Annotated in this window: 204 protein-coding genes, 5 tRNA genes, 3 rRNA genes, 1 other RNA gene and 5 pseudogenes (2 of these 218 running past the window's edge); 125 read left to right on the forward strand and 93 right to left on the reverse strand. The window is 69.7% G+C overall.

Annotated elements, in window-relative coordinates:
- Positions 1-198, reverse strand: partial view of an MBL fold metallo-hydrolase gene (locus ACM26Y_RS01325; RefSeq protein ID WP_003937176.1) — the beginning only. It extends 1,353 nt beyond the left edge of the window; the window shows 198 of its 1,551 coding nt (coding positions 1-198); it begins with the start codon at positions 196-198; its stop codon lies beyond the left edge, outside the window.
- Positions 199-371: 173 nt separating this feature from the next.
- Here ACM26Y_RS01325 and ACM26Y_RS01330 point away from each other — a divergent pair, with 173 nt between their 5' ends.
- Both ACM26Y_RS01330 and ACM26Y_RS01335 read left to right on the forward strand, forming a co-directional pair.
- Positions 372-1,133 (forward strand): lysophospholipid acyltransferase family protein, encoded by a 762-nt coding sequence (locus ACM26Y_RS01330; protein ID WP_003937175.1) that lies wholly within the window; start codon positions 372-374, stop codon positions 1,131-1,133.
- Between the two features lie 62 nt (positions 1,134-1,195).
- Positions 1,196-2,017: an HAD family hydrolase gene (locus ACM26Y_RS01335; protein ID WP_289379604.1), complete on the forward strand. Its 822-nt coding sequence runs from the start codon at positions 1,196-1,198 to the stop codon at positions 2,015-2,017.
- Positions 2,018-2,029: 12 nt separating this feature from the next.
- Here the strand turns inward: ACM26Y_RS01335 and ACM26Y_RS01340 are convergent, their stop codons facing one another.
- On the reverse strand, positions 2,030-4,078 hold the full coding sequence (locus tag ACM26Y_RS01340) for an N-acetylmuramoyl-L-alanine amidase (RefSeq protein ID WP_416062453.1): 2,049 nt from the start codon (positions 4,076-4,078) through the stop codon (positions 2,030-2,032).
- Positions 4,079-4,404: 326 nt separating this feature from the next.
- Here ACM26Y_RS01340 and ACM26Y_RS01345 point away from each other — a divergent pair, with 326 nt between their 5' ends.
- Positions 4,405-5,952, forward strand: a complete 1,548-nt coding sequence (locus tag ACM26Y_RS01345; RefSeq protein WP_416063759.1) for a SpoIID/LytB domain-containing protein — start codon at positions 4,405-4,407, stop codon at positions 5,950-5,952.
- 86 nt (positions 5,953-6,038) lie between these two features.
- On the opposite strand, the gene ACM26Y_RS01350 is transcribed toward ACM26Y_RS01345, so the two are convergent.
- Positions 6,039-7,148 (reverse strand): glycosyltransferase, encoded by a 1,110-nt coding sequence (locus ACM26Y_RS01350; protein WP_416062454.1) that lies wholly within the window; start codon positions 7,146-7,148, stop codon positions 6,039-6,041.
- 158 nt (positions 7,149-7,306) lie between these two features.
- The gene (locus tag ACM26Y_RS01355; protein WP_416062455.1) at positions 7,307-7,897 is read right to left on the reverse strand and encodes a PadR family transcriptional regulator; all 591 of its coding nucleotides are present in this window, start codon (positions 7,895-7,897) and stop codon (positions 7,307-7,309) included.
- Positions 7,898-8,022: 125 nt separating this feature from the next.
- On the opposite strand from ACM26Y_RS01355, the gene ACM26Y_RS01360 reads away from it, so the two are divergent.
- From ACM26Y_RS01360 to ACM26Y_RS01370, 3 genes are read left to right on the forward strand one after another with little or no spacing between them, the layout of a single operon-like run.
- On the forward strand, positions 8,023-9,138 hold the full coding sequence (locus ACM26Y_RS01360; RefSeq protein ID WP_416062456.1) for a Rieske 2Fe-2S domain-containing protein: 1,116 nt from the start codon (positions 8,023-8,025) through the stop codon (positions 9,136-9,138).
- 1 nt (position 9,139) lies between these two features.
- Positions 9,140-10,123 (forward strand): PDR/VanB family oxidoreductase, encoded by a 984-nt coding sequence (locus ACM26Y_RS01365; RefSeq protein ID WP_416062457.1) that lies wholly within the window; start codon positions 9,140-9,142, stop codon positions 10,121-10,123.
- A gap of 42 nt (positions 10,124-10,165) precedes the next feature.
- The gene (locus tag ACM26Y_RS01370) at positions 10,166-11,518 is read left to right on the forward strand and encodes an MFS transporter (protein WP_416062458.1); all 1,353 of its coding nucleotides are present in this window, start codon (positions 10,166-10,168) and stop codon (positions 11,516-11,518) included.
- Between the two features lie 10 nt (positions 11,519-11,528).
- Here ACM26Y_RS01370 and ACM26Y_RS01375 read toward each other — a convergent pair whose 3' ends face one another.
- The gene (locus ACM26Y_RS01375; RefSeq protein ID WP_416062459.1) at positions 11,529-11,993 is read right to left on the reverse strand and encodes a DUF2231 domain-containing protein; all 465 of its coding nucleotides are present in this window, start codon (positions 11,991-11,993) and stop codon (positions 11,529-11,531) included.
- 147 nt (positions 11,994-12,140) lie between these two features.
- On the opposite strand from ACM26Y_RS01375, the gene ACM26Y_RS01380 reads away from it, so the two are divergent.
- From ACM26Y_RS01380 to ACM26Y_RS01445, 14 genes are all read left to right on the forward strand, one after another.
- Positions 12,141-12,893, forward strand: coding sequence for a MerR family transcriptional regulator (locus ACM26Y_RS01380; protein ID WP_416062460.1), 753 nt, complete (start codon positions 12,141-12,143; stop codon positions 12,891-12,893).
- A 73-nt stretch (positions 12,894-12,966) separates the two neighbouring features.
- Positions 12,967-14,187 carry a UDP-galactopyranose mutase gene (gene glf, locus ACM26Y_RS01385; protein WP_003937164.1) on the forward strand — a complete coding sequence of 407 codons (1,221 nt, stop codon included), beginning with the start codon at positions 12,967-12,969 and terminating at the stop codon, positions 14,185-14,187.
- Positions 14,184-16,100 carry a glycosyltransferase gene (locus ACM26Y_RS01390; RefSeq protein ID WP_416062461.1) on the forward strand — a complete coding sequence of 639 codons (1,917 nt, stop codon included), beginning with the start codon at positions 14,184-14,186 and terminating at the stop codon, positions 16,098-16,100. The genes glf and ACM26Y_RS01390 overlap by 4 nt, the downstream gene beginning before the upstream one ends.
- On the forward strand, positions 16,084-16,620 hold the full coding sequence (locus tag ACM26Y_RS01395; RefSeq protein WP_003937162.1) for a phosphatase PAP2 family protein: 537 nt from the start codon (positions 16,084-16,086) through the stop codon (positions 16,618-16,620). Before ACM26Y_RS01390 ends, ACM26Y_RS01395 begins: the two co-directional genes overlap by 17 nt.
- Entirely contained in the window at positions 16,617-17,522 is a 906-nt protein-coding gene (locus ACM26Y_RS01400) for a decaprenyl-phosphate phosphoribosyltransferase (RefSeq protein ID WP_416062462.1), read from the forward strand. The genes ACM26Y_RS01395 and ACM26Y_RS01400 overlap by 4 nt, the downstream gene beginning before the upstream one ends.
- Positions 17,503-19,458 (forward strand): flagellar motor control protein ZomB, encoded by a 1,956-nt coding sequence (zomB, locus tag ACM26Y_RS01405; RefSeq protein WP_416062463.1) that lies wholly within the window; start codon positions 17,503-17,505, stop codon positions 19,456-19,458. The genes ACM26Y_RS01400 and zomB overlap by 20 nt, the downstream gene beginning before the upstream one ends.
- Positions 19,459-19,765: 307 nt before the next feature.
- Complete coding sequence (locus ACM26Y_RS01410; RefSeq protein ID WP_029540191.1) at positions 19,766-20,776, forward strand: alpha/beta hydrolase; 1,011 nt, start codon at positions 19,766-19,768, stop codon at positions 20,774-20,776.
- A gap of 252 nt (positions 20,777-21,028) precedes the next feature.
- Complete coding sequence (locus ACM26Y_RS01415; protein WP_416062464.1) at positions 21,029-22,894, forward strand: alpha/beta hydrolase-fold protein; 1,866 nt, start codon at positions 21,029-21,031, stop codon at positions 22,892-22,894.
- A gap of 152 nt (positions 22,895-23,046) precedes the next feature.
- Positions 23,047-23,598, forward strand: coding sequence for a DUF732 domain-containing protein (locus tag ACM26Y_RS01420; protein WP_003937157.1), 552 nt, complete (start codon positions 23,047-23,049; stop codon positions 23,596-23,598).
- A gap of 11 nt (positions 23,599-23,609) precedes the next feature.
- Positions 23,610-24,572, forward strand: coding sequence for a cutinase family protein (locus tag ACM26Y_RS01425; RefSeq protein WP_003937156.1), 963 nt, complete (start codon positions 23,610-23,612; stop codon positions 24,570-24,572).
- Between the two features lie 150 nt (positions 24,573-24,722).
- Positions 24,723-25,724, forward strand: a complete 1,002-nt coding sequence (locus ACM26Y_RS01430) for an LLM class F420-dependent oxidoreductase (protein WP_003937155.1) — start codon at positions 24,723-24,725, stop codon at positions 25,722-25,724.
- A 169-nt stretch (positions 25,725-25,893) separates the two neighbouring features.
- Positions 25,894-27,783 carry a long-chain-fatty-acid--AMP ligase FadD32 gene (fadD32, locus tag ACM26Y_RS01435; RefSeq protein WP_010596187.1) on the forward strand — a complete coding sequence of 630 codons (1,890 nt, stop codon included), beginning with the start codon at positions 25,894-25,896 and terminating at the stop codon, positions 27,781-27,783.
- 50 nt (positions 27,784-27,833) lie between these two features.
- On the forward strand, positions 27,834-32,846 hold the full coding sequence (pks13, locus tag ACM26Y_RS01440) for a polyketide synthase Pks13 (protein WP_416063760.1): 5,013 nt from the start codon (positions 27,834-27,836) through the stop codon (positions 32,844-32,846).
- Positions 32,847-32,853: 7 nt separating this feature from the next.
- Positions 32,854-34,398: an acyl-CoA carboxylase subunit beta gene (locus ACM26Y_RS01445; RefSeq protein WP_003937152.1), complete on the forward strand. Its 1,545-nt coding sequence runs from the start codon at positions 32,854-32,856 to the stop codon at positions 34,396-34,398.
- A gap of 68 nt (positions 34,399-34,466) precedes the next feature.
- On the opposite strand, the gene ACM26Y_RS01450 is transcribed toward ACM26Y_RS01445, so the two are convergent.
- The 5 genes from ACM26Y_RS01450 to ACM26Y_RS01470 all read right to left on the reverse strand — a co-directional run bounded on the left by ACM26Y_RS01450 (position 34,467) and on the right by ACM26Y_RS01470 (position 43,275).
- Complete coding sequence (locus tag ACM26Y_RS01450; RefSeq protein ID WP_416062465.1) at positions 34,467-35,417, reverse strand: hypothetical protein; 951 nt, start codon at positions 35,415-35,417, stop codon at positions 34,467-34,469.
- A 201-nt stretch (positions 35,418-35,618) separates the two neighbouring features.
- The gene (locus ACM26Y_RS01455; RefSeq protein ID WP_416062466.1) at positions 35,619-36,053 is read right to left on the reverse strand and encodes a hypothetical protein; all 435 of its coding nucleotides are present in this window, start codon (positions 36,051-36,053) and stop codon (positions 35,619-35,621) included.
- Between the two features lie 220 nt (positions 36,054-36,273).
- Complete coding sequence (locus ACM26Y_RS01460) at positions 36,274-39,585, reverse strand: arabinosyltransferase domain-containing protein (RefSeq protein ID WP_003937149.1); 3,312 nt, start codon at positions 39,583-39,585, stop codon at positions 36,274-36,276.
- Positions 39,586-39,646: 61 nt separating this feature from the next.
- A complete protein-coding gene (locus ACM26Y_RS01465; RefSeq protein ID WP_416062467.1) occupies positions 39,647-42,898 on the reverse strand; it encodes an arabinosyltransferase domain-containing protein in 3,252 nt (1,083 codons plus the stop codon).
- A gap of 107 nt (positions 42,899-43,005) precedes the next feature.
- Complete coding sequence (locus ACM26Y_RS01470; RefSeq protein WP_003937147.1) at positions 43,006-43,275, reverse strand: helix-turn-helix domain-containing protein; 270 nt, start codon at positions 43,273-43,275, stop codon at positions 43,006-43,008.
- 38 nt (positions 43,276-43,313) lie between these two features.
- Between ACM26Y_RS01470 and map the strand changes: the two genes are divergently transcribed.
- The 3 genes from map (at position 43,314) to ACM26Y_RS01485 (ending at position 47,473) form a co-directional block, all read left to right on the forward strand.
- Entirely contained in the window at positions 43,314-44,081 is a 768-nt protein-coding gene (map, locus tag ACM26Y_RS01475; RefSeq protein ID WP_416062468.1) for a type I methionyl aminopeptidase, read from the forward strand.
- 61 nt (positions 44,082-44,142) lie between these two features.
- Positions 44,143-46,917 (forward strand): FAD-binding and (Fe-S)-binding domain-containing protein, encoded by a 2,775-nt coding sequence (locus ACM26Y_RS01480; protein WP_416062469.1) that lies wholly within the window; start codon positions 44,143-44,145, stop codon positions 46,915-46,917.
- A 136-nt stretch (positions 46,918-47,053) separates the two neighbouring features.
- A complete protein-coding gene (locus tag ACM26Y_RS01485) occupies positions 47,054-47,473 on the forward strand; it encodes a DoxX family protein (protein WP_416062470.1) in 420 nt (139 codons plus the stop codon).
- 51 nt (positions 47,474-47,524) lie between these two features.
- Here ACM26Y_RS01485 and ACM26Y_RS01490 read toward each other — a convergent pair whose 3' ends face one another.
- From ACM26Y_RS01490 to ACM26Y_RS01500, 3 genes are read right to left on the reverse strand one after another with little or no spacing between them, the layout of a single operon-like run.
- Positions 47,525-49,438, reverse strand: coding sequence for a galactan 5-O-arabinofuranosyltransferase (locus tag ACM26Y_RS01490; protein WP_416062471.1), 1,914 nt, complete (start codon positions 49,436-49,438; stop codon positions 47,525-47,527).
- A 39-nt stretch (positions 49,439-49,477) separates the two neighbouring features.
- On the reverse strand, positions 49,478-50,275 hold the full coding sequence (locus tag ACM26Y_RS01495; RefSeq protein WP_416062472.1) for a decaprenylphospho-beta-D-erythro-pentofuranosid-2-ulose 2-reductase: 798 nt from the start codon (positions 50,273-50,275) through the stop codon (positions 49,478-49,480).
- Positions 50,275-51,699, reverse strand: coding sequence for an FAD-binding oxidoreductase (locus ACM26Y_RS01500; RefSeq protein ID WP_054372883.1), 1,425 nt, complete (start codon positions 51,697-51,699; stop codon positions 50,275-50,277). Before ACM26Y_RS01500 ends, ACM26Y_RS01495 begins: the two co-directional genes overlap by 1 nt.
- A 232-nt stretch (positions 51,700-51,931) precedes the next feature.
- On the opposite strand from ACM26Y_RS01500, the gene ACM26Y_RS01505 reads away from it, so the two are divergent.
- Positions 51,932-52,354, forward strand: a complete 423-nt coding sequence (locus tag ACM26Y_RS01505) for a GtrA family protein (protein ID WP_052033982.1) — start codon at positions 51,932-51,934, stop codon at positions 52,352-52,354.
- A 64-nt stretch (positions 52,355-52,418) separates the two neighbouring features.
- Here ACM26Y_RS01505 and ACM26Y_RS01510 read toward each other — a convergent pair whose 3' ends face one another.
- Genes ACM26Y_RS01510 through rfbA form a run of 3 tightly spaced genes read right to left on the reverse strand, consistent with a single transcriptional unit; the run spans position 52,419 to position 54,363 of the window.
- On the reverse strand, positions 52,419-52,904 hold the full coding sequence (locus tag ACM26Y_RS01510; protein ID WP_289378968.1) for a GtrA family protein: 486 nt from the start codon (positions 52,902-52,904) through the stop codon (positions 52,419-52,421).
- Complete coding sequence (rfbC, locus tag ACM26Y_RS01515) at positions 52,901-53,488, reverse strand: dTDP-4-dehydrorhamnose 3,5-epimerase (RefSeq protein WP_054372859.1); 588 nt, start codon at positions 53,486-53,488, stop codon at positions 52,901-52,903. Before rfbC ends, ACM26Y_RS01510 begins: the two co-directional genes overlap by 4 nt.
- Before the next feature lie 2 nt (positions 53,489-53,490).
- Entirely contained in the window at positions 53,491-54,363 is an 873-nt protein-coding gene (rfbA, locus tag ACM26Y_RS01520) for a glucose-1-phosphate thymidylyltransferase RfbA (protein ID WP_054372857.1), read from the reverse strand.
- 64 nt (positions 54,364-54,427) lie between these two features.
- Here rfbA and rfbB point away from each other — a divergent pair, with 64 nt between their 5' ends.
- A complete protein-coding gene (gene rfbB / locus ACM26Y_RS01525) occupies positions 54,428-55,444 on the forward strand; it encodes a dTDP-glucose 4,6-dehydratase (RefSeq protein ID WP_416062473.1) in 1,017 nt (338 codons plus the stop codon).
- On the opposite strand, the gene ACM26Y_RS01530 is transcribed toward rfbB, so the two are convergent.
- On the reverse strand, positions 55,402-56,370 hold the full coding sequence (locus ACM26Y_RS01530) for an NAD-dependent epimerase/dehydratase family protein (RefSeq protein WP_289378960.1): 969 nt from the start codon (positions 56,368-56,370) through the stop codon (positions 55,402-55,404). The genes rfbB and ACM26Y_RS01530 overlap by 43 nt on opposite strands.
- A 2-nt stretch (positions 56,371-56,372) precedes the next feature.
- Entirely contained in the window at positions 56,373-57,374 is a 1,002-nt protein-coding gene (locus tag ACM26Y_RS01535) for a glycosyltransferase (protein ID WP_054372850.1), read from the reverse strand.
- 160 nt (positions 57,375-57,534) lie between these two features.
- On the opposite strand from ACM26Y_RS01535, the gene ACM26Y_RS01540 reads away from it, so the two are divergent.
- Positions 57,535-58,374 (forward strand): glycosyltransferase family 2 protein, encoded by an 840-nt coding sequence (locus ACM26Y_RS01540; protein WP_416062474.1) that lies wholly within the window; start codon positions 57,535-57,537, stop codon positions 58,372-58,374.
- A 33-nt stretch (positions 58,375-58,407) separates the two neighbouring features.
- On the opposite strand, the gene ACM26Y_RS01545 is transcribed toward ACM26Y_RS01540, so the two are convergent.
- The gene (locus tag ACM26Y_RS01545) at positions 58,408-60,648 is read right to left on the reverse strand and encodes a hypothetical protein (protein WP_416062475.1); all 2,241 of its coding nucleotides are present in this window, start codon (positions 60,646-60,648) and stop codon (positions 58,408-58,410) included.
- A 179-nt stretch (positions 60,649-60,827) separates the two neighbouring features.
- Here ACM26Y_RS01545 and ACM26Y_RS01550 point away from each other — a divergent pair, with 179 nt between their 5' ends.
- Together ACM26Y_RS01550 and ACM26Y_RS01555 are read left to right on the forward strand one after the other, a co-directional pair.
- Positions 60,828-62,729, forward strand: coding sequence for a glycosyltransferase (locus ACM26Y_RS01550; RefSeq protein ID WP_416062476.1), 1,902 nt, complete (start codon positions 60,828-60,830; stop codon positions 62,727-62,729).
- A 3-nt stretch (positions 62,730-62,732) separates the two neighbouring features.
- Positions 62,733-64,244 (forward strand): glycosyltransferase family 39 protein, encoded by a 1,512-nt coding sequence (locus ACM26Y_RS01555; protein ID WP_416062477.1) that lies wholly within the window; start codon positions 62,733-62,735, stop codon positions 64,242-64,244.
- 3 nt (positions 64,245-64,247) lie between these two features.
- On the opposite strand, the gene ACM26Y_RS01560 is transcribed toward ACM26Y_RS01555, so the two are convergent.
- The 5 genes from ACM26Y_RS01560 to ACM26Y_RS01580 form a co-directional block, all read right to left on the reverse strand.
- Entirely contained in the window at positions 64,248-65,102 is an 855-nt protein-coding gene (locus tag ACM26Y_RS01560) for a TylF/MycF/NovP-related O-methyltransferase (RefSeq protein WP_416062478.1), read from the reverse strand.
- A gap of 156 nt (positions 65,103-65,258) precedes the next feature.
- Positions 65,259-66,158, reverse strand: a complete 900-nt coding sequence (locus tag ACM26Y_RS01565; RefSeq protein ID WP_289378949.1) for a glycosyltransferase — start codon at positions 66,156-66,158, stop codon at positions 65,259-65,261.
- Positions 66,155-66,979 (reverse strand): ABC transporter ATP-binding protein, encoded by an 825-nt coding sequence (locus ACM26Y_RS01570; RefSeq protein WP_003939528.1) that lies wholly within the window; start codon positions 66,977-66,979, stop codon positions 66,155-66,157. The genes ACM26Y_RS01565 and ACM26Y_RS01570 overlap by 4 nt, the downstream gene beginning before the upstream one ends.
- A gap of 12 nt (positions 66,980-66,991) precedes the next feature.
- Positions 66,992-67,867 (reverse strand): ABC transporter permease, encoded by an 876-nt coding sequence (locus tag ACM26Y_RS01575; protein WP_054372839.1) that lies wholly within the window; start codon positions 67,865-67,867, stop codon positions 66,992-66,994.
- 38 nt (positions 67,868-67,905) lie between these two features.
- The gene (locus ACM26Y_RS01580) at positions 67,906-68,493 is read right to left on the reverse strand and encodes a bacterial proteasome activator family protein (protein ID WP_054372837.1); all 588 of its coding nucleotides are present in this window, start codon (positions 68,491-68,493) and stop codon (positions 67,906-67,908) included.
- Between the two features lie 156 nt (positions 68,494-68,649).
- Between ACM26Y_RS01580 and ACM26Y_RS01585 the strand changes: the two genes are divergently transcribed.
- Positions 68,650-69,858, forward strand: coding sequence for a cysteine desulfurase-like protein (locus ACM26Y_RS01585; RefSeq protein ID WP_289378940.1), 1,209 nt, complete (start codon positions 68,650-68,652; stop codon positions 69,856-69,858).
- 15 nt (positions 69,859-69,873) lie between these two features.
- Here the strand turns inward: ACM26Y_RS01585 and ACM26Y_RS01590 are convergent, their stop codons facing one another.
- Positions 69,874-70,860, reverse strand: coding sequence for an NAD(P)H-quinone oxidoreductase (locus ACM26Y_RS01590; RefSeq protein ID WP_003939524.1), 987 nt, complete (start codon positions 70,858-70,860; stop codon positions 69,874-69,876).
- Between the two features lie 96 nt (positions 70,861-70,956).
- Between ACM26Y_RS01590 and ACM26Y_RS01595 the strand changes: the two genes are divergently transcribed.
- The 4 genes from ACM26Y_RS01595 (at position 70,957) to ACM26Y_RS01610 (ending at position 74,149) form a co-directional block, all read left to right on the forward strand.
- Positions 70,957-71,445 carry a MarR family winged helix-turn-helix transcriptional regulator gene (locus ACM26Y_RS01595; RefSeq protein ID WP_054372832.1) on the forward strand — a complete coding sequence of 163 codons (489 nt, stop codon included), beginning with the start codon at positions 70,957-70,959 and terminating at the stop codon, positions 71,443-71,445.
- Positions 71,446-71,455: 10 nt separating this feature from the next.
- A tRNA-Ser gene (locus tag ACM26Y_RS01600) sits at positions 71,456-71,543 on the forward strand.
- A gap of 199 nt (positions 71,544-71,742) precedes the next feature.
- Positions 71,743-73,050, forward strand: a complete 1,308-nt coding sequence (locus ACM26Y_RS01605; RefSeq protein ID WP_416063761.1) for a DUF1254 domain-containing protein — start codon at positions 71,743-71,745, stop codon at positions 73,048-73,050.
- A gap of 127 nt (positions 73,051-73,177) precedes the next feature.
- Positions 73,178-74,149 (forward strand): alpha/beta hydrolase, encoded by a 972-nt coding sequence (locus tag ACM26Y_RS01610; protein WP_416062479.1) that lies wholly within the window; start codon positions 73,178-73,180, stop codon positions 74,147-74,149.
- Between the two features lie 11 nt (positions 74,150-74,160).
- Here ACM26Y_RS01610 and ACM26Y_RS01615 read toward each other — a convergent pair whose 3' ends face one another.
- Both ACM26Y_RS01615 and hisC read right to left on the reverse strand, forming a co-directional pair.
- A complete protein-coding gene (locus ACM26Y_RS01615) occupies positions 74,161-75,843 on the reverse strand; it encodes a bifunctional metallophosphatase/5'-nucleotidase (protein WP_416062480.1) in 1,683 nt (560 codons plus the stop codon).
- Between the two features lie 105 nt (positions 75,844-75,948).
- Complete coding sequence (hisC, locus tag ACM26Y_RS01620) at positions 75,949-77,034, reverse strand: histidinol-phosphate transaminase (RefSeq protein ID WP_289378927.1); 1,086 nt, start codon at positions 77,032-77,034, stop codon at positions 75,949-75,951.
- Positions 77,035-77,097: 63 nt separating this feature from the next.
- Between hisC and ACM26Y_RS01625 the strand changes: the two genes are divergently transcribed.
- The 3 genes from ACM26Y_RS01625 (at position 77,098) to ACM26Y_RS01635 (ending at position 78,110) form a co-directional block, all read left to right on the forward strand.
- Positions 77,098-77,805 carry a dienelactone hydrolase family protein gene (locus tag ACM26Y_RS01625; protein ID WP_371384562.1) on the forward strand — a complete coding sequence of 236 codons (708 nt, stop codon included), beginning with the start codon at positions 77,098-77,100 and terminating at the stop codon, positions 77,803-77,805.
- Positions 77,806-77,881: 76 nt separating this feature from the next.
- Positions 77,882-77,973 (forward strand) — tRNA-Ser (locus ACM26Y_RS01630).
- Positions 77,974-78,037: 64 nt separating this feature from the next.
- Positions 78,038-78,110: transfer RNA gene (locus ACM26Y_RS01635), tRNA-Arg, on the forward strand.
- 77 nt (positions 78,111-78,187) lie between these two features.
- Here ACM26Y_RS01635 and ACM26Y_RS01640 read toward each other — a convergent pair.
- The 5 genes from ACM26Y_RS01640 to ACM26Y_RS01660 form a co-directional block, all read right to left on the reverse strand.
- Positions 78,188-79,537, reverse strand: a complete 1,350-nt coding sequence (locus ACM26Y_RS01640) for an MBL fold metallo-hydrolase (RefSeq protein WP_416062481.1) — start codon at positions 79,535-79,537, stop codon at positions 78,188-78,190.
- Positions 79,538-79,623: 86 nt separating this feature from the next.
- The gene (locus ACM26Y_RS01645) at positions 79,624-80,397 is read right to left on the reverse strand and encodes a sulfite exporter TauE/SafE family protein (protein ID WP_416062482.1); all 774 of its coding nucleotides are present in this window, start codon (positions 80,395-80,397) and stop codon (positions 79,624-79,626) included.
- A gap of 19 nt (positions 80,398-80,416) precedes the next feature.
- Positions 80,417-80,839: a very short patch repair endonuclease gene (locus tag ACM26Y_RS01650; protein WP_003939515.1), complete on the reverse strand. Its 423-nt coding sequence runs from the start codon at positions 80,837-80,839 to the stop codon at positions 80,417-80,419.
- Between the two features lie 17 nt (positions 80,840-80,856).
- Positions 80,857-82,002, reverse strand: a complete 1,146-nt coding sequence (locus tag ACM26Y_RS01655) for a DNA cytosine methyltransferase (RefSeq protein WP_416063762.1) — start codon at positions 82,000-82,002, stop codon at positions 80,857-80,859.
- Between the two features lie 123 nt (positions 82,003-82,125).
- Positions 82,126-82,374 carry a hypothetical protein gene (locus ACM26Y_RS01660; RefSeq protein WP_416062483.1) on the reverse strand — a complete coding sequence of 83 codons (249 nt, stop codon included), beginning with the start codon at positions 82,372-82,374 and terminating at the stop codon, positions 82,126-82,128.
- Between the two features lie 622 nt (positions 82,375-82,996).
- On the opposite strand from ACM26Y_RS01660, the gene ACM26Y_RS01665 reads away from it, so the two are divergent.
- From ACM26Y_RS01665 to ACM26Y_RS01680, 4 genes are all read left to right on the forward strand, one after another.
- Positions 82,997-84,519 (forward strand): 16S ribosomal RNA (locus tag ACM26Y_RS01665).
- A gap of 299 nt (positions 84,520-84,818) precedes the next feature.
- Positions 84,819-87,952, forward strand: a 23S ribosomal RNA gene (locus tag ACM26Y_RS01670).
- 158 nt (positions 87,953-88,110) lie between these two features.
- Positions 88,111-88,227 (forward strand): 5S ribosomal RNA (rrf, locus tag ACM26Y_RS01675).
- The 16S, 23S and 5S rRNA genes sit together here, the layout of an rRNA operon.
- A 216-nt stretch (positions 88,228-88,443) precedes the next feature.
- A complete protein-coding gene (locus ACM26Y_RS01680; RefSeq protein ID WP_040782585.1) occupies positions 88,444-89,052 on the forward strand; it encodes a hypothetical protein in 609 nt (202 codons plus the stop codon).
- A 60-nt stretch (positions 89,053-89,112) separates the two neighbouring features.
- Here the strand turns inward: ACM26Y_RS01680 and ACM26Y_RS01685 are convergent, their stop codons facing one another.
- Positions 89,113-90,249, reverse strand: a complete 1,137-nt coding sequence (locus tag ACM26Y_RS01685; RefSeq protein WP_416062484.1) for a GIY-YIG nuclease family protein — start codon at positions 90,247-90,249, stop codon at positions 89,113-89,115.
- Between the two features lie 217 nt (positions 90,250-90,466).
- Here ACM26Y_RS01685 and ACM26Y_RS01690 point away from each other — a divergent pair, with 217 nt between their 5' ends.
- Positions 90,467-91,078, forward strand: a complete 612-nt coding sequence (locus ACM26Y_RS01690; RefSeq protein WP_072786589.1) for a putative glycolipid-binding domain-containing protein — start codon at positions 90,467-90,469, stop codon at positions 91,076-91,078.
- Here the strand turns inward: ACM26Y_RS01690 and ACM26Y_RS01695 are convergent.
- Together ACM26Y_RS01695 and ACM26Y_RS01700 are read right to left on the reverse strand one after the other, a co-directional pair.
- Entirely contained in the window at positions 91,075-92,433 is a 1,359-nt protein-coding gene (locus ACM26Y_RS01695) for an amidase (RefSeq protein ID WP_416062485.1), read from the reverse strand. The two genes, ACM26Y_RS01690 and ACM26Y_RS01695, sit on opposite strands and share 4 nt — an antisense overlap.
- On the reverse strand, positions 92,421-93,383 hold the full coding sequence (locus ACM26Y_RS01700; protein ID WP_416062486.1) for a prephenate dehydrogenase: 963 nt from the start codon (positions 93,381-93,383) through the stop codon (positions 92,421-92,423). Before ACM26Y_RS01700 ends, ACM26Y_RS01695 begins: the two co-directional genes overlap by 13 nt.
- Positions 93,384-93,431: 48 nt before the next feature.
- Here ACM26Y_RS01700 and ACM26Y_RS01705 point away from each other — a divergent pair, with 48 nt between their 5' ends.
- The 3 genes from ACM26Y_RS01705 to ACM26Y_RS01715 all read left to right on the forward strand — a co-directional run bounded on the left by ACM26Y_RS01705 (position 93,432) and on the right by ACM26Y_RS01715 (position 94,581).
- Complete coding sequence (locus tag ACM26Y_RS01705) at positions 93,432-93,971, forward strand: tRNA adenosine deaminase-associated protein (RefSeq protein ID WP_054374157.1); 540 nt, start codon at positions 93,432-93,434, stop codon at positions 93,969-93,971.
- Positions 93,972-94,445, forward strand: coding sequence for a nucleoside deaminase (locus ACM26Y_RS01710; protein ID WP_003936920.1), 474 nt, complete (start codon positions 93,972-93,974; stop codon positions 94,443-94,445). It begins immediately after the preceding gene.
- A 45-nt stretch (positions 94,446-94,490) separates the two neighbouring features.
- A tRNA-Ser gene (locus ACM26Y_RS01715) sits at positions 94,491-94,581 on the forward strand.
- Positions 94,582-94,693: 112 nt separating this feature from the next.
- Here ACM26Y_RS01715 and ACM26Y_RS01720 read toward each other — a convergent pair.
- The 4 genes from ACM26Y_RS01720 to ACM26Y_RS01735 all read right to left on the reverse strand — a co-directional run bounded on the left by ACM26Y_RS01720 (position 94,694) and on the right by ACM26Y_RS01735 (position 98,751).
- Complete coding sequence (locus tag ACM26Y_RS01720) at positions 94,694-95,641, reverse strand: CobW family GTP-binding protein (RefSeq protein ID WP_416062487.1); 948 nt, start codon at positions 95,639-95,641, stop codon at positions 94,694-94,696.
- Positions 95,638-96,921, reverse strand: coding sequence for a guanitoxin biosynthesis MBL fold metallo-hydrolase GntH (gntH, locus tag ACM26Y_RS01725; protein ID WP_003936918.1), 1,284 nt, complete (start codon positions 96,919-96,921; stop codon positions 95,638-95,640). Before gntH ends, ACM26Y_RS01720 begins: the two co-directional genes overlap by 4 nt.
- Before the next feature lie 218 nt (positions 96,922-97,139).
- The gene (locus tag ACM26Y_RS01730; protein ID WP_003936917.1) at positions 97,140-98,099 is read right to left on the reverse strand and encodes a sterol desaturase family protein; all 960 of its coding nucleotides are present in this window, start codon (positions 98,097-98,099) and stop codon (positions 97,140-97,142) included.
- Positions 98,100-98,175: 76 nt separating this feature from the next.
- Positions 98,176-98,751, reverse strand: coding sequence for a TetR/AcrR family transcriptional regulator (locus ACM26Y_RS01735; RefSeq protein WP_416062488.1), 576 nt, complete (start codon positions 98,749-98,751; stop codon positions 98,176-98,178).
- Between the two features lie 94 nt (positions 98,752-98,845).
- Between ACM26Y_RS01735 and ACM26Y_RS01740 the strand changes: the two genes are divergently transcribed.
- From ACM26Y_RS01740 to ACM26Y_RS01765, 6 genes are all read left to right on the forward strand, one after another.
- Positions 98,846-99,844 carry an ABC transporter permease gene (locus ACM26Y_RS01740; RefSeq protein WP_289380987.1) on the forward strand — a complete coding sequence of 333 codons (999 nt, stop codon included), beginning with the start codon at positions 98,846-98,848 and terminating at the stop codon, positions 99,842-99,844.
- Between the two features lie 100 nt (positions 99,845-99,944).
- Positions 99,945-100,406, forward strand: a complete 462-nt coding sequence (locus ACM26Y_RS01745) for an RrF2 family transcriptional regulator (RefSeq protein WP_003936914.1) — start codon at positions 99,945-99,947, stop codon at positions 100,404-100,406.
- Positions 100,407-100,502: 96 nt separating this feature from the next.
- Positions 100,503-101,099 carry a TetR/AcrR family transcriptional regulator gene (locus ACM26Y_RS01750; protein ID WP_416062489.1) on the forward strand — a complete coding sequence of 199 codons (597 nt, stop codon included), beginning with the start codon at positions 100,503-100,505 and terminating at the stop codon, positions 101,097-101,099.
- A gap of 37 nt (positions 101,100-101,136) precedes the next feature.
- Complete coding sequence (locus ACM26Y_RS01755) at positions 101,137-103,479, forward strand: MMPL family transporter (RefSeq protein ID WP_003936912.1); 2,343 nt, start codon at positions 101,137-101,139, stop codon at positions 103,477-103,479.
- 82 nt (positions 103,480-103,561) lie between these two features.
- On the forward strand, positions 103,562-105,289 hold the full coding sequence (locus ACM26Y_RS01760) for an ABC transporter ATP-binding protein (RefSeq protein ID WP_289380980.1): 1,728 nt from the start codon (positions 103,562-103,564) through the stop codon (positions 105,287-105,289).
- Positions 105,286-107,217, forward strand: a complete 1,932-nt coding sequence (locus ACM26Y_RS01765) for an ABC transporter ATP-binding protein (RefSeq protein ID WP_003936910.1) — start codon at positions 105,286-105,288, stop codon at positions 107,215-107,217. The genes ACM26Y_RS01760 and ACM26Y_RS01765 overlap by 4 nt, the downstream gene beginning before the upstream one ends.
- Positions 107,218-107,320: 103 nt before the next feature.
- Here ACM26Y_RS01765 and ACM26Y_RS01770 read toward each other — a convergent pair whose 3' ends face one another.
- Both ACM26Y_RS01770 and ACM26Y_RS01775 read right to left on the reverse strand, forming a co-directional pair.
- A complete protein-coding gene (locus ACM26Y_RS01770; RefSeq protein ID WP_371383654.1) occupies positions 107,321-108,508 on the reverse strand; it encodes an MFS transporter in 1,188 nt (395 codons plus the stop codon).
- A 67-nt stretch (positions 108,509-108,575) separates the two neighbouring features.
- Positions 108,576-109,457, reverse strand: a complete 882-nt coding sequence (locus tag ACM26Y_RS01775; protein WP_416062490.1) for a LysR family transcriptional regulator ArgP — start codon at positions 109,455-109,457, stop codon at positions 108,576-108,578.
- A gap of 72 nt (positions 109,458-109,529) precedes the next feature.
- On the opposite strand from ACM26Y_RS01775, the gene ACM26Y_RS01780 reads away from it, so the two are divergent.
- Positions 109,530-110,129: a LysE/ArgO family amino acid transporter gene (locus tag ACM26Y_RS01780; RefSeq protein ID WP_371383655.1), complete on the forward strand. Its 600-nt coding sequence runs from the start codon at positions 109,530-109,532 to the stop codon at positions 110,127-110,129.
- Between the two features lie 24 nt (positions 110,130-110,153).
- Here the strand turns inward: ACM26Y_RS01780 and ACM26Y_RS01785 are convergent, their stop codons facing one another.
- Positions 110,154-110,570 carry a pyridoxamine 5'-phosphate oxidase family protein gene (locus ACM26Y_RS01785; RefSeq protein WP_003936902.1) on the reverse strand — a complete coding sequence of 139 codons (417 nt, stop codon included), beginning with the start codon at positions 110,568-110,570 and terminating at the stop codon, positions 110,154-110,156.
- A 153-nt stretch (positions 110,571-110,723) separates the two neighbouring features.
- Between ACM26Y_RS01785 and ACM26Y_RS01790 the strand changes: the two genes are divergently transcribed.
- Entirely contained in the window at positions 110,724-113,447 is a 2,724-nt protein-coding gene (locus tag ACM26Y_RS01790; RefSeq protein ID WP_416062491.1) for a cation-translocating P-type ATPase, read from the forward strand.
- 189 nt (positions 113,448-113,636) lie between these two features.
- Here ACM26Y_RS01790 and ACM26Y_RS01795 read toward each other — a convergent pair whose 3' ends face one another.
- Positions 113,637-114,161 carry a DUF6448 family protein gene (locus ACM26Y_RS01795; protein WP_238586503.1) on the reverse strand — a complete coding sequence of 175 codons (525 nt, stop codon included), beginning with the start codon at positions 114,159-114,161 and terminating at the stop codon, positions 113,637-113,639.
- A gap of 292 nt (positions 114,162-114,453) precedes the next feature.
- Between ACM26Y_RS01795 and ACM26Y_RS01800 the strand changes: the two genes are divergently transcribed.
- The 4 genes from ACM26Y_RS01800 to tgt all read left to right on the forward strand — a co-directional run bounded on the left by ACM26Y_RS01800 (position 114,454) and on the right by tgt (position 118,847).
- Positions 114,454-115,359, forward strand: coding sequence for an amidohydrolase family protein (locus ACM26Y_RS01800; protein WP_416062492.1), 906 nt, complete (start codon positions 114,454-114,456; stop codon positions 115,357-115,359).
- Positions 115,360-115,539: 180 nt separating this feature from the next.
- The gene (locus tag ACM26Y_RS01805; RefSeq protein WP_416062493.1) at positions 115,540-116,037 is read left to right on the forward strand and encodes a cysteine dioxygenase; all 498 of its coding nucleotides are present in this window, start codon (positions 115,540-115,542) and stop codon (positions 116,035-116,037) included.
- 388 nt (positions 116,038-116,425) lie between these two features.
- The gene (locus ACM26Y_RS01810; RefSeq protein ID WP_003936897.1) at positions 116,426-117,556 is read left to right on the forward strand and encodes an MFS transporter; all 1,131 of its coding nucleotides are present in this window, start codon (positions 116,426-116,428) and stop codon (positions 117,554-117,556) included.
- Between the two features lie 25 nt (positions 117,557-117,581).
- Positions 117,582-118,847 carry a tRNA guanosine(34) transglycosylase Tgt gene (gene tgt, locus ACM26Y_RS01815; RefSeq protein WP_003936896.1) on the forward strand — a complete coding sequence of 422 codons (1,266 nt, stop codon included), beginning with the start codon at positions 117,582-117,584 and terminating at the stop codon, positions 118,845-118,847.
- 42 nt (positions 118,848-118,889) lie between these two features.
- On the opposite strand, the gene ACM26Y_RS01820 is transcribed toward tgt, so the two are convergent.
- From ACM26Y_RS01820 to ACM26Y_RS01840, 5 genes are all read right to left on the reverse strand, one after another.
- On the reverse strand, positions 118,890-119,615 hold the full coding sequence (locus ACM26Y_RS01820; protein ID WP_289382494.1) for a queuosine precursor transporter: 726 nt from the start codon (positions 119,613-119,615) through the stop codon (positions 118,890-118,892).
- Between the two features lie 94 nt (positions 119,616-119,709).
- Positions 119,710-120,732, reverse strand: coding sequence for a hypothetical protein (locus ACM26Y_RS01825; RefSeq protein ID WP_416062494.1), 1,023 nt, complete (start codon positions 120,730-120,732; stop codon positions 119,710-119,712).
- 49 nt (positions 120,733-120,781) lie between these two features.
- Positions 120,782-121,735, reverse strand: a complete 954-nt coding sequence (locus ACM26Y_RS01830; RefSeq protein WP_416062495.1) for a hypothetical protein — start codon at positions 121,733-121,735, stop codon at positions 120,782-120,784.
- Between the two features lie 146 nt (positions 121,736-121,881).
- Positions 121,882-122,805, reverse strand: a complete 924-nt coding sequence (gluQRS, locus tag ACM26Y_RS01835; RefSeq protein WP_416062496.1) for a tRNA glutamyl-Q(34) synthetase GluQRS — start codon at positions 122,803-122,805, stop codon at positions 121,882-121,884.
- A gap of 54 nt (positions 122,806-122,859) precedes the next feature.
- Positions 122,860-123,762 (reverse strand): LysR family transcriptional regulator, encoded by a 903-nt coding sequence (locus tag ACM26Y_RS01840; protein WP_416062497.1) that lies wholly within the window; start codon positions 123,760-123,762, stop codon positions 122,860-122,862.
- Between the two features lie 123 nt (positions 123,763-123,885).
- Between ACM26Y_RS01840 and ACM26Y_RS01845 the strand changes: the two genes are divergently transcribed.
- Both ACM26Y_RS01845 and ACM26Y_RS01850 read left to right on the forward strand, forming a co-directional pair.
- Positions 123,886-125,271, forward strand: a complete 1,386-nt coding sequence (locus ACM26Y_RS01845) for an MFS transporter (RefSeq protein WP_003936890.1) — start codon at positions 123,886-123,888, stop codon at positions 125,269-125,271.
- Positions 125,268-126,005 (forward strand): 3-hydroxybutyrate dehydrogenase, encoded by a 738-nt coding sequence (locus ACM26Y_RS01850; protein WP_416062498.1) that lies wholly within the window; start codon positions 125,268-125,270, stop codon positions 126,003-126,005. The genes ACM26Y_RS01845 and ACM26Y_RS01850 overlap by 4 nt, the downstream gene beginning before the upstream one ends.
- Before the next feature lie 90 nt (positions 126,006-126,095).
- Here ACM26Y_RS01850 and ACM26Y_RS01855 read toward each other — a convergent pair whose 3' ends face one another.
- From ACM26Y_RS01855 to ACM26Y_RS01885, 7 genes are all read right to left on the reverse strand, one after another.
- On the reverse strand, positions 126,096-126,680 hold the full coding sequence (locus ACM26Y_RS01855) for a TetR/AcrR family transcriptional regulator (protein WP_416062499.1): 585 nt from the start codon (positions 126,678-126,680) through the stop codon (positions 126,096-126,098).
- A gap of 98 nt (positions 126,681-126,778) precedes the next feature.
- Positions 126,779-127,405, reverse strand: a complete 627-nt coding sequence (locus ACM26Y_RS01860; RefSeq protein ID WP_416062500.1) for a superoxide dismutase family protein — start codon at positions 127,403-127,405, stop codon at positions 126,779-126,781.
- A gap of 72 nt (positions 127,406-127,477) precedes the next feature.
- Complete coding sequence (locus ACM26Y_RS01865) at positions 127,478-127,882, reverse strand: hypothetical protein (protein WP_416062501.1); 405 nt, start codon at positions 127,880-127,882, stop codon at positions 127,478-127,480.
- Between the two features lie 249 nt (positions 127,883-128,131).
- Complete coding sequence (locus tag ACM26Y_RS01870; RefSeq protein ID WP_416062502.1) at positions 128,132-129,652, reverse strand: metallophosphoesterase; 1,521 nt, start codon at positions 129,650-129,652, stop codon at positions 128,132-128,134.
- A 19-nt stretch (positions 129,653-129,671) separates the two neighbouring features.
- Positions 129,672-130,229, reverse strand: a complete 558-nt coding sequence (locus tag ACM26Y_RS01875) for a TIGR03086 family metal-binding protein (RefSeq protein ID WP_054372976.1) — start codon at positions 130,227-130,229, stop codon at positions 129,672-129,674.
- Positions 130,226-131,038 carry a helix-turn-helix domain-containing protein gene (locus ACM26Y_RS01880; RefSeq protein ID WP_416062503.1) on the reverse strand — a complete coding sequence of 271 codons (813 nt, stop codon included), beginning with the start codon at positions 131,036-131,038 and terminating at the stop codon, positions 130,226-130,228. The genes ACM26Y_RS01875 and ACM26Y_RS01880 overlap by 4 nt, the downstream gene beginning before the upstream one ends.
- A 60-nt stretch (positions 131,039-131,098) precedes the next feature.
- Entirely contained in the window at positions 131,099-131,749 is a 651-nt protein-coding gene (locus tag ACM26Y_RS01885; RefSeq protein WP_416062504.1) for a YoaK family protein, read from the reverse strand.
- Positions 131,750-131,884: 135 nt separating this feature from the next.
- Here ACM26Y_RS01885 and ACM26Y_RS01890 point away from each other — a divergent pair, with 135 nt between their 5' ends.
- Positions 131,885-132,898, forward strand: coding sequence for a DUF1524 domain-containing protein (locus tag ACM26Y_RS01890; RefSeq protein WP_416062505.1), 1,014 nt, complete (start codon positions 131,885-131,887; stop codon positions 132,896-132,898).
- 56 nt (positions 132,899-132,954) lie between these two features.
- Here ACM26Y_RS01890 and ACM26Y_RS01895 read toward each other — a convergent pair whose 3' ends face one another.
- The 4 genes from ACM26Y_RS01895 to ACM26Y_RS01910 form a co-directional block, all read right to left on the reverse strand.
- Positions 132,955-133,797: a transposase gene (locus ACM26Y_RS01895; protein WP_416062506.1), complete on the reverse strand. Its 843-nt coding sequence runs from the start codon at positions 133,795-133,797 to the stop codon at positions 132,955-132,957.
- Positions 133,794-133,982: a hypothetical protein gene (locus tag ACM26Y_RS01900; RefSeq protein WP_416062507.1), complete on the reverse strand. Its 189-nt coding sequence runs from the start codon at positions 133,980-133,982 to the stop codon at positions 133,794-133,796. The genes ACM26Y_RS01895 and ACM26Y_RS01900 overlap by 4 nt, the downstream gene beginning before the upstream one ends.
- Positions 133,955-134,407, reverse strand: a complete 453-nt coding sequence (locus ACM26Y_RS01905) for a hypothetical protein (RefSeq protein WP_054375381.1) — start codon at positions 134,405-134,407, stop codon at positions 133,955-133,957. The genes ACM26Y_RS01900 and ACM26Y_RS01905 overlap by 28 nt, the downstream gene beginning before the upstream one ends.
- A 174-nt stretch (positions 134,408-134,581) precedes the next feature.
- Positions 134,582-134,669, reverse strand: a tRNA-Ser gene (locus ACM26Y_RS01910).
- 117 nt (positions 134,670-134,786) lie between these two features.
- Between ACM26Y_RS01910 and ffs the strand changes: the two genes are divergently transcribed.
- The 4 genes from ffs (at position 134,787) to ACM26Y_RS01930 (ending at position 138,016) form a co-directional block, all read left to right on the forward strand.
- An RNA gene (ffs, locus tag ACM26Y_RS01915) (signal recognition particle sRNA small type) lies at positions 134,787-134,881 on the forward strand.
- Positions 134,882-134,930: 49 nt separating this feature from the next.
- Complete coding sequence (locus ACM26Y_RS01920; RefSeq protein ID WP_416062508.1) at positions 134,931-136,220, forward strand: aminotransferase class I/II-fold pyridoxal phosphate-dependent enzyme; 1,290 nt, start codon at positions 134,931-134,933, stop codon at positions 136,218-136,220.
- A 285-nt stretch (positions 136,221-136,505) separates the two neighbouring features.
- Positions 136,506-137,360 carry an SGNH/GDSL hydrolase family protein gene (locus tag ACM26Y_RS01925; protein WP_416062509.1) on the forward strand — a complete coding sequence of 285 codons (855 nt, stop codon included), beginning with the start codon at positions 136,506-136,508 and terminating at the stop codon, positions 137,358-137,360.
- Between the two features lie 200 nt (positions 137,361-137,560).
- On the forward strand, positions 137,561-138,016 hold the full coding sequence (locus tag ACM26Y_RS01930) for a DUF6098 family protein (RefSeq protein ID WP_416062510.1): 456 nt from the start codon (positions 137,561-137,563) through the stop codon (positions 138,014-138,016).
- Positions 138,017-138,045: 29 nt separating this feature from the next.
- Here ACM26Y_RS01930 and ACM26Y_RS01935 read toward each other — a convergent pair whose 3' ends face one another.
- Both ACM26Y_RS01935 and ACM26Y_RS01940 read right to left on the reverse strand, forming a co-directional pair.
- Positions 138,046-138,930 (reverse strand): M56 family metallopeptidase, encoded by an 885-nt coding sequence (locus ACM26Y_RS01935; protein ID WP_416062511.1) that lies wholly within the window; start codon positions 138,928-138,930, stop codon positions 138,046-138,048.
- Complete coding sequence (locus ACM26Y_RS01940) at positions 138,927-139,319, reverse strand: BlaI/MecI/CopY family transcriptional regulator (protein ID WP_416062512.1); 393 nt, start codon at positions 139,317-139,319, stop codon at positions 138,927-138,929. Before ACM26Y_RS01940 ends, ACM26Y_RS01935 begins: the two co-directional genes overlap by 4 nt.
- An 81-nt stretch (positions 139,320-139,400) precedes the next feature.
- On the opposite strand from ACM26Y_RS01940, the gene ACM26Y_RS01945 reads away from it, so the two are divergent.
- The 3 genes from ACM26Y_RS01945 (at position 139,401) to ACM26Y_RS01955 (ending at position 141,352) form a co-directional block, all read left to right on the forward strand.
- Complete coding sequence (locus tag ACM26Y_RS01945; RefSeq protein ID WP_416062513.1) at positions 139,401-139,892, forward strand: DUF2231 domain-containing protein; 492 nt, start codon at positions 139,401-139,403, stop codon at positions 139,890-139,892.
- Positions 139,893-140,035: 143 nt separating this feature from the next.
- Entirely contained in the window at positions 140,036-140,725 is a 690-nt protein-coding gene (locus ACM26Y_RS01950; RefSeq protein WP_140188221.1) for a ZIP family metal transporter, read from the forward strand.
- Positions 140,726-140,776: 51 nt separating this feature from the next.
- Positions 140,777-141,352, forward strand: coding sequence for an HhH-GPD-type base excision DNA repair protein (locus ACM26Y_RS01955; RefSeq protein ID WP_371383669.1), 576 nt, complete (start codon positions 140,777-140,779; stop codon positions 141,350-141,352).
- A gap of 39 nt (positions 141,353-141,391) precedes the next feature.
- On the opposite strand, the gene ACM26Y_RS01960 is transcribed toward ACM26Y_RS01955, so the two are convergent.
- The 4 genes from ACM26Y_RS01960 to ACM26Y_RS01975 all read right to left on the reverse strand — a co-directional run bounded on the left by ACM26Y_RS01960 (position 141,392) and on the right by ACM26Y_RS01975 (position 143,795).
- A complete protein-coding gene (locus tag ACM26Y_RS01960; RefSeq protein WP_003936872.1) occupies positions 141,392-141,574 on the reverse strand; it encodes a hypothetical protein in 183 nt (60 codons plus the stop codon).
- 219 nt (positions 141,575-141,793) lie between these two features.
- Positions 141,794-142,072, reverse strand: coding sequence for a GlsB/YeaQ/YmgE family stress response membrane protein (locus ACM26Y_RS01965; RefSeq protein WP_003936871.1), 279 nt, complete (start codon positions 142,070-142,072; stop codon positions 141,794-141,796).
- Positions 142,073-142,223: 151 nt separating this feature from the next.
- Positions 142,224-142,499, reverse strand: coding sequence for a DUF4193 family protein (locus ACM26Y_RS01970; protein WP_416062514.1), 276 nt, complete (start codon positions 142,497-142,499; stop codon positions 142,224-142,226).
- A 174-nt stretch (positions 142,500-142,673) separates the two neighbouring features.
- On the reverse strand, positions 142,674-143,795 hold the full coding sequence (locus ACM26Y_RS01975) for a beta-mannosidase (protein ID WP_416063598.1): 1,122 nt from the start codon (positions 143,793-143,795) through the stop codon (positions 142,674-142,676).
- A gap of 306 nt (positions 143,796-144,101) precedes the next feature.
- Between ACM26Y_RS01975 and ACM26Y_RS01980 the strand changes: the two genes are divergently transcribed.
- Positions 144,102-144,431 carry a hypothetical protein gene (locus ACM26Y_RS01980; protein WP_054372959.1) on the forward strand — a complete coding sequence of 110 codons (330 nt, stop codon included), beginning with the start codon at positions 144,102-144,104 and terminating at the stop codon, positions 144,429-144,431.
- 95 nt (positions 144,432-144,526) lie between these two features.
- Positions 144,527-144,868 (forward strand): annotated as a pseudogene (locus ACM26Y_RS01985) (YciI family protein).
- Positions 144,869-144,964: 96 nt separating this feature from the next.
- On the opposite strand, the gene ACM26Y_RS01990 reads toward ACM26Y_RS01985, so the two are convergent.
- A complete protein-coding gene (locus tag ACM26Y_RS01990; protein ID WP_003936866.1) occupies positions 144,965-145,759 on the reverse strand; it encodes an SDR family NAD(P)-dependent oxidoreductase in 795 nt (264 codons plus the stop codon).
- Positions 145,760-145,833: 74 nt separating this feature from the next.
- On the opposite strand from ACM26Y_RS01990, the gene ACM26Y_RS01995 reads away from it, so the two are divergent.
- The 3 genes from ACM26Y_RS01995 (at position 145,834) to ACM26Y_RS02005 (ending at position 150,425) form a co-directional block, all read left to right on the forward strand.
- Positions 145,834-148,056 (forward strand): DNA polymerase III subunit gamma and tau, encoded by a 2,223-nt coding sequence (locus ACM26Y_RS01995; RefSeq protein ID WP_416062515.1) that lies wholly within the window; start codon positions 145,834-145,836, stop codon positions 148,054-148,056.
- A gap of 147 nt (positions 148,057-148,203) precedes the next feature.
- On the forward strand, positions 148,204-149,619 hold the full coding sequence (locus tag ACM26Y_RS02000) for an amidase (protein WP_054372953.1): 1,416 nt from the start codon (positions 148,204-148,206) through the stop codon (positions 149,617-149,619).
- A gap of 92 nt (positions 149,620-149,711) precedes the next feature.
- Entirely contained in the window at positions 149,712-150,425 is a 714-nt protein-coding gene (locus tag ACM26Y_RS02005; RefSeq protein ID WP_416062516.1) for a response regulator transcription factor, read from the forward strand.
- Between the two features lie 46 nt (positions 150,426-150,471).
- Here the strand turns inward: ACM26Y_RS02005 and ACM26Y_RS02010 are convergent, their stop codons facing one another.
- Together ACM26Y_RS02010 and ACM26Y_RS02015 are read right to left on the reverse strand one after the other, a co-directional pair.
- Positions 150,472-151,227, reverse strand: a complete 756-nt coding sequence (locus tag ACM26Y_RS02010; RefSeq protein ID WP_416062517.1) for an IclR family transcriptional regulator — start codon at positions 151,225-151,227, stop codon at positions 150,472-150,474.
- Positions 151,224-152,681: an APC family permease gene (locus ACM26Y_RS02015; protein WP_416062518.1), complete on the reverse strand. Its 1,458-nt coding sequence runs from the start codon at positions 152,679-152,681 to the stop codon at positions 151,224-151,226. Before ACM26Y_RS02015 ends, ACM26Y_RS02010 begins: the two co-directional genes overlap by 4 nt.
- A 410-nt stretch (positions 152,682-153,091) precedes the next feature.
- On the opposite strand from ACM26Y_RS02015, the gene ACM26Y_RS02020 reads away from it, so the two are divergent.
- The 15 genes from ACM26Y_RS02020 (at position 153,092) to ACM26Y_RS02090 (ending at position 169,843) form a co-directional block, all read left to right on the forward strand.
- Positions 153,092-154,597, forward strand: coding sequence for an aldehyde dehydrogenase family protein (locus tag ACM26Y_RS02020; protein ID WP_416062519.1), 1,506 nt, complete (start codon positions 153,092-153,094; stop codon positions 154,595-154,597).
- A gap of 198 nt (positions 154,598-154,795) precedes the next feature.
- Positions 154,796-156,277 (forward strand): APC family permease, encoded by a 1,482-nt coding sequence (locus tag ACM26Y_RS02025; RefSeq protein WP_416062520.1) that lies wholly within the window; start codon positions 154,796-154,798, stop codon positions 156,275-156,277.
- On the forward strand, positions 156,274-158,220 hold the full coding sequence (locus tag ACM26Y_RS02030) for a primary-amine oxidase (protein ID WP_416062521.1): 1,947 nt from the start codon (positions 156,274-156,276) through the stop codon (positions 158,218-158,220). Before ACM26Y_RS02025 ends, ACM26Y_RS02030 begins: the two co-directional genes overlap by 4 nt.
- Before the next feature lie 5 nt (positions 158,221-158,225).
- Positions 158,226-158,690, forward strand: a complete 465-nt coding sequence (locus ACM26Y_RS02035; RefSeq protein ID WP_416062522.1) for a hypothetical protein — start codon at positions 158,226-158,228, stop codon at positions 158,688-158,690.
- The gene (locus ACM26Y_RS02040) at positions 158,687-159,532 is read left to right on the forward strand and encodes a polysaccharide deacetylase family protein (protein WP_416062523.1); all 846 of its coding nucleotides are present in this window, start codon (positions 158,687-158,689) and stop codon (positions 159,530-159,532) included. The genes ACM26Y_RS02035 and ACM26Y_RS02040 overlap by 4 nt, the downstream gene beginning before the upstream one ends.
- 119 nt (positions 159,533-159,651) lie before the next feature.
- Positions 159,652-160,338 carry a cutinase family protein gene (locus tag ACM26Y_RS02045; protein WP_003935388.1) on the forward strand — a complete coding sequence of 229 codons (687 nt, stop codon included), beginning with the start codon at positions 159,652-159,654 and terminating at the stop codon, positions 160,336-160,338.
- The gene (locus tag ACM26Y_RS02050) at positions 160,338-161,552 is read left to right on the forward strand and encodes a M50 family metallopeptidase (RefSeq protein WP_416062524.1); all 1,215 of its coding nucleotides are present in this window, start codon (positions 160,338-160,340) and stop codon (positions 161,550-161,552) included. Before ACM26Y_RS02045 ends, ACM26Y_RS02050 begins: the two co-directional genes overlap by 1 nt.
- A 93-nt stretch (positions 161,553-161,645) precedes the next feature.
- Positions 161,646-162,278 (forward strand): hypothetical protein, encoded by a 633-nt coding sequence (locus ACM26Y_RS02055; protein ID WP_235157172.1) that lies wholly within the window; start codon positions 161,646-161,648, stop codon positions 162,276-162,278.
- Positions 162,278-162,505 (forward strand): helix-turn-helix domain-containing protein, encoded by a 228-nt coding sequence (locus ACM26Y_RS02060; protein ID WP_003935385.1) that lies wholly within the window; start codon positions 162,278-162,280, stop codon positions 162,503-162,505. The genes ACM26Y_RS02055 and ACM26Y_RS02060 overlap by 1 nt, the downstream gene beginning before the upstream one ends.
- 110 nt (positions 162,506-162,615) lie before the next feature.
- Positions 162,616-162,753 (forward strand): hypothetical protein, encoded by a 138-nt coding sequence (locus tag ACM26Y_RS02065; protein WP_416062525.1) that lies wholly within the window; start codon positions 162,616-162,618, stop codon positions 162,751-162,753.
- Positions 162,754-162,987: 234 nt separating this feature from the next.
- Positions 162,988-163,674 carry a hypothetical protein gene (locus ACM26Y_RS02070; RefSeq protein ID WP_003935384.1) on the forward strand — a complete coding sequence of 229 codons (687 nt, stop codon included), beginning with the start codon at positions 162,988-162,990 and terminating at the stop codon, positions 163,672-163,674.
- Between the two features lie 44 nt (positions 163,675-163,718).
- On the forward strand, positions 163,719-165,653 hold the full coding sequence (locus ACM26Y_RS02075; RefSeq protein WP_416062526.1) for a sensor histidine kinase: 1,935 nt from the start codon (positions 163,719-163,721) through the stop codon (positions 165,651-165,653).
- The gene (locus tag ACM26Y_RS02080; RefSeq protein WP_416062527.1) at positions 165,638-166,300 is read left to right on the forward strand and encodes a response regulator; all 663 of its coding nucleotides are present in this window, start codon (positions 165,638-165,640) and stop codon (positions 166,298-166,300) included. Before ACM26Y_RS02075 ends, ACM26Y_RS02080 begins: the two co-directional genes overlap by 16 nt.
- A 149-nt stretch (positions 166,301-166,449) precedes the next feature.
- Positions 166,450-167,664, forward strand: a complete 1,215-nt coding sequence (locus ACM26Y_RS02085; protein WP_003935381.1) for an acetyl-CoA C-acetyltransferase — start codon at positions 166,450-166,452, stop codon at positions 167,662-167,664.
- 43 nt (positions 167,665-167,707) lie between these two features.
- Positions 167,708-169,843 (forward strand): 3-hydroxyacyl-CoA dehydrogenase NAD-binding domain-containing protein, encoded by a 2,136-nt coding sequence (locus ACM26Y_RS02090; protein WP_416063599.1) that lies wholly within the window; start codon positions 167,708-167,710, stop codon positions 169,841-169,843.
- 84 nt (positions 169,844-169,927) lie between these two features.
- Here ACM26Y_RS02090 and ACM26Y_RS02095 read toward each other — a convergent pair whose 3' ends face one another.
- Positions 169,928-171,229 (reverse strand): class I SAM-dependent methyltransferase, encoded by a 1,302-nt coding sequence (locus ACM26Y_RS02095; RefSeq protein WP_371383686.1) that lies wholly within the window; start codon positions 171,227-171,229, stop codon positions 169,928-169,930.
- On the reverse strand, positions 171,226-172,659 hold the full coding sequence (locus tag ACM26Y_RS02100; protein ID WP_289377956.1) for an FAD-binding oxidoreductase: 1,434 nt from the start codon (positions 172,657-172,659) through the stop codon (positions 171,226-171,228). The genes ACM26Y_RS02095 and ACM26Y_RS02100 overlap by 4 nt, the downstream gene beginning before the upstream one ends.
- A gap of 136 nt (positions 172,660-172,795) precedes the next feature.
- On the opposite strand from ACM26Y_RS02100, the gene ACM26Y_RS02105 reads away from it, so the two are divergent.
- On the forward strand, positions 172,796-173,230 hold the full coding sequence (locus ACM26Y_RS02105) for an SRPBCC family protein (protein WP_003935377.1): 435 nt from the start codon (positions 172,796-172,798) through the stop codon (positions 173,228-173,230).
- Here ACM26Y_RS02105 and ACM26Y_RS02110 read toward each other — a convergent pair.
- Positions 173,227-173,985, reverse strand: coding sequence for an Rv3717 family N-acetylmuramoyl-L-alanine amidase (locus ACM26Y_RS02110; RefSeq protein WP_054372935.1), 759 nt, complete (start codon positions 173,983-173,985; stop codon positions 173,227-173,229). The two genes, ACM26Y_RS02105 and ACM26Y_RS02110, sit on opposite strands and share 4 nt — an antisense overlap.
- A gap of 77 nt (positions 173,986-174,062) precedes the next feature.
- Here ACM26Y_RS02110 and ACM26Y_RS02115 point away from each other — a divergent pair, with 77 nt between their 5' ends.
- The 4 genes from ACM26Y_RS02115 (at position 174,063) to ACM26Y_RS02130 (ending at position 177,158) form a co-directional block, all read left to right on the forward strand.
- Positions 174,063-174,386 (forward strand): YbaB/EbfC family nucleoid-associated protein, encoded by a 324-nt coding sequence (locus ACM26Y_RS02115; protein ID WP_416063600.1) that lies wholly within the window; start codon positions 174,063-174,065, stop codon positions 174,384-174,386.
- 9 nt (positions 174,387-174,395) lie between these two features.
- Entirely contained in the window at positions 174,396-175,004 is a 609-nt protein-coding gene (gene recR / locus ACM26Y_RS02120) for a recombination mediator RecR (RefSeq protein WP_003935373.1), read from the forward strand.
- On the forward strand, positions 175,001-175,558 hold the full coding sequence (locus tag ACM26Y_RS02125) for a TetR/AcrR family transcriptional regulator (RefSeq protein ID WP_289377954.1): 558 nt from the start codon (positions 175,001-175,003) through the stop codon (positions 175,556-175,558). Before recR ends, ACM26Y_RS02125 begins: the two co-directional genes overlap by 4 nt.
- A gap of 100 nt (positions 175,559-175,658) precedes the next feature.
- Positions 175,659-177,158, forward strand: coding sequence for an MFS transporter (locus ACM26Y_RS02130; protein ID WP_054373314.1), 1,500 nt, complete (start codon positions 175,659-175,661; stop codon positions 177,156-177,158).
- Between the two features lie 57 nt (positions 177,159-177,215).
- Here ACM26Y_RS02130 and ACM26Y_RS02135 read toward each other — a convergent pair whose 3' ends face one another.
- Both ACM26Y_RS02135 and ACM26Y_RS02140 read right to left on the reverse strand, forming a co-directional pair.
- On the reverse strand, positions 177,216-178,190 hold the full coding sequence (locus ACM26Y_RS02135; RefSeq protein ID WP_416062528.1) for an oxygenase MpaB family protein: 975 nt from the start codon (positions 178,188-178,190) through the stop codon (positions 177,216-177,218).
- A gap of 5 nt (positions 178,191-178,195) precedes the next feature.
- Positions 178,196-179,710 carry an aldehyde dehydrogenase family protein gene (locus ACM26Y_RS02140; protein WP_416062529.1) on the reverse strand — a complete coding sequence of 505 codons (1,515 nt, stop codon included), beginning with the start codon at positions 179,708-179,710 and terminating at the stop codon, positions 178,196-178,198.
- Between the two features lie 129 nt (positions 179,711-179,839).
- On the opposite strand from ACM26Y_RS02140, the gene ACM26Y_RS02145 reads away from it, so the two are divergent.
- Both ACM26Y_RS02145 and ACM26Y_RS02150 read left to right on the forward strand, forming a co-directional pair.
- Positions 179,840-180,991, forward strand: a complete 1,152-nt coding sequence (locus ACM26Y_RS02145) for an acyl-CoA dehydrogenase family protein (protein WP_416062530.1) — start codon at positions 179,840-179,842, stop codon at positions 180,989-180,991.
- A 3-nt stretch (positions 180,992-180,994) separates the two neighbouring features.
- Positions 180,995-181,672: a GntR family transcriptional regulator gene (locus ACM26Y_RS02150; protein ID WP_003935367.1), complete on the forward strand. Its 678-nt coding sequence runs from the start codon at positions 180,995-180,997 to the stop codon at positions 181,670-181,672.
- A 193-nt stretch (positions 181,673-181,865) separates the two neighbouring features.
- Here the strand turns inward: ACM26Y_RS02150 and ACM26Y_RS02155 are convergent, their stop codons facing one another.
- Entirely contained in the window at positions 181,866-183,143 is a 1,278-nt protein-coding gene (locus tag ACM26Y_RS02155; RefSeq protein ID WP_416062531.1) for a TetR/AcrR family transcriptional regulator, read from the reverse strand.
- 248 nt (positions 183,144-183,391) lie between these two features.
- Here ACM26Y_RS02155 and ACM26Y_RS02160 point away from each other — a divergent pair.
- The 5 genes and pseudogenes from ACM26Y_RS02160 to ACM26Y_RS02180 all read left to right on the forward strand — a co-directional run.
- A pseudogene (locus tag ACM26Y_RS02160) lies at positions 183,392-183,508 on the forward strand (nitronate monooxygenase); the annotation flags it as partial.
- Between the two features lie 44 nt (positions 183,509-183,552).
- Positions 183,553-184,332, forward strand: coding sequence for an enoyl-CoA hydratase (locus tag ACM26Y_RS02165; protein WP_416062532.1), 780 nt, complete (start codon positions 183,553-183,555; stop codon positions 184,330-184,332).
- A gap of 271 nt (positions 184,333-184,603) precedes the next feature.
- Positions 184,604-186,187 carry a fatty-acid--CoA ligase FadD5 gene (gene fadD5 / locus ACM26Y_RS02170; RefSeq protein WP_416062533.1) on the forward strand — a complete coding sequence of 528 codons (1,584 nt, stop codon included), beginning with the start codon at positions 184,604-184,606 and terminating at the stop codon, positions 186,185-186,187.
- 8 nt (positions 186,188-186,195) lie between these two features.
- Positions 186,196-186,464, forward strand: a pseudogene (locus ACM26Y_RS02175) (ABC transporter permease); the annotation flags it as partial.
- Complete coding sequence (locus ACM26Y_RS02180; RefSeq protein WP_416062534.1) at positions 186,401-186,799, forward strand: hypothetical protein; 399 nt, start codon at positions 186,401-186,403, stop codon at positions 186,797-186,799. The pseudogene ACM26Y_RS02175 and the gene ACM26Y_RS02180, both read left to right, overlap by 64 nt.
- Before the next feature lie 44 nt (positions 186,800-186,843).
- Here the strand turns inward: ACM26Y_RS02180 and ACM26Y_RS02185 are convergent, their stop codons facing one another.
- The gene (locus ACM26Y_RS02185) at positions 186,844-186,984 is read right to left on the reverse strand and encodes a hypothetical protein (protein WP_200863118.1); all 141 of its coding nucleotides are present in this window, start codon (positions 186,982-186,984) and stop codon (positions 186,844-186,846) included.
- Positions 186,985-187,198: 214 nt separating this feature from the next.
- On the reverse strand, positions 187,199-187,432 hold the full coding sequence (locus tag ACM26Y_RS02190) for a hypothetical protein (RefSeq protein ID WP_003935361.1): 234 nt from the start codon (positions 187,430-187,432) through the stop codon (positions 187,199-187,201).
- Between the two features lie 256 nt (positions 187,433-187,688).
- On the opposite strand from ACM26Y_RS02190, the gene ACM26Y_RS02195 reads away from it, so the two are divergent.
- Entirely contained in the window at positions 187,689-188,405 is a 717-nt protein-coding gene (locus tag ACM26Y_RS02195) for an ANTAR domain-containing protein (RefSeq protein ID WP_003935360.1), read from the forward strand.
- 165 nt (positions 188,406-188,570) lie between these two features.
- Here ACM26Y_RS02195 and ACM26Y_RS02200 read toward each other — a convergent pair whose 3' ends face one another.
- Positions 188,571-189,278 (reverse strand): type 1 glutamine amidotransferase, encoded by a 708-nt coding sequence (locus tag ACM26Y_RS02200; RefSeq protein ID WP_416062535.1) that lies wholly within the window; start codon positions 189,276-189,278, stop codon positions 188,571-188,573.
- The gene (locus ACM26Y_RS02205; protein WP_416062536.1) at positions 189,271-190,524 is read right to left on the reverse strand and encodes a MurT ligase domain-containing protein; all 1,254 of its coding nucleotides are present in this window, start codon (positions 190,522-190,524) and stop codon (positions 189,271-189,273) included. Before ACM26Y_RS02205 ends, ACM26Y_RS02200 begins: the two co-directional genes overlap by 8 nt.
- A gap of 156 nt (positions 190,525-190,680) precedes the next feature.
- On the opposite strand from ACM26Y_RS02205, the gene ACM26Y_RS02210 reads away from it, so the two are divergent.
- A complete protein-coding gene (locus ACM26Y_RS02210; protein WP_416062537.1) occupies positions 190,681-192,099 on the forward strand; it encodes a potassium channel family protein in 1,419 nt (472 codons plus the stop codon).
- Between the two features lie 42 nt (positions 192,100-192,141).
- A complete protein-coding gene (locus ACM26Y_RS02215; RefSeq protein ID WP_416062538.1) occupies positions 192,142-192,693 on the forward strand; it encodes a DUF488 family protein in 552 nt (183 codons plus the stop codon).
- Here the strand turns inward: ACM26Y_RS02215 and ACM26Y_RS02220 are convergent.
- From ACM26Y_RS02220 to leuA, 3 genes are all read right to left on the reverse strand, one after another.
- Positions 192,690-193,472 (reverse strand): crotonase/enoyl-CoA hydratase family protein, encoded by a 783-nt coding sequence (locus tag ACM26Y_RS02220; protein WP_416062539.1) that lies wholly within the window; start codon positions 193,470-193,472, stop codon positions 192,690-192,692. The genes ACM26Y_RS02215 and ACM26Y_RS02220 overlap by 4 nt on opposite strands.
- Positions 193,473-193,497: 25 nt before the next feature.
- Positions 193,498-193,872 carry an SHOCT domain-containing protein gene (locus tag ACM26Y_RS02225; protein ID WP_003935354.1) on the reverse strand — a complete coding sequence of 125 codons (375 nt, stop codon included), beginning with the start codon at positions 193,870-193,872 and terminating at the stop codon, positions 193,498-193,500.
- 132 nt (positions 193,873-194,004) lie between these two features.
- Entirely contained in the window at positions 194,005-195,813 is a 1,809-nt protein-coding gene (gene leuA, locus ACM26Y_RS02230) for a 2-isopropylmalate synthase (RefSeq protein WP_003935353.1), read from the reverse strand.
- Positions 195,814-196,167: 354 nt separating this feature from the next.
- On the opposite strand from leuA, the pseudogene ACM26Y_RS02235 reads away from it, so the two are divergent.
- Positions 196,168-197,383 (forward strand): annotated as a pseudogene (locus ACM26Y_RS02235) (DUF4185 domain-containing protein).
- A 15-nt stretch (positions 197,384-197,398) separates the two neighbouring features.
- On the opposite strand, the gene ACM26Y_RS02240 reads toward ACM26Y_RS02235, so the two are convergent.
- Positions 197,399-198,568, reverse strand: a complete 1,170-nt coding sequence (locus ACM26Y_RS02240; protein ID WP_416062540.1) for a low temperature requirement protein A — start codon at positions 198,566-198,568, stop codon at positions 197,399-197,401.
- A gap of 209 nt (positions 198,569-198,777) precedes the next feature.
- On the opposite strand from ACM26Y_RS02240, the gene ACM26Y_RS02245 reads away from it, so the two are divergent.
- Both ACM26Y_RS02245 and ACM26Y_RS02250 read left to right on the forward strand, forming a co-directional pair.
- Complete coding sequence (locus ACM26Y_RS02245) at positions 198,778-200,043, forward strand: aspartate kinase (protein ID WP_003935350.1); 1,266 nt, start codon at positions 198,778-198,780, stop codon at positions 200,041-200,043.
- Positions 200,044-200,046: 3 nt separating this feature from the next.
- The gene (locus tag ACM26Y_RS02250) at positions 200,047-201,078 is read left to right on the forward strand and encodes an aspartate-semialdehyde dehydrogenase (RefSeq protein ID WP_416062541.1); all 1,032 of its coding nucleotides are present in this window, start codon (positions 200,047-200,049) and stop codon (positions 201,076-201,078) included.
- Positions 201,079-201,169: 91 nt separating this feature from the next.
- Here the strand turns inward: ACM26Y_RS02250 and ACM26Y_RS02255 are convergent, their stop codons facing one another.
- Complete coding sequence (locus ACM26Y_RS02255; RefSeq protein WP_003935348.1) at positions 201,170-201,556, reverse strand: SPW repeat domain-containing protein; 387 nt, start codon at positions 201,554-201,556, stop codon at positions 201,170-201,172.
- Positions 201,557-201,657: 101 nt separating this feature from the next.
- Here ACM26Y_RS02255 and ACM26Y_RS02260 point away from each other — a divergent pair, with 101 nt between their 5' ends.
- Complete coding sequence (locus ACM26Y_RS02260) at positions 201,658-202,233, forward strand: TetR/AcrR family transcriptional regulator (protein WP_054373300.1); 576 nt, start codon at positions 201,658-201,660, stop codon at positions 202,231-202,233.
- A gap of 73 nt (positions 202,234-202,306) precedes the next feature.
- Here ACM26Y_RS02260 and couM read toward each other — a convergent pair whose 3' ends face one another.
- Genes couM through couN form a run of 3 tightly spaced genes read right to left on the reverse strand, consistent with a single transcriptional unit; the run spans position 202,307 to position 204,599 of the window.
- Entirely contained in the window at positions 202,307-202,786 is a 480-nt protein-coding gene (gene couM / locus ACM26Y_RS02265; protein WP_054373299.1) for a p-hydroxycinnamoyl-CoA hydratase, read from the reverse strand.
- A 14-nt stretch (positions 202,787-202,800) separates the two neighbouring features.
- Positions 202,801-203,691, reverse strand: a complete 891-nt coding sequence (gene couO, locus ACM26Y_RS02270; RefSeq protein WP_003935345.1) for a 4-hydroxyphenyl-beta-ketoacyl-CoA hydrolase — start codon at positions 203,689-203,691, stop codon at positions 202,801-202,803.
- Positions 203,688-204,599 carry a 4-hydroxyphenyl-beta-hydroxyacyl-CoA dehydrogenase gene (couN, locus tag ACM26Y_RS02275; protein ID WP_416062542.1) on the reverse strand — a complete coding sequence of 304 codons (912 nt, stop codon included), beginning with the start codon at positions 204,597-204,599 and terminating at the stop codon, positions 203,688-203,690. Before couN ends, couO begins: the two co-directional genes overlap by 4 nt.
- A 115-nt stretch (positions 204,600-204,714) precedes the next feature.
- Between couN and ACM26Y_RS02280 the strand changes: the two genes are divergently transcribed.
- Entirely contained in the window at positions 204,715-205,164 is a 450-nt protein-coding gene (locus ACM26Y_RS02280; RefSeq protein ID WP_416062543.1) for a MarR family winged helix-turn-helix transcriptional regulator, read from the forward strand.
- Between the two features lie 399 nt (positions 205,165-205,563).
- On the opposite strand, the gene ACM26Y_RS02285 is transcribed toward ACM26Y_RS02280, so the two are convergent.
- The 3 genes and pseudogenes from ACM26Y_RS02285 to ACM26Y_RS02295 form a co-directional block, all read right to left on the reverse strand.
- The gene (locus ACM26Y_RS02285; RefSeq protein ID WP_416062544.1) at positions 205,564-205,833 is read right to left on the reverse strand and encodes a hypothetical protein; all 270 of its coding nucleotides are present in this window, start codon (positions 205,831-205,833) and stop codon (positions 205,564-205,566) included.
- A gap of 53 nt (positions 205,834-205,886) precedes the next feature.
- Positions 205,887-206,780, reverse strand: coding sequence for an AMP-binding protein (locus ACM26Y_RS02290; RefSeq protein WP_416062545.1), 894 nt, complete (start codon positions 206,778-206,780; stop codon positions 205,887-205,889).
- Between the two features lie 41 nt (positions 206,781-206,821).
- Positions 206,822-207,271 (reverse strand): annotated as a pseudogene (locus tag ACM26Y_RS02295) (AMP-binding protein); the annotation flags it as partial.
- Between the two features lie 166 nt (positions 207,272-207,437).
- Between ACM26Y_RS02295 and ACM26Y_RS02300 the strand changes: the two are divergent.
- Positions 207,438-207,803, forward strand: coding sequence for an HNH endonuclease (locus ACM26Y_RS02300; RefSeq protein ID WP_416062546.1), 366 nt, complete (start codon positions 207,438-207,440; stop codon positions 207,801-207,803).
- Positions 207,804-207,845: 42 nt separating this feature from the next.
- Here ACM26Y_RS02300 and ACM26Y_RS02305 read toward each other — a convergent pair whose 3' ends face one another.
- On the reverse strand, positions 207,846-208,460 hold the full coding sequence (locus tag ACM26Y_RS02305) for a TetR/AcrR family transcriptional regulator (protein ID WP_416062547.1): 615 nt from the start codon (positions 208,458-208,460) through the stop codon (positions 207,846-207,848).
- 65 nt (positions 208,461-208,525) lie between these two features.
- Between ACM26Y_RS02305 and ACM26Y_RS02310 the strand changes: the two genes are divergently transcribed.
- From ACM26Y_RS02310 to ACM26Y_RS02320, 3 genes are all read left to right on the forward strand, one after another.
- On the forward strand, positions 208,526-209,767 hold the full coding sequence (locus ACM26Y_RS02310; protein WP_416062548.1) for an oxygenase MpaB family protein: 1,242 nt from the start codon (positions 208,526-208,528) through the stop codon (positions 209,765-209,767).
- Between the two features lie 127 nt (positions 209,768-209,894).
- Positions 209,895-210,443 (forward strand): GNAT family N-acetyltransferase, encoded by a 549-nt coding sequence (locus ACM26Y_RS02315; protein ID WP_244213217.1) that lies wholly within the window; start codon positions 209,895-209,897, stop codon positions 210,441-210,443.
- 80 nt (positions 210,444-210,523) lie between these two features.
- Positions 210,524-210,931 carry a hypothetical protein gene (locus ACM26Y_RS02320; RefSeq protein ID WP_289377593.1) on the forward strand — a complete coding sequence of 136 codons (408 nt, stop codon included), beginning with the start codon at positions 210,524-210,526 and terminating at the stop codon, positions 210,929-210,931.
- 13 nt (positions 210,932-210,944) lie between these two features.
- On the opposite strand, the gene ACM26Y_RS02325 is transcribed toward ACM26Y_RS02320, so the two are convergent.
- Positions 210,945-211,625 carry an NUDIX hydrolase gene (locus ACM26Y_RS02325; protein WP_003935335.1) on the reverse strand — a complete coding sequence of 227 codons (681 nt, stop codon included), beginning with the start codon at positions 211,623-211,625 and terminating at the stop codon, positions 210,945-210,947.
- Between the two features lie 67 nt (positions 211,626-211,692).
- Here ACM26Y_RS02325 and ACM26Y_RS02330 point away from each other — a divergent pair, with 67 nt between their 5' ends.
- Together ACM26Y_RS02330 and ACM26Y_RS02335 are read left to right on the forward strand one after the other, a co-directional pair.
- Complete coding sequence (locus tag ACM26Y_RS02330; RefSeq protein WP_416062549.1) at positions 211,693-212,691, forward strand: ADP-ribosylglycohydrolase family protein; 999 nt, start codon at positions 211,693-211,695, stop codon at positions 212,689-212,691.
- Positions 212,688-213,197, forward strand: a complete 510-nt coding sequence (locus ACM26Y_RS02335; RefSeq protein WP_003935333.1) for an O-acetyl-ADP-ribose deacetylase — start codon at positions 212,688-212,690, stop codon at positions 213,195-213,197. Before ACM26Y_RS02330 ends, ACM26Y_RS02335 begins: the two co-directional genes overlap by 4 nt.
- A gap of 84 nt (positions 213,198-213,281) precedes the next feature.
- Here ACM26Y_RS02335 and ACM26Y_RS02340 read toward each other — a convergent pair whose 3' ends face one another.
- Positions 213,282-215,714 (reverse strand): glycoside hydrolase family 65 protein, encoded by a 2,433-nt coding sequence (locus ACM26Y_RS02340; protein WP_003935332.1) that lies wholly within the window; start codon positions 215,712-215,714, stop codon positions 213,282-213,284.
- 37 nt (positions 215,715-215,751) lie between these two features.
- Positions 215,752-216,564, reverse strand: coding sequence for a trehalose-phosphatase (gene otsB, locus ACM26Y_RS02345; protein ID WP_003935331.1), 813 nt, complete (start codon positions 216,562-216,564; stop codon positions 215,752-215,754).
- Positions 216,565-216,743: 179 nt separating this feature from the next.
- On the opposite strand from otsB, the gene ACM26Y_RS02350 reads away from it, so the two are divergent.
- The 13 genes from ACM26Y_RS02350 to hypF form a co-directional block, all read left to right on the forward strand.
- Entirely contained in the window at positions 216,744-217,121 is a 378-nt protein-coding gene (locus tag ACM26Y_RS02350; RefSeq protein ID WP_416063601.1) for an ArsR/SmtB family transcription factor, read from the forward strand.
- 72 nt (positions 217,122-217,193) lie between these two features.
- Positions 217,194-217,523, forward strand: coding sequence for a hydrogenase maturation nickel metallochaperone HypA (locus tag ACM26Y_RS02355; RefSeq protein ID WP_003935329.1), 330 nt, complete (start codon positions 217,194-217,196; stop codon positions 217,521-217,523).
- Positions 217,524-217,527: 4 nt separating this feature from the next.
- Positions 217,528-218,337, forward strand: a complete 810-nt coding sequence (gene hypB, locus ACM26Y_RS02360) for a hydrogenase nickel incorporation protein HypB (RefSeq protein WP_416062550.1) — start codon at positions 217,528-217,530, stop codon at positions 218,335-218,337.
- A gap of 111 nt (positions 218,338-218,448) precedes the next feature.
- Complete coding sequence (locus tag ACM26Y_RS02365; protein ID WP_003935327.1) at positions 218,449-219,504, forward strand: NiFe hydrogenase small subunit; 1,056 nt, start codon at positions 218,449-218,451, stop codon at positions 219,502-219,504.
- 24 nt (positions 219,505-219,528) lie between these two features.
- A complete protein-coding gene (locus tag ACM26Y_RS02370; RefSeq protein WP_124258524.1) occupies positions 219,529-221,313 on the forward strand; it encodes a nickel-dependent hydrogenase large subunit in 1,785 nt (594 codons plus the stop codon).
- A gap of 3 nt (positions 221,314-221,316) precedes the next feature.
- Positions 221,317-222,189: a NifU family protein gene (locus ACM26Y_RS02375; protein WP_416062551.1), complete on the forward strand. Its 873-nt coding sequence runs from the start codon at positions 221,317-221,319 to the stop codon at positions 222,187-222,189.
- Positions 222,189-222,815 (forward strand): DUF5947 family protein, encoded by a 627-nt coding sequence (locus tag ACM26Y_RS02380; RefSeq protein ID WP_416062552.1) that lies wholly within the window; start codon positions 222,189-222,191, stop codon positions 222,813-222,815. Before ACM26Y_RS02375 ends, ACM26Y_RS02380 begins: the two co-directional genes overlap by 1 nt.
- Positions 222,812-223,483, forward strand: coding sequence for a DUF6084 family protein (locus tag ACM26Y_RS02385; protein WP_371383714.1), 672 nt, complete (start codon positions 222,812-222,814; stop codon positions 223,481-223,483). Before ACM26Y_RS02380 ends, ACM26Y_RS02385 begins: the two co-directional genes overlap by 4 nt.
- On the forward strand, positions 223,480-224,856 hold the full coding sequence (locus ACM26Y_RS02390; protein WP_416062553.1) for a hypothetical protein: 1,377 nt from the start codon (positions 223,480-223,482) through the stop codon (positions 224,854-224,856). The genes ACM26Y_RS02385 and ACM26Y_RS02390 overlap by 4 nt, the downstream gene beginning before the upstream one ends.
- Entirely contained in the window at positions 224,853-224,972 is a 120-nt protein-coding gene (locus ACM26Y_RS02395; protein WP_003935321.1) for a DUF6893 family small protein, read from the forward strand. Before ACM26Y_RS02390 ends, ACM26Y_RS02395 begins: the two co-directional genes overlap by 4 nt.
- 1 nt (position 224,973) lies before the next feature.
- Complete coding sequence (locus ACM26Y_RS02400; protein ID WP_416062554.1) at positions 224,974-225,471, forward strand: hydrogenase maturation protease; 498 nt, start codon at positions 224,974-224,976, stop codon at positions 225,469-225,471.
- A 3-nt stretch (positions 225,472-225,474) separates the two neighbouring features.
- Entirely contained in the window at positions 225,475-225,732 is a 258-nt protein-coding gene (locus tag ACM26Y_RS02405) for a HypC/HybG/HupF family hydrogenase formation chaperone (protein ID WP_003935319.1), read from the forward strand.
- On the forward strand, positions 225,729-227,712 hold the 5' portion of the coding sequence (gene hypF, locus ACM26Y_RS02410; RefSeq protein WP_416062555.1) for a carbamoyltransferase HypF. 359 nt of this gene lie beyond the right edge of the window; 1,984 of the gene's 2,343 nt are visible here — the first part of the coding sequence; it begins with the start codon at positions 225,729-225,731; its stop codon lies off the right edge, out of view. The genes ACM26Y_RS02405 and hypF overlap by 4 nt, the downstream gene beginning before the upstream one ends.

A 227,712-nucleotide genomic window follows, 5' to 3' on the forward strand; every position in this document is an offset into this window, starting at 1 on the left:
CGGGTCGAAGTGATCCTTGTGCAGGTGCGAGACGTACAGGTAGTCGACGTCGCCGAGCGCACCCCAGTCCAGCTGCGTGTTGTCCGGGAAGGGGAACCACGACGCGAAGTACGCGGGGTTGACCCACGGGTCGCACAGGATCGATCCCGCTTCGGTCTGAATGTGGAACCCGGCGTGTCCGACGCTGGTGATCTGCACTTCGTTGCCTCCTGACGTGCTGACCGACGTACCTCCCAGGGTAGGGGGACGCCGGTGGGACGCCTCGCCCAGGCGGTGAACCCGGGCCGGATACGGGCCGTTGATCCCGAATCGGGCGGCCCGCGGACATCGAGCAGAGCCCGCCGGCGCCGATCCGGCTACTCTGACCGACTGTGGAACCCTTCTACCGGACCGTCATCGGCCTCGCCCGGACCGTCTTCGCCGCCCAGGGACTGAAGTTCACCGTCACCGGCGCCGAGAACATCCCCGCCGTCGGTGGCGCGGTGATCGCCATGAACCACGTCGGCTACATGGACTTCACCTACGCCGGCCTGCCCGCCCGCACTTCCAAGCGCTACATCCGGTTCATGGCGAAGAAGGAGGTCTTCGACCACAAGATCTCCGGTCCCCTGATGCGGGCCATGAAGCACATCCCCGTCGACCGCGCCGACGGCGCCGACTCCTACCGCGCCGCCGTCGACGCGTTGCGGGCCGGTGAGCTGGTCGGCGTGTTCCCCGAGGCCACGATCAGCCGCAGCTTCGAGATCAAGGGCTTCAAGACCGGTGCCGCGCGGATGGCGCTCGAGGCGAACGTCCCAATCATCCCGGTCGTCCTGTGGGGATCGCAGCGGGTGTGGACCAAGGGCCACCCGAAGCGGCTCGGCCGCACGAAGACGCCCATCTCCATCGCGGTGGGCGAGCCCATCCGGCCGTACGAGCCGGCATCGGAGCTGACCGCGGAGTTGCACAGCACGATGGAACGCATGCTGCGGGAGCTGCAGAGCAGCTACGTGCACGAGCCCGGTGCCTACTGGGTGCCCGTGCGGCTCGGCGGCACCGCTCCCACGCTCGCGGAGGCCACTGCGCTCGACGACGCCGACACCGCCGCACGCAAGGCCCGCCGCGCGCAGAAGGATGCCGGCACCGACGGGTGACGGCCGCACGGCGCGCTGACTCCCGGATGCGCCGCGCCGCGGGGGACCGGCACAATGGCGAAGTGAGACGAGATCTGCCGAGCCTGGTTGCCACCGACGTCGACGGCACCCTCATCGACGACGAGGAGCGCGTCTCGGACCGGACCCGCGCAGTAGTACAGGCCGTGGTGTCCTCCGGGACGCCGTTCGTCCTGGCCACCGGCCGTCCTCCACGATGGATCCCGCCGGTGGTCGAGCAACTCGGCTTCGCGCCCCTGGCGGTGTGTGCCAACGGTGCGGTGCTCTACGACAGTGCCGCCGACCGGGTTCTCAGCGCCGCCGTGCTCTCCGCGGACGAGCTGGCCTGGGTTGCCGACGTCGCCAACAGTGTGCTGCCCGGCTGCGGTCTGGCCGCCGAGCGGATCGGGGCGAGCGCCCACGATGCTGCGACACCGCAGTTCGTCAGCGCCCCCGGCTACGAGCATGCGTGGCTGAATCCGGACAACACCGAGCTCGCCGACCACGAGGTGATCGCCGAGCCGGCGGTCAAGCTACTGATCCGGTTGGCGTCGGCGACGAGCCACGAGATGGCCGAGGCGCTGGCTCCGCAGCTCTGCGGCATGGTGGACGTCACCTACTCCACGGACAACGGCCTGATCGAGATCTCCGCCTCCGGTGTGACGAAGGCATCGGGCCTGCATCTGATGGCCGAACACCTGGGAGTGGCCGCCGACGGGATCGTCGCGTTCGGGGACATGCCCAACGACATTCCGATGTTGTCGATGGCGCGCCACGGAGTCGCGGTGGAGAACGCGCACCCGGACGCGAAGGCGGCCGCGGACGAGGTCACCGCCACCAACACCGAGGACGGGGTGGCCCGCATCCTCGAGCGCTGGTGGCGGTGACGGATCGATCGGTCAGGGCGCCGGAGCAGGGGCCGGCGCTTCCGGGGACGGGGCCTCGGGAGCGGGAGCCGGAGCCGCGGGAGCCGGGGCCTGTGCCTGTTCGTACGCGTCGTTGTAGGCGCGCAGCACCTTCGTCACCGCGCCGGTGAGCTCGTTGAAGATCAGCGAGCCGAACTCGAAGTCCGAGCGCCAGCCGTCCGGGACGCGGTACTCGTCGCTGGTCGGCAGACCGAGTTCACCCGCGTCGAGGCCGCTGCGCTGCCACGTCTTGTAGATCTCGCCGAGCACCGTCCACACGCCGCCGTTCGGCGAGGTGTAGATGGCGCCGTTGACGAACTCGGCGCGCTCGTACCCTGCCTTCGCGGGCAAGACGCCGGACACAGCAGCCCCGAGACGGCCGGTCTCGCCGCCCTCGGCGATCCACTTCTGGGCCAGCGGCGAGTTGTCGGTGAGCCGGATCAGCTCTCCGACGAGGTCCGCGACCTTCTCGGTCGAGCCGGTGTCGGGCAGGCGGTCCGCCGATCCGGTGTCGGGCAGGCGGTCCGCCGAGCCGGTGGCCGGGGCCCCCGCGTCGACGTCGGGCACCTGTTCGCGCGGGTTGTCGGTGACGAGGTCGGACGAGTCGTCGCTCGGTGTGGACGGCGTGGTGCTCTGCCCGGCGGCGGTGGCCGCGGCGATGTCGCGGATCTCGTCCATCTTCGAGTAGCCGGAGTCGCCGGGACAGCTGGTGTTGCCGACGTCGCGGTGCGCGAAGATGATCGGCAGGTCGACGGCCGCGCCCTGCGGGTACGGGGTGAAGGACGTGCCCTCCGAGTACATGGTGGTCTCGCCCTTGGGATCGAGGCCTGCCTTCGCGAGGCGCCAGCCGAGGAAGCGGCCCACCGCGTCGACCGCGGCCTTCGGAGGCTCCACGTTGGAGAAGTCGCCCATCATCGCGATGCCGACGGTGTTCTCGTTGAAGCCGCCGGCGTGCGCGCCCTGCACGGGCTTGTCCAGGCCGCCGGCGCGGCCCTCGAAGATCTGGCCGTAGCGGTCGACGAGCACGTTGTAGCCGACGTCGCACCAGCCCAGGGTCTGTGCGTGGTAGGCGTAGATGGCGCGCACGATCTCCGCCGATTCGGCCTTGGAGTAGTCGTTGCTGCCGGCGGTGTGGTGCACGGTGGCTCCGCCGAGCGAGTCGTCGTAGGTGGCGTCCTGGCAGCGGATGGACTCGTCGGCGCCCCACTGCGCTCGGGTGATCACCTTCGGCCCGGACCCTCCGACCGGACCGGCGATGTCCTCGAGCGCGGCGTCGGCGCTGCTCGACCCCGGATTGATGAGCACGGCGCTGACGTCCTCGGTGGCGGCGGGTTCCTGGGCGCGCAGGGGCCGTGAGGACGACGCGGGAGCATAGCCCAGCTCCGGCTGGGCGGGAGCGGGTGCGGGTTCAGGTGCAGGTGCCGGAGCCGGAATCTCGGCGCCGGCGAGTGTCGGTTCAGGCCCCGGACGCGGGGTGAGCAGCACCTGCACGACCTTCGTGGCGCCGACGTAGATCGGTTCGGTGCCGGCCCGCTCGTCGGGTGTCTGGTCGTCGCGGCTCGTGTCGATCGGTTCGGTGGCCGTCCACGGCCCCCAGCTGCCGTCCTCCCGCTGGGCCCGGATACGTGCGTCGGTGTCGGCGACGTCCTTGGCGGCCAGCGCGATCATGCTGAACGGGGCGTCCCGGGTGAGCTGCTTGACGGTCGCTCCGATGCGGTCGACGACGTCCGCGGCCGCGGGGGCGGGTGCCGGGGTGGTCGACGGGGCGGGCGCGGCGATCTCCGGCAGCCCCGCGGCGAGTTCCCTCAGGCTCAGGTCGGGCAGGTTCAGGCCGGTGAGTTCGTGGATCGGGATCACGATGTCGGGCACGGATGCGAGGACGACCTCCGCGATCTCGGGTGGTACGACGGTCGGGACGGACTCGTTGGTGGAGCGGACGTCCGATGTGGTGCTCGTGACGCCGTAGACGGCGAATGGGCTGGCGACGGCCAGGGCGGCGACGGCACCCAGGACGATCGACGGCTTCGGTCGGCGATGCGGCACGGTGCTTCTCCCTGTCGATGTTCGCGGCGGTCCTCGGCGGCCGGGCGGCGCTCGGCCGAGGCCGAGGAGCCGGCTCGAATCGAACCGAATCCTCCGTCATCCGGACGACCCGGAGTGCGGAACGGCCGAGAATCGTGTGCAACTTGTGATTCTGCTGTTACTGGTGTGGCTGTTGTTGCTTCCTCCAGTCACTCTTGCCACACTAGTCGCAGACAACCTTAAGCCTCAACCTGAGCTTGAGGATCCGTCTCGAATGTCCGATACGCGCGGACCTGCGTCCGGGCGGCACACGGTGCGAGAACGAGGGAGTGCAGCGCATGCCACGAATGTCCATCCGCCGGACCCACCGCCGGCGGCGTCTCGTCGTCGGACACCCCCTCCGCAACGGCTGGCGACCCGCCACGGCCCGCGCCGCGGCCGTCGGTCTCGCGCCCGCGCTGCTGATCGGCGCGGCAGTCGGTGGGGTGATGCACGTGCGCACCGCCGGACCCGAGGTGACGCAGGCCGTCGCCGCCGACACCCCGTTCACCTTCGTGGGCTTCGGCCACGGTCACGGACGCGGCATGGGCCAGTGGGGTGCCTACGGCTACGCCTCGCAGCACGGGTGGTCCGCCGATCGCATCCTCGGCCACTACTACGGCGGCACCACCCTCGGCGCCCTCCCCGAGAACACCATGATCGCGGTCCGGCTCGTCGGGCAGGACGACGCGCCCCTCGACGTCTACTCCGACACCGGGATGACCGTCGCCGGCCGGCAGACCGGGCCCGGCGAGGCTGCCCACCTGACGCCCACCGCCGACGGGGGAGCGGACGTCGTCGTCACGGCCGGATGTTCCGGCGAGGTGCTGTGGCAGGGCCGCGCCGACCTGCCCTGGGTCGACCCCGCCGACATGGGTGAGGCCCGGCCCGCCGCCGAACACCTGAAGCTCTGCGGCAACAGTGCCCCCTACCGTGGCTCGCTCGGTGTCGTCCTCGACGGCTCGGCGCCGCGCACCGTCAACCGGCTGTCGATGGAGGACTACCTGCTCAGTGTCGTCCCGGTCGAGTCGCTGCCCAGCTGGGCCGACACCGGCGGTGCCGAGGCGCTGCGTGCGCAGGCCATCGCCGCCCGCTCCTATGCCGCGGCAGAGAACCGCTCACCGCTGTGGCAGACGTGCGACAGTCAGAACTGTCAGGTGTATGCGGGATCGAGCAAGGAGGACCCCCGCACGAACGAGGCGGTGAACTCCACCCGCGGCACCGTCCTCATGAAGGACGGCAAGGTCGTCGCCAGCGAGTTCTCGGCCTCGACCGGTGGCTACTCGGCCGGGGGCGTGTTCCCCTCCGTCGAGGACCTCGGTGACGCCGTCGCGCCCAACCGGCAGTGGGCGAAGACGATGACCGCCGGGGAGATCGGCACGGCCTTCGGGATCGGTGAACTGCAGGCGTTCGAGATCGTCGGCCGCAACAACCTCGGTGCCGACGGCGGCCGCGTCACCCACGTCCGCATCGTCGGTGCCGATCGCACGGTCGAGACCACCGGCGCCGAGGCGCGCGCCAAGCTGGGTCTGCGCTCCGACTGGTTCACCGTCCAGGAGGGTGCGGAGGCCGCGGTTCCGCCGTCCACTCCCGCACCCGAGCCCGGTCCCGAGGTCGGCGACGAACCCTTCGAGACCGGCCAGGGCTCGCCCATCGAGGAGAAGTACCTCGAGCTCGGCGGACACGACGGAGCGCTGGGCACCCCGGTCGGCCCGGAACTGATGTTGCCCGACGAACGCGGCAAGTTCCGCGTCTTCACCGGCGGCATCATCGTCTGGACCCCCGACCTCGGCGCGCAGGTGATCGACTCGAGCATCATGCGCGAGTGGCTGCCGGGGACGGGAAGCGCCGAGTAGCACCCGGTTTCGTGGCCGAATGTCACATTGCGTCGATCCGATCGATGCGATGTGACATTCGGCCAAACCCCCCGGGTCGGGGAAAGCTATCCGCAGGCGCCGAGCGCCGCGAGCATCCCGTCGACCGACGCCGCCCAGCCGAACTGCTCTGCTCGACGACGTGCGGAGCGGCGCAGGACATCGTCCGGTCCGCAGAGTATTTCGTCGACGGCCTCGGCGAACGCGGGTCCGCGATCGGCCGACAGGGCGCCGCAATCGGGGGTGAGGATCTCCGTCAGCGCCGACGAGCGCGAGGCCACCACCGGCGTGCCGGCGGCCAGCGATTCGAGCGCCGACAGGCAGAACGTCTCGTGCGGGCCGGGGGCCAGCGACACGTCGGCGGTGGCGAACAGCGCGGCGAGCCGGCCGGCGTCCGTGATGAATCCGGTGAACGTCACCGGCAGTCCTCTGGCTTTGTGTTCCAGCGCATGTCGTCTCGGGCCGTCACCGGCGACGACGAGGTGCACGTCGTGCCCGCGACGACGCAGCAGACGCGTCGCGTCGATGCTGCGCTCGACCTTCTTCTCGACGGACAGCCGGCCGCAGTGCAGCAGCAGCCGCACCGAGCCCGGTACGAACCGCTCGCGCAGGCTCCGATCGTGACGGTCGGGATGGAAGCGGTCGAGATCGACGCCGAGCGGCACCCGCACGAGGTTCGGTGTTCCGATGCGGGTGAACTCCGCACCTGCGAACTCCGTCGTGCACACCACCGTGTCGTAGTCCGCGGCCATCCGGCGGTTGGCCAGGTCGGCGGCCCGGCGTGCGGCCGGCGACGGCAGCACCTGGCCGAGCAGGCGGTCGAGCCGCTCGTGGGAGACGACGACGCTGCGGACGTCGCGGCGTCGCGCCCACCGACCGAACCCGCGCAGGGTCAGCCGGTCCGACACCTCCACCGCGTCGGGCCGCAGGCCGCGCAGCACATCCGCGACACGCCGCGGGTCGGCCACCCGGTATCCGCCGGTCCACGGCACGACCGGCGCCGGAACGGTGATCCGCAGGACCCCGTTCCCGAGCAGTTCCTCGCCGCGCCGGGCGCCGGGCACCACCAGCGCGACCTCGTGCCCACGCGCGACGTACCCGCCGCCCCACTGGTGCAGCGCGGTGCGCAGGCCGCCGGACCGGGGACCGTAGAAGTTGGCGAGCTGAACGATGCGCACCGGTCTCAGTGAGCCGCACCGCGGCGACGGGCGCGCCAACGACGCCGGGCGGCGCGGTGAACGTCCGCGGAAACCTCCCGCGCCGCGGCGGTGGTTCCGGAGCGTGCGCCATGAGGTGGCAGTTCCCGCCCACCCGGAACGGTTCGCCGGGGCCGGCGTCAGGGCGACGGGGGGGACAGCTTGTCGACGAGAGCCAGGCCGTCGTGCGCCCATTCGATCTCGGCGGTCGCGCGTTCGACGAGCCCCTGGTAGGCGAATGCCTTGTAGGCGATGATCCGTTCGTGTTCCTGCGCGGGGTATTTCTCGATGCGAGTGGCGATGGTGGGGTGGGAGGCGTCGAGGATCGAGGCGCGCATGGCGGCCCATCGAGCCCGTTGCTCGGTGTAGTAGTCGATGTGCCGCTGTAGGTTCTCGCGGACGCAGTCGGGGTCGGCCCACTCGAAGTAGGCCGCTCGCATGTGCGGAGCGTCGCGGATCGGCCCGTAGTCCATCGGGGCGTTGATCCAGTCCCGGAACGCGCGGATGCCGTCGTCGGTGATCGAGTAGCGGGTCTTGGTGCTGTTCGGTCCCCAGCGGACCTGCTCGCCTTCGATCAGGCCCTCCTTCTCCATCCGGCGGAGTTCGGGGTAGATCTGCGAGTCCGGGGCGTGCCAGACGAAGCCCACCGAGCCGCCGAAGCGTTTGGCGGCGTCGTACCCGGTGAGGGGCTCGGCCGTGAGCAGCGCCAGCAGGGCATAGCGGAGGCTCATCTCGTCCTCACCTCTCGTTTCGGGGGCAGGTCTTGCCAACCACTATATCGATAGTTAGTGTGTGGTTCACGTCACCAACTATCTATGTCGATAGGTAGTCTTTCCGCTCATCCCGAAGGAACGACATGACCGATCTGGGGCCCGCCGGGGCGACCGCGAAGAACATGGCCTACCCCCTCGACGCCTGGTACGTCGCAGCCTGGGACCACGAGGTCGGCAGGCGCGAGATCCTGGCCCGTACCATCGCTGGCACACCGCTCGCGCTCTACCGCACCGAGGACGGCCGGCCGGTGGCCCTCGCCGACGCGTGCTGGCATCGCCTCGCCCCGCTGTCGATGGGCACCCTCGTCGGCGCCGACGGAATCCAGTGCCCCTACCACGGCCTGCAGTTCAACTCCGCCGGACGGTGCACGCACATGCCCGCCCAGCAGACGATCAACCCGTCCGCGATGGTGGCCTCGTACCCGGTCGTCGAGCGGCACCGCTTCGTGTGGGTGTGGCCCGGTGATCCGATGCTTGCCGATCCCAGCACCATCCCCGACATGTTCCAGATGGATTCACCCGACTGGGCCGGCGACGGGCGCACCATCGACGTGCAGGCCAACTACCAGCTCGTGCTCGACAACCTCATGGACCTCACCCACGAGGAGTTCGTGCACTCGTCGTCGATCGGGCAGGACGAACTCAGCGAATCCGATTTCGTCGTCACCCACGACGACCGCACCGTCACCGTCACCCGGTGGATGCACGACATCGACGCGCCCCCGTTCTGGCTGAAGAACATGCGCGACAAGTTCCCCGGCTTCGAGGGCAAGGTCGATCGCTGGCAGATCATCGAATTCCAGGCGCCGTCGACCATCCGTATCGACGTCGGGGTGGCGAAGGCCGGTACGGGCGCCCCCGAAGGCGACCGCAGCCAGGGCGTCAACGGATTCGTGATGAACACCATCTCGCCGGTCGACGAACGCACCGCCCTCTACTTCTGGGCATTCATGCGCAACTACCGGCTCGACAGCCAGCTCATCACCACGCAACTGCGCGAGGGCGTGCACGGCGTCTTCGGGGAGGACGAGGCGATGCTCACCGCCCAGCAGAAGGCGATCGAGGCGAACCCCGGCCACGAGTTCTACAACCTCAACATCGACGCCGGCGGCATGTGGGTGCGCAGGATCATCCAGCGCATGATCGAGGCCGAACGGATCGTCGCTGCCGGCACCTCGATTGCCGAGGCGGTGCGCTGAGATGAGTGCCACCAACCAGCCCTCCTGGCAGCGCGGCCGCGTCGTCTCGATCGACCCTGCGGCCGACGCGATCGCCCGGATCGTCCTCGCCCTCGACACCCCGGTCCGAGCCGAACCCGGATCCCACGTCGACGTGCGCCTCGACACCGGCGAGGTGCGGTCCTACTCCGTCGTCTCCGCCGGCACCGCCGGCCGGACCGTCACCCTCGGTGTGCACCTGTCCCCGACCTCGCGGGGCGGATCGCGATTCATGCACGCGCTGCGACCAGGCGACGAACTCGACGTCACCGCACCGCTGCAGAACTTCCCGTTGCGGATCGGCGCGCAGCGCTACATCCTGCTCGCCGGCGGAATCGGCATCACGGCGATCTCCGCGATGGGCACGGCGCTGAAGCGGGTCGGCGCCGACTACCGCCTCGTCTACGTCGCCCGCACCCGCTCGGCGACGGCCTTCCTCTCCGAACTGGCCGGGCTCCACGGGGACCGGCTCGAGCTGCACATCGACGACGAAGGCACCGGCCTCGACGTCGGCACCCTGGTCGACGGCGTCGATGCCCGCACCGAGTTGTACATGTGCGGGCCGATCCGGCTGATGGACGCGGTCCGTCGCGCCTGGGTGGACCGCGAGCTTCCGCTGCCGAACCTCCGTTACGAAACCTTCGGCAACAGTGGCTGGTTCGACGCCGAAGAGTTCGTCGTCAAGGTTCCCGACCTCGGCGTCGAAACCACCGTCGGAACCGACGAGTCCCTGCTCGACGCACTCGAACGTGCCGGTGTCGACATGATGTTCGACTGCCGCAAGGGCGAATGCGGTCTGTGTCAGGTCGGTATCGCCGCGGTCGACGGCACCGTCGACCACCGCGACGTCTTCTACAGCGAAGAGCAGAAGACGGCCGCGACGAAGTTGTGTGCCTGCGTGTCGCGAGTGGTGCGCCGTCCCGGCGCCCCGGCCGTGCCCGGCACCGTCACCCTCGCCGTCCACTGACGGCCTGGTCATCGGATACACCCTCCCTCAAAGGAATTCGGCATGGACCTTCGTGCTCGCATCGACACGTCGCCGATGCGCCCCTACCAGTGGCTGATCGTCGCCCTGTGCGTAGTGCTCAACATCCTCGACGGCTACGACGTCATGGCCCTGGCCTTCACGGCCAAGAGCATCGGCGCCGACTTCGCGCTCGGCGGCTCGGCGATCGGTGTGCTCCTCAGCGCCGGACTGATCGGTATGGCCGTGGGCGCGATCACCCTCGCCCCGGTCGCCGACCGGGTCGGCCGCCGGCCGCTCATCCTCCTGTCGGTCGCACTCGCCACCGCCGGAATGGCGCTGTCCGCCACCGCGGGATCGGCCTGGCAGCTCGGAGCCTGGCGGGTGCTCACCGGTCTCGGCATCGGCGGAGTGCTCGCCTGCACCACCGTCATCGCCAGCGAATACTCCTCGGCGCGCTGGCGCGGCCTGGCCATCAGCATCTACACCGCCGGGTACGGCGTCGGCGCCACTCTCGGCGGCTTGGCCGCCGTGGGCCTGCAGACCGAATACGGCTGGCGGGCAGTGTTCGTCGTCGGTGCCTTGCTGACCGGAACGGTGCTGGTGCTGTTGGCTGCGCTGCTGCCGGAATCGATCGAGTTCCTCGGCGCCCGCGGCCGAGACGGCGATCTCGCCTCGATCAACCGGATCGCCCGTCGTATCGGCCAGGACCCGATCGACTCGCTCGACGGCTCCACCCGCGGCACCGGGGCGGGGGCCGGCCGCATCGCGGACCTCTTCACCGGAAGCCGCGCCCGCCCGACCCTGCTGTTGTGGGCGGCGTTCTTCACCACCATGTTCGGCTTCTACTTCGTCAATTCCTGGACCCCGTCGCTGCTCGAGACGGCCGGGTTGACCAAGGATCAGAGCGCGACCGCCGGCATGATGCTCACCCTCGGCGGCACGGTCGGCTCCGTGCTGTTCGGCGTCCTGGCTAGCCGGTGGTCGACCCGGTCCGTCCTGATCACCTTCACCGGCCTGTCGGCGGCGGCCATGGCCGTGTTCATCGCCTCGATCTCGGTACTCGCCGTCGCGTTCGCGCTGGGAATCGTGATCGGCGGTCTGATCAACGGCTGCATCGCCGGTCTGTACACCCTCGCCCCGTCCCTCTACGGCCCGCGGGTGCGCAGCACGGGCGTCGGCTGGGCGATCGGCGTCGGCCGCGCCGGCGCGATCCTCGCCCCCACTGCCGCGGGCATGCTGCTCGACGCGGGCTGGTCGCCGGCGCAGTTGTACTTCGCCGTCGCCGGCGTGGTCGTCCTGGCCGCAGTGGCGCTGCTGCTGCTGCGACCGGCACGCACCCCGGTCGCGACCCCGGACGCAACGACACCGGACACAGGGGCACCCGCGACGGTCTGACGCACCGCCGTCACGGCAGCCGTCCGGTCCAGACGGCCTCGGCGCCGGACTCGCCGACCCGGACGGTCTGCACCGTCGCACCTACCGCGGCGACGACGGCCAACGCGGCCGCGACGACGGTCAGGGCTCGTCGCCCGCTGCCGTCGCCGCGGCCGCGCAGCACGTGCGCACCCGTGAGCAACATCGTCGCGGCGAACAACAGCGCGACGACGAGGGTCATCGTCTCGCCGAGTTCCTCGTGCGTCTCGATCAGCGGAGACGGGCCCAGGACACCGGCGAGCTGCTCGCCGGTCTCGGCGGTGATCGGGGTCAGGACCAGCGCCGCGGCCGCGAGCACCACGACCGGCCACAGCAGGCGCCGGCGCGCGGCCGGCCACAGTGCGCACAGGACCAGGCCCAGCGACACCAGGGGCACCAGAACGACGACCCCGTGCACGAGCAGGGGGTGGGCGGGCAGTCCGCTGATCAGTGTCATACCGCTCAGTGTCATACCGCTTCTCCTGTCGGCCGGGACGTCAGGAGAACCGTAGGCGCGGATCCGGACGAACGGGACCGGAATGCACTTGACGTTGACGTTGCGTCAAGACGCATCCTGGGGATACCCGACGAGAGAGGCCCGCGAATGAAGGGCGAATGGTCCATCCAGGAACTGGCCCGCGCAGCCGGCGTCACCAGCCGCACGCTGCGTCACTACGGCGACGTCGGCGTGCTCGAGCCCAGCCGCACCGGCCCGGGCGGCATGCGGTTCTACGACGCCGACGCCCTGGTCCGGTTGCAGCGCATCCTGCTGCTGCGCGACCTGGGGTTGGGCCTGCCGGCCATCGCGGAGGTGCTCGAAGGGCACCGCGACGCCACCGCGGCGCTGCGCGTGCACCTGGAACTGCTCGAGCACGAGCAGCGGCGGCTGGCCCGGCAGATCGAGTCGGTGCGCACCACTATCCGCAGAACCGAGAGAGGTGAGGAACTGATGGCAGACGAAGTATTCGACGGGTTCGACCACACCCAGTACCGCGACGAGGTGATCGAACGCTGGGGCGAGGACGCCTACGAGAGCAGCGACCGCTGGTGGCGGGGCATGAGCGACGACGAGCGCGCGGACTGGAAGACCGTCGCCGCCCGCCTGGGCGCGGACTGGACGGCCGCCGCGGCCGCCGGCCTCGACCCCGCCGGCCCGGAAGGACAGAACCTGGCCCGTCGCCACATCGCGTGGCTCGGCAGCATCCCTGGCACCCCCGGGTACGGGGAGAAGCCGAACCGGGACTACATCCTGGGCCTGGCCGACATGTACGTCGCCGACGAGCGGTTCGCCGCGAACTACGGCGGCCCGGACGGTGCGAAGTTCGTCCGGTCTGCCCTCCGGGCCCGCCTCGCCTGACTCGTGTGTGTTTCCGGTCGCTCCCGCTACCGGAAACGCGCACGGGCGCGCGGGTCGCCTACCCTGGTCTTCCGTGACCGCTGCACCCTCGCCCCAGCCTGCCACCGGTGAGCACGACCTGATCGTCGTCGGCTCCGGGTTCTTCGGACTGACGATCGCCGAGCGTGCCGCCACGCAGCTCGGCAAACGCGTCCTCGTCGTCGAGCGCCGCCACCACCTCGGTGGCAACGCCTACTCCGAGCCCGAACCCGAGACGGGTATCGAGATCCACAAGTACGGTGCCCATCTGTTCCACACCTCCAACAAGCGGGTGTGGGACTACGTGAACCGGTTCACCGACTTCACGAACTACCAGCACCGCGTGTTCGCGATGCACAAGGGCCAGGCCTACCAGTTCCCCATGGGGCTGGGACTGGTGTCCCAGTTCTTCGGCCGGTACTTCAGCCCGGAGGAGGCCCGGGCACTGATCCGGGAGCAGGCCGCCGAGATCGACACCGCGCAGGCGCAGAACCTCGAGGAGAAGGCCATCTCCCTGATCGGCCGGCCGCTCTACGAGGCGTTCGTGCGCGACTACACCGCCAAGCAGTGGCAGACCGACCCGAAGGAACTGCCCGCCGGCAACATCACCCGGCTGCCGGTCCGCTACACCTTCGACAATCGGTACTTCAACGACACCTACGAGGGTCTGCCCGTCGACGGTTACACCGCGTGGCTCGAGAACATGGCGAAGGACGAGAAGATCGAGGTGCGGCTCGACACCGACTGGTTCGAGGTGCGCGACGAGATCCGCGCCGCGAGCCCCGACGCCCCCGTGGTCTACACCGGCCCGCTCGACCGCTACTTCGACTACGCCGAAGGCCGGCTCGGCTGGCGCACCCTCGACTTCGAGACCGAGGTGCTGCCCACCGCGGACTTCCAGGGCACCCCGGTGATGAACTACAACGACGCCGACGTGCCCTACACCCGCATCCACGAGTTCCGGCACTTCCACCCCGAGCGGGACAGCTACCCCACGGACAAGACCGTGATCATGCGCGAGTACTCGCGCTTCGCCGGCAACGACGACGAGCCGTACTACCCGATCAACACCCCGGAGGACCGCGCCAAGCTGACGGCCTACCGGGAGCGGGCCAAGCAGGAGGCCACCGAGAACAAGGTGCTGTTCGGCGGCCGGCTCGGCACCTACCAGTACCTCGACATGCACATGGCCATCGCGAGCGCCCTGAGCATGTTCGACAACGCGCTCGCGCCGTACTTCGAATCGGGCACCCCACTGGCGGGGGACGCCTCGTGAGCGCCCGGCACCTGCTCGTCGAGCCCGACGCACCCGTCGACGAGCGGCTCGGCAAGGCACTGCTGCAGCGGGTGATCCTGCCGCGTCCGGGCGAACCGCTCGACGTGCGCACCCTCTACCTGGAGGAATCACCCACCAACGCGCGGCGCGCCCACGCCGTCGGCCGGACCTCGCTGAACATCGGCGCCGAGTCCGAGGTGTCGCTGTGCACCTACTTCAACGCCTTCCCGGCGAGCTACTGGCGACGGTGGAGCACCCTCACCTCCGTGGTGCTGCGGCTCGAACTCACCGGGCACGGCCGGGCCGACGTGTACCGCTCGAAGGCCGACTCGAGCCGTATCCACGTCGAGGGCCGCGAGTTCTCCGCCGCGCACGACGCCGCGACGGTCGAATTCGAGATCGACCTCGGCCCCTTCGAGGACGGCGGCTGGATCTGGTTCGACATCACCACCGACTCCGACGTCACGTTGCGCTCGGCAGGGTGGTACGCGCCGGTCGAGGCGCCCGGCGAGGCGTCCGTCGCCGTGGGCATCCCCACCTTCAACCGCCCGACGGACTGCGTGAAGGCCCTGGTCGCCCTGGCCTCCGATCCGCTGGTCCTCGACGTCGTCGACGCCGTGATCATTCCGGACCAGGGCACCCGCAAGGTTCGTGACGAGCCCGGCTTCACCGAGGCGGCGGCCGAGCTCGGCAACCGGCTCGCCATCCACGACCAGGGCAACCTCGGCGGCTCGGGCGGCTACAGCCGCATCATGTACGAGGCGCTGAAGACGACCGACTGCCCGTACATCCTGTTCATGGACGACGACATCGAGCTCGAGCCCGACTCGATCCTGCGCGCTCTCGCCCTGTCCCGGTTCGCCAAGACCCCGATGCTCGTCGGCGGTCAGATGCTCAACCTGCAGGAACGCAGTCACCTGCACACGATGGGCGAGGTGATCGACCGGGCGAACTTCATGTGGACGGCGGCGCCGAACGTCGAGTACGACCACGACTTCTCCACCAAGCCGCTGCGCGACCGCGAGCAGTCGAAGCTGCTGCACCGGCGCATCGACGTCGACTACAACGGCTGGTGGATGTGCATGATCCCGCGGCAGGTGGCCGAGGAGATCGGTCAGCCGCTGCCGCTGTTCATCAAGTGGGACGACGCCGAGTACGGGCTGCGGGCGCGCGCCGCCGGCTACCCGACCGTCACCATGCCGGGCGTTGCGATCTGGCACATGGCGTGGAGCGACAAGGACGACGCCATCGACTGGCAGGCGTACTTCCACCTGCGCAACCGTCTCGTCGTCGCGGCGCTGCACATGCCGGGCGACGGACGTGGCCTGGTCCTCGACACCGTCAAGGCCACGCTCAAGCACCTGCTGTGCCTCGAGTACTCGACGGTGGCGATCCAGAACAAGGCGATCGAGGACTTCCTGGCCGGCCCGGACCGTCTGTTCGAGCTGCTGCCGACCGCGCTCGGGGAAGTGCACGCGCTGCGCCAGCGGTTCTCCGACGCCGTGGTGCTGCCGTCGTCGACCGAGCTGCCACTGCCGTCGGGCGCCGAGGTCGGGGCGGTCGGTGAGCCGCGCGGAGCCGTCGGCAAGATGGTGCGCCTCGCCAAGGGCCTGGTGCACAACGTGCGCCCGGCGCATCCGGAACACCACGAGCGCCCGCAGCTGAACGTGCCGACTCTCGACGCCCGCTGGTTCCTGCTGTCGCAGGTCGACGGTGTGACCGTGACCACCGCGGACGGGCGCGGCGTCGTCTACCGTAAGCGCGACCCGCGGCAGGCGCAGGCGCTGCTGTCCGAGGCCGTGCGGCTGCGCCGCGAGCTTGCCCGCAGGTTCCCCGAGTTGAAGGACGAGTACCAGGCCGCGGTTCCCGCCCTGACGAGCAAGGAGGAGTGGGAGCGTGTCTTCGAATCGTGAATGGCCGACCACCGAGGCCGAGATCCAGGTGCTGCAGGTCGTGCAGTCCACGGTCGGTTCGCGTCCCGGGGCCCTCGCGGTGGCCCGGGGGATGTCGCACTTCGGTGAGCACGCCTTCGGCTGGGCGGTGATCGGCGGTATCGGGGCCCTGGTCGACCGTCCGCGCCGGCGCCGCTGGGCCGGTGTCGCGATCGGCGCCGTCGGCGCCCACGCCGCGTCCATCGCGGTCAAGCGGGTGGTGCGGCGGCCGCGGCCCGTGGACCCGACCGTCCAGGTCAACGTGTCCACGCCGAGCCGGCTCAGCTTCCCGTCCTCGCACGCCACCTCGACGACGGCCGCTGCGGTGCTGCTCGGCCGGCTGACGGGGCTACCCTTACCGGCGGTGTTGGTCCCGCCGATGTTGCTGTCCCGCCTCGTGCTCGGAGTCCACTATCCGACGGATGTGCTGGCGGGGGCTGCGCTCGGCGCCGCGTCCGCCGCGGCCGTAGTGCGGGCCGAGAAGAAGTTTGGAGAGAGATGAGCGAGGAACCGGTAGCCGTCGCGGCACCTCCGAAGAATCTGCCCGAGGGCATCGTCAAGGCGGTCCGCCCCCGGCAGTGGGTGAAGAACGTGCTGGTGCTGGCAGCGCCGCTCGCGGCCGGCTCGGCGACCGAACTGGACGTCCTGATCCCGGTCGCCCTGGCCTTCGTGGTGTTCTGCATGGCCGCCTCGGGCATCTACCTGGTCAACGACGCGATGGACGTCGAGGCCGACCGCGCCCACCCGACCAAGCGGTTCCGGCCGATCGCCGCCGGCGTGCTGCCGGTGAACCTGGCCTACGGAATGGCGGTGGTGCTGCTGGCCGGCGCGATCGCGCTGTCGTTCCTGGCGAACTGGCAGCTCGCGGTGGTGATGGCCGTCTACATCGGCATCCAGCTCGCGTACTGCTTGGGCCTCAAGCACCAGCCGGTGCTGGACATCTGCATCGTCTCGTCCGGGTTCCTCATCCGCGCGATCGCCGGTGGTGTGGCCGCAGAGATCCCGCTGTCGCAGTGGTTCCTGCTGATCATGGCGTTCGGTTCGCTGTTCATGGCGGCGGGCAAGCGGTACGCGGAGCTGCGGCTCGCGGAGCGGACGGGCGCGAAGATCCGCAAGTCGCTCGAGTACTACACGGGCACCTACCTGCGGTTCGTGTGGACGTTGTCGGCGACGGCGGTCGTCATCTGCTACGGCCTGTGGGCGTTCGAACGCGACCAGGCCAACGACACCAACTGGTTCGCGATCTCGATGGTTCCGTTCGTGATCGCGATCCTGCGGTACGCGGTCGACGTGGACGGCGGGGAGGCCGGCGAACCCGAGGAGATCGCCCTGAAGGACCGGGTGCTGCAACTCCTCGCGGTGGCCTGGATCGGGGCGGTCGGCGGTGCTGTCTACCTCTTCTGACCTCGACGAGGATCTCGACGCCCCGGCCCGCCGGGCCCGGCCGGCCCGCCGGGACGGCGTGCGGCCGTGGGTGCCGACCGCGGTGTTCTCCGGTGGCGTCGCACTGACGGCCCTGCTGATGTTCTGGGGCGCGTGGGAGCGCCGCTGGATCGCCGACGACGGCCTGATCGTGCTGCGCACCGTGCGCAATCTGCTGGCGGGCAACGGCCCGGTGTTCAACGCCGGCGACCGCGTGGAGGCGAACACGTCGACCCTGTGGACGTATCTCGTGTACGCGATGGGCTGGCTCACCGGTGTGCGGCTCGAGTACGTGGTCCTGGCCACGGCGCTCGTGTTGTCGACCGCGGCGGTGGTGCTGGCGATGCTCGGCACGGGCCGGCTGTACCGGTGGCGGCTGCGGGGCAGCGGTGCCACCTTCCTGCTGGTTCCCGCCGGCATGTTCGTCTACATCGCGGTGCCCCCCGCGCGGGACTTCGCCACCTCCGGCCTCGAGAGCGGACTGGTGATCTGCTGGATCGCCCTGGTGTGGCTGTTGCTCATGCGGTGGGCGACGGCGCCGGGGGTCCCGTCGGCGCCGTCGGTGCTGGCGACGGCGTTCGTGGCCGGCCTCGGCCCGCTCGTGCGTCCCGAACTGGCGCTCCTCGCGCTCCCGGCCCTGCTCATGCTCTTCCTCGCCGCGGGCCTCACGTGGCGGGTGCGGATCGCGATGGTGGCGGTGGCCGGTGCCGTGCCGGTGGCCTATCAGATCTGGCGGATGGGCTACTACGGACTGCCCTACCCGAACACGGCGGTGGCCAAGGATGCGGGCGGCGCGAAGTGGGCGCAGGGCTTCGAGTATCTCGGGAACCTGGTGAGCCCGTACCTGCTGTGGCTGCCGTTGCTGTTCCTGTTGCTCGGCGCCGCGCTCGCGTGGCGCTCCCTGACACCGCTCGCAGCGGGTGCGCCGAAACGTGAAATCCGTCACACGGAAGCGCCGTTCGTGGTCCGCGCGCAGCGGGCGTTGCGCACCCCGTCCGCCGTGGTCGTCTTCATGCTCGGCGCCGGACTGTTGCTCACGCTCTACGCCCTTCGGGTCGGCGGCGATTTCATGCACGGCCGGGTGCTGCTGCCGCCGCTGTTCTGTCTGCTCGTTCCCGTCGCTGTGATTCCCTTGCGTCTTCCCGCGCGCGCCGAGATCGGCCGCAATCGCACGACGGCCGTCGCGGGTGCGGCAGGCGCGTTGTGGCTCGGGGTGGTGGTGTGGTCGGCGATCGCCGCGAACACCACCGGAATGCCCGAGGGGGCGGTGGTGGGCCGTTCCGGGATCGTCGACGAGCGGGCGTTCTACGCCCTCAACACCGGCCATCTGCATCCCGTCCGGGCCGAGGACTACCTCGACTATCCGCGCATGCGGGCGATGGTCGAGGCGATCTCGAACACCCCCGACGGCGGACTGCTGCTGCCGACACCGTCGTTCGATGCCTGGGACGTCGTCCCGCCGCCGGAACCGGTACCGCCGGGCGGTGCCGGCCACACCGTGTACTTCCTCAACCTCGGCATGACCAGCATGAACGTCGGGCTCGACGTGCAGGTGCTCGATCAGATGGGGCTCGCATACCCGTTGGCGGCGCACACCGAGCGGCTCGAGGACGGGCGCATCGGGCACGACAAGCTGCTCTACTCCGACTGGGTCGTCGCCGACACGGGGATGGTGGATGTGCACCCGTGGCTGCCCGCCTACCTGGACGAGGACTGGGCGGCGCAGGCGCAGGTGGCGCTGACGTGTCCGCAGACGCAGGAACTGCTCGCGTCCTCCCGCGCGGAATTGACCTGGCCGCTGTTCAAGCGAAATCTTCGCAATTCGTTCGAATATGCGGACTATCGGCTCGACCGGGTGCCGAAATACGAGATCCAGCGCTGCGGCCTCGAGCTTCCGCCCCCACGTGACGGGGGCTGAACGCGGGCGTCCGGGCTGCGAATCACACCGGCGTCGTTTCGTTCCGGGCGGCCCGGAGTAGACCGCCGGAATTATCTCGGTATGATCACAGCCGATAACGGACGAGTAACGCATCGGCAGTGTGGGCCGATATCGAAGCCGACACACGGTTCGTCGACCTGGGTTACCAAGGGTTTGTCAGAGCCCACGGTGTCCTTTACAGTCTTGACCGCAGTGTGACTTGTGACGGCCCGCTCGGTCGTCGCCGCCGGTATCCGACGGGGGACGCGCACGCGGACGCCGCAGATCGAGAAAGAGAGCATTGTTCATGCGTTTTGTCCCGAGGTTGTCGCAGCGCCTCCGCAGGCGCGTGCTCGGCGTGGGCGCCGCAGCCCTCGTTCTGCCGGTTGCCGCCGGCGTCGCCGGAAGCACCGCCGCGCTCGCCGCTCCCGCAGCCGCCACCCCGATCTCGCACCGGGCACCGGCCGGTGGGTTCGAGGAAGTCTTCGTCGACTCCGACATGGGCCCGATCAAGGTGCAGATCCAGTGGGCCGCCCGCGGCGGTGACGCGGCGCTGTACCTGCTCGACGGCCTGCGCGCCCGGGACGACGCGAACGCGTGGAGCTTCGAGACCAACGCGCGCGACCAGTTCGCCAACGACAACGTCACCCTGGTGATGCCGGTCGGCGGCCAGTCGAGCTTCTACACCGACTGGTACGCGCCCAGCAACCTCAACGGCCAGGACGTCACCTACAAGTGGGAGACGTTCCTGACCGAGAACCTGCCGGACTACCTCGCCACCCGCGGCGTCTCCCGCAGCAACAACGGCATCCTGGGCCTGTCGATGGGCGGTAGCGCCGCGCTGACCCTGGCCGCCTACCACCGCGACCAGTTCAAGTTCGCGTCGTCGCTCTCCGGCTACCTGAACCTGTCGGCTCCCGGCATGCGTGAGGCCATCCGCGTCGCGATGCTCGACGCCGGCCGCTTCAACGTCGACTCCATGTGGGGCCCGCCGTGGAGCCCGGCCTGGCTGCGCAACGATCCGTTCGTGTTCGCGCCGAAGCTCGCCGGCCTGTCGATGTACATCTCGGCGGCCAGCGGCCTGCCCGGTCAGCACGACAACCCGCAGGGCCTGGTGGGTGTCTACAACACCGCCAACGCCATGGGCCTCGAGGCGCTCGCCCTCGCCCAGACCCGCGCCTTCCAGATCAAGCTGGCCACCCTCGGCATCCAGGCCCGTTTCGACTTCCCGGCGCGCGGCACGCACTCCTGGAAGTACTGGGAAGAGGAGCTGTGGAAGGCTCGTCCCCAGATCCTCGAGGCACTGAACGCCTACTGATCGCGCCGAACCACCCGGCACACACTGACGGTCCGCATGCCGCCCCACGACCCGAGAGGGACGAGGGGCGGCATGCGCCGTTTCCCGGATAGTTGACAAAAACCACAGCCGTCACAGCGCGGCACCCCCACCCGGCGCCCGTTCACGTGTAGAAACAGTCTTCGAGACGCGGGGCCCGGTCGCCCGTCGACGCCCCAGCAACGCAGAAAGTGAGCGATGCCGATGCGAACTGTGCTTGGCGGACGTCCAACCGTGCGCGCCCGGCAGCCGGTGCCGCCCGCACGACGGAGGCGGCGGGTCTTCGGGGCGGTCGCCGCAGCTCTCGTCGCCCCCCTCGTCGCCGGAACCCTCGCCGTCGGCGCCGCGTATGCGGTGCCGGTGGACCGCAGCGAGCCCACCGCCGCGCAGGCGCCGTCCGGGGTGACGGTGCAGCGGGTGGACTGGCTGACCGACCGGCGCGTGGCCCTGTGGGTGAACTCGCCGGCGATGGGCACGCCCATCCAGGTGCAGTTGCTGCTGGCCCGGGACTGGAACATCGAACCGGAAGCGCGGTTCCCCGCCGTCTACATGCTCGACGGCCTGCGCGCCCGCGACGACGAGAACGGCTGGACGATCGAGACGGACGCCGAGGCCTTCTTCGCGGACAAGAACGTCAACGTCGTGCTGCCGGTGGGCGGACAGTCCAGCTTCTACGCCGACTGGGTGGACCAGAACAACGGGCGCAACTACCAGTGGGAGACGTTCCTCACCAAGGAACTTCCCCCGATCCTCGAGGGCAACTGGCGCACCACGAAGGAGCGCGGCGTCGTCGGCCTGTCGATGGGCGGCACCGCCGCGATGTTCCTGCCTGCGCGCAACCCCGGCTTCTTCAAGTTCGCGGGGTCGCTCTCCGGCATCCTGACCACCACGACCCTCGGCATGCCGCAGGCGATCCAGTACGCGATGCAGGACGCCGGCGGCTTCGACTCGTCGGCCATGTGGGGCACCCCCGGCGGCGAGCAATGGGCCGCCCACGATCCCTACCTGCTCGCGGACAAGCTCGAGGGCGTGAGCCTGTACGTCTCGAGCGGCAGCGGCAGCACCGGACCGTACGACCAGCCGTCGGGTGTCCCGGGCGTGAGCACGAACTACGCCGGCATGGGCCTCGAGATCCTGTCGCGGCTCACCTCGCAGGCGTTCGCCACCAAACTGAACAAGGTCGGCATCCCCGCGCAGGTGGTCTACCGGCCGTCGGGCACCCATTCGTGGCCGTACTGGGAATTCGAGCTGCACCAGCTGTGGCCGCAGCTCGCCAACGCCCTCGGCGTGGAGGTCACGAAGCCGAACTGCAGCGCATCCGGCGCGATCGGCGACGCCGCCGCCGCGTGGATCGGCGACTGCCTCACACCGGAGTACGCCGTCGCGGGCGGGCGCGTCCAGGACTTCCGCTTCGGCCGGATCTTCTCCTCCACCGAGGGCGGCGCCCGCCCGGTGGCGGGTGCCGTCGGCGGGGCCTACCAGGCCGCCGGCGGGCCGGCCGGTCCGCTCGGCTACCCGACCACCGAGGAACGTGGCACCCCCGACGGCCGCGGCCGGTTCAACCACTTCCAGCACGGCTCGATCTACTGGACCCCGCAGACCGGGGCGCACGCCGTGCGCGGCGCCATCCGTGACGAGTGGGCGCGCCAGGGCTGGGAGGGCGGTCCGCTCGGCTACCCGGTGGCCGACGAGGTGGCCACCCCGAACAAGCCCGGAGTGGTGCAGGGCTTCGAGATCGGCGCCCTCTACTGGACCGAGCCGCTCGGCGCGCACGCCGTGCAGGGGATGATCATGGGCAAGTACGCCGAACTCGGCTACGAGAACAGCTGGCTCGGATTCCCGAAGACCAGCGAGATCCCCGTCAAGGACGGCGGCCGGTTCAACGAGTTCGAGGGCGGCAACATCTACTGGAGTCCGCTCAGCGGCGCCTGGTCCGTTCGCAACGGGCCCGTGTTCGAGGCGTGGAAGAGCGCCGGCTACGAGAACGGTCGCCTCGGCTTCCCCGTCGGCGACGAGTTCCCCATCCCCGGCGGTGTCCAGCAGAACTTCCAGGGCGGATTCGTCACGGTGGTCGACAACGTGGCCACCGTCCGCCCCTAGGATCGTCACCCGCAGTTCCGGTGCCGCTGCGGCGGCCCGCAACCACCGGATCGGGCGGTGACCGCGACGCACGGGTCGCGGTCACCGCCCGGTTCGCATCTGTAGCCTGGGCACTGCCCATTTCCGACGATTGGATGCGAGGACACCACCACATGCCTGCACGGACCCGTTCGAGCCTGACCCGCGTCCTGGGCGCCGGCGCCGCGGCGCTCGCCGCCACCGCCCTCCTGGGCGCCTGCGGAAGCGACGATTCCACGGCGACGAACACCCCGTCGACGTCCGTGTCGGCGACCACCTCGACATCCGCCGCCGAGACCACCGCCGCCAAGGCGACGACGACCGCTCCCGAGGGCGCGGCCACCACCAGTCCGGGCGAGGCCGCCACCGCACCCCCGGCGCAGCCGGAGACCGAACCCGGATTCCCGGGCCCGGCCGAGGTGCCGGTGGACGACCGCGGCCAGGCGTTCCTGGACGGGTTGCGCGAGCAGGGCGTGGAACCCGCCGCCGACGGCAGTATCGCCATCAACACGGCCAACTACATCTGCGCCGCGACCGCACAGGGCAGCTCGCCCGAGGAGATCAAGACGATCGTCACCGCCGCAGTGGGCAGCGAGGCCACGGCCGCCGGCAAGGAGATCTCCGACGCCGAAGCCGCGACGACCGCCGACGTCTACATCACCGTCGCCCGCGACACCTTCTGCTAGGAGCAGCAACCATGACGGCCCGAGCGAAGCAACGACGCCGGAGGCGGGGAATCCTCGTACTCGGGATCCTGGTCGTCCTGGCGGCCGTGCTCGCGATGTGGTACATCCTCGCGGGCCGGCTCCCGGTGCCGGGGCCGCCGGGGCCGCTCGGGCCCGAGAAGCCCCAGGCGCAGCCGGCCTCGTGCCCCGACGTCCAGGTGGTGGCGGTGCCGGGCACGTGGGAGTCGGCCGCCTGGGACGATCCGTACAACCCGACGTTCAATCCGCTCTCGCTGATGCTGAACGTCACGCGTCCGCTGCAGGAGCGCTTCGACGCGCAGCGTGCCGATGTGTACACCGTTCCGTACGTGGCCCAGTTCTCGAATCCGGTGGCGCTCCCGCCGGACGGTCAGCAGTCCTACAACAACAGCCGCACGGCCGGCACCGCGGCGACCGAGGACATCCTCGAGCGACGGTTCGCCGAGTGCCCGCTGACCAATTACGTGCTGACCGGATTCTCGCAGGGCGCGGTCATCGCGGGCGACGTCGCGTCGCGCATCGGTGCCGGTGACGGGCCTGTTCCGGCGGACCGCGTGCTCGGGGTGGCGCTCATCGCCGACGGCCGTCGCGATCCGGGGACGGTCGAGACGATCGGGCCGCCCGTCGCGGGTGTCGGCGCCGAGCTGTCGCTGAACGGATTGCGTCTGCCGGGGATCACCATGACCGGCGCGCGGCCGGGTGGATTCGGCGAGCTCGAGGACAAGGTGGTGGACATCTGTGCACCGACGGACGGGATCTGCGACGCCCCGCCGAATGCGCTCAATCCCGGCAACTGGCTCGCCAGCGCGCCGCGGTTGCTCGAGTACATGAACAACCCCGTGCACGCGCTGTACAACACCTTCGTCGTGGACGATTCGGGTACGACGGCGACGCAGTGGGTGGCGAACTGGGCGAGCGAGAAGATCGAGGAGGCGCCGACCCCTCCCGAGGAGTGACCACTCCTCGTTGTTACCGGCCGGTAGTGTCGGGGATCACCACCCGATACACTCACTGGTCGGTCGGCGCTTAGACTCGACCTTCGGTCACGACCCGGGAAGTCCTTCCGGGGCGTGACGCGCGACCACTGCCACACGAGAAGAGGTTCGATGAGCGCCACCGACGGCTCGGCTGTCACGCAACCGCGGAAGTTCCGTTTCGCCGCGGGTGGCGAGGGCAATGCCGAGGAGGGCGGTGCCCGGCGCTTCGTTGAGCTGGCGCGCAAGGCCGAGGAACTCGGCTACGACAGCTTCATGATCCCGGACCACCTGGGCAACCAGGTCGGACCCATGGCCGCTCTCGGTGCGCTCGCTGTCGCCACCGACAAGATCCGCCTCGGCACCGCCGTCCTCGCGAACGGCTTCCGGCATCCCGCGATCCTGGCCAAGGACGCCGCGACCGTCGACGTCCTCTCGGGCGGACGGCTCGAGCTCGGGATCGGCGCAGGGTGGATGAAGGAGGAGTTCGACAAGGCGGGCATCGCCTACGAACGTCCCGGCGTCCGGATCGAGAAGCTCGAGGAGACCCTGCAGATCCTGGACGTGCTCCTGCGCGGCCGGGAATGCAACTTCGAGGGCAAGCACTACCGCATCGACGGCCTCAAGGGCAGTCCGCGTCCGCGGCAGGGCCCGCGCCCGCCCATCGCGGTCGGCGGCGGGGGACCGAAGATGCTCGCCCTGGCGGCGAAGTACGCCGACATTATCTCGGTGGCCACGCCCACGAATCGGGACGGCCGTTTGTTGCTGTCGGGGATCACGATGGGCAAGACTGTGGAGCGGGTGGACGTGATCCGTCGCGCAGCGGGGGATCGGTTCGATGACATCGAGCTGAACTGGACCATCACGATGATTCTCGTCACGGATGATCGGGAGCAGACTGCCGAGATGGCACTGGCTGCTCTCGACCAGGGCTTCCCCCCGAACATCGAGGTGGACGTCCGGCTCACCGTGGACGAGATCCTCGAATCGCCGTATCTCGCAATCGGTTCCTACGAGGAGATCGCCGAGCAGATCCGTAACGTGCGGGCGAAGACAGGGATGTCCTATGTGGGGGTCTTCCCCACTCAGATGGAGGCGTTCGCACCGGTGATTCCGCTGTTGGCGGGGGAATGACCGATGCGGATCTGTAACATAATCGTGATTTCGGATCGATGGACAGATTCGTGAGACGCACGGCCGGATGCTGTTGAGCTGTACAGGTACGACGATCCGCTAGCGCGAGGACAAGGACGGGGCGCAACCATGTCGAGTGGTTGTGGGATCGCTTCGACAGGGAGAAGGAATGAGCGTCGGGTTCGAAGAGTTCATCGATGAGAACGGACAGATCGTGTTGCCCGACGGCAACACTCTGCTCGACCACCTCGAGCAGCATTTCGCCGAGAACGGCGACGATCTTGCGTACCGTTACATCGATTACTCGCGGGAACGTGACGGTGAGGTCCACGAGCTGACCTGGCAGCAGTTCGGGGTCCGCCTGCGCGCGATCGCGGCCCGGCTGCAGCAGGTCACCGAGCCCGGCGACCGCGTCGCCATCCTCGCCCCGCAGGGCCTGGACTACGTCGTCTCCTTCTTCGCGGCCATCTATGCCGGCACCATCGCCGTCCCGCTGTTCGACCCCGACGAGCCGGGCCACACCGACCGGTTGCATGCCGTCCTCGGCGACTGCACGCCCAGCGCCATCCTCACCGCCACCACCTCCGCGGCCGGGGTCCGGCAGTTCTTCCGGCCGCTGCCCGCCGCGCAGCGCCCCCGCATCATCGCGGTCGACGCGATTCCCGACACCGTCGCCGAGTCGTGGACGCGACCCCGGATCGGCACCGACGACATCGCCTACCTGCAGTACACCTCCGGATCGACCCGGGTGCCCGCGGGCGTCGAGATCACCCACCGCGGTGTCCTCACCAACTGCATCCAGATGGCCGACTCCATCGAACTCAACGAGGGTTCGCGTGGTGTGACGTGGCTGCCGCTGTTCCACGACATGGGCCTGCTCACGATCATCCTGCCGGCGATCGGCGGCAAGTACATCACCATCATGAGCCCCCGCGCCTTCGTGCAGCGGCCGGGCCGGTGGATCAAGGAACTCGCTGCGGTCTCCGACGGCGCCGGCACGTTCGCCGCGGCGCCGAACTTCGCGTTCGAGCACGCGGCCGCGCGAGGACTGCCGAAGCCGGGTGAGACCCTCGACCTGAGCAACGTGATCGGCCTGATCAACGGCAGCGAGCCGGTGACCACGTCTTCGATGCGCAAGTTCAACGAGGCGTTCGCGCCGTACGGCCTGCCGAAGACCGCGATCAAGCCGTCGTACGGCATGGCGGAGGCGACGCTGTTCGTCTCGTCCACCCGGCACACCGACGAGGCCAAGGTCATCTACGTCGACCGCGACCAGCTGGGCGCCGGCCGCATCGTCAAGGTCGACAAGGAGGCGCCGAACGCCATCGCGCAGGTCTCCTGCGGTTACGTCGCGCGCAGCCAGTGGGCCGCGATCGTCGACGCGGAGACCGCCGCCGAGGTGCCGGACGGGCACGTGGGGGAGATCTGGCTGCACGGCGAGAACATCGGCATCGGGTACTGGGGACGAACTCAGGAGACCGCGGAGACCTTCCACAACACGATCGCCGACCGCCTGACCGACGGCAGTCACGCCGAGGGCACGCCTGCCGACGCGCACTGGCTGCGCACCGGCGACTACGGCGTGTACGTCGACGGCGAGCTGTACATCACCGGCCGCGTCAAGGACCTGGTCATCGTGGACGGGCGTAACCACTACCCGCAGGACCTGGAGTTCTCGGCGCAGGAGGCCAGCTCCGCGCTGCGTCCCGGCTTCGTCGCCGCCTTCGCCGTGCCGGCCAACCAGCTGCCGCAGGTGGTGTTCGAGAACTCGCACTCGGGCCTGCAGTTCGACGCCGACGATGCCTCGGAGCAGCTGGTCATCGTCGCCGAGCGTGCGCCGGGCGCGGGCAAGGCGGATCCGCAGCCGGTCGCGGACACCGTGCGGGCGGCGATCTCGGCACGGCACGGCGTGACCGCGCGCGACGTCCTGCTCGTTCCGGCCGGGTCGATTCCGCGCACGTCGAGCGGCAAGATCGCGCGTCGCGCGTGCAAGGCCGCGTACATCGAGGGAACCCTGCGCGGCGGTTACACGCAGCAGGCCTTCCCCGATAGCGTTTAAACATTGTTCTCTTTCCCGGGTAGCGTGGTGGGTTGATGGCTGACACTGAAATGACCGTCGCGCAGCTGCGCGAATGGCTGCGGAACTGGATCGCCGAGGCCACCGGGCAACCGGTGGCACAGATCTCCGACGATCGTCCGATGGAGGAGTTCGGTCTCTCGTCCCGCGACGCCGTCGCGCTCAGCGGTGAGATCGAGGAACTGCTCGGCGTCACCCTCACCGCGACGATCGCGTACCAGCACCCCACCATCGCGTCGCTGGCCACGCGCATCATCGAGGGCGAGCCCGAGCTCCCGGAGGGTGACGACAGCGCCTTCTATGCCGCCGGTCCGGCCGGCCGGGCACACGACATCGCGATCGTCGGTCTCGCCACCCGGCTGCCCGGGCACGTGAGCACCCCCGCCGAGATGTGGGAGCTGCTCGCGCAGGGCCGCGACGGGATCACCGACCTCCCCGAGGGACGGTGGTCCGAGTTCGCCGACGACCCGCAGATCTCGTCCGCCATCGCCGCGGCCAACACCCGCGGCGGGTACCTCGACGACGTCAAGGGCTTCGACGCCGAGTTCTTCGCGATGTCGCCGCGCGAGGTCGAGATGGTCGACCCGCAGCAGCGTCTCGCTCTGGAACTCACCTGGGAGGCGCTCGAGCACGCCCACATTCCGGCCAGCGACCTCAAGGGCCGCCCGGTCGGTGTGTTCATCGGCAGCTCCGCCAACGACTACCAGCTCCTCGCGGTGAGCGACCCGTCCGCCGCGCATCCGTACGCGCTGACCGGCACGGCGACGTCCATCGTCGCCAACCGGGTCTCGTACTTCTTCGACTTCCGCGGCCCGTCCGTCGCCCTGGACACCGCATGCTCGTCGTCGCTCGTGGCCGTGCACCAGGCGGTGCGGGCCCTGCGCGACGGCGACGCCGACGTGGCGCTGGCGGGCGGCGTGAACATGCTCGTCGCGCCGGCCGCGACACTCGGCTTCGACCAGCTCGGCGTGCAGGCCCCCGACGGCCGCATCAAGGCCTTCTCGGCCGACGCCGACGGCATGGTCCGCGCCGAGGGTGGTGGCCTCGTCGTGCTGAAGCGGCTCGAGGACGCCGAGCGGGACGGCGACACCGTGCTCGCCGTCATCGCCGGTTCCGCCGTCAACCAGGACGGCCGCTCCAACGGGCTGGCGGCACCGAACCCCGAGGCCCAGGTCGACGTGTTGCGCCGCGCCTATCGGGACGCGCGCATCCTGCCGTCCGGCGTCGACTACATCGAGGCCCACGGCACCGGAACCGTGCTCGGCGATCCGATCGAGGCGGACGCCCTCGGCCGGGTCGTCGGCCGCGGCCGCGACGCCGACAAGCCGGCGCTGCTCGGCTCGGCGAAAACCAACTTCGGCCACCTCGAGGCGGCCGCCGGCGCGGCGGGCCTGATCAAGGTGGTCCTCGCGATGCAGGAGAACCATCTGCCGGCGACGCTGAACTACACGGCGCCGAACCCGTACATCCCGTTCGAGCAGGCCCGCCTGAAGGTCATCCCCGAGGGCTCCGAGTGGCCGCGCTACACCGGCAAGGCGATCGCCGGCGTCTCCGGGTTCGGCTTCGGCGGCACCAACGCGCACGTCGTGGTCCGCGAGTACACCGGCCCCGAGGCAGACACCGGGACACCGGCACCGGCCGAGCCGGAGTCGAGCGAAAGTGTCGTTCCGTCGGCGCAAGGAGCGGAAGGGCACGTTCGCTCGGACGAGAACGCCGAGCGCCCGGTGCTGCTCGCGGTGTCCGCGGCGATGCCGTCGCGCCGTCGCCGGGCCGCCGCCGACCTCGCCGACTGGCTCGAGACGGAGGCCGGCAGCACCACGCCGCTCGTCGACGTCGCCCGCACCCTCTCCCGCCGCAACCACGGGCGCTCGCGTGCCGTCGTGATCGCCACGACCCGCGCCGAGGCCATCGCCGGGTTGCGGGCCGTCGCCGCCGGTAAGCCCGCCCAGGGCGTGTTCTCCGCCGACGCCCCCGCCGCCAACGGGCCGGTGTGGGTGCTGTCCGGATTCGGGTCGCAGCACCGCAAGATGGCCAAGCAGCTGTACCTCGAGAACCCGGTGTTCGCGGCGGCCGTCGACGAGATCGACGAGCTGATCGAGGACGAGGCGGGCTACTCCATGAAGGAGAAGTTCCTCGACGACGCCCAGGACTACGACGTCGAGACCTCGCAGGTCGGCATCTTCACCATCCAGGTCGCCCTCGCGAAGTTGCTGCGCCACCACGGCGCCGAGCCGTCCGCCGTCGTCGGCCACTCCATGGGTGAGGCCGCCGCCGCATACATCTCGGGTGGTCTGTCGCTCGAGGACGCCGTCCGCGTCATCTGCGCGCGCTCGCGGCTGATGGGTGAGGCCGAGGCGCTGCTCGAGGGCGACGACATCCGGCTCATGGCGCTCGTCGAGTACAGCGCCGCGGAGATCGAGCAGGTCCTCACCGACTACCCGCACCTCGAGGTCTGCGTCTACGCCGCGCCGACACACACCGTGATCGGCGGCCCGCAGGCCGAGGTCCACGCGATCGTCGCGCGGGCGGAGTCGGAGGAGAAGCTCGCCCGCGTGCTGCAGACCAAGGGCGCCAGCCACACCTCGCAGGTGGATCCGCTCCTCGGTGAGCTCGCCGCCGAACTCGCCGGCATCGAGCCGCACCGGCTGAAGGTCGACGTGTACTCGTCGGTCGACCAGGACACCCACTACCGCGCCGGGCACGAGCCCATCCACCAGGTCGAGTACTGGACCAAGGGGCTGCGGCACAGCGTCTACTTCACCAATGCGGTCGAGCTGGCCGTCACCGACGGGCACACCACCTTCGTCGAGCTGGCCCCCAATCCGGTCGCGCTGATGTCCGTGGCCGCGACGGCCTACGCGGCCGGGGTCATCGACACCCAGCTGATCCAGACCCTCAAGCGCAAGGAGGACGAGCCGCTGGGCGTGCTCACCGCCCTCGCGCAGCTGTACGTGCACGGCCACACCGTGGACCTGGGCAGCCTGCTCCCCGCCGGCGCGTACGCCGATCTGCCGCGGACGGTGTTCCTGCGCAAGCCGTTCTGGCTCGAGACCCGCATCGGGACGGGCGGCAGTGCCCGCGTGCCCGGTGCGCACGTCGCGCTGCCCGACGGCCGGCACGTGTGGGAGGTGCGCGCCGACGCCGTCACCGACCTCGGCGAACTCGCCGTCGCCGCCGCGTCGCAGGTGCTCGTCGACGTCACCCTCACCGCATCCGTCCCGTACGGCGACGTCCCCGCCACCGGCACCCTCACGACCACGCTGACCCGGCACCTCGGCGGCGCGTCGCTGCACGTGCACGGGCGTGACGCGGCGGACGGCGAGTTCCGGTTGCTGTTCGACGCGGTCGTCGCCTCCGGTGATGCACTGCCGGCCCCCGCCCCGGCGCCCGCGCCGGCCGAGCGTTCCGCCGGCCCGGTCGAGACCCTGCCCGAGGTGGTGGAGACCTTCGGCGACAAGTGGGATCCGAACGGGTCGCAGACCCTCGAGGATCGGCTGGCGCTGATCGTCGCCGAATCGATGGGCTACGCGCCCGAGGACCTGCCCGTCGAGATCCCGCTGATCGAGCTGGGCCTGGACTCGCTCATGGCGGTGCGGATCAAGAACCGCGTCGAGTACGAGTTCGACATCCCGCAGTTGCAGCTCGCCGCGGTGAAGGACGCCAGCCTGCGCGACGTCGCGAAGTACCTGCGGTACGCCGTGGAGAACCGCGAGGAGGTCGCCGCGCTGGCCGCACAGCAGGCCGCGGACCGCGACACCGCCGAGCGGGAGGACGCGGCGCTCGAGCTGCCTCCGATCTCGCCGGTGGAGGACACCGGGGTGGTGCACGAGGCCGAAGCGATCCTGGAGGCTGCCGAGGCCGCAGACGCTGGGAAGACTGACGCTGGGAAGGCAGACGCTGGGAGGGCCGGGGCGAGCACCGACGAGGCCACCGACGTCACCGACCGGCAGGCGGTCGCGGAGGCCTCCGGCACCGACGTGCCGCCGCGCGACGCCGCCGAGCGGCTCACGTTCGCGACCTGGGCCGTGATCACCGGACAGTCCGCGAAGGGCATCTTCAACACCCTGCCGATCCTCGACGACGAGACGGCCGAGCGTCTCGCCGCCCGGCTGACCGAGCGGGCGAACGGCGAGATCACCGTGGACGACGTGCTCGACGCCGAGACCATCGAGCAGCTCGCCGAGAGCGTGCGCCGGCACCTCGAATCGGCCGATCGCATCGACGGGCTCGTCCGTACGCTGCGCCCGCGGCCCGAGGGCTCGGACGCCGTGCCGGTGTTCGTGTTCCACCCCGCCGGCGGATCCACCGTCGTGTACGAGCCGCTCCTGCGCCGGTTGCCCGAGGGCACCCCGATGTACGGCTTCGAACGCACCGAGGGGCCGATCGAGCAGCGCGCCCAGGAATACCTGCCGCAGATCAAGGCGATCCAGGGCGACGGTCCGTACGTGCTGTACGGCTGGTCGCTCGGTGGTGTGCTCGCCTACGCGGTCGCCCGGCTACTGCGGGCCGAGGGCAAGGACGTGCGGATCGTCGGTCTCATCGACACGGTCATGGCGGGGGAGAAGGTCGAGGACACCCCCGAGGAGATCACCGCGCGCTGGCAGCGGTACGCGCGGTTCGCGAAGAAGACCTACGGGGTCGACGCTCCGCTGCCGTACGACAAGCTCGCCGCGACGGACGACGAGGGTCAGGTGCGCATCCTCATGGACCTGCTCAAGATGAGCGGCACGAAGATCCCCGGCGGCATCATCGAGCACCAGCGCACGTCGTGGCTGGACAACCGGGCCATCCAGACGGCGCAGCTCGAACCGTACGACGGCGACGTGGTGCTGTACATGGCGGACCGCTACCACGACGACGCCATCGAGCTCGAGCCCGCATTCGGGACCAGGCAGCCCGACGGTGGCTGGGGTGAGTCGGTCCGTAATCTGGAGGTCATCCGTGTCGGCGGCGATCACCTCCAGGTGGTCGACGAGCCGTACATCGGGAAGGTGGGGGCCGACCTGACACGCAAGCTGGCCGACATCGAGGCCACGAGGAGCTGATCGAGTAGTGACCACGACGACGGCCGAGAAGCTGGCCGAGCTGCGCAAGAATCTCGAGATCGCCAAGGAGCCGGCCGGGGAGGCCGCGGTGGCCAAGCGCGCCGCAAAGGGCATCCCCAGCGCCCGCCAGCGCATCGACATGCTGCTCGATCCGGGCAGCTTCGTCGAGATCGGTGCGTTGATGAAGACGCCCGGCCGCGACGACGCGCTCTACGGTGACGGCGTCGTCGTCGGTCACGGCACCGTCGAGGGCCGGCCCGTCGCGGTGTTCTCGCACGATCAGACCGTGTTCGGCGGCAGCGTCGGCGAGATGTTCGGCCGCAAGGTCGCCGCGATCCTCGACTTCGCGCTGAAGATCGGCTGCCCGGTGGTCGGCATCAACGACTCCGGTGGCGCGCGGGTGCAGGACGCGGTGACGTCGCTGGCGTGGTACGCGGAACTGGGCAAGCGGCACGAGCCGCTGTCGGGGCTGTGCCCGCAGGTGTCGATCATCCTCGGCAAGTGCGCCGGTGGCGCCGTGTACGCCCCCATCAACACCGACGTGGTCGTGGCCACCGAGGAGGCGTACATGTTCGTCACGGGACCGGACGTCATCAAGTCCGTCACCGGTGAGGACGTCAGCCTCGACGAGCTCGGCAGCGCCCGCAAGCAGGCCGAGTACGGCAACGTGCACCACGTCGCGCCGGACGAGAAGGCCGCGTTCGAGTGGGCCCGCAAGTACCTGAGCTACATGCCGTCGAACGCGCAGGAGAAGCCCCCGGTGATCAATCCGGGGCTCGAACCGGAGATCACCCCGGACGATCTCGAGCTCGACACGTTCATGCCCGACGCGGACAACTCCGGCTACGACATGCACGACATCCTGCTCAAGATCTTCGACGACGGCGACTTCTTCGAGATCCGCTCGCAGGTCGCCCCGAACATCATCACCGGCTTCGCCCGCGTCGACGGCCGGCCCGTCGGTGTGGTGGCGAACCAGCCGCTGTACCTGTCCGGGGCGCTCGACGCCGCGAGTTCGGACAAGGCCGCGCACTTCGTGCGGGTGTGCGACGCGTACGACATTCCGCTGGTGTTCGTCGTCGATACCCCCGGCTTCCTGCCGGGTGTGGAGCAGGAGAAGATCGGGGTCATCAAGCGCGGCGGCCGGTTCCTGTTCTCGTTCGTCGAGGCGTCGGTGCCCAAGGTCACCGTGGTGGTGCGCAAGTCCTACGGCGGTGGTTACGCGGTGATGGGTTCCAAGCAGCTCGGCGCGGATGTGAACTTCGCGTGGCCGACGGCACGGATCGCGGTGATGGGCGCCGAGAGTGCGGTGGCGGTCATCGGCCGTCGCCAGATCGAGGCCGCGGGCGAGAACGCGCCGGCGGTGCGTCAGCAGCTGATCAACTTCTACAACGAGCACATCGCGACGCCGTACATCGCGGCCGAACGCGGCTACATCGATGCGGTGATCGAGCCGCACAAGACGCGTCTGGAGATCCGCAAGGCGCTGACGTTGCTGCGCGACAAGAAGGTGTTCAAGAACCCGCGCAAGCACCACCTGCTTCCGCTCTAGTGGTTGGCCGAATGTCACATTGCGTCGATCGTATCGACGCAATGTGACATTCGGTTCGTCGCGCGGGGTTACCGCAACCGGACATCGGGCCGTGGGCGTTCGAGACCCTGCCGATAAGCCGCCGCAAGGTCGGCGAGCACGACCGCCGGTTCGTGCCGGATCTGCCTGGGCAGATGGGTGACGACGATGATCCCGTGCCGCTGCATGACGGCCCGGCGCCGCATCGTCGCCTCGTGGTCTCGTGCGCTGAGATGATGTGCGAACGAGTCGATCTCCCACGCCAGTGCCACGGCGTCGAGCCAGCCGTCCGGACGGGCGATCCAGGTTCCGTTCGAGTCCTCGACCTCGCGGTTGTGCACCATCGCGGGCAGGCCCGAGGTGGAGTACAGCTTCTGGGCCTCGATCTCGGCGACCGAGTGCGCGTCGTCGACCAGCTCCTGGATCACCTTGCGGGGCACCGCCGTTCCCCGGCTGCTGCCGTCTGCAAGCTCGCGTGCCAGATGGTCCACGGTGACATCGCCGCGTTGGAGTGCGGCGGCGAACAAGGCGCGGCAGTCGTCCGTTCGTGACGTGCGCCGTCCGGCGTCGAGCAGGCTGCGCGCGACGGGTGCGATCCGCAGCGTGCCCTTGCGTACGGGTTCGGGTACACGCCAACTGCGTTCGACGGTGACGAACGAGAAGTTCCTGCGATGCCGATTCTGCGGGATGAGCAGCAGGATGTCGCTCTTCGTCGCCGAGGGGGTGTATCCGTGCACGCCGAGCGCGGCGTGGCCGGAGATGACGGCCTCGTCGCCTCCGTACATCTGCGCTGCCGTCTGTCGGTGCAGTTGGGTGAGCGGGCCGCTGTGCAGGGCAACGACACCGGGCAGAATCCGTTGCCACGGACCACCCTTCCGGCAACGACCGGAAATTGTGCTGCTGCTCATCCCGCAACCCAACAGTGTCGAGGTGCGGACGATGCCGTTGACACTCAACCCGACGAGCTGTTCGACGTCGTCCCCCCACGTACCGCGTCTCATGCCGCCCATGATCACCGGAAAATGCCGCGTTCGAGGGGAACAACGGGAGGGTGGGCGAAATCTGTGGATGAACCGTGTGGTTGTGGACTACCTGTCCCGGACGGACGGACGGACGGGCGGGCGGGCGGACGGACGGACGGACGGACCGAATGTCACATGGGTTCGATTCGATCGACGCGATGTGACATTCGGTCCGAACGGTCAAGGGGCGACCCAGGTCCCGACTCCTGGCAGGTACGTGAAGCCGTTCGGGACGGTGACGGTGGCGACGATTCGGCCGGAGCCGGTCTCGGCGCGGGGTGTACCGGTCATCCCTCCGCCGAGCACCGGCCGGGACGGGAGTTCGTTGGTCCCGCTGGCCCCGGTGGTGAGGTTGGTCCAGGAGATCTTGCAGTAGCACCACATGCTGCCGCCGAACCAGCTGATGCCGGGCTCGTCGGGGTCGACGCGCACCGTGACCGCTTCGTTCACCATGGCGCCCCCGTAACCGAACGAGCCGGACTCGCCCGATCCGATGACACGCGTGAGCGTCGTGGCGGTTTCTGGAGCGGCGACGGCCACTGGGGCGGTTGCCACTCCGGCGCCGAGAACCGCGACGGTAACCGCCGCGAGCCCGAATGCACGCGTCTTCGACATACAGTTCCTTCCGTAGCCGGCCCACCCCCGCTGGCCCGATGAACAGTTCGCGATCGAGCAGAATCGAACATTCGTGACATCGTGCCCGAACCGGACGCCGTTACCGGCGGCGCGACTGCCGTTGACCGAATGTCACATTCGGTCGATAGAGGCGAAGCGATGTGACATTCGGTCCAACGGGCACGAGGTCCGCACGCGGGGTCGGCGGCAGAAGGGTGGCCTACTCGTACACGCGCAGCGTGGCCGGGTTCCACAGCCCGGAGCGGGTGACCTCGGCGGTCTGCGGCTGTGCCGGCACCGCGTCCGGGTAGAACCGCACGTACCGCTCGAGCGAGCCCCAGTCGCGGGCCCAGTCGTTCTTCAGATACGTGGGGATCTGCTCGGGGCGCGCGAGGGCCTCGGTGAAGCCGAGGGGGCCGCCGTTGTCCGCGGACTGCCAAGTGTCGGTGGAGGATACGGCCAGCGGTCGGTCCGGCAGGATGCGGTAGTTCGGCATCTCGGCGATGCCGTAGCGGTGGTCGAACGGGCGCTGGCACGGGAACTGCAGGCCGACCGCCCAGTCGAGCAGAACCGGCTGCTCGGAGCCGACCACGGCGTCGAGCGTCTCGAGTTTCGGCACGCGCGGCGGAGTGAACGCCAGCCACTGGTCGCCGGTGAGGTTGGGGTCGTTGGCGACGATGCGGACGGCGTCGGTGTCGGCGGGCAGCTCCGACAGCGGGATGCGCAGGTTCCGCCACGACGGCGCGGGCCCGATGTCGCGCGGCAGATAGGTGCCCTGCGGCTCGACGGTGCCGTCGGGCAGGCGCCTGCCGTACTCGACGAGAAGCGACTGCCCGTAGGTGGTGGCGCCGGTGTCGTCGACGGACCAGATGCGGCCCGCTGCCGAGATGACGACGAGCGGAGCGTCGTCGGTGCGCTCGGGCAGCCCGTACCAGCTCGACGTGAGCAGCGCCGGTTCCTGCACGCCCTCCTGGTAGCTGCCGAGCACGGGGGTGACGGCCGGGTCGAGGCCGAACGGCAGCTTGGCGTCGGAGCCGTTGACGGTGCGGGCGCCGGTGCCGCCGGTGGTGCCGCCGCCGGCGCCGGTCTCGAACGTCGGCCCGACGCTCTGGTTGTCGGTGTTGCCCTGGCCGGGCTTGACCTCGACGTAGTCGGCCGTGAGGTCCGACGGGATGCCGTTGGGATCGAAGCCCACGGGTTCGGCGCCGGCGAGGGCGTCGCCGCCGCGGGGCGGGTTGTCCGGGTCGACGATGGGCGCGAGCCGACCGGAGTTCGGGTCCGATTCGACGAGGACGTCGTCGGCCAGCCCGCACGTCTGGCCGGCGAGCGCGCCGACGTTGGACCGGGCGAGCGAATACGCCGGATACTGCGATACCGCGCCCTTGAGCAGCGACAGCACCTCGAAGAGCACCATCGCTCCGGCGACGACGGTCAGGGGCGCCGCGGCGAACTTGCGGATCCGGCGGCCCTTGCGGGTCGTGGGTCTGGGTTGCGGCGGCGCGTAGCCCTCCCGCAGGTACTGCCACGCGACGAGCCCGAGGGCGAGCCCGAAGAGGATCAGGAACAGCGAACTGGACTGGTTGCCCTTGAAGGAGACGGTCTTGTCGAACCACGGGATGCCGTAGCTCGACACGTACCACCAGCCGTTGATGCCCGCGAACGACACGGCCAGCACGAACAGCAGTCCGGCGAGGAAGATCGTGCGGTTGCGCCGCGACCGCAGCGCACTCGCCGAGACGACGACCGCGGTGAGGGCCGCGAGGGAACCCGCGATGCCCGCGTACGCCCCGAAGTGGTGGGTCCACTTCGTGGGGTTGAACATCATGAAGAAGATCGTGCCGAAGACGATGCCGATCAGCCGCCACGACGGTCCCGTCGCGACGCCGGGAATCCGGCGCCGGCGCAGCAGCACCAGCAGCGACGTGAACAGGCACAGCAGCATGACGAGGAACGCGAACCGGCGGGCGAGCGAGCCGTCGACGGTCTGCACGAACAGGTAGTAGTAGCGGAGGAAGTCGTTCCACCACTCCTCGTTCGGGCCGATGATCGTGCGCACGCGGGTGGCCTCGAGCACGGCGGCGAGGGTCTGGTCGGAGAACACGACGACGAGCACGAGCGTACCGGCGGCGGCGATCGGGGCGAGCAGCGGCAGCGTCCCGACCTCGCGGTGGCGGCGCACGACGATCCGGGTCATGGGCCGGATGCCGGCGAGCAGGGCGGCGATACACATCAGGCCGGTCGGGGCGGCGGCGAGGGTGAACGCGCCGATCATCACGGCCGTCGCGGCCGGCAGCAACCGGCCCGTGGCGATCGCCCGTTCGATCGAGCACCAGGTCAGCAGGGCGCCGAGCGCGACGATCGGCTCCGGACGCAGGCCGTTGTTGTAGGGCAGCCAGAAGGCGAGGAACACCAGGCCGCCGGTCCACAGGGCGACGGTGTTGTGCCGGACGGCCCGGCCGAGGCGGGGCACCACCTCGCGGCTGATCACCATCCAGCAGGTGATGCCGGCGAGCAGGGCGGGCAGACGCATCCAGACGCTGGCGGTGGAGATCTCGGCGAACGCGGCGAGCACGTCGTAGTACCAGCCGAAGGGGGCCTCGGGGACGCCGAACCAGCGGAAGTAGTTGGCCATGTAGCCGGAGTGCTCGGACACCCGGGCCATGGTCAGCAGGTAGCCGTCGTCGGAGGTGTTCGCTCCGAAGAAGTGCCACCCGACGAGGGTGCCCACGACGACCGCGTCGACACCGGTGAACTTCCACCAGCGCGACGGCAGGAATCGGCGATGTCCCCGGCCGTCGGTGCCGTCGAGCTTGGCGAGCGCACCGACCGCCAGCGCGGTCGACAGGGCCGCCAGGATCATCGCGAGGAGCTTGACCACCGTCGGCGACGACGAGAACCGGGAGTCGACGTCGACGGTCACCGACATGCCGGGCACCGGGGTGTCCAGGTCGCTGAACACGCCGACGACGAGGGGACGCAGATCGCCGGTCAGCTCACCGGCGCGCGGATTGCCGTTCTCGTCGCTCAGGCCGACGAACTCCGCGGTCGTGCGGTCGACGTCGGAGAAGATGCTGATCTCGGCGCACGCGGCGGACTCGACGTCGCTGCGCGGGGCGGTGGCCACGACGACGTTGCGGTCGAGAACGTCGACGTTCTCGGCGCCCACCCGCACGAACATCGCGTTGAGTGCGGCGCCCTCACCGCTCGGCGGCGCGGTCGCCAGGAGCATGCCGCCGCCGGGCGGCATGCCGGCGACGGCGGTGCACGGCACGGTCGCGCTCAGCTGCAGCGGCACCTGCGACATGAGCGGCACCTCGACCGGTCCGGTCGAGCCGTTCTGCGGCCAGGTGACGGTGGCTTCGGTGACCTTGACGGGCAGGAACGGGGTCGCGACGGCGAGGAGCACACCGAGCAGGCCCGCCACCACGGCGACGAGCCGGGCGGTGCGGTACTGCGCCCGCAGATCCCGGGCAACCGGCGGCCGTGAAACGGCTGCGGAGGGGGCGGGAACTGTGGTCACGTCGTCGGGCACGATTGTCGATGGTATCGGGCGCAGCTGAGCGGACGCACCGTCCCTACCGACGCGTAGGACCTCATTCACGCATTACGGGCACACCGTCGCGGATCGGGCCGGGTGTCCACCAGCCCCAGCGGACGACGTCCTCGGTGGTGATTTCGGCAGGTGTCGCGCTCGGATCGATGGGCGCGTACCGCTCCAGCGAGCCCCAGTCGCGGTCCCAGTCGTGATTCAGATAGGTGGGGACGGTCTCGGCGGTGAGCAGCAGCGGTATCCAGCCGAGCGGGCCGCCACCGATGTCGTCCTGCCAGCCGTTGGTGGAGTCGGCTCCGACCCGGTCGGGCAGGATCCGGTACTCGGGGACCTCGGCGACACCGTAGCGGTGGTCGAAGGGACGTTGGCAGGGGAACGCCAACCCCACCGACCAGTCGAGCAGGACCGGTGCCGTGGAGCCGACGACGGTGTTCAGCGTCTCGAGGCGCGGCATCCGCGGCGGCGTGACCGCCACCCACTGGTCGGGTGCCAGGTTGCCGTCGGTCACCACCAGGCGGACGGTGTCGGCGTCGGCGGGGATCCGGTCGCTCGGCACCCGCAGGTTGCGCCACGACGGAGACGGTCCGATGTCGACGGGCGCGACACGGGCCAGCGGCTCGACGCTCGACCCGTCGCCGGTCCGGCCGAACTCGAGCAGCACGTCCGCGCCCGGGGTGAGGACGCCGTCGGGGTCGACGTAGTGCACGCGGCCGGCGACGGTGACCACCAGCAGCGGCGTGGCGTCGGTGCGTTCGGGCAGCGCATACCAGCCGGACTCGAGAACGGCTTCCTGCTGCGCGCCGGTGCGGTAGCTGCCGAGCACGGGGGTGCGGGCAGGGTCCAGGCCGAACGGCAGCGCGACGGTGCTGTCGTTGATGCCGGCGGCACCGCGGCCGCCGCCGGTGCCGGCGCCCGTGGAGGTGGTGGTGCCGCCCTCCTCGGTGTCGACGGTGTTGGCGCCGCCCGTGGTGGAGATCTCCTCGTCGGCGGTGAGGTCGAGGGCCACGCCGTTCGGGGTGAAGCCGTCGGCGGTGCCGGCGCCGAGGGCTCCGGCGACGTCGCCGTCGAGGGGGGCCAGCGCGGTGGCGTTCGGGTCGGTCTCGACGAGGACGTCGTCGGCGAGGCCGCAGCTGCCGCCGGTCAGGGCGGCGGCGTTGGACCGGGCGATCGAGTACGCCGGGTACTGCGCGACCGCGCCCTTGACGAGTGAGAGCACCTCGAACAGGACGACGCCCGCGGCGACGACGGTCAGCGGCGCCGAGGCGATCGCCTTCACGCGGCCGTTGCGGTCGGGTTTCGGGGTGGCGAACGGTTCGCGCAGGTGGAACCAGGCGGCGAAGCCCAGCGCGACGAGGGCCAGCGCCAGCAGGCCGGTGGAGAAGGCCCGTCCGGAGATCGACGGCGGCTTGTCCCACCAGGGGATCCCGTAGCTGGAGACGTACCACCAGCCGTTGGAGCCGGTGAACGCCAGCGCCAGCACGAACAACACCCCGGCGGTGAAGAGCGCGCGGTTGCGTGCGGAGCGGATGCCGACGGCGCCGACCCCGACCGCGGCGAGCGCGGCGACGGATCCGGCCAGTCCGGCGTACACACCGAAGTGGTGGGTCCACTTGGTCGGGGTGAGCATCATCAGCAGCAGGGACGCGAAGACGATGCCGAGGATGCGGCGCGACGGCCCGAGGGCGGTGCCGGGGATGCGGCCCTTGCGCAGGATCAGCATCACGCACACGATCAGGCACAGCAGCATGACGAACACGCCGAACCGGCGGCTGAGGGATCCGTCGGGGGAGACGGTCAGCAGTGCGTCCCAGCGCAGCCGTTCGTCGAACCACGGCACGTTGGGTCCGACGGCGGAGCGCACCCGGGTCGCCTCGAGCACCGACGCGAGGGTCTGGTCGGCGAAGACGACGACGAGGACGACGGTGCCCGCGGCGAGGATGGCGGCGATGGGCGGGACCACCCCGACGAGCCGGCGGCGGCCGACGAGCCGGACGACGACGGGCCGCGCCCCGGCGACGAGCGCGGCGACCGCGATGAGGCCCGTGGGTCCGGCGGCGAGGGAGAAGGCGGCGAGCAGCACGGCGATCGCGGCGGGCAGCATGCGGCCGGTGGCGACGGCGCGTTCGACCGAGCACCAGGTGAGCAGGGCGCCGAGCGCGATGACGGGCTCGGGTCGCAGGCCGTTGTCGTACGGCAGCCAGAAGGCGAGGAACACCAGCCCTGCCGTCCACAGCGCGATGCGGTTGCGGCGGACGGCGACGCCGAGCCGGGGAATGACCTCGCGGCTGATGACCATCCAGCATGCGATCGCGGCGAGCAGGGCGGGCAGCCGCATCCACACGCTGGCGGTGGAGACCTTCGCGAGCAGGACGAGCACGTCGTAGTACCAGCCGAACGGGGCCTCGGGGACGCCGAACCACCGGTAGTAGTTGGCCATGTAGCCGGCCTCGTCGGAGGCGCGGGCCATGGTGAGGATGTAGCCGTCGTCGGAGGTGTTGGCGCCGATGACGTGCCACAGCAGCAGCGTGCCCACGACGACCGCGTCCACCGCGGTGAACCGCCACCAGTGGGCGGGCAGGACCCGGCGGGCGCGGCGGTTGTCGACGCCGTCGAGCCGGTGCAGCGCCACGAGCGACAGCAGGGTCGCGAGGATGCACACGAGCATCGCGACGAACTTGACCAGCGTCGGGGTGGAGGTGAACCGCGAGTCGAGGGCGGCGCGGACGGACAGCCGCTCGGCGTCCGGGCCGGAGGTGAGGGCCTGAGCCGATCCCTGCAGGTCGGAGTAGACGCCGACCATCTGCGGCCGGTGATCGCCGTCGAGCGTGGCGACGTGGTGCCCGTCGTCGTGTTGCTCGAGGCCGACGATCTCGGCGGCGGTGCGGTCGGCGTTGGTGGCGACGGTGACGGCCGTGCACCTGTGCTCGTCGTCGATCGGTGCCGACACGACGACCGAGTTGCGCAGCACCACCTCCATGGTGGCGGGCCCACCGTCGGTGCCGGGGACGGTGCGGATCACGAGGGCGTTCTCGGTCGCGTCGGGGGCGTCCGGCGGCACGGTCGAGATCAGGGTGCCGCCCTCGTCGCCGAGCAGCGGGAAGGCCGAGCACGGCACGCTCGCGCGCAGTTCGAGGGGGGCGTAGGAGACGAGGGGTGCCTCGACGTTGGTCAGGTCGGTGCCCTGCGGCCAGCTGACGGTGGCGGCCTCCTGCCGGACCGGCAGGAACGGCACGGCCAGGGCGAGCAGCATGCCGAGCAGTCCGCTGACCGTCGCGACGATCCTGGCCGTGCGCACGCGCGCCTTCGTATCGGCGTAAGCGGGCGTTTCGGGCGAAAGGACATCGACGGGCACAAGGATCGATGCTAGGCGAGGGACGGGGAGGCAGGGGTGGCCTCCTCCGGTCAGGAGGCGGCCTCGTGCTCGGCGGGCTCGTCCGTCGGGTCGCCGGCCAGGTCGTCGAGGGAGAGTCCGAGGACCCGGGCAAGCGCGGTGACGGTGAAGAAGGCGGGCGTGGCGATGCGTCCGGTCTCGATCTTCCGGAGCGTCTCGACGGAGATTCCGGCCTCGCCGGCGATCGTGGCCATGCCGGCGGTGCCGCGCGCCGCGCGGAGGCGTTCGCCGAGTCGTCGCCCTCGCTCGAGTTGGGCCGGAGTAAGCGGTTCGCGCACCATTCCCGTATAGTAATACCGGTATTTCTATTGGAGGTGAGATGGTCGAGTTGAAGACGCCCGGCGAGATCGAGGCGATGCGCGCCGCCGGTGCCGTGGTCGCGGAGGCGCTGGCGACCGTGCGGGCCCACGCGGGAATCGGGGTCTCCCTGCAGGACCTCGACGACGTCGCCGCCGAGGTCCTCCGCGCCGCCGGCGCGACGTCCCCGTTCCTCGGCTACCACCCGGACTGGGCGCCGTCGCCGTTCCCCGGCGTCGTGTGCGCGAGCGTCGGCGACGCCGTCGTCCACGGCATTCCCGGGGGGTACCGGCTTCGTGACGGTGACCTGGTGAGCATCGACTGCGGGGCGGTGCTCGACGGCTGGTGCGGGGACGCCGCTGTGAGCTTCACCGTCGGGACCGCCGACCGCGAGGCCCTCGCCCTGATCGACGCGACGGAAGAGGCCCTCGCGCGCGGCATCGCCGCGGCCGTGCCGGGAAACCGTCTCGGCGACATCGGCGCGGCGATCGGCGGATACGTCCGGTCCTGCGGCTACGGCATGCTCGCCGACCACGGCGGTCACGGCATCGGCCGCCGCATGCACGAGGACCCGCACGTGCCCAACGAGGGCCGGGCGGGGCGCGGGATGCGGTTGCGACCGGGGCTGGTGCTGGCCGTCGAGCCGATGCTGCACGCCGGGGGCGGCGACGCCTACCGGCACGACCCGGACGGGTGGACGCTGCGCACCGCCGACGGCAGCCGGGCCGCGCACTGCGAGCACACCGTCGCGATCACCGAGGACGGGCCGGTCGTCCTCACCTCCCGCTGAGGGCGCATCGACCCCGGCCGACCTGCGACGAAGCGACCCCGGCAGGCACTAGCATCGGCCTATGGCCCGGGCGAGGACGATCGGCGAGGCCCTGCGTGACGCGGGCATCCCCGAGGTGTTCGACGACACCACCACCCGTGCCCTCTACTCGTCCGATGCCTCGCTCTACCGGGTACCCCCACAGGCGGTGGTGCGGCCCCGCGAGGTCGACGACGTCGCCACCGCGCTCGAGGTGTGCCGCCGGCACGGCGTTCCGCTCACCTCACGCGGCGGCGGAACCTCCGTCGCCGGCAACGCCGTCGGGCCCGGCGTCGTACTCGACTTCGCCCGCCATCTCGACCGGGTCCTGCGGATCGACCCCGAGGCGCGCACGGCGACCGTGCAACCCGGCGTCGTCCAGTCCGAACTACAGCGCGCCGCCGCCCCGTACGGACTGCGCTTCGGACCCGACCCGTCCACCCACAACCGCTGCACCGTCGGCGGGATGATCGGCAACAACGCCTGCGGTGCCCGCACCCTCGGCTACGGACGCACATCCGACAACGTGCTCGGGCTCGAGGTGCTCACCGGCGCGGGCCGGCACCTGTCGCTGCCCGACGACGCTCCCGTTCTCGAATCGCTGCGCCGGCTCACGCTCGACCACCTCGTCACCATCCGCACCGAGTTCGGCCGGTTCGGCCGGCAAGCCTCCGGCTACGCCCTCGAACACCTGTTGCCCGAGAACGGGTTCGACGTCCTGCGCTTCTTCGTCGGCAGCGAGGGCACACTCGGTGTCGTCACCGAGGCGACGGTGCGGCTCGTCGCCGATCCCGCGGTGCGCGTGCTGGTGGCCCTCGGCTACCCGGACATCGCGACGGCGGGCGACGCCGCGCACACGTTGCTCGGCTTCGGTCCGACCGCGTGCGAGGGACTCGACTCGCGGATCGTCGACGTCGTGCGCGCGCGGCGCGGCGCGGCGGCGGTGCCCCCGCTGCCGCGGGGGGCGGCATGGCTGTTCGTCGAACTGTCCGGTGACGACGCCGACGAGGTCCTGACGCGGGCGCGATCCGTCGAACACGCTGCGGCGGCAGTGGATTCGCTGATCGTGACCGACCCGGACAAGGCCGCGCAGCTGTGGCGCATCCGGGAGGACGGGGCGGGACTGGCCGGGCGCAGCCCCGCCGGACTGCCCGCCCACTCCGGCTGGGAGGACGCCGCCGTCCCGCCGGAACGGATGGGGGAGTATCTGCGCGAATTCGAGTCGTTGCTGTCCCGGTACGGCGTGACCGGCTATCCGTACGGTCACTTCGCCGACGGCTGCATCCACATCCGCCTCGACGTACCGCTCGAGATGCCCGGGATTTTCCGCGAATTCCTCTTTGCGGCAGGAGAACTCGCGGCGTCGTTCGGGGGGTCGATGTCGGGCGAGCACGGCGACGGCCGGGTGCGCAGCGAACTGCTGCCCCTGATGTACTCGCCGGCCGCGCTGCGGCTGTTCGGCGCAGTCAAGGCGGTGTTCGACCCCGAAGGCCTGCTCAATCCCGGTGTACTCGTCGACCCGGCCCCCGTGGACCGGGACCTCCGGATTCCGGCCGCGCACCGGGTCCGGGACGAGCTCGCCTTCCGGTACACGGGCGACGACGGCGACTTCCGGCAGGCCGTGCACCGCTGCACCGGCGTCGGCAAGTGCCGCGCCGACACCGCCGGCCTCGGCGGGGTGATGTGCCCGTCCTACCTGGCGACCCGGGAGGAGAAGGACTCCACCCGCGGCCGGGCCCGGGTCCTGCAGGAGATGCTCAACGGAACGCTCGTCACCGGGTCCTGGCGCTCACCGGAGGTGCACGAGGCCCTCGAGCTGTGCCTGGCGTGCAAGGGCTGTGCCTCCGACTGCCCGACCGGTGTCGACATGGCGACGTTCAAATCCGAAGTGCTGCATCAGAGTTACCGGGGTCGGCTCCGTCCCGCCTCGCACTACACGCTGGGGCGGCTCCCGCGCTGGGCGGCGCTGGCCGGCCGCGCACCACGCGTCGTGAACACCCTCGCCAAGCTGCCGGGGGTGGCGTCCGCCGGGCTGACCCTCGCCGGTGTGGACCGGCGTCGCCGGGTACCCGAGTTCGCGCCCCGCACGTTCCGCCGCTGGTTCACGGACACGGCGGGCGAGCGTCGCACGGACGGCGCGCCCGTCCTGCTGTTCGTCGACACCTTCACCGAGTACTTCACGCCGGAGGTGGCGATCGCCGCGGTGCGGGTCCTCGAGGCCGCCGGTCGCCGGGTGTGCGTGACCGAACGGCAACAGTGCTGCGGGCTGACGTGGATCACCACCGGCCAGCTGGATACGGCCCGGAAGATCCTGGGCCGCACCATCTCCGCGCTGTTCCCGGCCGGAATGCCGATCGTGGGGCTCGAGCCGTCGTGCACCGCGGTCCTGCGCTCCGACGCAGTGGAGCTGCTCGGGTTCGAACCCGCACGCGCCGTCGCCGACTCGACGGTGACGCTGGCCGAACTGCTCGGCGACTGGGAACCGCCGTCGCTGTCCGGGACGTCGGTGGTGGCTCAGCCGCACTGCCACCACCACGCCGTGATGGGCTGGAGCGCCGACGCCGCGCTGCTGCGCCGGGCCGGTGCAACGGTCACCCGGCTCGGCGGATGCTGCGGTCTGGCCGGCAACTTCGGGGTGGTGCCGGCTCACTACGACGTCTCGGTCGCCGTCGCCGGGCACCAGTTGCTGCCCGCGGTCGCGGCGGCGGGCCCGGACGACGTCGTGCTCGCCGACGGCTACTCCTGCCGCACCCAGATCGCCGATCTCACCGAACGTCGCGGCGTCCACCTCGCCGAATTGCTGGCGTCCCGATTGTGAGCCGGGGCTCGGTCCCGGGACCCGGCCGGAGGAGGCGGGCTCGGGTCGCCGAACCGGAACCGCGCGGCGCGATGAGTTTTCCGGGGCCGGCCGGTCAGTCCGTAGCGAGACCGCCACCCCGACCCAGGAGCCTGCCATGATCTCGACCACCACCCGACCCGCCGAGCGCCCCACCGACCGGAAGTTCCGCATCGCCGGCTTGGTGATCACCGGCCTCGTCGTGCTGTTCCTGCTGTTCGACGCCGCGATCCACGTCCTCAACGTCGACCAGGCGCGGCAGGCGATGATCGATCTGGGCTTCGATCCGAACCTCAACTACGTCATCGGCGTCGTCCTGCTCGTGTGCCTGGCCCTGTACCTGGTCCCGGCCACCTCGATCCTCGGGGCGGTGCTGCTGACCGGGTATCTCGGCGGCGCCGTCGCCACCAACATGTTCAACGAGATGCCGCTCTTCAGCACCATCCTGTTCCCGGTCTACGTCGGTGTCTTCGTCTGGGCCGGGCTGTATCTGCGCGATCCGGTGGTGCGGTCGGTGATGCCGCTGCGCCGCGCCTAGGACGTCGACGCCACGACCGTCCGCGAACGGTGTCCGCGGACGGTCGCGGCGCTATCCCGTGCGGGTGACGACGACGAACGGACCGATCTCCGAGACCGTGAAGCGCGGGTCGTCGAACAGCGACTTCGGATACGTCACCGAGTAGCGACGGACATTGGGGTCGTTGGGGTACACGTCCTCGGCGAGCCGGAGGGTGTAACCCTCGGCGCCCTGCCGGAACACGATCGCATCGGGTCCCCGCCACGGGGACTCGTCCCACGCGGCCAGCAGCTCGTCCGTCGTCTCGACCGACGCCCAGTCCTCGATCGCGGCGGCGCGCCCCTCGAAGTCCGCCAACGGGTTCGCGTAGTGCGACGTCAGCGCCTGGAACCCGAGATACGGGTAGTAGGCGAGGAAGGTGGTGTCGGCGGTGAGGACGACGATCTCGTCGCGCGGCCGGCCCAGCGCCGCGGTGATCGTCTCGTCCAGCTCGGCGTAGTAGGCGCCCGCGCCGGGCGGACGCTGATCCGCGCGTTCACCGTTGCCGTCGGTGTCGGTGTAGGCGACGGTGATCTCGTTCGCGAGGACCTGGGGGATGTTCTGGGTGAACGCGAGCGCTCCCAGCGCGCCGACCGCGATCAGCGACCACCGCACCCGCTGGTTCTCGCTGGTGGCCAGCACGATCCACCGGGTGAAGTCGACGAACGCGAACGTGCCGGCAGCCGCGAGCAGCACGAGCAGGATCACCTCGAGGCGGAAGGCCAACAGCGTGTTGCCCAGCGCGGTCAGCGCCATCGACGCCAGGTACCACAGGTACACGGACACCACGCCGAGCCCGAGGGCCTGCGCGCGCCGCGACGACGTGGCCCGCCCGACCAGCCACACCGTGCCGAGCAGGCACAGCAGCCCGATCAGGGAGCCGTGGAACATCGGCAGCGGCAGCCGGGCCCCGGTCTCGGGCAGGTAGTGCGTCGCCGTGCCGGAGCCGGCGGTGGACCCGCCCCGCAGCACCTCGAGCACGAACGGCGCCCACACGAGCAGCGCGACGACGACGGCGATCCCCGCGATCACGCCCAGCCGGACCAGCACGGGGACCGCGGCGCGCCAGGTGCCTGCCGCGCGTCGCGCCAGCACCGCGGCGACGACGGCCATCACCGTCACCGTGAACGCCGCGATCCCGAGATAGAGGGAGTAGAACGTCGCGGCCAATCCCAGGAAGAGCCCGGTCCCGACGACGGCTCCGCCGCCCGGTGCGTCCTTTGGGCTGCCCCAGCCGCCCGAAGGACGCACCGGGCGCGACAGCGCCCCCCACGCCATGACGAGGGCAGGTGCGATCAGCAGCGCGACGAACGCGCCGTACGGCTCCGGAGAGCCGTAGGCGAGGACGACGGCCGTGGTGGCGGTGGCGACCAGCACGGCCAGGTCGACCCGCACCAGCGCGGTCCACAACACGAGCCCGACGACCGCGGCGACGGCCAGCGACACGATCGACCACGGCTTGAACGCCTCCCAGCCGTCCAGGCCGAGCAGACTCGCGAAGCGGCCGCCCACCCAGAACCAGCCGGCGGGGTAGAACGGCGGCAGATCCGCATACGTCATGTCCCGCAGCGCCGGGGAGTCGGTGAGCCGGGTCAGGTACTCGGTGCGGAACTCCTGGTCGACCGAGATGCCGTGCAGATAGAGCTTCGTCGCGGCCAACGGCATCCCGAGGGTGACGGTGACCAGGCCGGACAGGCCCGCCCACGACAGCACCCGGGCGAACAGCGTCCACCGCCGCCGGCGCAGCAGCACGACGGAGCAGGCGAGCACGACGAGCGCCCCCACCTGCAGCACCGTCGTGACGGCCTGCGTGACGTTCGAGGAGTTGAATGCGGGCCACTGCACGCGCGCGAACGCGAACAGACCCACTGCGGCGACGATCGTCGCGACGACAACCGCAGCGGCCCCCTCGCCGGCGGTGCGGAGGGCTCGCCGGTAGGGGGCCACGTCGGAAGAGGATACGGCTGGGTCGGACACCCCCGCAGCCTAGATCGGCAGCTTCCGGAAGATCGCGCGCGGGACGTGCCGCAGCACCATCATCACGTACCGGAAGGCGCCCGGAGCCCAGACGATCTCCTTGCCCTTCGCGGACGCGGCGACGGCCAGCGCGGCGACGTCTTCCTTGTCGACCGTCAGCGGGGCTTCCTCGACGTGGGCGCTGAACTTGGTGCGCACCTGTCCGGGACGCACCACCGTCACCCGCGGACCGAACGGCGCCAAGGCCTCGCCGAGACCCAGGTAGAAGCCGTCGAGCCCGGCCTTCGCGGAGCCGTACACGAAGTTGGCGCGCTTGACCCGCTCACCGGCGACGGAGGACATCGCGATGATGCGTCCGTAGCCCTGCGTCTTCATCTTCTCGCCGAGCAGCACACCGACCGACACGGCCGCGGTGTAGTTGATCTCCGCGACCCGGATGGCCTTGGTCTGGTTCTGCCACAGCTCCTCGGCGTCGGCGTCCATGCCGAACGCGACGATCGCGACGTCGACGTCGCCGGCGGGAGCGGAGCCTGCGGAGCGACCGTTCCCGGCGAGGTCCCACGCCCGAGCGATCACTTCCGGGTGGTTTCCCGTGTCGAGGGCGTCGAAGTCGATCAGGTCGACCTTGGTGGCCCCCGCGCCCTTCATCTGCGCGACGGCGTCGTCACGCAGGGGGTCGTTCGGCAGGGCGGCGAGGATCACCCGGGCCGGCGCCTTGCGCAGGTACTCCTCGACGATGGCGAGGCCGATCTCGGACGTGCCACCGAGGAGCAGCAGGGTCTGGGGGTTGCCGACGGCGTTGATCATCAGTGCAGTTCCAACCTTCTGGACATATCGGAGGCGAACACATTGGTGGGGTCGACCGAGCGGCGGATCTTGATCCATTCGCCGATGCGCGGGTACATCGCGTGGAACGTCTCGGCGGAGGTGCGCGAGTCCTTGGCGGTGTAGAGGCGGCCGCCGAACTCGAGGACGCGGCGGTCGAGTTCGCGGACGAACTCGTTGAGTCCCGCCTTGATGGGGAAGTCGACGCAGATGTTCCAGCCGCGCATCGGGAAGCTCAGCGGCGCCTTGTTGCCCTCCCCGAACAGCTTGAACACATTGAGGAACGAGTAGTGCCCCGAGCGCTGGATGTCGACGATGATCTTCTTGAACTCCTCGACCGCCTCGGTCGGCACCACGAACTGGTACTGCAGGAATCCGTTCGAGCCGTAGGCGCGGTTCCACTCCCCGAACATGTCGAGCGGGTGGTAGAACTGCGTCAGGTTCTGGACCTTGCCCGTGTAGTTGCCGGACTTGCGGTACCACAGCTCACCCACGGCGCTGAAGGTGTACTTGTTGGCCAGGCCGTTCGGGAAGATGTCCGGGAACGTCAGCAGCGTCGGCGCGTCGAACTTCAGCGGGTTCTTCTGCAGCTTCTTCGGCAGCTGGTCGAGCTTGGCCAGCGAACCGCGCGAGATCGCGGCCCGGCCGAGCTTCGGCAGCGGCGCGACCGCGTCGAACCAGGCGCTCGAGTAGTCGTAGTTCGCCTCGGAGCCGTCGCTGTGCACGGCGATCGTCTCGTCGAGGGTGCTGGTGACCACGCCGTCGGCGATGAAGTACGCCGTCTCGGTGGGCGTCATCTCGATGGTGGCGCGCAGGATGATGCCGGTCAGGCCCATGCCGCCGACCGTCGCCCAGAACAGCTTGGAATTGCGTCCGTTGGGGGTGAGGGTGCGCACCTGGCCGTCCGCGGTGAGCAGGTCCATCGACCGGACGTGGTTGCCGAAGCTGCCCGCGCTGTGATGGTTCTTGCCGTGGATGTCCGCGCCGATGGCACCGCCCACGGTCACCTGCCGGGTGCCCGGCAGCACCGGGACCCACAGACCGAACGGCAGCGCTGCGCGCATCAACTGGTCCAGGTCGACGCCTGCGTCCACCGTGACCAGCCGCGATTCGCGGTCGATCGTGTGGATCCGGTCCAGCGCCGTCATGTCGACGACGAGCCCGCCCGCGTTCTGCGCCGGGTCACCGTACGAGCGGCCGAGACCGCGGGCGATGACACCGCGGCGCAGGTGCGACGGCTTGGACTCGTTCTGCTCCGCGACCCGGGCGACCGCCTGCGCGATCACCTCGACGTCGGGGGTGGACAGCACTTCCGCGGTGGTCGGGGCGGTGCGCCCCCAGCCGGTCAGAGTGCGGGTCTGGGTGGGGAGCGGCGCGGCGGCCGGCTCTGCAGCTGTCGTGGACATCGCCGTACAGGTTACCCGCCGGTCGCAGCGGCGAGAGTGTGTCGCCGGTGACGCCCGGAGTCCCGGCGTCGGTGACGCCCGAGGTCCCGGCGTCCGGATTGCCGGATGCGTCCGGCTGCGCTCCGTCGCGCAGCGGGGACGCCCGCGCCGCTCGCATAGGCTGTCGCCCGTGTCCGAGCATCCGCAGCACCCGCACTGGCAGACGCAGCCGGAGCATCATGCCCCCCTGCCGGTGGAGATCCCCGTCACCGACAGCACCGCGGACGAGGCGCTCGATCTGAAGACGCAGATCGTGCGGTTCGTCCTCACCGGCGGGCTGTCCGCGATCGTCGACTTCGGTCTCTACGTGCTGCTGCTCGCCGTGGGGCTGCACGTCAATGTCGCGAAGTCGCTGTCGTTCGTCGCCGGCACCACCACCGCGTACCTGATCAACCGGCGCTGGACCTTCAAGGCCGAGCCCAGCCGGGCGCGGTTCGTCGCGGTGGTGATCCTGTACGCGATCACCTACGCCGTCCAGGTCGGCATCAACTACGTGCTGTACGACGCACTGCCCGACGAGTGGTGGCGCGTGCCGCTGGCGTTCGTCGTCGCGCAGGGCACGGCCACCGTCATCAACTTCGTGGTGCAGCGCGCCGTGATCTTCCGCCTGCGCTGAGGCGGGGCGAGCGACCATGTCGCTCGGCTCCGTGGCGGAACGATGCGTCCCCTCGGGGCGGCGTTCAGCCGTGCCTGGCGCGACGGAAGGAGAAGTCCCGGTAGCCGAAGAAGCTCGCCGTCGCGGTGACGACGGTGATCACGATCTGCGACGGAATCGGCGGGAACCCGAGCGCCGAGACGGCCACGGTCATGAGGGCGAGGTTCAGCAGGAATGCGCTCAGGTTGACCGTCACGAACCGCCACAGGTCGCGCAGGAAGTGACCGCGCACCCGGAACACCAGATAGCGATAGGTGGAGAAGGCACACAGCACGTTGGAGGCGTAGCCCGCCACGATCGCGAAGTGGTAGCCGAGGGTGTCGCCGACGGCGAGCTGCCACACGACGAACCACGCGGTGCCCAGCGCGGTGTTGAACGCCCCCACCAGCAGGAACGCCACGGCCTGGTTCTCGAACAGGCGCATGAGCGGACCGGGCGCCCCCGTCATCCCGCCGGGGGCGCCGGCGGGTTCGGTGACGGGATCGGGGGAGGACACCGGCTGCGCGCTCACCCGAGGTACCGCGGCAGCGACCCGGCGGCGACGACGTCGGCGAGCGACGGTGCGGCTTTGTCCTTGTCGGAGAGTTCGTAGTGCAGGGGTGTCCCGTCGCGGCCGGTGGTGGGCCAGTCGATGCCGATCTGCGGGTCGAAGGGGTCGATCTCGTGCTCGCGGTCGGGGTTGTAGGTGGTCGAGCACAGGTAGACGACGGTGGAGCCGTCGGCGAGGGAGCAGAAGGCGTGGCCGAGGCCCTCGGTGAGGTAGAGGGCGCGGCGGTCGACGTCGTCGAGCAGGACCGCGTCCCACTGGCCGAAGGTGGGGGAGCCGATGCGCAGGTCGACGGCGACGTCGAGGACCGCCCCGGCGACGCAGGTGACGTACTTGGCCTGTCCGGGCGGGACGTCGGCGTAGTGGATGCCGCGCAGCACCCCGGCGGCGGAGACCGAGCAGTTGGCCTGGGCCAGGTCGAGCGGGCGGCCGGCGGCGTCGGCGAAGGTGGGTTGTTTGAACCACTCGTAGAACACGCCGCGGTCGTCGCCGAACTGGCGGGGGGTGATCTCGAAGGCGCCGGGGATCTTCAGTTCGCGGTAGTGCACCGTCAGTGTCCTTCCCGGTCGAGCAGGTCGAGCAGGTAGCTGCCGTAGCCGGATTTGACCAGCGGCGCGGCCAGGGCGCGCAGCTCGTCGTCGGTGATGAAGCCGCGTCGCCACGCGACCTCCTCGGGGGCGCCGATCTTCAGGCCCTGGCGTTGTTCGATGGTACGGACGTAGTTGCCGGCGTCGAGCAGCGAGTCGAAGGTGCCGGTGTCGAGCCAGGCGGTGCCGCGGGGGAGGACTTCGACCTGGAGGCGGCCGGCCTCGAGGTAGGTGCGGTTGATGTCGGTGATCTCGTATTCGCCGCGGTCCGACGGGCGCAGGTCGCGGGCGACGGCGACGACGTCGTTGTCGTAGAAGTACAGTCCGGGCACCGCGAAGTTCGACTTGGGGGTGGCGGGTTTCTCCTCGAGCGACAGGGCCCGGCCGTCGGAGTCGAATTCGATGACGCCGTAGGCGCTGGGGTCGGAGACGCGGTAGGCGAACACCGCCCCGCCGTCGAGGTCGGCGAAACGGGTGAGCTGGGTGCCCAGGCGAGGACCGTAGAAGATGTTGTCGCCGAGGACGAGGGCGACGCTGCCGCTGCCGATGTGCTCGGCGCCGAGGACGAACGCCTGGGCGAGGCCGTTCGGTTCCGGCTGGACGCGGTAGGTCAGGTTCACCCCGTAGCGCGACCCGTCGCCGAGCAGCCGATGGAACTGCGGGGCATCCTCGGCGGTGGTGATGATCAGGATGTCGCGGATCCCGGCGAGCATGAGCGTCGAGAGCGGGTAGTAGATCATCGGCTTGTCGTAGACCGGCACGAGCTGTTTGCTCACTCCCAGGGTGATCGGATGCAGTCGGGACCCGGTGCCCCCGGCGAGAATGATTCCGCGCATGACGGGCAGTCTCCCATCCGGGGTGGACGCGGACCAACGAACGCACCGCCGGTAGGGTTGCCGCATGCGGCTGCTCGTCACCGGCGGTGCCGGTTTCATCGGTGCGAACTTCGTCCACCAGACCGTCGCGGAACGACCCGATACGCAGGTCACGGTGCTCGACAAGCTCACCTACGCCGGCAACCTCGCCTCCCTCGACCCGGTCGCCGAGCGGATCCGTTTCGTCCGCGGCGACGTCGCCGACGCCGACCTGGTGGACGCGCTGGTGGCCGAGTCGGATCTGGTGGTGCACTTCGCCGCCGAATCGCACAACGACAACTCCCTGACCGATCCGTCGCCGTTCGTGCAGACCAACCTGATCGGCACGTTCACCCTGCTCGAGGCGGTGCGCCGGCATTCGGTGCGCTACCACCACATCTCCACCGACGAGGTGTACGGCGACCTCGACCTCGACGATCCGGCGCGGTTCACCGAGGCCACCGCGTACAACCCGTCGAGTCCGTACTCCTCGACCAAGGCCGGCTCGGACCTGCTGGTGCGGGCGTGGGTGCGCTCGTTCGGGGTGGCGGCGACGATCTCGAACTGCTCGAACAACTACGGCCCGTACCAGCACGTGGAGAAGTTCATCCCGCGGCAGATCACCAACGTCCTCGACGGGGTGCGGCCGAAGCTGTACGGCACCGGGGCGAACGTGCGGGACTGGATCCACGTCGACGACCACAACCGGGCGGTGTGGACGATCATCGACGAGGGCGAGATCGGGCAGACCTACCTGATCGGCGCGGACGGGGAGACCGACAACCGCACCGTCGTCGAGACCGTCCTGGAATTGTGCGGCAGGGACCGCGGCGACTTCGACTTCGTCACCGACCGGCCCGGCCACGATCTGCGCTACGCGATCGACGCGACCCGGCTGCGCACCGAACTCGGCTGGCAGCCGCGCTACCGCGACTTCCGTGAGGGCCTGGCTGCGACGATCGACTGGTACCGCACGCACGAGCACTGGTGGCGGCCGCAGAAGGACGCGACCGAACAGGCCTACGCCCGCTCCGGCGAGCGCACACTCGGCCGGGCCGACTGACCCATGGCGCGCCGGGTCGCCTCCAGCGTCGCGGCGATACCGGCCGGCAGCGGCCGATGACTGCGACGGTCCAGCTCCGGCCACACCACCGACCGTAACCGCAGGTCCCGGCCCTGCACCGACGCGAGCGGCGACGACGCCAGCACCACGTTGGGGCGACGACGGAAGACGGTCCGGCAGGCGCCCAGGATCGCGCCGATCGTCACCGACCGGCCCGACGCGAAGATCTTGGTGCTCACTCCGCCCGGTTCGGCCTCCGCCCGGGCGAGGGCGTCGGCCACCATCTCGCCCGCATCGGAGACGAACAGGTAGTCCCGCAGGGTGTCCATCGAGACGTAGATCGAGACCGGCGTCCCCGTGAGATACCCGCGGCACAGGTGGGAGACGAGACCCTGCGGCTTGGCGAGATTCTGACCCGGGCCGTACAGGTTCGCGAAGCGCCCGACCACCGCGGTCGCGCCCGTCTCGCGCGCGAAATCCGTGACGACGGCTTCGGCGGCCAGCTTGGCGTGTCCGTACAGACCGAGCGGGGCCGTGGGACTGTACTCGGAGTGCGGAGCGCCCGGCGCGGCCGCGTACACCCCACCCGCCGACGAGGCGTGGAACACCGTCCCGCGCTCGGCGCTGCCGCCGGCCGCGTGCGCGAGTCCGTCGAGCACGTCGCCCAGCAGGGCGTTCTCGGCCGCGAAGGCCTCCGACGTCGTACCGTTCACGCCGGCGCCGGCGCACCACGCGACCCGCCACGGCCCGCCCCCGGCGCCGCGGACGAACCGGTCCGCATCGGCCAGCAGCACGGTACGGGCCTGCTCCGGCTCGTCCCACGGCACCACGCTCGTCGCCACCGGGACGTCGCGGCGACGCAACTCCCGGGTCACCCACGAACCGAGCAGTCCACCGCTTCCGACGACCCACGTCGGCGCCGGCACGGTTACCCCCTCCGGAAGGATTCGAGGTCGGGATACCGCTGGGTGCGGCCCAGCGGGCCGGAGCCGGGATCGCTGACGATCAGATACGGCGGTTTGCCCATCGCCGTCTTCACCGCCACCCCGACGTACTCGGCGATGACCCCGAGGGAGAACAGGACGGCACCGAATCCCAGCAGCAGGATGACCGTCGTCGAAGCCCAGCCCTGCACCGGGAAGCGGTTGCCGAGGAACAGGTAGGACACCAGCACCCACGCCGCCCACAGGAGACCGCCGACGGCCAGGACCACGCCCAGCAGGCTCACCATCCGCAGGCCCTTGGTTCCGCTCGACAGCACCATCCGCCAGAAGTGCGACAGCAGGGTGCGCAGCCGGTAGCCGGACGCCCGTCCCTGTTCCTCGCGCAGTGCGACCGGGCTCGTGCTCACCTTCCCCGCGATCCACCCCAGCGCGACGTCGAGATAGGCCTCCGAACCCGCGTAGGCGGCGAGGGATCGTCCCACCTCGCCCAGCACCAGACGGAAACTCTGATAGTCGGGGCTGTCGGAGACGGACAGCACCCGGGCCAGGAACCACTTGGATCCCCTGGACGCCACGTTCCGCAGCGCGCCGTGCGGTGCCGCGTTCGTCGGCTTCGCGTACACGACGGTCGCACCCTCGTCGAGCGCGGTGTCGAGCAGGCCGCCGATGGCGGCAGGGTCGTGCTGGCCGTCCTCGTCGAGGGTGACGATCCACTCGCCGCCGCTCGACGCCATGCCCGCGAGCGTCGCCGGATGCTGGCCGAAGTTCCGGCTGAGCCACACCCCCGCGACGAACGGGTACTTCGCGGACAGTTCCCGGATGACGCGAGCCGAATCGTCGGGGCCGTTGTCGTGGACGAGCAGGACCTCCTCGACCACCATGGGACGGCCGCCGGGCGTCAGGGTGACCTCGGTCCACGGAAGGATCTGCTCGAGCAGCTCGCCCAGGGTGTGTTCGCCCTGGTAGACCGGCACGACGATCGACACGCGGTGTGGCGTGCCCGTCCCCGCCCCGTCGTCGCTGCTCACAAGTCGGGAGTGTATACGCCGGACGGGGCTGTTTTCGGGTGCGGGCGGCGCCGATGTACGGTGGCGCCGTCCACCGGCCCGCCCCGCGCCGGCCCCTTCGAGAACGGGATGAGCAGCAGTGACGAGGCCGAAACTCTCCGTCGTGATTCCGGCCTACAACAACGCGCCGTACATCGAGGCTACGGTCGAGTCCGTGCTCGGGCAGGACTTCGGGGATTTCGAGCTGATCGTCGCCGACCACAGTTCCACCGACGGCACCGCCGACCTGCTCGGCAAGTACGCCGACGATCGACGCGTGACCCTGTTGTCGACCCCCGCAGGCGGTGGTGCGCCCCGGAACTGGCAGCGCGTGACGGCCGAGGCCACGGGCGAGTACGTCAAGCTGGTGTGCGGCGACGACCTGCTCTATCCGGGTGCCCTCGCCGCGCAGGTGGCGGCGCTGGATGCGCACCCGTCGGCGGTGGCGGTGGCGTCGCGGCGGGACATCCTCGACGCGCGCGGCACGAAGATGATCGGCGGCCGCGGGCTCCAGGGACTGTCGGGCCTGGTGCCGGGTGAGGAGGCGATCCGGCGCACGGTGCGGCTGGGCACCAACGTCTTCGGTGAGCCGATGTGCGTGACGATGCGGCGCGACGCTCTCGAACGGGCCGGCGGATGGGACGGCCGCTTCCCCTACCTCATCGACATGGCCTCCTACACGAAGGTGCTGTTCCACGGCGATCTGTATGCCCTCCGGCAGGTCGTCGGCGGGTTCCGGGTCAGTGCCGGTCAGTGGAGCGTGGCCCTCGTCGCCGAGCAGGCCCGGCAGGCGAAGGCCTACCACCGGTGGGTGGCCGGACAACTGCCCGGCGGGCTCCGGGCGGCCGACGTGTGGCAGGGAAATCGCCGCGCCGAACTCGCCGCACTCCAGCGGCGGGTGTTCTACACCCTGTTCCGGTCGCGTCTCAGCCCCCGGTAGTTCGAGCCACCGTAGTTTCAGCTCACCGTAGTTTCAGCTCACCGTAGCGGCCGCCACGGGCACCGCGGTCTCGTCCGTACCTTCCCGCCGGGCCTTCCGCCGGTCTCGCAGGTACAGCAGTTGCATCGTCGCGGCACCGGCGAGGCCGAGGCCCAGTCCGACGAATCCGACCCCCTGTCCCGGCGGGGTCCAGCTCACGACGAGTTCCCCCGCGTCGGTGCCGGCGGGGATGTCCACCGCGAGGAACATCTCGTCCACCGACCGCGGCTCGAGCGGCCGGCCGTCCAGCGTGACCGCGTAGCCGGGCCAGTTCAGCCGGGCGAAGACGACGCGTCCGCCGTCCACCGAATCGACCCGGACCCGGCTCGTCGCGTAGTCCTCGGCCACCGTGGTCGCGGTGACTCCCTCGGTGAAGGAGATGCGTCCGTTCCGGCCGCTGACCGGTCCGTCGATCCGCTCGAGGATCACCGCGTCCACGGCGTCCGCGGACCCGGGCGGCGACTGCACCCAGCGCCAGCCGGGCGGCGCCGGCTCCGAGTCGGCGTCCGGATACTGCCGGCGCTGCAGCACGACCCGATCCACGAGCATCAGGTCCACGTACGTGCGATCGGTACTCGACTCGGTGGCGAAGGCCGCGGCGAACGCGTCCGCACAGCTCGAACCGTCGTGCCGCATGCACAGGTGGAAGGCGAACTCCTCGAAGCCGATGGGGGTGTAGGCGTTGACGTAGGTTTCGTCGAGGGACTTGGCGAAGTTGCCGAACACCAGGGAGCGGTAGACGCCCTCCGGGTTCGCCGTCCACGGCAGCACCAGTTCGCGGTCGGCGAGTTGCAGCGTGGTGCCCGGCCGGTCCGGGAAGTTCTCCTTCGCGACGGACTGCCGGGCGGGCAGATCCCAGGCGAGCGGGTGCGGTGTCGTCGACGCCACCTGGAAGTACACGACGGGCAGTGCCGAGAGCAGCAGGATCGCCGCGACCGCCCGCTCGCCGGCGCGGAGCGCGGCCCACAGGACGACGGCCCCGACGAGGAGGACGGCACCCGCCCACAGCAGGTGACGATTCATGAACTCGGGGGACGAGGACCCGGAGCGCAGCGTCATCAACAGCACGAGGGTCGCCGCCGCGCCCGCGCGGACCCGGATGCCGCGGAGTGTGCCGTGGCGGCTGAGCAGCACGCACACCACCACGAGCGTCGCGAGGGCGACCATCGGCAGCAGCCGCGCCGGCCAGCGCAACGGCCCCATCACGCTGGGTCCCGCCGTCGCCATCAGCATGGCGACGAGGAAGATCAGCGCGCCCGCCAGGCTGCGTGCGGACCGGTGCACGGTCTTCCAGTCCACGAAGGCGAGCGCCGGGACGACGAACCACGCGATGTAGGTCACGGGGAACGGCTGCACCTCCCCGAACCAGGCCTCGATGCCGGGCAGTGCCGAAGGGATGCCTGAGTTGAGGGTGTCCGACCAGGGCGCCGTGAGGAAGTTGTCGTTCTGGAAACCCTGATCCGAGCGCCACGTGACGGAGCTGGACAGCACCCCGGGCAGATAGGTGATCAGCCCGCCCGCGGCGGCACAGCCCGCGACGACCGCCAGTCGCAGCGACGGCCGCCACGAGTTCCGATGGATCCGTTCGCCGATCACGAGGCAGCCGGTGAGGATCCCGGCGACGAGGGCGGGAAAGACGTAGCCGACGCTGATCGCGAGGTACAGGAATGCGAAGGCCGGCAGGGGACCGGAGCGGCCGCGCAGGTAGCGCAGGGAACTCGCCCACGCCTGGGCGAGCCAGGCGGAGCCGGTGAGGGCCGTGACCCAGGTCGCCTGGTCGTAGAAGAGCGCGAACCCGGTGAAGGGGACCGCGGCGCCGGCCACCGCCGCCCACGGCGCGCGAGCACCGTACTCCAGGCAGATCCGGTACACGCCCAGCGCCAGGACGACGGAGAACGCCCACTTCACGCCCGTCGCGAGCAGCACCATGTTGTCGACCGACGGTGCGATCAGGTTGACGAGCAACTGTGGCGGATTCCAGAGGCCGCCCTGTCCCTCGACCGGGTAGTTCCCGGCCATCCACTGTTCGGGTACGAGACTCGGCAACTGTCCGGTCCGCAGGATCCGGCCCAGGAAGATCCAGTTCGGTACCGCGCCCGATTCGGTGTCGTCGGTATAGAACCACCGATCGTCGGCCGTCAGGATCACCAGGTAGGTGACCGTCACCGTCGCCGCCACCACGGTGCCCCAGAGCCGGCGCTGCCGCCGCGTCGCGGGCTCGACGGCGGACGTCACATGTGCTCCAGAGGTCGGCAGGGGGTTGGCAGAGGCCAAGGATAACGGGGGTGTGCCCCCGGCCGGCCGGCCGGGCGCGCAGCAGATCCGCGGCAAGGTCCGGCGGTCTGCGGCCCGTTGGTAGCCTGGGACGAGTTGTGTCCTGGGGGGCAGCAAGGTTCCGAAAGGTGTTTCGACGGATGGACAAGGCCGAATTCGCTGCGATCGAACCGACGGGAGGGGTCGGCACCGCAGCCGACGGTTCGTCCGTCCCGGAGCGCCCTGCAGCCCGGCAGACCGCTCAGCGAGCACTGTTCGCGGGGCCGTCTCCGCTGGTCAGCGACGACATGTACGTCACCGCCAAGGGGACCGTGGACCGTGAGCGGACCCGCGTGCGCCTCGGCCGCCGGAGCCGTATCGAAACGGACACCTACTTCGGCAGATTCCCCGCCAGCTACTGGCAGCGCTGGACCGCGGTCACCGAGGTCGCGTTCGTCGCCGAGGTCGACGGGGACGGCCGCCTCGAGCTGGTCGCCACCGACGCCCGCGGCCGGCGACGGATCGTCGCCACGACAGCCGTGTCGTCGAACGGCACGCCCACATCGGTGACGGTGTCCACGCCCGTCGACCGGTTCGTCGACGGCGGTGCCCTGTTCGCCCGGATCTCGACCGGCTCCGGCGAACTGACCGTCGCGAACGCCCGGTGGACGGTGCCGGCTCCGAAGACGCTGCGGCCTGCGGCGGTGGTCATCTGCACCTTCAACCGCGCCGACGACTGTGCGGCGACGCTGGCCGCGATGGCGGACGACCCGATCGCGCTGGCCGACGTGCAGTCGGTGTATGTGATCGATCAGGGCAACGACCGCGTCGAGACCCGGGAGGAGTTCCGGCGCGTCGCATCCGAGCTCGGCGACAAGCTCGTCTACATCACGCAGCCCAACCTGGGTGGCGCCGGCGGATTCACCCGCGGCCTGTACGAGGTCACCGGGTCGGCGCGCAACCCCGGCGCCAACATCGTGTTCATGGACGACGACGTCCTGTGCGAACCGGAAGCCGTGGTCCGGCTCAACATGTTCGCGAACTGCACCGTCGAACCCGCCATCGTCGGTGCACAGATGCTGTACCTGCTGCACCCCGACCGGGTCCACGTCGGCGCCGAGGTCGCCGACCTGCAGCGCCTGCAGGCCGGCCTCGAGGTGAAGAATGCGCTCGCGGACAAGAGCACGCTGAAGAAGCAGCAGGACATCCGGGTCGACGCCGGCTACAACGGGTGGTGGTCCTGCCTGATCCCGTCCGAGGTCGTCGACAAGGTCGGCTACCCGCTGCCCCTGTTCTTCCAGTGGGACGACATCGAGTACGGCTACCGCTCGCGGGCGAACGGCGTCGCGACCGTCACGCTGCCCGGCGCCGCGGTGTGGCATGCGGACTTCGCGTGGAAGGACTGGGACGAGTGGCACCGCTACTTCAACCTCCGCAACGCCATGATCACCGCCGCGCTGCACACCGAACTCGACGGCAAGGCACTCGCCAAGCAGCTGCGGACCGACCTGTTCCGCTACCTCGTCTCCATGCAGTACGGCATGGCCTTCACCCTGATCAAGGCCGTCGAGGACTTCCTGCGCGGACCCGAATTCCTGCACGACGGCGGCATGGAGGCCGCGGCCGCCATCCGGCGTGAGCGCGCGGAATACGGCGAGACCATCCGCCACAACGCGAACAACGTGCCGGGCCTGCGTCCGGCCGACATGTTCATCACTCCGGCCGGCCCGCACCCGCGCAAGAGCCTCGAGTGGGCGGTGCTCGCCAAACGCGCCCTCAACCAGTGGCGGGGCCGCCTCCCGGCCCATCCGGTCGCGGTCCCGTCGTCGGACGCGCACTGGTGGCACGTCTCGCTGTTCTCGCACGCCGTCGTCACCGACGCCTCCCAGGAAGGCGTCCGCGTGCGCAAGCGGGACAAGAAGCGGGCCGTCGCACTGCTCCGGCGCGGTATGCGTGCGCTGCAGGCCCTGAAGCAGGAGACCCCCGCGGTGTCCCTGCGGTATCGCGAGGCCGCGCCGCAGCTGACCAGCCGGGAGAATTGGGCCCGCCTGTACGGGCGATAGCGGATGGTCGGTCGGACCACGGCGTGCGCGCGGGATGCCGTTCTCGTCGCACTGCTGGGTTCGATCGCCGCGGCGTGGGGGTCGTGGCGGCCCTCCTTCTGGTACGACGAGCTGGCCACCCTCTCGGTGGCCCGGCGCTCCCGCGTCGACCTGGACCGGGTGCTCGACAACGTCGACGTCGTCCACGGCCTGTACTACGTGGGGATGCGCTACTGGTTCGCCGTGTTCGGGGCCTCCGAGTTCTCGGCGCGGGTGCCGAGCATCCTGGCCGTGGGTGCCGCGGCCGGCGGCGTGGTGGTGCTGGGGTGCATGCTCGCGGACCGGCGTCTCGGCGTGCTCGCAGGTGTCGTCTTCCTGCTGCTGCCCCGCGTGACGTGGGCTGCGGTCGAGGCCCGCAGCTACGCCCCGTCCGCGGCCGTCGCCGTGTGGCTGACCGTGCTGTTGCTCGTGGCGTGCGAGTCGGGCCGGCTCCGATGGTGGCTGCTGTACGCCGCCGCGCTCGCGCTGTCGGTGGTGCTGTTCCTGTACACGATCGCGCTGGTGCCGGCACACCTGATCACCCTGGCGTGGCGGGGCGACCTGCGGCGCCGCGGACCGGCGTGGGCGGCGGCGGTGGTGGCGGGATCGGCGGCGGCGAGCCCGCTCGTGCTCGAAGCGTTCGCCCAGGCGGGGCAGACGTCGTGGATTCCGCCCCTCGACCGGAACCTGCCGCGGATCGTGTGGGAGTACCAGTGGTTCGTGGGCGCCCCCTGGTTCGCGGCGGCGTTCACGGTGCTGGTCGTCGCAGGAACCGTCGCGGCGGTGCGGCGACGCACGCCGATGCGGCGACACGGTGTTCTCGCGGTGGCCGTTCCGTGGATCGTGCTGCCGATGGCGATGCTCGTGGCGTACTCACTCGTCGCGACCCCGGTCTACCTGGACCGGTACCTGACCTTCACGACGCCCGCGGTGGCGCTGGTCGGTGGGGCCGCCGTCGCTGCGGTGGCCGTGCGGACCTGGGCGACGGTCGGTGTCACCGGTGCGCTGGTGCTGCTGACCGTGCCGTCGTTCGTCGCGCAGCGCTCCGCCTGGTCCGACCCCAGCGGCATGGATTTCAGCACGGTCAACCACGATGTCGCCGGCCGGCTCGAGCCCGGTGACTGTGTGCTGTTCGGCGGAGCCGCATGGAACCCGGCGTCGCAGCGGCTGGTGATCACGGCCGGACCGGAGACCTTCGCGGGCACCCGTGATCCGGGCCTGGGACGGACCGCAGCCGCCGAGGGCTGGCTGTGGGACGAGAACCTCCCGTTCCAGACGGTCGCGGCCCGGCTGTCCACGTGCGACGTGGTGTGGTTCTTCGCGGACGCCGAACGGACGACCGAACAGCGGATCTACCACACGTCGAATCAGTGGTGGACGCTCCCACCGCACCGGTTCGAGTCGACCCCGGAGTACGCGGGGCTCGTGCAGGCCGGTTTCCGGATCGACGAGCGCCGGCAGTACAACGTCAGTCAGGCGATCCGTTTCGTGCGGTGACGGTCACCGCAGCTGCACGACGACCTGCTCGTTGTCGGCCGTGTACGCCAGGTATTCGAACGCGACCCCGGTGCGCGCGACGAACTCGGTCCACGCCTGGTACTCGTGCTGCTGCCAGCCGGGATAGTTGAAGAACTCGTCGAACACCAGCACGGTGCCGGGCACCAGACGGTCCTCGAGCAGGTCGAGCACCGTCGTCGTGGACGAGTACAGATCGGCGTCGAGGTGGACGAACGCGACGTCGCCGGGATGCGCGGCGAGGAAGCGGGGAAGCGTGTCGGCGAACAGGCCGGGCACCAGTTCGGCGCCGGGCACCTCCGGCGGGGCGTCCTGCGCGAACTCGCCGGCCGGGAATCCGCTGCGCCACGTCTCCGGCAGGCCGGTGAAGACGTCGAACCCGAACACCGGGCGGTCCGCGCCCAGCGCATCGGCGACGATCCGCAGCGTGGTGCCCGACGCGACGCCGAACTCGAGGGCCAGGCCGGGCCGGGACACCCGGTCGAGCGCGAACCGCAGGGTGTCGTGCGGGGTGTCGAGGACGGCGGCGGTGGGCATGTTCGCGACGGCGAACGCCGCTGCGGTGTCGGTGGCGGCGTGGTCCATCGCGTAGCGCAGGTCGCGGCGCTGCCGGTGTTCGAGGTCGGCGACGCGTTCCCGCAGCAGGCCCACCTCGGACCGGGTCTGCGCGAGTTCTGCCAGCACCTGCCGCAGCTCCGCGGTGGTCGCGGTCAGTTCGGCGAGAGTCCGGTCGTGGTGGTTCTCCTGCAGCTCGCGGGTGCGTCGCGCGGAGAGGTCGACGACCTCGGCGACGGCCCGCTGCAGCTTGTCCCGGGTCGTCGCCCGCCACCGCCCCAGCATCGCGCCCTCCCGTGCCGCTTGAGATCTTGCCCCGAACCTAGACAGTGGGCCGACGGGGTGCAATCGCACTCCTCCGGCGGCCGAATGTCACATTGCGTCGGTTCCATCGACGCAATGTCACATTCGGTCACACCGTCGGGTCGCGGATCCGGTCGCTTATGCGGGACGTTCGAACCGCTCCTGCCGGCCCAGCTTGCGCAGCCGCACCCACTCGCGCAGCGCGGCCGGGTCACGGCGGGTGACGAGGAAGTACCAGCCGAACCGCACCCACTCCTGCGGCAGCAACCGGCGCAGGCCCGGCTGCGAGAGCAGGTAGCCGCGGTTGCGGTAGGTGAAGAACCGCTTGGTGTCGTTGTCCGGGTACTGGGTGTGCATCCGGCCGCCGAGGATCGGCTTGAACTCGTCGGCGCCGTTGGGGTGCAGATAGGCGGTGCGCAGACAGGTGCCGAACGGCAGACCCGAGCGGACCAGGCGACGGTGCACCTCCACCTCGTCGCCGCGCACGAACAGCCGCAGGTCCGGCACGCCCACCGCGTCGATCGCGGCGGCGGTGAACAGGGCGCCGTTGAACAGCGACGCGATGCCCGGCAGCAGGTCGTCGGTCTCGACGTCGCCGAGTTCGCTGCGGTGACGCCGCCATGCCACGCCCCGGCGCAACGGGAACGCGAGGCGGTCGGGGTCGTCGATGTCGCACACCACCGGCGAGACCTCCGCCAGGCCGTGCCGCTGGGCGCAGTCGAGCAGAGTCGCGAGGACGTCGGGGCCCTCCGGCCGGCCGTCGTCGTCGGCCAGCCACACCCGGTCCGCGCCGAGCGAGAGCGCGTACAGCATGCCGAGCGCGAAGCCGCCGGCGCCGCCGAGGTTGTGCCGGGAACCCAGGTAGCTGGTCGGCAGCGGGCACGACTCGACCAGCTCGCGCACCGCCGCCTCGTCGGCATTGTCGACGACCACCAGGTGGTCGAGCGGCCGCGTCTGGGTGCTCAGCACCTTCAGCGACTGCGCGAGCTGCTCGCGTCGCCGATGGGTGACGACCACGCCGACGATGCGTTCGCTCACGCCGAGCGCTCCTGCGGCAGACCCTGCTCGCGTTCCAGCTCGGCGATGACGTGGTGCACATGATCGGCCGCGTCGTCGCCCTCGTATGCGCGCACGACCTCCTCGATGCCGCCTTCCATGCGGATCTGCCCGTGGTCGATCCACAGCGCACGGTCGCACAGCTGCGCGAGGAACTCGTTGGAGTGGCTGGCGAAGACGAGGATGCCGGAGCGCTCGACGAGCTTCTGCAGGCGCACCCGGGCCTTCTTCATGAACTCGGCGTCGACCGCGCCGATGCCCTCGTCGAGCAGCAGGATCTCGGGGTCGATGCTCGTGACGACACCCATCGCGACGCGGACGCGCATGCCGGTGGAGTACGTGCGCAGCGGCATGTTCAGGTACTCGCCGAGCTCGGTGAACTCGGCGATCTCGTCCATCTTGGCGAGCATCTGCTTGCGGGTCTGCCCGAGGAACAACCCGCGGATGATGATGTTCTCGTAGCCGGAGATCTCCGGGTCCATGCCCACACCGAGGTCGAACACCGGCGCGACGCGGCCCCGGATCCGGGCGCTGCCGCGGGTGGGCTCGTAGATCCCCGCCAGCAGTCGCAGCAGGGTGGACTTGCCGGCGCCGTTGTGGCCGACCAGGCCGATGCGGTCGCCTTCCTTCAGCGACATGGTGATGTCGCGCAGCGCCTCCACCACCACCACGTCGGAGTTGTTGCGGCCGATCGAGCCGCCGGCCTTGCCCAGAAACGCCTTCTTCAGCGACCGGGTCTTCGCGTCGAAGATCGGGAAGTCGACGCACGCTCCGCGCGTCTCGATGCTCACATGTTCGGTCATATCGACGGCCCCTCAGACCCAGTAGGGCACGCGTGCCCGGTACTTACGCAGTGCCAGCAGCGCCAGTGCCCAGCCGGCCACGGTGATCGCCAGCACGATGTACCAGTGGTAGGCCTGCTGATCCTGGCCGATCATCGGCGCCCGGATGATGTCGAGATAGTGGAACAGCGGATTGATCTCGGCCAGCTTGACGCGCTCGGCGGCCTGCCCGCCCTGCGCCTCGAGGCTCTGCGTGGTCCACATGATCGGGGTGAGGACGAACAGCAGCAGCGTGAGGCTGGACAGGATCGGCGCGATGTCGCGGTAGCGGGTGGCGAAGATGCCGAACAGGATCGCCACCCAGACGGCATTGAGCACGATCAGGGCCAGCGCCGGGATCGCCGCGAGAGATGTCCACGTCAGGTCTCGCCACACCCCGAAGGCGACAAGCATGATCACGTAGATCACCAGGTTGTGGGCGAAGAACAGCAACTGCCGCCACACCAGCCGGTAGATGTGCACGCTCAGCGCCGACGGCAGCTGCTTGATCAGCCCCTCGTTGGCGATGAACACCTCCGAACCCTCCAGGATGGAGGCGCTGATCATGTTCCACACGATCAGCCCGACCGTCACGTACGGCAGGAACTCGTCGAGCGGAATATCCAGCAGCGCGGCGTACAGGATGCCGATGGCGGTGGCCTGGACACCGGTGGCGATCGTGATCCAGAACGGGCCGATCACCGAGCGCCGGTAGCGCTGCTTGATGTCCTGCCAGGCCAGACTGAGCCACAGCTCACGCTGGGCGAAGCCGTCGCGCAGATCCTTCAGGCCGCGCCGGAAGGTCTGCGAATCCGACACCACCGGGGAGTCCGCGGCGGTGGGCTCGGGATCGAGGGCAGAAGCTGACACGAGGTTCGAGCCTACCGGGGATCGGGGCCGGGCCGGCGCTACAGGTACTGCCCGGTACCCGGTGCACCCGGTCCCGGGCCGTGCCTTTCGTCGGGACGCGGCCCGCCCCCGAGCATGCCGGGCGGCAGCGCACCCTGACGCATCTGCTCGAGCTGCGCCCGCGCCGCCATCTGCTGCGCGAACAACGCCGTCTGGATCCCGTGGAACAAGCCTTCGAGCCATCCGACGAGCTGAGCGTGCGCGATCCGCAGCTCCGCGTCGGACGGCACCTCGTCCTGACCGAAGGGCAGCGCGAGCCGTTCGAGTTCCTCGCGCAGCTCCGGCGCCAGGCCCTCGCCGAGCTCCTGGATGGAGGACTGGTGGATCTCCCGCAGACGGGCACGGCTCGCATCGTCCAGCGGAGCGGCGCGGACCTCCTCGAGCAGCTGCTTGATCATCGTGCCGATCCGCATGACCTTCGCCGGCTGCTCGACCATGTCGGCGAGCGACTCGCCGTCGTCCGGCTTCTCCTGAGGCTCGGCGGCCGACTCTCGCGGATCACCGGAGGCGGTACCGTCGCGCTGGACCGGGACGGGTCGGCCGTCGGGCCCGATCACGAGGACGTGCTCATTCTCCGAATGCGTCATGGTTCCATCTTGTCCTCTCGCCGGTGCCGCTGCCGAGTCAGGTTCCCGATACGAGAGGTTTCGCCCCACATTCCGCTCCTCGACGTGCACCTGTGGAGGGTATGCAGGACCGACGTGGACGACATCCGATTGACACCGGGATTTAGAGTGTCACGCATGGCTTACGACGTTGCCCGGATCCGGGGGTTGATTCCCTCGCTCGGCGACGGTTGGATCCATCTCGATCCCCAGGCCGGAATGCAGATCCCCGACGCGGTCTCCCGTGCGGTGTCGACGGCATTCCGCAACGCCGCGGCTTCTGCGACGGGCCGGCACACGTCCAACCGCCGGAGCGCGTCGCTACTGCAGGCGGCGCGGGCCGCCGTGGCCGATCTCGTCGGCGGGGACCCGGCCGGTGTGGTGCTCGGACCGGATCGGGCGGTCCTGCTGGCCTGGCTCGCGGAGTCGCTCAGCTCCCGGCTCGGCCTCGGCACCGGGCTCGTGCTGTCCCGGCTCGACGACGAGGCGAACGTCGCGCCGTGGTTGCGCGTCGCGAGCCGGTACGGCGCGCAGGTGCGGTGGGCCGAGGTCGAAATCGAGACGTGCGAGCTGCCGAGCTGGCAGTTCGAGGAACTGATCACCCCCACGACGCGGCTCGTCGCGCTGACCGCGGCGTCGTCGCTGGTGGGGTCCGCGCCGGACGTGCGCGTCGCCGCCGACCGGGTTCACGAGGTCGGCGGCCTCATGGTGGTCGACGCGGCCGGGGCCGCGCCCTACGCGCACGTCGACATCCACGAACTCGGTGCCGACGTGCTCGCCCTCGACGCTTCCGCATGGGGAGGACCGCAGGTCGGCGCCCTGGTGTTCCGCGACCCGGCACAGCTCGACCGGATCCCGGCGGTGTCCCTGGACCCGCACGCCCGCGGCCCCGAGCGGCTCGAAGTCGGCGGCCACCAGTTCGCGATGCTCGCCGGGCTCGTCACGTCCGTCGACTTCCTCGCGGCCCTCGACGACGAGGCGACGGGTACACGGCGTGAGCGCCTCGAGACGTCGATCAGCTCGCTCCAGGGCTACCAGGACCAGCTCTTCGAGCGGCTCATGCGCCTGCTCGACAACCTGCCCGACGTGATGGTGATCGGCCGTGCGTCGAGCCGGGTCCCGACGTTGAGCTTCACCGTCGCGGGGGTGCCGGCCGAGAAGATCGCCGCGCATCTCGCCGACCGTCGCATCGCCTCCGTCGCGGTCAGCCGCGGCACGAGCCGCCTGCTCGACTCCCTCGGCGTCAGCGACGAGGGCGGCGCGGTCACCGTCGGACTGGCCCCGTACACCACGCGCTACGAGCTCGACCAGCTCGTGCGCGAGCTGCGCAACCTCACCGCCCCCTGATCCGGCGGATCCGGTTCAGTGCCGGTCGATCAGCAGCACGACCTTGCCGACGGTGTCGGGGGAATCCAGCATCTCGTGGGCCCGCGCGGCCTCGGTGATCGGCACCTCTGCGTGGACGACGGGACGGACCCGCGCCTCGGCGATCATGGGCCACACGTGCTCACGGACCTCCGCGACGATCGCGCTCTTGCCGGAGCGGCCGGTCTCCGGTCGCCCTCGCAGACCCGTCGCGAGGACGTGCCCCCGCTTGGCGAGCAGCTTGCCGAGGTTGAGTTCGCCCTTCGCGCCGCCCTGCATGCCGATCACGACGAGCCGGCCGTCGGGGGCGAGCACGTCGACGTTGCGGGACAGGTAGGCCGCACCCATGTTGTCGAGCACCACGTCGGCGCCGCCGAACGCATTCCGGACCTCGGCGACGAAGTCCTGCGTGCGGTAGTCGATCGCGAGGTCGGCACCGAGTTCTCGGCAGTAGTCGAGCTTGCCGGCCGAGGCGGTCACCGCGACCTTCGCGCCCAGCGCCTTGCCGACCTGAACGGCGTGGGTGCCGATGCCGCCACCGCCGCCGTGGACGAGGAGCACCTCGCCGCGGCGCAGTCCCGCCGCCATCACCACGTTGGACCACACGGTGCATGCCACCTCGGGCAGCGACGCGGCCACCGCAAGATCCACCCCCTCGGGTACGGGCAGGACCTGTCCGGCGGGGACGACGACCTGCTCGGCGTAGCCGCCACCGGAGAGCAGTGCGCACACCCGGTCGCCGATCGACCAGCCGCTCACGCCGTCGCCGAGCTCGGCGATCACCCCGGAGCATTCGAGGCCGAGGATGTCGCTGGATCCGGGCGGCGGCGGGTACAGGCCGCGCCGCTGCAGCAGATCGGCACGGTTGACGGCCGTCGCGGCCACGTCGATCAGGACCTGTCCGGGACCGGGCGTCGGGTCGGGCTGTTCGGCCCACTGCATGGCCTCGGGGCCGCCGGGTTCGGTGATCGTGATTGCGCGCATGGCCCCGACGCTATCGCGACACGCCGACGCAGGGGCGACACGCAGCGAACTGACCGGTGGGTAACACCGGTAGTGGCCTGCCCTTACACTGCCCGCGTGACAGCCGAACCGTATGCCGAACGTCCCGACCCGCGCTGGCTCGACACGGACGAGCAGCGGGCATGGCGGGCCTACATCGACGGCAATCACCGGCTCATGGATCGACTCAATCGCGACCTGCAACAGGCCCACGGCCTGTCCCTCGCCGAGTACCGGATCCTGGTGCTGCTCTCCGAGGCCCCGGACGGGTCGCTGCGCATGAGCGACCTCGCCGACGGCGTGCTGTCCTCCCGCAGTCGCCTCACCCACCAGATCCGTCGCATGGAGGCGGCGTCGATGGTGGTGCGTAGTTCCTGCGCCGAGGACGGGCGCGGTGTCCTGGCGACGCTCACCGACGAGGGCCGGCGTCGCCTCACCGAGGCCGCGCCCACCCACGTCGCCGGGGTGCGCCGCAACCTCGTCGACCTGCTCACGAGGACGCAGATCCGCACCCTCTCCGAGATCTTCACCAAGGTGGAGGCGGCCGTCGACGAGCGGTGTGGTTAGGATTTGCCACGGAAGCGTGGCAGAGCGGCCGAATGCACTCGCCTTGAAAGCGAGCGTCGTGAGAGCGACCGGGGGTTCAAATCCCTCCGCTTCCGCCAGGGCCCGTCACCTGTATGTCAGGTGGCGGGCTTTCTCGTCGGACGCTCGCGCGGAAAAGTGCTTGTCGCGCGCGTTCGGACGCGCGCAAGTGGCACCGGAGCGCGCGGCTCCGCCGGTGACCGTCCCATCGCACGCGCTGTCGCCTCCTACACTGGCGCAATGGTCGGCGCAGTGGTTCGAGCGGCGGCAGCGCTGGCAGTGGGCCTGCTGACCGCCTGCGCGGCGCCGCAACCGGCGGCCGAACGGACAGCGGTCGACGTGGCCGCCGACGGTTACGTCTACGGCTACGCGCCCGTGACGCTCGCGCGGACGCGGGCGAACATGCTCTGCCTGCTGCCGGTGAACCAGCTGCACCACCAGTCCGCGACGGCCGATCCCACCTCGCGTGTCGTCGTCGCCCCCAACGTCGACACGCTGTATTCGATCGCGTGGCTCGATCTTCGCGGCGGTCCGGTGCTGCTGACCCATCCGGACATGGGGGCCCGGTACGTCGACTTCCAGTTTCTCGACATCTATACCGACGTCTTCGCCAACGTCGGCACCCGGGCGACGGGGGCGGCGGCCGGTGCGCACGTCGTCGTCCCGCCGGGGTGGGACGGTCCGCTGCCCCCGGACGCGGCCGTCGTCGAGTCGCCCACATGGGACGCGTGGATGATCGGCCGGACGCTCGTGGAGTCGGCGACCGACCTCGAGGCCGCCCGTGCCCTGCAACGGCAGTACTCGCTGACTGTGCTGACCGCGCCCGTCGCCGAGGCACCGCCGCCGCTGCCGCCGACCGCGTGCGGCAGCAACCCCGATCCGCAGGCGCTCGCGGCGTCGGGTCCGCAATTCTTCGACGAGCTGTCGGCGATCCTGGCCGCGAATCCGCCACCCCCGGCCGACGCACCGTTGCTCGACGAACTGGCGGACCTCGGGGTCCGGCCGGGCGCCCGGCCGAGTGCCGGTTCCCCGGACACCGTTGCTGCACTCGCCACCGGCGTGGTGCGCGGCGAGCGACGCATCCGGGATCTCGTCGCCTCGGATCGACAGTCCGGGCAGGTGTGGCATTCGCTGTCGACCGCGGGCCGGTACGGCACGGACTACCTCCAGCGCGCGGTGGTCGCGATGATCGGGCTCGGCGCGAACGTGCCGGAGGAGTCGACGTACCACGTGGCCCGCGTCGCGGCTGACGGAACGACCCTGCGGGGTGAGACCGGCTACCTCCTGCGCTTCCCACCCGGTGCCCTGCCGCCGGTCGACGATCGCGGCTTCTGGTCCGTCACCCTCTACGGCCCGGACATGTTCCTCGTCGCCAACCCCGTCGACCGCTACGCCGTCGGCGACCGCACGCCCGGGCTCGTCCGTGGTCCCGACGGCGGGCTCGACGTGTGGGTTTCGTCCCGGCCGCCGATTCCGGACGGCTCGAACTGGCTGCCGGCGCCGCCGGGCGAGTTCGTGCTGATGTTCCGGTCGTACCTGCCGACGGACCGGGACTGGGTTCCGCCGGAACCGGTCCCGCAGCCGTAGCCTGCGTGCTCGTGCTCGCAGTCACCAAGGGCTGCGCTCCGCGTTGGTGACGCGCCCCACTTTCTTGACCAGTCCCGGTCCGTACTGTGGAATCGGTGTTTCCGAAGTCGGGGGACAAAGGAACTTGATGCTCAGATCTGTGGTCGCGGCGCTCGTCGCGGCATTCGTCGTGCCGCTGTCCGCACTGTCCGTCGCGTCCGCCGAACCGGCGACGTCCGCGCGGGTGGAGCGGGTCGAGTCCGTCACTCCTCGTCGCTCGGCGGTGTTCGTGTACTCGCCGTCGATGCAGCGGGTCGTGCAGGTGCAGGTGCTGCATCCCGCCGGGGACGCGCCGCGCCCGTCCCTCTACCTGCTCGACGGCGTCAGCGCCGGAGCCGAGTCGGACTACCGCGAGAGCACGTGGACGCAGCGCACGGACATCGTCGATTTCTTCGCCGACAAGAACGTGAACGTCGTGTTGCCGGTCGGCGGGACCGCGAGCTACTACACGGACTGGCTCGCCCCGGACCCCGTCCTGGGCGTGAACGCGTGGGAGACGTTCCTGACGAAGGAACTGCCGCCGCTGATCGACGCCCGTTTCGCGGGCAACGGCGTGAACGCAGTCGGCGGCCTGTCGATGGGTGCGACGGGGGCGGCGAGCCTGATCGCCCGGAATCCGGACCTGTACCGGGGTGTGGCCGCGCTCAGTGGATGCCTGGACACGTCGAAGACGTCCGCCCAGGACGCGGTCCGCGGCACCGTCGCCTACAAGGGCGGCAATCCGGACAACATGTGGGGGGCGCCCGGGGATCCGGCGTGGGCGGCGCACGATCCGTACGTCCTCGCCGAGCGGTTGCGCGGCAAGGAGATCTTCATCAGTACCGGCAACGGTCTGCCCGGCCCGTACGACGTCGGACCCGATGCGGAGGCCCTCGACGTGGGTGGGCCGCTCGAGGTGGGCGCCTTCGTGTGCACGATCGGCTTCGACCGGCGGCTGCGGGAGCTGCGGATTCCCGCCACAATCGTCTACCGTCCGTACGGCACGCATTCGTGGCCGTACTGGCAGGACGATCTGCGCACCGCCTGGCCGACGCTCGAGCGCGCTCTCGGACTCGACTGAACGGGGTTCGGTCAGGGCACCGTGATGCGGTCGGTGGCCGGCGGCGCGACGGGCGAGCGTGCCCCCAGGTAGTCGTTCAGGGCGTCGAGTTCGGCGCCCGCCCCGGTCGTCCGTCGCGCGTGCGTGAACCCGGTGAACCCGTCACCGCCGTCGGCGAGGAAGCCGTTGACGACCACCCGGTACGTCGCAACCGGATCGAGCGGTCGGCCTGCGACGGTGACGTCCCGGATCCGGGTGCCCGGCGTCGCGGCCCGGTCGAGGACGTAGCGCAGGGTGTGCGACGGTGCGAGGATCCGCTCGCGGGTCGCGCCGCTCCCGTCCTGCTGGAACTGTTGTTCGAGGACCCCGACAAGTTCCGCACCGGTGAGCTCGAGCACCTGCAGCCGGTTCCCGAACGGCTGGGCCGCGTAGGTGTCGCCGTGGGTGACGACGCCGTCGTCGGAATGCAGCAGGTCGGCCCGTACTCCGCCGGGATTGGTGAGGGCGAGCTGCGCGCCGGCAGGTTCCGCGGCCGCCAGCTGCGCATCCGCGACGAGATTGCCGAGGGCGGACTCGCCGCCGGCCGTGACGTCGCGTGTCAGGTCGGCGGTGATGCGGCCGACGAAGCGTTCGGCGACGTCGCGGGACTTGTCGACCGCCCGGTCGACGAACTGCTGCGTGCGCGGGTCGGGAGCGATGTCGTGGGTGACGATCTGATTGAACGCGTGGGTACGGTCACGCAGCACCTCGCGGCTCTCGCGATCGATGGTCAGGTCCGCGACCGAGACGATGCGGCCGTGCGAGGCGCCCTGCAGCACGGTCCGGGGATTGCCCGCCGGATCCGGATAGCTGCAGTTGAAGCTGTCCTCGCCGTCCGCGGTGACGACGACATCGACCTTCGGTGACACCCGGGAGGCGAGGGTGCGGGCGGGCCCGGCGGCCGGGTCGCACGGGTCGGCCCCGGACGAGGGCGTCAGCGCCCCCTTGTAGAGCAGGACGATCGAGCGGACCCCGAGGGCATCGAGCGCGTCGGCGGTGCGGTCGACGGCCGTGATCTCGTCGGTGAACTGCAGCCCGGTGATGTCGTCGCCACGCACCACCTGCGGTGTGTCCTGCGGAGCGACACCGATGACGCCGACCGGCACCCCGTCGACGTAATCCACGCTGAACGGCAGGGCCGCGGGACTGCCGTCGGCCTCCGCGACGTTCGCGGCGATCAGCGGGAAAGCGGTTCCCGCGTATTCCTCGTCGTATCGGCAGCCCTCGGGGTGACAACCCCCGTCGCGCAGGCGCTGCAACTCGGCGTAGCCGTTGTCGAACTCGTGGTTGCCGAGGGCGGCCGCGGTCACGTCGAGGCCGTTGAGCAGGTCCACGGTGGGCTCGTCGTGGAACATCGCCGACTCGATGGGCGACGAGCCCCACGTGTCGCCGACGGAGTAGAGCACCGAGTTGTCCGCCTGCGCACGCAACTGCCGGACGTAGGCGGCGAGATATGCCGCGCCGCCCGCGGGGACGGAGGCGCCGTCGGAACGGACCACCTCGCTGCGGGGACCCTGGGGTGGGAGGAGGCTGCCGTGCAGGTCGCGGAAGGCGATCAGGCGCAGCGGCAGGGCGTCCGGAGGTAGTGCGGTCGCGGGGACGGCGAGCGACGTCCACAGGATCCCGGTCAGCAGGGCCGCGGACAGGGTCCACCGGCGCGTCACGCCTGAACCCATCCGCACACTCCGCTCCCGTAGTCGACCGGACGAGTGTGCCAACGGTTGGTCACGTGATCGCCACCCGCTGATAACGGTTGGGTCTCGCGGGCGTTCGCCCGCAGGTCAGGACGTCGAAATTTCCGCGATCTCGAGACCCTTGCCGGTCGCAAATGTCAGGAATGCGTCGTTCTCGTGCGGATCGCCGACAGTCACCCGCACCCCGTCGTCCGCGTACTGGCGGACCAGCACGCCGGCCTCCGCGCATGCCTCGGCGAACGCCGCCGACCGGTCGCCGAGCGGCAACCACACGAAGTTGGCGTAGCTCTCCGGCACGGGATATCCGGCGTCGACGAGTGCCGTCCGCACCCGGTCGCGCTCGGCGAGCACACCGTCGGTGCGCGCCAGCAGTTCGTCGGCCGCCGCCAGGGAGGCGATGGCCGCCTGCTGCGCGAGCGAGCTGACGCTGAACGGGGTGTGCACCTTGTTCAGGATGTTGATCACCGACGGATCGCCGACCAGATAGCCGACCCTCAGGCCGGCCAGGCCGTAGGCCTTCGAGAACGTGCGGAGCACCACGACGTTCGGTCGGCCGGCGGCGAGCACGATTCCGTCCGCCAGTTCCGCGCCGGGCTTCGGGCGGGTGTACTCGAAGTACGCCTCGTCGAGCGCGACGAGCACCTGCGGCGGCACCGCGTCCAGGAACCGCTCCAGCTCCGCTCTGCCCAGCAGCGCACCGGTCGGGTTGTTGGGATTGCACACGAACACCACGCGTGTGCGGTCGGTGATCGCGGCGAGCATCGCGTCGAGGTCGTGGCCGTGCTCGGAGGTGTTGGGCACCGGCACCGGTTTCGCGCCGGCTACCGCCGTCACCACGGGGTACGCCTCGAACGAACGCCAGGAGAACACCACCTCGTCGCCGTCGTTGCAGGCCGAGAGCACCAGCTCCTGGCACAGGCTCACCGAACCGTTGCCCACGGCGATGTTCTCGGGCCCGACCCCCAGCCGCTCGGCCAGCGCGCCGATGAGCACGGCGGCCATGTTGTCCGGGTACCGGTGAACCGAGTACGCCGCCTCGGCGATCGCGTCGCGCACGCTGGGCAGGGGACCGACCGTGGTCTCGTTGCTGGCGAGCTTGATCGCGCCCGGAAAGCTGCGGCCGGGCACGTAGGACGGGATCGAGACGAGGTCGGGGCGGGTCCGTGGGGTCACCAGCCGATTATGCGCCCGGCGATCACGTGCACGGTCGCAGTGGGTCGTGTCATCGTGGACGGTATGTCGGGAATCCACACTGCCGCGGCCCGGTTGCCGGACGGGTCGGGGCAGGTACCGCTGACCGTGTTCCGGCCGGAGGGCGCCCTCCGCGGTGGCATCGTGGTGTTGCACGAATCCCGGGAGTTTCCACCGGCCCTCCTGGCCTTCATGGAGGTGCTGGCAGCAGAGTGCTGGCTGGTCGTGGCACCGCATCTGTTCCATCGCGAGTTCACCGAGGACGACGAGGTGTTCGGACAGAACCTGTTCGACGACGTCGACGCGGCGATGGACTGGCTGATCCGCAGCGGGGTCTACCCCGATGCGGTCGGCGTGATCGGATTCGACGACGCCGGCACGGCGGCGCTCATCGTCGCCGCGAACCGGAGGGTGGGTGCCGCGGTCACCGTCGCCGCGCACGGCATCGTGGAACCGTTGCGGCCCGACGTCCCCGCCCTCGTCGAGGCCGTGCACGGTCTGCAGGCGCCGTGGCTCGGTCTGTACGGCGAGGACGACCCCACCACCCCGCCCGGCGACGTCGAGCAATTGCGCGAGGCGGCCGGAAGGGCCGATGCACCCACCCTGGTCATCGGATATCCGGGTCTGGCGCACCGCCCCGACGAGCCGCCCGTCGAGCACGACACGGCCGATCCCGAGACCGATCCGGCCGAGGCGGCGATCATCGACGCGCGGCGCCGGATCTTCGACTGGTTCGACTCACACCTGCGCTGACCAGCTGTTTTGCGTTTGCTGTCCGAACGTGTGTAATCTTTCGTCCCGGCGGTTCGAGAGAATCGAAACCCCCCAGGGAGGCGTGCCAGAGCGGCCGAATGGGACTCACTGCTAATGAGTTGTCCCCTTTACGGGGGACCGGAGGTTCAAATCCTCTCGCCTCCGCCACGTCGGTGCAGCGTCACCGGCGACAACTGAATACGAGAACTGCATGCACCTGCATGCAAGAACTGCGCCCGTAGCTCAACGGATAGAGCATCTGACTACGGATCAGAAGGTTAGGGGTTCGAATCCCTTCGGGCGCACAGTGAAGAACCCCCACCCGTTCCGGTGGGGGTTCTTTCGTCGTGTCGGTCCCCGGCTCCGGTGCGGAACGGACCCGCTACGAGCCGGTCAGGCCGTGGTCGTACGCCTTCTCGAAGTCGTCGTTCACGAGGACGACGGTGCGGTCGATCCGGTCGATCATGGAGGCGGCGATCGATGCCCGGTAGCCGGACCCACAGTGCACCCAGACCTCCCCGTGCGGCACCTCGTCGAGGCGGTCGGCGAGGTCGTGCAGCGGGATGTTGACTGCGCCGCGCACGTGGGCGTCCTCGAACTCGTCCTTCTGGCGGACGTCGAGGACCCGGACCTGCTCGTTGTCGATCTCCCGGGTGAGTTCCGCGAAGTCCGAGACACGGTACGACCGCAGTTCGTGTCCGTGGACGAGGGTGTGGATCTCGCCGACGGCCGCGCCGGCGAGTTCGTCGACCCCGATGCGGACCAGCTCGCGCTTGGCTTCGGCGATCTGCTCGTCGCTCTCGCCGATGAGGGTCAGGGGCGCACCCCACTTGTACAGCCAACCCAGGTACGTGACGAAGGAGGTGGACAGTTCGAACCCGAGTGTGCCGCCCAGGTGTCCCGCGGCGAAGGCGGTGCGCTCCCGCAGATCGACGACCCACTCGCCCGCATCGATGCGTCGGCGCAACTCGGCCGGGTCGACCGGCTCCGGTGGCGACAGGTCGACCGGCGACGGGCCCGCCTTGTTGATCACACCCATGTGGGCGTAGTACGCGGGGTACGTGTTGAGTCCCGCGATGAGTTCGTCGACGTAGGCCTGCTCGTCACGGGTCAGTGCCGGGTTGACGTCGCGTTGCTGTCCCACGGTGGACGAATCGCCGCTGGTGGGGGTGGCCGAGCAGAAACTGCCGAAGCCGTGGGTGGGATACACCGGGGTGTCGGCCGGCACTTCGTCGGCGATCCGTCGCACGGAGTGGAACTGCGCGTGCGTCAGTTCCTCGGTGTACTGCGGGCCGACGAGATCGGTGCGGCCGGTGGATCCGTACAGCATCGACCCGCCGGTGAAGATCCCGTGCGTCGCACCGGTCTCGTCGAGCAGCACATAGCTGACGTGGTGGTGGGTGTGCCCGGGTGTGTGCATCACCCGCAGCCGGATCGGGCCGGCGTCGATCAGGTCGCCGTCGTGGACGGCGTGTCGCTCGTAGTCCACATCGTCGCCGGCCGGGACGATGTACTCGGCCTCGAGGGCGCGGGAGAGTTCCAGCCCTCCGGTGACGTAGTCGTTGTGGATGTGGGTCTCGAGGACATGGGTGATGCGCGCTCCGCGGTCGTTGGCGAGCGCGAGCACTCGATCGATGTCCCGCTGGGGATCCACCACGACGGCGACGTCCGCCTCGGTGATCAGATAGCTGCGATCGCCGAGGCTCGAGGTTTCGATGATCGATACGTCCATGTCAGTGCCTTCCCATGGTCTTCTCACTATGCCCCCGGATACCCGGGGGCGTACGAAGAATGCGCGGGTACGCGCCGAGTTCCGGCTCAGCGCAGGACCAGGGTGTCCACCAGCACGTAGGCGGCCACGGCGAACACGAGCCAGGCGAACCACCGCCGCAGCCGGCCGGTTTCCATGCGGGTACCGAGGTGACCGGCAACGAGTGACGTGACGACCGCGGCCCCGGCGAACGCCGCGATGATCGGCCAGTCGATGTCGGCGTCCCCGAGGTGCGCGACGAGCCCGGCTGCCGAGTTGGCGACGATGACGATCAACGAGGTCCCCACGGCGACGCTCATCTCCAACCCGAGGAGGATCACCAGCGCGGGGATGATCAGGAAGCCGCCGCCGACGCCGAACAGCCCGGTCAGAAAGCCCACCCCCACGCCGGCCGGAATCGATCTCGGCGCGCATCGCTTCCAGTCGATGCCGGAGTCGCCGGTCTTGCACGCGGTTCCGGTGTCGTCGTTCTCGCGCAGCATCCGGACCCCCGCAACCACCATCACGGCGGCGAAGCCAACCAGCAGTACCGGCTGCGGCAGCAACTTGCCGACCGCCGTGCCCGCGAACGTCGCAGGGATGCCCGCCGCGGCGAACACCGCGGCCAGCCGCCAGTCGACCTGCCCGGCCCGGATCTTGGGGATCGCGCCGGACAGGGCTGCCGCCCCGACGACGATCAGCGAGATAGGGATGGCCTGGCGGAACTCGAGTCCGAGGCCGTACACGAGAGCAGGAATCGCGAGGATGGATCCGCCACCACCGAGGAGGCCGAGCAGAATCCCGAGGATCGCTCCCAGAACGAGCGCGATTACCGGTTCCACCGCGTCCTCCCTTCGGAAGTCAGGAGTCGGCAGTACCCGGTTGCGCGGACAAGGCGGCCTGCACCCGGTCCGCGGCCTCCACAGGGTTCTCGTGCTCCCAGATCCGCACGACCGTCCACCCGGCCGCGGCGAGCGCCGCGTCGGTGTTCCGGTCCCGGGCCACGTTGGCGGCGAGCTTGGCGGCCCACCACTCGGCGTTGTTCTTCGGATCGGTGGCGTGCTGCGGGCAACGATGCCAGAAGCATCCGTCGACATACACCGCCACTCGGCGACGCGGAAACACCAGGTCGGCGCGACGACGGATACCCTTCAGAGGGGCCCGATCGACGAAGTAGCGCACCCCGCGCCGGTGCAGTTCCCGGCGCAGGGCCACCTCGGGAACGGTGTCGCGGCGCCGCTGCCGTCTCATCCGGGCGCTGGTCTGCGGGTCGGTGGCGGGCACGGCAGCCGGATCCGTCCTCAGGCCGCGGCTTCGGGGAAGCCGCCCATGCGGTCCAGGTGGGACTCGACGTCGTCGAGGAAGCCGGGCACGAATCTCAGGTTGCCGGACCGGGCCCGGCGCAGGAATCCGGCCGTGGCCCGCGCGGACAGCAGTCGCGCGTCCTCCAGGTATCCCGCGAGGTCCTCGTACGTCTCCTGGACCGGCCAGTGCGACTCGTGCACCCGGAACGCTCGCCGCCGAGCTCCCCAGGCGGCGCTCGGCCAGGGGTCACCCGGCCGAAGCGGTGTCTCGTGGTCGGGGGAGTAGTCGATCGGCCGGCCGAGCCGACCCCCGACCCAAGCGGCCATGCGGACGCTCACGGCGTTTCCGACGAGCCGCCACCGATGCCCGGTTCGCACGCCGGGCGCCTGGGTCGCGGGCGCGGTCCAGTCCGGGTCGAAGCCCTGCAGTCGTTCGGCATCGATCAGACCGGGCGTGACGATCTCACCCGACGGCAACCGCACCGCCGGCGGGCTGGCGATGCCTACCGTGGAGCCACCCTTGAGGGTGGGTACGGCGTTGACCGCCCAGCCCAGACCACGTACGCCCTCCGTCCAGTAGAAGCCGCACGGGTGGGTGTCGGGGTCGCCTTCCACAGGGGCACCGGCGTCCTCGCCGAAGAGCACCGCGCGGGGATCGTCGGTCCGCGAGGCGAGCATGAGCACCCGCTGTCGCCGCTGCGGAAGTCCGAACGCGCGGGCGTCGACGACCCGGTACGCCCACGCGTACCCGAGATCTTCGAGCGCGTCGGTGATGTGACGCATCGCGGCGCCTCGTCCGAGTTGCAGCATGAAAGGAACGTTCTCGATGAGCAGCCAGCGCGGTCCCTGCTTGCGCCGCACCAACCGGAACACCTCGTCGACGAGTCCCGACCGGGAGCCGGTGATGCCGGCGGTGCGGCCGGCCTGCGACAGGTCCTGGCACGGAAAGCCGGCGGTGACGATCTCGGTTGCCTGAGGTAGGGAACGAAGACGGGTGACGTCGGTGTGTAGCGCCACGTCGGCGAAGCGAGCGCGAAGTACGGCCTGCGCTCCGGCGTCGATCTCGCAGAGCAGTTCGGTGCGCCAGCCGTGCTCGGCCAGTCCGAGTTCGAGTCCGCCGATTCCGGCGAACAATCCCACCATGTTCCCGGTCGACGTCACGGCACCCTTTCTCGCTTTGCTCACGGAGCACGTTACTCGAGAAATCGGGCGACCCGTGCCGCGACGCGAGATGCAGTGATCACTGCCGCAGAAAGGCCGGGGCGGCTATCCGAAGGGACGCGACGACTCGAACGCGGCCTTCATCCGGGCCACGGCCGCGATCCTTGCGGCGATGCCCGGTTCGAGGTCACACGCACAGCCCCCGGACCCGTCTACGCCGAGTCCGACGAGGGCCTCGTCGAGTGCGGTGAGGAAGTCGTCGCAGGCGGCAGCGCACAGCGCTACCGCGAGGGAGCCCGGGTCGGACCCATCCACCCGGGCCGGCTCGACGATCTTCGTGGGAAAGCCGCTCATGGGTCTCCTCTACCTGATCGGGAGTGGGCCACGCGTAGCCCTCGGTAGATGAGACGCAGCCGGACAGGGGACGGTTCCGCGCCCCGGAAATACGCGCATTCGAGAGCAAACAACCGCTCTGAACTGGCGATTTGGCGTACAGCCGGATGTTCACGTAACTTATTCCAGGTCAGAGCGACACGGACACCGACCCGGCCCGCAGGGGCTCGGGAAAACGAGGTTGGACGCAGGCGCCTGATTACCTTGATTGAGAGCCTTCTGGTAAGGTCTCCAATCGCCCCTGAGATCGGATCGGCCGCGGATTTTGATTCCGAAAGCCCCCGATGTTAGGCTGGAACGGTTGCCCCGGAGCAATGCACTGACGGTGCGGAGTGATGGTGTGTGCGTGTTCTTTGAGAACTCAACAGTGTGCCGATGAATGTCAGTGCCAAATTTTTTATTTGGTGCGATCAGATCAGACGCCGACCATGGTGTCAAGCCGATGAGGTGTCGTGATGATCGTTGCTGACTGCCGCATTCTTCCGTCTGTGGTGGTCAGTGTTTTTGCTAGTTTGAGTTTTTTGCTAGTGATTCGGCTCTACGCTTATGGCTGATCAGCCCTTCGGGGTTTGGTTGAGAGTCTTCAACGGAGAGTTTGATCCTGGCTCAGGACGAACGCTGGCGGCGTGCTTAACACATGCAAGTCGAACGATGAAGCCCAGCTTGCTGGGTGGATTAGTGGCGAACGGGTGAGTAACACGTGGGTGATCTGCCCTGCACTTCGGGATAAGCCTGGGAAACTGGGTCTAATACCGGATAGGACCTTCTGCCGCATGGTGGGGGGTGGAAAGGTTTTCCGGTGCAGGATGGGCCCGCGGCCTATCAGCTTGTTGGTGGGGTAACGGCCCACCAAGGCGACGACGGGTAGCCGGCCTGAGAGGGCGACCGGCCACACTGGGACTGAGACACGGCCCAGACTCCTACGGGAGGCAGCAGTGGGGAATATTGCACAATGGGCGCAAGCCTGATGCAGCGACGCCGCGTGAGGGATGACGGCCTTCGGGTTGTAAACCTCTTTCAGTACCGACGAAGCGCAAGTGACGGTAGGTACAGAAGAAGCACCGGCCAACTACGTGCCAGCAGCCGCGGTAATACGTAGGGTGCGAGCGTTGTCCGGAATTACTGGGCGTAAAGAGCTCGTAGGCGGTTTGTCGCGTCGTCTGTGAAAACCCGCAGCTCAACTGCGGGCTTGCAGGCGATACGGGCAGACTTGAGTACTGCAGGGGAGACTGGAATTCCTGGTGTAGCGGTGAAATGCGCAGATATCAGGAGGAACACCGGTGGCGAAGGCGGGTCTCTGGGCAGTAACTGACGCTGAGGAGCGAAAGCGTGGGTAGCGAACAGGATTAGATACCCTGGTAGTCCACGCCGTAAACGGTGGGCGCTAGGTGTGGGTTTCCTTCCACGGGATCCGTGCCGTAGCTAACGCATTAAGCGCCCCGCCTGGGGAGTACGGCCGCAAGGCTAAAACTCAAAGGAATTGACGGGGGCCCGCACAAGCGGCGGAGCATGTGGATTAATTCGATGCAACGCGAAGAACCTTACCTGGGTTTGACATACACCGGACCGCCCCAGAGATGGGGTTTCCCTTGTGGTCGGTGTACAGGTGGTGCATGGCTGTCGTCAGCTCGTGTCGTGAGATGTTGGGTTAAGTCCCGCAACGAGCGCAACCCTTGTCCTGTGTTGCCAGCAAGTCAAGTTGGGGACTCGCAGGAGACTGCCGGGGTCAACTCGGAGGAAGGTGGGGACGACGTCAAGTCATCATGCCCCTTATGTCCAGGGCTTCACACATGCTACAATGGCCGGTACAGAGGGCTGCGATACCGCGAGGTGGAGCGAATCCCTTAAAGCCGGTCTCAGTTCGGATCGGGGTCTGCAACTCGACCCCGTGAAGTCGGAGTCGCTAGTAATCGCAGATCAGCAACGCTGCGGTGAATACGTTCCCGGGCCTTGTACACACCGCCCGTCACGTCATGAAAGTCGGTAACACCCGAAGCCGGTGGCCTAACCCCTCGTGGGAGGGAGCCGTCGAAGGTGGGATCGGCGATTGGGACGAAGTCGTAACAAGGTAGCCGTACCGGAAGGTGCGGCTGGATCACCTCCTTTCTAAGGAGCACTTCTCCCGTCGAGGGTTCACACAGGTGAAGTCCTCTCGGGCAGAGACTGTTTCGTTCCCACATGTGGAACGGCAGGAGCTCATGGGTGGAACGCTGGCAACCATCACCGCGCCGGCGGGGATCACATGTTCCCGTCGCGGTGGTTATATCGGTGCACTGTTGGGTCCTGAGAGAACACGCAATGTGTTTTGTCAGCGACGATGACCTGCGAAACAAGGAACTGGTTTTCTTGCGGTAGGGGTTGTTGTGTGTTGTTTGAGAACTGCACAGTGGACGCGAGCATCTTTGTTGTAAGTGTTTATGAGCGTACGGTGGATGCCTTGGCACCAGGAGCCGATGAAGGACGTGGGAGGCTGCGATATGCCTCGGGGAGCTGTCAACCGAGCTGTGATCCGAGGATTTCCGAATGGGGAAACCCAGCACGAGTGATGTCGTGTTACCCGCGCCTGAATATATAGGGCGTGTGGAGGGAACGTGGGGAAGTGAAACATCTCAGTACCCACAGGAAGAGAAAACAACATGTGATTCCGTGAGTAGTGGCGAGCGAAAGCGGAAGAGGCTAAACCGCGGGTGTGTGAGAGCTGGCAGGCGTTGCATCCGTGGGGTCGTGGGGCCCTTCTTCCCATCACTGTCATGGTGGGCGAGAGTAAGAAACCGGTGTGTTAGTCGAAGTGGTCTGGAACGGCCTGTCGTAGAGGGTGAGAATCCCGTAGACGAAAACACGCCGGCTCTCGTGGAGGGTACCCGAGTAGCAGCGGGCCCGTGAAATCTGCTGTGAATCCGTCGGGACCACCCGATAAGCCTGAATACTCCCTGGTGACCGATAGCGGACTAGTACCGTGAGGGAAAGGTGAAAAGTACCCCGGGAGGGGAGTGAAATAGTACCTGAAACCGTGCGCTTACAATCCGTCGGAGCCTTCGAGCAGTTTGGTCTGCTGGGGGTGACGGCGTGCCTTTTGAAGAATGAGCCTGCGAGTTAGTGGCATGTCGCGAGGTTAACCCGTGTGGGGTAGTCGTAGCGAAAGCGAGTCCGAACAGGGCGTATCAGTGGCATGTTCTAGACCCGAAGCGGAGTGATCTACCCATGGCCAGGGTGAAGCGACGGTAAGACGTCGTGGAGGCCCGAACCCACTTAGGTTGAAAACTGAGGGGATGAGCTGTGGGTAGGGGTGAAAGGCCAATCAAACTCCGTGATAGCTGGTTCTCCCCGAAATGCATTTAGGTGCAGCGTCGCGTGTTTCTCACCGGAGGTAGAGCTACTGGATGGTCTAGGGGGCCCACAAGCTTACCGAAATCAGCCAAACTCCGAATGCCGGTGAGTGAGAGCGCGGCAGTGAGACTGCGGGGGATAAGCTTCGTAGTCGAGAGGGAAACAGCCCAGATCGCCGGCTAAGGCCCCTAAGCGTGTACTAAGTGGAAAAGGATGTGGGATCGCTGAGACAACCAGGAGGTTGGCTTAGAAGCAGCCACCCTTGAAAGAGTGCGTAATAGCTCACTGGTCAAGTGGTTCTGCGCCGACAATGTAGCGGGGCTCAAGTACACCGCCGAAGCCGCGGCACTCACATGAGTCTGCTCGAATCCTGCGGGGTTCGAGCCAGATGTGTGGGTGGGTAGGGGAGCGTCGTGCCGCCGGGGAAGCGCCGGAGTGATCCAGGTGTGGAGGCGGCGCGAGTGAGAATGCAGGCATGAGTAGCGAAAGACGAGTGAGAAACTCGTCCGCCGAATGACCAAGGGTTCCTGGGCCAGGTTAATCCGCCCAGGGTGAGTCGGGACCTAAGGCGAGGCCGACAGGCGTAGTCGATGGACAACGGGTTGATATTCCCGTACCCGTGTGAACGCGCCCCTGGTGAATCAGTGATGCTAACCGTCCTGAAGCCGGCCGGTTCCTTCGGGAATCGGTTGTGTGGATGCACGGGACCCGATCTGGTAGTAGCCAAGCGATGGGGTGACGCAGGAAGGTAGTGGGGCCGGTCAGTGGTTGTACCGGTGTAAGCCTGTAGGGCGTGACATAGGCAAATCCGTGTCACATCAAGCCTGAGAGGTGATGCGTAGCCGAATGAGGCGAATTCCATGATCCTATGCTGCCGAGAAAAGCCTCTAGCGAGCTTTCACACGGCCCGTACCCCAAACCGACACAGGTGGTCAGGTAGAGAATACCGAGGCGATCGAGAGAACTGTGGTTAAGGAACTCGGCAAAATGCCCCCGTAACTTCGGGAGAAGGGGGACCACGCCCGGTGAAGACCTTCGCGGTCGGAGCTGGGGGTGGTCGCAGAGACCAGAGAGAAGCGACTGTTTACTAAAAACACAGGTCCGTGCGAAGTCGTAAGACGAGGTATACGGACTGACGCCTGCCCGGTGCTGGAAGGTTAAGAGGACCGGTCAGCGGAGCGATCCGCGAAGCTGAGAATTTAAGCCCCAGTAAACGGCGGTGGTAACTATAACCATCCTAAGGTAGCGAAATTCCTTGTCGGGTAAGTTCCGACCTGCACGAATGGCGTAACGACTTCTCTGCTGTCTCAACCACAGACTCGGCGAAATTGCATTACGAGTAAAGATGCTCGTTACGCGCGGCAGGACGAAAAGACCCCGGGACCTTCACTACAGCTTGGTATTGGTGTTCGGTTCGGTTTGTGTAGGATAGGTGGGAGACTGGGAAGCCCGCACGCCAGTGTGGGTGGAGTCGTTGTTGAAATACCACTCTGATCGTATTGGACCTCTAACCTCGGACCCTGATCGGGTTCAGGGACAGTGCCTGGTGGGTAGTTTAACTGGGGCGGTTGCCTCCCAAAATGTAACGGAGGCGCCCAAAGGTTCCCTCAGCCTGGTTGGCAATCAGGTGGCGAGTGCAAGTGCACAAGGGAGCTTGACTGTGAGACCGACAGGTCGAGCAGGGACGAAAGTCGGGACTAGTGATCCGGCACCGGCATGTGGAAGCGGTGTCGCTCAACGGATAAAAGGTACCCCGGGGATAACAGGCTGATCTTCCCCAAGAGTCCATATCGACGGGATGGTTTGGCACCTCGATGTCGGCTCGTCGCATCCTGGGGCTGGAGTAGGTCCCAAGGGTTGGGCTGTTCGCCCATTAAAGCGGCACGCGAGCTGGGTTTAGAACGTCGTGAGACAGTTCGGTCTCTATCCGCCGCGCGCGTTAGAAACTTGAGGAAGGCTGTCCCTAGTACGAGAGGACCGGGACGGACGAACCTCTGGTGTGCCAGTTGTCCCGCCAGGGGCACGGCTGGTTGGCTACGTTCGGAAGGGATAACCGCTGAAAGCATCTAAGCGGGAAGCCTGTTCCAAGATGAGGTTTCTCACCCCCTCGAGGGGGTAAGGCCCCCGGCAGACCACCGGGTTGATAGGCCGGAACTGGAAGTGCGGCAACGCATGCAGGTGACCGGTACTAATAGGCCGAGGACTTACCACGAAGAAGCTACGCGTCCACTGTGCGGTATCTGAAACAGCACACTCGATTCACACGCTTTCCGTGAATCGAGTGAGGGCGAAGCCCCCCAGAAAGGGGGGAACAGCGTTCACTCGATCATTCACGAGCGAAGCGAGTGGGTGTGTGTCGTTTCACAGAGTTACGGCGGCCATAGCGACAGGGAAACGCCCGGTCCCATTCCGAACCCGGAAGCTAAGCCTGTCTGCGCCGATGGTACTGCACCCGACAGGGTGTGGGAGAGTAGGACACCGCCGAACACCCGTTACCGGAAGCCCCCCGACACCGTCGAGGGGCTTCCGGCATTTCTGCATGCTCCGGCCCGTCCGCTCTTGTCCGTGGTCCGGCACAGGCGAATCATTGACTCCACGGTGGTCGCGATCGCCGGCCGTCGCGTGACGTCGATGGTGGACGGTGACGGGTCGGCCACAGAAGTCGTTGGGTGCGGGCTCGTCCCGCACGCGGAGGCGATGAAGATGTTCATTCAGGTCTGGCAGGGGACGGTTCGCGACGAGCAGGGACTGAAGGCCTGCCTGCAGCGGTGGACGGACGAGCTGCGCCCGGGCGCGGTGGGCTATCTGGGTAGCACGTCGGGATTCAGCGACGACGGCACCTTCGTGTCGGTGGCGCGGTTCGAATCCGAGGAGGCGGCCCGCCGGAACAGCGAGCGCCCGGAACAGGGCGAGTGGTGGGCCGAAGCGGAGCAGTGCTTCGACGGCGAGATCGTCGTCCATGACTGCCGTGACGTCGAGGTGTGGATGGAGGGTGGCTCCGACACCGCAGGGTTCGTTCAGGTGATGGAGGGGCACAGCCCCGATCTCGGGCGGATGAAGAGCCTGCTCGCGCAGGGCCAGGAACGGGTGCATCAGTTGCGCCCCGAGATCATCGGCGGCACGTTCGCCACCTACGGCGACGACGGATACGTCGAGACGGTGTACTTCTCGTCCGAGGACGAGGCGCGGGCCCACGAACGGATGGAGATTCCCGACGATCTGCGTCCACTGCTGGAGGAGGAGATGCGGCTACAGGGCGATGTGCACTACTACGACCTGCACGAACCCATTCTCACCTCGAGCGGCAGGTGATCCAGGGGAGAGCCGTCGGTAGGAAAGTCCGGGCCGTGACGACACGGCCCGGACAAGGGTTCAGGGTCTCGGCCTGTGGGGCAGGGCCCGGGTGAGCCGCGGCGCCCAGCCGTGGGACGGCCAACGCTTGAGCCCCAGCCGATCCGGCGTCAGGCGGGTGTCGACGAAGAGCTTCTCGAGTTCGGGATCGGCATCCCCGAGGAAGCGGTAGAGGATGGTGCCGCCGTTGTCCTCGGTGCGGGACGCCGCTTCCCAGCCGGTTGCCCGGTAGGCGCCGCGGACGATGTTGTCCGCGACCACCAGGATCGGCAGGCCGTCGATCCGGCGTGCCGACGCTCCGGCCGGCCACGGACGGTCGGCGAGTCCACGGACCTGCTCGGCGGAAGCCGATTTCGCCTCGGTGATCCGGAGTACGACGCACGGCGTGGGCAGCTCGGGTGCGGCCTCCGCGGAGTACTGACGAATCAGCTCCTCGACGGGACGTGCCACCCGGTCGGATTCCTCGCTGGCGCCGACGAGATTGGTCAGCACGAATTCGCCGTCGTGCGGTTCGAGCAACCCCAGTACCGAGACGAGGGCCTGGGCGGTGAAGCCGGCGGCGTGATCGGCGTCGACGGCCGGCGCCACCCGGTCGGCCACGATGTAGTGACCTACCGAGTAGCCGGAGTCGTAGACGGCACGGATCCGGCGCACGGCTGCGTCGGCTTCGGGGGTCTGCGCGGGAGCGGCTTCGCCGCCGGCGGCGAGTTTGTGGTCTTCGCCGAGCGCGGTCCACGTCAGGACGAACATCCGGTTCCCGCGGCCCTGTCCGACGTGCAGGACGGTATGGTCGCGCGGATCGACGAGGGCGTACACGTAGGCACCGAGCTGTTCGACGACCGTCGCCGGCAGCGGGTCCGGGGTGGGGGTGCGGTCGTCGACGTCGGTGACGATCTCGCGCAGGACGGCCAGTCGCAGTGCCACCGGCACGGTTCCGGCAGAGCCGCCGAACAGTTCACGGTTGGCTGCGTCCACGGAGGCGAAGGTGCGTCCGGTGTGGCGGGCCAGGGCGGCGAGCGCATGCGTGAACTCGGCGAGCCGCTGGCGAGGGTCCGCGGCGGTGTCGGGCAGCTCGTTGCTGGTCAGGAACATCTGGATCTCGGGGGACTCCAGAAGGATCTGGGCGATGTTCTGAGGAACTGTCCACACGGTACGCATGAGGCGACTGTAGGCCAGTCTTTCCCGGGCAGCGGGTTACGTGCTCAAACGCGCTGCACACGGATGTCGGTCACCGTGCGGTCACCGCATCGTGGTGTCGTGGACATGCCCCTGTGATGTGACGTCGGACACGTTCCGAGCGGTCGTGTGCTACACGAAGGGCACGATTCGCGGCACCCCTGCGCCCCGGGAGCGGCTCGTCGCTTAACGTAGACACGTGAGCATCCCAGTCCCCGATGCCGCGCGGTCTGCGGCGAGCCCAGCATCGAACTGGCCCGCGATTCTGACGTGGCGGGCGTACGACGTTCCTCGGATGGAATCGGTGCGTGTCCAACTAAGCGGCGATCGCATCAAGGCGGCGGGCCGGATCGTGGGCGCGCAGTGCGCGGAGCATCCCGCGTTCAGCGCGTCGTACGACCTCGTGACCGACGAGAACGGTGTCACGCGCCGGTTGTCGGTGCGCACCACCCTGGCCGCGGGTGAGAGGCACATGTCGATCAGCCGGTCCGAGGAGGGCATCTGGATGGTCGACAACGGCACCCAGCACCAGCGGTCGGCATTCGGCGGCGCACTCGACGTCGACGTCATCCTCAGCCCGTTCTTCAATGCGCTGCCGATCCGCCGCTACGGGCTGCAGTCCGGCGCGGACGAACTCGAGGTGCCAGTCGTCTACGTGAACCTGCTCGATCTCGGCATCGAGGAGGCCACCCTCGTCTACAGCAGCGCAGCCGACGGCATCCACGTCCTGTCCCCGGTGTCCAGTTCCTCGGTGACGGTCGACGGCGACGGCTTCGTCGTGAACTACCCCGGACTGGCGGGACGGATCTAGGACGGGTCGGTCAGGAGGTCGGTGCCCTCCACCGCCATCGCCAGTGCCAGAGCTGTGGACTCTCCGGGATGACTGCCGTGCCCGCTGGTCCCGGAGGTCAACCCGACCACCTGTACGCCGATGGGGAGATCACGGTCTCCTGGGGCAGGGACGGACACCGCCGGTACGCCCAGCACGCTGAACGGGATGCACATCTGCAGCAGTGGCCCGCGGAGGGCGGCGGGATCGCTGTCGAGCGGGGCCGACCGCAGCGGGGTCGTGACGGTGATCAGCGCGTCCAGCCCGTCGTCGCGCCGTAGCCGGCGCAGGACGTCGCGGCGCAACCGGGCGGCCGCCCGTACGGCCCGGACGTAGTCCGTCGCCGGACGGTCTCGCTGAGCCGCGAGCAGCGCCGCGGTGGCCGGCTGGTAGAGGTCCGGGTCGTTCTCGAACCAGCGCTGATGGGTTTCGTACGCCTCCGAGCCGGTGACGACGGGATAGACGCCGAGGAGGTCGTCGGTTTCCGGCAGGGTCACGTCCCGCACCTCGGCACCGAGATCGGTGAGGGTGCGGCAGACGCCGTCGAGCGCGGACTCGAATGCAGCGGGCACGTCCCAGATGCCGCCGCGCAGCCGTCCGATGCGCAGCCCCGAGACGGGTGTGCGCAGGTGTGCTATCCCGGGCAGCGCGCCCCAGGCCAGTGCCGCGTCGAGGACGTCGCGGGCGAGCAGACCCACGTGATCGAAGGTGGTGGACAACGGGAAGACCCCGTCGACCGGCAACGCGCCGAACGTGGGCTTGAGGCCGACGACTCCGCACAGCGCCGCCGGGGTGCGCACACTGCATCCGGTGTCGGTGCCCAGTGCCAGCGGCACGACGCCCTTGGCGACGAGCGCTGCCGACCCCGACGACGAGCCACCGGTGATGCGGGTGGGATCGTGCGGGTGCCGGGCCGGTCCGGCCGCGTTGACCAGGCCGCTGGGCCCGTACGCGAACTCGTGCAGGTGCGTCTTGGCGACTACGACGGCGCCGGCCTCGCGGAGCCGCTCGACGATCCTGGCGTCCTGCGCGGCCGGCGCGACGTCGGCGAGGACGTTGCTGCCGCAGCGGGTCGGCACGCCCGCGACGTCGATGTTGTCCTTGACGGCGACGGCGACGCCGTGCAGCGGACCGATCCAGTTGCCGGCCGCGAGCTCGGCATCGGCGCGGGCCGCCGATTCGAGGGCCGCGGCATCGTTGCGGGCGGCCACGAGATTCGACCACGGTGTGCCGTCGAGCGCGTCGAGGTCGGCCAGCACCTGCCGGACGTGTTCGGTGGCGGTCAGCTCGCCTTTCGCGAGTGCCGCGGTGATGTCGCGCAGTGTCACCGCGTCCACACCTCGCCGCGACGGCCCGCCTCGCGCAGCCGGGCGAGCCAGTCCTCGTCGCCGGGGACGACGCCGGTGACGGGTCGGCGGTCGCGTTGCTCGAACCGTCGCCGGGCGGCGTGACCGGCGGCGGTCAGCTCGGCGGTGCTGCCGTCGGCGAGTTGTTCGCGAGCGACACGCAGCACCTCGAGGGTCTCGTCGAGGGCTGTGAGCAGCGCCGGGGCGTTGCCCTCACACATCGCGTCGACCAACGTGGGGGTGGTTCCGGCGACCCGGGTGCCGTCGCGGAACGATCCCGCCGCCAGGCCCAGCGCCAGGTCGCCGCCGGCGGCCCCGGACAGTGCCAGTGCCTCGGCGAGCAGGTGGGGCAGGTGCGAGACGCGGGCGACCGCCGCGTCGTGCTCGCCCGATTCGGCGGGTACGACGACGGAACCGCAGTCGAGGGCGAGATCGGCGACCTGCGTCCACACGTCGGGATCGGTGTCGTCGTCGACGGTGACCACCCACACCGCGTCGCGGAACAGTCCCGCGAATCCCGCGGACCACCCGGACTCGGCGGTGCCGGCCATGGGATGACCCCCGACGAAGCGTGCGGAGAGCCCGTGGGCGGCGACGAGGGCGGCGACCTGCGACTTGACGCTGACGACGTCGGTCAGCGCCACGTGCGGGGCGTGCTCGGCGACCGCCGCGAGCACGGCGCCGACCGCGGGCACGGGCACGGCGACGACGACGAGGGCGTCGCATTCTGCGGCGCGCCGCAACGTGGCCGGCAGGTCGGTGGAGGCGTCGAATCCGTCGGCGCGGGCGGCTTCGACGGGCTCCGAGGAGCGGTTGTACCCCCAGGCCTCGCGGCCCGCGGCGACGGCCGCACGCAGCAACGATCCGCCGATCAGGCCGAGGCCGAGTACACACACGGGCGGGGTGGACGCGGAGGTGGGCACCCGACCAGGTTGGCACATCGCCCGCTGGACTTCATTCACGGGACCGCGCCGACTACCGTTGCGCCCATGGCTGCGCAGCGTGCGGGGAACAAGAGCCCTTCCGTGAGTTCGACTGAGGACCTCGACGGGTTCGGGGTCGCCGTGACGCGGGAGGACGGTCGCTGGAAGTGCAAGACACTGTCGGCGGCGGTGTTGACGAGCCTCGAGGTGGCCGACCGGGAGCTGCGCGAGTTGCGCAGCACCGGGGCGATCTTCGGGTTGCTCAACGTGGACGACGAGTTCTTCGTCATCGTCCGGCCGGCCCCGTCGGGCACGCGTCTGCTGCTGTCGGACGCGACGATGGCGGTCGACTACGACATCGCCGCCGACGTGCTCGATGCGCTGAACATCGAGATCCCGGACATCGACCCCGACGAGCTCGACGATATCGAGCCGTGGGAAGAGGGTGACCTGGGAATCCTGGCGGATCTGGGGCTGCCGGAGCCGGTGCTGGCGGTGATCGCCGCCGAGACCGACCTGTATCCGGACGAGCAGATCGACGAGATCGCCCAGCGGCTCGGGTTCGACGATGTGCTCGCCACGGCGCTGGACAAGCTGCGCCGCTAGATGGGCCTGCGCGACGACGAGGCGATGATCCGGGCCGCGTTGGAGGCGGCCGCCGCGGCGCCGGCCGGGGACGTGCCGGTGGGTGCCGTCCTGTTCGCCGCCGACGGGACCGAATTGGCCCGGGCGGCGAATTCGCGGGAGGCGACAGGCGATCCGACGGCGCACGCGGAGATCCTTGCGTTGCGGGCGGCCGCGAAGGTGCACGGCGACGGCTGGCGCCTCGAGGGCACGACGCTGGCCGTGACGCTGGAGCCGTGCACGATGTGCGCGGGCGCGCTGGTGCTGGCCAGGGTGCATCGCGTGGTGTTCGGGGCATGGGAGCCGAAGACGGGCGCGGTGGGGTCGCTGTGGGACGTGGTGCGTGATCGTCGGCTCACCCATCGTCCGCAGGTGCGCGGCGGGGTGCTCGAGAAGGAATGTGCCGCGGTGCTCGAGGACTTCTTCCGCGCGCAGCGGCTCCCGGAACGCTCGTGACCTGGGGATTTCAACTCCGGGACCGAATCCGGTAAAGTCGTGGGCGGTGGCGTGTCCGAGCGGCCTAAGGAGCACGCCTCGAAAGCGTGTGACGGGTAACCCCCGTCCGAGGGTTCAAATCCCTCCGCCACCGCCACGGGAACGGTCCCGGTCCGGTTCATTCGGACCGGGACCGTTCTCTTTGTCGCCGCCGCGCCGTTCCGGTCGCTTCGCCCGGCGGCGTGTCCGGACGAGACGTCGGCACTGCCTCATCCACTCTCGGCGACAGGCGCACGGCACCCTTCCAGAGCGTTGTGCAGCATCTCGTTGTCCAGGGCTCCGGGCGCGCCGACGACGACGATGCGGGTACGCGGGGGGTGGGTACCCCAGTCGCCGTCCAGGGTGAGGTCGACCCGGCTCCCGACCATCTGGAGGACCGCCCTGCGCCCCGGTGCGTCGGCGGGATCGACGAGCCCCTTGGCCCGGTAGACGGTGGTGGGCATCGCGGCCATCGCGGTGCGCAGCGCCTCCAGTGACAGCGGCCGGTCCGTCTCGTAGGTCCAGGTTCCGAACCCCTGCGTATGGTCGCCGTGCGTGCGGGCGGCGTCGCCGGCCGGGTCGAGGCGGCCCACGGACAGCAGGATGGGCAGCGGCACGTCGCCGTGCCGGGACTCGACGAGCCGGTAACGGTGGAACCGGTCGTCGAGCCAGGTCTTTATCCGGGCGATCGCGTCCGGGCCGACGAGGTCGACCTTGTTCAAGACGATCATGTCGGCGCAGGCCATCTGGAAGAGGCGGAGCTCCATGTGCTCGGGCGTCGTGAAGACGTGTTCCGCGTCCACCACACACAGCACGCTCTCGAGCCTGATCCCGGCGGGCAGGCCGGGGTTGTTGAAGGTCTGGACGATCCCTACGGGGTCGGCCACGCCGCTGGCCTCGAGAAGGACGTATTCCGGCCGTTCCGGGCGGGCGAGTACCGCGGCCACCGCCTCGACGAGGTCGTCGCGGACGGTACAGCACACGCAGCCGTTGGCGAGGCTGATCACGTCGCTGTGCACCCCGACGACCAGTTCCGCATCGATGTTCACGGTCCCGAAGTCGTTGACGAGCACCGCGACTCTCAGACCGTGGTCGCCGTTGAGGATGCGGTTGAGGAGCGTGGTCTTGCCGGCGCCGAGGAATCCGGTGAGGACGGTGACGGGGACGGGTGCGCTCACGCGGACTCCGGCGGCGGTGTTCTCGGCAGGCCGAGCGTCATCGCCGGGTCCATGGGGAGTGTCTCCCCGGTCGGTCTGGCGAACGGACGCATCTGGTCCTCGGGCGTGAACAACGCCGGATCGATCTCGAGATCGCGCACGGACTGTTCCTGGTTCGCGAAGAAGGGGTTCGTCACCGTGCTCGGTTCGGGCAGTTCGTCGTCGAAGTTGGTGTGCAGCAACCATTCGGGGGACGGACGCACTATGTTGGTGGTCTCCGGGAATGCGGCCTCGCGGATCCAGACGTGATCCTTGGTCACGTTGACGACGGTGTGGTCGATGCCGAACGCGAACATGCCCTTGTAGTGCAGACGCACGCCGGCGAGCATCTCGCCGACCAGCTCGCGGTCGTAGGAGACGTGGGTGGCCATCGCCAGTCGGGGCCGGACCAGGTTTGCGAGGTAACCGGCGCCGTAGTGACTCGTGTGGAAGTTGTCGAGCGTCAGGGCCGCCATGACAGGTGACACGCCCTGCTTCAGCGCCCACAGGTTGACCAGGTCGACGGCCATCTCCGTGACGAAGACGTCGACGCCTTGCGCATACTCGGCGGTGAGCCGATCGGGTTTGCCGTCGCCCGTCCACACGAACGACAGCCCGTTCCAGTCCAGCCGGTAGGCCGAGGCGCCGTCGATCGCATGCGATCTCCGCCAGTGGGTCACTTTCACGCCGTCGCGGTCGTAGCAGACACCACCGTCGTCGCGGAAATCGAATTCGGTCACCTCGATGTCGTAGCCGTCGGCCATCGGACCGATCGCCCAGGCCGCGGTCCAGGCGCCCATCTTCTTCAGGTGGTCGCACATGGCGGCCGTGCCCATCTCGGGCGTGCGTCCGGACGGACCGATGACGCGCAACGGCTTGAACCGTCCGTTGAACGGGGCGAACTGCCACAGGTAGGGCAGATCGCCGTAGTGATCGATGTGCAGGTGACTGATGAAGATGTCGTTGATCTCGGGTACCGGGACCTGGTTGGCCACGATGTTGCGTACCGAGCCGGGACCGAGGTCGAAGAACAGGCGCTTGGCAGGTCCGAGTTCGACCATCATGCACGTGCTGGCCTGCGACATCCGGGGCGGCCACGGGTTGCTGCCCATGAAGATGATGCGCATCTCGTCCGGGCCGAGTGGTTCCGTCTGCGGGATGTAGTTGTTGCGGTTCTTCACCGACGGCGTCGGCTGGTAGTACGGCGGCATGGAGATGCCGGTGCCCGGGGGCGCTCCGTATGCATTCGACTCGGCTGCCATGTGCCCGCTCCGATGAGTGCGCGTATTCCGACCCGATTTCGTCCCTACCGGACGTTCTCTGCTGCGCGGCCGGGCAAGGAGGCTGCTCACACCGCCGTCGGCCTCGGCGCAATGCCGAGTCCTCGTAACACCGTCGTCGGTGCGGACTCTACCTCTCGGGCCGTGCTGCGATCACAGGGTTGGGGAGATCGGTGGCCGGAAACCGCTGTGCCCGAGCGTCAGCCGGCCTGTGATTTCCCGGCCACCCGGGTTGCGAAGTCCGGCATCGGGGCGACGTCCCGCGGCGCCCAGCCGGGCGGGCCGAACGTATAGCCGAGCTTGTCGCGCAACCGCGCGGCAGCCCGCCAGTCACGCGCGATGGCCTGATATTCGTGCGTCTGCAGCCGCCAGATGTTGTAGGTGCCGACGGGCTTGGTGAGTCCGTACGTGGGGCGGTGGGTCTCGCGGCGGAAGGTGCCGAACAGGCGGTCCCAGATGATCAGGATGCCGCCGTAGTTGCGGTCGAGGTATTCGGGGTCGCACCCGTGGTGCACCCGATGGTGCGACGGGGTGTTGAAGACGAACTCGACGGGCCGGGGCAGCGTGCCCACCCGTTCGGTGTGCACGAAGAACTGGTACACGAGCGAGACGGAGAATCCGACGAACACCATCCACGGCGGGATGCCGAGGAAGGGCAGCGGCAGCCACATGAGGATCTCGCCGCTGTTGTTCCACTTCTGGCGCAGGGCGGTGGCGAAGTTGAAATACTCGCTCGAGTGGTGCGCCTGGTGGGTGGCCCACACGAGCCGCACCCGGTGCGCCGTCCGGTGGTACCAGTAGTAGAGCAGGTCGATACCGAGGAGCAGGATCACCCACGTGTACCAGGCGTTCGCCGGTAGGTGCCACGGCGCGAGATACACCCAGATCGCCGAGTAGCCGACGAGAGCCAGCACCTTCCAGGCGGCGCTGGTGCCGATGGAGACGAGTCCCATGGAGATGCTCGTGCGTGCGTCACGGGCCTCGTAGCCACCGCGGGGCGGGCGGGTGTGCCCGTCGGCGCCGGGTTCGACGTGCTCGAGGGTGCGCGCGGCGGCCCATTCGAGCGCGAGGAACAGCAGGAACGCCGGGATGGCCAGCGCGACGGGGTCGTGCAGGGGCTCGAGCAGCGACGCCCAGGACGCCGTCAGGGTCTCCCACATGCGGTCCTCCGGGAGTGATGTGAACAGGCGTCCAATCTACCGGAATGTGGTTCCGGTCACTACGGAGGTCCGGCGGTCAGTGGGGTAGCGGCCGGCCGTCCGGCCGCAGGCCGGCGAGGTAGATCGCGATCATCCGGGGCACGAGGGCGGGCACGACCTCGTCGACGAACTGCACGTGGGGGCGGGTGAGCCGGGCGATCGCCATGATCACCTCGATCGGCTGGACGTCGTCGCGGACGAGGCCGGCTCGCTGTGCGGTGTGGACGAGTTCGGTGACGCGCGCCTTGGTCTCCTCCCGGACCTCGAGGACGTCACCGGGCAGTTCCCGGTAGCTCTCGACGATGAGAGCCGGGATCAGGGCGCCGAGCCGCAACCGGACGGCGGTGCCGACGAATTCCGTCCAGGCACGTTCGGGGTCCGAGGCCATTGCGGCGAGGGCGTGCTCGGCGGCCGCGCCCGCCTCGGTGAGGGTACGACGGGCCACCGCATGGGCGAGATCGTCGCGCGTGGGGAAGTTGCGGTAGAGGGTGGCGATGCCGACGCCGGCCCGCTCGGCGATGGCGTCGAGGGGCGCGTCGTGTCCCCGTTCGGCGAGCACGTCGCGGGCGGCGAGGATCAGGGCCTCGCGTCGGCGGGCGGCGTCGGCGCGCATGCAGTCTCCTGTGGTCGGCGGGTTGACACCCACTCCTAGCGGAGGAATATACTCCACATAAACGGAGAGAAATCCTCCACTTCAAGGAGTCGTCATGGCCGCCTCGACCTCCGCCCCGGACCCCACCACCGCCCGGCACGCCCCGCCGGACGCCGTGCGTGTCGTCGGCGTCGTGCTCGCGCTCACCGCCGTGATCGCCCTGATGCTGTTCGCCTTCGCCGCCCCGGCGGTCGAGAGCGGTCCGCACGGGCTGAAGATCGGGGTGGTCGGACCGGATCCGGCCGTCGCCCGGATCGAGGCCGGTCTCGCCGACGCCCGGCCCGGCGCGTTCTCGCCGCAGCGATACGCCGACGTGGAGGCGCTGCGCACGGCGATCGAGCAGCGTGAGGTCGTCGGCGGTCTTGCCGTCGAACCGGACGGGCCCGCGATGTATGTCGCCGGCGCGGGCGGAGCCCCGGTCGCGCAGGTGCTGACCGCCACGGCCGCCGGACTGTCGCAGACGCTCGGCCGGCCCGTCCCCGTACGCGACGTCGTGCCACTGCCCGCCGACGACCCGGCCGGGGCCGGCCTGAACTCGCTGGCCCTGCCCCTGGTCCTCGGCGGTCTGGTACCGGCGATCGCTCTCGTCAGGTTGTTCCCCGGGCGCGTCGGCCTGCGAGTGCTCGGCGCGATCGGCTTCGCGGTGCTCGCGGGGCTGACTCTCACCGCCGTTCTGCAGTTCGGGTTCGGCAGCCTGACCGGGAACTACTGGGCGACCGCGGCGGCGCTCACGCTGAGCCTGGCCGCCGTCTCGCTGCCTCTGCTGGGCCTCGAGTCGCTCTTCGGTCTGCCCGGCTTCGGTGCCGGTGCGGTCCTGATGATGTTTCTCGGCAACCCGCTGTCGGGCTTCGCGACCACCGCGGCGTGGTTGCCGCAGGGATGGGGTGCCTTCGGCCAGTTGCTGCCACCGGGCGCCGCGGGGACCGCGGTCCGCTCGGTCGCGTTCTTCGACGGGCACGGCGGTGGGACGGCGGTGCTGGTGCTGAGCGCATGGGTCGTCGTCGGGCTCGCGCTGTGTGCAGTCTCGGCACGCCGGCGCACGGTCGCCGCGTGACCCCGATCGCCGGACGGGGCTCGCGCGCTTTTCCCCCGGTTTGGTAGGAATTCTGTGTCCGTCACCGCTGGCGGCGCAGAGTCGAACCGAGGAGCGCGACGTGCACATCACCGCCCGGGTGGACTATGCCGTGCGCACGCTGCTCGAACTCGCGGCGGCAGGCGAGGCGCCCGCCAAGGCCGAGAACCTGGCGCGGGCGCAGAATATCCCGCACAAGTTCCTCGAGGCGGTGCTCGGCGACCTGCGCCGGGGCGGTCTGGTGCACAGTCGCCGTGGCCCGGAGGGCGGGTACTGGCTGGCGCGCCCGGCCGAGGAGATCTCCGTCGCGGACATCATCCGCACGGTGGAGGGCCCGCTCGCGTCGGTGCGTGGCCAGCGGCCGGAGGATGTGGTCTACACCGGACCGGCCGAACGCCTGCGCGACGTGTGGATCGCGGTGCGGGTGAACCTGCGGGCCGTCCTCGAGGAAGTCACCCTCGCCGACGTCGTCGCGGACGATCTGCCACGGTTCGTATCCGACCTGACCGCCGACCCGGGCGCCTGGGAGCGTCGCCGCACGTGAGCGCCGCCACACCGCTCGGAGGGGTGTGGGCAAACGCATATTTTTGCAGGACTCTGCAAATTTGCAGGACTCTGCAAGGTGCGTACCGTGGAAGACGTGACCACTTCGCCCGGCCTGCGCGACCGCAAGAAGGCCGCCACGCGAGCAGCGCTCGTCGCGGCCGCGGCCGATCTTGCGCGGGAGAAGGGACTCGACGGTGTCACCGCCGACGCCATCGCCGCCCGGGCCGGGGTGTCCACCCGCACGTTCCACAACTACTTCGCCGGCAAGGAAGAGGCCGTCCTCGCACACCTCGAGGGGTTGGTGCACGCGTGGGTCGGGCGCCTGCACGCGCGGCCCGCCGGTGAGCCCGTGTGGGAATCGATGGAAGCCGTTGCACGGGAGATAGTTTCGGATCCCGGCGGGGACTTCGTGGAACTGTGCACGACCATGGAGCTGCTCGAACAGAGCCCCGCCCTGCTGGCGCGCCGGGTCGAGATGGAAGTGCGCGCCTCGCAACTGCTTGTCGAGGCCATCGCCGAGCGCACCGGCACCGACCCCCGGGTCGACCTGTATCCGAGTCTGGTCCGCTACGCCGCGGTCTCGGCCATGAAGTCGGCAGTCGAACTGTGGCTCGCCGGCACCTCGGGGGCGACGTCCCCCGAGGAGCTCGTCCTAGCCGCCTTCGAGCAACTGCGACAAGGCCTTTTCTAAGACATCTGCACGACACATCCGGAAGACGAGGTTCCCCGTGGCGACCTATCTCTATCGGATCGGCAAGTTCGCCTATCGGCGAAAAGGCACGGTCCTCTCCCTCTGGCTGGCGATCCTCGTCCTCTTCGGGGTGGGTGCGGCCACCCTGTCCGGACCGACGACGGACTCGTTCTCCATCCCGGGCACCCCCGCGCAGCAAACGCAGGACCTGCTCGCCGAACGGTTCCCGAACGCCGCGGACCCGACGAACGCGCTCAGCGCGCGCTACGTGTTCGCCGCCCCCGACGGGCAGACCCTCGACGAGCCGGACAACCTCGCGGCGATGAACGAGGTGCTCGCGGCGATCCGCGGCATCGACAAGGTGACCGCCGCCGCCAAGATCGACCCGGCCGTCGCCACCCCCGAGCAGCAGGCCGCCGTCCTCGTCGACCCCGTCACCGCGAACGCCGGTCTCGTCGAACAGATGAAGGCCGCCGCGGAGCAACAGGGCAAGCCGGAGGAGACCGCGCTCGCCGATGCGGCCGCGCTGTCGCCGCTGAGCCCGGACCGCACCGTCGGCTTCGTCACCGTCCCGTTCGAGGGCGGCTTCGGCGACGTCGACGACACGATGCGCGAGCAGATCGCCGCGGCCGCGGAGATCGGCCGGGACGCGGGCCTGAACGTCCAGGTCAGCGGAACCGCCGCCGCGGAGGCCGAGATGCCCGGTGGCGTCACCGAACTCATCGGCATCGGCATCGCCGCCGTCGTCCTCGCCATCACCTTCGGCTCGCTCGTCGCCGCGGGCCTGCCGTTGATCACCGCCATCATCGGCATCGCCATCGGCAGCCTCGGCATCACCGTCGCCACCGGCTTCGCCGACCTGAGCTCGATGACCCCGACGCTGGCGATCATGATCGGTCTCGCCGTCGCGATCGACTACTCGCTGTTCATCGTCTCCCGGTTCCGCCACGAGATCACCGTCACCGCCGACCGGGCGGAGGCGGCCGGACGTGCCGTGGGCACCGCAGGCTCGGCCGTCGTGTTCGCCGGCCTGACCGTGATCATCGCCCTGATGGCGCTGAGCGTGGTGGGGATCCCGTTCCTGTCCGCGATGGGATACGCGGCCGCCTTCACGGTGTTCATCGCCGTGCTCATCGCGATCACCCTGCTGCCCGCGATCCTCGGCCTGTTCGGGCGCAAGGCGTTCGCCGGCCGTATCCCGGGCCTGAAGGACCACGATCCGGAGGCCGACACCGACACGCCGAGCGCCGCCCAGCGCTACATCCGCTGGTCCACCGGCAAGCCGCTGATCCCGCTCGTCGCCGGCGTCCTGCTGCTCGGTCTGCTCGCGCTGCCCGGCGCGAACCTGCAGCTGGCGCTGCCCACCGAAGCGACCGGTGACCCGAAGACCAGCGCCCGGCAGGCCTACGACCTCGTGAACGAGGGCTTCGGTCCCGGCCGCAACGGTCCACTGCTCGTCGTCGCCGACGCCCGGGAAGCCACCGTCGCGCCGCAGGAGGCGTTCGGTGCGGTCGTGCAGCGTCTGTACGAGCAGGACGAGGTGGTCAACGCCCAGGTCGTCGCCGTCGACCAGGCCGGTGACACAGCGCAGATCATGGTCACGCCACGGTCGGGCCCCAGCGAGCCGGCGACGATGGACCTGGTGTCGAGCATCCGCGACCAGGAGGCGCAGCTCGACGACGAGATCGGTGTCTCCTACGGCGTCACTGGACAGACCGCCCTCGAGGGCGACGTGTCGGAGACGCTGCAGAGTGCACTCGTGCCGTACCTCGCGGTGGTCGTGGGACTCGCGTTCATCCTGCTGATGCTCGTCTTCCGCTCGATCCTGGTGCCGCTGACCGCGACCCTCGGATTCCTGCTCAGCGTCCTGGCGACGTTCGGCGCGACCGTGGCGGTCTTCCAGGAGGGCTGGGGCGGGCTCGTCTCCAACCCGCAACCGATCGTCAGCTTCATGCCGATCTTCCTCATCGGTGTGGTGTTCGGGTTGGCGATGGACTACCAGGTCTTCCTGGTGACCCGCATGCGGGAGGAATTCGTCCACGGCGCCTCCGCGAAGGAAGCCGTGCGGATCGGCTTCGCCCACGGCGCCCGGGTGGTCACGGCCGCCGCGGTCATCATGATCTCGGTGTTCGCGGCCTTCATCGCCGAGCCGAACTCGTTCATCAAGTCGATCGGCTTCGCCCTCGCGGCGGCCGTGTTCTTCGACGCGTTCGTCGTGCGCATGGTGATCATCCCGGCGGTGATGGCGCTCCTCGGCGACAAGGCCTGGTGGCTGCCGAAGTGGCTCGACCGCATCCTGCCGAACGTGGACGTCGAGGGCGAGAAGCTCCGCCGTGAGCTGACCGCCCCCGAGCCCACCCGCGAGCCGGCGCACACATGACCGGGCCCGGACACCTCTTCCCCTCCCGCGGGAGCGGAAAAGGTGCCGGGAACCGGGCCGCTGCACCGGTAGCGTGGTGATCATGCTGGTCCGGTTGCTCCTGCGGTTCCTGCGCCCGCACCGCGGGGCGCTGCTCGCGGTGGTGCTGCTGCAGACGGTCGCCACCGGCACCATGCTGATCCTGCCGGCGCTCAACGCCGACCTGATCGATTACGGCGTCGCCCGCGGCGACATCGGCTACATCCTGTCCACCGGCGCGGTGATGCTGGCGATCAGCTCGGTGCAGATCGGCTGCTCGATCGGTTCGGTGTACTTCGCGGCGCGCACGGCCATGGCGGTCGGCCGCGACGTGCGGCTGGCCGTGCTCCGCCGCGTCGGCGGGTTCTCCGCCCGCGAGTTCGGCCGGTTCGGTGCGCCGTCGCTCATCACCCGCAACACCAACGACGTGCAGCAGGTGCAGATGCTCGTGCTGATGAGCTGCACCATCGTGGTGATGGCCCCGATCATGGGCATCGGGGGCATCGTCATGGCGCTGCGCGAGGACGTCGGCACGTCGCTGGTGCTCGTCGCCGCCGTGCCCGTTCTCGCGGTCACCATGTTCGTCCTGATCGCCCGGATGGTGCCGGCCTTCCGCGTGATGCAGGTGCGCATCGACGCCGTCAACCGGATTCTCCGCGAACAGATCACCGGGATCCGCGTGGTGCGGGCATTCGTCCGCGAGCACACCGAACGGGAGCGGTTCGAGGTCGCCAACGCGGAACTGACCGACACCGCGCTGCACGTCGGCCGCATCAACGCGCTGCTGTTCCCACTCGTGATGCTCATCGCCAACGCCACGAGCGTGGCCGTGCTGTGGTTCGGCGGCCACCGGATCGACACCGGCGACATGCAGGTCGGGTCTCTCACCGCGCTGCTGAGCTACATCATGCAGATCCTCATGGCGGTGATGATGACGTCGTTCGTGGCGATGATGGCGCCGCGCGCGGCAGTGTGCGCCGAGCGGATCCTCGACGTGCTCGACACCGAGTCGTCGCTGCCGACGCCGGCCCGGCCCGTCCGCACCCTCGGCTCACCCGTGACCCTCGAGCTGCGGAGCGCGGCGTTCGCGTACCCCGGTGCCGACGCGCCCGTCCTGCGCGACGTGACGTTCCGGGCCGAACCCGGCAGCACGACCGCCGTGATCGGCGGTACCGGCTCCGGCAAGACGACCCTGCTCCGGCTGATCCCGCGGCTGATCGACGTCACCGCCGGCTCGGTCCTGGTGGGCGGCACCGACGTGCGTGACCTGGATCCGCAGGTGCTGCGCGCCGCGATCGGTCTCGTACCGCAGCGGGCGTACCTGTTCTCCGGGACCGTCGCCGAGAACCTGCGGTACGGCCGCGCCGACGCCACCGACGACGAACTCTGGCACGCCCTCGAGGTCGCGCAGGCGGCGGACTTCGTCCGGGCGATGCCGGCGGGACTCGACACCCTCGTCGCCCAGGGCGGCACGACGGTCTCGGGCGGGCAGCGCCAGCGCCTGGCCATCGCCCGGGCACTGGTCCGCCGGCCGTCGATCTACCTGTTCGACGACGCGTTCTCGGCCCTGGATCAGGCCACCGACGCGCGGCTGCGGGAGGCACTGTTCCCGGAGACCCGCGATGCGTGCGTCGTGGTCGTCGCGCAACGGGTGTCCACGGTGCTCGACGCCGACCGCATCGTCGTTCTGGACGGCGGGGCCGTCGTCGGCTCGGGCACGCATCTGGAGCTGCTCGCGAGCTGCCCGACCTACGCCGAGATCGTCGAGTCGCAGCGCATGGTGAACGCATGACCGAGCGCAAGGAGGCGGGACCGCGGCTCGGGGGTGTGGACCCGGGCGCACCGGAGAACCGGGCGCGACAGAAGTGGCCGGCCACCAAACGGCTCGTCGGCCTGTTGCGGCCGCATCGGTGGGCCGCATCCGCGGTGCTCGTCCTGGCCGTGCTCGGGGTGGTGGCGTCGTCGGTGGCGCCCCGGGTTCTCGGTCACGCGACCGACCTGATCTTCAGCGGGGTGATCGGCCGGCAGCTGCCCGCCGGGCTGTCGAAGGAGCAGGCCGTCGAGGCGCTGCGCGCGCAGGGACGCGACCAGTTCGCGGAGATGGTGTCGGCGATGTCGCTCGTGCCGGGCGCGGGCATCGACTTCGCCGCCCTCGGCCGCACCCTTGTGTTCGTACTCGCGCTGTATCTGCTGTCGTCGGGCCTGATCTGGCTGGCGGCGTACGGACTCAACGAGATCGTCCAGCGCGTCATCCGCGACCTGCGCTCGCGGGTGGAACGCAAGGTGCATGCGCTGCCGCTGCGTTATTTCGACTCCCACTCCCGCGGTGACCTGCTCAGCCGCGTCACCAACGACATCGACAACATCTCGCAGGGTCTGCAGCAGTCGATCAGCCAGCTGGTGCTGGCGGTGCTCACCCTGCTCGGCCTCGTCGTGATGATGGTGTGGATCTCGCCGCTGCTCGCACTCGTCGCCATCCTCATGGTGCCGGCGTCGGTGGTGGTGACCGCAGTGGTGGCGAAGCGGTCGAAGCGGCACTTCGTGACCCAGTGGAAGACCACCGGCAACCTCAACGGTCAGATCGAGGAGGCTTTCACCGGCCACGAACTCGTCACCGCGTTCGGCCGCACCGCCGAGGTCGAGCGCCGCTTCACCGAAACCAACGACGAATTGTTCCGGGCCGGGTTCCGGGCCCAGTTCGTCTCCGGACTGGTGATGCCGCTGGTGATGTTCATGAGCAATCTCAGCTACGTCGCGATCGCCGTGCTCGGCGGATTGCGGGTCGCGTCGGGCACCGTCAGTCTCGGCGAGGTGCAGGCCCTGATCCAGTACTCGCGCCAGCTCGGTCAGCCGCTCGGTCAGATCGGCGCGATGGTCAATCTGCTGCAGTCCGCGGCGGCGTCCGCCGAGCGGGTCTTCGAGATCCTCGACGAACCCGAACAGGAACCCGATCCGCCGGCCCCCGTCACTCCGTGGGGGCGGTACGGCCTGGTCGAGTTCGAGGACGTCTCGTTCTCGTACCTGCCGGAGCAGCCGCTGATCGAGCATCTCGACCTGCGGGTCGAGCCGGGGCAGATGGTCGCGATCGTCGGACCGACCGGCGCCGGCAAGACCACGCTGGTGAACCTGATCCTGCGCTTCTACGAACTGGATTCGGGACGCATCCTCGTCGACGGCGTGGACGTCACGACCATGAGCCGCGACGAGCTGCGCTCGCGCATCGGGATGGTGCTGCAGGACACCTGGCTGTTCGGCGGCACCATCCGCGACAACATCGCCTACGGCCGGCCGGACGCCACCGAGGACCAGATCCTCGAGGCCGCACGCATCAGCTACGTCGACCGGTTCGTGCGGTCCCTGCCCGACGGCTACGACACCGTGATCGACGAGGATGCCGGCAACATCAGCGCGGGGGAGCGGCAGCTGATCACCACCGCCCGCGCCTTCCTCGCGCAACCGTCCATCCTGATCCTCGACGAGGCCACCAGCTCGGTCGACACCCGCACCGAGCTGCTCGTGCAGCACGCGACGGCGGTACTGCGCCGGGACCGCACCAGTTTCGTGATCGCGCATCGGCTCTCGACCATCCGCGACGCGGACCGGATCGTGGTGATGGAACACGGACGCATCGTGGAACAGGGCACGCACGACGAACTCCTCCGAGCGGGCGGTGCCTACTTCCGGTTGTACGACGCGCAGTTCCGCGCCCTCGTGGAGTGACGGGCGGCAGGATCGCCGCGCCGAGTGTGGATCCGCGCCCGGCACAGCCGGAGCGGATTCCGGACCGGCGAGCAAATTCCCGGCGGGGAGGCCGGATCGTCCTTCACCCGCGCGTCACGTCCACGGCCCGGGGGTGCTCGGCGACGGCCAACCGGCGGGCCCGCACCAGCGCGACGGCGAACGCCGGGACGGCGAGCGCGAACAGCGGCAGGCTCGCGCCGGTGGCGGGTTCGAGCACCACGAGCAGCACCGGCAGCGCGAAGCCGAGGTAGGTGCCGACGTAGAAGACGCCGGTCAGCGTCCCACGTGAGGTCTTCGGCGCGAGCGACTCGAGGTCGAGCAGGCCCTCGCGCAGGCACAGCCCGTACGCCACCCCGAGCACGGGTGCCGCGACGGGCAGCAACCACAGCGGCGGGTGCGTCCCGCCGGCGCCGACGAGGAGGAACCCGAGCCCCGCGAGGACGGCGCCGACCGTCCCGGCCTGCGGTCCCCACTCGCGTCGCCGTGCCGCCGCCTGCACGACGATCCCGGAGCCCAGGGCGAGCAGCGCCGCGGCGCCGGTCAGGGCCGGACCTGCGTACTCGCTCGAGATCCTGGCCGGGAAGGTCACGAATGCGACTGTGACGCAGGCGAACACCCAGGGCGCCAGCGGCAACGACCAGGACAGCGCGCCGGCGACCGACCGGTCGTGCCCCGGCACGACCGGTTGCAGTTCCGCCGCCGCGTAGTGCGCGGACCGGCTCCACACCGCCGCGGCGGCGACAGCCGCCGCCGACAGCACGGCCGAGAGCACGAAGGGGAGAGAGAGCGGTCGCGGACCGAACTCGGCGAGCAGACCGGACACGAAGGGCCCCAGGGCGAATCCGGAGCTGAGGGCGACGCCGGCGAGCACCGTGCCGACCTTCCCGCGCAGATCCGTGGCCCACGCCGTACCCGCACCGATGGCCAGCCCTGCGCCGATCCCGACGACGAGACGGCCCGCGACGAGTCCGGCGGCGTCGTGCCGGACGAGCAGCAGCACGGTACCGGCGAGGGCGATCGTCGCGCCGGGGAGCACCACCGCGGCTCGGCCGACCCGGTCCGAGAGAGCGCCGCCGCCGACGAGCCCGGGCAGCAGTCCGAGCGCATAGATGCCGAACACCGCGTCGAGCAGTGCGCGCGAGAGTCCTTCGTGCTCGCGCAGGACGGGGATCATCGCGGCGAAGTGGTTCGCGGCCCATCCGGTGGTGACGAGGACGGCCAGCACGCCGGCCAGGGCCCGGCTCAGCTGTCGTGCCGATGCTGCGGTCATCCGTCTGTCCTCTCGTCGGGGCCGACCCGTCACGCTAACCGATCGGCCGCTCGGGCCGGACCGGCGGTCAGCGCAGCACCTCCCCGGCGGTCCGCCGGACGACGTCGGTGAGTGCGTCGAGGACCGGCGACTCGAGCCGCCAGCGCTGCCAGTACAGCGGCACGTCGAACGGATCGTCCGCGGCGAGGAACACGAGTCCGTCGGTGTGGGTGAGCATCGGTTCCGGCAGCATGCCCCAGCCCAGACCGAGCCGCGCAGCCTCGACGAACTCGGCGGCGCCCGGCACATAGTGCCGCGGCGGATCGAGGCGGTGCCGGGTGCGGCGCCGCAGGAACCGGTCCTGCAGGTCGTCCTTGCGGTCGAAGGTGAGCATCGGGGCGTGCCGCAGGGCCTCGGCGTCCGGTCCGCCGGGAAACCAGCGGTCCGCGAAGTCGATGCTCGCCATCGCGTGATACCGCATGGCGCCGAGCTTTTCGGAGACGCATCCCTGCACCGGTTCGGGCACCGACGTCACGGCGGCCATCGCGGTGCCGTCCCGCAGCCGCGCGGGGGCGTGGTACTCGTCCTCCCGGTGCAGTTCGAACAGGGCGCGGTGGCGCTCGGGCATGCGGGCCAGGGCGCGCAGCATCCACGTCGACATCGAGTCGGCGTTGACGACGAGGGGAACCGACACGTACTCGTCCCGGCCGGCGGTGAGGCCGAGTGCCTCGGCGGTGTCCTGCTCGAGGCGCGCCACCTGACGGGCCAGTCGCATCACGGCCTCACCGGCGGCCGTCGCGGACACCGGCCTGGTGCGCCGCACCAGGACCCGGCCGACGTGCTGCTCGAGCGTCTTGATCCGCTGGCTCACCGCGGAGGGGGTGAGGCGCAGAGCCGCGGCCGCGCCGTCGAAGGTGCCCTCGTCCAGCACCGCGGCGAAGGTCCGCAGCTGCGCGAAGTCCAGATCCACGTGAAGAAACTCTAACGGTAGTGAAGAAAAATCAACTGTTCTTCATCGAGCCGGATTCCTAGCGTGGGAGACATGCACCTCGTCGTCGCCGGATTCCTCACCGGCCTGTCGCTCATCGTCGCGATCGGTGCGCAGAACGCATTCGTGCTGCGCCTGGCGATCGCCCGGCGGCACGTGCTGCCGGTGATCGCGGTCTGCGCGCTGTCCGACGCGATCCTCGTCGCCGCCGGCATTGCCGGCATCGCCACGGTGCTCGACCGGGTTCCCGGCGCGCTCGGGGTGATCCGCTGGGCCGGCGCGGCGTTCCTCGTGGGCTACGGCCTGCTCGCGGCGCGGCGGGCGCTGCGTCCGGCGGCCCTGACCGCCGCGGCCGGCGGTCCCGTCACCGTCGGCACAGCACTGGCCACCTGCCTGGCGCTGACCTGGCTCAACCCGCACGTCTACCTCGACACCGTGCTGATGCTCGGCTCCGTCGCCAACCATCACGGGGACCCGGGACGCTGGTGGTTCGGCGCCGGCGCGGCGCTGGCCAGCGTCGTGTGGTTCCTCGGGCTCGGTTACGGAGCCGCGCTGCTGCGCGGGGTGTTCGCGAAACCCGCCTCGTGGCGCGTGCTCGACGGTGGCATCGCCGTGCTCATGGTCGGCCTCGGCGTCGGCATGGTGGCGGGCTGACGCCGAGGCAGCGTCGATCCTCGGTCAATCCTTGACCAGCGCGAACCGGCGCCCGCTGATCTCGCTCGCGGTGACCTCGACGAAGTTGTACTTCGGAGTGGGCACCCAGGCTTGCAGACCCAGTTCCTCGGCCTCCTGGATCTCGTTGTAACGAACCAGGTTTCGAGCCCGTCCGTGCAGCACCACGCTCCAGGCCCGGTCCTGCTCCACGTGGTCGGCTTCGAAGGCCACTTCGGCGTTCAACGTCAGTTCGACCAGTTTGCTGCCCTCGGCCGTCCGGAAGTACAGCTTCCGGTCGCGCACCGCGTAGTTGATCGGGAAGACGTCGGGCCGTCCGCCCGAGACCACGACGAGCCGGCCGATCCGCTCGGTGCCGAGCAGTTCCCAGCTCTCCTCGTCGCTCAGGACCACGACGGGATCGTCGACGTTCGGCTCACTCATGGCTCCTCCGATCCGGCGGCGTGCGCCTCGATATCACCGCTTCCAGCACATCACGAATCCGGGCGCGGCACAGGCGGATCGTGCGTCGAATCGCGCGGCATCCGTCACATCGATAGCGTGGGAGCCGCCCGACCTCACCGAGGAGCGTGCGAGATGACCCTGGCCACCACGTGGCACACCCGCGGCGCCGACGCCGTCGCGGCGGCCCTCGACGTCGACCCCGCGGTGGGGTTGTCCACCGGCGCGGTCGAGGAACGCCGGCGCGAACACGGGCCCAACGCCCTCGTCGAGGCGCCGACCGTGCCCGGCTGGCGCAAGGTGCTCGCCCTGCTCGCCGACCGGATGACCCTCGTTCTCGTCGTCGCGGCCGTGGTCAGCGCCGTGGTCTCGCGCGAATGGGAGACCCCCGTGGTCATCCTCGCCGTCATCACCCTCAACACCGTCCTGAACTACGTGCAGGAGCGACGCGCCGAGAACAGCCTGCAGGCGCTGCGGCAGATGGCCGTCGACACCGCCCGTGTCCGCCGCGACGGCCGCGAACAGCACCTGCCGCGCACCGAACTGGTGCCCGGCGACGTCGTGCTCCTCGAGGCCGGCGACTCCGTGCCCGCCGACGGCCGGGTCGTCACGGCGGCACGGTTGCAGGTCGCCGAGTCCGCGCTCACCGGTGAGTCCCATCCCGTCGACAAGACCGTCGAGCCCGTCGACGACGAGCAGGCCCCGCTGGGCGACCGCGCCGACATGCTGTTCATGAACACCGACATCACCCGGGGCCGGGGCACGATGGTGGTCACGGCCACGGGGATGCAGACCGAGATCGGCGCGATCGCCACCCTGCTCGGTACCGCGGGGGTGGAGAAGACCCCGCTGCAGCGCCGCATCGACCAGCTTGCCAAGACCCTCACCGTCGTCGCCCTCACCGTCGTCGCCGTCGTGTTCGTGCTCGGTCTGCTGCGCGGGCAGTCGTGGTCCGACCTGCTGATCACCGCGGTCTCGCTCGCCGTCGCCACCATCCCCGAGGGGCTGACCGCGGTCGTCGCGTTCACCCTCGCGATGGGAGCGTCGCGACTCGCCGCGCGCGGCGCCATCGTCAAACGGCTCGCGGCCGTCGAGACCCTGGGCAGCACCACCCACATCGCCACCGACAAGACCGGCACCCTCACCCTCAACGAGATGACGGTGCAGCGGCTGCTGGCCCGCGGCCGCAGCTTCCGCGTCACCGGAACCGGATACGAAACCAACGGCAAGATCCTAGTCGGCGACGGGCTGCCGGCCCCGGACCTGACCGCGCCGCTGCTCGGGATGGCACTGTGCAACGACGCCGTCGTCCGCGACGGGGTGCTCGTCGGCGATCCCACCGAGGGCGCGCTGGTGGTGCTCGCCGAGAAGGGCGGCATCGACGTCGAGGGGGCGCGCCTCGCGGTGCCGCGGCTGGCGGAGGTGCCGTTCGACTCCGCCTACAAGTACATGGCGACCTTCCACGCCCTGCCCGAGGGTGGTTACCGGTGCTTCGCCAAGGGGGCACCCGGTGCACTGCTGGACCGCGCCACCGCGATGCTCGACGGGGACGGCCCCGTCCCGCTGGACGACCGCCGCCGCGACCGCCTCCGTGCCGCGGTGCAGTCGCTCGCCGCCGAGGGGCTGCGCACCCTGATGATCGCCGGCCGGGACCTGCACGCGGTGCCGCGGGGCGACGCGGAGGCCCTGCAGCGTGCGGTGTCCGACCTGACCCTCTACGCCGTGGTCGGCATCGTCGATCCACCGCGGACGGAGGCCGAGCGGGCCATCGAGGTGGCCCATGCCGCCGGCATCGAGGTGCACATGATCACCGGCGACCACCTCGTGACCGCGTCGGCGATCGCCGGCCGGCTGGGCATCGGTGGTGCCGCGGCCACCGGCGCCGACCTCGATGCTCTGAACGACGACGAGTTGCGCTCCCGGGCAGCAGATTTCGGAGTACTGGCCCGGGTGGCTCCGGAGCACAAGATCCGAGTCGTCAAGGCGCTGCAGGCGAACGGGGAGGTCGTCGCCATGACCGGCGACGGCGTCAACGACGCGCCGGCTCTCGAACAGGCCGACATCGGTGTCGCCATGGGCATCACCGGCACCGACGTGTCCAAGAGCGCGGCCGACATGATCCTCACCGACGACAACTTCGCGACCATCGTCGCCGCGGTCGAGGAAGGCCGCGGCATCTACGCCAACATCGTCAAGTTCGTGAAGTTCCAGCTGACCACGGCGTGGGGGTTCGTGCTGATCTTCCTCGTCTCCGGGGCGCTCGGGCTGGCCGGGGGCGCACCGTTCACGGCGCTGCAGATCCTGTGGGTCAACATCATCATGGACGGCCCGCCGGCCCTCGCCCTCGGCGTCGACCCCACGGAACCGGGCACCATGTCCCGGCCGCCGCGGCCGGCGCGCGAGCGTCTGCTCAGCCGCGACCGGCTCCGTCGCATCCTGGGACTGGGCATCGTCATGACCGCCGGAACCGTCGCGGTCCTGCACTACGCGCCGCAGTGGTTCCCCGAGAGCGCCGACGATCCGCTGTTCGCCACCACCCTCGCGTTCACCACCTTCGTCTTCTTCCAGGTGTTCAACCTGCTCAACGTCCGCTCGGAGCTCGGCTCGGTGTTCTCGCTGCAGACCCTCACCAACCACAGCATCTGGATCGCGCTCATCGTGGTGGTCGTCCTGCAGGTGTGCGTGGTCCAGACGGCATTCCTGCAGGGCTTCTTCGACACCACCGCGCTCACCTCGCAGCAGTGGGCGCTCGCCGTCGGCGTCGGGTCCTCGGTGCTGTGGGTGGACGAACTCGTCAAGGCCACCGGGCGGAGCATGCGGCGCCGGCGTGGTGACCTGCACGCCCGATCGGGCGCATAGTGGAAGTGGTGTCGCCCTCCGACGAGCACCGCAGGACGCGGAGGTGGGAACGATGGATATGGGCTGGATGCACATGCTGCACATGCTGATGATGCAGATGCACCACATGCTGATGCCAGGAATGCCGATGCACCACATGATGCCGATGTGACGGCATCACCTGATGCAGAGGTGACGGCGGCGCCCGGGTCAGCCGTGCGGGTGCCCGCCCTCGTGCGGATCCCTGTGCATGCTCTTGTAGAGGTGGTGGCTGTACACCTGGAAGCCGAGCATCGCCTCGGTGTACTCCCGGCGCTCCGCGGTGGTCACGGCGTCGGTCAGGGCGACGATCCGTTCCAGGCGGGACTGCAGCTGCCGGTGCAGCTCGGCGGACAGGAAGGCGTAGAGCTTCTCGATCGAGCCTGTCTCGATCGCGCGCTCGGCGAGCGGGATCACCGGGCCGACGTCGCCGCCCGCAGGCTTCACGCCGGTGAACGAGGCGCCCTCGCCCGCACGGTGCAGCCGGACCACGGTGTCGAAGAAGTAGAGATCGGCCACCTCGTGGGCGATCGGGCCCTCGGCGCGCGCGGCTGTCGCCCGTTCGAACGCCGTGCGCACCTCGTCCTCGGCTTCGAGCGGAACGAACGGCAGGATCAGCTCGACGTTGTCGTCGCCCAGGGCCGCTTCGGCGGCCTTGACGACGGGACCGTCCATGGAATCGCAATGGGGAGGCACGGAGTGCTCCTTCCGACGATCGGCGAACACGCTCGGTCCCAGGCTAGTGCCGTGGTGTGGCCGGCGTCGAAGGGGCGGGCCGCGAGCGCCTCGGCGGGGTCCGGGCGGAGGCGTGCGGGTCGATCGTGCCGGACGAGGTCCGGGCCGACACCGTACATACGGTACGTACGGCGTGGGAGGTCCGCGCCGCGGGGTCGGCCACGCCCGAGCCTCGCGTCGGCCGGCGGCCGGGTTCGTCGCCGGGATGCGAACGACTGTTGACACGGGGGCGCGCGGCGGCGAACGTGGACGCATGAGGCGACGTCCCCGCGTCGACGTGCATCAACATGTGTGGCCGGCGTCCTTCGTCGACGCCCTCCGGGCGCGCAGTGCGCCGCCCCGGCTCGACGGCTGGGTGCTGCACCTGCCGGGGGAGCCGCCGTACCGGGTCGACCCCGCCGATCATTCGGTCGCTGCGCGGACCGCCCTCGCGGTCCGGGACGGAATCGACCTGGCGTTGGTGTCGCTGTCGAGCCCGCTCGGGATCGAGGAGCTGCCCGCCGAGGAGTCCCGGCCGCTGCTCGACGCGTATCACGAGGGGGCGTTGAGCCTGCCCGACCGGTTCGGGGTGTGGGCCGCAGCCGGTCTCGCCGAACCCGACCCGGAGACGCTGCGTGAGGTTCTCGCGGCCGGGTGCGTGGGTCTGCAGCTGCCGGCGACGGCCCTGGCCGACTCGGCGGGCTTCGACCGGTGCGCGCCGCTGCTGGCGGAACTCGAGCGGGTACACAAGCCGCTGTTCGTGCATCCCGGTCCGGCCGCCGCGCCCGACGCTCCGCCGTGGTGGCCGGCGATGGTGTCGTACGTGACCCAGATGCACACCGCCTGGTTCGCCTGGCACGAGTTCGGGTCGCGCCGGTTCCCGGCGCTGCGGGTGCTGTTCGCGATGCTCGCCGGCCTGGCCCCGTTGCATGCCGATCGGATGGCGATGCGCGGCGGTCCCGGCAGCATCCCCGGGGCCGGGGTCTATGTGGAGACGTCGTCGTACGGGCGGGAGGTCGTCGCTGCGGTGACCGCGCGCCTGGGCGAGGACCGGGTGCTGCTCGGCTCCGACCGGCCCTACGCGCCGCCCCTGGTGCTCGGCGGTGCCGCCGGCATGCGCCTGCGGACGGACAACCCGGCGCGCTTCTTCGCAGCAAAAGTGCCTGCGCAGAACTCTTGACGCGCGGACCCGGCCGGGGTGGCATGGTCGTCGTGACATTCTCGGTGAACGCGCGGCAGCGCGGACTGTGCACGGCGTCGGCCCGTGCCGCCGAGTCGTGTCCCGGCTGTCGTCGCTGAATCCGTCCCTGTCCAGCCCAGCCCGGGGCACGTCCGTGCCTCCTCGTTCCAGGACTTCTCCATGCTCTCCACTTCTGCCCTGCCGGCGCGCGCCGACCTCACCTCTCTCGCCCTGCGGATCGCGAACGATCCCGCCCGCTGGATGCCGATCGTTCGATTTGACGAGCAGCAGCGTTGGTACACGCGCCTGGTCGTTGCCGACGACCACGAAGTGTGGCTGCTTTCGTGGCTGCCTGGGCAGAGAACCGAAATCCACGATCACGGCGACAGCGCGGGCGCCTTCGCGGTGGCGCAGGGTGTGCTGATGGAGACCACCGTCTGCACCCCGGCGGACAGGGGTCTCGATGAGGTCGAAGTAGGGTTGTCACGCAAGAGGATTCGCGCCGGTACGGCTCGCGGATTCGGTGCCGATCACGTCCACGAGGTGACGAACGACACGGATTCTCCGGCCGTCAGCATTCACGTGTACGCGCCTGCCCTGACGACGATGAACCGGTACCGGATCGACGACGGGGTGCTCCGGCTGCGCGCATCCGAACGGGCCGGCGCGAACTGGTGAATTCTGTCGCCTGTCCCGGTCGTGTCGGTCTTCGAAGTCTTTGTTGCAGAAGGGTTTCGGATATCTTCGCTGCGGGTGCGGCAGCCGGCCCGCAGCGCGATCTGCGCGCCCCGTCCCGGGCGCGGCGGGTCGTGGACCGATCCTTCGCAGGGCGCGGCTCGTGCCGGGGTGGCCGAACTCACGTCCTCTCGATTCGAGGTCGAATCGGCATGTGCAAGAGAATGGAGACTCGGCTGGTCTCGCACGCCGATCCAGCGCATCCCGCACTATTCGAAGGTTCCCGCTCATGACGACGACGGCATCCGCATGCCCACCTGCCTCCGCAGCGCCGGGGGCCGTCCACGAAACCGCGACGACACCGCACGCCCGATCGCGGCGGGCCCGCGCGATGTGGGCGCTCGCCCTCGGCGGATTCGGCATCGGGACCACCGAGTTCGTCGCGATGGGCCTGCTGCCCGACATCGCGACCGGCCTCGGGGTCTCCGAACCTACCGCCGGGCACGTCGTGTCGGCGTACGCGGCCGGTGTCGTCGTCGGTGCGCCGCTGATCGCGGCGCTCACCGCCCGGTTGCCACGCAAGACGCTGCTGATCGCGCTCATGATCGCCTTCACCGTCGGCAATGCGGCGACGGTGCTCGCGCCGAGTTACGGACTGCTCGTCGCCTCCCGGTTCGTCGCCGGGCTGCCGCACGGTGCGTACTTCGGGGTCGCCGCGCTCGTCGCCGCGCATCTGGCCGGCCGCGGGCAGCGCGCCCGGGCGGTGGCGCTGGTGATGATGGGCCTGTCGGTGGCGAACGTCGTGGGGGTGCCGGTCGCGTCGTGGCTCGGCATGGCGCTGGGCTGGCGCTCGGCGTTCGCGTTGGTGGCGGTGATCGGCACGGTCACCGTCGCTGCGATCGCCGCGTGGGTGCCCACCCTGGCGATCCGCACCACCAGCGTGCGCACCGAACTCGGCGCGCTGCGGCGCGGGCAGGTGTGGATGACGCTGGCGGTCGCGATGATCGGCTTCGGCGGCGTGTTCGCCGTCTACACCTACATCAGCACCACCCTGACCGACGTCGCCGGAGTGTCGAGGGCGCTGGTCCCGGTCGCGCTGATGCTCTTCGGTCTCGGCATGGTGCTCGGCAACGTGGTCGGTGGCCGCGTCGCCGACCGGGCCCTGGTGCCGGGCATCTTCACGACCATGACGACGCTGGCGGTGCTGCTGGCCGTGTTCGTCGCGGCCGCGCACAACCCGTACACGGCCCTGGCGATGGTGTTCCTCCTCGGTGCGGGTTGCGCCGCGGTCGGACCGGGCCTGCAGATCCGGCTCATGGACGTCGCGGAGGACGCCCAGACCCTGGCCGCGTCGCTCAACCACGCGGCGTTCAACCTCGCCAACGCGTTCGGCGCCTGGATCGGGGGCGCGGTGATCGCCGCCGGCTTCGGCTATACCGCGCCGGCCGCCGTGGGCGCGGGGCTCGCGCTCGCCGGTGTCGCCGTCCTCGCCCTCGCGGTGCGGCTGCCGTCGGCGCCGTGACCGGACCTCGTGATTGGATACCGACGTGACCGACCCCAGCACCACCGCTTCCGCCGTGCCCACCCCGCCCGACCCGTTCTTCACCGTCCGGACCCGGCTCGACAACGGACTCGGACGCACCGGCACGATCCACACCCCGCACGGTGACATCCACACCCCGGCGTTCGTCGGTGTGGGCACCAAGGCGACGGTCAAGGCGGTCCTGCCCGAGGCGATGAAGGAACTCGGGGTGCAGGCGCTGCTCGCCAACGCCTACCACCTGTACCTGCAGCCCGGGTCGGACATCGTCGACGAGGCCGGTGGGCTCGGCAGATTCATGAACTGGGACGGGCCCACCTTCACCGACAGCGGCGGATTCCAGGTGATGTCCCTCGGGGTCGGTTTCAAGAAGGTCCTGGCGATGGACGCCGTCGGCGTGCAGTCCGACGACGTCATAGCCGAAGGCAAGGAGCGCCTCGCGCACGTCGACGACGACGGTGTCACCTTCAAGTCCCACCTCGACGGTTCCCGGCACCGGTTCACGCCCGAGGTGTCGATGCGCATCCAGCATCAGCTCGGCGCCGACATCATCTTCGCGTTCGACGAGCTGACCACCCTGATGAACACCCGCGGCTACCAGGAGCGGTCCGTCGAGCGGACCCAGGCATGGGCGGTGCGGTGCATCGCCGAGCACGAGAAGCTCACGGCGCAACGAGCCCACCGTCCGTATCAGGCGCTGTTCGGTGTGGTGCAGGGTGCGCAGTACGAGGATCTGCGCCGGCAGGCGTGCCGCGGTCTCGAGTCGATCGTCGGCGAGTCGGGCCGCGGCTTCGACGGCTACGGCATCGGCGGCGCCCTCGAGAAGCAGAACCTCGGCACCATCGTCCGGTGGTGCACCGAGGAGCTGCCCGAGCACAAGCCGCGGCACCTGCTCGGCATCAGCGAGCCCGACGACATGTTCGTCGCGATCGAGCACGGTGTCGACACGTTCGACTGCGTGAACCCGTCCCGGGTGGCGCGCAACGCGGCCATCTACCACCCGGACGGCCGGTTCAACATCAACACCAGCCGGTTCCGCCGCGACTTCACCCCGATCGACGAGGACTGCGACTGCTACACCTGCCGCCACTACACGCGTGCCTACATCCACCACCTGTTCAAGGCCAAGGAGATGCTGGCGGCCACGTTGTGCACCATCCACAACGAGCGGTTCACGGTGCGGCTCGTCGACGACATCCGCGCCGCCGTCGACGGCGGGTACTTCGAGGAGCACAAGGCCGAGACCCTGGGCCGGTTCTACGCGCGGCGGTGAGCGAGTTCGGCGCTACGCGTCGGCGGACGTCCGGGCCGGCGGTCACTCGGCGTAGGTCGGCTCCCGCCTCTTCACGTACGCGATGACCGCGTAGGTGACCGGCATGACGACGATCTCGACGAGGGTCTTCCACAGGAACCCGACCACCACGTAGTTGACGAAGTCCGCCCACGTGGTGATGCCGATGACGCCGGCGGCGATCGCGCAGAAGATGAGCGTGTCGGCGAACTCGCCGACGACGGTGGAGCCGATCAGCCGGGCCCACAGGTGCTTCTCCTTGGTGATCTCCTTGATGCGCACCAGCACGTAGGAGTTGAGCAGCTGCCCGACGAGGTAACCGGCGAGACCGGCCAGCAGCAGCCGCGGCACCACCCCGAGGACCGCCTCGAACGCGGGCTGGTTCTCGTAGAAGTCGGCGGGCGGCAGCTGCTGGGCGATCCAGAAGCACAGCGCGGCCAGCGCCACCGCGCCGAAACCGTAGTACACGGCGCGCCGGGTCGCGGCGAAGCCGTAGACCTCGCTCAGGACGTCGCCGACGATGTAGGCGAGGGGAAACAGGAAGAACGCGCCGTCGGTGATGATCGGCAGGATCTGCAGCGGGCCGAGCGCCCATTCGGCGTCGCCGAAGAACGCCACGCCCTTGCCGGCGGCGACGTTGGAGATGATGAGCACCGCCGTGAACAGGGCCACCAGCCCGGGGTAGTGGCTGCGGACCACGCGGGCGAAGTGCGTGTGGTCGGATTGCTGAGTCTGCACGTGCTCTGTCACCCGGCCATCCAAGCACTCGGGCGGCCGGAAGGCGAAGAACGGACGAACAGGACGCGGGCCCCGGCCCGGCGGATCCGGGACCCGCGACCTGCTGTCAGGGAGCTACGCGCCCACCCGTGGCGACGCGGTAGGCGTACGCGTAGGCGATGGTGGTGACGGGCACGGTGACCAGCAGGCCGACGTAGCACAACAGCGCGCCGACGAAGTTGATCGCGGACAGCACCAGCCACAGCAGGATCAGCTGCCCGACGTTGGCCGCGGCCGCGGACGCGCTCGACTTGATCGCCGTGACCGCGTCCTGCCGCTGGTCGATGACGAAGTGCAGCGTCCACACGGTCAGGAAGGCGACGACGATGCCACCGACGATGACGAGCGAACCGAGCAGTGTTCCCAGCGCGATGAGCAGGGACGCGAGCAGGATGGGACCGAGGCTGCCGACGCGGAAGAAGTCCTTCAGCGCCGGCTTGTGGCCGTCCAGCTCGTACAGGGCTCCACGCACCCCGGCCGCCTGGACGACGAGCATGCCGATGACGAACGCGACGATCAGCACGATCATCACGGCGATCCCGACGCCCGACATGCCGGTGCTGTCGCCGTAGCGGTCCGTCGTGGTCGAGGCCATCACGACCCCGAACATCAGGGCGCCGAACACCAGCGCGGCCACGACGATCACGCCGGCGAGGCTCAGCCAGCCGCCGACGTTCTCACTGAACTTGCGCCACCCGTAGCTCAGGGCGGCGCCGATGTCGATCTGCGGGCGGGACGAACCGAAGCCGGGCGGTGGGTAGCCACCGGGGGCTCCGTAGCCGGGGGGCGGTCCGTATCCGGCAGGGCCGCCCGCCGGCGGTGGCCCGTACGGTGCTCCCGGCTGCTGCGGTGCCCCACCGTACTGGGGGCCACCGTGCTGGGGGCCGCCGTACTGGGGAGCGCCGTACTGGGGAGCGCCGTACTGCGGTGGCGGCCCCTGCGGCGGACCGTAGCCGGGCGGTGGTGCGCCGTAGCCCGGTGGGTAACCCTGGGGCGGGCCGTACCCGGGCGGTGGGCCGTACGGCTGCGCGCCCGGGTACTTGTTCGGATCCTGCGGATCGGGAGTGGGTTCGTAGCCCCCGCTGGTCATCGTGGTCCTCGTGATTCGTGACGTGCCGCTTCGTGGAACGCCGTACCCGTCAGGGCGCGACGCCGCGCCCGGTGGTCACCCGGTAGGCGTAGGTGGAAGCGATGATCGTGAGCGGGACGGTGACGAGCAGGCCCAGCCCGCACGGGATCGCGCCGAGGATGTTGATGCCGACGAGAGCGAGCGCCAGCAGCAGCAGCGGTCCCACGTTGGACGAGATGGCACGGAAGCTGGACTTGATCGCGTCCACCGGCGGCTGGTTCCGGTCGATGACGAACTGCAGCGTCCACCAGGTCAGGAAGATCACGATGAAGCCGGGGATGATCAGCAGGATGAAGCCGACCACGGTCATGAGCGAGACGAGCAGGCTCGCGACCACCACGGCGCCGATGTTCTCGAACTGGAAGAAGGACCCGAACGACGGACGGTTGCCGTCGGTTTCGTGCAGCGCGCCGCGCACGTAGGCAGCCTGGATCAGGATGCTGACGAACACGCTGACGATCGCGCCGATGATGCTGAGCGCCGACAGCTCGTTCGTGTCGAAGCCGCCGAAGATCACATTGATCACGAACTGGATCAACGCCGCCGCGACGACGAACGCGATCCAGACGCCCGCGTTCTGGCTGAACTTCTTCCAGCCGTAGCTGATGGCCTCGCCGACGTTGAGCTGCGTGGGGCCACCGAAGCCCCCGTACTGGCTACTGCCCGAGGGGTAGTTGCCCGGCGGGGGTGGGTAGCCGCCCTGGGGCGGGTAGTTCCCCGGCGGGGGCGGGTAGCCGCCGGCAGGCGGATAGTTGCCCTGCGGAGGTGGGTAGTTGCCCTGCGGGGGCGGGTAGTTCCCGGGCGGGGGATAGTTGCCGGGAGGCGGGTAGTTGCCCTGCGGGGGCGGGTAGTTCCCGGGCGGGGGGTAGTTCCCGGGAGGCGGCGGGTAGCCGCCCTGCGGAGGGTTGGGTGCGCCGCCCTGGTTGTCGGGCTCTTTGCTGGGGTCGTATCCGCCGGTCGTCATCGGATCCTTCTCGAGGGGAGGGTGGAGCCAATCGCGTTGTCGACTGCGCACACTACGTCCGGCGCGCCCGAATTGCACGATCACCGGAACTTCCGCGAGCCGGACGAGCGGCACGAAACGGACCGACACCGGTCGCGCGGGCGGTGTCACCAGCTGCCGTCGTACACCCACGGCTCCCGCGGGAGCCGGGCCGGATCCCAGCGCCCGAGCAGCAGCTCCAACGTGACGGGCTCGTCCTTGTCCGCCAGGTCGAGCGAGACCGCGATCCGGCCCAGTACGTCGGCCGCGGTGTGGCCCAGCGCCGCCTGGTCGGTGAGCGTCACCGCGCCGTCGCGTTTGGCGAGGCGCTTGCCGTGCACGTTGAGCGCCAGCGGCACGTGCGCGTACGTCGGCACCGGAAGCCCCAGCAGCGCCGCGAGGTAGGCCTGTCGCGGAGCGGAGCTCAGCAGGTCGTCGCCGCGGACCACCTGGTCGATGCCCTGGGCCGCGTCGTCGACGACGACGGCCAGGTTGTAGGCGGGAATCCCGTCGCCGCGGCGCAGCACCAGGTCGTCGACCACACCCGCGAAGTCGCCGTGCACCACGTCGTGCACGGTGAAGGTGGCGGCGCCGGATCGCAGGCGGATCGCGGCCGGCCGTCCGGATGCGCGTTTCGCGGCCCGCTCGGCCTCGGTGAGCGTGCGGCACGTGCCCGGATAGGCCCCCTGCGGGGCGTGCGGCGCAGACGCCGCGTGCTGGATCTCGCGTCTGGTGCAGAAGCACTCGTAGGTCAGGCCCGCCCGGGTGAGACGGGCGATCGCGGCGTCGTAGAGCGGCAACCGCAGCGACTGGTGGACGACCTCGTCGTCCCAGTCCAGGCCCAGTGCGGTGAGATCGGCGAGCTGGCGTTCCTGTGCGCCCGGCCGGACGCGGTCCAGATCCTCGACGCGGATCAGAAACCGGCGCCCGGTGCTCCGGGCGAACAGCCACGCGAGGACCGCCGTGCGCAGGTTCCCCAGGTGCAGGTCGCCCGACGGGCTCGGGGCGAACCGGCCGGCCCCTGCGCGCGCGTCCCCGGCCGAATGTGACATCTGGTCAGACTATCGACTGCGATGTCACATTCGGCCACGTGCACGGCGGGTGGGTCACGCGGCGGGGCGGCCGAGCAGGACGGAACGCTGGGCGTGCACGGTCTCGCGGATCGCCGCGACGACGGCGGCGACCTCCGGCCGGCGCAGCGTCTCCGATCGCGCCACCATCCAGTAGTTCAGCCGCGCCTCCACCTCCCCGGGGAGGATCCGTACCAGGTCGGCGTGCCGGTCGGCCATGAAGCACGGCAGCAACCCGAGCCCGGCTGCGGCGCGAGTTGCCTCGACGTGGACGAACACGTTGGTCGAACTCACCGACTCGTGCATGTCCGGGGCGATGCGACGGGCCAGGTCCAGGTCGTCGACCTGCAGCATCGAGTCGATGAAGTACACCAGCGGGTGACGGCCCAGCTCGCGCACCGTCGTGGGAGCGCCGTGCTCGTCGACGTAGGCCCGCGCCGCGTACAGGCCGAGGGTGTAGTCGGCCAGCCGGTGCGCCTCGGCGCGGTGCACCTGGGGGCGTCCCACCACCACCTCGAGGTCGAGTCCGGACCGCTGCTGCGACGCGCGACGGGTGGCCGCGACGATCTCCACCGCGACGCCCGGGTGCCGTCGCCGCACCAGCGCGCCGGCCGGCGCCGCGATGTAGGCGCTGAAGCCGTCGGTGGCCGAGACCCGCACGACACCCTCGAGGCCGCGGTCCCCGTCGGGACCGGCCAGTCCGGCCACTGCGGCCTCGATCCGCTCGGCCGCGGCGAGTGCCGAGCGGCCGAGCTCGGTGAGTTCCCAGCCGCCGGACGCGCGGGCCAGCACGCGCCCGCCGAGGCTCTTCTCCAGCGCCGCGATCCGACGGGCGATGGTGGTGTGGTTGACGCCGAGGTCGTCGGCGGCGGTCGTGAAGCGGCCGGTACGGCCGACCGCCAGCAGAACCAGCAGGTCATCGGCCGACGGCGCGCTCATGTGTGCATTCTTGCAGATCCGCTCTGCGGATCGCGTCATTGTGCATGCAGATCTGCGCATCGATACTCGGCACATGCCTTCAGAAGTGTTGCCCGTCACAGTCGAACCGAGGAGGACGAACCCATGAGTGTCGAACAGTCACGGCCCGGTGGCCGCGCACCGGACGAGACCCCCACCTCGGGTCTGCGCAAGGTCGTCGGCGCCTCGATGGCCGGCACCGTCGTCGAGTGGTACGAATTCTTCCTGTACGGCACCGCCGCCACCCTGGTGTTCTCCAAGGTCTTCTTCCCCGACAACGGCAACGAACTCGACGCCATCATCGCGGCGTTCGTCACCTACGCCGTCGGCTTCGTCGCACGGCCCCTCGGCGGCGTGGTGTTCGGGCACTTCGGCGACAAGTTCGGCCGCAAGAAGCTGCTGCAGACCAGCCTCGTGCTCGTCGGCGTCGCCACCTTCCTCATGGGCTGCCTGCCCACCTTCGGCGCCATCGGTTACTGGGCGCCCGCGCTGCTCGTCACGCTGCGCTTCGTGCAGGGCTTCGCCGTGGGTGGCGAGTGGGGCGGCGCGGTGCTGCTCGTCGCCGAGCACAGCCCGGACCGTTCCCGCGGCTTCTGGGCATCGTGGCCGCAGGCCGGTGTTCCGATGGGCAACCTTGTCGCCACCGTCGTGCTGCTGATCCTGACCACCACGCTGTCCGACGCGGCGTTCCTCTCGTGGGGCTGGCGCATCGCGTTCTGGCTGTCGGCGGTCATCGTCCTGGTCGGCTACTACATCCGCACCAAGGTCACCGACGCACCGATCTTCCTCGAGGCTCAGCGTGAGGCCGAGCAGCTGAAGTCCAGCTCGTACAGCGTCGTCGAGGTCGTCAAGCGTTACCCGCGCGGTGTGTTCACCGCCATGGGCCTGCGCTTCGCCGAGAACGTCATGTACTACCTCGTGGTCACCTTCTCGATCACGTACCTCAAGGTGGTCGTCGGTGCGGACACCGCCACCATCCTGTGGTGGATGCTCGCCGCGCACGCCGTGCACTTCGCGATCATCCCCGTCATCGGGCGCCTGTCCGACACCTTCGGCCGCCGCCCCGTGTACATGGTCGGAGCCGTCACGGCCGGCACCTGGGGCTTCTTCGCCTTCCCCATGATGGACAGCGGTCACAACGCCCTGGTCATGTCCGCCATCGTCATCGGCCTGGTGTTCCACGCGTTCATGTACGCCGGCCAGCCTGCGATCATGGCCGAGATGTTCCCGACCCGGATGCGCTACGCGGGCGTCTCGCTCGGCTACCAGGTGACCTCCATCGTCGCCGGCTCGCTCGCGCCGATCATCGCGACCGCACTGCTCAGTCGCTACGGCAGTGCCGTGCCCATCGCGATCTACCTGGCCGTGGCCTCGGTGGTGACGATCATCGCCGTCGTCGCCGCCCGGGAGACCAAGGGGCTCAGCCTGCGCGACGTCGACGCCGCGGACGTGCGGGCCGTCGACGCCGAGAAGACGGCGGTGCCCGCATGAGTGCCCGCACCGCACTGGTCACCGGCGGAGCGAGCGGCATCGGTGCCGCCTGTGCCCGGAAGCTCGCCGCCCGCGGCGTGCACGTCACCGTCGCCGACGTCGACGAGGTGGCCGCCAAGACCCTCGCCCACGACATCGGGGGACAGGCGTGGGGGGTGGACCTGCTCGACACCGACCAGCTCGACGGCCTCCGGCTCGAGGTGGACGTCCTCGTCAACAACGCCGGTATCCAGGTCGTCCGGCCGATCGAGGAGTTCGCGCTCACCGACTTCCGCCGCATCCAGACGCTCATGGTGGAAGCGCCGTTCCTGCTCGTGAAGGCGGCCCTGCCGCACATGTACGAGCGCGGCTTCGGGCGCATCGTCAACGTGTCGTCGGTGCACGGCCTGCGGGCGTCGGCCTTCAAGTCGGCGTACGTCAGCGCCAAGCACGGCCTCGAAGGACTGTCGAAGGTCACGGCCCTCGAGGGCGGGCCGCACGGCGTCACCAGCAACTGCGTCAACCCGGGTTACGTGCGAACCCCGCTGGTAGAGAAGCAGATCGGTGACCAGGCCCGGCTGCACGGCATCGACGAGGAACGCGTGCTCGCCGACGTGCTGCTCACCGAACCCGCGATCAAGCGGCTCGTCGAACCCGAGGAGGTGGCCTCCCTCGTCACGTGGCTGGCCTCGGACGACGCCGGCATGGTCACCGGCGCGTCCTACACGATGGACGGCGGCTGGACCGCGCGCTGACCCACCCCCGTGCCTGTGTGGCCGAATGTCACATCGCGTCGATCGGATCGACGCGATGTGACATTCGGTCACAAGCATTGTGGAAGGCAGTCAGTGGGCGTCGGCGCCGTCGAGGGACAACTGGATCTGGGTGTGCAGCGCGTGGGTCAGATACTCCGGCGGATACAGTTCCGGACTGGCGATCGCGTCGAGAGCCAGACCGTTGACCGCGGCCAGCAGCAGAGCCGCCCGGGTCTCGGCCTCCGCGGTGCCCATCCGGATCAGGACGGCGGACACCGCGGTGCGCATCGTGAACAACGTCGTGTGCCGGATCCTGCTCAACGAGGGCGACGTCGCGGCGCGCACGGTGAACGCCGCCATCACGTGTGCCTCGGCGCTGCGCTGCTCGTCGAGCGGCAGCAACTGGCTCAGCGCCGCGAACAGGGTGCGCGCCGGATCGATGTCCGGGTCGACGGTGCTCAACCGTGTCAGCACCCGCTCGGCGAGCGAACGGAACGAGTAGGCGAGCATCTCGTCCTTGGTGGGGAAATGGTGCTGGACGGCGCCGATCGATACACCCGCATGGCTGGCCACTTCGCGCACGCTGGCGCCGTCGAGCCCGATCCGTGCCGCGACCTCGAGCAGGGCAGCGGCGAGACGCGTGGGGCTGGTGGTGGCATAGGGACGCGCGCGCATGGATGCACCGTACCTGCAGGTATCTCCATACGCCGGTATGGGGCACCGCGCGACACCTGCCCGATGTGTCCGGTCCACCTTTCGTGCTCGGACCCCGGTCAGAAGTCCTCGTCGATGCACGCCAGACGAGCACCGGCCATGCCGGCTTCCCCGGGGCCGGTCTTGGTGCGCTCGGCGTGGAGCACCACGGAGTTCGCCTCGCCGTCGCGGAACTCCCAGTCGACCGTCGTCGACGCCTGAGCGTTGCCGTTGCCGTCGGTGGTGATGTCGAGCCAGACCTCGTTCCCGGGATTGGCGAAGGCGGGGTCCGTCGACGGGGACTGCGGGGTGGCCGCCGGGTCCACGTCGTTCTGATAGTGCGGACCCGCGTCCGACGGCTGCGGCCCGCACGGCTGCGTATGGACGTGCACGCCGAAGTCACGGGTGGGTGCCAGCCCGCTCGCCTCGAGCGTGACCGTCGTACGGCCACCCTCCTCCTCGGATTCGACGGTCACCGTCGAACCCACCGGGACGGCGACTTCGTCGTAGGTGAATGCCTTGTCGTCGTCACCGCCCTCGCCGGGCAGCTGGAAGGCCATCCCGTCCGTGCCGGGCAGTGCCGTGGGCATGCCGGTGGTCGTCGTCTCCGACGTGGGGGGCGGCTCGACGGTGGCCTGGTCGTCCGTCGAGGAATCACCGCCACCGCACCCGGCCACGACGAGTGCGGTCAGGGACACGCCTGCCATCAAGGTTGTGCGTCGTGAGTTCATGTTTCCGCGGTACCCACGGCGCGTCGTGTCGAACCAGCGACGGCGCCCTTATCTGGACATCCCGCCGATGATCAAGGACAGGCCCGCCCCGAGGAGCCAGACGTCCTTGGCGATCGGCGTGCCCTGCTGGGTCGGGCGGAAGGACCCGCCCTCGTGCATGCCGGGCATCTTCCAGTACATCGCGAGCAGGCCCGAACTGAACGCCGTCAGCGCGGAACCGGCGACCACCGGGGAGACGAAGGGGGCCAGCAGCAGGGCGCCGACGCCGATCTCGGCGGCCGACAGGGTCTGGCCGAACGTCTCCGGCCGCATCTTCCCGAGCCGGGGGAGCGCCTTGCTCGCCATGTCCTGCAGCCCTGCCGCGGCCTCGGGCGGGAGATCACGCTTGCCGAGCCCGGAATTGAGGATGAAGGCGCCGGTGGCCAGCCGGAGCGGAATGTTGCTCAGTCGCACGGGAACCTCCGGAGGATCGGATGTCGCTGATTATCCCGCATTCCCCCGGCAGCGGGAACTCCCCGGACCCGTCCGGGTGCAGCACGACGAACCGGTCGGCTCGTCCGCCGGGGACCCCGGGTGCGGCCGCCGCCCGGGGTGACGCGATCGCTGCGAACGGCAGACCGCACCGCCGACGCACTCGGGGAGGCCCTCAACGGGAACGAACGGCGTCTGCCGAACGTGTCTCTGCTGCAGGGTGATCGGTGATCATCCGGGTATCACCGCGCGGGGCATGCCGGCACGCAACTGCACGTCCACCACGAAATCGCCGTCCTCGGGGGTGTAGCGGCGGCGCGGGTCGTGATCCTCCGCCCGGAAACTGTCGAGCGCGGGCGAGTGGGTGGTGACGGCGACCGTGCCGCCGTCGAGATCGAACTGCAGCAACCGCTGGAATCCCGTCGCGCGCCGGCCGTCGACCAGGAAGTACTGGTAGTCGGCGAGCATCTCGACCACGCGCCGGTCGCTGCCGGGGATCGGGCGGTCGGTCACGGTCGTCTGCCCGTCGACGTGCCCGGACAGCACCATGAACACCGACTCGTGCGGCACGACGAGCCGGTTCCAGATCTGCTGGCCCGAACTGCCGCCGATGTCGCCGAATCCACTCATTCGGAGACGGCCGTCCTCGTCGAGGTAGTAGTGCGCGGCGACGATCGTGTTGCGGTCGGGATGGCGGGCCAGCACCTCCTCGGCCCAGTTCAGCACGTGCTCCGGCGGGTTGTAGCCGAGGTAGAGGACGAGGAACGGGGTGCCGGCGATCTCGAACAGGTCGTAGTGCGCCGAATTGTCGGCGTCGGTCACCGAGTCGCCCCACTGCGGCCGGTCCCGGAATCGCTGCGGCCCGAAGTACTCGTTGTACAGCGCATGGTTGCGTTCGTGCTCGCCCGGCACGAGCCGGCCGGCGACGTTCCACAGGTTGTCGTGGTTGCCGGGCAGGACACCGTAGGGCACGCCGGCCGCCTCGAGGATTCCCATCGCCTCCGACGCGACCTCGAACTCCGTGCGGGCGCGGGTGTCCGGGGCGCCCGGCCGGATCCACGACTGGATCAGGTCCCCGGTGTGCACGGCGTAGGCGATCTTCCGGGCGCGGGCCTGCTGCGCCGTCCACGTGGTCATGTCCCGGAAGACGGCGGCGTCGTCGCGGGCGAGGTACTGGGTGTCGGTGAGGTGCTGGATCGCGAAGTCGTAGTCCGCCGGGTCGGCGAACGCCTGGTCCGGCGTGGCGTCGCGGAAGCTCCGGTCGTGACGGGGCGCGTCGATCACCATGATCTCCAGAAGAGCGGCGACGTCGGTGACCCGCGCCTCGAGCACGATCGGCCCGCCGGGCACCTCGGGCCGGGCGACGGCCCGCGGCTCGCCCCACGAACGGCCGGTGCGCACGTGCAGGGCGAGGTCGTCGAGGTTGACGCTGCGGCCCTGCCACCGGATATTCACCGCCTCGGTTCCGGCGGGAAATTCGAGTTCGTAGCGGACATAGGGGTATTCGTCGAACTCGTTGCCGACGGACGCCGGTGCGCCGCGCTCGCCGACGGCGCGCGGGAGCGGCGGGTCGGCGGAATCGGTCACGCCTGCGTACATCGTCGCGGACGTCGCCGGGACGTCGGTGGTCAGTCCCGTCGCCGGGATGCCGACGGACGTGACGGGCACGGGCGGGGTGACCTCGGCGGGGCCGGACAGGAGGGTGGCCACGGCCAGCAGCGACACCGGAAGCCACCAGCCCGGAGCGCGCATGCCCCGAGGCTACCGCCGCTCAGGCGCGACGCCCCAGGTGTGCGAGCACCCGCGTCTGCCGGTCGGCGTCCGCCGGCACCTCGACCGCCGGTCCGCAGACCCCTTCCATCCGGATCGAGTCACCCAGGGCCCGCGCCGTCGCCTCCACGAAGTCGAGGTCCTCGGCGTCGACGGTGTCGTCCAGACCCGCGGCGCGGGCGAGGTCCCAGGCGTGCACCACGAGGTCGAAGTTGTAGAACCGCGCGACGGTCGCGGCGAGGGTGGTGCGGCCGAAGTGGCCGTCGTACTCGAGTCCGGCGCGCCGCGGATCGTCGAGGATCGCCTGCATGCCGTCGCGGGTGGTGGTCCACGCTCCGGACGGGTCGGTGTCCGGCGACGGTCCGGCGGGCAGTTCCAGGCCGACGACGGTGACGATCTGCCGCTGTGTGTCCACGACGTGCCGCAGCACGTCGCGGGCGGTCCAGCCCTCGCAGGGCGACGGGTGATCCCATCGGTCGGCGGGCACGGCCTCGACACGTGCGGTGAACTTCGCCGCGAGGTCGCGGTAGTGACGGGCGGGGGAGAGGGTCTCGGTCATGCGGCAGATTCTGCCGTTGCCCGGTCGCCGCGGGATTGGATACTTCGGACATCGAGGGCCGAGCCGGTGCCGTGCCACCGCGGCGCCTCCCCGGCGAGCAGGGCGGTGGGCGTGAGGGAGGAGATCCTGCGCGTCTCCCGGTTCAGGTGCGACTGGTCGCTGTAGCCGGCGGCCGCGGCGAGCTCGGCCAGTCCGCGCGCGGGTCCGGCGTCGGCCAGGGCCATAAACCGTTGCAGGCGCAGGATCGATCGCAACGTGGCCGGGCCGTACCCGAACGCCTCGTTGCAGCGGCGCTGCAGCTGACGTTCGGTGAGCGCGGCGGTCTCGGCGAGCGCCCCCACGCTCCACGAGTGCCCGGAAAGCGCCTGCCGCAGGTGCCCGATCAGCGGGTCGGGGGCGAGGTCCTGCGCGAGCCAGCGCCGCACCGCGGACTGGAACACCTCGAGCCGTTCGGCGGCGGTCCGGGCATTGTCGAGCCGGTCGGCGAGCGGTCTGGCTCCGGCCGAACCGAGCAGGTCGTCCAAGCCGACGCGGGTGTCGCGAAGTTGCGCGACCGACGCGCGCAGCGCGAACGAGGCGAGACCCGGGCGGAACCGCACGCCGGCGGAGACGACACCGGCCGGCAGCGTGAACGACCACGCGGACGTCTCCGGGCCGCACACGCGGATGCCGACGCCGGCGATCCACAGGACGTCGACGCATCCGTCCGGGACGAGGAGATGGGTCTGCCCGTCGGAGACCGCCGACCACACGCACACCAGGTGCTCGGCGAGGTCCGCGCTGGGAGTGCTCGGCACATACCACCTCATGGCCCACGAGCGTAGGCGCCGGCACCGACAATCGCTGCCCGCGTGGGGAACCGGCTTCCGCTACGGCCGGTAGGGCAGGTGCCGCACCGCGAGGGTGAGTGCGACGGCGGCCGCGGCGGCGATCCACAGGGCGTGCAGTCCGAGCATCCGATGCGCCGCGGCGCCGCCGACGGCGCCGGTCACCAGTCCCAGCCACAGGCCCAGGTACGGCAGCCAGGTCCAGCGGGGGCCGCCGAACATCGCGGCCGCGAGCCGCTGCCCGATCTTGACGAGCGCCCCGGTCATGTACGTCAGGGCCACGCTCACCTCACCGTCGCGCTGGAACACCGAGTTCTCCACACCCATGGCGAGGGTCATCGCCACCACCGCGACGGGCGTCCAGCCCGCGGTGTGGGCGAGCGCACCGAGCAGCAGGAGTGCGGAGACCGCGGCGAGTACGGCGGTCTTGCGGGCGCGACGGCTGCGGTCGGACAGTTGCGCGACCACCCCACCGAGGACGACGCCGACGAGGAAGAGTCCGATGACACCGGCGGTGAGTGCGGCGGGACCCCAGGCGCCCTCGGCCAGGCCGACGCTCAGCCGGGTGGAGTTCCCGCTCATGAACGACACGAACACGCCGCCGAGGGTGATGAACCCGAGGGCGTCGACGAACCCGGCGAGGCCCGACAGCGCGACGGCGAGGGCCGTGAGTTGTCTGCCGTATCCGACCACGGACGAATCGTAATCAATCCGTGCTTTTACCTCTGGTAACGAAAGGGATGCCCGGTGCGACCTCCCGGAGACACCCTTTCGTCCCCCCGCGGAGGGTGCTGCCGTGCCGCATCCCGCCCCCCAGGAGTACCCAGCGTGTTCGCCTCACCGTCCCGGCCGTCCCCGAATCACCGCACACCGGGGTGGAGCGCCGGACTCGCTGCGGCCGCCCTGCTGCTGACCGGATGCGCCACGGCGACGGACACCGGCACCCGGTCCCACGCGCCCACCGTCGCCGCGACCCCGACGGTGACGACCACCCCGGCACCGGCTCCTGCGGCCTCGCCGACCCACATCCCTGCGGACGCGTCCGCCACGTCGGCGCTGGCCACGCTCGCGACCCTGCCGATCAAGGGCCGAGCGCCCAAGACCGGCTACGACCGTGAGCTCTTCGGACCGGCGTGGAGCGACGACGTCGACGTCGACGGCGGCCACAACGGCTGCGACACCCGCAACGACATCCTGCGGCGCGACCTGGTCGACATCACCTACAAGACCGCCACCCGGGACTGCGTCGTCCTCTTCGGCACCCTCCACGACGCCTACACCGGCACGACCATCGACTTCCGTCGCGGCCAGGACACCTCCGCCGACGTGCAGATCGATCATGTCGTCGCTCTGTCGGACGCGTGGCAGAAGGGTGCCCAGCAGCTCGACGAGCAGACCCGCGCGAACTTCGCCAACGATCCCCGCAACCTGCAGGCCGTCGACGGTGCTGCCAATCAGCAGAAGGGCGACGGCGACGCCGCGACCTGGCTGCCGCCGAACCGGTCGTACCGGTGCACGTACGTCGCGCGCCAGATCGAGGTCAAGGCCCTCTACCGGTTGTGGGTGACCCAGGCCGAGCACGACGCGATGGTCCGGGTCCTCACCGGATGCGGTGCCGCCGCCCCCGAACCCGCGCCTGCCGCGACCGCGGTGCCGGAACCGGTCCCGTCGGTAGCCCCGGAACCGGTCCCGTCGGTAGCTCCGGAGCCGGCTCCGGCCCCTGCCGTGGCGTACCGCAACTGCGCCGAGGCGCGGGCCGCCGGCGCGGCGCCGCTGTACGCCGGTCAGCCCGGGTACAGCGAGAAGATGGACGGCGACGGCGACGGCGTCGCCTGCGAGTGAGCTGGTGTAGACAGCCGCGCCTCGTTCAGCCGTCCGCACCCGCAATTCGGTAGTTGTCAACCTGTCTGAGACAGGTGGATGTTGATTCCGGTGGGTCCGGGCAGGGCCGGTGCCGTGGGACGGCGGTGGAACCGCTCGGGGTGCGTGGCCCAGCATCGGTCGAGCATGCGCTGACGGTGCGCCTGGACCTCGGCGGCGGTGCCGTGGTGCACCGACGCCGGGGTGTGCCGGCCCAGGCCGCTGTGTCGGTGCTCGGTGGCGTAGCGGTGCAGGAACTGCGCGGTCCACTGCCGGGCATGGTCGATCGAGTCGAATCGTGCCGGGCAGGACAGGTCGTACTTGACGGTCTTGAACAGCGCCTCGGAGAACGGGTTGTCGTCGCTGACCCGCGGCCGGGAGAACGACGCGAGCACCCCTGCGGCCTCGAGCGCGTCGAGCAGCACCGTCGACCGCATCGAGGCGCCGTTGTCGGCGTGCAGCACCGTCGGGGCACCGTGCCGGGTGATCGCGGTGGTGAACAACTCCACGGCCCGCTGCGCGCTCTCGCGGTGCTCGAGGCACCATGCCACCGGGTAGCGGGAGAACACGTCGATCACCAGATACAGCAGATACCGGTCCTGGGTGCGGGGTCCGCGCAGCTCGGTCAGGTCCCAGGACCACAGCTGCCCGACGGCGTCGGCACGCACCACCGGCCGCCTACGCGCCGGCCCGACGCCGCCCCGGCGGCGGCGCCGGTCCCCGACCAGGTGCGCCGCCGCGGCGACCCGGTAGAACGTGCGCTGACTGCACGCCACCGTCCCGGCGTCGAAGACCCGCCAATACGTTTGCACCACCGACAGATCCGCATGGTCGTCGGCGCTCAACACCTCGACGATCGCGGCGCGTTCGGCCCCGCTCAACGCCGCCGGCGGGCCTGCGGGATCGGGTCCGGCACCGGCCGGTAGTGCGTGTAGCCACGGCTGAGCCGGTAGTAGCTCGACCGCGGCACCCCGACCAGGGCGCACGCCCGGGTCACCGGCATTGCCGCGCTTCGGTGCAGCACGGTGACCGTCGCGGTCAGGACAGCTTGTGCCTGGTCAGCCACTGCGCGTACTCGTCCGCGCTCATCAACGCCGGGGGGATCGGGCTGGGCGGGGTCGAGCTCTTGGTCACCTGCTCCAAGAGCTCGAAGGCTTTTCCCAGGATCTCCTGCGCCGCCTCGGCCTGCTCGACCTGGCGGCGCAACGCCTCGTTCTCGGTGCGCAGCCGAGCCAGCTCGGCGCGATCACGACTGTCCATCCGTCTCCCCGGTTTCTCCGCGGCCGCCACCATCGACGTCGTCCATTCTCCCCGGTCCCGGGCGTCGGTCCAGCGACGCACCGTGCTCTCGGCCAGCGCGTGCTCGCGCAGCAACCGTGTCCGGGCCCCGCGTTCGACGCACGCGTCCCACCGACGCAAGAACTCGATCCGAAAGGCCAGCGGGAACGACCGCTTCCCGGTCGGGGTCCGGCCGATCTCGATGTCGATCATCGTCACTCCGCTTCCCCACGCCGTCCCCGAGGTGTCTCACGACCACCCTGGCAATCAGCGAATTGCGGCAGCGGACGACTACGGACGGCGCGGCTGTGTGCCCGACGAACCGTGTGCCCCTCGAACGGACAACGGCCCGTGATCGGTGTTTCCACTGATCACGGGCCGTTGCCGTGGCGGAGGATAGGGGATTTGAACCCCTGAGGGCGTTAACCCAACCCGCGTTCCAGGCGAGCGCCATAGGCCACTAGGCGAATCCTCCGTGGGGAAGCATACCGAATACGACCTGGTAGATGCCAAACGGGGAGGTCGCCGCGGGTTTCGGAGGGGCGCAACAGGGTCGATTCACGGTCGCAGGCGATGTGTGTCTACACTGGCCGATGGATCCCGCGCGGCGCGCATCCTGTGAACTCCCCCAGGGCCGGAAGGCAGCAAGGGTCAACGGGCTCTGCCGGGTGCGCGGGGTCCCCTAGCTTCCGATGCCGATGCCCGTGCCGTTGGGCGCGGTGAAAGGTCCTTCCGCATGCCTACCCAAACCCAGATTGGGTTGATGAGCCATGAGGAACTCGTCGCAGAGCACGAGCGCCAGTCCCACAACTACGCGCGACTCGAAGCCGAGAAGCTGACGCTGGACCTGACTCGCGGCAAGCCGTCCCCCGAGCAGCTCGACCTCTCCGCGGAGTTGCTGTCGCTGCCCGGGGCCGACGACTACCGCGACGCGTCCGGTACCGACTGCCGCAACTACGGCGGCCTGCGCGGACTGCCCGAACTGCGCGCCATCTTCGGTGAGCTCCTGAACATCCCCACCGAGAACCTGATCGCCGGCAACAACGCCAGTCTCGAGATCATGCACGACCTGATCGTCGCGTCGCTGCTGCACGGCACGGTGGATTCGCCGCGCCCGTGGTCCCAGGAGCCCGTCGTCAGGTTCCTGTGCCCCGCGCCCGGCTACGACCGGCACTTCGCGATCACCGAGTCGTACGGGATCGAGATGATTCCGGTGCCCATGCGCGACGACGGACCGGACATGGCGAAGGTCGCTGCGCTCGTCGGCTCGGACCCGCAGATCAAGGGCATGTGGGCGGTTCCCACCTACTCGAATCCGACCGGTGCCGTGTACTCCGAGCGCGTCGCCCGCGAGCTGGCGTCGATGCCGACCGCCGCGCCGGACTTCCGGATCTTCTGGGACAACGCGTATGCCGTGCATCCCCTGGTCGAGGAAGCGGCCCCCGCCCTGGACATCCTGAGCATGGCGGCCGAGGCCGGTCATCCGAACCGCGTGTTCGTCCTCGCCTCGACATCCAAGATCACCTTCGCCGGCGCCGGCGTCAGCTTCTTCGGCAGCTCGGCCGAGAACCTGGCGTGGTACGAGAAGTTCCTCGGCATCAAGACCATCGGCCCGGACAAGGTTAACCAGCTGCGTCACCTGCGCTTCTTCGGCGACGCCGACGGGGTGCGGGCACACATGGCCAAGCACCGCGACCTGCTCGCGCCGAAGTTCGCGCTCGTGCTGAAGATCCTCGAGGACCGGCTCGGGTCGTCGAAGGTGGCGTCCTGGACCGAGCCGAAGGGCGGCTACTTCATCAGTCTCGACGTGGTGGAGGGCACCGCCAAGCGGGTCATCTCCCTCGCGAAGAACGCGGGGATCGCGCTGACGGCGGCGGGCTCGGCGTTTCCGTACAAGAACGACCCCGACGACAAGAACATCCGGCTCGCCCCGAGCTTCCCGTCGCTGGACGAACTCGCCACCGCCATGGACGGCGTGGCGACGTGCGTGTTGCTCGCGGCGACCGAGAAGGCCCTCGGGAAGTAGTCGGCGAGTAGTCCTGTCCCTCGGCCCCGGCTGTCACACGACGGCCGGGGCCGAGCGTATCCACCACCTGTGGACAACCCTGTGGACAAGCGGTGGACAACTCTGGTCGGCGGCGACCTCCGCCGGGGCACCCTTGCCGTCACGATCCGGACGTCCCGACGTCCTCGGCCGAATGTCACATCCGTTCGGACACATCGAACGCATGTCACATTCGGCCGGAGGCGGCGTCCGCATTCGGCCGGAGGCAGCGCCCTCGACGTCGCGACCGGTCATTACCCTGGACTCGTGGACTGGGCGACAAGACGAGCGTGCCGGTCGCTCGTGGCGGCGACGGCGGGCGTTCTCGTCGTGGCTGCCTGCGGTTCGGTCGACGCTCCGGGCACGACGCCGGAGCCGGTGCCGGCCGTTCGTCCGTCGGTGGCCGCGTCGGCTCCGCCCGCGCTGCTCGTCGGTCTCGGGGACTCCATCCCGGCAGCGATCAATTGCGACGAGTGCGCCTCGTTCGTCGACCTCTTCGGGGAGCATCTGTCGAACGGCGGCGACGGGACGGCCGTCGAGGTCACCAATCTCGGTGTCGGCGGGTGGACCAGCACGGACCTGCTCGACGCGCTCACCGACGGTCGTCCCGAGGCCACCCTGACCAGTGCCGCCGATGTCGTCACCGTCACGATCGGCGCCAACGACTTCTACGCCGTGCTCGACACCTATCTGGACGGGGAGTGCGGTGGCGACGACGGGCTCGCATGTTTCGCCATCTCCCTCTCCGCTCTCGAGGACACTCTCACGGCTGTGCTCGATCGGATCTCGGAGCTCACCGAGGGCCGGTCCACAGTGCTCGTGACGGGCTACTGGAACGTCTTCCCCGACGGAGACGTGGCCCGCCGGCTCTACGGGCCGCAATTCGTCGGCGACAGTGCAGTGCTCACCGGGCGTGCCGACGACGTCGTCGCGGCCGTGGCCCGGGATCGAGGAGCCGTCTACGTGGATCTGCTCACGGCCTTCAAAGGTCCCGCGGGGGACGTGGATCCCACGGCGTTGCTCACCGACGACGGCGACCACCCCAATCAGATCGGGCACCGACGGATCGCCGACGCACTGGAATCGGCATTCGCCCCGTCGGACCCTGCCCGGGCACACTGATCGGAGGACACGATCGCCTACGAACCGGGAACAGCGCGCAGGGCAGCGGGTATCCGGACAGCGTCCGCGAAGGGACCCGTCGACGGAGGGAGTCACCATCGCCAGGATGCAGAACCCGGAGTACCGGTGCAGATTTCCTGCGCAGGTCGCCGGCTCCTCGCTGACGGGACCTGCGGTCGGCCGACCGACCGGGGTCGTCGATGAGGCCACGTGAGGAGATGTATCCGGATCCGGACGACATGCAGGTGATCGCGAGCCTCGATCAGCTCGCTGCACTCGTCGCCGGCGATCCGCTCATCTATCTGCGCTTTTCCCCGGGTCCGGCGGCAGACGCCGCGGACGGCCCCACGCGCGATGTCGAAGGCAACGTCACCCTGCCGGGTTGGGCTGTCCTCCCCATCGCGCCGGAGCCGTGGTGGCGCCGACCCGTCGAGGACTGGGTGGCACGGCGGCTCCACAGGTACGCCACGCGGGACGCGGCCGCCGGGTGCTTTCTGTGGTTGCTCAAGGGAACGATGGTCGGACGCGGACCTGACCAGGAACCGTTGGTGATCGACATCCAGCCGCACGCGCGGCTCAGTCCGAGGGTGCTGCGGGAAGCGGAGCAGAGGTATCGCGAACGGTTCGTCGTGCAGGCGGATGCCGCAGATCGGTGAGGGATGGACGACCGGCGTCGTCCGCTCCGTTACCGCTGCAGAACGAGGTGAGGCGTCTCGTGTTCCGGGACGAGCACATCCTGGACCACGTCCGTGGTCCGCAGAGCCGAGAACGACACCAGCGCGATCGCCACGAGCAGCATCGCGACAATCGTGCGAGCCCACGGAAGCTTCGGTGGATCGACCAGCGCGCGCACGCGTTCGACGACGTCGCCGCCCGCCACGGAGAGGGTGGTGGACGAATGACCTTCGAGGGAACGGCTTCTCGCGACGGCTGCGGCGGCGACGGCCTGAGCGGCCGTGCGACGACCGCCGGTGGCGGCCTCCTCGTCGGCCCACCGCTCCGCGGCCCTGCGGACGACGTCGGGAACCGGTAGCAGCAGCGGATGGAGGACGGCCGCCGTCTCGGCGATCTGGATCCAGCGGGAATGGTGGTGCCTCAGGTGCGCGCGCTCGTGTGCCAGCAACACGCCCAGTTCACCCTCGGTGAGAGCCGACTTCATGGCCGTCGTCAGGACGATCCCGCCCCCTCGGCCGGGGACAGAGTACGCGTCGGCGATCGGGCTCCGGACGAGGAGGTAGCCGTCCGGCCGGGCGAGGTCTCGGCAGAACCGGGTTGCGGCGCGAAGGTTCTTCCCGACGTGCCAGAGGTGCCGTAGGCCTGCGGCGGCGGCCCACAGCGTGGCCGCGAGGAGGATCGACGCGACTGCGACGGACGCCGGACCGGACCGGAACCGGACGAGCGTCAGAGCCACGGCAGTTGCCGACGAGAGCAACGCCAGAGCACAGAGCGCGGAGAGAATCGGGAGGAGCCGGACCGCCGTCGCCGGGCGTGCCTGGGCCGCGATCCGCTCGGCACCGACGCCGAACGCTGCTCCTATCGCGAGTTGAGCGAGGACGACCGGCAGTATCACGGTTCGCTCCTCCCGTCCGGCTCGCCGTCCGCGCCTCCGAGCAATCTCAGCAACGTCTGCTCGTCGTCGGGTGTCAATTCATCGACGAACCGAGCCAGCACGTCCGCCCGGCGGCCGTACTTGTCGAGGAGTCGGTGCATGTCCCGGGCGGCCCGAGCAGCCGGGAGAGTCTCGATCGGGGCGGCGAGCCGATACGCGTAACCTCGTCCGGACGGTGTCCGGTCGACGATCCCTTTGTCGTGCATGCGGGCCAGCGTCGTCATCACTGTGGTGTGGGCGAGTGCTCCCGGCAGCAGTTCGTTCACCCTTGCCACGGTGAGCGGCTCGTTCGTGTCGGCGAGGATGTCGACGATCTCCTGCTCCAGGGTGCCGCGTAGGCGCCGTGCCATCGGTTTCAGGCTCCTCTCAGGAGGGCTTACTACTATCGAGAAAGTAGTAGATGACCGGTCATCCCTCTCCCGAGGAGCAGCATGTCCCAGATCAACGGACTTCCGGCGCACATACTTCTCGTGCACGCCATCGTAGTGTTGGTGCCGCTCGTGGCGGTCGGAGTCGTGCTCTCCGCCCTGTGGCCCGCTGCCCGGATCCGGCTCGTATGGCCCATCGCGGTGCTGGCCACCGCACTACTCGTCCTGACCCCGCTGACCACCGAGGCCGGTGAGTCTCTGGAGGATCAGGTCGATCGCACCGCACTGCTGCACACCCATACCGAGCTCGGTGACACCATGCCGTTCGTCGCCGCCGCGCTGTTCGTCGCGGTGATGCTGGTCGTGGCCCTGCACGTATCGGGCTCGCGTCGGTCGATGTCGGCCGGGCGAATGCGGTTTCTGACCGTGGTCACGGTTCTCGTCGCGATCCTCGTCGGGGTCGGTGCGACGGTTCAGGTGTACCGGGTGGGCGACTCCGGTGCACAGGCCACGTGGCAGGACCGCGTGGGCGTCGCCGCGGGGGAGGCGGAATGACCTCCGGGCCCGGGGCGAGTTCACCCCCGTAGGGCCCACGCCTCTGGATGGTCGAATATCCATTGACGACCAACAGATTTCGTGAAGTACTCACTCGTCGGTGCCGGTCGGGCGGGTGGCGCGCACTGCCGTAGGGTGGCACGGTGCTGACAGCTTTGTGGTACGGACTGGGTACTGCGGTACCCCTGTTCGCCGGTGCCCTGGTCGGGCTCCGGTACGACCTGCCCCGCCCGTTGCTCGCGGCTCTGATGGCCTTCGGTGCAGGCGCCATGGTCGCCGCGGTATCCACCGAACTGTTCGCGCCCGCCTTCGCGGACCAGGGCCTGTGGTCCGCCGGCGGTGCGCTGCTGCTCGGGGCCTCGGTGTACGTCGTCGCCGATCGGCTGATCGAGCGCAGGCTCGGCGCCGCTGCCCTGGGGTGGGCGCTGATGCTCGGGGCGTTGCTCGACGGGATCCCGGAGAACGCCGCTTTGGGGGTGACGCTCGCCGGCACCGGTGGCGGTGGACTGGTGCTGCTGGTGGCCGTCGCGGTCGGCAACGTGCCGGAGGCCGTGGCCGGTGCCGCGTCGATGCGCTCGAACTTCGATCGGCGGAAGGCCGTGCTCATCTGGAGCACCACGGCGACGCTGCTGGTGCTCGTGGTGGTGCTCGCGACGGCGTATGCCGACTCGCTGCCCCCCGCCGGCATCGCCCTCGTCCAGGCCTTCGCCGGCGGCGCGACGATTGCGGTCGTCTCCGACTCGTTGATGCCGGAGGCATACCGGGAGGGCGGCTGGTGGGTCGGTATCTCCACGGCCCTCGGATTCCTGGTGGCGTTCGCGCTGGGCGGCTGATCGGCGCGCGGTTCACCCGCCGGACTCCCCGTGGATGCGAGGATCGTGAGCATGGCACCGACGTTGAATCTCGTAGGTGATGCCGACGCCGATGCGTTGCTCGCCGCCGACCCGCTCGCCCTGCTCATCGGGATGCTCCTCGATCAGCAGGTGCCGATGGAGACCGCATTCGCGGGACCGAAGAAGCTCGCCGACCGCCTCGGCGGTCTGGACGTGCACCGTATCGCCGAGGCCGATCCGGACGAGTTCGCCGCGATCTGCGCCGGGCCTCCGGCCGTGCACCGGTTCCCCGGATCGATGGCCGAACGGATCCAGGCACTGTGCGCCGAGATCGCGGACCGCTACGACGGCGACGCGGCGGCCCTGTGGACGAGCGGCGACCCCGACGGCCGGGAGGTGCTGAAGCGCCTGAAGGCACTGCCCGGCTACGGCGACCAGAAGGCCCGAATCTTCCTCGCCCTGCTGGGAAAGCAGATCGGAGTGCAGCCCGCGGGGTGGCGGGAAGCCGCAGGGGAGTACGGCGAGGACGGGTCGCGGCGGTCCATCGCCGACGTCGTCGATGCGCAGACCCTGCAGGAGGTCCGGGAGTTCAAGAAGGCCTCGAAGGCGGCCGCGAAGAAGAAGTGAGCCGCACGGCCCGGAGCGGCGGGCTCGTCGGCCGGCGATTCAGGTCTTCTTCCGGGGCGACCGGCGTCGCTTCGGGGCCTGGGTGGGCTCCGGCACGCCTGCCGGCCGCCCGGTCAGTGCCTCGACGACGGCGGCCAGATCCTCCTGGGACAGCTCGTGGGTCTCCTGGGGGGTGCGGCTCCCGGAAGCGGAGCGTGCCTTCGTTGCTGCGGTGTCGTCCATCGGTGTCCCTCTCGTCGCTCGGCCGCGGTTCCGGGTGACCCCTGCGCTACACCGCACGCGCCATCCACCCGGTCAGCATGCCGGAAAAGTCCTCTTTTCGCAGCGTGCGACACCACGACACGCCCAGTGCGGATCCGGCTCGCGCAGCGAAGCGGCCCCCCGTGTCCCGGAACGGGGACGACGGGAGGCCGCTTCGCGCGTGGTGACTGAACTGCGAGATTACCGGCGGGTGACCGGACGGCGACCGGTGACGGCCTTGACCACGAACAGCAGGATCACCGCACCGAGGAGACAGGTGAGGAAGCTGAAGATCAGTCCGCCGCCTGCGACGTCGACGCCGAAGAGCTTGAGCAGGAAGCCACCGAGCAGACCGCCGATGACACCCACGACGATGTTCAGCAGGATGCCCTGCTGCTCGTCGGTCTTCATGATCTTGCTGCCGATCCAGCCGGCGAGGCCGCCGATGATGATCCACCCGATGATTCCGAGTCCGAGCACGCTCCACTTCCCTTCGCTCAGGGACCTTTCCGATCCCCTCCGGTCTTCACCCGCCGTTGCCGGCGTGGTCACGACTACTGTTACCCCGGACGGTCGAGGATTACACCTCGACGGAAAAACGTTCTCGTTCCGTTCTTTCGGCCGAGATCCGTCAGCTGCAGTCCCGGCAGCGCGTCGCGTCGTCGTCGGACAGTGCGAGCCGACTGTGGTGGTGGACGAGGAAGCAGCTGTCGCAGACGAACTCGTCGCTGCGCCGGGGTACGACCGGGGCGGTGAGCTCCTCACCGGACAGGTCGGCGCCGGGGAGTTCGAAGAACTCGGCGATGTCGCTGTCGTCGGGTTCCACGGTCTCGGTCACCGCCGGGAGCGTGGGGGTGGTCAGCTCGTCCGTGTCGAGCTCTTTGCGGGTGTCGTAGTCGAGTGTCATGACCCCTCCTGTGCTGGCCGCGAATACCTGTCGGTGTCACCTTCCGGCGGGTGCCGGTGAGGGCGACGCCGGGCCGTGATCGCCCTCCTTTACCCGGGCCGGGGCGATGCCAAACCATGCCGGTGGGCCGGGAACACCGGCCGGCCGTACGGGGTGCTGTCGCGCGGTGGCCGGTCAGCCGGTGGCCGGGGTCGACCCGGCGGCGTTCCCGGTAGTTCCGAACTGTTCGATCACGCCCCACAATTCGTCGTCGGGACCGACGTCGTACGTGCAGGAGTCCGGCCGGGGGTCGGGCACGAACGCCCAGATGAGTGCCCCGGCGGTGCCGGCTGCCTTCTGTCCCGCGATCTTCGTGGCGATGTGCTCGGCGCGATCGGCCGTGTCGCCGCACCAGCCCGCCAGCTCGCCGATCTCCGCGACCAGGAGTGGTTTGCCGATCTGCTGGGCCTGGGCGATGCGGCGTGCCAGACCGTTCCACTGGTCACCCGGAAGCGGGACCGCGTCGGCGCCGTAGTCGTGGTACTGGACGACGTCCACCCACGGCGACGAGCCGACCGTCGCATACTCGTCGCCCTGGGTACCGCACTGCCCGCCGCCGGTGAACCCCGCGGTGATCAGGGTGCGCGGATCGAGGGTGCGAACCTGTGCTCCCGCCACGTCGAAGAACCCGCGCAGGACGGCTGCCGCGTCCGAAGGGCACTGCCGCAGCCACCACGAGCAGGCGGCGTCGGTGCACACGCTGGTCTCGGGTTCGCCGACGAGTTCCCATGCGGCCAGTGCAGGGGAGTCCTTCCATCGCGTCACCGCCGTGGTCACCCAGTCCCGGAAGCTCAGGACCGCGCGCTCGTGAGCGACCGGTTCCGTCCATCCGTCCAGATACCACTGCCGGTCCTTGAACACTTCGTCCTCGCACGCGCCGTCCTGGGCGGCGAGGACCGGGATCACGAGTTGGCCGTGGGCCTCGGCCGCGGCGAACACGGCGTCGAGCGGGCCGAAATCGAGTTCGCCGGTGAACCGGTCGATGGCCAGAGCCTGGAACGCGTTGAAGCGAGTGAGTGAATGTGGTGGCAGGGCACCGAAGTAGGCATCCAGATCGACCATGGCGCCGCAGCCCCAGTTCACCGCCCAGTTCGTGCCCAGCTGGTAGGCGTTGAAGCCGGTCGGCCACCAGGGCTGCCCGTCGAGCCGCAGCGCCGTGCCGTCGGTGGTGACCCGCGCGCCCGGATCCGGATCGGCGGTGGCGGTGCCGGTGGTGCCGAATGTCGCGGCAAGGGTCACCAGGGCCGCCGCCCACACCTTCGCCGTCCTCCCCGAGCGCATGAAGGAACTGTACTGGCGCGGAGCCGGATCGGTGACCCGAGCGAGCGGAGTCGGCAGCGTTAGCACTCGCCGTCGGCGAGTGCTAATCTTTGCTGCGTAGCAGCCGGACCGAGGGGTGAGGTCGAGACGAGATGTCGTGCGCCGTATCCGTCCCCTCGCGCCGAGTGTCGGTCACCGTGCCGTCACGGATCTCGGAATTCTTGCCCTGCAGAAGGTTCCGTACGGCTCCTCTTCCGGTTGCTGCATTCCGTTCCGCCATCTCCGACGAGGATTCGAAAGACCATGTCCGTCCTGCAGACTCCCTTCCGCTCCGGACCGCACCGTGCCCGTCTCGGCTTCCCTGCACTGTCGAGGCTGCGTGAGACAGTCGGGGACAAGGGCGCAGATCTGGCCCTGATGCTCGGCGCCCTCTCGATCGTGACCTTCTGGACGTTCGGCTTCGGCATTCTGCTCGGTGCTGCCGCCGTCGGGACCGGCATCGCCGCCACCCGGCGGCCCACCGTGTTCACCGACGAAGCGAAGTCTCTCGATGCGCTCGTCGGCATGCTCACCGGCATCTTCGGAATCCTCGCGGGCGTGGTGTTCCTCAGTTGGGCGCTGCCCCATCTCTGACACCTGCCACGACGGGGGCGGGCGAGCGAGTCTCGTACGCAGCGTGCCCGCATCGGCGAGGATGGGTCCGATCCCGGGAAGTAGGAGCCGACGCGATGACGAAGTACCCGATCTCGTTCCCGAGTGGCGCCATGGTCGTTCCCGACGAGGAAATGCAGGCAGTGTCGGATGCTGCGCACGCCGTGGTGGGGGAGGCGAAGGAGGCCGGCGTCTGGGTGTTCGGCGGGGGAATCGACGAGAGCGTTCCGCCGGTCCTGGTCGACGGGGACGGCACGGTGACCGAGGGCACGTACCCGCAGACGACGTAGATCGGAGGCGGCTACGCGGTCCTGGAGTTGCCTTCCCGTGAGGCCGTACTGGAATGGGCTGCGAAGCTCGCGGTCGCGTGCCGCTGCGCGCAGGAGGTGCGCGCGTTCGGGTACGGCCCCGCCAGCTGACGGGGAGTGGCGCGGCATCGCGATGCTCGCCCGCGACTACCGTGCCGTGATCTGCCTCGCGGCGACCCCGATCGAGACCGCCTCGATCGGCACGGCCTACCGAGGCGCGGACGCCGGCTTGGCCATGAAGCGGTGGAGGAAGGCCTTCACCGAATCCGGCATCACCGCCGCCGTGACCGCCATGGTCTTGGACATGGGCGAACTGGCCACCACCTTCCGCTTGCCCGCGCGCATCGCCTCGTATCCCTTGCGCGCGACCTTCGCCGGATCGTCCTTCGGGCCGCGAGCGATCGGCGCGTCCGCCATCTCGGCCTTGCGGAAGAACGGAGTGTCGGTCGCGCCCGGCATCAGCGCGGTTACGGTGACCCCCGTCCCGCGCAGTTCCTCGTGCAGTCCCTCGGAGAACGACTGCAGGAACGACTTGGAGGCGTTGTAGACCACCTGATACGGCCCCGGTATCTCCGAGACCACCGACGAGGTGATCAGCACGCGGCCGGCGCCGCGCTCGGTCATACCGTCGAGAACGTACTTGGCCAGGTGCACGGTCGAGCGCACGTTGACGTCCACCACCTCGAGCTGGTCGTCGAGGCCGGTGTCGACGAACAAGCCACCCTGTCCGGTGCCGGCGTTGAGCGCCGCGGCGGCCAGCGGCCGGCCGGTGGCGGTCACGGCGGCGCACACCTCCTCCACGCCGGCCGCGGTCCGTAGGTCGGCGCGCACCGGAATCGTGGCGGCGCCGGTGGCGGCGAGTGTGCGGGTGGCGTCGTCGAGCGCATCGGAGTGGGCCACCAGGATGAGGTCGTAGCCGTCCCGGCCGAACAGTTGGGCGAGTTCCAGGCCGATTCCGCTCGACGCTCCGGTCACCAGGGCCAACGGTCGTGTTTCGGTCATGGCCGTCGGATACCCGCATCGCTTCGTCGCAACCACACGGTCGGTCTGTCGGTCGGCGCCGGTAGTCTCGGCGCGTGGCCCTCTACCGTAAGTACCGACCGGCGACCTTTGCCGAGGTGGTGGGTCAGGAGCACGTCACCGAGCCCCTGAGCATCGCCCTCGACGCCGGCCGCATCAATCACGCGTATCTGTTCTCGGGCCCCCGCGGCTGCGGCAAGACTTCCTCGGCCCGGATCCTGGCGCGCTCGCTGAACTGCGCGGAGGGTCCCACGTCGGCGCCGTGCGGGACGTGCCGGTCCTGTGAGGCGCTCGGTCCCGGCGGTGGCGGCAACCTCGACGTCATCGAACTCGACGCCGCGAGCCACGGCGGCGTCGACGACACCCGCGAACTGCGCGACCGCGCCTTCTACGCCCCGGCCGAGTCGCGGTACCGCATCTTCATCGTGGACGAGGCGCACATGGTCACCACGCAGGGCTTCAACGCCCTGCTCAAGATCGTCGAGGAGCCACCGGAGCACCTGATCTTCGTGTTCGCCACGACCGAGCCGGAGAAGGTGCTGCCGACGATCCGCTCGCGCACCCACCACTATCCATTCCGGTTGCTGCCGCCCCCCGTCATGCGCGGGCTGCTCGAGAAGATCTGCACGCAGGAGAACGTGCCGGTCGAGGACGCCGTCTACCCGCTGGTGATCCGTGCGGGCGGGGGCTCCCCCCGCGACTCGCTGTCCGTGATGGACCAGCTGCTCGCCGGGGCCGGCGAGGAGGGTGTGACCTACGGCCGGGCACTCGCGCTGCTCGGGGTCACCGACGTCGCTCTCATCGACGAGGCCGTGGACGCCCTCGCCGCTGGCGACGGGGCGGGTCTGTTCGGAACCGTCGAGAAGGTGATGGACGCCGGTCACGACCCGCGGCGGTTCGCGGTCGACCTGCTCGAGCGGCTCCGTGATCTCATCCTGATGCGGTCGGTGCCCGACGCCGCCGAACGCGGTCTCGTCGACGCGCCGGGTGACGTGCTCGAGCGGATGCGGGAGGAAGCCGACCGGATCGGCCCCGCCACTCTGACCCGGTACGCGGAGATCGTGCACTCCGGCCTGGGCGAGATGCGCGGGGCCACGGCGCCGCGCCTGCTCCTCGAGGTGATGTGCGCGCGGATGCTGCTGCCGGCCGCGTCCGATTCGGAATCGGCTGTGCTGCAACGTCTCGAGCGTCTCGAAAGCGGGGTCGCGACAGCGCCGACGGGCGCCGTTGCGCAGGGCGCCGTTCCCCCGGGCGCTGCATCGCCGAGCGCTGCGCCGCGGGCGGTCCCGCCGGCCGCGCCCGCGCCGATCGCGCCCGACGAGCCGGCCGCCAGGTTCCAGCGTCCTTCCCAGCGGCGGGCCACGCCCGCTGCCGTCGCCGAGTCCGCGCCTGTCGTCGAGCCCGTTTCCGCCGTCGAGCCCGCGGCCGAGCCGGTCCCGGCGCCACCGTCGGTTCCCGCCGCGCCGTCACCCGAACCGGAGCCGGCACCGCGCCCCGTCGTGCGGGAACCGGAACCTGCGCCACGCCCCGTCGTACGGGAACCGGAACCGAGCGAGCCGGAACCCGGACCGCAGCCCGTATCGGCTCCTGGGCCACAGCCGGCGCCGGAATCCGAACCGGCGCCCGCCGCTGCCGCCGGTCCCGACGCGGCGGCCGTCCGCGCGGTGTGGTCCGAGGTCCGCAGCAAGGTCCGCGAGCGCAGCCGCACCGTCGAGGTCATGCTGTCCGGTGCCACGGTCCGCAGCGTGGACGCGGGCCGCATCGTCCTCGGCCACGATTCCGCGCCGCTGGTCAAGCGGCTGGTCGAACCGCGCAACTCCGCGGTGATCGCGGACGCCCTGCGGGCGGTGTTCGGGGTGGACTTCGAGGTGACCTGCGTCCAGGGTGCTGCGACACCCCCCGCCGCTGCGAAGGCGGCCCCGGCACAGTCGGCGTCGCGCGCCTCCGGCCAGCCGCGGTTCTCCCGGCCCAGCCAGGCACGGCAGACCCAGCCCGCTCCGCAATCGGGTGCGACGTCTCCGGCCGCCACCCCGGCTCCGCCGCGTCCCGAGGTCGACGACATCCCACCGCCCGAGGCGCCGGACTACCCGGACGACCCCGGCCCCGAGCCCGGCTACGAGCCGCCGCGGATCAGCCCCGCCGACGTCACCCCCGAGGACGAGGAGGAGATGTTCGCCGAGGCCGCCACCCCGGTCGATCCGACGACGCGGCGGGAACCGGAGGACGTGGCGATCGAGTTGCTGCAGGACATCCTGGGAGCGAAGAAGATCAGCGAATGATCGTGTCCGGTCCGGCGCCGCACCGGCGTCCGGGCCGGTAGGGCGCACCGGCCGGTCCGAAATATCGGTAAGTTGACCGATTGTCGGCGGGATCACCGGGTTCCTATGGTCGAGCCACCTCGACCGGACCGATCCACGGAGACGACCATGACCGACAACCTTTCCTGGCTCACTGCAACCGAACTCGCGAACAACGTTCGCCGAGGACAGATCAGCGCGAGCGAAGTCGCGGAGCACTTCGTGGGGCGCGTGGAGAGCGTCAACCCGGCGATCAACGCGATCGTCGACTTCGATCGCGAACAGGTCCTGTCCGATGCGCGCGCACTGGACGAGAAGCTCGTCGGCGGTGAGTCCGTCGGCCCACTGCACGGAGTGCCCTTCACGATCAAGGACCTGACGGCCGTGGCGGGCCGGCCCCTGACGTTCGGCATGGTGCCCATGAAGGACAGCATCGCCGACCACGACGCGGTGATCGTCCGGCGGCTGAAGGCCGCAGGCGGTCTCTACCTGGGCAAGACCAACACGCCGGAGAGCGGCTACTACGGCGGCACGGACAACCACCTGTTCGGTCCCACTCACAACCCGTGGAAGCGCGGATACAGCGCGGGAGGTTCCAGCGGCGGCGCTGCTGCCGCCGTCGCGGCCGGTCTCGGCCCGCTGGCCGAAGGCAGCGACGGGGCAGGATCGGTGCGCATCCCCGCGTCTCTCTGTGGCGTGGTCGGTCTCAAGCCCTCGACCGGACGGGTGCCGCAGACCATCCTGGCCGGTCGCTTCTATCACTGGGCTTACCACGGTCCGATCACCCGCACGGTCGAGGACAACGCCCTCATGCTCGGTGTCGTCGCCGGCCCGGACGAATCCGATCCGCTCAGTCTCCCGGCCTCGGACACCGACTACGTCGCCGAAACGACGAAGGACATCACCGGGTGGCGCATCGCGTGGTCGCCCGACCTGGGCTTCGCGACGGTCGACCCGGAGGTGGCGGCGATCTGCGCGGAGGCCGTCCGGGTGTTCGAGGACCTCGGAGCCCGGGTAGAGGAGGCGACACCCGGCTGGGGAGACCCGGAAGAAGCTATGTGGCACGGCATCTGGGTTCCCGGCTTCGCGGCCGAACACGACATGCTCGACTGGGACGAGTGGCAGGGTCAGGTGGACGACAATCTCGTCGAACTGATGCGTGAGGGGGAGCGTCTCACGGGCGTCGACGTCGGGCGGGCAGACCTGTTCCGTGGCCGGATGTGGGATACGTTCTCGGCGTTCATGCAGAACTACGACCTGCTGGTCTCGCCCACGTTGTGTGAAGCGGCTCATCCGCTGGGGCAGTTCGCTCCCGACCGGCTGGCGGGGGCGTCGCTGCGCTCGCAACTGCTCGGCTGGCTGATGACCTATCCGTACAACATGCTGACCACCCCGGCCGTCACCGTCCCCGCCGGATTCACCTCGGACGGACGTCCGGTCGGCCTGCAGATCGCGGGACGGCTGCACGCCGACGCCGCGGTCCTGCGCGCAGCGGCGAACTTCGAACGCGCTCGCCCCTGGTCGCATCGGGTCCCGGAACTGTGACAGGACGGACGAGCGCCCGCACGAACCGGAACGTATCTGTCCGATAACAGGATTCGGCTCCGCTGGACACGGGATTCGACTATCGTCGAGCGATGGTCGAACCCGTGTTCAGTGGACTGGTCTCGGTGTTGCTGGGAGAGAACGCCGTCGATCGCATGACCGGGCTCACCCGGTACATGACGGATCAGCTCGGGTGCGCGGCCGCGGCCGTGACCCGCGTTGCCGGCGGGCGGCATGCGGTGGTCGCCAGCCGTGGATACGACGACCGCACCCTGGGCTACCTGGTCACCGATTTCGTCGACAGGGATCCGGGTATGCAGGCGGTTCGGGCCGAGCCCTCCGCGGTACTGACCTGGCGCGACATTCCGTCGTATCGCGAGACCTACTCGGTGCGCGAGGTGTTCGTTCCCGCCGGATTCTCCGAAGGCACCTCCGTCGTCCTGACGTCTCCCACCGGGGTCGCAGTGGGTGCGCTGCACGTCAGTGTGACGCGTGATTCGGTGCCCTCCGGGGTCAAGACGACACTGAGCGATGCCCGGGAGTACGCCGCCTGGTCGGTGGACACTCTGACGCGACAGGAAGCGGTCGCCCTCACGCCACGGGAGCACGAGGTTCTCGAACTCGTGATCGCCGGCCTGTCCAACCGTGAGATCGCGCAGCAGATGCAGCTCTCGCGCAGCACCGTCAACACTCACGTGGAGCATCTGCTGCGAAAACTCGATGCCCCCAACCGGGTCGGCGCGGTGGTCCGGGCGGTGCGGCTCGGTCTGGTGTCGAACCGGGATGCGTGGGTGCAGTCCACGTAGCAGGCCGTTCCGAGCCGGCAGCGGGCTCGTCGGGTGTGCCCTTCGTTCAGGTGAGCAGGGGCACGAGTTGCTGCGCGTGCTCGCGGAGCGACTCGAGGTGGCGCGTCATCAGATGCTGGTGGTCGATGCTGCCGGACAGGACCAGGCCCGCAACCAGGGTGCCTGCGGCGGACCGGACGGGGACGGCGAGGCACGCGCAGTCGTCGCGCAACTCGCCGAGCTGGGTGGCGAAGCCCCGGTCGCGGATCTCCGCGAGGTGACGGAGCAGGTCGCCGCGCACGACGATCGTGCGACCGGTGAATGCCTGGAGGTCCCACCGCGGGAGGACCGCGTCGAGGTCGTTCTTCTCGGCGAGCAGGAGTTTGCCGACGGCGCTCGCATGGAGGTGCCGAGTCAGGACCGCCTCGTCCGTGCGGGGCGGATACTCGGGGTCGGCGTCCGCGAGGCGGAGCGCCGTGTCGGTGTAGTAGTACAGGTGGACGCCGAAGCGGACGGTCAGCCGAAGCTCGGTCAGCAGGGTGCGTGCGGCCGTGCAGACGGTCGGGACGACGGCCGCGTCGACGAGTACGCCGATCTTGCGCCCGAGGGCGAAGCCGGACAGATCGGGCAGCCGGACGACGTAGCCTTCGCCGGCGAGCAGGTTCAGGAGCCGATAGGTCGTCGCCGGCGGCAGGGACAGGTGTGCTGCGATGTCCTTGGCGGTGACGCCGGGGCCTGCCCGGGCCACTTCCTCGAGGACGCGCAGGGCGCTGATCACGGCCTTCGGCTGACGGCCCGACAGGGTTCCGTCGACGGGGCTCACCGCTGCACCTGCCAGGGGCGGTGCCGGCCGAGCAGATCGTCGGCCACGGTCTCGTCGTAGACGCCTATCCGGTCCGCGACGCCCGGGTCCCGATGCACCCGCACCGCGAGCAGCAGAGCCCCGAGGAGCATCAGGACCGCGTACACGGCGGTCATCGCGCCCGCCACGTAGATCCTCGACGCGGCTGCCCACACGATCAGCGCCACCAGGCAGGCGGCGGTGACCGCGCCGACGATCAGCGGCATCCGGGTCAGCTCGCCGATCCGGTGCAGGAATGCGGGCGTAGCGACACAGACGAGGATGTAGGCGAGGACGTACCCGTGCGCCGAGAGGGCCAGCAACCCGATCAGGACGTCGCGGGTCGAGCCGGTCGCGATCAGAAACACCACGGGCACGACCACGACGACAGGCATCGCGACGATCAGGGCGACATGCGGCGTGCGGAACCGGGCGTGGGCCCGGCCGACGATCGCCGGGGCGACACCCTCACGGCCCATCGCGAACAGGGTGCGCGACAGCGCGGTGGTGGAACCCATGACGCATGCGAACCACGACGCGGTGATCCCGAGTTCCATCACGACCGCCAGCACCGCCGAACCGCTCCCGGCGGTGTCCGGGAGGGTGAGCACGATCCGCAGGGAGCCGACTCCCTCCCTCGCGGACTCGGGGGACTGCATCGCTGCGGCGAACACGTAGAGCGTCGCGAGCACGATCGGCGTCCACCGGATCGCGCGCGGTACGCTGATCAGCGGGTTGTGGGCCTCACGGGCCACCGTTCCGGCGCTCTCGAAACCGACGAACGAGGTGATCGCCAGCAGGAGCGCGAAACCGATTGCGGATTCCGAACCGGTCCCCCTCGGAGCCGAGGGGGACGCGCCGTCCCGGACGGCCACGACGAACGCGATCACCAGGACGACCGAGGCAGCGACGATGGCGAATGCCTCGACGCCCAGCATGATCCGGGCGGAGAGCTGGACACCGCGCACCATCAGCAGCAGTGCGAGCACCCCCACGATTCCGGCGAGCACCGCGCTCGTCGCCGCTCCGGCGGGCAACCCGACCCGTTCGAGCAGCGACGCCAGATAGCTCGCGGCGCCCACCGTGCTGGCCATGGCGGCGGCCGCGTACCCGATCAGCAGCGACCATCCCCCGGCAAAGCCGAGGCGGGGACCGAGTCCCTTCACCGTGTAGCTGTACAGGCCGCTGACCGCGACCATGCGGGCGGCGAACTGCCCGATGCAGTAGCCGACGGCCGCCATCAGGACGGCCGCCGTGACGAACACCGGGATCGCGGCGCGCCCGGCTTCGGGGATCACGAGAGCCGGCAGGGTGACCATCACCGCCGAGGGGGCGACGGCAGAGACGGACTGGGCCAGTACCTCGACGAACGTCAGGCGTCCGCGCTCGAGGCCCGCCACCGGCGACGTCCCTCTGATCTGTGGTGTACCGGACACCTTGCACCTGCTTCCACACTCGCCAGGGGACGTCGAGCGTCGGCAGCCGGACGATCCCGTGGGGTGCACGGTAGCGCAGGCGCGCTGTGCGCTGTACCGATCACACATCAATTTTCGGTCACCCGAATGAGAATGCCGGGCCTGCCGGAGGTGCGCTCGAGCGGGCCCGGCGGTGCGCGCACGACCGTCACCTGGGGTACCGACGAGAAGTCGAACGAGAATCGGGAAACGGTCTGGGCCCCAGTCGAATGAGAATCGGACAGGCCGCAATTTCCATCCGGAATCGGGGGTGACTCCCGCCACATCCTGTGGTTATCGTGGGTTCGGGTCACAGCGAAGGAAACCGACGATTCGACGTCGAAACCACTGTGCCCGAGAGTTTTTCATCTTCCCTCAGAGTCGGAGACAACATGACTGCAGTTGCGCAATCCGCCACCGCTCTGCTTCCGGAGGTGGCCGAGTTCCTCTCGTCGCCGAAGCAGATGCTGATCGGCGGCCGGTGGGTGGAGTCCGCCTCGGGCCGGCGGTTCGACACGGTCGACCCCGCGACCGGGCAGGTGCTGACCACGGTGCCGCACGGCAGCGCCGAGGACGTCGACCGCGCCGTGGCCGCCGCCCGCCGGGCGTTCGAGGAGGGGCCGTGGCGACGCCTGACCCCGGCCGAACGCCAGCGCATCCTGTGGCGGATCGGCGAGGGCATCCTGGCCCGGGCGGACCAGTTCGCCCAGCTCGAGTCCCTGGACAACGGCAAATCGGTGGTCGTCGCCAAGGCCGTCGACGTCACCTGGGCGGCCGAGATCTTCTTCTACTACGCCGGCTGGGCGACCAAGATCGAGGGACGCACCGTCCCGGTGTCGGTTCCGTGGGCACCCGGTGCCCGTTTCCACGCGTTCACCAGCCGCGAGCCGGTGGGTGTGTGCGCCCAGATCGTGCCGTGGAACTTCCCGCTGGTGATGGCCGCCTTCAAGCTCGCCCCCGCGCTGGCGTGCGCGAACACTCTGGTGCTCAAGCCCGCGGAGCAGACCCCGCTCACCGCCCTGCTGCTCGCCGAGGTCGCCACCGAGGCCGGCGTACCCGACGGCGTCGTCAACGTGGTCACCGGGTTCGGGGATGCGGGTGCGGCCCTGTCGGCCCACGACGACGTCGACAAGGTCGCCTTCACCGGCTCGACCGAGGTCGGCAAGAAGATCGTGACCGCCGCCGCCGGGAACCTGAAGAAGGTCTCGCTCGAACTCGGAGGCAAGAGCCCACAGGTCGTCTTCTCGGACGCCGACCTCGAGGCCGCGATCCCGGGCGTGGCGAGCGGCTTCCTGTTCAACCACGGGCAGGCGTGCACCGCGGGTACGCGACTGTTGGTGGAGGACCGGATCTTCGACGAATTCACCCAGGGTGTCGCCGAATTCGCGAAGTCGCAGAAGATCGGTCCGGGGCTCGACCCGACGAGCGACATCGGGCCGCTGATCTCGGCGGAACAACTCGACAAGGTCACCGGCTACATCGACGCCGGGCTCGAGGACGGCGCGCGTGCCCTGTCCGGGGGAAAGCGCCACGGCGACAGCGGCTTCTACGTCGAGCCGACGCTGCTGGTCGACGTGCGCAGCGACTTCGGCGTGTATCGGGAGGAGATCTTCGGTCCGGTCGCCGTGGCGGTGCCCTTCAACAGGGAGGAGGGGGTTCGCGCCGCCGCCAACGACACGCCCTACGGTCTCGCGGCGAGTGTCTGGACGCGAGACGTGTCCCGGGCGCACGAGGTCGCCGCCGAGATCAAGGCAGGCACGGTCTGGATCAACTGCCACAACGCGTTCGACACCGCCCTCCCCTTCGGGGGGTACAAGCAGTCGGGGTGGGGGCGGGAACTCGGTGAGGGAGCCCTGGCGGAGTACACCCAGACCAAGTCGGTCAACATCGCACTGTGATCGGTCGGGGCGGTGTCCGGCACGACGTGGGCACCGCCGCCCGTACTCCCGGTCGAACGAGAACCCGGCCCTTGCCCTTCCCGTCAGCCGTCGACGAACCGTGACGCCGACCGCACCGACAACGGCCGGGCGCACGCTTCTCGCGGCGGTCGGCGCCGAACCGCCGGTACACCCCCTCTCCCGAAAGTCGAAGCACCGATGACCCTCAACGCTCGCGCACACGAACCTCCCACCCACCGGTTGTCCGGCAGCCTCGGCCCCGGCGCCGTCGTCTTCATGGTGGTCGCGGCCGCGGCCCCGCTGACCGTGATCGCCGGCACGGTCCCGCTCGGCATCTCCGCCGGTAACGGCCCCGCGTTCCCCGCCTCGTACGTCGTCTGCACGGTGGTCCTGCTCTTCTTCGCCGTCGGCTTCACCGCGATGGCGAAGCATGTGCCCGGAGCGGGGGCGTTCTACACCTTCGTCACCCACGGTCTCGGCCGGCACGCCGGTCTCGGTTCGGCGTTCCTGGCGCTGTTGTCCTACACGGCGGTGCAGGGCGCGGTCTACGGGTACATCGGCGCGGCCCTCGGCGACTTCGTGACCGCGCACGGCGGTCCCGAGTTGCCTTGGTATCTCTGGGCTCTGATCGTGCTGGCGGCGGTCGCGGTGCTCGGCTACCGTCACATCGACCTGTCCGGGAAGGTCCTCGGGGTCCTGTTGCTGTGCGAGGTCGGCATCGTGCTGGTGATCGATGCGGCGGTGGTCGTCCGGGGTGGAGCGGAAGGTCTGTCCACCGCTGCGCTGCGGCCGTCCGAGTTCTTCTCGGGCGCACCGGGAATCGCCTTGATCTTCGCCGTTGCCGGCTACATCGGTTTCGAGGCGACCGCGGTCTTCCGCGACGAGGTGCGTGATCCCGCCCGGACCATTCCCCGGGCCACCTACCTCGCCCTGGTGGTCATCGGCGGCTTCTATGCGCTGTCGAGCTGGGCGCTGGTCAGCGCGTGGGGTGACGAGGGTGCGGTCGTCCTGGCCACCGAGAACCCCGAGGGCATGATCGTGGAAACCGCGACCCGTTTCGTGGGAGCGGCGGCCGGTGACGTCGTGCAGGTGCTCCTCGTCACCAGTCTGTTCGCGGCACTGCTGTCCTTCCACAACGTGCTCTCGCGCTACATCTTCTCGCTCGGCAACAGCGCGGCACTGCCGGCGCGATGCGGCCGCTCGCACGAACGTCACGCGTCGCCCTACGTGGCCTCGGTCGTGCAGACGGTGTCGGCGCTGGTTCTCGTCGTGGCCTCGGCCGTCGGCGGCCTCGATCCCGTCACGGAGGTCTTCGCCTGGTTCGCCGGTGTCGCGTCCGTCGGTGTGCTCGCCCTCATGGCGCTGACGTCGATCGCCGTCCTCGTCTTCTTCCGCCGTTCCCGGGCCGACACCCGGCCGTGGCCCACACTGATCGCGCCGGCGCTGGGTCTGGCGGGACTGGGCGCGCTGCTCACGATGACGATCGCGAACCTGCCACTGCTCGTCGGCGGATCGAGCACCCTCGCCGCCGTCATCGCCGTCCTTCTCGCCGGGACGTTCGCCGGCGGAGCGGCCGTGGCCGTGCTCCGCCCCCACGCTGCACGAAACGACCACCCCCACGGCGGCATCGCGTCCGCCGTCACGACCGAACCCCAGATCGACAAGGAGATCGCACGATGAGCACTGCCACCACGCCGTTCACCGAAGCGGCAGCGACGCCCGCGCCGGACCATCCGCTCACCCCGCTGACCGCCGACGAGATCACCGCAGTCAAGGAAACGGTGTCGGCGGCGGGACTGGTGACCGAGCACGTCCGGTTCGTCTACGTCGGGCTCGAGGAACCCCACAAGTCGACGGTCCTGGCGTTCCGGCCGGGGGACCACCTCGAGCGTCGTGCCCGCGTCCTGCTCCTCGACCGCGCGACCGGTGCGGGGTCCGACCACGTCGTGTCCGTCACCGAACGCAGGATCCTCGACACCGTCGCCGTCGACGCCACCACCGACGGGCATGTCCCGATCCTCGACGAGGAGTTCGAGGACATCGAATCGTTCCTGCTCTCGAGCTTCGACTGGATTGCGGCGATGGCCGCACGCGGCATCGACCCGGAGAAGGTGCGCGCGGTTCCGCTGTCGGCCGGGGTGTTCGGGCACGAGGACGAGGTGGGGCACCGGATCGTCCGCGTGCTCGCGTTCCATCAGGAGGACCGGGCCGACCTGCCGTGGGCACATCCGATCGACGGTGTGGTCGCCTACGTCGACCTCACCGAGCAGCGGGTGGTGAAGGTGGTCGACGAGATCACCCTTCCCGTGCCGGCCGAACGCGGCGAATGGGACGCCGCGCCGCACGCGAAGCCGGTCCGTACCGATCTCAAGCCGATCGAGATCATCCAGCCCGAGGGGCCGAGCTTCTCGGTCGAGGGCAACCGGATCACCTGGGCGGACTGGACGTTCCGGTTCGGATTCGACGTCCGCGAGGGACTGACCCTGCACCAGCTGTCGTTCTCCGACGACGGTGTGGAGCGCCCGGTGATGTACCGCGCATCCATCGCCGAGATGGTCGTGCCCTACGCCGACCCGTCCCCGGTACGGTACTGGCAGAACTACTTCGACCAGGGCGAGTACCTCTTCGGCCGCTACACCAACTCGCTGGAACTCGGGTGCGACTGCCTCGGCGAGATCCAGTACTTCGACGTCACCATCGCCGACGAGAAGGGCGATCCCCGGGTGATGAAGAACGCGATCTGCCTCCACGAGGAGGACTACGGCGTCCTGTGGAAGCACTCGGACATGTTCAACGGCATGACCGAGACCCGTCGCTCGCGCCGGCTCGTGATCTCGTTCTTCCTCACGATCGGCAACTACGACTACGGCTTCTACTGGTACCTCTACCTGGACGGCACCATCGAGCTCGAAGCCAAGGCCACCGGCATCGTGTTCACCTCCGCCTACCGCGGCGAGGACGGGTTCGCCACCGAGATGGCTCCCGGCCTCGGCGCACCGTTCCACCAGCACCTCTTCTCCGCGCGCCTGGACATGGCGGTCGACGGCAACGTCAATACGGTCGAGGAGGTCGACGCCGTACCCGAACCGATGGGACCGGACAACCCCTGGGGCAATGCGTTCCGCTGCCGCAAGACCACCCTCGCCACCGAGGCCGACGGGCAACGGCTGGCCGACAACACCAAGGCCCGGGTCTGGCACATCACCAACCCGACCAAGCAGAACCGGCTCGGTCGGAACGTCGGTTACGCACTGCACCCGGAGGGCCAGCCCGTGCTGCTGGCCGACCCGTCGAGTTCCATCGCCGCTCGCGCCGCATTCGCCACCAAGCACCTGTGGGTCACCCAGTACGACCCGGCGCAGCGGTATCCGGCCGGCGACTTCGTCAACCAGCATCCGGGACAGGGGGGACTGCCGACGTTCGTCGCCGGCAACCGGAACATCGAGGGCGAGGACCTGGTGCTGTGGCACACCTTCGGGCTCACCCATTTCCCGCGCCCGGAGGACTGGCCCGTGATGCCCGTCGACTATGCCGGATTCAAGCTGAAGCCGGTCGGGTTCTTCGATCGCAATCCGGCGCTCGACGTCCCGGCCGGCACGTCGAAGCACTGCTGCACGGACTGACGGCCGTGTCCACCGTCGATCCGGCTGCCCGCCCCACCACGCCCACGTGGTGGGGCCGGGCGGCCGCGGCCCTGGCCGTCGCGTCCGCCGTGCTGCACGTCGGCGCGCTGGGGGAGCACGCACCGTCTCCGGCGTCGGCCGCCCTGACGGTCGTGATGACCGCCGGGTGTCTCTACTGCGCGCGCCATCTCTGGAGGCGCGGAAACCAGCGGGACTGGATCCTGGTCACCGTCATGAACGTCGTGATGATCATGCTGCACCTGACCACCATGAGCCCCGGAGGGACGGGAGGCGGTCACCACGGGCACGCTGTGCCGCTGGGCGCCGGTGCAGCGGACGCGTCGCTGCCTCCGCTCATGGCCGCCGCGCTGGCGGTCGCGTCCGCGGAGGTCCTCCTCGCCGTGAGTGTGGTGTTCCACCGCACCCGGGGGCTCGACCCGGCGGGATCGAGCGGCACACTGTCCGCATGAACATCCGGCAGGGAGCGCTCGTCGTCGCGGCGTCGATCCTGGTCGTGACGGCGTGCGGTTCCGGCGCGCCCGACGAGTCGTCCGAATCCACCGCGACGAGCGGCCCGACGTCGGAAGCGGCGACGACGCCGCCGTCCGAGGTGCCGGCACCCGCCCCGTCCGTCACCTTCCCGGTGCCCGTTCCGGGGCCACGTACCGGTGTGCCCGAGGCCCTGCGCGGCGTCGATCTCGAACGGATTCCCACCGGGGAGAAGGTGGCGGCACTGACCTTCGACGGGGGAGCCTCCGACATGGCCGTCTCCCGCATCCTCGCCACGCTGGCCCGGTACGACGTACCGGCGACGTTCTTCGTCACCGGGGAGTTCGCACGGACGTATCCGGACCGCGTCCGCGCCATCGCGGCGGCCGGGTATCCGGTGGGGAACCACAGCGACACCCACCCGGCCTATCCGGATCTGACGGACGAGCAGATCAGAGCCGATCTTGCTGCGGCCGAGGCCGCGATCACGGCACTGACCGGACGTCCGGCCATGCCGTTGTTCCGGTTTCCGTTCGGTGCCCGCACCGACGCCGACATCCGGGTCGTCAACGATGCCGGGTACGTGCCGGTGCGCTGGACGGTGGACTCGCTCGGCTGGAAGGGCACCAGCGGCGGTCTCGACGCCGGGGCGGTCACCGAACGGGTCGTCACCACAGCCGTGCCCGGGCAGATCGTCCTGATGCACGTGGGCGCGAACCCCGACGACGGCACGACCCTGGACGCCGATGCGCTGCCCGCGATCATCGACGGTCTGCGGACGCGGAGTTACAGTTTCGTGGATCTGACCGATGTCGTCCGTTGAGCCCACCACGGTGCGTCGCACCCGTGTCTTTCGATTTGCGCGCTTACGATCGCTGTGCTTACTTATGAACGCGGTCGGGAATCGTTGGGGTGGATCCCATGGGTTGAAGGACGGTTTCGATGATCCTTTCCGCTGTCCGGGTGGCGATCGTCGGCGCGCTGACCATCGGTTCGATGTTCGGTGCCGTGTCGATCGCCCATGCCGACCCGTCCCCGGCTGCCTACTGTGCGCCGACGGTGGTGCTCGCCGTCGACGGCACGAAGGGTCCCGAAACGCCGGACTCGATCGATCCCGACAGCCCCCTCAACTCCTACACCGATCAGTACCGTGACAGTCCCGACTTCGCCGTGCGGCACGTGCGGTACCCGGCGGGCATGGTCGCCGGGGTGTTCGGCTGGGACACGTTCATGGACCAGTCGGTGCAGATCGGCGTGCAGAACCTGTGGGCGGAGATCGGCCGGACCGAGGCCGCCTGCGGGCCGCGCACCCGCTACGAGCTGTACGGCTACTCCCAGGGCGCGATCGTCGTGCGCCGGGTTGCGACGGAGATCGATGCGGTGCCGCCCGTGCACGACGACGGCACCGACCTCCAGGACCGCGTGCGGGTGCACCTGATCGCCGATCCGGCGCAGGGCCGGCCCGCCCAGTACGCCGGCCCGCTCGTTCCCGGCATCACCCTTCCGCAGCCGGCCGACGAGCTGCGGCACATCCCGGTCACCACCGAGTGCCTCGAGGGCGACATGATCTGCGACCCGGAGGGCAACGTCAGCGGATACATTCGCGAGCACGCGACGTATCACCCCTGATGTTCGCCCTCGGCGTCGCGCTGTTCGCGCTCGCCCTCGCCGTGTCCGTCGCCCTGCACGAGGCCGGTCACCTGTGGGCGGCGCAGCGTCTCGGGATGAAGGTGCGCCGCTTCGTGGTCGGGCGCGGCCCGACGGTCTTCTCGTTCCGCCGCCAGGAGACCGAGTACGGTCTCGGCCTGTTCCCGATCGGGGGTTTCTGCGAGATCGCCGGCACCACCGCACTCGACGAACTGGCCCCCGGTGAGTACGAACGGGCGTTCTATCGGCAGCGGACGTGGAAGCGCCTGGCTGTGATGTCCGGTGGCGCCGGCATGAATTTTCTGCTGGCCGCGGTGCTCGTCGTCGGGCTTGCGGTCGGGTGGGGTCTGCCGGACCTGCACCCGAGGATCGTGGTCGAGTCCGTCGGGTGCGTCCCGCCGTCGCAGGAGGCGGCGCCCGGGTACGGCCTCGCCGGGTGTGACGGGCCGGGACCGGCCGCCTCGGCGGGGATACGCCCCGGCGACGTCGTCCTCGCCGTGGACGGTGAGGACGTCGACCGATTCGGCGATCTCGTCGAAAGAGTCTGGCAGAGTTCGGGAGTCGTCGACCTGGTGATCGATCGGCAGGGCCGGGAGCTGCGGGTGCCGGTCCCTGTCGAACCGGTGCAGCGCTGGGTGGTCGACCACCGGTCCGGGGCCGAGCGGTCGGCGACCGTCGGGGCGATCGGCCTCTCCGCGCAACCGGCCGCCGGTCCGGTCCGCTACGACCTCGTCGCCGCCGTTCCCGCCGCGTTCGCGTTCACCGGGGACCTCGTCGTGGCGTCGGTGCGGACGCTGGTGAGCGCCCCGTCGAAGGTGGCGCCGCTGTGGCACTCCGTGGCGAGCGGCGAGCGCGATACGGACACCCCGGTCAGTGTCGTGGGCGCCGCGTCCCTGGGCGGCCAGGCCGCGGAACGGGGCATGTGGGAGTCGTTCGTGTTGCTGATGGTCGGGCTGAACCTGTTCGTCGGCCTGGTCAATCTGTTGCCGCTGCTGCCCCTCGACGGCGGGCACATGGCCGTCGCCGTCTACGAGGGATGTCGCAACCGGTTGCGCCGGCTGCGAGGTCTGCCCGCCGCAGGGCCCGTCGACTTCGGGAGGTTGCTGCCGGTGACCTACGCGTTCGTCGTCGCCGGTGGTGCCTTCACGGTGCTGACCGTCGTCGCGGACGTCGTCGCCCCGATCCGCCTGGCGTGAGCCGATCCGCCGCGTGCGGTCCCGCCACACCGGCCACGTTGCCTCCCATATCGATTATCGATAGGGTATCGATAATCGATATGGGAGGGTGTCATGAGTACGTCTTCGGTGTCCGTTCTCCGGCCCACCGCGAAGGATCGGCGCGACCTGTGGGCGAGCATGGCTGTGTTCGCCGGTACCGCGGCGGTGGTCGTCGCCGACTACGTCGCCACCCTGTCCGGTCAGCTCTCGGCCGCGACGGTGACCGCGCGCATGGAACTCGGCGAGGCTGCCGCACCCGTCCCCACCCCGTCCGGTGTGCAGGCGGCACTCGACGGCGCGGTGACCACCTCGCTGCCGGTCGCCGAGCTGTCGCCGGTGACCGTCGCGCTGCTGCGCACGGGCGACGCGGCGCAGACGCTGAGCTACCTGGCCGTGCTGGGGCTGCTGGCCCTGCTCGTGCGCCGGTTCGTGCAGGGCCGGATGTTCGACCACGGCACCTACCGGCTCACCTATCACCTCGGCTGGGTGGCGCTGACCATCGCCCTGGTCCCGATGTTCCCGCGGATCATCGGCACCAACATGGCGATCCGCGATCTCGGTCTCACCCACGTCCCCGGCGTCGAGGGCAGCTGGCTCGGAGCCGAGTTCTGGCTGGTGTACGCCGGGGCGATGGTGCTCTCGGCGGTGGCGATCGCGATCCGGGTGGGCAACCGGATGGCACGCGACCAGGAAGGGCTCGTGTGATGCCCCCGGAGACCGAACACGCCGTCCACTGCCGGCTCGACGACCTGCTCGCCGAGCGCGGCATGACCCTCGCGACGCTGTCCGAACGCGTCGGGGTCAGCGTCGCCAACCTCTCGGTGCTCAAGAACGACCGCGCTCGTGCCATCCGGTTCTCGACGCTGACCGCGATCTGTCACGTGCTCGACTGCTCCGTCGGGGATCTGCTGACCGTGCAACCACCGCGGTGACCACCCGAAGAACTCCTGCGGTACGGGGTGCGCGGCGCACATTGTCCGGTCCTCGCGGCGAATGCTTCCCGGCCGTTGCGGATGCGCGCCAGAACCGCTTCCATTGAGTGATGCCGCGGTGGTGCTGGGACGAGGACGAACCGCTGTTCGGTGACGTCGAGTCGCCGTCCGGTGGTGTGGCCATCGCCGGTTGCTCGGCGCTGATCGCTCTCGTCGCGCTGCTGGTGATCGGCCCCGCCTTGGTGTGAGCGGCGTCCGGCCACCCCCCCGCCTTTCGCGATCGGCGCGGGAAAGTGCCTGTTGCGCCCGTACTTACGCGCGCAACCCACACCGACGCGCGCAACTCGCACCGACGCACGGCCGGCGTCGCGTCCGGGAGAATTCCCACCGGGACGGGACAGGTGTCCCTGGCGACCGGGACACCGGGCGCAGCAGCCTCTCCGTCAGGCGCAGAGCGCGCCGGGACGAGGGGAGAGACACCGATGAGCACAGCGAGCGTGACGGAGAACAGCCGCACGGGCGCACGGCGCGCGTCGTCGAGTGCCTGGGCCTGGGCCGGGGCCGTCGCCGGCCTCGCCGGGGTGATCGCCGTCCAGGCGAGCATGGGCATGGGGGCCGCCTACGACGAATCCACCGCGGGCAACGCGCCTGCCATCGCCGACGCCTTCGCGGGCGAACGCACCGAACTGCTGGTGATGCACCTGTCGCTGATGGTGTCGACGGTGCTGCTGCTGATCTTCGCCGCGGGCCTGCAGCGCCGCCTGCGGATCGCCCTGCCCGACGACAGCCTGCTGCCGGCCGTCGCGGCGTTCGGGCTGCTGCTCACCGCGACGGCCTGCCTGCTCGGCGCCGGCCTCGACACCGAGTTGCTGTTCGGGCTGAGCGAGCCGGGACAGATGGTCGCCGAGGTCGCCGTAGTCGGCTCGCACTGGGTCGGCACGATCCCGTGGTTGTGGGTGGGCGCGGGGGTCAGCGGCCTGGCGGTGGCCGCCGCATCGCTACGCCACGGCGCGACGCCGCGGTGGCTGGGCTGGGCGAGCGTGGTGCTCGGCGGCCTGACGGCGCTGCTCGGGATCTCCCCGCTGCAGTACATGGCCGGCTTCGTCGGTCCGGTGTGGGTGCTCGTCGCCGGCGTCGGATTCGTCGTCTCCGACAGGGCACGCCGATAGGCTGCCGCGCGACGGGGCCGGCCGCGGGGCATACTCACCGCACCATGGCTGTTGCGGACGCATCCGAGACGGCGGCGGGCACCGGTGGCGCACCGGTGCCCGCCGCCGTCGTCGCCGTGCTGTCGTGCGGTCTCGCCGTCACCGCCCTCGCCGTCTTCGCGGCCGCTCGTCCGGGCCTCGATTCGGATCAGCTGTTCTTCCTCGTCGACGTCGTCGGCGCCGCCGTGTACGGCACCGTCGCCGGGGTGGTGCTCGCCCGCCGGGTGCATCCGGTGCCGCTGCTGCTGTCGCTCGCATCGATCGGCGTCGGGCTCTCGGCCTTGAGCTATGCCTGGACGAAGCTCGCGCAGGTGCGGCCCGGGCTGCCGTTCGCCGGAGTCCTCGCGCCCCTGCAGAGCACCACGTGGATCCCCGGCACCCTGGCGCTGTTCCTGGTGGTGCCCTGGCTGGTCCGTGATGCACCGCTCGACCGGCGCGCCCGTCTCGGTGTACTCACCGGTGCCGCGGTCACCGCCTGGTTCTTCTGGGCCCGCACCTTCACCGGCACCGCCGTCGGCTGGCTCGTGCTGCCCGTCGTCACCGTCGGTCTGCTCGCGGCTGCGGACGTCACCTACCGGTGGCGGCGCGGCCCGGTCTCCGACCGCATCGGCCTGGGCTGGCTCGCGCTCGGCACCGCCCTGATGGCCGTGTCCTACATCCCGCTCGCGGTGCCCGGGCTGCCGTGGATGCTCACACCCCTGCTGCATCTGGCCACCCAGGCGTTCTACCCGGTCGCGATTCTCGTGGTGGTGCTGCGGCAACGATTGTGGGGGCTCGACCTCGCCGTCAGCCGCGCCGCCGTCGCCGGCAGCCTCGTCGCGGTACTCGCCACCGGCTACCTCGTCGTGACCGTCACCGTCGCCCTGATCCTGCCGACGGACGGCTCGGTCGTGGCCCAGGCCGTCGCCGCGGTCGCGGTGGCGCTGGCCGTGCAGCCGGTGCGGGCCTGGCTGACCCGCCGCGTGCACACTCTCGTCTACGGCGAGGGCGACGATCCGGCGAGTGCGGTGCGCCGGCTCGGCCGGCACTTCGCCGGGGCACAGACGCCCCGACAACTGCTCGAGGACCTCGCCGCCGGCATCGGCGTCGCGCTGCGACTCGAGTCCGTGACGGTGCGCCGCGACGACGAAATGCTCGCCCGCTGGGGCACACCCACCGGCCCCGGCGAGGAGGTCGTCCTGCGCGACGGCCGGGTCGAGGTGACGGCGCCACCCGGCGAGACCCTCGGTCCCCGCAGCCTCCGCGCGCTCGGCGAGCTCGCCTCCGTGGTCGAGGCCGGCCTCGTGGTGCTGCGGTCCTCCGAGGAGCTCGACGCCGCCCGCGCCCGGCTCACCGAGGCCCGGCTCGCCGAACGTCGCACCATCCGCCGGGAACTGCACGACGGGCTCGGTCCGTCGCTGGCCGGCATCCGGCTCGGGCTGCAGGGCGCCCGCAACCTCGTCGATTCCGACTCCGCCGACGCCGTTCCGCTGATCGACTCCCTGCTGCGCGAGCTCGACCACCAGGTCGAGGGGGTACGCGAGCTCTCCCGGGGGCTGCTGCCGCCCGCGCTCGACGAGCTCGGTCTCGCCGCCGCGCTGGAGGAGATGTCGGCTGTCCACTCGCGCAGCGGGTTTCGCGTCGAGGTGGATGCCGACGTGCCCTCGGGCCGCAGCGGTGCGGTCGTCGCGGCGGCGTACGGCATCGCCGCCGAGGCGGTCACCAATGCGCGCCGGCACAGCGGGGCTGCCGGATGCCGCGTGCGCGTGCGGTCGGCGGCGGACCGGCTCACCCTCGAGGTGCGCGACGCGGGCCGGGGGATGGACCGGAATGCGCGACGGGGAGTGGGGACGCACAGCATGGGCGAACGCGCCGAGGACGTCGGCGGCAGCGTCGAGATCACCGCGGCGCAGCCGCACGGCACCGTCGTCACGGCGCATCTGCCGTGGGGACCGTCGTGAGCGCCCCCACGGCGATCGCCGTCGCCGTCGTCGACGACCATCCCGTGTTCCGGCTCGGCCTCGTCGCCCTGCTGGGCACCCTCGACGGCATCGAGGTGGTGGCGCAGGCAAGTTCGGTCGCCGAGGCGCTCGAGGTGATCACCGCGGACGTCGACGTCGTGCTCATGGACCTCGAACTCGGGGACGGCTCGGGCATCGAGGCGACCCGCCTGTTGCTCGGACGGCTCCCCGGGTTGCGGGTGCTGGTGGTGACCATGCACGAGGACGAGGACTCGCTCGTCGCCTCGGTGCGCGCCGGAGCACGCGGCTATCTCGTCAAAGGAGCGGACCCGTCGGGTGTGGAGCGGGCGATCCGGGCCGTCGCGGACGGCGAGGTCATCGTCGGTGCCGCCGTCGCCGCCAAGGCGATCGGCGCGATGGCCGCCTCCCGCACCCTGGCGCCCACGGTCTTCCCGGAACTGACCGACCGGGAACGCGAGGTGTTGGACCTGATGGCGCGCGGGCACGACAACGCCACCATCGCCCGTCGGCTGGTGCTGAGCCCGAAAACGGTGCGCAACCACGTGTCGAACGTGCTCGGCAAGCTCGGCGCGGCCGACCGGTCGACCGCGATCGTGCGGGCCCGCGAGGCCGGCCTCGGGGTGTGAACGTCCGCTCGGTTCGGTCACGGACTCCGCTCGGTTCGGTCCTTCAGTCCGCGGCGCTCCGGCTCCTAGGGTGGACGACGTTGGGCGTGACGGCTGTCACGAGCTGGCGCCCCTCGCATCCGCAAAGCACGGGAAGGAACCTGCGCACTGTGACCTCCGAGGCATTCATCTACGAAGCCATCCGAACTCCGCGCGGCCGCGGCAAGAAGACCGGGTCGCTGCACTCGGTCAAGCCGATCTCCCTGGTCACCGGTCTGATCGACGAACTGCGCGTGCGGTTCCCCGACCTGGACGAGAACCGCATCTCGGACCTGATCCTCGGCGTCGTCGGGCCGGTGGGTGACCAGGGCGCCGACATCGCCCGCACCGCGGTCACCGCGGCGCGCATGCCCGACACCGTCGGCGGCGTGCAGATCAACCGCTTCTGCGCCTCCGGCCTCGAGGCCGTGAACATGGCCGCGCAGAAGGTCCGCTCCGGCTGGGACGAACTCGTCGTCGCGGGCGGCGTCGAATCGATGTCGCGGGTGCCGATGGGCTCCGACGGCGGCCCGTGGGCGCTGGACCCCGCCACCAACTACGACACCTACTTCGTGCCGCAGGGTGTCAGCGCCGACCTGATCGCCACCATGGAAGGCTTCAGCCGCGAGGACGTCGACGCGTACGCGCTCCGCTCGCAGCAGCTCGCCGCGGCGGCCTGGTCCGGCGGCTACTTCGCCAAGTCCGTGGTGCCGGTCAAGGACCAGAACGGCCTGACCGTCCTCGACCACGACGAGCACATGCGTCCCGACACCACCCTCGCGGGTCTGGCCGGACTGCAGCCGTCGTTCGCGATGGTCGGCGAGATGGGCGGCTTCGACGCCGTCGCGCTGCAGAAGTACCACTTCGTCGAGAAGATCGACCACGTTCACCACGGCGGCAACAGCTCCGGCATCGTCGACGGCGCCGCGCTGGTGCTCGTCGGTTCCGAGCAGGCCGGCAAGGACATGGGCCTGACCCCGCGGGCGCGCATCGTCGCCACCGCCACGTCGGGTGCGGACTCGACGATCATGCTCACCGGCCCCACCCCGGCCGCGCACAAGGTGCTCGCCGCTGCCGGCCTGACCGTGGACGACATCGATCTGTTCGAGATCAACGAGGCGTTCGCGTCCGTCGTGCTCAAGTTCCAGAAGGACCTGAAGATTCCGGACGAGAAGCTCAACGTCAACGGCGGCGCCATCGCGATGGGGCACCCGCTCGGCGCGACCGGCGCCATGATCATGGGAACGATGGTCGACGAGCTCGAGCGCCGCGGTGCCCGCCGCGCCCTCGTCACCCTCTGCATCGGTGGCGGCATGGGTGTGGCCACGATCATCGAGCGCGTCTGAAACTTCGGAAGGGACTGGGGAATTCACAGTGACTGAGAACAACATGATCGGCTGGGAGCGCGACGCCGACGGCATCGTGGTGCTGACCCTCGACGACCCGAACCAGGGCGCGAACACCATGAACGAGCTGTACAAGGCGTCGATGAAGGCCACCGTCGACCGCCTCGTCGCCGAGAAGGACGACATCACCGGTGTCGTGATCACCTCCGCCAAGAAGACCTTCTTCGCCGGCGGCGACCTGAAGAACATGATCAAGGTCGGCCCGGAGGACGCGCAGCAGATCTTCGACGAGGTCGAGGCGATCAAGGCGGACCTGCGCCGGCTCGAAACCCTCGGCAAGCCCGTCGTCGCCGCGATCAACGGTGCGGCCCTCGGCGGCGGCCTCGAGATCGCGCTCGCCACTCACCACCGCATCGTGGCCGACGTCAAGGGCGTGCAGATCGGCCTGCCCGAGGCGACGCTGGGTCTGCTGCCCGGCGGTGGCGGCGTCACCCGCACCGTGCGGATGCTGGGTCTGCAGACCGCGCTGATGCAGGTGCTGCTGCAGGGTCAGCGCTACAACCCGGCCAAGGCGAAGGAGATCGGCCTGATCGACGAGATCGTCGGCAGCATCGACGAACTCGTCCCCGCCGCCAAGGCGTGGATCAAGACCAACCCCGAGGGCGGCGTGCAGCCCTGGGACAAGAAGGGCTTCAAGATCCCCGGTGGCACCCCGGCGTCGCCGGCGTTCGCGGCGAACCTGCCGGCGTTCCCGGCGAACCTGCGCAAGCAGCTCAAGGGTGCCCCGATGCCGGCGCCGCGGGCCATCATGGCCGCCGCCGTGGAGGGCTCGCAGGTCGACATCGACAACGCGTCGAAGATCGAGGGCCGGTACTTCACCGAGCTCGTCACCGGCCAGGTCGCCAAGAACATGATCCAGGCGTTCTTCTTCGACATGCAGGCCATCAATTCCGGTGCGTCGCGGCCGAACCAGGCCGACGGCACGCCGTTCCCGAAGACCACCTTCCGGAAGGTCGCCGTGCTGGGCGCCGGCATGATGGGCGCGGGCATCGCCTACGTGTGCGCCAAGGCCGGCATGGACGTGATCCTCAAGGACGTCACGATCGAGTCGGCGCAGAAGGGCAAGGCGTACTCGGAAGGCCTCGAGGCCAAGGCGCTCTCGCGCGGCAAGACGACGGAGGAGAAGTCCGCGGCGCTGCTCGCCCGCATCACCCCAACCGCCGACGTCGCCGATCTGGCCGGCGCGGACCTCGTCATCGAGGCGGTGTTCGAGAACACCGAACTCAAGCACAAGGTGTTCCAGGAGATCCAGGACGTCGTCGCGCCGGACGCGGTGCTCGGTTCGAACACCTCGACGCTGCCGATCACCGGTCTCGCGGAAGGTGTGACGCGGCAGGAGGACTTCATCGGCCTGCACTTCTTCTCGCCGGTGGACAAGATGCCGCTGCTCGAGATCATCGCCGGGGAGAAGACCTCCGACGCGACGCTGGCCAAGGCGTTCGATCTCGCTCAGCAGATCCGTAAGACCCCCATCGTCGTCAACGACTCGCGGGGCTTCTTCACCTCGCGCGTCATCGGCACGTTCGTCAACGAGGCGATCCGCATGGTCGGCGAGGGCATCGAGCCCGCGACGATCGAGCAGGCCGGCTCGCAGGCCGGCTACCCGGCGCCGCCGCTGCAGCTGTCGGACGAGCTGAACCTGACACTGATGCAGAAGATCCGCAAGGAGACCGAGGCGGCGACCGAGGCCTCGGGTCTGAAGGTGCCGCAGGACGATTCGTCCACCGTCGTCGACTTCCTCGTCGACGAGGGCCGGCCGGGCCGCGCGGGCGGCGGCGGCTTCTACGAGTACGTCGACGGCAAGCGCACCCGCATCTGGCCGGGTCTGCGTGAGAAGTTCAACAGTGCCCCCACCGACGTCCCGATCCAGGACCTGATCGAGCGGATGCTGTTCATCGAGGCCATCGAGACGCAGAAGTGCTTCGACGAGGGCGTGCTGCGCACCACCGCCGACGCCAACATCGGCTCGATCCTCGGCATCGGCTTCCCGGCCTGGACCGGTGGCGTCGCCCAGTACATCGTCGGCTACCCCGGCGGCAAGGCGGGCTTCGTCAAGCGCGCCGAGGAACTCGCCGCCAAGTACGGCGAGCGCTTCACCCCACCCGCGTCCCTGCGCTGACCCCCGACAGTCGCAACACAAATGGACATCCGCACGCGTCCGGACGCGTGCGGATGTCCATTTTCTGTGTGAAGGCCGGCTCGCTCAGGCGATCCACCAGGGACGCAGCGGGACGTTCGGCTCCTGGTCCGGGCCGAGCTTGACGGCCAGGACGTGGTGCAACTGCACGACGTTGCGTTCGAAGCCGAGGCGGGATCCGGCCATGTACAGACCCCACACGCGGGCGGTGCCCTCGCCGACCTCGGCGACGCACGCGTCCCAGTTGGCGACGAGGTTCTCGCACCAGCCCTTCAACGTCAGCGCGTAGTGCTGGCGCAGGTTCTCCTCGTGCAGCACCTCGAGGCCGACGTCCTGCACCTCGGTGATGATGCGCCCCGAGCCGGTGAGTTCCCCGTCGGGGAAGACGTACCGGTCGATGAAGCCCCCGGCCTTGACGGGACCGCGGTTGACCGGACGGGTAATGCAGTGATTGAGCAGCAAGCCGCCCTCGCGCAGCTTGTCGTGCAACCGGCGGAAGTACGCCGGATAGTTCTGCACGCCGATGTGCTCGGTCAGCCCGATCGAGGAGATCGCGTCGAAGCCCGTCTCGGGCACGTCGCGGTAGTCGGAGAAGCGGACCTCGGCGAGATCGGTGAGTCCCTCGTCGGCGATGGTCTTCTGCGCCCACTCCGCCTGCTCACGCGACAGGGTGACGCCGAGTGCCTTGACGCCGCGCCGTGCCGCGTACCGCACCATCCCGCCCCAGCCGCAACCGATGTCGAGGAGCCGGTCCCCGGGCTGCAGCCGCAGCTTCTCGAAGATGAGGCGGTACTTGTTCTCCTGTGCGTCCTCGAGGCTCTGCGCCTCGGAGTCGAACAGCGCGCACGTGTACGTCATGGACGGGCCCAGGACGTGCTCGTAGAACGCATTCGAGACGTCGTAGTGATGATGGATCACCTCGGCGTCACGGCTGCGCGAATGCCGGAGCCCCTCCGCGAACCGGCGCCAGCGCGGCAGGTGCTCCTGCGGGGGCGGCGCGATGGGCTTGAGCGTCTCCAGCCCCAGCGAGCGGGCGATCTGCGCGAGCGTCAGTGCCGGTGGGCGCTGGAAGTGCAGGTCGCCCAGGGCCTTCAGGAGCTCGTACGGGTTGCCGGGGTGGACTCCTTCGGCTTCGAGGTCACCCGAGACGTAGGCGCGGGCCATGCCGAGGTCGCCGGGTGCAGTCGCCAGATAGGTCGTGCCGCGCGTGGAGGTCAACCGCAGGCCGTACGGGGCGTCCGTCGGGCCGGCGCTGGAGCCGTCGTACGCGGTGAACCGCACCGGCAGCGCACCGCCGGTGACGGTCTCGAGGATCTGGGCGAGGGTGAGCCGGCCGTCGGGCGTGCGTGGTTCTCGCAACGTAGTCATTTATTGTGCACCGCCTTCGAGAAGAGGTCCAGCAAACGGGATTCGGGATCGTAACGCTTCTTCAGGGTGGGATAGTCCCCACCGCCGTAGTAGAGCTGTTCGAACTCCGCGCGCGTGTAGTACGAGTCGGAGTACAGCGATTTGTGGCCGTCGAGCTCGGCGACCTTGTGTTCGATGCGACGGTTCGCGGCGCCTTCGATCTCGCCCGCAACGGTCGGGACCGACGACCAGAAGCCGACGTTGACGTAGGTGCGTTTCGGTTCGAGCGGGTACAGGGGCCACGGCCGCTGGGCGTCGCGTGCCGCCGGACCGCCCTCGCGTAACCGCAAGGGGCACAGCCAGACCGGCTCGATCGGAATCTCTTCGAGAAACCAGCGCAGGAACTCGGCGGTCCGTTCGATCGGCACCTCGATGTCCTGCACGACACGTTCGCGCGGCAGGTTCCCCTTCCGTCGCTCGATACGGTCGGCGACGCCGTAGCGGTGGTCGAGGGCGATCAGTTTCCAGTAGAAGCTGCTGCGGAGCAGCCGCTTCGGCCACAGTCGCCGGATGCGGGGATTCTGGGCGCCGAAGGCGCGCGAGCACCAGAACCAGTCGGTGTCCCACCGCCACAGGTAGTCCCGGACGGTGAGGCGGTCGGTCCGGGGATGGTTGACGGACGCGTGCTGGATCGAACGGTAGTAGATGTGCTCGCCGGTGTAGTCGCTGACCGGACCCGGGGCGTCGGTCTGCGTCCCGAGGGTCAGGTACGACTCGGTGGCGGAGAACATCACCCCGTCGAGGTAGTCGACCGGCACCCCGGCGTGCACCCGCTCGGTGGCGATGCGGTCGAGGGCCGTCTGCATCTCGTCGAGCGTGTCGAACCGCAGATGCCGCAGCGCCACGTACGGTTTCACCGCTTCGAGCTCGATGCGCAGGCGCGTGGCGTAGCCGAGGGTGCCGTAGGAGTTGGGGAAGCCGTGGAACAGGTCGGCGTGCTCACCGTCGGGAGTGGCGGTGACGATCTCACCCGCGCCGGTGAGGATGTCCATCTCGAGGACCGACTCGTGGGGCAGGCCGTTGCGGAAGGAGGTCGACTCGATGCCGAGCCCGGTGACCGCGCCGCCGAGCGTGATCGTCTTCAACTGCGGCACCACCAGGGGTGCGAGGCCGTGCGGCAGGGTCGCGTCGACCAGGTCCTCGTAGGTGCACATGCCGGCGACGTCGGCGGTGCGCGCGACGGGGTCGACGGCGACGACACCGCCGAGGCCGGACACGTCGAGGCCGGGCGCGTTCACCCGGGCCCGGGCCCGGAAGAGGTTGGAGGTCTTCTTCGCCAGGCGCACGGGGGCGTCGGCCGGGATGGCGCGGTAGGAGCGCAACAGGCGCTCGACACCCGCCCGATGTGCGGATTCTCCGCTCGGGACAACGACAGACTTCGGTTTCTGCATACGACTCCCTGGGGCGACGCACGGTGGCGACCTTCACAATAGCCCCGCGGGCCCGGCCGGGCGCGACGATGCAGCAGGCAGGATGGGAACCGGTGACGGCCGCGCCCCGAGCGGCCCACGAGCAACAGGAGGAACAGTGGGACAGGTAAGCGCCAGCAGTTCGATTCAGCTCACCGCGGCACCGGAGCGGGTGCTCGAGGCGCTCGCGGACTACGAGTCGGTGCGTCCGCGCATCCTCACCGAGCAGTACCGTGACTACCGGGTGCTCTCGGGTGGCCGCGGTGACGGCACGGTCGTGCACTGGATCCTGCAGGCGACGAAGAAGCGGGCCCGCGACGTCGAGGCGCGAGTGGCGGTCTCGGGCAGCACGATCACCGAGCGGGACGCGAACTCGTCCTTGGTGACTACGTGGAGCGTGGTGCCCAACGGCACCGGCTCGACCGTGGTGACGTTGACCGAGTGGAAGGGGGCGGGTGGCATCGGCGGCTTCTTCGAGAAGACCTTCGCGCCGCTCGGGCTGCGCAAGATCCAGGAGCAGGTGCTGGCGAACCTGAAGCGCGAACTGGACTAGAGGGCCTCGGCGGGGTCGCCGGCGAACGCGACGATCCCGGCGACGACGGCGGTGGCGTAGCGCTGCCGCCCGTCGGGATCGGTCATCGTCGCGGCGTCCGTCGCATTGCGCATGTTGCCGAGCTCGACCAGCACCGACGGCCGTCGGGCCAGATTGAGGCCGGCCAGGTCGTCGCGGCCGAGCAGGCCGGCGGTGCCGAGGTAGGTGGACGGGGTCAGTCCGGCGTCGACGAGGGCGTCGCGCACGGCGACGGCGAGGGCGACGGACGGACCGGCCTGCACCTCGTCGAGCGGGGGCGCCGAGTAGTTGACGTGGAAGCCGCGACCGTCGGCGGGACCGCCGTCGGCGTGCAGGCTGACCACGACGTCCGCGCCGGAGGCGTTGGCTTCCTCGGCGCGCCGGTCCACGCAGGCTGCGACGGACACATCGTCGGGGCGGCTGAGCAGCACGTGCGCGCCGAGCCGCTCGAGTTCGGCGCGCACGAGCATCGCGACGTCCCAGTTGAAGGTGTGCTCCGCGTAGCCCGAGTCGGTACTGGTGCCGGTGGTCTGGCAGTTCTTGGTGCCGCCGCGGCCGGTGGGCACCTGGGTGGTGATGCTCGCGTCGTTCGCGCCGTTGTGGCCGGGGTCGAGGAAGACGGTGCGCCCGGTCAGCGGCAGGTCCTGGGTCGCGGTCGCCGGGACTGCCGGCAGGGACAGGGCCAGCACGCAGGTGGCGGCGACGGTGATCCGGCGGGACAGTCCACGCACGCGCATTCCGTCACGGTACCGGGGACGGACTACCCTGAGTTGCGAAATCCCGCGGAAAGGACATGCCTGTGGAACCCGGTGGAATGCCCGACATGCAGCAGCTCCTGGCGCAGGCGCAGCAGATGCAGCAGCAGCTGATGGCCGCCCAGGCGGAGATGGCGCAGGCGGAGGTGACCGGCCAGGCCGGTGGCGGCCTGGTGACGGCGACGGTGAAGGGGACCGGTGAGGTCGTCGGGCTGCGCATCGACCCGAAGGTCGTCGACCCCGAGGACGTGCAGACGCTGCAGGATCTGGTGATCGGGGCGATTGCCGACGCGTCGGCGAAGGCGCAGGAGATCGCCTCCGAGAAGCTCGGCCCCCTGGCCGGTGGGCTCGGCGGCAGCATCCCCGGTCTGCCCGGCTTCTAGAGGAGTCACGTGTACGAGGGACCGGTCCAGGATCTGATCGACGAGCTCGGCAAGCTGCCGGGCATAGGTCCGAAGAGCGCCCAGCGCATCGCGTTCCACCTGTTGTCGCTCGAACCACCGGAGATCGACCGGCTGCAGGCGGCCCTGCAGCAGGTGCGCGACGGTGTCCGGTTCTGCGAGGTATGCGGCACGGTGTCGGATCAGGAGCGGTGCCGGATCTGTTCCGATCCGCGCCGGGACCGGACCCAGATCTGCGTGGTCGAGGAGCCGAAGGACGTGCAGGCCATCGAGCGCACCCGCGAGTTCCGTGGGCGCTACCACGTGCTCGGCGGCGCGCTCGATCCGCTCAGCGGCATCGGTCCCGACCAGTTGCGGATCCGTGAGCTGCTCACGCGCATCGGCAATCAGGAGGACGGCGTCGACGTCACCGAGGTGATCATCGCGACGGACCCCAACACGGAGGGCGAGGCGACGGCGACGTACCTCGTGCGGATGCTGCGGGACTTCCCGGGTCTGACCGTGACGCGGCTGGCATCCGGTCTGCCCATGGGTGGCGACCTCGAGTTCGCCGACGAGCTGACCCTCGGGCGGGCGCTCTCGGGCCGACGCACACTGTGACCGCCCCGAGACGCACCGGGGAGCAGACGCGCCGCCGGATCCTCGACGCGGCGGGCGTGGCGTTCGCGACGCGTCCGTACCGGGAGATCACCCTCAAGGACATCGCCGAGGACGCCGGGGTCAGCCCGGCACTGATCATCAAGTACTTCGGCTCCAAGGAGCAGCTGTTCGACGCGCTGGTCGACTTCCAGGGCGCAGCGGACGTCTTGTTCGACGGACCCCTCGAACAACTGGGGGAGCGGATGGTGTCGATGCTGGCGCGCCCGCTCGAACCGTACAAGCCGCTCTCGATGAACATCCTGTTCATGAGTGGGGCGAGCGAGGAGAGCAACCGCAAGCTCCGGGAGAACTACTCGAAGCAGATGATCGACGCGCTCGCGGCACGGCTGCCCGGCCCGGATGCACGGTTGCGGGCGGAGCTGGCGATGTCGATGGTGATGGGTCTGGCGATCATGCGGCGGCGCATGCTCGGGGAGCGGGCCACCGGTTCGGTGCCGGACGTGGTGGCGCGGTACGCGCCGCTGGTGCAGAAGCTGCTCGACAGGGCGGAATGACCGACGGCCCGGAGTGAGATGCGGGTCACCTCTGTTGCGGGGTAAACGGCTATTCACTTAGCCTTGTAAACAATTATTCACCCCGCACGGAGGAGGACCGATGGCGTACGTGTCCATCCACCCCCTCCGGCTGCGCGGGTCCCGGCCGGACCGGTCGCTTGCCGTGCCGTCCGTCCGCGGGGCGACGACGGCGGCCGCGCCCCGGCCGTCGCGCTTCGTCTTCCCGATCCTCGCGGTCGGGGCGATCTTCCAGGCGATCATGCAGACGGTCATGGTGCCGCTGCTGCCGAGCATGCCGGCGCTGACCGGCGCCGGCACCACGGCCGTGTCGTGGCTGGTGACGACCACCCTGCTCGTCGGGGCCGTGATGACCCCGATCTTCGGGCGGCTCGCCGACATGGTCGGCAAGAAGCGCATGCTGCTCGTCGCGCTGGTCCTGATGACCGTCGGATCGCTGCTGTGCGCGATCAGCTCGAACATCGCGGTCCTCATCACCGCCCGCGGCCTGCAGGGCGCGGGTGCGGCGGTCATTCCGATCGGCATGTCGATCCTGCGGGAGGAACTGCCCAAGGCCCGCGTCGGACGCGCCATCGCCCTGCTCAGCTCCACCCTCGGTCTGGGCACCGCGCTGGGTATCCCGTTCGCCGCCGCCATCGTCCAGTTCGCGGACTGGCACGTGCTGTTCTGGGTCACCACCGCGATCGGCACGGCGGTGGCGACCGCGGCCGCGGTGTTCATCCGCGAGTCCCGCACCCGCACCGGCGGCCGGTTCGACGGCGTCGGCGCGGTCGGCCTGAGCGCCGCGCTGGTGAGCCTGCTCGTCCCCCTCACCCAGGGCAGCACCTGGGGCTGGACCAGCCCCGCGGTGCTGTCGATGTTCGCTGCCGCCGTGGTGCTGTTCGGACTGTGGGGATTCCAGCAGCTGCGCAACCGCAATCCGCTCGTCGACCTGCGGGCCTCGGCGCGGCGCACGGTCCTGATGCCGCACCTGGCCGCCCTGCTGGTCGGATTCGCGTTCTACGGCAACACCCTCATCACCACGCAGTTGCTGCAGGCCGACCCGGACCACGGCGCCGGATACGGACTGCCGATCCTGCTCGCGGCCCTGTGCCAGCTGCCGGCGAGCTTCGCGATGATGTCGTTCGCCCTCGTCGCCGCGCGGTTGTCCGACCGGTGGGGCACGAAGGTCCCCATGCTGGCCGGCGCGTTGTTCCTGCTGGGCGGGTACTCGCTGCATGCGGTGCCCGACAAGCCGCTGTGGTCGGTGGTGGTGGCGCTCGGCGTCGCCGCCATCGGCACCACGCTCGTCTACTGCACACTGCCGGTGCTGATCATGGGTGCGGTCCCGCTCGAACAGACCGCCGCGGCGAACGGCGTCAACGTGCTGCTGCGCACCACGGGCAGCACGGTGTGCAGCGCCGTGGTCGCGACCGTGCTCGCGGCGCATCTGGTGAACGGCGGCATCAGCACGGCCGGATTCTCGATCGCCTACCTGGCGTGCGCCGCCTGCGCGGTGGTGGTGTTCGTGGCTGCGCTCGCGCTGCCGGCGGCGAACCGGCGGCCCGTCGAGCACGTCACCTCCGAAGTGCCGTCCGTGTGAGTGCGCCGGTCCGCCGCCTGCGCGCAGACGGCGAACCGGCCTCCTCCCTCCCCGGGTCTAGTACTCCACGCCGAGGTCCCGCGGGCGATAGCCCTCCGGGTAACCCGGATACGTGCGGTTGCTCGGATTGCTCGCGGCCATCGAGGTCCGACGTTTCGGCAGCCGGCGTACCACCGCCGACCGGGCCCGCAGCGCGGCTTCCGCGACGGCCCGGACCCGCGGGGAGCCCTGCGGGAACCCGAATGCCGTAGCCATCCGCTCGTCGATGAGCGAGTACACGGCCGTGGCGACGGCGGGTGCGAACACCTTCGGGTACCACGACTGGAACAGCCGCAGGGTGTAGGTGCCGATGCGGTGGTTGTCGTCGCTGTAGGTGAAGTGCTCGTCCTCGTAGTCCAGCTTGAACCGCTGGAAGTCCTGGTACGACTCCGGAATGTTCTTGATCCCCATCCGGATTCCCACCTGGCGGTAGAAGTGGAACGAGGCGAGACGCTCGTGCGGGTGCAACCGCCGCCAGCCGTAGCGGTCGATCCAGTCGATCGGGTCGTAGACGAACGTCGAGAGGACGTAGAGCATGTCGTCGTTGTCGATCGAATATCTGCCGTGCATCCGGTTGACGTTGCGCAGCGACTCGCGACCCCGGTCGGAATCGTAGCCGTGCTCGACGAGTTCGGACATCAGGATCGCGGTGTCGTCGTAGCGCTTCTGCGGACGGTGCTCGAACTCGCCCGTGCGGGCCAGCAGCGCGGAGATGCTCGGCACACAGTACGTACGGAACAGCGCGAACTCGAGCGACCGCTGGTAGTCCCAGGGGAACTCGTACCCGGCCGTGATCCGCAGGATGTCCTGGTGGTGGGTGACCGGGTCCAGGCCCTCGATCACCTTCAGCCAGCCGAATCGGCCGAATCCGGCGTGCGGGTCCTGGTTCGGCGCGGGGAAGGTGGCGGCTTTCTCGGTCCGGGCGTCGGGGTGGGCGACGACGGACGCCCCGCGCGTGCGTTCCCGGGTGCGGTCGGGGGAGGTCGACGTCATCGCCGTCACCGCCCGTGCCGGGTGCGGAGCATCCACGCGGCGATCTTCATGTCCCGCGCGCTGCGTTCGAGGGTGAGCAGGTTCAGCGGGGCCCGGAACTTTTCGACGGTCACCGACTTGGGCCGGCTGAATTCGCGCAGGCCGTCGGCGCCGTGGATGCGGCCGAACCCGGATTCGCCGATGCCGCCGAACGGCAGCGACGGGATGCCCGCGAAACCGAGCACCGAGTTCACCGACACCATGCCGGTGCGCAGGCGGTCGGCGATCTTCCGTCCGCGAGCGCGGTCCTTGGTGAACACCGATGCGCCGAGGCCGTAGTCGGTGGCGTTGGCGCGCTCGACGGCCTCGTCGAGATCGCGCACCTTGTTGACCACCACCGTCGGGCCGAACGTCTCCTCGCACACGGCCGACGACCGCTCCGGGACGTCGGTGAGGATCACCGGGTCGACGTAGCGGTCGTGCACCGACTCACGGCCGCCGACGACGGCGCGGGCGCCGTGCCCGAGCGCGTCGTCGATCTGGCCGCGCACGATGTCGATCTGCCGGGGCAGGGTCATCGGTCCGTAGCTCGCGTCGTCGCTGCCGCCAGGGCGCACGCGCTCGATGGTCGCGGTGAGCTTGTCGAGGAACTGCCGGTAGACCGAATCGACGACGTAGATGCGTTCGACGCCGGCGCAGGTCTGTCCCGCGTTCCCGAACGCGCCGAACGCGGCCATCTGTACGGCCTTGTCGAGGTCGGCGTCATCCGCGACGATCATCGCGTCCTTGCCACCGCACTCGGCGACGAGCGGGGTGAGGGTCTCGGCGCACACGGCCATGACCTTGCGGGCGGTGGCACCGGAGCCGGTGAAGGCGATCTTGTCGACGCCGGAGCGGGCGAGTGCCGCGCCGGTCTCGCCGAGACCGGTGATCAGCTGGAACACCGGCTGCGTGGGGGCGAGCGCGTTCCACGTCTCCTCGAGCCACTTGCCCACGCCGGGGGTCAGCTCGGACGGCTTGAACACGACGGCGTTGCCGGCGGCGAGGGCGTAGGAGATCGAACCCATCGGGGTGTAGACCGGGTAGTTCCACGGTCCGATGACGCCGATGACGCCGAGCGGCTGGTATTCGAGGGTGGCCCGCTGGTTGGCGCTGGCGAGGCCGGACGGCACCCTGCGCGGGCGCAGCACCTTCCTGGCGTTGCGGGCGGCCCAGTCGAGGTGCTCGATCGCGAGCATCACCTCGAGGAAGGCGTCACCGCGCGGCTTGCCGGTCTCGGCGGAGACGAGGGCCGCGAGGGACTCGGCGTCGGCGGCGACGGCCTTCTTGAACTCGAGCAGCCAGTCGCGGCGGCCACGGAAGCCCTGGTCGGCCCACCATCGGGCTGCCGAACGCGCGCGGTCGACGGCAGCGGCGACGTCGGCGGCGCCGGCGATCGGATACTCGGCGAGGACGGACCCGTTGCGCGGGTCGAGACTCGCGAAGGTCTCCCCCGGAGGGGTCGGGGGCTGGGTATCGGTGGGCGTGAGTTCCTGGGTCATGGGCGCCGCTTCCTTCGATGGGCCACATCAAATATATTTGATGTGATTCACTGTCGTGGATATCACACTAGGCGGCGCGTCCGATGTCGACAACCCCCTACTACTTGTCCAGGCCAGGAGGCCGATCCCATGCACACGAACCTGACGGAATTCACTCCCGAGCAGCAGGACTTCGCGGCAGCCGTCGCCGATTTCTGCCGACGGGAGGTCGGCACCCGCGAACAGCGCGACGCCCTCACCGACCACGGCAAGCGCAGCCACAGCCAGGAGCTGTACCGGAAGATGGCCGAGCTCGGCTGGCTCGGGGTGACGGTGCCCGAGGAGTTCGGCGGGTCCGCCGGCAGCACGGTCGACCTGTGCATCCTGCTCGAGCAGAGCACGAAGGGCATGGCACCGATCGGCGGCATCGGACCCACCCTCATCACCGGCGCCGCCTACGAGAAGTTCGGCACGCAGGCGCAGAAGGAGACGGTGCTCGGCGGCATCGTCGAAGGCAGATCCCAGTCCATCTCCATGTCCGAGCCCGAGGCCGGGTCCGACGTCGGCGCCCTGACCTGCCGCGCCGAGAAGGTCGACGACGGCTGGCTGATCAACGGCCAGAAGACCTGGTGCTCCAACGCGCACTTCGCCGACAACATCCTGCTCGTCGCCCGCACCGACCGCAGCGGTGCCAAGCATCAGGGCCTGACGATGTTCCACCTGCCGGCCGGCACTGCGGGACTGAAGATCAGCGGCATCGAGACCATGGGCGGCAAGGAGGTCAACGACCTCTACCTCACCGACGTGCATCTGCCGGAGGACGCCGTCGTCGGCGAGGTCGGCAACGGCTGGACCCAGTTGATGGCCGGATTGAACACCGAGCGGCTCATCCTGGCCGCGATGATGCTCGGCACCGCGCAGCGCGCCTTCGACGACGCCCTGAAGTTCGTCACCGAACGCAAGCAGTTCGGCCGCCCGGTCGGCACGTTCCAGGTCATCCGCCACCGCGTCGCCGACCTGGCCACCGAGATCGAGGCCACGCGCCTGCTCGTCTACCGCGTCGCGCGGCTCGTCGACGACAACCCGGGCAGGTTGTTCCCGCGCGAGGCGTCCATGGTCAAGCTCAAGGCCACCGAGGTCGCCAAGAAGACGGCCCTCGAAGGCATGCAGATGATGGGTGGCTACGGATACGCCACCGAGTTCGACATGGAGCACCACGTCCGTCGCACGGTCGTGTCGACGATCTTCGGCGGCACCAACGAGATCCAGCGCGACATCATCGGCAAGAGCTACGGGCTGTAGACGATGGCGGCACCGGCCCGGGCGGCCCGTTCCCTGCGGCGACGGCCTCAGCTCTCGGAGGAGGTCGCGATCCACCTGCGGGGCCTCATCATCTCCGGCGCGCTGCGGTCCGGCGACTTCGTGCGGCTCGACGAGACCGCAGCCGAACTCGGGGTCAGTGTCACCCCGGTCCGGGAGGCGCTGCTGACCCTACGCGGGGAAGGGCTGGTGGAGTCGGTGCCCAACCGCGGTTACGTCGTCTCACCGCTCGGGCGGGGCGACGTGACCGACATCTTCTGGCTGCAGGAACGGATCGCCGTGGAACTGGCGGTGCGGGTACTGCGCGTCGCGGAGCCTGAGGATCTCGATCGGCTCACCGCGCTGAACGACGAGCTGCGGCGCGCGGTCTCGTCGGCGGATGCCGACTGGATCGCCGCCGCGGAGTTCGAGTTCCATCGCGAGGTCAACCGGATCGCGGACAGTCCGAAGCTCGCCTGGTTCCTCTACAGCGCGGCCCGCTACACCCCCTATCGGCTCTACACGGCGGACCCGGAGTGGGGCCGGTCGGCCGTCGACTCGCACGCCCGATTGATCGACGCGTTCCGCAGGGGGGATCGCGACGAGGTGATCGCGCAGACCGCGGGGCAGTTCGACGATGCGGTCCGTCGGCTGCTCGAGCACCTGGACCGGCGCCCCGATTGACCGAATGTGACATCCGGTCGATCACATCGACCGGATGTCACATTCGGCCCCGGCGCGCGGGGGTTCCGCCGCACTGGGGTGGCTGCGCAGTGCGGCCAGCTCGTCGGCCACGGTCATGGTCACTCCTGACGGTCGAAGGTGAGTACTGCCTCGACGGCGTCGCCGGCCCGGACGACGGCGAGCGCCGTGCGCGTCACGCGTCCGCCGCCGGGTCGCCGAGAAGGGTCGCCAGCATGAGCTGCTGCATGCGGGTCTCGTTGGTGGGTGTGGCGTCGAAGTGCAGGAGACGTCCGACGTCGAGCACGAGGTTGAGCGCGGCGTGCACCAGGAATCGGCACTCGACGGCGGACAGGTCCGGACGCACCTCGCCGAGCAGGCGGGCCCACTCCTCGACGTTGAGGCGCTGGATGTTGCGCAGGTCGGTGCGGTGCGAATCGGGCAGGTTACCGATCTCGGTGAAGTACACGACCATCAGCTCGCTGCGGGCGAACGACAACTGCACGTACACGCGGGTCAGGGAGCGCAGCGCCTCGGCCGGAGTCGTGGAGTCGGCCAGCGTGCCGTTCACGGCGACGGCGAGCCGGTCCGCGGCCCGGTGGAAGGCCGCGGCGAGCAGGTCGGCCTTGCTCGCGAAGTGCCGGTAGACGCCGGAGGCGTTGATGCCGGCCGCCGCACCGATCTCCTCGATGCTCACGTCGTGGTACCCGCGGGCGTAGAACAGCAGGATCGCCTCGTGCAGCAGCACCTCGCGCTTGTTGGCGACGGCGAGGCCCGGGGCGCGGGGCGCCTCGTCGTGTGACGGGTCGGTCGTCGCCGGACGGACATGCGCGACGGACCGGCAGGCCTCGAGCAGCAGCCGCTCGATCCGGCGGTTGGCCAGCGGGGCGCGGTGTGCGGTGATGCTGCCGACGACGCTGAGCATGGCCGCGCTGAGGATGACGTTGTCCGGTTCCGGGAGCTCGGGGCGCAGCGCCGCCAGCGCGGCCCCGATCCGGCGGTTGACCCCCCAGATCTCTCGCCGGACCGCGTCGCGGTCCTCCGCGGTGAGATAGCGGCTCTCCCACCGGTAGAGCCCGGCGGTGCGGCGGCATTCGACGGTGGTGCGGATGGCGGCGAGCAGCAGGCGGTCGAGGCGTTCGGCGGGGTCGGCGATCGAGGCGCACGCGGCGTCCGCTTCGGCGACCGCCGTCCCGAGTGTCGTGCCCAGGCTCAGCGCGGCGTCGCGGAACAACGCGTACTTGTTGGGAAAGTGCCGGTAGAGGGCGGGGCCGGAAATGCCGACCGCGGCCGCGATCTCGTCGATCCCGACGCTGTGGTACCCGCGTTCGCTGAACGCCTCGGCGGCGACCGCGGCGATCTGTGCCTTGCGGTTCTTCGGCCGTCGTCGCGGAGCCGGTGCTCCTTCGGTCACCGTGCGGGCGGTCGACCGTGTCCGCGTCGCCCGCGAACCGGGCCGGGTCTGCTCCGCCACCGTACCTCCATCCGTGCCGGGCGTGATGCCGGCATCCTATCGCAAACGTTAGCGACCAACCCCATATTCGCGTCGGCGAATCGGAGTGCGGCACTCGACGGAAAGGCCAGCGGAGGACCCTTGGCAAACGTGGCTGCGCACCGCGAAAGTTAACGAGCATTCCCGATGTACCACGGTGTCCGCCCGCTGCGCCGGACGTGACCGTCCGATGCGCGTCGCGGCGCAGGCTCAGGATCCGAGGAGGTCCCGTGAGAACCCGATTCACCGAGGCATTCGGGGTCGCGCCCCCCATTGTCCAGGGCGGGATGATGTGGGCCGGCCGCGCCGAACTCGTCGACCGCATGGTGTCCGAGGCGGGGTCGATCATCGGAGGCCGGCTGCGCGGATTCGTCGCACAGGGGGCCGGGGCGTGAGCACACCTCCAGTGGAAGGGCTGCGCTCGGAACTCGCCGACGGCATCCTGCGGCTGACCATCGACCGGCCGAAGCGGATGAACGCCGTGGACCTGCCGACTATGCGGGCCCTCGGCGCCGCGCTGGACGAGGCGGGCACCGATCCCCGGATCCGCACCGTCGTCCTCACCGGTGCGGGAACCGCGTTCTGCACCGGCGCCGATCTCGCTGCCGCAGCGACGAACCCGGCCGACCCGTCCGAGGTCATGGACGTCGCGAACGCGGTGATCCGATCCATCGCGACGGTTCCGGTGCCGGTGATCGCCGCCGTCAACGGCCCCGCCGCGGGCGTGGGGGTGTCGATGGCCGTTGCAGCGGACCTCACCTACGCCACCGAGAGCGCCTATTTCCTGCTGTCGTTCGTGAACATGGGGCTGATGCCCGACGGCGGAGCGAGCCTGCTCGTCCCGGCGGCGGTCGGGCGTGCGCGGGCCGCGGAGATGGCGTTGCTCGGCGAGCGGGTGTCCGCCGCGGATGCCGACCGGTTCGGCCTCGTCGCGCGCGCCCTGCCCGACGCGCAGTTCGCCGCGCATATCGCGGACGTGGCGGCCCGGACGGCGACGAAACCACGGCGCGCCTTCGAACTGACCAAGCGGGCACTTCATGCCGCGACGCTCGGCCTGCTCGACGACGCGCTGGCACGGGAGAAGAGCGGCCAGACCGAGCTGCTCGCCTCGGCGGACTTCGCCGAGGCGGTCATGGCGATGCTCGAGAAGCGACCACCGCGCTTCTCCTGACGACAGTCCGTGCACTTTCGGTAGGGAAACCAGGCTGCTGCCCGAGCGCGCGCACGCCGGAGTGTCCGGTTAAACCGTTGGGCAACAGAATCATTCGATGTCGACGGCGATGCGTGATGCACATGACCGTCACTCCTTCGCGCGCTTGATCCGACGAGAATCACCATTAACAAAGTGCTGGCCGAACATGGCCGCTGCCTGTAATGTGCCTCACATCGAGAACCGGGATCGCGTCCCGTCGGCACCCCGCCACGCCCCGAGAGGAATCCTCATGGTCACCGCCTCCACCCTCGCCGAGACGCAACGCCTGCGTCGCAACAACTGGAACAACCACCTCGGGCGGCACGCCCTGATGGTCCCGAACCGCACCGCGCTGCGGTTCCAGGGCCGGTCGATCACGTGGGCGGAGTTGCACGACCGGGTCGAGCGGCTTGCCGACGCCCTCGCGCGGCGCGGCGTCGGCTTCGGTGACCGGGTCGTCGTGCTCATGCTCAACCGTCCCGAGTACCTCGAAACCGTGCTCGCCGCGAACGCCCTCGGCGCGATCGCCGTGCCGGTCAACTTCCGTCTCACCGCACCCGAGGTGGCGTACCTGATGAACGACAGCGGGGCCTCGGCGATCGTGGTCGAGGCACCCCTCGCTCCGCTGGCCGCCGCGGCCCGCGCGGAGAGCGACGGGCTCGGCCTGTCCGTCACCGTCGGCGGGGCCCCGGACGGCGACAGCGTCGCCTACGAGGACCTGGTCGCCGAGACGGGCGAGCCGCACCCGGCCGTCGACGTCCCGGACGACACCCCGGCCCTGATCATGTACACGTCCGGGACCACGGGACGACCCAAGGGTGCGGTGCTCTCCCACAGCAACATGTCCGCGCAGGCACTCACGTGCATCCGTGCGTTCCACCTGTTCGACGAGTCCGGCGTCGGGTTCTGCGCCTCGCCGATGTTCCACATCGCGGCACTCGGTGCGATGGCACCCAACCTGATGCTGGGCCTCACCACGGTGATCCATCCGGTGGGGGCGTTCGACCCGAACGAGTTGCTCGACGTCCTCGAGGCCGAGCAGGTCACCAACCTGTTCCTGGTGCCTGTGCAATGGCAGGCGGTGTGCGCGGCACAGCAGGCGAACCCACGGAAGCTGGCCCTGCGCAACATCTCCTGGGGTGCCGCACCGTCGTCCGACACGATCCTGCGCGCGATGGCCGCGACGTTCCCCGACGCGTCGAACGTCGCGGTGTTCGGCCAGACCGAGATGTCGCCCATCACCTGCGTGCTCGACGGCGAGGACGCGCTGCGCAAGCTCGGCTCCGTCGGCCGCGTCATCCCCACCATCCAGGCGCGGGTCGTCGACGACGAGATGAACGATGTGGCTCCCGGTCAGGTCGGCGAGATCGTCTATCGCGGACCCACCATGATGAGCGAGTACTGGAACAACCCGGCCGCGACGGCGGATGCGTTCCACGGCGGCTGGTTCCACTCCGGTGACCTCGTGCGCGTCGACGACGAGGGCTTCGTCTACGTCGTCGACCGCAAGAAGGACATGATCATCTCCGGTGGCGAGAACATCTACTGCGCCGAGGTCGAGAACGTGCTGTTCTCGCACCCGAAGATCCTCGAGGCCGCCGTGATCGGACGTCCGGATCCGAAGTGGGGCGAGGTGCCGGTCGCGGTGATCGCGTTGCGGCCCGGCCACGACGATCTCCCCCTGGACGAGTTGCAGCCGTTCCTCGACGAGCGGCTCGCCCGCTACAAGCATCCGAAGGACGTCGTGATCGTCGAGGCCCTGCCGCGCAACGCGAGCGGCAAGGTCGTCAAGCACCAGTTGCGCGGCGGCCTGTCGGCGGTCGTCCAGGGCTGAGACGCCGAAGAGCCGTCGCGGGCCGTCGTCTCGCGCTCCGCGAGACGATCACGCAGGCGCTGTTCATCGCGAAGGTGTGCAGCGGCCCGGCTCTGCTGCTGATGCTGCCCGTCGGCGTGCTCATCGCGGTCTCCGTCGGCTCCCTCGCCGATCGGCTCGGCGCCGGCGCGCACTCCGGCGCGTTCTTCGTGGTGGTCAGGCCGCGGCGCTGATGTGCGCGCTGATGCTCGGCGGTTCCGCGATCTGCGCCGACCTGGGTTCCCGCACCATCCGCGAGCGGACGCGACGATCGCCCGGGTCGAAGGGGCGGCCGAGGGGATCGGCGTCTCGCTCGAGACCTCCGACCGCGTGCTCGGCCGGTTCGACGAGCAGCCCGGCAACTGCGCGGTGGCTGTGGACCGCCTCGGCGCGTCGATCGACCGGGTCGACCGGACCCTCCGCAAGATCGAGCGGATCGTGGACACCGCCGATTGGCTGCTCACTCCGGTCACCGCGGTCCGCGGACAACTGTCCCGATGGTCCCCGGGAACAGTGCCGGTCCTGTCCGGAGCGTGGCACCGCGCCTCGGGGCCGGCCGGCGCCGCGCTCCGCGGGTTCGGCCGTCCGGAATGAGGAAACCCGTCCGGAAGGCAGTCTTCCGGACGGGTGCTCTGTCGTCAGTATCGGGGCGGGCGGACCAGGTCGTCGGATACGGGCGGATGCGTGGAATCCGGTCGCGCCAGGTAGGCCTTGAAGGCTGCGGTGCCGCCCAGTGCGGCACCGAGCAGCAGCAGCAGCTCGACCACGTTCGCGTTCATATCTGTTCTCCTCTCGACGTGCGGCCCGAGCGCCGACCGTCAGTCGGCCGTCGGGCGCTCCTGCTGGTCGTGGTCCGCGAACATGGCCTCGATGCGGGCCTTGATCTCCTCGGTGCTCATGGAGCGACGGGGTGCGGCGACAGCGGAGGTGTGCATGTGTGGTGGTGTTCCTGTCTGTGGTGTCGGATGAACGGGGCTCGGTCGACCTGGACGATCAGTTCGTCCGGAGGAAGGACACGAGACCCGTGACGGTGGTGGTCGCACCGACCGCGGTGAGGCCGGTGACCATGAGGGCTGCGGCGCCGACCGAGACGGCGGTGCCGAGTGTGTGCCCGAGAGCGGCGCGCCACCCTCGCGTCGACGAGCTGGTGGTGGACACCAGCACCATCGGGACGCTCCGGACGTCCTCGTAGCGTGCGGTGTGCTGGCGCGTTGCCGTGCCTGTCATATTCGGTTTATCCCCCTGCAAGCAATCCGTGACTTGGTTCACAAAACCAATGCCGATGTGTTGTACCCCATCACAGCGACAAGTGCTACTCGAGCGACTGTCCAACTCGGGCCCCGGGTCGCTCGTCGGGTCTGAATTCGCACGTGGCGAGCGGATTCGCCGTCCAAGCTGATCGTGGGTGTTTCCGCATGTCTGATTGAATGGCGGTTCGAGGGCCCGCACCGAAGGCGCGGCAAGAAGAGGGCGAGGAGCGCTCATGCACAACGGTCAGTCCGCGGCCGATCCGGCGACGGTGTTCACCGCGCTTGCCGAGATCGTCTATCGCGGCGACGGCCCTTCCGAGACGTACTCGGCGATCTGTGTGGCCGCCACGATGCTGGTACCCGGCTGCGACCATGCCAGCCTCATGCTGCGGGAAGGTAAGGCGTACGTCACCGTCGGTGCCTCCGACGACGTCGCGCGGCACATCGACGACCTCGAGCGCGTGACCGGTGAGGGGCCGTGCCTGGACGCGATCGAGGAGGACGCCGCCCAGATCGAGCCGGACCTGAATGTTTCCGAGCAATGGCCGCACCTGGCGCCCGGCATCGTGACGCAGACGCCCGTGCGTGGAGCGATGGGATTCCGGTTGCGAGTCGACGACCGCAAGGTCGGGTCGCTGAACCTGTTCTCCGATACGCCGGGGGCCTTCGACCTCGCGTCCGCCACCCACGGCAGCGTTCTGGCCGCCTTCGCCGCCGTTGCCGTCGCCGCCACGTCCCGGGGCGAGGACATCGCATCACTGCGCAACGGCATCGAGAGCAACCGGGAGATCGGCAAGGCAGTCGGTCTTCTGATGGCGCTGAACAAGATCTCCGACGTCGAGGCGTTCGACCTGCTCCGCCGGACGTCGCAACAGCTCAACGTCAAGGTCGCCGAACTGGCCCGCACCGTCGTCGAGCAGCATCACCACGAGACGAAAAAACGCAGTTGAGTCCTGACCCTTGCGCTCGGGGTGTGATGCAGATAACATCGGTAGTGCGAATCGAGCAGACGTCCGAGGACGACAGAGGCTCGTGAAGCAGAGATCCGGCCCGGTGAACGCGAAAGCGATTTCCCGGGCCGAACCCCTGTCCAGGGGATGTGCGCGGGCGCCGGGTCAGGCCAGTCGCTCGCGCCGCAACTGCTCGACCTCCGGCAGATCCAGCGGCGGCAGCGAGTCCGCGCCGAGCGCGCGTGCCAGCAGCAGGTCCGCCAACTCGGGATTGCGGGCCAGGACCGGTCCGTGCATGTAGGTGCCGATCACCGAACCCTGCACCGCGCCCTCGACGCCGTCGCCCACGCCGTTGCCGACACCCCGGGTGACACGGCCCAGGGCACGGGCATCCGGCCCCAGGGTCGTTCCGCCGCGGTGGTTCTCGAATCCGGTCAACGGCAGGTGCAGCGCGTCGTCGAGGGGAGTGGTCACCACCTCGCCGATGGCGCGGGTCTGCTGCGGAGCGGTGGTCACGTCGAGCAGGCCGACGCCGTCGACGCGTTCGCCCGCCGACGTCTGGTACCAGTTGCCGAGCACCTGGATGGCCGCGCAGATCGCCAGTACCGGGGCGCCCCGCTCGGCTGCCCGTTGCAGACCCGGATGCCGCTGCAGATGCCGTGTGGCGAGGCGTTGCGCCGAGTCCTCGGCCCCGCCGAGGGTGTACAGGTCCAGGGAATCGGGCACCGGGTCGGTCAGGTTGATCGATACGACCTCGGCGTCGTGGCCGCGCATCCGCAGGCGCTGCCGCAGGACCAGCGCATTGCCGCTGTCGCCGTAGGTGCCCATCACATCGGGCAGTACGAGGCCGATCCGCACGGTGGACTCAGACATGCGCAGCTCCCTTCGCCAGGGCGGTGTTCAGATCCCGGAACGCGGTGTAGTTGGCCAGGACCTCGACCCGTCCGGGCGGGCACGACGCAATGGCCCGGACCGGATCGGCCACCAGCGTGTGCTCGACCCCGGCGTAGGTCAGCCGCACGGCCAGATCGGTGCCGCGTTCGCCGGACGCCACCACCTGCACGCCCTCGAAGTGCTCGAACCGCACATCCCACAGCCACGACAGGTCCTCCCCGTCGGGTACCTGCCCGTTGACCGCGATGACCAGACCGTCGACCGTCGGGTCGATCATCGACAGGGCCTCCTGCCAGCCGGCCGGGTTCTTCGCCAGCAGCATGTGCACCGAGTGCGGACCGACCTGCACGGTCTTGTACCGGCCGGCGACCTCCTCGACGACACCCGCGGCGGCGACGGCCGCGGCCGGATCTGCGCCGAGGGCGACCGCCGCGGCCACCGCCTGCGCGGCGTTGCCCCGATTGGCGCGCCCGGGCAGGGTCAGCGTCATCGGCAGCACCAGCCCGTCCGGGCCGTAGAGATTCTCGTCGTCGACCCACCAATCCGGTTCGGGCCGCGCGAATTCCGAGCCCGTGCTGCGCCAGTGCCCGTCCTCCCACAGGATCGGCTCGCCGGTGCGGGGGCAGCTGACCGAGTCGCCCGCCCACCCGGCACCCGCTGCCACCCACACCACGTTCGGGTGGTCGTAGGCGACGGACGTGACGAGCACGTCGTCGCAGTTCGCGACGACCACCGCGTCCGGGTGCCGTTCGAGACCGGCCCGCAGCTTGCGTTCGATCATGTTGATCTCGCCCACCCGATCGAGCTGATCGCGGCTCAGATTGAGCAGCACGATCGCTTCGGGGTCGAGGGCGTCCGCGACGTGCGGGGTGTGCAACTCGTCGACCTCGATCGCCGCGAGCGGCGCGTCCTGGTTGGCGACCAGCGCCGCGACGATTCCGGCGTCCATGTTCGCCCCGTCGGCCTGGGTGGCGACGGAGTCCATCGTCTCCAGTGCCGCCGCCGTCATCCGGGTGGTGGTGGACTTGCCGTTGGTGCCGGTGACCAGGACGGTGCGCCGGCCCCGGCCGAGCTGCTCCATCAGGCGCGGATCGATCTTCAGCGCGACGAGACCGCCGATCATCGACCCTTTGCCACGTCCCGCCTTCAGCGACGCCCACGAGGCGGCCTTCGCTGCGCGCAGCGCCAGCCGCCCGCGCCCGGTGATTCGAGTGCTTGTACCCACGTCGCGAGTTTTCCACAGCGGACACGGCAGCGCCGCGGCGCCGCCGTGTCCGCGCCGTCACACGCCGCTGCGCCGGTGTGAATCGCTCACAGAACCGGCGGTGCCGGATGCGTCCCCCCAGGTGGCGTGGTCCCCTGGGGCGGGGAGGTGGTCGCCATGGCGGATGCGGACACAACCAGCGGGAACACGGGTACCTACGTCGTGGTGGGCGACACCACGGTCGCGCGCCGGGTCTGCGCCTCGCTCGTCGCCCTGGGCTGCGCCGTGCGGCACGCGCCGCGGCCCGACGACGAGGAGCTGCGGGCCCTGCTGGACCGGTCGCCGGTCGCCGGGATCGCGGTGCTCCTGCAGGACGACGTGGTCGCCCTGCGGTATGCGCTCGCCGCGGCGCATCTGCAGCCGGACGCACCGATGGTCGCGACGATCTTCGACCGCACGATCGGCGATCAGCTCGCGCGGTTCCTGCCGCAGTGCGACGTGACGTCGCCGGCCGACCTTGCTGCCGCGTCCCTGGCCGGTCCGTGCGTGGCCCCCGACCTGCTGGCCGTGACCTCCACCCGCGAACCGCGCGGCATCCGCGTGGCCGGTGACGTGCTCGACGAGGTGCCGGTGGCGGTGCCGCGCCGCATGGTGTGGCAGCGGTGGGCCGGTCAGCTCACCGCGGTGCTGCGCACGCACGAGACCGGCACGCGCATCCTGCTGGCCGGGCTGCTCGGGCTGGCGGCGGTGCTGTTCGGCGACTGGGCCTGGCTGACCTTCGGGGAGGGCAAAGGAACGATCGACGCGTTCCACGAGGCAGTCCGCGTGGTCACCACGGTCGGACCGGCGGCCGACCCGCACAGCAACGAGGCATACGCCGCGATCGCGTCCACCGCGATGCTGGCGACGATCGTGTTCACCGCCATGTTCACCGCCGGGGTCGTGGACCGGCTGCTGGGCCCGCGCCTGACCGCGTTGTTCGGCCCTCGTTCGCTGCCCCGCTCCGGGCACGTGATCGTCGTGGGCCTCGGGCAGGTGGGTCTGCGACTGTGCCGGGAGCTGCGGGACCTCGGTATCCCGGTGGTGGGTGTCGAGCGGGACACCAATGCGCGCAATCTGCGGCTGGTGCGCGACCTGAACATCCCCGCAGTGGTCGGCGACGGCGGCGACCGCCGGCTGCTCGAGCGCGTCGGGGTCCGTCGGGCGGTCGCGCTCGCCGCGGTGGGGTCCGACGACCGGGACAACGTCGCGGTCTCGCTCGCCGTCCAGGGCATCGCACCGGGCCTGCGGCTGGTGTTGCGCGCCGGGGAGCGCGAGGTGCTCGCCGAGACGGGCTCGCTGCTGCCGCTCGGCGTGATCCGCGACGTGACCAGCCTGAGCGCGACCTACGTGCTCGCGCGCCTGCTCGGTCGCGAACCGCTGGGGGTGGTCGCCGGGGCGGTGCATGTGCACCTGCGCCTCCCGGACGGCCGGTTCGAGGAACTGCCGATCGCGTCGCCGGGTGGCTGCCGGCACGCGCCGGCCGCGGGCGTGGGGACGGGCATGCGACAGCCGGCAGCGGGGTATGCCGGGCGGGTGGGTATGCCGGCGGAGTGAGTACGCCGGAGGGAAACCGACCCGAGGGAAGGGATCGTCGCGATGCTGCTCTCCGTAGGGCACGGACGGCTCGACCGGACGCAGCTGGCCGAGCTGCTGCATTCCGCCGGCGTCGAGTCGCTGGTCGACGTCCGCCGCTTCCCGGGCAGCCGGCGCAACCCGGACCTGTCGAGCGACGCGATGACGCAATGGCTGGCCGATGCCGGCATCGACTACCGGCTCGAGCGGCGGCTCGGCGGCCGGCGGCGGCTCCCTGCCGGGACCACACCCGAGGACTCGTGGTGGCGGGTCGAGCAGTTCGCCGCCTACGCCGCCCACACCCGCACCGAAGAGTTCGCCGACGCGCTCGACGGGCTGCTCGAGGAGTCCGCACGGCGCCGGACCGCGATGATGTGCAGCGAGAGCGTGTGGTGGCGATGCCACCGCCGCCTCGTCGCCGACATCGTCGTGCTGCGTTTCGACCGCGACGTCGAGCACCTCATGCACGACGGCCGCCTACTGGCGCACGAGGCGGCGCCGGGTGCCCGCATGCGGGCGGACGGGCAGGTGGTGTGGGACGGCAGTGGCGTGGACGGCAGTGGCGCGGACGGTTAGGTACCGGGCTCACTGAAACTGCCGTGCCGCCCGGCACCGCCGGCGAACCGGGACGCGCCCTCGAGCGTGTCGTGCGCCAGGGAGACCGCGCCGTGCCGGAACTCGTTGAGCAGGGCCTGGTCCTCGGCGAGCCCGTGCTGCTCGAGCAGCGAGAGGCGGTCCCGTCGCAGGCAGGTCTGCGGGAAGGCGGCGATCTCGGCCGCGAGCGCCCGGGCCGCGGTGAGTGCCTGGCCGACGGGGACGAGCCGGTTGACCAGCCCGATGCGCAATGCCTCCTCGGCGTCGACGGCGCGGCCGGTCAGGACGAGATCCATCGCGCGGCTCTCGCCGATGAGCCGCGGCAGCCGCACCGTGCCGCCGTCGATCAGCGGCACGCCCCAGCGGCGGCAGAACACCCCCAGCACCGCCCCCTCCTCGGCGACGCGCAGATCGGCCCACAGGGCCAGTTCGAGCCCGCCCGCCACGGCGTGCCCCGAGATCGCGGCGACGACGGGCTTGGACAGCCGCATGCGCGACACACCCATCGGCCCGTCCCCGTCCGGGGCGACCCGGTTCGGCTGTCCCTCGCTGATCGCCTTCAGGTCGGCGCCGGCGCAGAAGGTGCCACCGGTGCCGTGCAGCACGGCGACCGCCGCGTCGTCGTCGGCGTCGAAGGCGCGGAAGGCGCCGGCCAGCGCTTCGGCCGTCGCCCGATCGACGGCGTTGCGCACGTGCGGACGGTTGATGCCGATGCTGGTGACGGGCCCGTCGCGGTCGACCACCACCGGATCCGACGTCATTGCTCTCGGTCCTGCGGGCGGGTGGTCAGGACAGCGCCTTGGCCTTGAGGGCCTGGTACTCGGCTTCGGTGATGGTGCCCGCGTCGAGCAACGCCTTGGCGTCGGCGATGTGCTCGGCAGGGGACTTGCCGGCGACCTCGCGGATGTAGCTGTCCTGGGCCTGCTTGACCTGCGCGTATTCCTTAGCGGAGCGCTCGGCCATGCCCTTGCCGTTGACGATCAGGTAGATCAGTGCGGTCAGGAACGGCACGAAGATCAGGAAGACGATCCAGATCGCCTTGATCCAGCCGGACTGCTGGTGGTTGCGGAATAGGTCGCCGATGATCGAGAAGAGCACCATCAGGTACGCGATGAACGCGAAGCTGACGATGATGAACCAGATGATGTCCCAGAAATCCATGTGACGCTCCCTTTCGTGGGGCACGCGCGAGGTGGGAAAACGCGGAATGCGGCGGCACTCCCCGGGGAAGAGTACCGCCGCATTCGTCCGGATTCCTGCCGAATCGACAGGCGTTCGTGGGACTCGAAAGGCTCAGTGCGCCCGGTTCACCGCCGACACCACCGCGCGCAGCGAGGCCGTCGTGATGGACGGTGCGATTCCGGCGCCCCAGACCAGAGCTGTGACGCCGTCGGGCCGGGTCACGTCCGCCTCGACGTACGCGGCGGCGAGCGCGTCGTCGCCGGCCGACATGGCGTGCTCGGCGTAGCCGCGGACGGCCACCTGGTAGCCCAGGGATTCCAGGGCGTCGACGAAGGCCGCGAGCGGCCCGTTGCCGGACCCGGTGATCTCCTGCTCCTTGCCGTGGTACTTCACGACCGCGGTGACGGTGTCGGTGCCGTCGTCGGTCTCGGCCGCCGTGACCTTCTGCCGCATCCGCTCGAGCGGAGTGGTCGGAGCCAGGTACTCCTCGTGGAAGATGTCCCACATCTCCTTGGGGCTGACCTCGCCGCCCTCACCGTCGGTGACCCGCTGCACCGCCTGCGAGAACTCGATCTGCAGCCGCCGCGGCAGGTTCAGGCCGTGGTCGTGCTTCATGATGTACGCCACGCCGCCCTTGCCGGACTGCGAGTTGACCCGGATCACGGCCTCGTAGCTGCGGCCCACGTCCTTCGGGTCGATGGGCAGGTACGGCACCGCCCAGGTCAGGTCGTCGACGTCGGTGCCCGCGGCGTCGGCGTCGGCCTTCATCATGTCCATGCCCTTGTTGATGGCGTCCTGGTGGCTGCCGGAGAAGGCGGTGTAGACCAGGTCGCCGCCGTAGGGGTGCCGCTCGGGCACGGGCAGCTGGTTGCAGTACTCGACGGTGCGGCGGATCTCGTCGATGTCGGAGAAGTCGATCTGCGGATCCACGCCCCGGCTGAACATGTTCAGGCCCAGGGTCACCAGGCACACGTTGCCGGTGCGCTCGCCGTTGCCGAACAGGCAGCCCTCGATGCGGTCGGCGCCGGCCTGGTAGCCCAGTTCGGCGGCCGCGACGCCGGTGCCGCGGTCGTTGTGCGGGTGCAGCGACAGGATGATCGAGTCGCGCTTGGCCAGGTTGCGGTGCATCCACTCGATCGAGTCGGCGTAGACGTTCGGCGTGGCCATCTCGACCGTGGCCGGCAGGTTGATGATCACCGGGTTCTCGGGGGTCGCGCCCAGGGTGTCGACGACCGCGTCGCACACCTCCTTGGCATACGACAGTTCCGTGCCGGTGTACGACTCGGGGGAGTACTCCCACCGCCAGTTCGTGTCGGGGTGGTTCTTCGCCTCTTCGAGCACCAGCTCGGCCGCGTCGGTGGCGATCTTCTTGACCGTGTCCTTGTCCGCCCGGAACACCACGCGGCGCTGCAGGATCGACGTCGAGTTGTAGAAGTGGACGATGGCCGTGTGAGCCCCTGCGCACGCCTCGAAGGTGCGCTTGATCAGTTCGGGACGGGCCTGCGTCAGCACCTGAATGGTGACGTCGTCGGGAATCGCGTTGTCCTCGATGATCTCCCGGACGAAGTCGAAGTCGGTCTGGCTCGCCGACGGGAAGCCGACCTCGATCTCCTTGTAGCCCATGCGTACCAGCAGGTCGAACATGCGCCGCTTGCGGGCGGGGCTCATGGGGTCGATGAGCGCCTGATTGCCGTCACGCAGGTCCACGGCGCACCAGGCGGGTGCCCGGTCGATGATCTTGTCCGGCCAGGTGCGGTCGGGCAGCGTGACCGGCTCGACCTCCTCGGCGAACGGCCGGTACCGGTAGGTCGGCATCGAAGAGTTCTTCTGCTTGTTCCACCCCGGCTGATCGGCGGGAGCGGGCTTGCTCGGCGGCGTGATCGTGCGCGAGCCGGAGGTGAATGCGTCGGCGGGTGACATGACGTAGCTCCAAAAAATGGGGACCGGTGAGTCCGGATGAGGATACGACCGGCGCGACAACACCCCGCGACGGGAAGCCGGTCTGGTCAGATCCCGCCGCGGCGGCCGAGGAGAAGCGCGCGCTGCATGCCAGGCAGTGTACTCGTCGGCCCCGCCGGAGCCCACCCGGAGGTGGGAGGTTCCACGACCGGCCCCCGGCAGCCCGGCTCGCGCGAACGTGACGGGATCGATACGGAGGGCCTCGTCGCGGTCCGTGCCGATCCAATACGTTGACCTCATTCGTCACATGAGCATCACCTGTCACAGAAGTCCTGCGGAAGATGCGATCCGGTCATCCGGACGGGAGGAGAGTCCATGAGCGCGGTCCGGTCGGCGACGACGTTCTCCTCCGCGCTGCTGCTGGCGCTCGGCTGCGCGGTGCCGTTCGCCGCCACCGCTCACGCCGAACCCTGCGGGAATTCCGGACCCGGAAGCAGCGGTTTCGGCAGCAGCAACCCCGGTGCCGGGACACCACAGGGACCCCTTCCGACGCTCACCTCCGGTCCCACCCGCACCGTCGCCTGGGTCACCGGGCCGCGCAGCCCGAACCGGACCGGCACCCGGTTCTCCGTCTCGGGTACCGACCTGGGAATCATGTGGGACAACGGTGAAACCGGCCCCGGCCGCCAGGTGCTCATGGCCTTCGGCGACACCTTCGGCGACTGCTCGGTCGAGGGCGACGAATGGCGCCGCAACATCCTCATGCGCAGCGCGGACACCGATCTGTCGGACGGCATCGCCGTACCCGACCCCCATCCCGGCGATCGCTATTCCGGTGCGCCGGTGCTCGCCTCCGACCCGAACTTCGCCCGGGAGATCCTCGGCAGCATCGGCATCGACGGCGTCGAGACCACCGTCGTGCCCACCGCCGCCGTTGCCGTCGGCGGCACCCAGTACATCAACTTCATGTCGGTACGCGCCTGGGGCGACCCGGGAGAATGGTGGACCAACGCCTCCGCCCTCGCGTACTCGACCGACAACGGTGAAACGTGGACCGTCGACCCGGCCACCGCGCGGATCAACACCCGTGGAGGTGCCCGGCGTCCAGCAGCTGGCCGTCGGCAATGCCGGGTTCCAGCAGCACGCGTATGTGAAGCACGAGGGATACGTCTACGACTTCGGCACGCCCAACGGCCGCTTCGGACCGGCCTACGTCTCCCGCGTGCCCGAGGCGCAGATCCGTGACCTCGGCGCTTACGAGTTCTGGACCGGCACCGGCTGGGTGCTCGGCGGAATCGATGCGGCGGTGCCCGTCGTCGACGGCCCGATCGGCGAGATGTCGGTCCACTGGACCGGCAGCACGGTCGTCCTCCTCTACGGCAACGAGGAAGGCGGCCGGATCGAGATGCGCACGAGCGCGCGGCCGGAGGGCCCGTGGAGCGCGCCGCGCGTGCTCGTCACCAGCGATCGGATCAGCGGCCGGTACGCGCCGTACATCCACCCGTGGTCCAGCGGCAACGACCTCTACTTCGTCGCGTCCCGCTGGAACGACTACAACGTGATGCTGCTGCGCACGACCATCGGGGGATGAGCCGCCCGTCCGGGCTCAGCCCCCGTGACGGATCGTCTCGCGCGGCTCGGCATAACGGACGGTCTCGTACCCGATGAGGACGAGCAGCGCCGCCACCAGGATGCCGAGGGTCGCCAGCGCCGGGACGTGCCCCACCACGGGAAGGAGTGCGAGCAGGACGACCGCCGTCGCCGCCCGGGGAACCTCGACGCGGCCATCCGCGTAGGCGCGGAAGAACACCAGGGCGAGGAGATAGAGCGCGGCCCCGCCGTACAGGCCGGCCAGCGGCCAGCCCTGGAGGGGATCGGTGAGCCGATGATGGTTCCCGTCCCCGACGTAGGCGAGGATCTTCTTCAGGCCCAGCGAGAGCATGACGATTCCGATCACCATCGGGAGGTGGGCGTAGCTGTAGCAACGCTGGGCGATCCGGATCAGCCGAGTCCCGGTCGCCGCGTCGAAGGCCTTCTCGACGGCCAGGGACGTGACGTCGAAATACGCCCACCACAGCAGCGCCGAGACGGACAGACCCAGCAGCGACGCGACGATGATCGCCCAGGAGATCGGCAATGCCGCGACGCCGATCCCGATCGAGACGATCGACTCACCGAGGGCGACGATCACCATGAGTCCGTGCCGCTCCGCGAAGTGGCTCACCGAGCGCAGCCGCCATCCGGTGCCCCCGGCCAGGGTGCCGAGGTAGTCGCCCGCCAGGGCGAGGATCCACAGCACCGTCTGCGCAGGTCCGGACAGCTGCGAGGCGATCAGCAGGAACGCCGTTCCCGCCAGCATGCTCGGAAGGAACCGGAGCACCTGCCGCCGCAGCTGCGGATCGTCCCGGCTCAGGACGAGGAACGTCGACAGGTGGATCAGGCGCACGGTGAAGTAGCCGACCGCGAAGATCACCGGTCCGTCGAGGCCACCCGGCATGTCGTCGAACGCCTCGGGAATCGTCAGGGCGACGACGAACACGGCCCCCATCGCGGCGAACATCACCACTCGCATGAGCCCCTCGTCGGCCCGGGCGAGATTGCCCAGCCACGAGTAGCCGACCCACACCCACCACAGCACCGCCATGACGAGGGCGGCGCGCAGCACGTCGACGCTGCTGGTGTCCACCGCCATGAGGTCGGTGACCCGGGTCAAAGCGAAGACGAACACGAGATCGAAGAACAACTCGATGGGGGAGGCGGAGGAACGTTCGTCCACCGCTCGGACCTGGAGGCGCCTGCCGATGCTCACGCCAGGAGATGCTGTCACCGCCCGAGGCCGCTGTCACGCCCGACGGTTCCGGCCCTCGCCGCAGGCAGGGATCGGACGGCTGCCGGGTGCCGGGGCAGGTCGGGCCGCATCCCTCCGGGCCGCATCGGTAAGCTGGTCCCCTGGACTTGCACCCAAGACCCCGGAGGTTCGCCAGCGTGGCACTCGTCGTCCAGAAGTACGGAGGATCCTCGGTCGCGACGGCCGAACGGATCCGGCGCGTCGCTGAGCGGATCGTCGAGACCAAGAAGGCGGGCAACGACGTCGTCGTGGTCGTGTCGGCGATGGGCGACACGACCGACGAGCTGCTCGACCTCGCTCAGCAGGTGTGCCCCGCCCCGCCGGCGCGTGAGATGGACATGCTCCTCACCTCCGGTGAGCGCATCTCCAACGCCCTGGTCGCAATGGCGATCCACTCGCTCGGCGCCGAGGCACGCTCGTTCACCGGCTCCCAGGCCGGCGTGATCACGACGGGCAGCCACGGCAACGCGAAGATCATCGACGTCACCCCCGGCCGCGTCCGGACCGCGCTCGACGAGGGCAGCATCGTCCTCGTCGCCGGTTTCCAGGGCGTGAGCCAGGACAGCAAGGACATCACCACCCTCGGCCGCGGCGGGTCCGACACCACCGCCGTCGCCCTGGCCGCGGCACTGGACGCCGATGTCTGCGAGATCTACACCGACGTCGACGGCGTCTTCACCGCCGACCCGCGCATCGTCAAGGACGCGCAGCGGCTCGAGAAGGTCTCGTTCGAGGAGATGCTCGAGCTCGCGGCCTGCGGCGCGAAGGTGCTCATGCTGCGCTGCGTCGAGTATGCCCGCCGCTACAACGTGCCCGTGCACGTTCGTTCGTCGTACACCACCAAGCCCGGCACCATCGTGTCCGGATCGATGGAGGACATCCCCGTGGAAGAGGCTCTGATCACCGGCGTCGCGCACGATCGCGGCGAGGCCAAGGTCACCGTCGTCGGCCTGCCCGACACTCCCGGCTACGCCGCGAAGGTGTTCCGCGCCGTCGCCGAGGCCGAGATCAACATCGACATGGTGTTGCAGAACATCTCCAAGGTGGAGACCGGCAAGACCGACATCACCTTCACCCTGCCGAAGAGCGACGGCCCGCGTGCCGTGGAGCTGCTGAGCAAGCAGCAGGAGGAGATCGGCTTCACCCAGGTGCTGTTCGACGACCACATCGGCAAGGTCTCGCTCGTCGGTGCCGGCATGAAGAGCCATCCGGGCGTCACGGCGAAGTTCTGCGAGGCTCTCGCGGACGCGGGCATCAACATCGATCTCATCTCGACCTCGGAGATCCGCATCTCGGTGCTCGTCGACGACACCGAACTCGACGACGCGGTGCGCGCCCTGCACGCCGCTTTCGAACTCGGTGGTGACGAGGAAGCCGTCGTCCACGCCGGAACGGGACGGTAGATCATGACCACCATCGCAGTCGTAGGTGCCACCGGCCAGGTCGGCATCGTCATGCGCACCCTGCTCGAGGAGCGCAACTTTCCCGCCGACAAGGTGCGGTTCTTCGCCTCGGCCCGCTCGGCCGGCAAGAAGCTGCCGTTCCGCGGTGAGGAGATCGTCGTGGAGGACGCCGCGGCGACCTCCGACGAGGACCTGAAGGGCATCGACATCGCCCTGTTCTCCGCCGGTGCGACGCTCTCGCGTGCCCAGGCGCCGCGGTTCGCCGCCGCCGGGGCGGTCGTGGTCGACAACTCCTCGGCCTGGCGCAAGGACCCCGAGGTGCCTCTCGTCGTGAGCGAGGTCAACCCGCAGGAGGCGAAGAACCCGCCGAAGGGCATCATCGCCAACCCGAACTGCACCACCATGGCCGCGATGCCGGTCCTGAAGGTGCTGCACGACGAGGCCGGCCTGCAGCGGCTGATCGTCTCGAGCTACCAGGCGGTCTCCGGCAGCGGCATCGCCGGCGTCGAGGAACTGCTCGGTCAGGCCCGCGCCGTCATCGGCGACGCCGAGAAGCTCGTGCACGACGGCAGCGCCGTCGACTTCCCGGCCCCGGACAAGTACGTCGCGCCGATCGCATTCAACGTCCTGCCGCTCGCGGGTTCGCTCGTCGAGGACGGCAGTGGCGAGACCGACGAGGACCAGAAGCTGCGCAACGAGTCCCGCAAGATCCTCGGGCTGCCGGATCTGCTGGTCTCGGGTACCTGCGTGCGTGTGCCGGTGATCACCGGCCACTCGCTGTCGATCAACGCCGAGTTCGAACGCCCGCTGTCGGTGGAGCGCGCGAAGGAACTGCTCGCGAACGCCCCCGGCGTGCGCCTCGTGGACGTTCCGACGCCGCTGCAGGCCGCCGGCCAGGATCCGTCGCTGGTGGGCCGGGTCCGGCAGGACCCGGGCGTGCCGGACGGCCGCGGACTCGCGCTGTTCGTCTCGGGAGACAACCTGCGGAAGGGCGCTGCCCTCAACACCATTCAGATCGCCGAACTGCTGGTGTAGGTTCTTCGGACTCCCGAAGGGGAGGTTGCCGCGACACGTCGCCGGCAACCTCCCCTTCGGCGTTCTCGGTGGGCGTTCTCGGTAAGTCTTCTCAGGGGGCCGTCGATGCGTAGGCGCGGCGTTCCTGCTCCCGGGTCGACGCCGTGACGTCGGCGGACTCGTCGGCGAGGTACGCGCTGCTGCCGACGAGCATGATGAGCGCGCCCGCGATCCACGCGGTCCAGGCTGCTCCGTCGCCGGCGAACTGTCCGATCCAGGGCGAGATGAACAGGATCAGGCCGACGACGGACAGGGACCAGTGATCCTTGGTGGGATCACGGGCGATCAGCGACCACAGGGCGTAGATCGCGGCGATGGCCCCCAGTCCGAGAGTGACGCCGGAGCCGACGGCGGTGGTGTCGAACCACACCGACGCGGTCATGGTGACGATGCCCAGGATCAGGGCGATCGCTCCGGCGAACGAGTTCGAGATCTTCATGTGCGCACCTCTCTTCGAATCGCTACATGTTGCGTAGCTACAGAGAGTGTAGCGCTGTTGTAGGATGATCGTCGAAGTCGGGACGGCGGACGGAGTGAGGCATGCGGTCGGGTGAAGGCACTGCGGTCGGTGAGGGCACTGCCACGCCGGAGGAACGCATCGCCGACGCCGTGCTCGAGCTGCTGCGTCGCAAGGGGCCCAAGGCGGTGACGATCGAGGCCGTGGCCGCACACACGGGCATGGCCCGCACCACCATCTACCGCCGCTACCGCGACCGGGACGAGATGCTCACCGCGGTGATGGAGCCGATCGCGCAACCGTCGCCTCCCGCGCCGGATGCCACCGCGCAGCAGGTGCTGACGTGGCTGGCCGAGCAGTCCCTGCGTTCGGTCGAGGGGGGCGTCGGCTTCGGCGGTCTCGCCGCGCTGGTGACCGATGCGGATCCCGCGTTCACCGGTCTCATCCGCTCGGTACTCGTGCGCCACCGCAGCACCTTGACGGAGGTCGTGCGGCGCCACATCGACCGGGGGACCGTGCGGACCGACCTCGACGTCGAGACCTTCCTCGACTGCATCGTCGGCGCCTATTTCGCGGAACGGGCCCGCAGCGGTGGCATCGCCGCCGACTGGAACGAACGGGTCGCGCAGACGCTGCTGCCCGCGTTCGTCCGGCCGTGAGTCGGCCTGGAACGAGCGAATGTGCCCTTCAGCCGACAGAAGGGCACATTCGCTCGGTTGCAGGCGGCGGCTGCTACTCGAACATGCGGTAGACCGCCTCGACGACGACGGCGGGCCGCTCGCTGCCCTCGAGCTCGATCATGCCGTCGATCGTGATCTGCACGCCGCCCTTCGGCAGCTTCTCGAGCGACTTCAGCGTGGCGTCGAGGCGGACCTTGCCACCGGCGGGCACGGGATTGGTGAAGCGGACCTTGTTCAGGCCGTAGTTGACGGCCATAGTGACACTGTCGACCTTCAGGACCTCGCTCCACATCGGGATGATCAGGGAGAGCGTCAGGTAGCCGTGGGCGATGGGCCCACCGAAGGGGCTCTCCTTCTTCGCCCGCTCGACGTCGAGGTGGATCCACTGATGGTCGTCGGTGGCGTCGGCGAAGGTCTGGATCCGGTCCTGCTCGATCGCCATCCACGAGCTGACGCCGAGCGGTTGCCCGACGAATGCCTCGAGGTCGGCCAGGGTGGCGACGTGGGTGGTGGAGGTGGCGGGGATGGTCATGGGGCCTCCTGTGCTCAGCGCTTGATGCCGAGAACGCGCAGTGCGTTCTGCTTGAAGATCATCGGGGCGATCTCGGGTTTGATGTCGAGAGTGGCGAAATCGTTGCGCCATCGATCCACTTGGATGACGGGGAAGTCGGAGCCGAACAGCACCTTGTGGCGCAGCATCGTGTTGGCGGCCTTGACCAGTTGCGGCGGGAAGTACTTCGGGGACCAGCCGGAGAGGTCGATGTAGACGTTGGCCTTGTGGGTGGCGATGGAGATCTGCGCGTCGACCCACGGTACCGCGGGGTGGGCCATGACGATGGTCAGGTCGGGGAAGTCGGCGGCGACGTCGTCGAGCAGCATGGGGTCGGAGTAGCGCAGCTTGATGCCGTGCCCGCCGGGCAGCCCGGCGCCGATACCGGTCTGGCCGGTGTGGAACAGGGCGGGCACGCCGGCCTCGACGAGAGCCTCGTAGAGGGGGTAGAACTGCCGGTCGTTCGGCTCGAAGCCCTGCATGCTGGGGTGGAACTTGAAGCCTTTGACGCCGTACTCGTCGATCAGGCGGCGCGCCCGTTTCACAGCGGCCTTGCCCTGCAGCGGGTCGACGGAGCCGAAGGGGATGAGCACGTCGTTGTGGGTGGCGGCGAGCTCGGCGATCTCCTCGACCGAGTTGGGGGCGTGACCCGTGGCGGACTGGGCATCGACGGTGAACACGACGGCGGCCATGTTGCGTTGCCGGTAGTGCTCGGCGATGGAGTCGATGGTGGGGGTGCGTTCCTCGCCGGACTTGAAGTACTTCTCCGAGGCCGCCATCAGCTCGTCGTCCATGGAGCGGTGTCCGCAGCCGTCGATCTCGACGTGGGTGTGGATGTCGATCGCCTCGATCGCCTCGAAGTCGATCCCGTATTCGTAGCGGCTCACTTGGCGAGCACCTCCTCGGGGAATTCCTCGCCGACGGACTCGACGCGGTCGGCGAACACGATGGGCCACTGCGCGGCCACGTCGTCGGCGGAGAAGCCGCTGTCGTGGAAGGCGGTGGCGGTCAGCTGCGGGTGCGACCACAGCGCCAGGCGGTCGCCGCCGACGGAGAACGCCTGCCCGGTGATGTCGGCGGCGTCGTCGGAGGCGAGGAAGGCGATCAGGCCGGCGACGTCCTGCGGGGTGCCCATGCCGACCTCGCGGCGGATCACCGCGGGTAGCTCACCGGTCTGCTTCATCTGCTCGATGTAGGGCGCGAAGATCGGCACGGTCTCGGTCATCGCGGTGACGGCGACGGGGCACACGGCGTTGGCGGTGATCCCGGCGCGCTGCAGTTCCATCGCCCAGGTGCGGACCATCCCGACCACGGCGGCCTTGGCGCCGGAGTAGTTGGTCTGCCCGAAGTTGCCGCGCTGCCCGGCCGGGGAACCGATGGCGATGATGCGGCCGCCGTCGCCCTGCTCACGGAAGCGCAGCACGGCCTCGCGCACGCACGTGAACGTGCCGCGCAGGTGCACGTCGATCACGGCGTCGAAGTCGTCGTCGGTCATCTTCCACAGCACCTTGTCGCGCAGGATGCCGGCGTTGGTCACCATCACGTCGAGGCGGCCGAAGTGCTCGACCGCGGCGGCGACGAGCTGCTTCGCCGTCTCGGTCGGCCCGACCGGGGCGACGACGGCGACGGCGCGTCCACCCGCGGCGGTGATCGTCGCGACGGCGGCATCGGCGGTGCCCTGGTCGACGTCGTTGATCACGACCGCGGCGCCGTGACGTGCCAGCTCGGTGGCGTAGGCAAGGCCGAGGCCCTGTCCGCTACCGGTGACGACGGCGACTTTGTTGCTGAGGTCCACGAGATCCTCCGTTGCTCGAACCGATGTACTCCCAATCACATGGGAACATCTACTATTGAAAATGTCAACGATTGAGGAACTGATACCCTGAGGGTCGAGACGAAAGGCTGCCGGAATGGAACGTCGACGCGTCCTCGAGGACGACCTGGGATTTCTGCTGACGCGTGCCAGTGCGATGGTGGTGCGATCGGTGAACGAGGCCCTCGCCCCACTCGGGCTGCGGGTGCGCCCCTATACGGTGCTCTCCCTCGCATGCGACGAACCTGCCGGTGTGGCGCAGCGCCGCATCGCCGCGGACATGGGGCTCGACCCCAGTCAGATCGTCGCGATCGTCGACGAACTCGAGAGCCGGAATCTCGTCGCCCGTACTGCTGATCCGGGAGACCGGCGCAACAAGCTCGTCGTCGCCACCGACGAGGGCCGAAAGCTCTGCGACGAGGCGCGCCGACTCAGCGAGGAGGTGTCGGCGCGGCATTTCGCCGGAGCCGACCCGGCACTGCTCGACGAAATGCGAAAGGTGCTGGGCCGCATGGTATTTCCTGAGTCGGTGGACGCCGTCCGGTGACTGCCCGCTCGTCGCCGAGCGCGGACGGGGCGTCCGGGGTATGGAGGTGTCGACCCATCGAGGGTCGGCGGGATATCAGCAGCCTGACGAGCTGGCTGAGGTGCGGACCGGCGTGCGCTCCAGCCGTCTCGGCGTCGTGGGGCAGACCGGCCTCGGCGCAGTCGAGCCGAAATCGGCGGAGCATGTCCACGCTGCCGTCGGAACACACCAGGGAGTAGCCGGCCTCGAGCAGTCGGAGGGTGCCGAAACCGGTGCCGACGGCACAGTCGAGAACCGGACCGTTCAGGCCGACGGTGTCGAACGCAGCGACGGACTGAGCCACGAAACGGTCCTCGTCGGCACACACGCGCAGGTAGGTGTCGATGATCTCGGCCGGATGCTCGACGACGGAAGTAGTGGTCACAGGCCCTCCGTCGCGACGAGGTGCTCGACGAGGCGGCGCAGTTGCCCGCGGTCGATCTTGCTGTTGTGCCGCGGGTCGGTCGGTAGCGCGGTGGACAGGTGCACCGGGGTGGGCCGGGGCAAGTGCAGTCGCTGGGCGAGGGCGGCCATGGTGTCGAGGTCGACGGCGCGGGGATCCTCGTCGTGGGGAAAGACGTAGAACAGGCGGTCGAGATCCTCGAGATGCACCACTGCGCTGAGCAGGAACCCGGTGACCATGTTCCACATCTGTTCGAGCGCATCGGGATGGATCGGGCCGTGTCGGGAGTCGACGACGTCCTTTACACGACACAGGTACCACACCAGGCCCGACGGATCGATATGTCGTCGCGGTGGAAGTAGGTGGTGCTCACCCGAGCGCCGGAAACGACGATCTCTCCGGTCCGGTCGGCAGGGAGGCCGTCGAGCGCTACGTCGAAGTACGGCCCCTCGAGCTGCGGTTCGACGACAGCGACGTCCATGTCCGCGGCCGGCCGTCCGAGCGGGGTGCCCTTGCCCGTCCAGGTTCCGAGCTTCGAACGGTATACGTGCTCGTCGGCGCCGATCAGGGTGATCGGCATCAACGCTTCAGTGCTCGCATGCGGCACCACGACCTCGGCCGGGGCGAGCCTGTCCTGCATGCGTTCGACCAGCCGGGCACCGATGGCCGAACCCGCGGTGGCCACCCGCCGCAACGCCGGGGCGGGCAGGTGATGCTGATCCGTATAGGTGATCAGGCGATGCCACACCAGTGGCGAAGCGAACAGGTAGTCGCTGCTCGAGCCGGCCAGCTGCTGGTAGAGCGCAGCGACGTCGAGACGGGCGGGTTGAACGGTGGCCAGGTCCGGCAACACCACGCGTCGGCCCATGGCCACGGCCACCAGCGCCAGGTGCGGAAACAGGCAGAACTCGGAGGAGATCTCGTCACTGCGGTAGTAGCGCATCTGCGAGGCGAGTTCGCGCGAGGTCCACGGCACACCCTTGGGGATGCCCGTGGTTCCGCTGGTGTAGAGCAACAACACGGTATCGGCGATGTCCCACTGCCTTTCGCCCCGACTCGGGTCGGGCAGAACCGTACCGAGGTGATCGATGTCGAAGCCGGCACTCGTCGGGGCACAGACGATGCCGTCGTAGAGATCCACTCCGGGACAAGGCAGCTCGGAGACCCACACAGGAGCTTCGAGGCGGTCAGGCACGCGGCCAGCGTGTCCGCGGTCTGGTTGGGGTCGAGGAACGCGGGGACTGCTCCCACCAGGAATGCGCCGTAGCAGTACGCGATCAGCTCGACCCCCAGCGGCAGCGTCACCACCACGTTGTCGCCTGGCCGTACACCCAACTGGTGCAGGTGCGTCCCTGCGGACTCGGCCGCGTGCTGGATGCCGGAAAACGAGTGCTGCGACGACGAGCGCAGATCGGTCACCGCGATCCGATCGGGGCACTCGAAGCATGAAGTGGCCAGCCCGTCCAGAAGTGCATTTCCGGACGTGACGACGATGTGGCGAGAATGCATGACCCCCCTCGATGGAACCGAAATTGCATGAGGGCGTGATGCAAGGAGGAAAACTGCGCGTGAAGCCGTCCAGATCCCGAACTGTCGTTCGGACCCCTCGAATGTCGTATCCCCCCGGAACCCCACCCGCGCAAGATGGTACGGCGGGGGGAACGTGAATGCCTGCCGGATGAACATGATCTCCGACACGGAGATTCCGGCGGCCGAGCTACGTCGAAGTTGTCTCGGGGCCACTTCTGCAAGTGCCTGTAATCCCTGAGCGAACGGGACGACAACGCTCGGCCCCGCATCGCAGTCCGCAGGGGCACTGGCGCTCGGGGAGCGACTCGGTCAGGATCGACAGGTGGACCGCGCCGCCAGACTCACGCTCGCCGTCGAACGACAGGACGGTTGCTGCCTGTGGTGTGGCCGGCGGTTCGGACCGTTGATTCCGCCGACCACCGAACATCTCGTGCCACGAGTCAAGGGCGGTCCCAGCATCGCGGCCAACGAGGCCGCCGCGTGTCGGCGATGCAACGCCGACCGCGGTCACCGGGGTCCGGTCGAGTGGCTCGCCGAGTGCCGGAACCGGCACGGCTGGGCCCCGCAGGCGAGCCTGCTCGCGACGCTCCTGAACGCGCTGGACCTCGAACTCGACAGCGTGGGTGGACATCGCCGCGCCAAGCGATACCTGGCCGGCCAGCTGCGACGCTGCCGGAGCAGCTGCTGAGGCGTGCGGGGTGGGTCGTCGCGGAACGATGGAGGCGAGGAGTCAGACCAGGATCTCCCTGAGGTAGGCGGTGATCATGGCTGTCAGCTGGTCCGCGACCACGTCCGGCTCGATCGGTGGCTGATCGAGCACATAACCGACCGCGACGTTCTCGACGGTGCGGACGAGCATCCACGCGATGGCATCGGGATGCTCGATCCGGCGCCGGCCGGGGTTGAAGCGCAGCCACATCGCCAGCAGCGCGTCGATGCGGTGTTCGAACGCGACCAGCCGGCTGTCCGGCGTGCGGGGGAGTTGCTCGACGAGCACGCGCAGCAGTCGGGGGTTCTCGCCGAGCGCCTCGAGCAACACCCGCATGTTGGTCCGCACCGATTCGGTCCAGGTGGGGGCGTCGAGCGCGTCGGTGAACACGTGCGAAATGCGAGTCTGCACCTCCTCGGTCCACCGGTCGACGACTTCGGCCACGATGGCGTCCTTGCCGGGGAAGTACTGGTACAGCGAGCCGGGGCTGATGCCGGCCGCGGCGGCGATCCGGTTGGTGGAGGCGCCCTCGTATCCCTGGGTGAGCAGGACTTCCCGGCCGGCGGTCACGATGCGCTCGACCATCGCCTGGGAGCGGCGTTGTTGCGGCACCCGGCGCAGCCGATTCTGCTCCACCGGCCTCATCTGGGCCGCCCGAACGCGAATTGAACGCGAGTATTTGCTCGTGTCAGCATCGCCTCATGGTGGCACACGAGATTCGGCAGGACCCGCAGGCGGCCCGCTACCCGCGCCGGTACGCCGGCATCCGGCCCAGGAACCAGCGCATCGGACGCCCCCTGCGCGCCTACGCGCGGATCGACGCCGTCGACGAGGAACTGCTCGACCGGATCGGCCGGCGGATGTTCGCCCGCGACGAGGTGGGCGCCGATCTGGTGCATGCGATGCGCCGCCCCCGGACGGACGCCGAGCGGGTGAGCATGGCGCAATTCCATCGGGCGCTCGAGCACGGCATCGACGCGGTGCCGGATGCGCCGGAGGCTCTGCGGCGGTTCTTCGCCGTGGTCGACGACCTTCCGGAGTGGGTGGACTTCGATCTGGTGGAGAAGGGCGCCCGGGCCTTCCGCAGGATGGGCCGCAGCCGCATCGACGTGCTGCTCCAGTTGTCGCTCATCGGTGGCTACCGGTTCGGCGGGCCGCCGGATCTGCTCGTCGAGACCGGGGGCCTGACCGGCTCGACCGCGATGCGGCGCCTCGGTGAAACGCAGAAGTGGGGAACCGCGGTCGGCGAGCCGGGCGGGATGCGCAGGAATGGTGAGGGATTCAAGCTCACCGTGCACGTGCGCGCGATGCATGCGCTGATCAACCACCAGTTCGAGACCAACGGCCGATGGGACGTCGAACGCTGGGGTCTGCCGATCAACCAGACCGACCAGGCGGCAACTCTCGGGCTGTTCAACGGCACGCTGCTGCTCGGCATGCGGGCACTCGGGTACTTCGTCACTCGTGAGGAGTCCCGGGCGGTGATGCACCTGTGGAAGTACGTCGGATGGCTCATGGGCATCGACGAGGACTGGCTGTTCGACACCGAACGCGAGCAGCACGTGTTCAACTACCACGTGCTGCTGGTGCAGGACGACGTCACGCCCGCGGGTGCCGCGTTGTCCGGAGCCCTCGTGGAGGGCCAGCGCACCCTCGACTACGGGAGGTTCGGCGACGTGCGCGGCCGGTACGAGCGGCAGCGCCTGCTGAGCATGCTCCGGTACTTCCTCGGGACGCAGAGCCTGCGGGAGCTGGATCTGCCCGTCGCCTCGGCTTGGGCCGTTCCTGCCGTGCTGGTCAAGAACGTCGTCGCCTCCACGGTGATCGCCCGCACGCGCACCGGCAGGCGGTTCCTCGAACGGGCCGGCGACCGGGCCGCCCGGCGTGAACTCGCCTCGAAGTTCGGGGCATCGAGGCCCGCCGTCGGCGCGCTGCCCGGCTGAGCGGTCCGTCCGCTCGGCAGCCGGGACGGTCGCGTCGCCGCTGTCGGCTAGGCTTGTTCCGGCAAGCCGGACCGCCCGTTCTCCGCTGAAGCGGGCGGCGGTCGTCGAGAAATTCGGGTGAAAGACGTTGACGGACTCTGGGGAACTGAGCATCGCGCCGCTGGTGCGCTCGACCGACGGTAGTGACGACACCGCCAAGGTGGTCGCCGACCTCGTCAATGCCGTCTATGCCGTCGCCGAGGACGGCATGTGGCCGGAGGGGGCCACCCGGACGTCGGCGACCGAGATCGCCCAATGTGCCGGTGCCGGTCAGCTCTTCGTCGCATCGTTCGGCGACCGGATCGTGGGCTGCGTGAAGGTGGTGCAACTCGATGCCCGCGTCGCCGAGTTCGGGATGCTCGCCGCCGACCCGGAGGTGCGGGGCGCAGGCATCGGCAGTGCCCTCGTGCGGTTCGCCGAGTCCCACGCGGCGCGGCTCGGGAACGAGATCATGCAGCTGGAGATCATCCAGCCCAGAGACTTCGAGCACCCGTCGAAGGTGTTCCTGTCGCAGTGGTATCCGCGAATGGGATACGTGCCGGTGCGGACGGAGGGCCCCGAGGTCATGTACCCAGAACTGGTTCCGCTGCTCGCCGTTCCGTGCGACGTCGTCGTCTACCACAAGCGGCTCGGCTGACCGGTCCGTCTCCGCGTGGCGCCCGCCGCGGGCGACGGCGACGTGCTTCCATGGTCGGACGAGTACCGCGAGGAGGCGAGATGACGAGCAACCGTATCGGCCGCCGTACCCGGCGAGCGGGAGCGACGCTGCTGCTGACGGCCGCCGCAGTCTTCGGCGCATCCGGCCCGGCGACGGCCCAGGACGAGTGGCCCGAGATTCCGTCCTATCCGACACCGATGGTGCCCTACGAGACCAAGGACTTCCTGACCCCTGCGGACCTCGACTACTGGAATCCGCTGGTGAACCGGAATCGGCTCACGTCACCGTTCGGCACCGGCACCCGGATCGTCTGCGTCGGGTTCCACGGCGTGACCACCGACTGCTGGCAAGCGGATGGAAACGGTCAGCCGCACAAGCTGATCCGATTGCCCGCCAACCTCCCGAACGTCACCGGTTCGAGTCTGCCGGGCGGCGGACCCGGGCACTTCGTCTACCCGATCCTGTGAACCCGCGGGCGCCTCAGCCGGTGAACAACACCGCCGCCTGAGCCGGCAACCGGGCGCCGTCCTTGCGGCGGAACAGTTCCGCCGGCCGGCCGGTGCCCGGACTCGACATGCGCCCGGTGCTGTCGAGAGCGTCGACGACGTGGCGGCGGAACGAGTCCTTCTGCAGCGGAAGGCCGAATACCACCTCGTACAGCCGCCGCAATTCGAGGACGGTGAACTCGTCGCCGAGCAGCCCGTCGGGATCGACCCGCTGCGCGTAGCGTGCCCGCAGATCCGCGACGGCCGCGGCCACCATCTCGGAATGATCGAAAGCCAGCGGCTGCCCGGCCTTTCCGTCGCGCACGCCCACGAGGAGGGCGCGGGGCGGGAGGTCCTCGCGGGGCACCGCCGCGGCATGGGCGATGGAGATCACCCATCCGCGCGGGTCCCGGTCGGGGGCGTCGAACGCACCGATCTGGTGGAATCGGATGCCGGTGAGGTTCGTCTTGTCGCGCAGTACGCGCCGGGCGGCGTCGGCGAGCCGTTCGCGTTCGCGGAGAAATGTGCCGGGCAGGGCGAGGAGGCCGTGGCCGTGCTCGACGGCCAGCACCCGGAGTTCGCCGTCGGAACAGGTCAGCACAGCGACGTCCACCGCGGCCGACGGGTGCGGATAGTCGGCCAGCGTCCGGCCGGTCTCGTCCGTCCACTCGTTCACGGTTGCACCTTAGCGCTGATATGATCTAAATCGATAGCGCAAATTTGATCGAAAGGCGGGGTGGGCGATGACATTGACGACACGACAGTGCGATCGGGCGGTGGGGGTGCTGCTGGCGACGGCGGCCGGGGACGCCCTCGGCGCCGGCTACGAGTTCACGCACCCCGCCGCAGACGCCGAGATCGACATGGTCGGCGGCGGCGTGTTCGGGTGGGAACCGGGGGAGTGGACCGACGACACGGCGATGGCCGTCGCCGTCGCCGAGGTCGCGGCTACGGGCGTCGACCTCGCCGGCGCCGCCGGCCTCGACGCGGTGGCGGCGCAGTTCGTGCGGTGGTTCGACTCGCACCCGAAGGACATCGGCAACCAGACCCGCGCCGTGCTTTCGCACCGCCCCGCGGGGGGCGCCGCGATGCAGGCCCGTGCCCGCGCCGTCCCCGGCCGCAAGGGCGGCAACGGCGCTCTCATGCGCACCGCCCCCGTCGCCCTGTCCTGTCTCGGCGCGGGCGGTGCGGACGCTGCGCTCGTCGCCGCGGGGCAGGTGGCTTTGCTGACCCATGACGACCCGCAGGCGGTCCAGGCCTGCCGGCTGTGGACGTACGCGATCCGCCACGCCGTCCTGCACGGCACCTTCGACGGTGTCCGCGGGTACCTGCAGGTCTGCCCCGCCGACGTCGCCGGCTACTGGGGTCCGTTGCTCGACCGGGCCGAGCGCGGCTCGCCCGACGACTTCGCGAACAACGGATGGACCGTCCACGCCCTGCAGACCGCGTGGTGGGCGATCAGCACGACCGACGATTCCGACCCCGGGCACCTGCAGCGCGCACTCGAGGCCGCGGTCCGCGCCGGTGGTGACACCGACACCACCGCGGCCATAGCGGGCGGACTGCTCGGCGCTCGCTGGGGCGCCTCGGCGGTCCCGGATCGTTGGCGGCGCATCCTGCACGGCTGGCCCGGGCACACCGCGCACGACCTGACCCGGCTGGCCACGGCGGCCGCCCGGAAGGGATACGGTCGTCCCGCCGCCGTCCCCGCTCGTCCCACTACGTTCCAGGAGCAGTCGTGACCCTCATCGACGTCGTCCACGGCGACATCACCGCCCAGCACGTCGACGCGATCGTCAACGCCGCCAAGTCCTCACTCCTCGGAGGCGGCGGCGTCGACGGCGCCATCCACCACGCCGGCGGTCCGGAGATCCTCGCCGCCTGCAAGGCCCTGCGCGCGACGACCCTGCCCAACGGCCTGGACGTGGGTGCGGCGGTAGCCACCACCGCCGGAAAGCTCCCGGCGCGCTGGGTGATCCACACCGTCGGACCGGTCTACTCGCCCCACGAGGACCGCTCGCACCTGCTGCGGTCGGCCTACACCCGCAGTCTCGCCGTAGCCGACACCGTCGGCGCCCGCACCGTCGCGTTCCCGCTCATCTCCGCCGGTGCCTACGGCTGGCCGAAGGAGGACGCGATCCGGCAGGCGGTCACGGCCCTGACCTCCGCCCGGACCGCCGTCGAGATCGTCACGCTCGTCGCGTTCGACCGGAGCGTCGCCGAACTGATGCGCCGCACGTTGCCCTAGGACGCCGTCGCCGGTGACCGAATGTCACATGCCGTCGGTTGGATCGACCGCGTGTGACATTCGGCCGCAACGGTTGTGCGGTGCTCAGGGCATCGACGGTTCCTGCGAGGGGAGGGTGAACACACAACTTTCGCCGGCGCCGAGTTCGCAGATCTGGCCGTCGAGACCCACCCGGACGGGTCCGTGGAACCCCTCGGACTGGGCGAGCACCGTCAGTTCGCCGCCCACGATGCGCACCCGTAGCGGGGTGCCGCGGAACCGGATCGAGAAGGACACGCCGTCGAGCCGGTCCACGAGCCGGGGACGGAACAGCAGCACACCGTTGTAGACCCGGGCGCCGACGAAGCTGCTCTGCAGCAGGTCCAGCGTGCCGGACATGACGCCCATGTGGATGCCCTCCTTGGTGGTTCCACCTTGGATGTCACTGACGTCGCTCTCGAGCGCCAGCATGAAGCGCTCCCACGAGCTGGGCGGATGGATGTCGGCAAGTACTCCGGCGAAGGTGACGTGGCTGAGCGTCGACCCGTGCGAGGTCCGCTGGTCGTAGTACTCGATGGTGCGACGGGCCAGCTCCTGGTCGTACGGGTAGCCCAGCCGCTCGAACGTCGCGTGCAGTTCGTCGTCGTCGAGCAGGAAGAACAACATGACCGTGTCGGCCTGCTTGGCCATCTTGAACCGGTTCGGATCCTCGCCCTCCGCCCGGAGGATGCGATCGAGCCGCTGGATGTTGGGGTATGCGGCGCGGTAGTGCTCCCAGTCGAGTTCCTCGAGTTCGTCGTAGCCCTCGAACTGGCTGACGACGCCCTCGTGGAAGGGCACGAACATCCGTCGGCTCATGTCGTCCCACGTGCGCAGCTCCTCGTCGGTGACCGCGAGCTGGGCGAGCAGGGCGCGCCGTCGGCTGGCCGAGAGCGAGTCGAGCACCGCCGGGACCGTCGCCATGATCCAGGCCACCATGACGTTGGTGTAGGCGTTGTTGCGCAGGCCCGCCTCGGCCGCGCCGGGGTGGCGTTCGTGGAACTCGTCCGGCCCCATCACGCCGTGGATTTCGTACCGTTCGCGCTCGGGGTTGTAGTGGGTCGCCGACGCCCAGAACCGGGCGATCTCGAGCATGAGCTCGGCGCCGTAGTCGGCCAGGAACTCCGTGTCGTCGGTCGCCTGCAGGAAGCGCCACACGTTGTAGAAGATCGCCGCGTTGACGTGCCGCTGATTCCGGCTGAGGTCTGGATCCCACTGTCCGGAAAGGGGATTGAGATGGACGGCCTGGGTCTCCTCGGTGCCGTCGCTGCCGCTCTGCCAGGGGAACATCGCGCCCCGGTACCCGGCTTCCTCGGCCGCGGCCTGGGCCTCGGACAGCCGGCGGTACCGGTAGAGCAGCAGGCTCCGGGTCACCTCCGGCATCCGCAGGTTCAGGAACGGCTGGATGTACATCTCGTCCCAGAACACGTGCCCCCGGTACGCCTCTCCGTTGAGGCCGCGCGCCGGCACGCCGACGTCGTGCCGCGCCGTGTGCCGGGAACAGACCTGCAGCACGTGCGCGACGTGCAGCCGCAGCAGGAGGTCGGCCCGGGGTTCGCTGGGCAGCCGGACGTCGCAGATGTCCCACAACTCGTCCCACGCCGCTTCGTGCTCGGCATACGCGGGGGCGAAGTCCGGGTACCGCAGCACGTGCCGGCCGGACGCGGCCAGCGCCTCGGTGATCGCATTGTCCCGGGAGGTGAACAGCGACACCATCTTCTCCACGCGCGTCGGCCGGCCCTGCTCGACGTCGAAGGAGAGCACCTGCTGGATGTAGTCCTCCATCTGGTACAGCGAGCGGTCGACCTCCAGGGGGCCGTCGTCGTAGCCCTCTCCGCGGAAGACCCGGGTGCGTGCGGCCTCGGCGATGTAGATGTCGGACTGCCGGGTCTGTACGCGCAGTGCGATGGTCTCGTTGCCGAAGGTGCGCGGGGACACCGGATCCAGGTGGCGGCCCTCGAGCTGCCGGTAGCGGGCGACGATCTGGTTCGTGACGCGGCCGTCCAGTGCCGAGACCACCTCCACCGCACCGGACCAGTTCTCCGGCACGAGCGTCCACTCGATCCCGGCCTGATGGCTCTGCGCCATGCTCACGAAGCGACGGCTCCGCAGGGTGGTCTCCCGCCCGAACCGGTCCCGGAATCGCAGCTCGCGCTTCACCGTGGCGAGCCGGATGTCGTAGGTGTGCCGATAGGACAGCACGTCGACGTCGTCGAGCCGGACGGCGTCCCCGCCTTCGATACGAAGCTTGAGGACCAGCCAGTTCGAGACGTTGACCAGGTCCTCGTTCAGCACCGGGCGTCCGCCCATGATGGTGGTCTCGCGGTTGTAGATCCCGTGCACGTAGGTGCCGGGGTAGTGGATGGGACTCATGTCCTCCCACTCGGCGGTGCCGCGCGTGCAGAAGTAACCGTTCCCGGTGGAGGTCAGCGCCTCCCGCAGTCCCTCCGACGCGCTGTCGAACCGGTCGTAGTCGAGTCCGAACTTCGGGTCCTGCACGACGTCCCCCTGGATGTCCCTGGGCGTGGTCCCCCGATCACCGCGCCAGTGTGGTCAAGAAGCGCTCCACCTCGTCGACGGAGGCGAGTGCGAACTCGGCGGCCGTGTTCCGGCCCGCCATCTCCGGATCGTCCGGCCGGCCCACGAGGATGCCGATCCCCCGGCCGCGCAACGCCCGGAAGGCGTCCTCGTCGGTGATGTCGTCGCCCAGGTACACCGGGACCGTGTCGGCGGAGTCGAGGCCGAGAACGTCGACGAGGTACAGCACCGCCCGGCCCTTGTCCCAGTCGATGGCGGGTGCGAGTTCGTACACCATCTTCCCCGGGGTGACCTTCAGTTCGCCGTGATGGTCGGTGAGCAGCGTCTGCACGATCGCCTCGATCCGGTTTCGGTCCGCGGGGTCGACGAGCCGGTAGTGCACCGCGACCGACGCGCGCTTCGGCTCCACCAACGCACCCGGGATCGTCTCGGTCTCGGTGCGGAGCCGCTCGGTCACCGCGGCGACGAGGTCCGCGAACCGGGCCACGCGGTCGTCGGAGACGGAGCCGCGCTGCGGAGTCCAGATGTCGAAGCCGTGGCTGCCGGCCACCACCAGGTCGTCGACGCCCATCAGCTGCTGCACCACTGCCCGGTCCCGGCCGGTCACGACGCACACCGGACACCGTGATGCGAGGTCGCGGACGACGGTACGCATGCCGTCCGAGATCGCGGCGTCCTCGGGCCGCGACACGATCGGAGTGAGCACTCCGTCGTAGTCCAGGAACACCGCCGGCCGGCACGCCGCCAGCCGGCGGGTCAGGTCTTCGTTCCCCAGCGCGCGAGGCAGGTCGCGGACCGAAGTTTCCTCCATTGTCGGAGCACCCCCTGTGGCACGGCGGACGCCGCGCGTGCGGCGCGGCCACGGTCTACCCCTCCTACTGTAGGGCCGGCTGGTGGGGCGAGGGGCCACCCGGTCCGCACACGCGGTACGGGTGTGGGCACAACGACGGCCACCGGGTTCGTAGACTCCATCCCATGACGTCCGGCGCAATGTTCGACCCCGCCGACGTGCAGCGCGCCGTTGCGGCACTGCACATGCCGGACATCGACCGGTGGGCCCACCGCTTCGAACTGTTGTCGGACGTGAACCGGCTGCGCTTGCTGCTGTGCCTGCACCACGCGCCGGGCATCTGTGTCACGGACCTTGCCGCAGCCCTGGAGATGACCGGCACCGCGGTGTCCCACGCGCTGCGCCTGCTGCGCAACCAGGGCTGGGTGGCGGCGGAACGTGAGGGTCGAATGGTGCGGTACCGCCTCGTGGACGAGACGGTCCACGAGTTGCTGCATTCGATCGGCGCGACCCACCAGCACGCCGGGCACACACACCCGGACCATGACCACGCCGGCCCGGAGAGCGGAAGCATCTGATTCCGCGTCCCCGAGGCGGGCCCACGGCCTATCGTGGAGACGAGCCCGTGAAGTGGGCGGAGTGGGGCCGCGATGCACGAATTGTCGATCGCGCAGAGCGTCGTGGACGCGGTGTGCGAGCACGCCGGCGACCGTCGCGTGCACAGTGTGCGCGTCGCGGTGGGAGCGCTGTGTGCCGTGATCCCCGACTCGATGCTGTTCTGCTTCGAGCTGGTCACGGTGGGCACCGTCGCGGAAGGTGCGCGATTGGACATCGAGACGCCCGCCGGTGTCGGGCAGTGCCGGGACTGCGGTGCAGAATTCGCTCTGTCGGATCCGATCCTGTTGTGCTCCTGTGGAAGTGCCGATGTCGAAGTGCGGTCGGGCCGCGAGCTTCGAATCGTGTCGATGGAGGTGAGCTGAAGCGATGTGTGCCACCTGTGGCTGTGACGACGAGGCGGGGCCGCGGATCACGGTGCCGCACGAGCACGACCTTCCTCACGGCCACGGCCACGGCCACGACCACGGCCACGGCCACGGGCACGAGCACGAGCACGGGCACGACGGTGCGCCGGTGCAGACCGAGACCGTCACGCTCGAACAGCAGGTGCTCGCGAAGAACGACCTGCTCGCCGAGCGTACGCGGGGGTGGCTCGCGGGTCGCGGCGTGACGGCGATCAACGTGATGAGTTCACCGGGGGCCGGCAAGACCACCCTGCTCGAACGAACGATCCGGGAGTTGTCCGGCTCTGCGCCGATCGCGGTGATCGAGGGCGACCAGGAGACCCTGCTCGATGCCGAGCGCATCCGCTCGGCGGGATGTGTCGCGGTGCAGGTCAATACCGGCGCCGGATGCCATCTCGACGCACAGATGATGCATGACGCGCTCATCGCCCTGGATCCGGCTCCGGGAACGCTGGTGTTCGTCGAGAACGTGGGCAATCTGGTGTGCCCGGCCCTCTTCGACCTGGGGGAGCAGGCCAAGGTGGTGATCATCTCGACGCCGGAGGGAACGGACAAACCGCTCAAGTATCCGCACATCTTCGCGGTCGCCGATCTCGTCGTCGTCAACAAGGTCGACCTGCTGCCGTACGTCGACTTCGAGCTCGAAACCTGTGGCCTCCACGCAGGATCGGTCAATCCCGGCGTGGAGGTGCTCGCGGTGTCGGCCTCCACGGGGGAGGGCATGGAGGCGTGGTACCGCTGGATCGCCGACCGCCGGTCGGGACGATCATGATTCGTTGACATCCCTCCGGAACGGGGCGTTAATAGAGAAAGCGCCGCGCAAGTGGGCCGAAGGTCGACTCCTGCGGCGCAGGAGCGTGGGGCGCTCCGGAAAGTGGTCGGCATGCCCACACCCGAAGCTCAGGCGGCCGAAGAGGCATTGATCCACGTGCTGTGGATCAACGCCGGGCTCAGTTGTGACGGCGATTCCGTGGCTCTCACCGCCGCCACGCAACCCAGTGTGGAAGAGATTGCACTCGGCGCGCTGCCGGGGCTGCCGAAGGTCGCGGTGCATTGGCCGCTGATCGATTTCGAATGCGGTCCCGAGGGGGGTGCGGACGACTTCCTCGAATGGTTCCGCAAGGCGGACCGCGGCGAGCTCGAACCGTTCGTCCTGGTGGTCGAGGGCTCGATCCCCAACGAGAAGCTGCACGACGAGGGGTACTGGTCCGGCTTCGGCAACAACGAAGAGACCGGACAACCGATCACCACCAGCGAGTGGCTGGACCGGTTGGCGCCGAAGGCCACGGCGATCGTCGCGGCGGGCACCTGCGCCACGTACGGCGGCATTCACGCCATGGCTGGTAACCCGACCGGCGCGATGGGTGTGCCCGACTATCTGGGCTGGGAATGGAAGTCGAAGGCGGGTATCCCGATCGTGTGCGTGCCGGGATGCCCCATCCAGCCGGACAACCTGTCCGAGACGCTGACCTACCTGCTGTACCAGGCGACGAATCAAGCGCCGATGATCCCGCTGGACGAGGCGCTGCGGCCGCAGTGGCTGTTCGGCATCACCGTGCACGAGGGCTGCGATCGCGCCGGGTACTACGAGCAGGGCGACTTCGCCACCGAGTACGGCTCCCCGAAGTGCATCGTGAAGATCGGCTGCTGGGGACCGGTCGTCAAATGCAATGTCCCCAAACGGGGTTGGATGAACGGAATCGGTGGATGCCCCAACGTCGGAGGTATCTGCATCGGCTGCACGATGCCCGGCTTCCCGGACAAGTTCATGCCGTTCATGGACGAGCCGCCCGGGGGAAAGCTCTCGACGAGAGCCGTGGGCGTGTACGGCTCGGCGGTGCGGCAGCTGCGGAGTCTGACGAAGAGCACATTGGACAAGGAGCCGTCCTGGCGTACGCCCGGCACGGAACTCACCACCGGCGCGACCCGTACCTGGTAGTCCCGCCCCGAGAGAGGCAGCCCGATGACAGCCACCGTCCCCGATCCCGCCGCCGGCAGCAATCTGGTGGAGATGGCGTGGGATCCGATCACCAGAATCGTGGGCAGTCTGGGTATCTACACGAAGATCGACTTCGCGAACCGTGAAGTGGCCGAATGTCACAGCACCTCGTCGATCTTCCGCGGCTACTCGCTGTTCATGAAGGGCAAGGACCCGCGCGACGCGCACTTCATCACCAGCCGCATCTGCGGCATCTGCGGGGACAACCACGCGACCTGTTCCTGCTACGCACAGAACATGGCGTACGGCGCCAAGCCCCCGCACCTGGGCGAGTGGATCGTCAACCTCGGGGAGGCCGCGGAATACATGTTCGACCACAACATCTTCCAGGAGAACCTGGTAGGGGTCGACTACTGCGAGAAGATGGTCTCCGAGACCAACCCGGGGGTGCTGGCGAAGGCCGAGAACACCCGTGCCCCCCGGGAGGACCAGCACGGCTACCGCACGATCGCGGACATCATGCGCTCGCTCAATCCGTTCACCGGCGAGTTCTACCGCGAGGCACTGCACGTGAGCCGCTCGACCCGGGAGATGTTCTGTCTCATGGAGGGTCGCCACGTACACCCGTCCACCCTGTACCCGGGCGGCGTCGGCACGGTCGCCACCATCCAGCTGATGACCGACTACCTGACCCGGCTCATGCGCTACGTCGAGTTCATGAAGAAGGTCGTGCCCATGCACGACGACCTGTTCGACTTCTTCTACGAGGCGCTGCCGGGGTACGAAAAGGTGGGACTGCGGCGCACCCTGCTCGGGTGCTGGGGGTCGTTCCAGGACCCGGAGACGTGCAACTTCGCCTACCGGGACATGGAGGACTGGGGCCGGAAGATGTTCGTCACCCCGGGGGTGGTCGTCGACGGCAAGCTGGTGACGACCTCGCTGGTGGACATCAACCTGGGCCTGCGCATCCTGCTCGGCTCCTCGTACTACGAGGACTGGACGGATCAGGAGATGTTCGTGAAGACCGATCCGCTGGGCAACCCGGTGGACCGGCGCCATCCCTGGAACCAGCACACCAATCCGAGACCACAGAAGCGCGATCTCGAGGACAAGTACAGCTGGGTGATGTCGCCCCGCTGGTTCGACGGCACCGACTACCTGGCCCTCGACACCGGGGGCGGGCCGCTGGCCCGGTTGTGGTCGACGGCGCTGGCCGGGCTCGTCGACATCGGCTACGTCAAGTCCACCGGGTCGAGCGTGCAGATCAACCTCCCCAAGACCGCGCTGAAGGGGCCGGTGACGCTGGAGTGGAAGATCCCGCAGCACGGCAGCAACACTCTCGAACGCAACCGGGCCCGCACCTACTTCCAGGCCTACGCCGCGGCGTGCGCCCTGCACTTCGCCGAGAAGGCGCTGGTGGAGATCCGGGCCGGCCGCACCAAGACCTGGGAACCGTTCGAGGTGCCCGACGAGGGCATCGGCTGCGGATTCACCGAGGCGGTGCGGGGCGTCCTTTCGCATCATCTGGTGATCCGTGACGGGAAGATCGCCAACTACCATCCGTATCCGCCGACGCCGTGGAACGCCAGCCCGCGGGACAGCTACGGCACGCCCGGCCCGTACGAGGACGCGGTGCAGGGGCAGCCGATCTTCGAGGAGAACGACCGAGAGCACTTCAAGGGCATCGACATCATGCGCACCGTGCGCAGTTTCGACCCGTGCCTGCCCTGCGGGGTGCACATGTATCTCGGAGACGGGAAGACCCTCGAGAAACTGCACTCGCCGACCCAGTCGGTCACCGGGGAGTGACGGATGGAGCGATGGCGCGAGTCGGGTGAACGGATCGAGGCACTGCTGGACGCGAGCTCTGCGGCCGGGCCGGCGGCGCGCGAACGGGCCGAGGACCTGGTCCGGGAGGTGATGGGACTCTACGGGGCGGGACTGGCCGGAATCTGCGAGGCGCTCGCCCGGCATCCCGGCGCGATGGACGACCTGGCCCGCGACGATCTGGTCGCCAGCCTGCTGCTGGTCCACGGGCTGCACCCGCACGACGTGGAGACCCGGGTGCGCACGGCACTGGACGGGGTGCGCCCGTACCTCGGGTCCCACGGCGGGGACGTCGAGCTGGTCGCGATCCGCGACGACGTGGTCCGGTTGCGTCTGCTCGGCAGCTGCCACGGATGCCCGTCGTCGGCGGTGACCCTGGAGCTGGCCGTGCAGGAGGCGGTGCGGGCGGCGGCGCCGGAGATCACCGAGCTCGAGGTCGAGACCGCCGACTCCACGGGGCAAGGACTCATCCCGGCGGCGGCACTGTTCACCCGAGTGCATACCGATGTTCGTGGAACATGGTGTGCGGCGCCAGAACTCGACGAGATACCGGAAGGGGAGGTCGGCGGCTTCGTCGTCGCCGGACTGCCGGTCCTGGTGTGCCGCGTCGACGGTGAGCTCCTCGCCTACCGGGACCGGTGCCCGGTCTGCACTCGTGCGTTCGCCGGCGCGACGCTGCACCGGCGAGCCGGGGCCGGCACGGACGCGGCGGTGCTGCGGTGCCCGACCTGTGCGGCGCACTTCGACGTGCGCGCTGCCGGGGTCCGGCTCGACGGGGGCGAGGAACACCTCGAACCGGTGCCGGTGCTGGTGCGGGACGGGGTGCTGTCGGTGGCCGTGCCCGCCGGGGTGGCGTGATGCCGTCCCCCTTCGAGGTCCTGCAGCGTATCGCCGCACCCCGGCCGAAGGGGGAGCGCTGCGAGATGTGCGCCGTGGGCATCGACGACGGGCACGGGCACGTCGTCGACGTGCAGGCACGCCAGCTGATGTGCGTATGCCGGGCCTGCTGTCTGCTGTTCACCGACCCCGGGGCGGGACTGCGCTACCGGGCGGTGCCGGAGCGGTACCTGTCCTTCCCGGAGTTCGCGCTCACCGCCGGCGCTTGGGAAAGCCTCGAGATCCCGGTGAACCTGGCGTTCTTCTTCCGGAATTCGTCCCTGGACCGGACCGTCGCGTTCTATCCCGGCCCGGCCGGCGCGACGGAATCGGAACTGCCGCTCGACGCCTGGGAGGCGCTGTGCGGCGGCAACCCGTCGCTCGTGCCCCCGCTGCCGGACGTGGAGGCGCTGATCGTGCGGGTTCCGCGACGGGCCGCCGCCGTCTGTCATCTGGTACCCATCGATGCCTGCTACGCGCTGGTCGGCCGGCTGCGACAGGTCTGGCGCGGCTTCGACGGCGGCACCGAGGCCCGTGCCGAGCTCGACGCCTTCTTCGCGGAGGTCGCCCGGCGGAGCCGGCCCGTCCCGGGGAGGAGGCAGACGTGACCGCCCTGGACTTCACGGTCGTCGACATCGCTCCCGAACCGTATGCCGCCACCCCGAGCCTCACCGCGCGCCTCCGGATCCGGGAAACCACGGGTGCGCCGGTGCACAGCGTGGCGCTGCGCTGCCAGGTGCGCCTGGAACCGGCACGCCGACGCTACGGTCCGGACGCCGAGGCCGCGTTGGGAGACCTGTTCGGCACGCGCGACCGGTGGGGCAGCACCCTCTCCTCGTTCGCGTGGTTGCAGACCTCCACGATGGTGCCGGGCTTCGTCGGCGAGTGCGAGACGGCACTACCGCTACCTTGCACGTACGACTTCGAGGTCGCGGCCGCCCGGTATCTGCACGCCCTCGGCGACGGCGCGGTGCCGCTGCTGCTGCTGTTCAGCGGAACGGTGTTCGGCCGCGGCGACGGTGGGGTGGCCGTCGAGCCGGTGCCGTGGGACCGCGAGGCCCGCTACGACCTGCCGGTCACGGTGTGGCACGAGATGATCCGCAGCCACTTCCCCGGCACCGGGTTCGCCCGCATGGGACACGACACGCTGGCCGCGCTGACCCGGTACAAGGTGGCGCACGGGCACACCGATCTCGACGCGGCGGTCACCGAACTGCTCGTCGCGGCCGAGGCGAGGCCGGCCGCGGCGACCGGGGCGGGGGAGGCGGCGTCGTGACCGTACAGAGGCAGGCCGATCGGGTGCGGGCCGTGGCCGACGCTGTGCTGTACGAGGGCTACCTGCTGTATCCGTATCGGGCGAGTTCCCGTAAGAACCACTCCCGCTGGCAGTTCGGTGTGCTCGGTCCGCCCGGCGCCGCCGCCGCCGGGATCGGTGAGGAGCCGGCGCTGGCCACGCAGTGTGTGCTGCGCCCCCTGCGCGCCGACGCCACGATCGACGTGGTCGTGCGGTTCCTGCAACTGCAGACCCGGACGGTGCAGCGCCGCGACGGCGACGACTACGTCACCGTGCCCGAACTGACCGTCGCGGGCCGCTCGTGGATCGGGTGGGACGAGGCCGTGGAATGCGAGATTCCCCTCGGGCCGATGCCGGTCGGCGAATTCACCGCCCCACACACGGTTCCGGTCGCCGTCCCCGGCGGCACGGACGTCGAACCGCTCACCGCCGCGGACGGTGCGGTCACCGGCCGGGTGGTACGCACGCGACGGCCGGTGCACGCCGTCGTCCGCGTGGAGGCAACTGCGTCCACCGGAGTCGATTCGCCGATGCGCCTGGACCTCGCCGTCGAGAACACCGGCGACCCGCCCGTGGACACCGCCGACGCGCTGCGACGGTCGCTGATCGGCGCGCATCTGATCCTCGCCGCGCGCGGCGGGCGATTCGTCTCGCTCCTCGAGCCGCCCGCCGACGTCGCCGGCCTCGTGGACGAGTGCGCACATACCCGCTGTTTCCCGGTCCTCGTCGGCGACGCCGACCCCGCCGTGCCCGGCGAGGCAGCCACGCTGCTGGTGTCCCCGATCATCCTGTACGACCATCCGCAGGTCGCCGAGCAGAGCGGCGGGGATCTGTTCGACGCCACCGAGATCGACGAGATCCTCACCCTGCGGGTGCTGACCCTGACCGACGAGGAGAAGGCCGAGGCGCGGGCCACCGATCCGCGGGCCGCGCAGATCGTCGAACGCTGCGAGACGATGACCCCCGCCGAGATGCAGGCCCTGCACGGGATCCTGCGGGACCCGCACCGCGAGGGCGGGCTGATTCCCGAACTGCCCGACGGCGTCGACTGGTGGACCCCCGAGGCGGACACCAGCGTCCGGCCCGAAACGGACGGGGTGCTGGTCGGCGGGGTCCGGGTCGCGCAGGGCAGCCTGGTGCGGCTGCACCCGTCGCGCCGGGCCGACGCGCAGGACCTGTTCTTCCGGGACCGGGTGGCGCGCGTGGCCACCGTGCACGCCGACGTCGACGGCGAGACCCATGTCGGGGTCGTCCTCGTCGACGATCCGGCCGCGGACCTGCACGACTGGTACGGGCGCTACCTGTACTTCGCGCCCGACGAACTCGAACCGCTCGGGAGGAAAGAGGAGCTATGAGATTCATCGGAATGCTGACCACTGCGGCACTGGCCGCCGCGGTGATCGGCGGTGTGGTCGTGACGGTGCAGTCGCTGCCGGACATCCAGCGGTACCTGCGGATGCGCAGGATGTGACGTGGTGCGGATCCTGGTGGCGGGCATCGGCAACATCTTCCTCGGCGACGACGGCTTCGGCCCCGAGGTGGTGCGGCGGGTCCCGGCCGACACACCCGGAACCAGGGTGGTGGACTACGGGATCCGCGGCATGCACCTGGCCTACGACCTGCTCGACGGGTGGGACGCGCTCGTGCTCGTCGACGCCGTGCCCGGCGCCGGCGAGCCGGGTGCCGTGCGGGTCTTCGAAGCCGACACCGCCACGCGGGGTCCGGTGGGCCTCGACGCGCACGGCATGGACCCGGCCGCGGTGTTCGCGAGCCTCGCGGCGCTCGGCGGGCAGGCGCCCCCTACCGTGGTGGTGGGCTGCCAGGTGGCGGCGGTCGAGGAGGGCATCGGGCTGTCTCCGCCGGTGGCCGCGGCCGTCGGCCCGGCCGTCGATGCCGTCCTCCGCACCGTGCGCCGCCTGCGTGCGGAGGCGCAGCCGGCGGGAGCCGCGGTCGCCGGGAACGAGGGCTGAGCGGTGTGCCTCGGCATCCCGGGACGGGTGATCCGGCGGCTCGACGGTTACGCCGGGCAGCTCGCCCTCGTCGACGTGGCCGGCGAGGAGCGCAAGGTGAACGTCGGCATGCTCGACGACCCCGACCTCGCGCCCGGCGACTGGATCGTCATCCACATGGGCTTCGCGATGGAGCGGGTCGACGAGGCCGGCGCGCGGCGCGCGATGCAGGGGCTCGAACTGATGGGACGGCCCCGGGACGAACCGGGAGCGGCGCCGTGAACCCCGTGGCCGAGCGCCGGCGTCTGGTGGTGCGGGGTGTGGTGCAGGGCGTCGGATTCCGGCCGTTCGTCGCCGGGTTGGCCCGCGAGTTGCGCCTGGGCGGGTACTGCGGCAACGACGACTCCGGGGTGTTCCTCGAGGTCGAGGGTGCCGCCGCGGATCTGGACGAGTTCACCCGCCGCCTGCGCGGCGACGCACCGCCGCTCGCCGTGCTCGTCGATGTGACCGCCGTGCCGCGAATGCCTCTCGGCGAGGACGACTTCCGCATCGTCGAGAGTCACCACGCCGACGGGGCGCGCACCCTGATTCCGCCGGACGTGGCGACCTGCGCCGACTGCCTGCGTGAGTTGAACGATCCCGCCGACCGGCGCTACCGGCATCCCTTCGTCAACTGCACCCACTGCGGGCCCCGCTACACGGTGATCACCGACCTGCCGTACGACCGGCCGGCGACGACCATGGCCCGGTTCCCCATGTGCCCGAGCTGCGCCCACGAATACACCGATCCGACGGACCGCCGCTATCATGCCCAGCCGATCTGCTGCCCGGACTGCGGCCCGCGGATCTTCGCCGTCCGCGGCGACCGCCGAGTCGACGGAGACGCGGAGGTGCTGGCCACGGTGCAGGCGGCGCTCGCCGCCGGGGACATCGTGGCGGTCAAGGGACTCGGCGGCTTCCATCTCGTGTGCGATGCCACGAACCCCGCCGCGGTGAACCGACTGCGGGAGCGGAAACACCGTCCGGACAAGCCGTTCGCCGTAATGGCTCCGGACGTGGCGGCCGTCGCGGCGGTGTGCCGGACGTCCGCGGCCGAGCGGGCAGCGCTCACCGCGCCGGCCCGGCCGATCGTGTTGCTGCGGTCCCGTCCCGGCGCGGCCGTCGCCGACGCGGTGGCACCCGGGCTCGACGAGCTCGGGGTGATGCTGCCGTACACCCCGCTGCACCATCTGCTGTTCGCGCCGGTACCCGGGCACGAGAACCCCGTGCCGCGGCTGCTGGTGGCGACGTCGGGAAACCTGTCCGGCGAGCCCCTCTGCTTCCGCAACGACGATGCCGTGGCCCGGCTCGGCGGCATGGCCGATCTGTTCCTGATGCACGACCGGGACATCGCGGTGCCGTGCGAGGACTCGGTGGTCGCGGTCGCCGACGGCGTCGAACTGCCGCTGCGGCGCTCCCGGGGATTTGCGCCGATGCCGGTGCTGCTCGGTGGTGCGGCGCCGGTGGTCCTCGCTGTCGGCGGCGAGGTGAAGAACACCTTCTGCCTGACCCGGCAGGACTATGCCTTCTGTTCGGCGCATCTCGGGGACATGGGCACGGTGGAGAGCCGTCGCGCCTTCGAGGCGTCGGTCGCGCAGCTGATCGCGCTGCACCGCGTCACCCCCGAGGTGGTGGTGGCCGACGCCCATCCCGGCTACGCGACCCGGGAGTGGGCCGAACGCTACTGCGAGGATCACGACGTCGAGCTGCGCACAGTGCAACACCACCACGCGCACGTCGCGTCTCTGCTCGCCGAGCATCACCGGCTCGGTACCCCCGTGCTGGGGATCGCGTTCGACGGCACCGGGTACGGCTGCGACCGCACCGTCTGGGGCGGGGAACTGCTGCTGGTGGGAGCGGATCCCCGCGACGCCCGGCGCGCCGGGCACCTGCGTTCGTTCCCGCTGCCCGGCGGCGACGTCGCCGTGCGCACTCCGGCCCGGGTCGCGCTGGCCGTGCTGCGGGAGGCCGGCATCGAGGAGATCGAGGACCTGCCGTGCGTGAGGGCGCTCGGTGCCGCCGAACGCGCCGTGGTGGACTCGCAGCTGGCGTCGGGCGTCGGCTGCGTGCGCACCACCAGCGCCGGCCGGCTGTTCGACGCGGTGGCCTCCGTGCTGGGGGTGCGGCACCGGATCAGCTACGAGGCGCAGGCTGCGATCGAACTCGAGGTGCTGGCGCGTACCGCCACGGATGCCGCGCCGATGCATTCGTCGCTGCGCGGGA

It is taken from the genome of Rhodococcus indonesiensis (genome assembly GCF_047782815.1).
GTDB lineage: Bacteria > Actinomycetota > Actinomycetes > Mycobacteriales > Mycobacteriaceae > Rhodococcus > Rhodococcus indonesiensis.

What these genes read in the sequence shown, in the direction of transcription:
- ACM26Y_RS01345 (WP_416063759.1), top strand. Translation starts at nt 4,405, where the DNA reads ATGTCCATCCGCCGGACCCACCGCCGGCGGCGTCTCGTCGTCGGACAC.
- ACM26Y_RS01355 (WP_416062455.1), bottom strand. Translation starts at nt 7,897, where the DNA reads ATGAGCCTCCGCTATGCCCTGCTGGCGCTGCTCACGGCCGAGCCCCTC.
- ACM26Y_RS01360 (WP_416062456.1), top strand. Translation starts at nt 8,023, where the DNA reads ATGACCGATCTGGGGCCCGCCGGGGCGACCGCGAAGAACATGGCCTAC.
- ACM26Y_RS01365 (WP_416062457.1), top strand. Translation starts at nt 9,140, where the DNA reads ATGAGTGCCACCAACCAGCCCTCCTGGCAGCGCGGCCGCGTCGTCTCG.
- ACM26Y_RS01370 (WP_416062458.1), top strand. Translation starts at nt 10,166, where the DNA reads ATGGACCTTCGTGCTCGCATCGACACGTCGCCGATGCGCCCCTACCAG.
- ACM26Y_RS01375 (WP_416062459.1), bottom strand. Translation starts at nt 11,993, where the DNA reads ATGACACTGATCAGCGGACTGCCCGCCCACCCCCTGCTCGTGCACGGG.
- ACM26Y_RS01380 (WP_416062460.1), top strand. Translation starts at nt 12,141, where the DNA reads ATGAAGGGCGAATGGTCCATCCAGGAACTGGCCCGCGCAGCCGGCGTC.
- ACM26Y_RS01400 (WP_416062462.1), top strand. Translation starts at nt 16,617, where the DNA reads ATGAGCGAGGAACCGGTAGCCGTCGCGGCACCTCCGAAGAATCTGCCC.
- ACM26Y_RS01410 (WP_029540191.1), top strand. Translation starts at nt 19,766, where the DNA reads ATGCGTTTTGTCCCGAGGTTGTCGCAGCGCCTCCGCAGGCGCGTGCTC.
- ACM26Y_RS01420 (WP_003937157.1), top strand. Translation starts at nt 23,047, where the DNA reads ATGCCTGCACGGACCCGTTCGAGCCTGACCCGCGTCCTGGGCGCCGGC.
- ACM26Y_RS01425 (WP_003937156.1), top strand. Translation starts at nt 23,610, where the DNA reads ATGACGGCCCGAGCGAAGCAACGACGCCGGAGGCGGGGAATCCTCGTA.
- ACM26Y_RS01430 (WP_003937155.1), top strand. Translation starts at nt 24,723, where the DNA reads ATGAGCGCCACCGACGGCTCGGCTGTCACGCAACCGCGGAAGTTCCGT.
- fadD32 (WP_010596187.1), top strand. Translation starts at nt 25,894, where the DNA reads ATGAGCGTCGGGTTCGAAGAGTTCATCGATGAGAACGGACAGATCGTG.
- pks13 (WP_416063760.1), top strand. Translation starts at nt 27,834, where the DNA reads ATGACCGTCGCGCAGCTGCGCGAATGGCTGCGGAACTGGATCGCCGAG.
- ACM26Y_RS01450 (WP_416062465.1), bottom strand. Translation starts at nt 35,417, where the DNA reads ATGAGACGCGGTACGTGGGGGGACGACGTCGAACAGCTCGTCGGGTTG.
- ACM26Y_RS01455 (WP_416062466.1), bottom strand. Translation starts at nt 36,053, where the DNA reads ATGTCGAAGACGCGTGCATTCGGGCTCGCGGCGGTTACCGTCGCGGTT.
- ACM26Y_RS01470 (WP_003937147.1), bottom strand. Translation starts at nt 43,275, where the DNA reads ATGGTGCGCGAACCGCTTACTCCGGCCCAACTCGAGCGAGGGCGACGA.
- map (WP_416062468.1), top strand. Translation starts at nt 43,314, where the DNA reads ATGGTCGAGTTGAAGACGCCCGGCGAGATCGAGGCGATGCGCGCCGCC.
- ACM26Y_RS01480 (WP_416062469.1), top strand. Translation starts at nt 44,143, where the DNA reads ATGGCCCGGGCGAGGACGATCGGCGAGGCCCTGCGTGACGCGGGCATC.
- ACM26Y_RS01485 (WP_416062470.1), top strand. Translation starts at nt 47,054, where the DNA reads ATGATCTCGACCACCACCCGACCCGCCGAGCGCCCCACCGACCGGAAG.
- ACM26Y_RS01495 (WP_416062472.1), bottom strand. Translation starts at nt 50,275, where the DNA reads ATGATCAACGCCGTCGGCAACCCCCAGACCCTGCTGCTCCTCGGTGGC.
- ACM26Y_RS01500 (WP_054372883.1), bottom strand. Translation starts at nt 51,699, where the DNA reads ATGTCCACGACAGCTGCAGAGCCGGCCGCCGCGCCGCTCCCCACCCAG.
- rfbA (WP_054372857.1), bottom strand. Translation starts at nt 54,363, where the DNA reads ATGCGCGGAATCATTCTCGCCGGGGGCACCGGGTCCCGACTGCATCCG.
- rfbB (WP_416062473.1), top strand. Translation starts at nt 54,428, where the DNA reads ATGCGGCTGCTCGTCACCGGCGGTGCCGGTTTCATCGGTGCGAACTTC.
- ACM26Y_RS01550 (WP_416062476.1), top strand. Translation starts at nt 60,828, where the DNA reads ATGGACAAGGCCGAATTCGCTGCGATCGAACCGACGGGAGGGGTCGGC.
- ACM26Y_RS01555 (WP_416062477.1), top strand. Translation starts at nt 62,733, where the DNA reads ATGGTCGGTCGGACCACGGCGTGCGCGCGGGATGCCGTTCTCGTCGCA.
- ACM26Y_RS01560 (WP_416062478.1), bottom strand. Translation starts at nt 65,102, where the DNA reads ATGCTGGGGCGGTGGCGGGCGACGACCCGGGACAAGCTGCAGCGGGCC.
- ACM26Y_RS01570 (WP_003939528.1), bottom strand. Translation starts at nt 66,979, where the DNA reads ATGACCGAACATGTGAGCATCGAGACGCGCGGAGCGTGCGTCGACTTC.
- ACM26Y_RS01580 (WP_054372837.1), bottom strand. Translation starts at nt 68,493, where the DNA reads ATGACGCATTCGGAGAATGAGCACGTCCTCGTGATCGGGCCCGACGGC.
- ACM26Y_RS01585 (WP_289378940.1), top strand. Translation starts at nt 68,650, where the DNA reads ATGGCTTACGACGTTGCCCGGATCCGGGGGTTGATTCCCTCGCTCGGC.
- ACM26Y_RS01590 (WP_003939524.1), bottom strand. Translation starts at nt 70,860, where the DNA reads ATGCGCGCAATCACGATCACCGAACCCGGCGGCCCCGAGGCCATGCAG.
- ACM26Y_RS01610 (WP_416062479.1), top strand. Translation starts at nt 73,178, where the DNA reads ATGCTCAGATCTGTGGTCGCGGCGCTCGTCGCGGCATTCGTCGTGCCG.
- ACM26Y_RS01615 (WP_416062480.1), bottom strand. Translation starts at nt 75,843, where the DNA reads ATGGGTTCAGGCGTGACGCGCCGGTGGACCCTGTCCGCGGCCCTGCTG.
- ACM26Y_RS01625 (WP_371384562.1), top strand. Translation starts at nt 77,098, where the DNA reads ATGTCGGGAATCCACACTGCCGCGGCCCGGTTGCCGGACGGGTCGGGG.
- ACM26Y_RS01640 (WP_416062481.1), bottom strand. Translation starts at nt 79,537, where the DNA reads ATGGACGTATCGATCATCGAAACCTCGAGCCTCGGCGATCGCAGCTAT.
- ACM26Y_RS01655 (WP_416063762.1), bottom strand. Translation starts at nt 82,002, where the DNA reads ATGGTGGGATTGTTCGCCGGAATCGGCGGACTCGAACTCGGACTGGCC.
- ACM26Y_RS01660 (WP_416062483.1), bottom strand. Translation starts at nt 82,374, where the DNA reads ATGAGCGGCTTTCCCACGAAGATCGTCGAGCCGGCCCGGGTGGATGGG.
- ACM26Y_RS01680 (WP_040782585.1), top strand. Translation starts at nt 88,444, where the DNA reads ATGTTCATTCAGGTCTGGCAGGGGACGGTTCGCGACGAGCAGGGACTG.
- ACM26Y_RS01685 (WP_416062484.1), bottom strand. Translation starts at nt 90,249, where the DNA reads ATGCGTACCGTGTGGACAGTTCCTCAGAACATCGCCCAGATCCTTCTG.
- ACM26Y_RS01700 (WP_416062486.1), bottom strand. Translation starts at nt 93,383, where the DNA reads ATGTGCCAACCTGGTCGGGTGCCCACCTCCGCGTCCACCCCGCCCGTG.
- ACM26Y_RS01705 (WP_054374157.1), top strand. Translation starts at nt 93,432, where the DNA reads ATGGCTGCGCAGCGTGCGGGGAACAAGAGCCCTTCCGTGAGTTCGACT.
- ACM26Y_RS01710 (WP_003936920.1), top strand. Translation starts at nt 93,972, where the DNA reads ATGGGCCTGCGCGACGACGAGGCGATGATCCGGGCCGCGTTGGAGGCG.
- gntH (WP_003936918.1), bottom strand. Translation starts at nt 96,921, where the DNA reads ATGGCAGCCGAGTCGAATGCATACGGAGCGCCCCCGGGCACCGGCATC.
- ACM26Y_RS01730 (WP_003936917.1), bottom strand. Translation starts at nt 98,099, where the DNA reads ATGTGGGAGACCCTGACGGCGTCCTGGGCGTCGCTGCTCGAGCCCCTG.
- ACM26Y_RS01735 (WP_416062488.1), bottom strand. Translation starts at nt 98,751, where the DNA reads ATGCGCGCCGACGCCGCCCGCCGACGCGAGGCCCTGATCCTCGCCGCC.
- ACM26Y_RS01740 (WP_289380987.1), top strand. Translation starts at nt 98,846, where the DNA reads ATGGCCGCCTCGACCTCCGCCCCGGACCCCACCACCGCCCGGCACGCC.
- ACM26Y_RS01760 (WP_289380980.1), top strand. Translation starts at nt 103,562, where the DNA reads ATGCTGGTCCGGTTGCTCCTGCGGTTCCTGCGCCCGCACCGCGGGGCG.
- ACM26Y_RS01765 (WP_003936910.1), top strand. Translation starts at nt 105,286, where the DNA reads ATGACCGAGCGCAAGGAGGCGGGACCGCGGCTCGGGGGTGTGGACCCG.
- ACM26Y_RS01770 (WP_371383654.1), bottom strand. Translation starts at nt 108,508, where the DNA reads ATGACCGCAGCATCGGCACGACAGCTGAGCCGGGCCCTGGCCGGCGTG.
- ACM26Y_RS01780 (WP_371383655.1), top strand. Translation starts at nt 109,530, where the DNA reads ATGCACCTCGTCGTCGCCGGATTCCTCACCGGCCTGTCGCTCATCGTC.
- ACM26Y_RS01785 (WP_003936902.1), bottom strand. Translation starts at nt 110,570, where the DNA reads ATGAGTGAGCCGAACGTCGACGATCCCGTCGTGGTCCTGAGCGACGAG.
- ACM26Y_RS01790 (WP_416062491.1), top strand. Translation starts at nt 110,724, where the DNA reads ATGACCCTGGCCACCACGTGGCACACCCGCGGCGCCGACGCCGTCGCG.
- ACM26Y_RS01800 (WP_416062492.1), top strand. Translation starts at nt 114,454, where the DNA reads ATGAGGCGACGTCCCCGCGTCGACGTGCATCAACATGTGTGGCCGGCG.
- ACM26Y_RS01805 (WP_416062493.1), top strand. Translation starts at nt 115,540, where the DNA reads ATGCTCTCCACTTCTGCCCTGCCGGCGCGCGCCGACCTCACCTCTCTC.
- ACM26Y_RS01810 (WP_003936897.1), top strand. Translation starts at nt 116,426, where the DNA reads ATGTGGGCGCTCGCCCTCGGCGGATTCGGCATCGGGACCACCGAGTTC.
- ACM26Y_RS01825 (WP_416062494.1), bottom strand. Translation starts at nt 120,732, where the DNA reads ATGACCAGCGGGGGCTACGAACCCACTCCCGATCCGCAGGATCCGAAC.
- ACM26Y_RS01830 (WP_416062495.1), bottom strand. Translation starts at nt 121,735, where the DNA reads ATGACGACCGGCGGATACGACCCCAGCAAAGAGCCCGACAACCAGGGC.
- gluQRS (WP_416062496.1), bottom strand. Translation starts at nt 122,805, where the DNA reads ATGTCACATTCGGCCGGGGACGCGCGCGCAGGGGCCGGCCGGTTCGCC.
- ACM26Y_RS01840 (WP_416062497.1), bottom strand. Translation starts at nt 123,762, where the DNA reads ATGAGCGCGCCGTCGGCCGATGACCTGCTGGTTCTGCTGGCGGTCGGC.
- ACM26Y_RS01845 (WP_003936890.1), top strand. Translation starts at nt 123,886, where the DNA reads ATGAGTGTCGAACAGTCACGGCCCGGTGGCCGCGCACCGGACGAGACC.
- ACM26Y_RS01850 (WP_416062498.1), top strand. Translation starts at nt 125,268, where the DNA reads ATGAGTGCCCGCACCGCACTGGTCACCGGCGGAGCGAGCGGCATCGGT.
- ACM26Y_RS01855 (WP_416062499.1), bottom strand. Translation starts at nt 126,680, where the DNA reads ATGCGCGCGCGTCCCTATGCCACCACCAGCCCCACGCGTCTCGCCGCT.
- ACM26Y_RS01860 (WP_416062500.1), bottom strand. Translation starts at nt 127,405, where the DNA reads ATGGCAGGCGTGTCCCTGACCGCACTCGTCGTGGCCGGGTGCGGTGGC.
- ACM26Y_RS01870 (WP_416062502.1), bottom strand. Translation starts at nt 129,652, where the DNA reads ATGCGCGCTCCGGGCTGGTGGCTTCCGGTGTCGCTGCTGGCCGTGGCC.
- ACM26Y_RS01875 (WP_054372976.1), bottom strand. Translation starts at nt 130,229, where the DNA reads ATGACCGAGACCCTCTCCCCCGCCCGTCACTACCGCGACCTCGCGGCG.
- ACM26Y_RS01880 (WP_416062503.1), bottom strand. Translation starts at nt 131,038, where the DNA reads ATGAGGTGGTATGTGCCGAGCACTCCCAGCGCGGACCTCGCCGAGCAC.
- ACM26Y_RS01905 (WP_054375381.1), bottom strand. Translation starts at nt 134,407, where the DNA reads ATGATCGACATCGAGATCGGCCGGACCCCGACCGGGAAGCGGTCGTTC.
- ACM26Y_RS01920 (WP_416062508.1), top strand. Translation starts at nt 134,931, where the DNA reads ATGCCTACCCAAACCCAGATTGGGTTGATGAGCCATGAGGAACTCGTC.
- ACM26Y_RS01930 (WP_416062510.1), top strand. Translation starts at nt 137,561, where the DNA reads ATGAGGCCACGTGAGGAGATGTATCCGGATCCGGACGACATGCAGGTG.
- ACM26Y_RS01940 (WP_416062512.1), bottom strand. Translation starts at nt 139,319, where the DNA reads ATGGCACGGCGCCTACGCGGCACCCTGGAGCAGGAGATCGTCGACATC.
- ACM26Y_RS01945 (WP_416062513.1), top strand. Translation starts at nt 139,401, where the DNA reads ATGTCCCAGATCAACGGACTTCCGGCGCACATACTTCTCGTGCACGCC.
- ACM26Y_RS01955 (WP_371383669.1), top strand. Translation starts at nt 140,777, where the DNA reads ATGGCACCGACGTTGAATCTCGTAGGTGATGCCGACGCCGATGCGTTG.
- ACM26Y_RS01960 (WP_003936872.1), bottom strand. Translation starts at nt 141,574, where the DNA reads ATGGACGACACCGCAGCAACGAAGGCACGCTCCGCTTCCGGGAGCCGC.
- ACM26Y_RS01970 (WP_416062514.1), bottom strand. Translation starts at nt 142,499, where the DNA reads ATGACACTCGACTACGACACCCGCAAAGAGCTCGACACGGACGAGCTG.
- ACM26Y_RS01980 (WP_054372959.1), top strand. Translation starts at nt 144,102, where the DNA reads ATGTCCGTCCTGCAGACTCCCTTCCGCTCCGGACCGCACCGTGCCCGT.
- ACM26Y_RS01990 (WP_003936866.1), bottom strand. Translation starts at nt 145,759, where the DNA reads ATGACCGAAACACGACCGTTGGCCCTGGTGACCGGAGCGTCGAGCGGA.
- ACM26Y_RS02000 (WP_054372953.1), top strand. Translation starts at nt 148,204, where the DNA reads ATGACCGACAACCTTTCCTGGCTCACTGCAACCGAACTCGCGAACAAC.
- ACM26Y_RS02005 (WP_416062516.1), top strand. Translation starts at nt 149,712, where the DNA reads ATGGTCGAACCCGTGTTCAGTGGACTGGTCTCGGTGTTGCTGGGAGAG.
- ACM26Y_RS02020 (WP_416062519.1), top strand. Translation starts at nt 153,092, where the DNA reads ATGACTGCAGTTGCGCAATCCGCCACCGCTCTGCTTCCGGAGGTGGCC.
- ACM26Y_RS02025 (WP_416062520.1), top strand. Translation starts at nt 154,796, where the DNA reads ATGACCCTCAACGCTCGCGCACACGAACCTCCCACCCACCGGTTGTCC.
- ACM26Y_RS02030 (WP_416062521.1), top strand. Translation starts at nt 156,274, where the DNA reads ATGAGCACTGCCACCACGCCGTTCACCGAAGCGGCAGCGACGCCCGCG.
- ACM26Y_RS02040 (WP_416062523.1), top strand. Translation starts at nt 158,687, where the DNA reads ATGAACATCCGGCAGGGAGCGCTCGTCGTCGCGGCGTCGATCCTGGTC.
- ACM26Y_RS02045 (WP_003935388.1), top strand. Translation starts at nt 159,652, where the DNA reads ATGATCCTTTCCGCTGTCCGGGTGGCGATCGTCGGCGCGCTGACCATC.
- ACM26Y_RS02050 (WP_416062524.1), top strand. Translation starts at nt 160,338, where the DNA reads ATGTTCGCCCTCGGCGTCGCGCTGTTCGCGCTCGCCCTCGCCGTGTCC.
- ACM26Y_RS02055 (WP_235157172.1), top strand. Translation starts at nt 161,646, where the DNA reads ATGAGTACGTCTTCGGTGTCCGTTCTCCGGCCCACCGCGAAGGATCGG.
- ACM26Y_RS02060 (WP_003935385.1), top strand. Translation starts at nt 162,278, where the DNA reads ATGCCCCCGGAGACCGAACACGCCGTCCACTGCCGGCTCGACGACCTG.
- ACM26Y_RS02065 (WP_416062525.1), top strand. Translation starts at nt 162,616, where the DNA reads ATGCCGCGGTGGTGCTGGGACGAGGACGAACCGCTGTTCGGTGACGTC.
- ACM26Y_RS02070 (WP_003935384.1), top strand. Translation starts at nt 162,988, where the DNA reads ATGAGCACAGCGAGCGTGACGGAGAACAGCCGCACGGGCGCACGGCGC.
- ACM26Y_RS02075 (WP_416062526.1), top strand. Translation starts at nt 163,719, where the DNA reads ATGGCTGTTGCGGACGCATCCGAGACGGCGGCGGGCACCGGTGGCGCA.
- ACM26Y_RS02090 (WP_416063599.1), top strand. Translation starts at nt 167,708, where the DNA reads ATGATCGGCTGGGAGCGCGACGCCGACGGCATCGTGGTGCTGACCCTC.
- ACM26Y_RS02095 (WP_371383686.1), bottom strand. Translation starts at nt 171,229, where the DNA reads ATGACTACGTTGCGAGAACCACGCACGCCCGACGGCCGGCTCACCCTC.
- ACM26Y_RS02100 (WP_289377956.1), bottom strand. Translation starts at nt 172,659, where the DNA reads ATGCAGAAACCGAAGTCTGTCGTTGTCCCGAGCGGAGAATCCGCACAT.
- ACM26Y_RS02110 (WP_054372935.1), bottom strand. Translation starts at nt 173,985, where the DNA reads ATGCGCGTGCGTGGACTGTCCCGCCGGATCACCGTCGCCGCCACCTGC.
- ACM26Y_RS02115 (WP_416063600.1), top strand. Translation starts at nt 174,063, where the DNA reads ATGCCCGACATGCAGCAGCTCCTGGCGCAGGCGCAGCAGATGCAGCAG.
- ACM26Y_RS02130 (WP_054373314.1), top strand. Translation starts at nt 175,659, where the DNA reads ATGGCGTACGTGTCCATCCACCCCCTCCGGCTGCGCGGGTCCCGGCCG.
- ACM26Y_RS02135 (WP_416062528.1), bottom strand. Translation starts at nt 178,190, where the DNA reads ATGACGTCGACCTCCCCCGACCGCACCCGGGAACGCACGCGCGGGGCG.
- ACM26Y_RS02140 (WP_416062529.1), bottom strand. Translation starts at nt 179,710, where the DNA reads ATGACCCAGGAACTCACGCCCACCGATACCCAGCCCCCGACCCCTCCG.
- ACM26Y_RS02145 (WP_416062530.1), top strand. Translation starts at nt 179,840, where the DNA reads ATGCACACGAACCTGACGGAATTCACTCCCGAGCAGCAGGACTTCGCG.
- ACM26Y_RS02150 (WP_003935367.1), top strand. Translation starts at nt 180,995, where the DNA reads ATGGCGGCACCGGCCCGGGCGGCCCGTTCCCTGCGGCGACGGCCTCAG.
- fadD5 (WP_416062533.1), top strand. Translation starts at nt 184,604, where the DNA reads ATGGTCACCGCCTCCACCCTCGCCGAGACGCAACGCCTGCGTCGCAAC.
- ACM26Y_RS02185 (WP_200863118.1), bottom strand. Translation starts at nt 186,984, where the DNA reads ATGAACGCGAACGTGGTCGAGCTGCTGCTGCTGCTCGGTGCCGCACTG.
- ACM26Y_RS02190 (WP_003935361.1), bottom strand. Translation starts at nt 187,432, where the DNA reads ATGACAGGCACGGCAACGCGCCAGCACACCGCACGCTACGAGGACGTC.
- ACM26Y_RS02195 (WP_003935360.1), top strand. Translation starts at nt 187,689, where the DNA reads ATGCACAACGGTCAGTCCGCGGCCGATCCGGCGACGGTGTTCACCGCG.
- ACM26Y_RS02200 (WP_416062535.1), bottom strand. Translation starts at nt 189,278, where the DNA reads ATGTCTGAGTCCACCGTGCGGATCGGCCTCGTACTGCCCGATGTGATG.
- ACM26Y_RS02210 (WP_416062537.1), top strand. Translation starts at nt 190,681, where the DNA reads ATGGCGGATGCGGACACAACCAGCGGGAACACGGGTACCTACGTCGTG.
- ACM26Y_RS02215 (WP_416062538.1), top strand. Translation starts at nt 192,142, where the DNA reads ATGCTGCTCTCCGTAGGGCACGGACGGCTCGACCGGACGCAGCTGGCC.
- ACM26Y_RS02220 (WP_416062539.1), bottom strand. Translation starts at nt 193,472, where the DNA reads ATGACGTCGGATCCGGTGGTGGTCGACCGCGACGGGCCCGTCACCAGC.
- ACM26Y_RS02225 (WP_003935354.1), bottom strand. Translation starts at nt 193,872, where the DNA reads ATGGATTTCTGGGACATCATCTGGTTCATCATCGTCAGCTTCGCGTTC.
- leuA (WP_003935353.1), bottom strand. Translation starts at nt 195,813, where the DNA reads ATGTCACCCGCCGACGCATTCACCTCCGGCTCGCGCACGATCACGCCG.
- ACM26Y_RS02250 (WP_416062541.1), top strand. Translation starts at nt 200,047, where the DNA reads ATGACCACCATCGCAGTCGTAGGTGCCACCGGCCAGGTCGGCATCGTC.
- ACM26Y_RS02255 (WP_003935348.1), bottom strand. Translation starts at nt 201,556, where the DNA reads ATGAAGATCTCGAACTCGTTCGCCGGAGCGATCGCCCTGATCCTGGGC.
- ACM26Y_RS02260 (WP_054373300.1), top strand. Translation starts at nt 201,658, where the DNA reads ATGCGGTCGGGTGAAGGCACTGCGGTCGGTGAGGGCACTGCCACGCCG.
- couM (WP_054373299.1), bottom strand. Translation starts at nt 202,786, where the DNA reads ATGACCATCCCCGCCACCTCCACCACCCACGTCGCCACCCTGGCCGAC.
- ACM26Y_RS02280 (WP_416062543.1), top strand. Translation starts at nt 204,715, where the DNA reads ATGGAACGTCGACGCGTCCTCGAGGACGACCTGGGATTTCTGCTGACG.
- ACM26Y_RS02285 (WP_416062544.1), bottom strand. Translation starts at nt 205,833, where the DNA reads ATGTGGAACATGGTCACCGGGTTCCTGCTCAGCGCAGTGGTGCATCTC.
- ACM26Y_RS02310 (WP_416062548.1), top strand. Translation starts at nt 208,526, where the DNA reads ATGGTGGCACACGAGATTCGGCAGGACCCGCAGGCGGCCCGCTACCCG.
- ACM26Y_RS02320 (WP_289377593.1), top strand. Translation starts at nt 210,524, where the DNA reads ATGACGAGCAACCGTATCGGCCGCCGTACCCGGCGAGCGGGAGCGACG.
- ACM26Y_RS02330 (WP_416062549.1), top strand. Translation starts at nt 211,693, where the DNA reads ATGACATTGACGACACGACAGTGCGATCGGGCGGTGGGGGTGCTGCTG.
- otsB (WP_003935331.1), bottom strand. Translation starts at nt 216,564, where the DNA reads ATGGAGGAAACTTCGGTCCGCGACCTGCCTCGCGCGCTGGGGAACGAA.
- ACM26Y_RS02350 (WP_416063601.1), top strand. Translation starts at nt 216,744, where the DNA reads ATGTTCGACCCCGCCGACGTGCAGCGCGCCGTTGCGGCACTGCACATG.
- ACM26Y_RS02355 (WP_003935329.1), top strand. Translation starts at nt 217,194, where the DNA reads ATGCACGAATTGTCGATCGCGCAGAGCGTCGTGGACGCGGTGTGCGAG.
- hypB (WP_416062550.1), top strand. Translation starts at nt 217,528, where the DNA reads ATGTGTGCCACCTGTGGCTGTGACGACGAGGCGGGGCCGCGGATCACG.
- ACM26Y_RS02365 (WP_003935327.1), top strand. Translation starts at nt 218,449, where the DNA reads ATGCCCACACCCGAAGCTCAGGCGGCCGAAGAGGCATTGATCCACGTG.
- ACM26Y_RS02370 (WP_124258524.1), top strand. Translation starts at nt 219,529, where the DNA reads ATGACAGCCACCGTCCCCGATCCCGCCGCCGGCAGCAATCTGGTGGAG.
- ACM26Y_RS02375 (WP_416062551.1), top strand. Translation starts at nt 221,317, where the DNA reads ATGGAGCGATGGCGCGAGTCGGGTGAACGGATCGAGGCACTGCTGGAC.
- ACM26Y_RS02380 (WP_416062552.1), top strand. Translation starts at nt 222,189, where the DNA reads ATGCCGTCCCCCTTCGAGGTCCTGCAGCGTATCGCCGCACCCCGGCCG.
- ACM26Y_RS02395 (WP_003935321.1), top strand. Translation starts at nt 224,853, where the DNA reads ATGAGATTCATCGGAATGCTGACCACTGCGGCACTGGCCGCCGCGGTG.